219 protein-coding genes, 4 tRNA genes and 8 pseudogenes (1 of these 231 running past the window's edge) are annotated in these 229,577 nt (G+C 66.8%); 173 read left to right on the top strand and 58 right to left on the bottom strand.

Annotated elements, in window-relative coordinates:
* The first annotated feature begins 163 nt into the window (after positions 1–163).
* Together ACFQGD_RS20330 and ACFQGD_RS20325 are read left to right on the top strand one after the other, a co-directional pair.
* Positions 164–649 (top strand): hypothetical protein, encoded by a 486-nt coding sequence (locus ACFQGD_RS20330; protein ID WP_345399087.1) that lies wholly within the window; start codon positions 164–166, stop codon positions 647–649.
* A 446-nt stretch (positions 650–1,095) separates the two neighbouring features.
* Positions 1,096–2,319 (top strand): hypothetical protein, encoded by a 1,224-nt coding sequence (locus ACFQGD_RS20325; protein WP_345399090.1) that lies wholly within the window; start codon positions 1,096–1,098, stop codon positions 2,317–2,319.
* 188 nt (positions 2,320–2,507) lie between these two features.
* Here the strand turns inward: ACFQGD_RS20325 and ACFQGD_RS20320 are convergent, their stop codons facing one another.
* From ACFQGD_RS20320 to ACFQGD_RS20310, 3 genes are all read right to left on the bottom strand, one after another.
* Positions 2,508–3,413, bottom strand: coding sequence for a methyltransferase domain-containing protein (locus ACFQGD_RS20320; RefSeq protein ID WP_345399093.1), 906 nt, complete (start codon positions 3,411–3,413; stop codon positions 2,508–2,510).
* 333 nt (positions 3,414–3,746) lie between these two features.
* A complete protein-coding gene (locus ACFQGD_RS20315) occupies positions 3,747–4,163 on the bottom strand; it encodes a hypothetical protein (RefSeq protein WP_345399096.1) in 417 nt (138 codons plus the stop codon).
* Positions 4,164–4,337: 174 nt separating this feature from the next.
* Positions 4,338–5,729 carry a TrkH family potassium uptake protein gene (locus ACFQGD_RS20310; protein ID WP_345399099.1) on the bottom strand — a complete coding sequence of 464 codons (1,392 nt, stop codon included), beginning with the start codon at positions 5,727–5,729 and terminating at the stop codon, positions 4,338–4,340.
* Positions 5,730–5,881: 152 nt separating this feature from the next.
* Between ACFQGD_RS20310 and ACFQGD_RS20305 the strand changes: the two genes are divergently transcribed.
* Positions 5,882–6,364, top strand: a complete 483-nt coding sequence (locus ACFQGD_RS20305) for a cation:proton antiporter regulatory subunit (RefSeq protein WP_345399102.1) — start codon at positions 5,882–5,884, stop codon at positions 6,362–6,364.
* Positions 6,365–6,371: 7 nt separating this feature from the next.
* Positions 6,372–7,586, top strand: coding sequence for a cation:proton antiporter (locus tag ACFQGD_RS20300; RefSeq protein ID WP_345399105.1), 1,215 nt, complete (start codon positions 6,372–6,374; stop codon positions 7,584–7,586).
* A 10-nt stretch (positions 7,587–7,596) separates the two neighbouring features.
* On the opposite strand, the gene ACFQGD_RS20295 is transcribed toward ACFQGD_RS20300, so the two are convergent.
* Complete coding sequence (locus ACFQGD_RS20295) at positions 7,597–9,273, bottom strand: cation:proton antiporter (RefSeq protein WP_345399108.1); 1,677 nt, start codon at positions 9,271–9,273, stop codon at positions 7,597–7,599.
* Between the two features lie 76 nt (positions 9,274–9,349).
* On the bottom strand, positions 9,350–9,931 hold the full coding sequence (locus ACFQGD_RS20290) for an Rv1733c family protein (protein ID WP_345399111.1): 582 nt from the start codon (positions 9,929–9,931) through the stop codon (positions 9,350–9,352).
* Between the two features lie 1,269 nt (positions 9,932–11,200).
* Between ACFQGD_RS20290 and ACFQGD_RS20285 the strand changes: the two genes are divergently transcribed.
* The 5 genes from ACFQGD_RS20285 (at position 11,201) to ACFQGD_RS20265 (ending at position 16,090) form a co-directional block, all read left to right on the top strand.
* Positions 11,201–12,166: a class I SAM-dependent methyltransferase gene (locus ACFQGD_RS20285; RefSeq protein WP_345399114.1), complete on the top strand. Its 966-nt coding sequence runs from the start codon at positions 11,201–11,203 to the stop codon at positions 12,164–12,166.
* A 3-nt stretch (positions 12,167–12,169) separates the two neighbouring features.
* Positions 12,170–12,895, top strand: a complete 726-nt coding sequence (locus tag ACFQGD_RS20280) for a class I SAM-dependent methyltransferase (RefSeq protein WP_345399117.1) — start codon at positions 12,170–12,172, stop codon at positions 12,893–12,895.
* Positions 12,896–13,080: 185 nt separating this feature from the next.
* On the top strand, positions 13,081–14,595 hold the full coding sequence (locus ACFQGD_RS20275) for an IS1634 family transposase (protein ID WP_425557350.1): 1,515 nt from the start codon (positions 13,081–13,083) through the stop codon (positions 14,593–14,595).
* 84 nt (positions 14,596–14,679) lie between these two features.
* Positions 14,680–15,030, top strand: coding sequence for a hypothetical protein (locus tag ACFQGD_RS20270; RefSeq protein ID WP_390221086.1), 351 nt, complete (start codon positions 14,680–14,682; stop codon positions 15,028–15,030).
* The gene (locus ACFQGD_RS20265; protein ID WP_345398882.1) at positions 14,996–16,090 is read left to right on the top strand and encodes an integrase core domain-containing protein; all 1,095 of its coding nucleotides are present in this window, start codon (positions 14,996–14,998) and stop codon (positions 16,088–16,090) included. The genes ACFQGD_RS20270 and ACFQGD_RS20265 overlap by 35 nt, the downstream gene beginning before the upstream one ends.
* A 505-nt stretch (positions 16,091–16,595) precedes the next feature.
* Here the strand turns inward: ACFQGD_RS20265 and ACFQGD_RS20260 are convergent.
* From ACFQGD_RS20260 to ACFQGD_RS20215, 10 genes and pseudogenes are all read right to left on the bottom strand, one after another.
* Positions 16,596–16,760, bottom strand: a pseudogene (locus ACFQGD_RS20260) (IS256 family transposase); the annotation flags it as partial.
* A 12-nt stretch (positions 16,761–16,772) separates the two neighbouring features.
* On the bottom strand, positions 16,773–19,085 hold the full coding sequence (locus tag ACFQGD_RS20255) for a tyrosine-type recombinase/integrase (protein ID WP_345390917.1): 2,313 nt from the start codon (positions 19,083–19,085) through the stop codon (positions 16,773–16,775).
* 152 nt (positions 19,086–19,237) lie between these two features.
* Positions 19,238–20,146, bottom strand: a complete 909-nt coding sequence (locus ACFQGD_RS20250; protein WP_390221041.1) for a hypothetical protein — start codon at positions 20,144–20,146, stop codon at positions 19,238–19,240.
* Positions 20,147–21,642: 1,496 nt separating this feature from the next.
* Positions 21,643–21,975, bottom strand: coding sequence for a helix-turn-helix domain-containing protein (locus ACFQGD_RS20245; protein WP_345390872.1), 333 nt, complete (start codon positions 21,973–21,975; stop codon positions 21,643–21,645).
* The gene (locus ACFQGD_RS20240; protein WP_390183717.1) at positions 21,976–23,091 is read right to left on the bottom strand and encodes a tyrosine-type recombinase/integrase; all 1,116 of its coding nucleotides are present in this window, start codon (positions 23,089–23,091) and stop codon (positions 21,976–21,978) included.
* A gap of 129 nt (positions 23,092–23,220) precedes the next feature.
* Positions 23,221–24,051 (bottom strand): tyrosine-type recombinase/integrase, encoded by an 831-nt coding sequence (locus ACFQGD_RS20235; RefSeq protein WP_390221085.1) that lies wholly within the window; start codon positions 24,049–24,051, stop codon positions 23,221–23,223.
* A gap of 19 nt (positions 24,052–24,070) precedes the next feature.
* Entirely contained in the window at positions 24,071–25,432 is a 1,362-nt protein-coding gene (locus ACFQGD_RS20230) for an IS256 family transposase (RefSeq protein WP_390221084.1), read from the bottom strand.
* Between the two features lie 219 nt (positions 25,433–25,651).
* On the bottom strand, positions 25,652–26,362 hold the full coding sequence (locus tag ACFQGD_RS20225; RefSeq protein ID WP_345400587.1) for a hypothetical protein: 711 nt from the start codon (positions 26,360–26,362) through the stop codon (positions 25,652–25,654).
* Positions 26,363–26,610: 248 nt separating this feature from the next.
* The gene (locus tag ACFQGD_RS20220; RefSeq protein ID WP_345400589.1) at positions 26,611–27,738 is read right to left on the bottom strand and encodes a hypothetical protein; all 1,128 of its coding nucleotides are present in this window, start codon (positions 27,736–27,738) and stop codon (positions 26,611–26,613) included.
* 9 nt (positions 27,739–27,747) lie between these two features.
* Positions 27,748–27,882 carry a hypothetical protein gene (locus ACFQGD_RS20215; RefSeq protein ID WP_345400592.1) on the bottom strand — a complete coding sequence of 45 codons (135 nt, stop codon included), beginning with the start codon at positions 27,880–27,882 and terminating at the stop codon, positions 27,748–27,750.
* A gap of 278 nt (positions 27,883–28,160) precedes the next feature.
* Here ACFQGD_RS20215 and ACFQGD_RS20210 point away from each other — a divergent pair, with 278 nt between their 5' ends.
* The 13 genes from ACFQGD_RS20210 to ACFQGD_RS20150 all read left to right on the top strand — a co-directional run bounded on the left by ACFQGD_RS20210 (position 28,161) and on the right by ACFQGD_RS20150 (position 36,555).
* Positions 28,161–28,523 carry a hypothetical protein gene (locus ACFQGD_RS20210; RefSeq protein WP_345400595.1) on the top strand — a complete coding sequence of 121 codons (363 nt, stop codon included), beginning with the start codon at positions 28,161–28,163 and terminating at the stop codon, positions 28,521–28,523.
* A gap of 53 nt (positions 28,524–28,576) precedes the next feature.
* Positions 28,577–28,930 (top strand): hypothetical protein, encoded by a 354-nt coding sequence (locus ACFQGD_RS20205; RefSeq protein ID WP_345400598.1) that lies wholly within the window; start codon positions 28,577–28,579, stop codon positions 28,928–28,930.
* A gap of 128 nt (positions 28,931–29,058) precedes the next feature.
* Positions 29,059–29,898, top strand: a complete 840-nt coding sequence (locus ACFQGD_RS20200) for a hypothetical protein (RefSeq protein ID WP_345400601.1) — start codon at positions 29,059–29,061, stop codon at positions 29,896–29,898.
* On the top strand, positions 29,891–30,742 hold the full coding sequence (locus tag ACFQGD_RS20195) for an FtsK/SpoIIIE domain-containing protein (RefSeq protein ID WP_345400604.1): 852 nt from the start codon (positions 29,891–29,893) through the stop codon (positions 30,740–30,742). Before ACFQGD_RS20200 ends, ACFQGD_RS20195 begins: the two co-directional genes overlap by 8 nt.
* Before the next feature lie 78 nt (positions 30,743–30,820).
* Entirely contained in the window at positions 30,821–31,057 is a 237-nt protein-coding gene (locus tag ACFQGD_RS20190) for a hypothetical protein (RefSeq protein ID WP_345400607.1), read from the top strand.
* Positions 31,058–31,072: 15 nt separating this feature from the next.
* On the top strand, positions 31,073–31,267 hold the full coding sequence (locus ACFQGD_RS20185; RefSeq protein WP_345400610.1) for a hypothetical protein: 195 nt from the start codon (positions 31,073–31,075) through the stop codon (positions 31,265–31,267).
* A 121-nt stretch (positions 31,268–31,388) separates the two neighbouring features.
* Complete coding sequence (locus ACFQGD_RS20180; RefSeq protein ID WP_345400613.1) at positions 31,389–32,384, top strand: DUF932 domain-containing protein; 996 nt, start codon at positions 31,389–31,391, stop codon at positions 32,382–32,384.
* Between the two features lie 389 nt (positions 32,385–32,773).
* On the top strand, positions 32,774–32,944 hold the full coding sequence (locus ACFQGD_RS20175) for a hypothetical protein (protein WP_345400616.1): 171 nt from the start codon (positions 32,774–32,776) through the stop codon (positions 32,942–32,944).
* Between the two features lie 15 nt (positions 32,945–32,959).
* Positions 32,960–33,169: a hypothetical protein gene (locus ACFQGD_RS20170; RefSeq protein WP_345400619.1), complete on the top strand. Its 210-nt coding sequence runs from the start codon at positions 32,960–32,962 to the stop codon at positions 33,167–33,169.
* Positions 33,166–33,504 carry a hypothetical protein gene (locus tag ACFQGD_RS20165; protein WP_345400622.1) on the top strand — a complete coding sequence of 113 codons (339 nt, stop codon included), beginning with the start codon at positions 33,166–33,168 and terminating at the stop codon, positions 33,502–33,504. Before ACFQGD_RS20170 ends, ACFQGD_RS20165 begins: the two co-directional genes overlap by 4 nt.
* Before the next feature lie 50 nt (positions 33,505–33,554).
* The gene (locus tag ACFQGD_RS20160; RefSeq protein WP_345400625.1) at positions 33,555–35,108 is read left to right on the top strand and encodes a replication initiator; all 1,554 of its coding nucleotides are present in this window, start codon (positions 33,555–33,557) and stop codon (positions 35,106–35,108) included.
* 36 nt (positions 35,109–35,144) lie between these two features.
* Complete coding sequence (locus ACFQGD_RS20155) at positions 35,145–35,366, top strand: helix-turn-helix domain-containing protein (RefSeq protein WP_345400628.1); 222 nt, start codon at positions 35,145–35,147, stop codon at positions 35,364–35,366.
* Complete coding sequence (locus ACFQGD_RS20150) at positions 35,338–36,555, top strand: site-specific integrase (protein WP_345400631.1); 1,218 nt, start codon at positions 35,338–35,340, stop codon at positions 36,553–36,555. The genes ACFQGD_RS20155 and ACFQGD_RS20150 overlap by 29 nt, the downstream gene beginning before the upstream one ends.
* Positions 36,556–36,633: 78 nt before the next feature.
* Here ACFQGD_RS20150 and ACFQGD_RS20145 read toward each other — a convergent pair.
* A tRNA-Val gene (locus ACFQGD_RS20145) sits at positions 36,634–36,705 on the bottom strand.
* A gap of 350 nt (positions 36,706–37,055) precedes the next feature.
* Between ACFQGD_RS20145 and ACFQGD_RS20140 the strand changes: the two genes are divergently transcribed.
* The 5 genes from ACFQGD_RS20140 to ACFQGD_RS20120 all read left to right on the top strand — a co-directional run bounded on the left by ACFQGD_RS20140 (position 37,056) and on the right by ACFQGD_RS20120 (position 39,735).
* Entirely contained in the window at positions 37,056–37,481 is a 426-nt protein-coding gene (locus tag ACFQGD_RS20140; protein ID WP_345400634.1) for an SsgA family sporulation/cell division regulator, read from the top strand.
* Between the two features lie 99 nt (positions 37,482–37,580).
* Positions 37,581–37,653, top strand: a tRNA-Gly gene (locus ACFQGD_RS20135).
* Between the two features lie 45 nt (positions 37,654–37,698).
* Positions 37,699–37,770: transfer RNA gene (locus ACFQGD_RS20130), tRNA-Cys, on the top strand.
* Between the two features lies 1 nt (position 37,771).
* A tRNA-Val gene (locus ACFQGD_RS20125) sits at positions 37,772–37,846 on the top strand.
* Between the two features lie 89 nt (positions 37,847–37,935).
* Positions 37,936–39,735, top strand: a complete 1,800-nt coding sequence (locus tag ACFQGD_RS20120; protein WP_345400637.1) for a tyrosine-type recombinase/integrase — start codon at positions 37,936–37,938, stop codon at positions 39,733–39,735.
* Positions 39,736–40,061: 326 nt separating this feature from the next.
* Here ACFQGD_RS20120 and ACFQGD_RS20115 read toward each other — a convergent pair whose 3' ends face one another.
* Entirely contained in the window at positions 40,062–40,898 is an 837-nt protein-coding gene (locus ACFQGD_RS20115) for an IS5 family transposase (protein ID WP_345400640.1), read from the bottom strand.
* Positions 40,899–41,369: 471 nt separating this feature from the next.
* Here ACFQGD_RS20115 and ACFQGD_RS20110 point away from each other — a divergent pair, with 471 nt between their 5' ends.
* The 42 genes and pseudogenes from ACFQGD_RS20110 to ACFQGD_RS19905 all read left to right on the top strand — a co-directional run bounded on the left by ACFQGD_RS20110 (position 41,370) and on the right by ACFQGD_RS19905 (position 83,764).
* Positions 41,370–42,125 carry a hypothetical protein gene (locus ACFQGD_RS20110; RefSeq protein WP_345400643.1) on the top strand — a complete coding sequence of 252 codons (756 nt, stop codon included), beginning with the start codon at positions 41,370–41,372 and terminating at the stop codon, positions 42,123–42,125.
* A 507-nt stretch (positions 42,126–42,632) separates the two neighbouring features.
* Positions 42,633–43,733, top strand: a complete 1,101-nt coding sequence (locus ACFQGD_RS20105) for a cupin domain-containing protein (protein ID WP_345400646.1) — start codon at positions 42,633–42,635, stop codon at positions 43,731–43,733.
* 66 nt (positions 43,734–43,799) lie between these two features.
* Positions 43,800–44,798 carry a dihydrodipicolinate synthase family protein gene (locus tag ACFQGD_RS20100; RefSeq protein ID WP_345400649.1) on the top strand — a complete coding sequence of 333 codons (999 nt, stop codon included), beginning with the start codon at positions 43,800–43,802 and terminating at the stop codon, positions 44,796–44,798.
* Complete coding sequence (gene hcaB / locus ACFQGD_RS20095; RefSeq protein WP_345400652.1) at positions 44,795–45,616, top strand: 3-(cis-5,6-dihydroxycyclohexa-1,3-dien-1-yl)propanoate dehydrogenase; 822 nt, start codon at positions 44,795–44,797, stop codon at positions 45,614–45,616. The genes ACFQGD_RS20100 and hcaB (ACFQGD_RS20095) overlap by 4 nt, the downstream gene beginning before the upstream one ends.
* Positions 45,617–45,664: 48 nt before the next feature.
* On the top strand, positions 45,665–46,552 hold the full coding sequence (locus ACFQGD_RS20090; RefSeq protein ID WP_345400655.1) for a VOC family protein: 888 nt from the start codon (positions 45,665–45,667) through the stop codon (positions 46,550–46,552).
* Positions 46,553–46,605: 53 nt separating this feature from the next.
* Positions 46,606–46,992, top strand: a complete 387-nt coding sequence (locus ACFQGD_RS20085) for an SCP2 sterol-binding domain-containing protein (protein WP_345400658.1) — start codon at positions 46,606–46,608, stop codon at positions 46,990–46,992.
* Positions 46,993–47,082: 90 nt separating this feature from the next.
* A complete protein-coding gene (locus ACFQGD_RS20080; RefSeq protein ID WP_345400662.1) occupies positions 47,083–48,402 on the top strand; it encodes an SRPBCC family protein in 1,320 nt (439 codons plus the stop codon).
* A gap of 46 nt (positions 48,403–48,448) precedes the next feature.
* Complete coding sequence (locus ACFQGD_RS20075) at positions 48,449–48,970, top strand: aromatic-ring-hydroxylating dioxygenase subunit beta (RefSeq protein ID WP_345400665.1); 522 nt, start codon at positions 48,449–48,451, stop codon at positions 48,968–48,970.
* 44 nt (positions 48,971–49,014) lie between these two features.
* On the top strand, positions 49,015–49,233 hold the full coding sequence (locus ACFQGD_RS20070; protein WP_345400668.1) for a hypothetical protein: 219 nt from the start codon (positions 49,015–49,017) through the stop codon (positions 49,231–49,233).
* Between the two features lie 57 nt (positions 49,234–49,290).
* Positions 49,291–50,337 carry a dihydrodipicolinate synthase family protein gene (locus ACFQGD_RS20065; protein WP_345400670.1) on the top strand — a complete coding sequence of 349 codons (1,047 nt, stop codon included), beginning with the start codon at positions 49,291–49,293 and terminating at the stop codon, positions 50,335–50,337.
* Positions 50,338–50,366: 29 nt separating this feature from the next.
* Complete coding sequence (locus ACFQGD_RS20060) at positions 50,367–51,827, top strand: aldehyde dehydrogenase family protein (protein ID WP_345400672.1); 1,461 nt, start codon at positions 50,367–50,369, stop codon at positions 51,825–51,827.
* Positions 51,828–51,848: 21 nt separating this feature from the next.
* Positions 51,849–52,085 (top strand): ferredoxin, encoded by a 237-nt coding sequence (locus ACFQGD_RS20055; protein WP_345400675.1) that lies wholly within the window; start codon positions 51,849–51,851, stop codon positions 52,083–52,085.
* Positions 52,082–53,314: an NAD(P)/FAD-dependent oxidoreductase gene (locus ACFQGD_RS20050; RefSeq protein WP_345400678.1), complete on the top strand. Its 1,233-nt coding sequence runs from the start codon at positions 52,082–52,084 to the stop codon at positions 53,312–53,314. The genes ACFQGD_RS20055 and ACFQGD_RS20050 overlap by 4 nt, the downstream gene beginning before the upstream one ends.
* A 42-nt stretch (positions 53,315–53,356) precedes the next feature.
* Positions 53,357–54,832, top strand: a complete 1,476-nt coding sequence (locus ACFQGD_RS20045; RefSeq protein ID WP_345400681.1) for an aldehyde dehydrogenase family protein — start codon at positions 53,357–53,359, stop codon at positions 54,830–54,832.
* Between the two features lie 29 nt (positions 54,833–54,861).
* The gene (locus ACFQGD_RS20040) at positions 54,862–56,109 is read left to right on the top strand and encodes an NAD(P)/FAD-dependent oxidoreductase (protein WP_345400684.1); all 1,248 of its coding nucleotides are present in this window, start codon (positions 54,862–54,864) and stop codon (positions 56,107–56,109) included.
* 9 nt (positions 56,110–56,118) lie between these two features.
* Positions 56,119–56,919, top strand: coding sequence for an IclR family transcriptional regulator (locus ACFQGD_RS20035; protein WP_345400687.1), 801 nt, complete (start codon positions 56,119–56,121; stop codon positions 56,917–56,919).
* 179 nt (positions 56,920–57,098) lie between these two features.
* Positions 57,099–57,491, top strand: a complete 393-nt coding sequence (locus ACFQGD_RS20030; protein WP_345400690.1) for an SCP2 sterol-binding domain-containing protein — start codon at positions 57,099–57,101, stop codon at positions 57,489–57,491.
* A 20-nt stretch (positions 57,492–57,511) separates the two neighbouring features.
* Positions 57,512–58,489, top strand: a complete 978-nt coding sequence (locus ACFQGD_RS20025; RefSeq protein WP_345400693.1) for a dihydrodipicolinate synthase family protein — start codon at positions 57,512–57,514, stop codon at positions 58,487–58,489.
* On the top strand, positions 58,489–59,493 hold the full coding sequence (locus tag ACFQGD_RS20020; protein ID WP_345400696.1) for a ketopantoate reductase family protein: 1,005 nt from the start codon (positions 58,489–58,491) through the stop codon (positions 59,491–59,493). The genes ACFQGD_RS20025 and ACFQGD_RS20020 overlap by 1 nt, the downstream gene beginning before the upstream one ends.
* 190 nt (positions 59,494–59,683) lie before the next feature.
* A complete protein-coding gene (locus ACFQGD_RS20015; protein WP_345400699.1) occupies positions 59,684–60,661 on the top strand; it encodes an AraC family transcriptional regulator in 978 nt (325 codons plus the stop codon).
* Positions 60,662–61,131: 470 nt separating this feature from the next.
* The gene (locus tag ACFQGD_RS20010) at positions 61,132–61,875 is read left to right on the top strand and encodes an ABC transporter permease (protein WP_345400702.1); all 744 of its coding nucleotides are present in this window, start codon (positions 61,132–61,134) and stop codon (positions 61,873–61,875) included.
* 130 nt (positions 61,876–62,005) lie between these two features.
* Entirely contained in the window at positions 62,006–62,746 is a 741-nt protein-coding gene (locus ACFQGD_RS20005; RefSeq protein WP_345400705.1) for an ABC transporter permease, read from the top strand.
* 34 nt (positions 62,747–62,780) lie between these two features.
* Positions 62,781–63,575 (top strand): ABC transporter ATP-binding protein, encoded by a 795-nt coding sequence (locus ACFQGD_RS20000; protein WP_345400708.1) that lies wholly within the window; start codon positions 62,781–62,783, stop codon positions 63,573–63,575.
* Positions 63,576–63,577: 2 nt separating this feature from the next.
* Positions 63,578–64,813 (top strand): MlaD family protein, encoded by a 1,236-nt coding sequence (locus ACFQGD_RS19995; protein WP_345400711.1) that lies wholly within the window; start codon positions 63,578–63,580, stop codon positions 64,811–64,813.
* Between the two features lie 116 nt (positions 64,814–64,929).
* Positions 64,930–66,120 (top strand): MlaD family protein, encoded by a 1,191-nt coding sequence (locus ACFQGD_RS19990; RefSeq protein ID WP_345400714.1) that lies wholly within the window; start codon positions 64,930–64,932, stop codon positions 66,118–66,120.
* Between the two features lies 1 nt (position 66,121).
* A complete protein-coding gene (locus tag ACFQGD_RS19985; protein WP_345400717.1) occupies positions 66,122–67,390 on the top strand; it encodes an MlaD family protein in 1,269 nt (422 codons plus the stop codon).
* Positions 67,387–68,703 (top strand): MlaD family protein, encoded by a 1,317-nt coding sequence (locus ACFQGD_RS19980; RefSeq protein WP_345400720.1) that lies wholly within the window; start codon positions 67,387–67,389, stop codon positions 68,701–68,703. The genes ACFQGD_RS19985 and ACFQGD_RS19980 overlap by 4 nt, the downstream gene beginning before the upstream one ends.
* Positions 68,693–69,961 carry an MlaD family protein gene (locus ACFQGD_RS19975; protein WP_390221083.1) on the top strand — a complete coding sequence of 423 codons (1,269 nt, stop codon included), beginning with the start codon at positions 68,693–68,695 and terminating at the stop codon, positions 69,959–69,961. The genes ACFQGD_RS19980 and ACFQGD_RS19975 overlap by 11 nt, the downstream gene beginning before the upstream one ends.
* Complete coding sequence (locus ACFQGD_RS19970) at positions 69,958–71,256, top strand: MlaD family protein (RefSeq protein ID WP_345400726.1); 1,299 nt, start codon at positions 69,958–69,960, stop codon at positions 71,254–71,256. Before ACFQGD_RS19975 ends, ACFQGD_RS19970 begins: the two co-directional genes overlap by 4 nt.
* A 235-nt stretch (positions 71,257–71,491) precedes the next feature.
* A complete protein-coding gene (locus ACFQGD_RS19965; RefSeq protein ID WP_390221151.1) occupies positions 71,492–73,750 on the top strand; it encodes an MMPL family transporter in 2,259 nt (752 codons plus the stop codon).
* Entirely contained in the window at positions 73,747–74,823 is a 1,077-nt protein-coding gene (locus ACFQGD_RS19960; RefSeq protein WP_345400732.1) for a peptidylprolyl isomerase, read from the top strand. Before ACFQGD_RS19965 ends, ACFQGD_RS19960 begins: the two co-directional genes overlap by 4 nt.
* Before the next feature lie 16 nt (positions 74,824–74,839).
* Entirely contained in the window at positions 74,840–75,364 is a 525-nt protein-coding gene (locus tag ACFQGD_RS19955) for a hypothetical protein (protein ID WP_345400735.1), read from the top strand.
* 293 nt (positions 75,365–75,657) lie between these two features.
* Positions 75,658–76,449, top strand: coding sequence for an IclR family transcriptional regulator (locus ACFQGD_RS19950; RefSeq protein WP_345400738.1), 792 nt, complete (start codon positions 75,658–75,660; stop codon positions 76,447–76,449).
* A gap of 312 nt (positions 76,450–76,761) precedes the next feature.
* The gene (phtC, locus tag ACFQGD_RS19945; protein ID WP_345400740.1) at positions 76,762–77,553 is read left to right on the top strand and encodes a 3,4-dihydroxyphthalate decarboxylase; all 792 of its coding nucleotides are present in this window, start codon (positions 76,762–76,764) and stop codon (positions 77,551–77,553) included.
* An 8-nt stretch (positions 77,554–77,561) separates the two neighbouring features.
* Positions 77,562–78,953, top strand: coding sequence for an aromatic ring-hydroxylating dioxygenase subunit alpha (locus tag ACFQGD_RS19940; protein ID WP_345400742.1), 1,392 nt, complete (start codon positions 77,562–77,564; stop codon positions 78,951–78,953).
* A complete protein-coding gene (locus ACFQGD_RS19935) occupies positions 78,950–79,498 on the top strand; it encodes a 3-phenylpropionate/cinnamic acid dioxygenase subunit beta (RefSeq protein ID WP_345400744.1) in 549 nt (182 codons plus the stop codon). The genes ACFQGD_RS19940 and ACFQGD_RS19935 overlap by 4 nt, the downstream gene beginning before the upstream one ends.
* 11 nt (positions 79,499–79,509) lie before the next feature.
* Complete coding sequence (locus ACFQGD_RS19930; protein WP_345400747.1) at positions 79,510–79,734, top strand: hypothetical protein; 225 nt, start codon at positions 79,510–79,512, stop codon at positions 79,732–79,734.
* A 2-nt stretch (positions 79,735–79,736) separates the two neighbouring features.
* On the top strand, positions 79,737–80,519 hold the full coding sequence (gene hcaB / locus ACFQGD_RS19925; protein ID WP_345400750.1) for a 3-(cis-5,6-dihydroxycyclohexa-1,3-dien-1-yl)propanoate dehydrogenase: 783 nt from the start codon (positions 79,737–79,739) through the stop codon (positions 80,517–80,519).
* A 24-nt stretch (positions 80,520–80,543) separates the two neighbouring features.
* Positions 80,544–80,741 (top strand): ferredoxin, encoded by a 198-nt coding sequence (locus tag ACFQGD_RS19920; RefSeq protein ID WP_345400753.1) that lies wholly within the window; start codon positions 80,544–80,546, stop codon positions 80,739–80,741.
* A 425-nt stretch (positions 80,742–81,166) separates the two neighbouring features.
* Positions 81,167–82,315 (top strand): annotated as a pseudogene (istA, locus tag ACFQGD_RS19915) (IS21 family transposase); the annotation flags it as partial.
* Between the two features lie 46 nt (positions 82,316–82,361).
* Positions 82,362–82,916: an ATP-binding protein gene (locus tag ACFQGD_RS19910; RefSeq protein ID WP_345400758.1), complete on the top strand. Its 555-nt coding sequence runs from the start codon at positions 82,362–82,364 to the stop codon at positions 82,914–82,916.
* 299 nt (positions 82,917–83,215) lie between these two features.
* Complete coding sequence (locus ACFQGD_RS19905; protein WP_345400756.1) at positions 83,216–83,764, top strand: transposase; 549 nt, start codon at positions 83,216–83,218, stop codon at positions 83,762–83,764.
* Here the strand turns inward: ACFQGD_RS19905 and ACFQGD_RS19900 are convergent.
* The 4 genes and pseudogenes from ACFQGD_RS19900 to ACFQGD_RS19885 form a co-directional block, all read right to left on the bottom strand.
* Positions 83,761–84,627 (bottom strand): annotated as a pseudogene (locus tag ACFQGD_RS19900) (IS256 family transposase); the annotation flags it as partial. The gene ACFQGD_RS19905 and the pseudogene ACFQGD_RS19900 overlap by 4 nt on opposite strands.
* Before the next feature lie 43 nt (positions 84,628–84,670).
* Positions 84,671–85,860, bottom strand: a protein-coding gene (locus ACFQGD_RS19895) for an IS3 family transposase (protein WP_390221019.1) whose coding sequence is annotated in 2 segments (ribosomal slippage) — positions 84,671–85,608 and positions 85,608–85,860 — 1,191 coding nt in all. Because the reading frame shifts where the segments join, the coding sequence is not laid out codon by codon here.
* A 65-nt stretch (positions 85,861–85,925) separates the two neighbouring features.
* A pseudogene (locus ACFQGD_RS19890) lies at positions 85,926–86,309 on the bottom strand (transposase); the annotation flags it as partial.
* Positions 86,310–86,399: 90 nt separating this feature from the next.
* On the bottom strand, positions 86,400–87,017 hold the full coding sequence (locus tag ACFQGD_RS19885; RefSeq protein WP_345398938.1) for a group II intron maturase-specific domain-containing protein: 618 nt from the start codon (positions 87,015–87,017) through the stop codon (positions 86,400–86,402).
* Here ACFQGD_RS19885 and ACFQGD_RS19880 point away from each other — a divergent pair.
* Entirely contained in the window at positions 87,016–88,296 is a 1,281-nt protein-coding gene (locus ACFQGD_RS19880) for an IS3 family transposase (protein WP_345398941.1), read from the top strand. The two genes, ACFQGD_RS19885 and ACFQGD_RS19880, sit on opposite strands and share 2 nt — an antisense overlap.
* Here ACFQGD_RS19880 and ACFQGD_RS19875 read toward each other — a convergent pair.
* The 3 genes from ACFQGD_RS19875 to ACFQGD_RS19865 all read right to left on the bottom strand — a co-directional run bounded on the left by ACFQGD_RS19875 (position 88,187) and on the right by ACFQGD_RS19865 (position 92,070).
* A complete protein-coding gene (locus ACFQGD_RS19875) occupies positions 88,187–88,771 on the bottom strand; it encodes a reverse transcriptase domain-containing protein (RefSeq protein WP_390183373.1) in 585 nt (194 codons plus the stop codon). The two genes, ACFQGD_RS19880 and ACFQGD_RS19875, sit on opposite strands and share 110 nt — an antisense overlap.
* Before the next feature lie 11 nt (positions 88,772–88,782).
* Positions 88,783–90,651, bottom strand: coding sequence for a group II intron reverse transcriptase/maturase (ltrA, locus tag ACFQGD_RS19870; RefSeq protein ID WP_390221082.1), 1,869 nt, complete (start codon positions 90,649–90,651; stop codon positions 88,783–88,785).
* A 585-nt stretch (positions 90,652–91,236) separates the two neighbouring features.
* Positions 91,237–92,070 (bottom strand): reverse transcriptase N-terminal domain-containing protein, encoded by an 834-nt coding sequence (locus ACFQGD_RS19865; RefSeq protein ID WP_345398890.1) that lies wholly within the window; start codon positions 92,068–92,070, stop codon positions 91,237–91,239.
* Between the two features lie 764 nt (positions 92,071–92,834).
* Here ACFQGD_RS19865 and ACFQGD_RS19860 point away from each other — a divergent pair.
* Positions 92,835–93,083, top strand: a pseudogene (locus tag ACFQGD_RS19860) (IS256 family transposase); the annotation flags it as partial.
* Between the two features lie 57 nt (positions 93,084–93,140).
* Here the strand turns inward: ACFQGD_RS19860 and ACFQGD_RS19855 are convergent.
* Together ACFQGD_RS19855 and ACFQGD_RS19850 are read right to left on the bottom strand one after the other, a co-directional pair.
* Positions 93,141–94,235: an integrase core domain-containing protein gene (locus ACFQGD_RS19855; RefSeq protein WP_345398882.1), complete on the bottom strand. Its 1,095-nt coding sequence runs from the start codon at positions 94,233–94,235 to the stop codon at positions 93,141–93,143.
* Positions 94,235–94,552, bottom strand: a complete 318-nt coding sequence (locus ACFQGD_RS19850) for a hypothetical protein (RefSeq protein ID WP_345398879.1) — start codon at positions 94,550–94,552, stop codon at positions 94,235–94,237. Before ACFQGD_RS19850 ends, ACFQGD_RS19855 begins: the two co-directional genes overlap by 1 nt.
* A 102-nt stretch (positions 94,553–94,654) precedes the next feature.
* Here ACFQGD_RS19850 and ACFQGD_RS19845 point away from each other — a divergent pair.
* The 9 genes and pseudogenes from ACFQGD_RS19845 to ACFQGD_RS19805 form a co-directional block, all read left to right on the top strand.
* Positions 94,655–95,110 (top strand): annotated as a pseudogene (locus tag ACFQGD_RS19845) (IS256 family transposase); the annotation flags it as partial.
* A gap of 144 nt (positions 95,111–95,254) precedes the next feature.
* Positions 95,255–96,277 carry a tyrosine-type recombinase/integrase gene (locus ACFQGD_RS19840; RefSeq protein ID WP_345392499.1) on the top strand — a complete coding sequence of 341 codons (1,023 nt, stop codon included), beginning with the start codon at positions 95,255–95,257 and terminating at the stop codon, positions 96,275–96,277.
* A 207-nt stretch (positions 96,278–96,484) separates the two neighbouring features.
* Positions 96,485–96,688, top strand: a pseudogene (locus tag ACFQGD_RS19835) (tyrosine-type recombinase/integrase); the annotation flags it as partial.
* Positions 96,689–96,726: 38 nt separating this feature from the next.
* Positions 96,727–97,521 (top strand): tyrosine-type recombinase/integrase, encoded by a 795-nt coding sequence (locus tag ACFQGD_RS19830; protein ID WP_390221080.1) that lies wholly within the window; start codon positions 96,727–96,729, stop codon positions 97,519–97,521.
* Positions 97,522–97,854 (top strand): helix-turn-helix domain-containing protein, encoded by a 333-nt coding sequence (locus tag ACFQGD_RS19825; RefSeq protein WP_345390872.1) that lies wholly within the window; start codon positions 97,522–97,524, stop codon positions 97,852–97,854.
* A 1,496-nt stretch (positions 97,855–99,350) separates the two neighbouring features.
* Positions 99,351–100,259 carry a hypothetical protein gene (locus tag ACFQGD_RS19820; RefSeq protein ID WP_390221041.1) on the top strand — a complete coding sequence of 303 codons (909 nt, stop codon included), beginning with the start codon at positions 99,351–99,353 and terminating at the stop codon, positions 100,257–100,259.
* A 128-nt stretch (positions 100,260–100,387) separates the two neighbouring features.
* Positions 100,388–100,717: a helix-turn-helix domain-containing protein gene (locus ACFQGD_RS19815; protein WP_345398903.1), complete on the top strand. Its 330-nt coding sequence runs from the start codon at positions 100,388–100,390 to the stop codon at positions 100,715–100,717.
* Between the two features lie 14 nt (positions 100,718–100,731).
* Complete coding sequence (locus tag ACFQGD_RS19810) at positions 100,732–102,348, top strand: integrase (RefSeq protein ID WP_345398900.1); 1,617 nt, start codon at positions 100,732–100,734, stop codon at positions 102,346–102,348.
* Between the two features lie 18 nt (positions 102,349–102,366).
* Positions 102,367–102,999: pseudogene (locus ACFQGD_RS19805) on the top strand (IS256 family transposase); the annotation flags it as partial.
* Between the two features lie 390 nt (positions 103,000–103,389).
* On the opposite strand, the gene ACFQGD_RS19800 reads toward ACFQGD_RS19805, so the two are convergent.
* The 3 genes from ACFQGD_RS19800 to ACFQGD_RS19790 form a co-directional block, all read right to left on the bottom strand.
* Positions 103,390–103,731, bottom strand: coding sequence for a helix-turn-helix transcriptional regulator (locus tag ACFQGD_RS19800; protein WP_345389709.1), 342 nt, complete (start codon positions 103,729–103,731; stop codon positions 103,390–103,392).
* Positions 103,732–103,735: 4 nt separating this feature from the next.
* On the bottom strand, positions 103,736–104,332 hold the full coding sequence (locus ACFQGD_RS19795) for a hypothetical protein (protein WP_345389712.1): 597 nt from the start codon (positions 104,330–104,332) through the stop codon (positions 103,736–103,738).
* Between the two features lie 361 nt (positions 104,333–104,693).
* A complete protein-coding gene (locus tag ACFQGD_RS19790; RefSeq protein ID WP_345389715.1) occupies positions 104,694–104,945 on the bottom strand; it encodes a hypothetical protein in 252 nt (83 codons plus the stop codon).
* A gap of 128 nt (positions 104,946–105,073) precedes the next feature.
* Between ACFQGD_RS19790 and ACFQGD_RS19785 the strand changes: the two genes are divergently transcribed.
* Complete coding sequence (locus ACFQGD_RS19785; RefSeq protein WP_345389718.1) at positions 105,074–105,772, top strand: NUDIX hydrolase; 699 nt, start codon at positions 105,074–105,076, stop codon at positions 105,770–105,772.
* A 31-nt stretch (positions 105,773–105,803) separates the two neighbouring features.
* Here ACFQGD_RS19785 and ACFQGD_RS19780 read toward each other — a convergent pair whose 3' ends face one another.
* The 4 genes from ACFQGD_RS19780 to ACFQGD_RS19765 all read right to left on the bottom strand — a co-directional run bounded on the left by ACFQGD_RS19780 (position 105,804) and on the right by ACFQGD_RS19765 (position 108,360).
* Entirely contained in the window at positions 105,804–106,220 is a 417-nt protein-coding gene (locus ACFQGD_RS19780) for an NUDIX hydrolase (RefSeq protein ID WP_345389721.1), read from the bottom strand.
* A gap of 21 nt (positions 106,221–106,241) precedes the next feature.
* Complete coding sequence (locus ACFQGD_RS19775) at positions 106,242–106,637, bottom strand: helix-turn-helix domain-containing protein (RefSeq protein ID WP_345389724.1); 396 nt, start codon at positions 106,635–106,637, stop codon at positions 106,242–106,244.
* A gap of 818 nt (positions 106,638–107,455) precedes the next feature.
* The gene (locus ACFQGD_RS19770; RefSeq protein WP_345389727.1) at positions 107,456–108,211 is read right to left on the bottom strand and encodes a DNA alkylation repair protein; all 756 of its coding nucleotides are present in this window, start codon (positions 108,209–108,211) and stop codon (positions 107,456–107,458) included.
* Positions 108,208–108,360, bottom strand: a complete 153-nt coding sequence (locus tag ACFQGD_RS19765) for a hypothetical protein (RefSeq protein ID WP_345389730.1) — start codon at positions 108,358–108,360, stop codon at positions 108,208–108,210. Before ACFQGD_RS19765 ends, ACFQGD_RS19770 begins: the two co-directional genes overlap by 4 nt.
* A gap of 179 nt (positions 108,361–108,539) precedes the next feature.
* On the opposite strand from ACFQGD_RS19765, the gene ACFQGD_RS19760 reads away from it, so the two are divergent.
* Positions 108,540–108,782, top strand: coding sequence for a hypothetical protein (locus tag ACFQGD_RS19760; protein ID WP_345389733.1), 243 nt, complete (start codon positions 108,540–108,542; stop codon positions 108,780–108,782).
* A 10-nt stretch (positions 108,783–108,792) separates the two neighbouring features.
* Here ACFQGD_RS19760 and ACFQGD_RS19755 read toward each other — a convergent pair whose 3' ends face one another.
* From ACFQGD_RS19755 to ACFQGD_RS19745, 3 genes are all read right to left on the bottom strand, one after another.
* Positions 108,793–110,307, bottom strand: a complete 1,515-nt coding sequence (locus ACFQGD_RS19755) for a sodium:solute symporter family protein (RefSeq protein ID WP_345389736.1) — start codon at positions 110,305–110,307, stop codon at positions 108,793–108,795.
* A 25-nt stretch (positions 110,308–110,332) separates the two neighbouring features.
* The gene (locus ACFQGD_RS19750; protein ID WP_345389739.1) at positions 110,333–110,536 is read right to left on the bottom strand and encodes a hypothetical protein; all 204 of its coding nucleotides are present in this window, start codon (positions 110,534–110,536) and stop codon (positions 110,333–110,335) included.
* 155 nt (positions 110,537–110,691) lie between these two features.
* Complete coding sequence (locus tag ACFQGD_RS19745; RefSeq protein ID WP_345389742.1) at positions 110,692–111,489, bottom strand: PaaX family transcriptional regulator; 798 nt, start codon at positions 111,487–111,489, stop codon at positions 110,692–110,694.
* Between the two features lie 281 nt (positions 111,490–111,770).
* Between ACFQGD_RS19745 and ACFQGD_RS19740 the strand changes: the two genes are divergently transcribed.
* The 12 genes from ACFQGD_RS19740 to ACFQGD_RS19685 all read left to right on the top strand — a co-directional run bounded on the left by ACFQGD_RS19740 (position 111,771) and on the right by ACFQGD_RS19685 (position 127,328).
* Positions 111,771–114,107 (top strand): hypothetical protein, encoded by a 2,337-nt coding sequence (locus ACFQGD_RS19740; protein WP_345389745.1) that lies wholly within the window; start codon positions 111,771–111,773, stop codon positions 114,105–114,107.
* A 177-nt stretch (positions 114,108–114,284) separates the two neighbouring features.
* Positions 114,285–115,814, top strand: a complete 1,530-nt coding sequence (locus tag ACFQGD_RS19735) for an FAD-dependent monooxygenase (RefSeq protein WP_345389748.1) — start codon at positions 114,285–114,287, stop codon at positions 115,812–115,814.
* The gene (locus ACFQGD_RS19730; RefSeq protein ID WP_345389751.1) at positions 115,811–117,895 is read left to right on the top strand and encodes an acetate--CoA ligase family protein; all 2,085 of its coding nucleotides are present in this window, start codon (positions 115,811–115,813) and stop codon (positions 117,893–117,895) included. The genes ACFQGD_RS19735 and ACFQGD_RS19730 overlap by 4 nt, the downstream gene beginning before the upstream one ends.
* Entirely contained in the window at positions 117,892–119,610 is a 1,719-nt protein-coding gene (locus ACFQGD_RS19725; RefSeq protein WP_390183357.1) for a (2,3-dihydroxybenzoyl)adenylate synthase, read from the top strand. Before ACFQGD_RS19730 ends, ACFQGD_RS19725 begins: the two co-directional genes overlap by 4 nt.
* Complete coding sequence (locus tag ACFQGD_RS19720; RefSeq protein WP_345389754.1) at positions 119,610–120,722, top strand: cupin domain-containing protein; 1,113 nt, start codon at positions 119,610–119,612, stop codon at positions 120,720–120,722. Before ACFQGD_RS19725 ends, ACFQGD_RS19720 begins: the two co-directional genes overlap by 1 nt.
* A complete protein-coding gene (locus ACFQGD_RS19715) occupies positions 120,719–121,546 on the top strand; it encodes a fumarylacetoacetate hydrolase family protein (RefSeq protein WP_345389757.1) in 828 nt (275 codons plus the stop codon). Before ACFQGD_RS19720 ends, ACFQGD_RS19715 begins: the two co-directional genes overlap by 4 nt.
* Complete coding sequence (locus ACFQGD_RS19710; protein ID WP_345389760.1) at positions 121,543–122,127, top strand: maleylpyruvate isomerase N-terminal domain-containing protein; 585 nt, start codon at positions 121,543–121,545, stop codon at positions 122,125–122,127. The genes ACFQGD_RS19715 and ACFQGD_RS19710 overlap by 4 nt, the downstream gene beginning before the upstream one ends.
* A gap of 198 nt (positions 122,128–122,325) precedes the next feature.
* The gene (locus tag ACFQGD_RS19705; RefSeq protein ID WP_345389763.1) at positions 122,326–123,318 is read left to right on the top strand and encodes a FecCD family ABC transporter permease; all 993 of its coding nucleotides are present in this window, start codon (positions 122,326–122,328) and stop codon (positions 123,316–123,318) included.
* A 131-nt stretch (positions 123,319–123,449) separates the two neighbouring features.
* A complete protein-coding gene (locus ACFQGD_RS19700; RefSeq protein ID WP_345389766.1) occupies positions 123,450–124,394 on the top strand; it encodes a FecCD family ABC transporter permease in 945 nt (314 codons plus the stop codon).
* A complete protein-coding gene (locus tag ACFQGD_RS19695) occupies positions 124,391–125,209 on the top strand; it encodes an ABC transporter ATP-binding protein (RefSeq protein WP_345389769.1) in 819 nt (272 codons plus the stop codon). Before ACFQGD_RS19700 ends, ACFQGD_RS19695 begins: the two co-directional genes overlap by 4 nt.
* 88 nt (positions 125,210–125,297) lie before the next feature.
* Positions 125,298–126,353 carry an iron-siderophore ABC transporter substrate-binding protein gene (locus ACFQGD_RS19690; protein ID WP_345389772.1) on the top strand — a complete coding sequence of 352 codons (1,056 nt, stop codon included), beginning with the start codon at positions 125,298–125,300 and terminating at the stop codon, positions 126,351–126,353.
* A gap of 48 nt (positions 126,354–126,401) precedes the next feature.
* A complete protein-coding gene (locus tag ACFQGD_RS19685) occupies positions 126,402–127,328 on the top strand; it encodes a siderophore-interacting protein (RefSeq protein WP_345389775.1) in 927 nt (308 codons plus the stop codon).
* Between the two features lie 55 nt (positions 127,329–127,383).
* On the opposite strand, the gene ACFQGD_RS19680 is transcribed toward ACFQGD_RS19685, so the two are convergent.
* Positions 127,384–128,316, bottom strand: a complete 933-nt coding sequence (locus tag ACFQGD_RS19680) for a cation diffusion facilitator family transporter (protein ID WP_345389778.1) — start codon at positions 128,314–128,316, stop codon at positions 127,384–127,386.
* A 172-nt stretch (positions 128,317–128,488) separates the two neighbouring features.
* On the opposite strand from ACFQGD_RS19680, the gene ACFQGD_RS19675 reads away from it, so the two are divergent.
* A complete protein-coding gene (locus ACFQGD_RS19675) occupies positions 128,489–129,415 on the top strand; it encodes a phytanoyl-CoA dioxygenase family protein (protein WP_345389781.1) in 927 nt (308 codons plus the stop codon).
* 42 nt (positions 129,416–129,457) lie between these two features.
* Here the strand turns inward: ACFQGD_RS19675 and ACFQGD_RS19670 are convergent, their stop codons facing one another.
* From ACFQGD_RS19670 to ACFQGD_RS19660, 3 genes are all read right to left on the bottom strand, one after another.
* Positions 129,458–129,697, bottom strand: coding sequence for a hypothetical protein (locus tag ACFQGD_RS19670; RefSeq protein ID WP_345389784.1), 240 nt, complete (start codon positions 129,695–129,697; stop codon positions 129,458–129,460).
* 180 nt (positions 129,698–129,877) lie between these two features.
* Positions 129,878–130,882, bottom strand: coding sequence for a glucose-6-phosphate dehydrogenase (coenzyme-F420) (gene fgd / locus ACFQGD_RS19665; protein WP_345389787.1), 1,005 nt, complete (start codon positions 130,880–130,882; stop codon positions 129,878–129,880).
* 396 nt (positions 130,883–131,278) lie between these two features.
* Positions 131,279–131,767, bottom strand: coding sequence for a Dps family protein (locus ACFQGD_RS19660; RefSeq protein ID WP_345389790.1), 489 nt, complete (start codon positions 131,765–131,767; stop codon positions 131,279–131,281).
* A 128-nt stretch (positions 131,768–131,895) separates the two neighbouring features.
* On the opposite strand from ACFQGD_RS19660, the gene ACFQGD_RS19655 reads away from it, so the two are divergent.
* The 10 genes from ACFQGD_RS19655 (at position 131,896) to ACFQGD_RS19610 (ending at position 139,941) form a co-directional block, all read left to right on the top strand.
* Complete coding sequence (locus ACFQGD_RS19655) at positions 131,896–132,249, top strand: DUF3140 domain-containing protein (protein WP_345390077.1); 354 nt, start codon at positions 131,896–131,898, stop codon at positions 132,247–132,249.
* Between the two features lie 129 nt (positions 132,250–132,378).
* Positions 132,379–132,993, top strand: coding sequence for a malonic semialdehyde reductase (locus ACFQGD_RS19650; protein ID WP_345389793.1), 615 nt, complete (start codon positions 132,379–132,381; stop codon positions 132,991–132,993).
* A 217-nt stretch (positions 132,994–133,210) separates the two neighbouring features.
* Positions 133,211–135,229 carry a threonine--tRNA ligase gene (thrS, locus tag ACFQGD_RS19645; protein ID WP_345390080.1) on the top strand — a complete coding sequence of 673 codons (2,019 nt, stop codon included), beginning with the start codon at positions 133,211–133,213 and terminating at the stop codon, positions 135,227–135,229.
* Complete coding sequence (locus tag ACFQGD_RS19640; RefSeq protein WP_345389796.1) at positions 135,226–135,777, top strand: HIT family protein; 552 nt, start codon at positions 135,226–135,228, stop codon at positions 135,775–135,777. The genes thrS and ACFQGD_RS19640 overlap by 4 nt, the downstream gene beginning before the upstream one ends.
* A 62-nt stretch (positions 135,778–135,839) precedes the next feature.
* Positions 135,840–136,076 carry a hypothetical protein gene (locus ACFQGD_RS19635; protein ID WP_345389799.1) on the top strand — a complete coding sequence of 79 codons (237 nt, stop codon included), beginning with the start codon at positions 135,840–135,842 and terminating at the stop codon, positions 136,074–136,076.
* Positions 136,077–136,159: 83 nt separating this feature from the next.
* Positions 136,160–136,690, top strand: coding sequence for a MarR family winged helix-turn-helix transcriptional regulator (locus ACFQGD_RS19630; RefSeq protein WP_345389802.1), 531 nt, complete (start codon positions 136,160–136,162; stop codon positions 136,688–136,690).
* Between the two features lie 45 nt (positions 136,691–136,735).
* A complete protein-coding gene (gene pgsA / locus ACFQGD_RS19625) occupies positions 136,736–137,344 on the top strand; it encodes a phosphatidylinositol phosphate synthase (protein WP_345389805.1) in 609 nt (202 codons plus the stop codon).
* Entirely contained in the window at positions 137,341–138,270 is a 930-nt protein-coding gene (locus tag ACFQGD_RS19620; protein WP_345389808.1) for a phosphatidylinositol mannoside acyltransferase, read from the top strand. The genes pgsA and ACFQGD_RS19620 overlap by 4 nt, the downstream gene beginning before the upstream one ends.
* Before the next feature lie 10 nt (positions 138,271–138,280).
* Positions 138,281–139,444 (top strand): glycosyltransferase family 4 protein, encoded by a 1,164-nt coding sequence (locus tag ACFQGD_RS19615; RefSeq protein ID WP_345389811.1) that lies wholly within the window; start codon positions 138,281–138,283, stop codon positions 139,442–139,444.
* Positions 139,441–139,941 carry a LemA family protein gene (locus tag ACFQGD_RS19610; RefSeq protein WP_345389814.1) on the top strand — a complete coding sequence of 167 codons (501 nt, stop codon included), beginning with the start codon at positions 139,441–139,443 and terminating at the stop codon, positions 139,939–139,941. Before ACFQGD_RS19615 ends, ACFQGD_RS19610 begins: the two co-directional genes overlap by 4 nt.
* A gap of 17 nt (positions 139,942–139,958) precedes the next feature.
* On the opposite strand, the gene ACFQGD_RS19605 is transcribed toward ACFQGD_RS19610, so the two are convergent.
* Positions 139,959–142,067 carry an elongation factor G-like protein EF-G2 gene (locus ACFQGD_RS19605; RefSeq protein ID WP_345389817.1) on the bottom strand — a complete coding sequence of 703 codons (2,109 nt, stop codon included), beginning with the start codon at positions 142,065–142,067 and terminating at the stop codon, positions 139,959–139,961.
* A 265-nt stretch (positions 142,068–142,332) separates the two neighbouring features.
* Here ACFQGD_RS19605 and pdxS point away from each other — a divergent pair, with 265 nt between their 5' ends.
* Positions 142,333–143,214, top strand: a complete 882-nt coding sequence (gene pdxS / locus ACFQGD_RS19600) for a pyridoxal 5'-phosphate synthase lyase subunit PdxS (RefSeq protein ID WP_390183371.1) — start codon at positions 142,333–142,335, stop codon at positions 143,212–143,214.
* Positions 143,215–143,291: 77 nt separating this feature from the next.
* On the opposite strand, the gene ACFQGD_RS19595 is transcribed toward pdxS, so the two are convergent.
* The 3 genes from ACFQGD_RS19595 to ACFQGD_RS19585 all read right to left on the bottom strand — a co-directional run bounded on the left by ACFQGD_RS19595 (position 143,292) and on the right by ACFQGD_RS19585 (position 144,380).
* Positions 143,292–143,522, bottom strand: coding sequence for a hypothetical protein (locus ACFQGD_RS19595; protein WP_345389820.1), 231 nt, complete (start codon positions 143,520–143,522; stop codon positions 143,292–143,294).
* A 112-nt stretch (positions 143,523–143,634) separates the two neighbouring features.
* The gene (locus tag ACFQGD_RS19590; protein WP_345389823.1) at positions 143,635–143,820 is read right to left on the bottom strand and encodes a hypothetical protein; all 186 of its coding nucleotides are present in this window, start codon (positions 143,818–143,820) and stop codon (positions 143,635–143,637) included.
* Positions 143,817–144,380: a helix-turn-helix domain-containing protein gene (locus ACFQGD_RS19585; RefSeq protein ID WP_345389826.1), complete on the bottom strand. Its 564-nt coding sequence runs from the start codon at positions 144,378–144,380 to the stop codon at positions 143,817–143,819. Before ACFQGD_RS19585 ends, ACFQGD_RS19590 begins: the two co-directional genes overlap by 4 nt.
* Positions 144,381–144,446: 66 nt before the next feature.
* Between ACFQGD_RS19585 and ACFQGD_RS19580 the strand changes: the two genes are divergently transcribed.
* Positions 144,447–145,208: an AzlC family ABC transporter permease gene (locus tag ACFQGD_RS19580; RefSeq protein ID WP_345389829.1), complete on the top strand. Its 762-nt coding sequence runs from the start codon at positions 144,447–144,449 to the stop codon at positions 145,206–145,208.
* Positions 145,205–145,516, top strand: a complete 312-nt coding sequence (locus tag ACFQGD_RS19575; RefSeq protein ID WP_345390086.1) for an AzlD domain-containing protein — start codon at positions 145,205–145,207, stop codon at positions 145,514–145,516. The genes ACFQGD_RS19580 and ACFQGD_RS19575 overlap by 4 nt, the downstream gene beginning before the upstream one ends.
* Before the next feature lie 9 nt (positions 145,517–145,525).
* Here the strand turns inward: ACFQGD_RS19575 and ACFQGD_RS19570 are convergent, their stop codons facing one another.
* A complete protein-coding gene (locus ACFQGD_RS19570; protein ID WP_345389832.1) occupies positions 145,526–146,104 on the bottom strand; it encodes a TetR/AcrR family transcriptional regulator in 579 nt (192 codons plus the stop codon).
* Positions 146,105–146,196: 92 nt separating this feature from the next.
* Here ACFQGD_RS19570 and ACFQGD_RS19565 point away from each other — a divergent pair, with 92 nt between their 5' ends.
* From ACFQGD_RS19565 to ACFQGD_RS19515, 11 genes are all read left to right on the top strand, one after another.
* Positions 146,197–146,655, top strand: a complete 459-nt coding sequence (locus tag ACFQGD_RS19565) for a nuclear transport factor 2 family protein (protein WP_345389835.1) — start codon at positions 146,197–146,199, stop codon at positions 146,653–146,655.
* A gap of 125 nt (positions 146,656–146,780) precedes the next feature.
* Positions 146,781–147,419, top strand: coding sequence for a pyridoxal 5'-phosphate synthase glutaminase subunit PdxT (gene pdxT, locus ACFQGD_RS19560; RefSeq protein WP_390183360.1), 639 nt, complete (start codon positions 146,781–146,783; stop codon positions 147,417–147,419).
* 199 nt (positions 147,420–147,618) lie between these two features.
* Positions 147,619–148,368, top strand: coding sequence for a YebC/PmpR family DNA-binding transcriptional regulator (locus ACFQGD_RS19555; protein ID WP_345389838.1), 750 nt, complete (start codon positions 147,619–147,621; stop codon positions 148,366–148,368).
* 111 nt (positions 148,369–148,479) lie between these two features.
* Complete coding sequence (locus ACFQGD_RS19550; protein WP_345389841.1) at positions 148,480–148,995, top strand: DUF4262 domain-containing protein; 516 nt, start codon at positions 148,480–148,482, stop codon at positions 148,993–148,995.
* A gap of 89 nt (positions 148,996–149,084) precedes the next feature.
* Positions 149,085–149,693 carry a crossover junction endodeoxyribonuclease RuvC gene (ruvC, locus tag ACFQGD_RS19545; RefSeq protein ID WP_345389844.1) on the top strand — a complete coding sequence of 203 codons (609 nt, stop codon included), beginning with the start codon at positions 149,085–149,087 and terminating at the stop codon, positions 149,691–149,693.
* Complete coding sequence (gene ruvA / locus ACFQGD_RS19540) at positions 149,693–150,328, top strand: Holliday junction branch migration protein RuvA (RefSeq protein WP_345389847.1); 636 nt, start codon at positions 149,693–149,695, stop codon at positions 150,326–150,328. The genes ruvC and ruvA overlap by 1 nt, the downstream gene beginning before the upstream one ends.
* A gap of 26 nt (positions 150,329–150,354) precedes the next feature.
* Positions 150,355–151,428, top strand: a complete 1,074-nt coding sequence (gene ruvB / locus ACFQGD_RS19535) for a Holliday junction branch migration DNA helicase RuvB (RefSeq protein WP_345389850.1) — start codon at positions 150,355–150,357, stop codon at positions 151,426–151,428.
* A 133-nt stretch (positions 151,429–151,561) separates the two neighbouring features.
* Positions 151,562–151,948, top strand: a complete 387-nt coding sequence (gene yajC, locus ACFQGD_RS19530) for a preprotein translocase subunit YajC (protein WP_345389854.1) — start codon at positions 151,562–151,564, stop codon at positions 151,946–151,948.
* Between the two features lie 138 nt (positions 151,949–152,086).
* Positions 152,087–153,862 (top strand): protein translocase subunit SecD, encoded by a 1,776-nt coding sequence (secD, locus tag ACFQGD_RS19525; RefSeq protein ID WP_345389857.1) that lies wholly within the window; start codon positions 152,087–152,089, stop codon positions 153,860–153,862.
* A gap of 2 nt (positions 153,863–153,864) precedes the next feature.
* The gene (gene secF / locus ACFQGD_RS19520; RefSeq protein ID WP_345389860.1) at positions 153,865–155,142 is read left to right on the top strand and encodes a protein translocase subunit SecF; all 1,278 of its coding nucleotides are present in this window, start codon (positions 153,865–153,867) and stop codon (positions 155,140–155,142) included.
* Between the two features lie 183 nt (positions 155,143–155,325).
* Positions 155,326–157,638: a RelA/SpoT family protein gene (locus ACFQGD_RS19515; RefSeq protein WP_345390092.1), complete on the top strand. Its 2,313-nt coding sequence runs from the start codon at positions 155,326–155,328 to the stop codon at positions 157,636–157,638.
* A 70-nt stretch (positions 157,639–157,708) separates the two neighbouring features.
* Here the strand turns inward: ACFQGD_RS19515 and ACFQGD_RS19510 are convergent, their stop codons facing one another.
* The 4 genes from ACFQGD_RS19510 to ACFQGD_RS19495 all read right to left on the bottom strand — a co-directional run bounded on the left by ACFQGD_RS19510 (position 157,709) and on the right by ACFQGD_RS19495 (position 161,426).
* Positions 157,709–158,491, bottom strand: coding sequence for an enoyl-CoA hydratase-related protein (locus tag ACFQGD_RS19510; protein ID WP_345389863.1), 783 nt, complete (start codon positions 158,489–158,491; stop codon positions 157,709–157,711).
* Positions 158,492–158,606: 115 nt separating this feature from the next.
* Positions 158,607–159,452 (bottom strand): peptidylprolyl isomerase, encoded by an 846-nt coding sequence (locus tag ACFQGD_RS19505; RefSeq protein ID WP_345389866.1) that lies wholly within the window; start codon positions 159,450–159,452, stop codon positions 158,607–158,609.
* A 102-nt stretch (positions 159,453–159,554) separates the two neighbouring features.
* Positions 159,555–160,064 carry a hypothetical protein gene (locus tag ACFQGD_RS19500; protein WP_345389869.1) on the bottom strand — a complete coding sequence of 170 codons (510 nt, stop codon included), beginning with the start codon at positions 160,062–160,064 and terminating at the stop codon, positions 159,555–159,557.
* Positions 160,065–160,259: 195 nt separating this feature from the next.
* Complete coding sequence (locus tag ACFQGD_RS19495) at positions 160,260–161,426, bottom strand: YibE/F family protein (RefSeq protein ID WP_390183361.1); 1,167 nt, start codon at positions 161,424–161,426, stop codon at positions 160,260–160,262.
* A gap of 300 nt (positions 161,427–161,726) precedes the next feature.
* Here ACFQGD_RS19495 and ACFQGD_RS19490 point away from each other — a divergent pair, with 300 nt between their 5' ends.
* Positions 161,727–161,960 carry a hypothetical protein gene (locus ACFQGD_RS19490; protein WP_390221079.1) on the top strand — a complete coding sequence of 78 codons (234 nt, stop codon included), beginning with the start codon at positions 161,727–161,729 and terminating at the stop codon, positions 161,958–161,960.
* 130 nt (positions 161,961–162,090) lie between these two features.
* Positions 162,091–163,860, top strand: coding sequence for an aspartate--tRNA ligase (gene aspS / locus ACFQGD_RS19485; protein WP_345389875.1), 1,770 nt, complete (start codon positions 162,091–162,093; stop codon positions 163,858–163,860).
* An 8-nt stretch (positions 163,861–163,868) separates the two neighbouring features.
* Here aspS and ACFQGD_RS19480 read toward each other — a convergent pair whose 3' ends face one another.
* A complete protein-coding gene (locus ACFQGD_RS19480; protein WP_345389878.1) occupies positions 163,869–164,378 on the bottom strand; it encodes a DUF309 domain-containing protein in 510 nt (169 codons plus the stop codon).
* Between the two features lie 32 nt (positions 164,379–164,410).
* Here ACFQGD_RS19480 and ACFQGD_RS19475 point away from each other — a divergent pair, with 32 nt between their 5' ends.
* The 9 genes from ACFQGD_RS19475 to ACFQGD_RS19435 all read left to right on the top strand — a co-directional run bounded on the left by ACFQGD_RS19475 (position 164,411) and on the right by ACFQGD_RS19435 (position 174,965).
* Positions 164,411–165,598 carry a phosphotransferase gene (locus tag ACFQGD_RS19475; protein ID WP_345389881.1) on the top strand — a complete coding sequence of 396 codons (1,188 nt, stop codon included), beginning with the start codon at positions 164,411–164,413 and terminating at the stop codon, positions 165,596–165,598.
* Between the two features lie 35 nt (positions 165,599–165,633).
* Positions 165,634–167,004 carry a replication-associated recombination protein A gene (locus ACFQGD_RS19470; protein ID WP_345389884.1) on the top strand — a complete coding sequence of 457 codons (1,371 nt, stop codon included), beginning with the start codon at positions 165,634–165,636 and terminating at the stop codon, positions 167,002–167,004.
* A gap of 120 nt (positions 167,005–167,124) precedes the next feature.
* Entirely contained in the window at positions 167,125–167,532 is a 408-nt protein-coding gene (locus ACFQGD_RS19465; RefSeq protein ID WP_345389887.1) for a DUF948 domain-containing protein, read from the top strand.
* Positions 167,529–167,849, top strand: coding sequence for a hypothetical protein (locus ACFQGD_RS19460; protein WP_345389889.1), 321 nt, complete (start codon positions 167,529–167,531; stop codon positions 167,847–167,849). Before ACFQGD_RS19465 ends, ACFQGD_RS19460 begins: the two co-directional genes overlap by 4 nt.
* Positions 167,850–167,940: 91 nt before the next feature.
* Positions 167,941–170,604: an alanine--tRNA ligase gene (gene alaS, locus ACFQGD_RS19455; RefSeq protein ID WP_345389891.1), complete on the top strand. Its 2,664-nt coding sequence runs from the start codon at positions 167,941–167,943 to the stop codon at positions 170,602–170,604.
* Positions 170,605–170,629: 25 nt separating this feature from the next.
* Positions 170,630–171,130: a Holliday junction resolvase RuvX gene (gene ruvX / locus ACFQGD_RS19450; RefSeq protein WP_345389894.1), complete on the top strand. Its 501-nt coding sequence runs from the start codon at positions 170,630–170,632 to the stop codon at positions 171,128–171,130.
* A 321-nt stretch (positions 171,131–171,451) separates the two neighbouring features.
* Positions 171,452–173,035 (top strand): endolytic transglycosylase MltG, encoded by a 1,584-nt coding sequence (gene mltG, locus ACFQGD_RS19445; RefSeq protein WP_345389897.1) that lies wholly within the window; start codon positions 171,452–171,454, stop codon positions 173,033–173,035.
* Between the two features lie 32 nt (positions 173,036–173,067).
* Positions 173,068–173,898: a shikimate dehydrogenase gene (locus ACFQGD_RS19440; RefSeq protein WP_390221150.1), complete on the top strand. Its 831-nt coding sequence runs from the start codon at positions 173,068–173,070 to the stop codon at positions 173,896–173,898.
* A 119-nt stretch (positions 173,899–174,017) separates the two neighbouring features.
* A complete protein-coding gene (locus ACFQGD_RS19435) occupies positions 174,018–174,965 on the top strand; it encodes a D-2-hydroxyacid dehydrogenase family protein (protein WP_345389903.1) in 948 nt (315 codons plus the stop codon).
* Between the two features lie 38 nt (positions 174,966–175,003).
* Here the strand turns inward: ACFQGD_RS19435 and ACFQGD_RS19430 are convergent, their stop codons facing one another.
* The gene (locus tag ACFQGD_RS19430; protein ID WP_345389906.1) at positions 175,004–175,816 is read right to left on the bottom strand and encodes a serine hydrolase domain-containing protein; all 813 of its coding nucleotides are present in this window, start codon (positions 175,814–175,816) and stop codon (positions 175,004–175,006) included.
* Between the two features lie 239 nt (positions 175,817–176,055).
* Between ACFQGD_RS19430 and ACFQGD_RS19425 the strand changes: the two genes are divergently transcribed.
* From ACFQGD_RS19425 to ACFQGD_RS19395, 7 genes are all read left to right on the top strand, one after another.
* On the top strand, positions 176,056–176,439 hold the full coding sequence (locus ACFQGD_RS19425) for a hypothetical protein (RefSeq protein WP_345389909.1): 384 nt from the start codon (positions 176,056–176,058) through the stop codon (positions 176,437–176,439).
* A 68-nt stretch (positions 176,440–176,507) separates the two neighbouring features.
* Positions 176,508–177,068, top strand: coding sequence for an A24 family peptidase (locus ACFQGD_RS19420; RefSeq protein ID WP_345389912.1), 561 nt, complete (start codon positions 176,508–176,510; stop codon positions 177,066–177,068).
* Positions 177,069–177,104: 36 nt separating this feature from the next.
* Positions 177,105–178,298: a chorismate synthase gene (gene aroC / locus ACFQGD_RS19415; protein ID WP_345389914.1), complete on the top strand. Its 1,194-nt coding sequence runs from the start codon at positions 177,105–177,107 to the stop codon at positions 178,296–178,298.
* A gap of 61 nt (positions 178,299–178,359) precedes the next feature.
* Entirely contained in the window at positions 178,360–178,899 is a 540-nt protein-coding gene (locus tag ACFQGD_RS19410) for a shikimate kinase (protein WP_390183363.1), read from the top strand.
* On the top strand, positions 178,896–180,059 hold the full coding sequence (aroB, locus tag ACFQGD_RS19405; protein WP_345389918.1) for a 3-dehydroquinate synthase: 1,164 nt from the start codon (positions 178,896–178,898) through the stop codon (positions 180,057–180,059). Before ACFQGD_RS19410 ends, aroB begins: the two co-directional genes overlap by 4 nt.
* On the top strand, positions 180,056–180,487 hold the full coding sequence (gene aroQ, locus ACFQGD_RS19400) for a type II 3-dehydroquinate dehydratase (protein WP_345389921.1): 432 nt from the start codon (positions 180,056–180,058) through the stop codon (positions 180,485–180,487). Before aroB ends, aroQ begins: the two co-directional genes overlap by 4 nt.
* Positions 180,488–180,617: 130 nt before the next feature.
* Positions 180,618–182,198, top strand: a complete 1,581-nt coding sequence (locus ACFQGD_RS19395; protein WP_345389924.1) for a glycoside hydrolase family protein — start codon at positions 180,618–180,620, stop codon at positions 182,196–182,198.
* Between the two features lie 12 nt (positions 182,199–182,210).
* Here ACFQGD_RS19395 and ACFQGD_RS19390 read toward each other — a convergent pair whose 3' ends face one another.
* On the bottom strand, positions 182,211–182,651 hold the full coding sequence (locus ACFQGD_RS19390; protein ID WP_345389927.1) for a B-4DMT family transporter: 441 nt from the start codon (positions 182,649–182,651) through the stop codon (positions 182,211–182,213).
* A gap of 41 nt (positions 182,652–182,692) precedes the next feature.
* Between ACFQGD_RS19390 and ACFQGD_RS19385 the strand changes: the two genes are divergently transcribed.
* Genes ACFQGD_RS19385 through nusB form a run of 3 tightly spaced genes read left to right on the top strand, consistent with a single transcriptional unit; the run spans position 182,693 to position 184,848 of the window.
* On the top strand, positions 182,693–183,805 hold the full coding sequence (locus ACFQGD_RS19385) for a M24 family metallopeptidase (RefSeq protein WP_390183364.1): 1,113 nt from the start codon (positions 182,693–182,695) through the stop codon (positions 183,803–183,805).
* A gap of 33 nt (positions 183,806–183,838) precedes the next feature.
* Complete coding sequence (gene efp, locus ACFQGD_RS19380; RefSeq protein WP_345389930.1) at positions 183,839–184,402, top strand: elongation factor P; 564 nt, start codon at positions 183,839–183,841, stop codon at positions 184,400–184,402.
* Positions 184,399–184,848: a transcription antitermination factor NusB gene (gene nusB, locus ACFQGD_RS19375; protein WP_345389933.1), complete on the top strand. Its 450-nt coding sequence runs from the start codon at positions 184,399–184,401 to the stop codon at positions 184,846–184,848. The genes efp and nusB overlap by 4 nt, the downstream gene beginning before the upstream one ends.
* 150 nt (positions 184,849–184,998) lie before the next feature.
* Here the strand turns inward: nusB and bldD are convergent, their stop codons facing one another.
* A complete protein-coding gene (gene bldD / locus ACFQGD_RS19370; RefSeq protein WP_034270768.1) occupies positions 184,999–185,490 on the bottom strand; it encodes a transcriptional regulator BldD in 492 nt (163 codons plus the stop codon).
* Positions 185,491–185,906: 416 nt separating this feature from the next.
* Between bldD and pyrR the strand changes: the two genes are divergently transcribed.
* The 21 genes from pyrR (at position 185,907) to ACFQGD_RS19265 (ending at position 208,352) form a co-directional block, all read left to right on the top strand.
* On the top strand, positions 185,907–186,500 hold the full coding sequence (gene pyrR, locus ACFQGD_RS19365) for a bifunctional pyr operon transcriptional regulator/uracil phosphoribosyltransferase PyrR (RefSeq protein WP_345389939.1): 594 nt from the start codon (positions 185,907–185,909) through the stop codon (positions 186,498–186,500).
* Positions 186,497–187,432 carry an aspartate carbamoyltransferase catalytic subunit gene (locus ACFQGD_RS19360; protein WP_345389941.1) on the top strand — a complete coding sequence of 312 codons (936 nt, stop codon included), beginning with the start codon at positions 186,497–186,499 and terminating at the stop codon, positions 187,430–187,432. The genes pyrR and ACFQGD_RS19360 overlap by 4 nt, the downstream gene beginning before the upstream one ends.
* Complete coding sequence (locus ACFQGD_RS19355; protein ID WP_345389943.1) at positions 187,425–188,735, top strand: dihydroorotase; 1,311 nt, start codon at positions 187,425–187,427, stop codon at positions 188,733–188,735. Before ACFQGD_RS19360 ends, ACFQGD_RS19355 begins: the two co-directional genes overlap by 8 nt.
* Positions 188,736–188,746: 11 nt before the next feature.
* Positions 188,747–189,334, top strand: coding sequence for a PH-like domain-containing protein (locus ACFQGD_RS19350; protein ID WP_345389945.1), 588 nt, complete (start codon positions 188,747–188,749; stop codon positions 189,332–189,334).
* Complete coding sequence (gene carA / locus ACFQGD_RS19345; RefSeq protein ID WP_345389947.1) at positions 189,331–190,461, top strand: glutamine-hydrolyzing carbamoyl-phosphate synthase small subunit; 1,131 nt, start codon at positions 189,331–189,333, stop codon at positions 190,459–190,461. Before ACFQGD_RS19350 ends, carA begins: the two co-directional genes overlap by 4 nt.
* On the top strand, positions 190,461–193,799 hold the full coding sequence (gene carB, locus ACFQGD_RS19340) for a carbamoyl-phosphate synthase large subunit (protein WP_345389949.1): 3,339 nt from the start codon (positions 190,461–190,463) through the stop codon (positions 193,797–193,799). The genes carA and carB overlap by 1 nt, the downstream gene beginning before the upstream one ends.
* A gap of 247 nt (positions 193,800–194,046) precedes the next feature.
* Positions 194,047–194,871 carry an orotidine-5'-phosphate decarboxylase gene (gene pyrF, locus ACFQGD_RS19335; RefSeq protein ID WP_345389951.1) on the top strand — a complete coding sequence of 275 codons (825 nt, stop codon included), beginning with the start codon at positions 194,047–194,049 and terminating at the stop codon, positions 194,869–194,871.
* A gap of 442 nt (positions 194,872–195,313) precedes the next feature.
* Complete coding sequence (mihF, locus tag ACFQGD_RS19330; protein WP_034270781.1) at positions 195,314–195,631, top strand: integration host factor, actinobacterial type; 318 nt, start codon at positions 195,314–195,316, stop codon at positions 195,629–195,631.
* The gene (gmk, locus tag ACFQGD_RS19325) at positions 195,628–196,269 is read left to right on the top strand and encodes a guanylate kinase (protein ID WP_345389954.1); all 642 of its coding nucleotides are present in this window, start codon (positions 195,628–195,630) and stop codon (positions 196,267–196,269) included. The genes mihF and gmk overlap by 4 nt, the downstream gene beginning before the upstream one ends.
* Positions 196,266–196,538 (top strand): DNA-directed RNA polymerase subunit omega, encoded by a 273-nt coding sequence (rpoZ, locus tag ACFQGD_RS19320; RefSeq protein ID WP_345389956.1) that lies wholly within the window; start codon positions 196,266–196,268, stop codon positions 196,536–196,538. The genes gmk and rpoZ overlap by 4 nt, the downstream gene beginning before the upstream one ends.
* A 37-nt stretch (positions 196,539–196,575) precedes the next feature.
* Positions 196,576–197,808, top strand: a complete 1,233-nt coding sequence (coaBC, locus tag ACFQGD_RS19315) for a bifunctional phosphopantothenoylcysteine decarboxylase/phosphopantothenate--cysteine ligase CoaBC (RefSeq protein ID WP_345389959.1) — start codon at positions 196,576–196,578, stop codon at positions 197,806–197,808.
* Positions 197,809–197,887: 79 nt separating this feature from the next.
* Entirely contained in the window at positions 197,888–199,093 is a 1,206-nt protein-coding gene (gene metK, locus ACFQGD_RS19310) for a methionine adenosyltransferase (RefSeq protein WP_390183367.1), read from the top strand.
* The gene (locus ACFQGD_RS19305) at positions 199,093–201,132 is read left to right on the top strand and encodes a primosomal protein N' (RefSeq protein WP_345389962.1); all 2,040 of its coding nucleotides are present in this window, start codon (positions 199,093–199,095) and stop codon (positions 201,130–201,132) included. Before metK ends, ACFQGD_RS19305 begins: the two co-directional genes overlap by 1 nt.
* A 61-nt stretch (positions 201,133–201,193) precedes the next feature.
* Positions 201,194–202,123, top strand: a complete 930-nt coding sequence (gene fmt, locus ACFQGD_RS19300; protein WP_345389965.1) for a methionyl-tRNA formyltransferase — start codon at positions 201,194–201,196, stop codon at positions 202,121–202,123.
* Positions 202,120–203,544: an RsmB/NOP family class I SAM-dependent RNA methyltransferase gene (locus ACFQGD_RS19295; RefSeq protein WP_345389968.1), complete on the top strand. Its 1,425-nt coding sequence runs from the start codon at positions 202,120–202,122 to the stop codon at positions 203,542–203,544. Before fmt ends, ACFQGD_RS19295 begins: the two co-directional genes overlap by 4 nt.
* Positions 203,545–203,631: 87 nt before the next feature.
* A complete protein-coding gene (rpe, locus tag ACFQGD_RS19290) occupies positions 203,632–204,339 on the top strand; it encodes a ribulose-phosphate 3-epimerase (protein WP_345390102.1) in 708 nt (235 codons plus the stop codon).
* Entirely contained in the window at positions 204,339–205,355 is a 1,017-nt protein-coding gene (gene ribD / locus ACFQGD_RS19285) for a bifunctional diaminohydroxyphosphoribosylaminopyrimidine deaminase/5-amino-6-(5-phosphoribosylamino)uracil reductase RibD (protein ID WP_345389971.1), read from the top strand. Before rpe ends, ribD begins: the two co-directional genes overlap by 1 nt.
* Positions 205,356–205,364: 9 nt before the next feature.
* Complete coding sequence (locus ACFQGD_RS19280) at positions 205,365–206,018, top strand: riboflavin synthase (RefSeq protein ID WP_345389974.1); 654 nt, start codon at positions 205,365–205,367, stop codon at positions 206,016–206,018.
* Between the two features lie 2 nt (positions 206,019–206,020).
* Positions 206,021–207,316 carry a bifunctional 3,4-dihydroxy-2-butanone-4-phosphate synthase/GTP cyclohydrolase II gene (locus ACFQGD_RS19275; RefSeq protein ID WP_345389977.1) on the top strand — a complete coding sequence of 432 codons (1,296 nt, stop codon included), beginning with the start codon at positions 206,021–206,023 and terminating at the stop codon, positions 207,314–207,316.
* Positions 207,313–207,822, top strand: coding sequence for a 6,7-dimethyl-8-ribityllumazine synthase (gene ribH / locus ACFQGD_RS19270; protein WP_345389980.1), 510 nt, complete (start codon positions 207,313–207,315; stop codon positions 207,820–207,822). Before ACFQGD_RS19275 ends, ribH begins: the two co-directional genes overlap by 4 nt.
* A 125-nt stretch (positions 207,823–207,947) precedes the next feature.
* A complete protein-coding gene (locus tag ACFQGD_RS19265) occupies positions 207,948–208,352 on the top strand; it encodes a PH domain-containing protein (RefSeq protein ID WP_345390105.1) in 405 nt (134 codons plus the stop codon).
* A 187-nt stretch (positions 208,353–208,539) separates the two neighbouring features.
* Here ACFQGD_RS19265 and ACFQGD_RS19260 read toward each other — a convergent pair whose 3' ends face one another.
* A complete protein-coding gene (locus tag ACFQGD_RS19260) occupies positions 208,540–209,337 on the bottom strand; it encodes an exodeoxyribonuclease III (RefSeq protein ID WP_345389983.1) in 798 nt (265 codons plus the stop codon).
* A gap of 13 nt (positions 209,338–209,350) precedes the next feature.
* Positions 209,351–210,142, bottom strand: a complete 792-nt coding sequence (locus tag ACFQGD_RS19255) for a maleylpyruvate isomerase family mycothiol-dependent enzyme (RefSeq protein ID WP_345389986.1) — start codon at positions 210,140–210,142, stop codon at positions 209,351–209,353.
* Positions 210,143–210,298: 156 nt separating this feature from the next.
* Here ACFQGD_RS19255 and uvrC point away from each other — a divergent pair, with 156 nt between their 5' ends.
* From uvrC to ACFQGD_RS19220, 7 genes are all read left to right on the top strand, one after another.
* On the top strand, positions 210,299–212,383 hold the full coding sequence (uvrC, locus tag ACFQGD_RS19250; RefSeq protein WP_390183372.1) for an excinuclease ABC subunit UvrC: 2,085 nt from the start codon (positions 210,299–210,301) through the stop codon (positions 212,381–212,383).
* A 50-nt stretch (positions 212,384–212,433) separates the two neighbouring features.
* Positions 212,434–213,294 carry an RNase adapter RapZ gene (gene rapZ / locus ACFQGD_RS19245; protein ID WP_345390108.1) on the top strand — a complete coding sequence of 287 codons (861 nt, stop codon included), beginning with the start codon at positions 212,434–212,436 and terminating at the stop codon, positions 213,292–213,294.
* A 52-nt stretch (positions 213,295–213,346) separates the two neighbouring features.
* Positions 213,347–214,309 carry a gluconeogenesis factor YvcK family protein gene (locus ACFQGD_RS19240; RefSeq protein ID WP_345390111.1) on the top strand — a complete coding sequence of 321 codons (963 nt, stop codon included), beginning with the start codon at positions 213,347–213,349 and terminating at the stop codon, positions 214,307–214,309.
* An 81-nt stretch (positions 214,310–214,390) separates the two neighbouring features.
* The gene (whiA, locus tag ACFQGD_RS19235) at positions 214,391–215,377 is read left to right on the top strand and encodes a DNA-binding protein WhiA (RefSeq protein ID WP_345389992.1); all 987 of its coding nucleotides are present in this window, start codon (positions 214,391–214,393) and stop codon (positions 215,375–215,377) included.
* A gap of 111 nt (positions 215,378–215,488) precedes the next feature.
* Positions 215,489–216,961: a hypothetical protein gene (locus tag ACFQGD_RS19230; protein WP_345390114.1), complete on the top strand. Its 1,473-nt coding sequence runs from the start codon at positions 215,489–215,491 to the stop codon at positions 216,959–216,961.
* Entirely contained in the window at positions 216,958–217,761 is an 804-nt protein-coding gene (locus tag ACFQGD_RS19225) for a hypothetical protein (protein ID WP_345389995.1), read from the top strand. The genes ACFQGD_RS19230 and ACFQGD_RS19225 overlap by 4 nt, the downstream gene beginning before the upstream one ends.
* Positions 217,762–217,857: 96 nt before the next feature.
* Positions 217,858–222,351 carry a hypothetical protein gene (locus ACFQGD_RS19220; protein WP_345389998.1) on the top strand — a complete coding sequence of 1,498 codons (4,494 nt, stop codon included), beginning with the start codon at positions 217,858–217,860 and terminating at the stop codon, positions 222,349–222,351.
* 125 nt (positions 222,352–222,476) lie between these two features.
* Here ACFQGD_RS19220 and ACFQGD_RS19215 read toward each other — a convergent pair whose 3' ends face one another.
* The 3 genes from ACFQGD_RS19215 to ACFQGD_RS19205 all read right to left on the bottom strand — a co-directional run bounded on the left by ACFQGD_RS19215 (position 222,477) and on the right by ACFQGD_RS19205 (position 226,157).
* Positions 222,477–223,964 (bottom strand): hypothetical protein, encoded by a 1,488-nt coding sequence (locus ACFQGD_RS19215; protein ID WP_345390001.1) that lies wholly within the window; start codon positions 223,962–223,964, stop codon positions 222,477–222,479.
* 652 nt (positions 223,965–224,616) lie between these two features.
* A complete protein-coding gene (locus ACFQGD_RS19210) occupies positions 224,617–225,270 on the bottom strand; it encodes a response regulator transcription factor (protein WP_345390004.1) in 654 nt (217 codons plus the stop codon).
* A 164-nt stretch (positions 225,271–225,434) separates the two neighbouring features.
* Complete coding sequence (locus ACFQGD_RS19205; protein ID WP_345390007.1) at positions 225,435–226,157, bottom strand: prepilin peptidase; 723 nt, start codon at positions 226,155–226,157, stop codon at positions 225,435–225,437.
* 235 nt (positions 226,158–226,392) lie between these two features.
* Here ACFQGD_RS19205 and ACFQGD_RS19200 point away from each other — a divergent pair, with 235 nt between their 5' ends.
* The 5 genes from ACFQGD_RS19200 to ACFQGD_RS19180 all read left to right on the top strand — a co-directional run.
* A complete protein-coding gene (locus ACFQGD_RS19200) occupies positions 226,393–226,584 on the top strand; it encodes a Flp family type IVb pilin (RefSeq protein WP_345390010.1) in 192 nt (63 codons plus the stop codon).
* 112 nt (positions 226,585–226,696) lie between these two features.
* The gene (locus ACFQGD_RS19195) at positions 226,697–227,104 is read left to right on the top strand and encodes a TadE/TadG family type IV pilus assembly protein (RefSeq protein ID WP_345390013.1); all 408 of its coding nucleotides are present in this window, start codon (positions 226,697–226,699) and stop codon (positions 227,102–227,104) included.
* Positions 227,092–228,273, top strand: a complete 1,182-nt coding sequence (locus ACFQGD_RS19190) for a pilus assembly protein TadG-related protein (protein ID WP_345390016.1) — start codon at positions 227,092–227,094, stop codon at positions 228,271–228,273. The genes ACFQGD_RS19195 and ACFQGD_RS19190 overlap by 13 nt, the downstream gene beginning before the upstream one ends.
* A 30-nt stretch (positions 228,274–228,303) precedes the next feature.
* Positions 228,304–229,071, top strand: a complete 768-nt coding sequence (gene cpaB / locus ACFQGD_RS19185; RefSeq protein ID WP_345390019.1) for a Flp pilus assembly protein CpaB — start codon at positions 228,304–228,306, stop codon at positions 229,069–229,071.
* A 2-nt stretch (positions 229,072–229,073) separates the two neighbouring features.
* Positions 229,074–229,577, top strand: the start of a protein-coding gene (locus ACFQGD_RS19180; protein WP_345390022.1) for an AAA family ATPase. It continues 708 nt past the right edge of the window; only the first 504 of its 1,212 coding nucleotides appear in the window; the start codon lies at positions 229,074–229,076; the stop codon falls past the right edge of the window.

The raw sequence follows: 229,577 nt of genomic DNA, 5'->3' as shown, positions 1-229,577 counted from the left end.
CTTGGCGAGCACACCACTATCCCGTCGCGCCCTTTTCCAGCGGATTCGGCGATGTCTGCCGCTGTCGAATGATCATCAGTGGCCCCGCCGAACTGGTCTTGCATGGGCATGTATGGTGTCACGCGATCGCGGCACCGTGACACCAGCGTTGGGAGCCCCTCTCATGCGGAAAGCCGCCGGAGGACCTGTGCGGGTACGCGGTGCTGTTTCGCGCGTTGGGCCGAGGCTGCACTCGCGGCTGGGCGCGCTCGGGATGCTGCTGGCTATGCTGGGCGCGCTGTCGTCGACGCTCGGCACGACGGCGCTCGCAACTGCCGCGGGCAGCCAGCCACGTCCTGCTGCTGCGCTCGTCACCGCACACTCCGTCGCGGCGGATAGCGACTCCGGGGCGGGCCTTCACCGGTGCGCGAAACGCGCTATCCGAAATGACGGCCCGGACGACGATAAGTTCAAGACCCAGCAAGATCGAGAGCGCGCGGCAAGCAGGAGGGTCGTCGATCTCCAGCTGGACGCTGCCCAGCCAGAAGGCTGCAGCATTCTTCCTCCTGGAGCGACCTTCCAAAATGACCCACCGTCCACTGAGGACCGTTACGAGTATCGGGCGTATCGCACCTTCGACGGCCGCGCCCCGCCCCGCACCAGGTCCTGATTCCGGTAACGGATCGGCCGACGCCTCTCGCTCGAGCGGACCTCGTTCGACCTGGGGCGGAAAACTGACCTGCAGATCGACCCGTACTGCCTGATCGTGGACAGCGCGGTTGTGTCGGATCAACGCGATTCGTTCGTCCAGGTCGATGTGGACCCGCACGCGGAAGTACTCACACGGACGGTCCACGCTCGTCACCATGCGGTACTGATCCAGGGTGTCGGCCTTGCCGATACCGGACCCATCCACCGACTTCGACCTTGCACGCACCGTTCGTCGGCCGTCGCTTCGCCGTCACTGCCAGCTACCACCGCGATGAGGAGCCAGAGCGGGAAGGGCTAGTGGAGCGTGTCGGCCACACGCTGGCGTGAACTGATCAACTGCGGGCCGGCGCGGACAACCGGCTACGAACTCCGCCGGTCGAGCATCACGACACACGGAGCTAACGTATGACATCACCTTCCTTGCCCACTGTTGAGAACTCACAGCGGGTGTATTTGCACATCGGCGCGCCGAAGACAGGTACCAGCTATCTCCAGCACGTGATGGCGCGCAAGCGATCCCAGCTGCTTGAGCTCGGCCTGCTCTACCCGAAATCGGACAATGAGGGGCACTTCCTCGCGGCGCACGACCTGCGCGGGCTCGACTACTACGGCATCTCCGGGTCGAAGATCGCAGGGACCTGGGGCAGGCTCGTCGCGGAGGTGTGCGCCTGGGACGGTCCGTCGGTCATCTCGCACGAGATGTTCTCGCTAGCAGACGCCGACACCGTGCGGCGTGCGATGCGCGACCTCGACGGCCTCGAGGTGCACATCGTGATGACCGCGCGCGACCTGGCGCGACAGATCCCGGCGCACTGGCAGGAGGACATCAAGAACCGCGGCCTGCTCACCTACGCGGACTACCTGCACTCGCTCAAGCGCATCGACGACACGGTCAATCCGTTCTTCGCCAACATCTTCTGGGAGTACCAGAACCTGCCCGACGTGCTCCGGAGGTGGACGGCCGACATCTCACCCGAACGGGTGCACATCGTGACCGCGCCGCCACGCGACGCGGCGGGCAAGGACACGCTGTGGATGCGGTTCGCGCGCACCGTCGGCATCGATCCGGAGCAGTGCCCGGCCGATGTGACGCCCCGCAACCCGTCGATGGGCCTCGTTGAGACGAACCTGCTGCGCCGCCTCAACGCCAAGATCATCGATGAGATGAACGGCCCCAGCTACCACAACATGATCAAGCACTACCTGGCCGTCAACGTGCTCGCCGCACGGTCGGGGTCAGTGCCGCTACGACTGCCTGCTGAAGAGCACGGTTGGGTCACTGAGCAGGCCAAAGAGATCGTTCACGAGCTACGAGAAGCGAAGTACCACGTCGTCGGCGACCTGGAGGAGCTGATCCCGGTGTGGGAGGGTGACGACACCGCCCCGCGCCACCCGGACAGCGCCACCGATGCCGAGTTGCTCGACGCCTCGATCGACGCACTCGTCGGGATACTGCATCGGCTCGACAACCTGCGCAACAAGCTGCACGTCATGCAGAAGCGCAACGGGCTGTCGCCGACGAAGCTCGCCGCCCAGCGGGCGGCGCGTCGGTATCCGAAACTCGCAGTCACGGCGCGCGCCGCCACCGCCTTCAGCCGGCGGATGCGGAACCGCCGGGATACCCGGTGATGGCCATCAGCAGCGGGACCGCCGACAGCTACCGAAACTGGGACGCAGAGCGGCCTTGCTGATCAGCGCCCGTCTCGGCACAGCGGGTGCCGAGACAGGCGCGACTATGCACCTCTGGACGGCACCAGGGAAGTCCGCAGACAGGTCAATCCGATAGGTAATCCGCGTCTTCGGCCGGTGCGTCGTTACTACTGCGTCGAGCGCCGGAGCTCGTACCCCGTCGTGCGCGCCAGCCCGCGGTTGACCAGCTCCCGCCACCTGGTGGACGGTGTCTCGTCCGCGACGTCCTGACCGTTCCCAGTCGTGATCCGTGCCGTGGCGTTTGGAGCCAGCGACGGCGCGGCGGCACCGGTCAGTACGCCGCCGTGCTCAGGCGCGGGTGAATACAGCACCCCGGTACGGCACCGCATCGTGACTCGCTTGCCGTCGGCGTAGTCGCCGACGCGGTTGGCGTCCGGGTGCTCGTTGATGAGTGCGCGCCAGTCGTAGGTGTGCTCGATTCCGAAGTCGTAGGCGCGCAGCATCATCCGCAGCGCGGGCACCGAGGGACGGCCTACCAGTGTCGTCGTGCCGTGCGCGAACTCGTCCAGCGTTGCCTCGCCGGGTTTCTGCGGGCGGTCCTCGTACAGCTTGACGAAGGGCTGTTCCTGATCAGGGACGACCGTGCTGTCGACGATGAAGTACGTCGGGTCGATCCGCCGAACCCGATGGAGCAGCTCGGTGTGCCGGTAGGTGTGGTACATGAACCCGAGGTTCAGCACTACGTCGACGTCGAACTCCTCACGCCGCAGCACGTCGAAGATGTCGCCGCAGATGAACCGGTACGAGTCCGGGTCCGCGCCGTAGTGCGCGAAGTTGGCCTTGGCGTTGTCCACCGCCTCCTGGCGAGACTCGATGCCGGTGACGTGGGCCGCGCCGGTGCGCAGCGCGGCGAAGGACCATCGGCCGTCGTGGGAGGCCAGGTCGAGAACGCGAGCGCCGTCGAAGACGTCGCTGTTCGCCGCGAAGATGGCCTCGTATCGGAGATTCAGTCGATCACTTTCGGACCATACGGTGCTGGTTTCGAAGAAGCGTGGGTAGTCGTCGAAGAACATTGATTTCCTTTCTAGGGCGCCTGCGCCCGCCACAGCGGGAAACCGATACGGCGCCATCGCTCGTAGACGTCGTGCTGGGCAGGCCGACATGCGGGCCTCGCCGTGAAATGCAGGAAACCCCGGTGGTGGTGCGGCAGCGGGCAGCGCGGTCGGAGCCGCAAGGCTTCGCACACGCGGCGATAGGGATCTACACGGGAACGCGGCCGCCGCTACCGAGGTGAGTTGCCGGTCGTGTCGAGCGACGCCAGTGCTGCCGAGTCGGCATCGGGATGGTGCGCCCACCGGCCGTCGCTGGCAGGTGAGCGAGTGGCGTCAACCGGCCTGTCGCCGGAATCAGTGCCTGGCGCGGGGCGGGGCGCGGCCATCGACCGTGCGATACGCCCGATAGTCGTAGTCATCCTCGACCGGCTGACGTGCGGTGAGGACGATTCGTGCTGGAGGCGCGATGCCGACAATGTCGGGATCTGCCCCGGCGACCTGGTGGTCGATGACCCTTCGGGTGGTCGCGCGCTCGTTGTCCTGCGCGGACTTGGCCTGGTGGTCATCGGGGCCATGCGTGCGGTCCGCGCGTATCGCGCACCGGGACCGACCCGCTTCGGAGGCGCTGTCGGCCTCCATGGAATGCCTGGCGACACGGGACTCAGCGGCGCGCGGCTTGCTGTCCGCCGCAGCCGCGAACGCCGTCTCCCCCATCACGACGGCCAGGACGCCCAGCACGGCGAGCAGCACCCAAAGAGCGGTCCAGCGCAACGGGACTCGCCGATCACCCCGCGGAAGGACACTGCCGAGCGGCGCAGGTCCTGCGGCGGATTTCCGCACGAGGAACTCCCAACGCCGGGTTCAGGTGCTGCGACTACGCAGCGACCTTACCTAATCGCACACACACGGTCACCTACCGGGCGGGCCGCATGGCCTGGCCGGCCGTCAGCCAACTATTGGGCGGTCTTCGGGCAGCTCGTATTTGCGGGGCCGGTCGCGTAAGGCGAGGGCGGCTGCGGCGGTGATGGGGCCGAGCCTGCCGAGGAACATGAGAGCGGTGAGCAGGAGTGTGCCTGCGGGTGGCAGGTCACCGGTTATGCCGGTGGACAGCCCGCAGGTGGCGAAGGCTGAGATCACTTCGAACAGTACGCGATCGAGGTCGTAGTCGGTCATGTTGAGCAGGGTGATCGTGGAAACCATCACCAGCCCGACTCCGAGCAAGGCGATGGTCAGGGCTTGACGTTGCACCTCAGCGGGGAGGCGTCGGCCCATGACATGCACGGAGGGTTCGCCGCGGACCTCGGCGAGGATGACGAACGCGAGCAGGGCGAAGGTGGTGACCTTGATGCCGCCCGCGGTGCCGCCGCTGCCGCCGCCGATGAACATCAGCACGTCGAGGACCATCAGGGTTGCGGGTTCCATGGCGGCGGTGTCGACGGTGTTGAAGCCGGCGGAGCGGCTGGTGACGCTGGCGAACAGCCCGGCAAGCAGCTTGCCGCCGACGCCGAGCGGTCCCATGGTGTCGGGGTTGGACCATTCGACGGCGAGGATCGCGCCGAACCCGACGACGAGCAGGGCCACCGTGGTCAGCACGGTGATCTTGCTGTGCAGGCTCCACTGCCTGGGGTTTCGGGCGTTGCGGGCCAGTTCGAACAGCACCGGAAAGCCGAGACCCCCGAGGATGACCGCGGTCATGATCGGCACGGTGATCCAGGGATCGGACACGAAGCGGGTGAGGCTGTCGCTGTAGAGCGAGAAGCCGGCGTGGTTGAACGCGGACACGGCATGAAACAGACCGGTGTAGAGCGCCTCACCGAACGGAGCGCCGTGGCCGAGGGCGAGCCGGGCGGTCAGGACCACGGTGAGGATTGCCTCGATGAGGAGACTGATCTTGACTACGTTGATCAGGATCCGTTTCAGGTCGGCGATCCCGAGGGTGCGACGTTCGGCGTGCGCGGTCAGCTGCAGGCGCAACCCGAACCGGCGTGAGACCAGCAGGCCGAGCACGGACGCGGCGGTCATGATGCCCAGCCCGCCGACCTGGAACAGGACGAGGATCACGATCTCGCCGAAGGTGGACCAGTGCTCGGGGGTGTCGACCACGATCAGCCCGGTGACGCACACTGCGGATGTCGCGGTGAACAGCGCCACGGTGAACGGGGTCGAGACCCCGGACTCGGTCGCGATCGGCAACATCAGCAGCGTCGCGCCGAGCGCGATCGCTAGCGCGAATCCGACGAACAAGGCCCGGGAGGGATGCGCGCGCCGCCGTGTGGCCGCTCGACCACGCCGTAGCCGCCGCAGAGGCTGCAACAGAGGCGAGAGTGTCGCGGTCATGACTACTCGCAACCTCCAGCCCACCGTGTCGTGCCGGATGTGAGCGTAGCCGGTCGACCACCCGCTGTCTTGCCAGGTGCGACCGGCAGGGCCTGCCCCTGGGTGGCGACGGTGCGGCGCCGGGTCGGCGATGGTGAGCTAGGTTCTGGGGTATGCATGTGGAGGTGACACCGCTTCCGGGGATCGGTGTACGCATGGATTTCGCGGTCCACGGCGGACGGCGGGTGGGGGTGATCAGTCATCGGGACGGTCATCTGGAGCTGATCGTCTCCCGCGCGCAGGATCCGGACGCGTCGATCGCGTCGCTCCCGCTGACGACGGACGAGGCCATGACCCTCGCGAACCTGCTTGGCGCGCCGCAGCTCGTCGGGTCCCTCGCGGAGGAGCAGCGCGGAGTGTCGGGGGTCAGCACCAGGCAGATACCGATCAACCCGGACTCGCCCTTCGACGGCCGCACCCTCGGCGAGACGAGGCTGCGTGCCCGCACGGGGGTGTCGATCGTGGCGGTGCTGCGCGCGGGCCAGGTGCAACTATCCCCCGGCCCGGACTTCACCTTCACCGCAGGAGACGTCCTGGTGGCGGTCGGCACGCCGGAGAGACTGCAGAACGCGGCGAACATCGTGACGAAAGGGTGAACGGGCAGTGGATGACCACACCGTGATCGCCCTGATCCAGCTGGGGGCAGTGTTCTTCGGCCTGGGCCTGCTGGGCAGGCTGGCGCAGCGGGTCGGGATGTCGCCAATCCCGCTGTACCTATTGGGCGGGCTGGTGTTCGGCGACGGCGGCCTGGTCAGTCTCACCAACATCGGCGAGTTCACCCACCTCGCGGCGGAAATCGGCGTCATCCTGCTGTTGCTGATGCTCGGTCTGGAGTACACCGCCGGCGAGTTATTCACCAGCATGCGCCAGGGCTGGGCTGCTGGCGTACTGGACATCGTGCTGAACGCCGCGCCCGGCGCGACCATCGCCCTCGTCCTGGGGTGGGGCTGGCAGGGCGCGCTGGTGATGGGCGGGGTCACCTACATCTCCTCGTCCGGGGTGATCGCGAAGATCCTCAACGACCTGGGCCGCACCGGTAACCGGGAGACGCCGGTCGTGCTGTCGCTGCTGGTGTTCGAGGACCTGGTGATGGCGGCCTATCTGCCGATCCTCAGCGCCGCGCTGGGCGGGGCCGCGTTGCTGACGGGGCTCACCACGGTCGGTGTGTCGTTGCTCGTTGTCGCTGCGGTGTTGTTGGTCGCGGCGCGGTTCGGCCGGTTCGTGGCTGCGCTGCTCTACAGCGAGAACAACGAGATCTTCCTGCTCAAGCTACTCGGCTCGGCGCTGCTGGTCGCTGGACTGGCCGAGTCCGCGAACCTGTCGGCGGCTGTCGGGGCGTTCCTGCTCGGCATCGCCATCGCCGGACCGGCCGCGCACAGCGCCACGAAGCTGCTCGAGCCATTACGGGACCTGTTCGCCGCCGCGTTCTTCGTGTTGTTCGGCCTCAACACCGACCCGAGCGCCATCCCCCCGGTGCTCGGGTGGGCGATCGTCCTCGCGATCACGACCGCCCTGACCAAGATCGCCACCGGCTGGTGGGCGGCCAAACGACAGGGCATCGCGCCTATCGGGCGAGCGCGCGCCGCCGCTGGGTTGATCGCGCGTGGCGAGTTCTCCATCATCATCGCCGGACTCGCCGTCGCGGCAGGGGTCGGCGGCAGCGAACTGGCGGCACTCGCGGCGACCTACGTGCTGATCATGGCCGCGTCCGGACCGATCGCCGCCCGGTTCGCCGAACCCATCGCCCGCAAGCTCACACGCACGGCCACGCCAGCCGCAGCGGACCCTGCCCGCGATACCGCCGACACCGCCGCGTAAGCGACGGCGGTCATCCGCCCGGCCGCCGAGGGTCATCGTGGTCACCGGGCTCAACAACGTCGATGCCGTCCTCATCGGTGAGAGCATCGGCGATAGCGGTCGCCGCGGCGGCGAATGGGTTGAGCACCCGGTCCGCGCCAGCTCGCCGGAGCTGTTCCGCGTCGTGCTCGGTGTGCGCGGTAAGCGCGATCCGTCCGTCGTACCGGTGATGGCGCAGGTCCTGCAACAGGGCCAGGTTCACGTGTAGCTGCGGCACGGTGCTGATCACGAAACGAGCACACTGCAGCGGCAAGGTGTCCAGGAAGTGCACGTCATCGGCGGTGCCGAACACCGCAGTCACACCGCTCCGCTGGTTGCCCTCGACCCGATGGCGGTCGAAATCCACCGCGAGGACACGGTGCCCAGTCGCGGTGAGGTGGTCGGCCAGCCGGCTCCCGAAGCGCCCCAGACCGTAGAGGATCACGTCGACGTCGCGATGGTGGTCGTCGAGCGTGGTTCCGCGGTGACCGGAGCGTTCGAAAATGCCGAGCCGGTGCTTGATCCGGTCGTAGATCGGGTACGAGTACAGGATCAGGTAGGTCGACACCCCGATCGTGATCAAGCCGACGACCGTGATCAGGCTGACCGTCGACGAATCGATGTGTCCGAGAGACAGGCCGAGCGCGGCGAGAATAAGGGAGAACTCGGAGATCTGCGCGACAGTCAGGCCGGCCAGGAATCCCACCCGAACCGGGTACCGCATCACCGCCATGATCACGATAACGATCAGCGGGTTACCGATCAAGACGAACAACGAAAAAATCGCGGCGGCGGTCAGTTCCTGGGCGGCCTCGTCGAACTGCAGCATGGCACCCAACTGCAGGAAGAAGAACAGCAGCAGGAAGTCGCGCAGGCTGACGAGTCGTGCGCCGAGCGCGTCGCGGTAGCGAGTCGACGCCAGCGACACCCCCGCCAGAAACGCGCCGACTTCGGAGCTGAATCCCAGCCACTCGCTCAGCGCGGCCACTGATACCGCGTAGGCCACGCCAAACAGGACGAGCAGCTCTTGAGAGCGGGCGACGTGGTGGATGAGCCATGGCAGCACGAACCGCATCAGCAAGGCCAGGCCCGCGAGCAGTCCGAGGCCCTTGGCCAGTACTAGGACGATGCCGAGGGTGATGTTGTCGCCGGTCTGCTGACCGAAGGCGGTCAGCCCGATCATCGCCAGCACGACGACGATGTCCTGCACGATGAGGAACCCGACCGCGATGCGGCCGTGCAACTGCTCGAGTTCGCGCTTGTCGGATAGCAGTTTGACGATGATGATCGTCGACGAAAACGTTAAGGCCACGGCTACATACACGGCGGTGACCGTGTCCATGCCGAGCGCGAGCGCGATCCCGAACCCGATTACGGACGTGAATAACACCTGGCCCAGTCCGGTGGCCAGCGCGACAGGTCCGGTGGTGCGGATCAGGTGCAGGTCCAACCGCAGGCCGACAAGGAACAGCAGGATCGCGATCCCCATCCGCGCGAGCAGCTCGAAGGTGGCATCGCCGGCCACCCAGCCCGTGCCGGTGGGGCCAACCAAGATCCCGACCGCGATGAACGCGACGATCAACGGCTGTCGTAGCCGGATCGCCACCATCCCGGCCGTCGCGGCGATGGCTAGTACAACCGCGACCAGGGAGAATGCGTGTAGCTCCATAGGCCCCGCCGATCGCGTTTCCGACTTCACCGTCTCTTTACCGTACCGTCAGGACATAGAAGGCGGGCCGTGTCGGTTACAGACCCTTTCCGGACAAACCCCTCCATTCGCGGTCCCAGGCGGCATAGCGTGCCCGGTCCAGCAGCATCCGCACCAGACACACGACCACGGACAGTGCCACAACGAGCCCGAGCCAGCGCAGCGCTGCCGAGACGACCGCGATGACGACGATGTCGGTGTGGGTCAACGGCGGATAGGTGACCTTGCCCTGCGAGTCGATCCAGATGGTGATCTCGGTGCCCTTCTGCGCTCCGTGCCGAGCGGGTACCCTGCCCTGGCGGATCTCACCGGCGGGCGTCTCCCAGGACGCGCGAAGCTGCACGAGCCCGTGCGGTCCGCGCCTGATTCCGCCGGGAGCTGGGGCGTTCTCCTGCAGCACCGCGACAGTAGCTACTCGGGACTGCCGTTGCTCAGCGACCCTGTCGACCCGTTCGGCATACTCTGCGGACGAGCCGACGGCAACGACCGGGATAGCTGCCAGTGCGATCACAACGCAGCAGACAACGAGCAGCCGCTCCCAACGATCCCAGGACCGAGCGAGGGGGCTGCGCCCGCTGTGCAGCAGGCGCCGCAGCCATCCCACGGTTTCGCTGGACATGCCGGGTTCCATTTACACCTTGCCCGTCAGCGGACAGGTCGATGGTAAGACGAAACCCCTGCTCAGGGAACTCAGCCGAACGCGTCAAGCTTGACATGCCCAGCGGATGACAGGTGCTCACCGTGCGTTCCGCAGCAGGCCAGCTGCGGCTCCGCTGAGCCCACTTGCTCCTGCGGGGTGGCTCAGCCCGAGCAGAACCAGCAGCAGGGCGAACGGGATCCCACGCCGGGCTGATCTTCGCTGCCCGCTGCGCCCGAATCGCCTTCCCACGGCGCCTGCTCTCTCAGGTGGGCCAACGTACGCGACGCCGGAATCGCGTTCACAACTCGGAGCGACGAGCGCGTGGCTATCGGCTCTCGCGGACCTGTGTGTCGAGGCCACTCGAGCCCATGTATGGTGTCGTTATCTTGCCGCAATCTTTACCCCGGCTTTGGGAGCGCACTCGTGCGGATGCCCGTCGCAGGGTCTGCGATGACGCGTAGTGGCCTTGCCTGCGGTGACCCGAGAGCGTGGTCGCGCTTGGCCGCGCTCGGAATCGTTGTCGCGGTCCTGGGCGCTGTGGCCGCGGTCCTGGGTGCGACAGGGGTGTCGCCCGTTATGGCTGGTCAGCCACGAGCTGCTGAGCCTGCCGCGTCGGCGCATTCGCTCGAATCCGATCGGGGTTCGGGTGCCGGTCGTGACCGATGCGCGCAACGTGCGCACCCGCGAGGTGGCCCCGAGGATCGCAAACTGAAGAGTTCCCAGGATTGGGAACGCGCCACCAGTCGGCGAGTCATCGACCATCAACTGGCCGCGGCAGAGCCCGCGGGCTGCGACATCCTTCCTCCCGGGCAAACCGTCCTCTGCGTTTCTGGGCCGCCTGAGGACCATTACGAATATCAGCCGTATCGAACCTGCGACGGCCGCGCCCCGCCTCACACCATGTGCTGATCCGGCGACGGGCTGGGCGCCGCCACCTGCCTTATCTGTGGCTGGCCTGCCTGCGCGCCATCCCTGAGCCCGAATCACTACCACACGGTGTCGCACGCTTCGTTCGACACCGACGTGAACGCTTGCCTCGGGCAGCTGGCGCATCGCTGTATTACACCCCTGTGGCTACCAGCGCGGAGCGCATTCCGCACTGCGCTGCATTCGTCGAGGTGTCCCGTGCAGCAGTTTCGCGCCTGCTCCTGCTTCGACTGCCTCTGACCCGAGGATCGGCGGCGCCGGCGCTTTCCTTGCCGACCGCTACCGCTGCCGAGGGTGAAAGCATCCAGAAAGGCACAGATAATGTTCTTCGATGATTTCCCACGATTTTTTGAGACCAGTTCGGTCATCCCGAAACGCGGTCGTCTCAACCTCCGCTATGAGGCCATATTCGGAGAAAACAGCGACATTTTCCAAGGCGCTCGCGTTCTCGACCTGGCCTCCCACGACGGCCGATGGTCCTTCGCGGCGCTGCGCACGGGCGCGGCCCATGTCACCGGCATCGAGGCCCGCCAGGAGGCGGTGGATAACGCCAGTGCCAATCTCGCGCATTACGGCGCCGATCCGGACAGCTACCGATTTATTTGTGGCGACATTTTCGATGTCCTGAGGCGTGAGGATTTCGAGGTGGACGTCGTCCTTTGTCTCGGCTACCTGTACCACACGTATCGGCACACCGAGCTGCTGTACCGGATCCGCCAGATCGACCCGCAACATCTACTCGTGGACACCCAGGTCGTGCCGGTCCGGGACAAGCCGTTCGTTAAGTTGTATGTCGACCGTCCGCATAAGCCCGGTGAGGCCGCACTCGACCCGTTCTCGCATGGCATGACCACGCTGGTCGGCCGCCCGTCAATCCCGGCACTGCAGATGATGCTGCGCGCCTACGACTTCGAAATCGAGCACACCTGCGACTGGCACGCGCTCATGGCCAAACACCCCGACGCCGGCATCGTCCACGACTACGCCAACGGCGAGCGCGTCACCCTGCGCTGCCGATCTGGAGCGTCGATCCCACCGACGCCCAGCGCAACGACCGGATCCGGTGTCAGCGGCAGCACCTCGACCACCATCACGCCACCGGACGCGTCGTTGATTCCCACCGTCGCGGCGCCCAACGAGGCGGAGCAGCCGGTCGCGCGGGTTACCGCGCGGAAGGGCTGGCGCGACCTGGTCAACCGCGGGCTGGCACGAGCAACCGGCTACGAACTCCGCCGAGCAGCGCGATCGCACCACCAAGCCACCGGTAGCGAACCGTCACAGGAGTAGGCAATGCACGATCACGACAGCTACGGTGAAGGCGCGTTCACGGCGGCAACCGGACGTTCCTTGGAGAACGATCGCGGGAAGCCGAACTATCTGCGGTACCAGCGCGAACTGATCGGCGAGCACTGCGGGCGAACCGTACTAGAGGTCGGTGCCGGTCTCGGTGAGTTCGCGGAGGGATTCACCGGGCTCGACCGTTACGTCGTCACGGACGTCGATCCGGGCGCGGTGGCACGGATGAGGCGACGGTTCGCCGACCGCCCCGAGATCGAAGTCGACACGTTCCACATCGACGGATCCACCCCACTATCAGAACCGGTGGAATCATTGGTGTCGATCAACGTGCTCGAGCACATCGACGACGACGTCGCGGCGCTGCGCGACATGGCGAAGTCCGTCGTGCCCGAAGGAACGATCGTGTTGTGGGTGCCCGGCTACCAGCGGCTCTACGGCGAGTTCGACCGCAAAGTCGGCCACTTGCGCCGCTACACCCCTCACACCATCAGCACCGCCGTGCGCGCTGCCGGCTTACGCGTCGACACCGCGCGCCCAGTGAATTTCATCGGCGGACTCGCCTGGTGGGCCGCGGTACGCAAGGGCGGTGTACGCACACCCAATCCGAAACTGGTCTCGCTCTACGACCGCTACGCCGTGCCCGCCACCAAAAGCATCGAGCGGTTCGTCACGGTGCCATTCGGCCAATCGATCCTATGCGTAGCGCGCGTCGTGTAGACCGCGGGTCTACTGTGCCACCGAGGAATCAACACATCGGTCAAGCATGTACACGCGCTCAACGACACCAGTAACCTGACTTGGCTCATGATCGCCGGTTGTGATCGAGCTCGATTCGTTGACCTGCGGTTTTGCTGCGCCCATGGTGCGGATTTGCGCACTAATTCGGATCGTAGGGTGGTCCGGTGGCGTATGTGCGCACGGTGAAGACGGCTTCGGGAGCGACGGCGGTGCAGATCGTGCACTCCTCGCGGCGAGGATCGCGCGACATCGAACATGTGGGCTCGGCGCACGACGAAGCTGAAGTTGAGCTGTTGAAGGCGGCCGCAAGGCAGCGGTTGGCCGCGGGGCAGGGCGAGCTTGACCTCGACCTCGCGCCCGCCGGGGAGGCAGGCCGCAGGGCTGGCGGGCCGTTGCCGATCACCTCGTCGCGGATGGGGCATCTGTGGGACGCACTCTCGCAGGCGTATGACGCGCTGGGCTTCGATGTTGCTGCTGATGGCGACGAGATGTTCCGGTGCCTAGTGTTGGCGCGGATCATCGAGCCGACCAGCAAGCTGGATGCGCTGCGAGTGCTGGAGGAAGTCGGGACCGGCCCGCCGTCGTATGCGACGGTCAAACGCCACCTGCCTGTCTACGCCCAGGAATCGTGGCGGGAGCGGTTAGCAGCGGTGTGCGCCGCGCACGCTGGCCTGGGCCCGGCGTCGCTGGTCCTGTATGACGTCTCCACGTTGTACTTCGAGACTGACGCCGGTGATGGGTTCCGCGAACCCGGGTTTTCGAAGGAACGCAGGTTGGAGCCCCAGATCACCATCGGGCTGCTCACCAACGCCACCGGTTTCCCGTTGATGGTCAACGCATTCGAGGGCAACAAGGCCGAGACCGCCACGATGCTGCCGACCCTCGAGGCGTTCATGGCCGCCCACCGGCTCACCGATGTGACCGTGGTGGCCGACGCGGGGATGATCTCGAAGGCCAACCAGCAGGCGATCGAGAAGGCGGGGTTGTCGTTCATCCTCGGCATGCGCATCCCCGATGTCCCGTACGTGGTTGCCGAGTGGTACCAGAAGCATCCCGATGCCGCGATCGCCGACGGACAGATCTTCACCCAGCCCTGGCCAGCCGGACACACCGACAACCGCCGTGACCAGGTCATCTACTACCAATATCGCGCTGATCGGGCGCGGCGCACGCTGCGCGGCATCGACGAGCAGGTCGCCAAAGCCGAGAAAGCCGTCGCCGGCAAGGCCGCGGTCAAGCGCAACCGGTTCGTCCAACTGTCCGGCGCGACCAAGACCGTCAACCGTGACCTGGAGGCCAAGGCACGGGCGCTGGCCGGGCTGAAGGGCTATGTCACCAACCTCGCCGCCTGCCCCGACGGCACACCGGTGACACCGGAGTTCGTGATCGGCGCCTACCACCGACTGTTCCAGATCGAAAAGTCGTTCCGGATGTCCAAGCACGACCTGCAAGCCCGACCGATCTATGCCCGCAAACGCGACTCCATCGAGGCGCACCTGACCATCGTGTTCGCAGCACTCGCAATCAGTCGCTGGATCGAAGACCGCACCGGCTGGTCCATCAAGAAGTTCGTACGCACCGCCCGCCGCTACCGCACCATCAAAATCCAGGCAGGCAGCCAGACCATCACCGCCGCCGACCCGCTACCGGCCGACCTCAGCGTCTTGCGTCTGAGTTAGATGACCATTTGATCTTTGAAATACCCAGCCACGAAGCGGTGTGTCTGACCGTTCCGGAGGCTGATGATGACGTCCAATACGCCCATGAAGGCACGCAAGCAGCGACGGCTGCTCTCGCCGAGCCAGAAGTACGAGATGTATGTGTCGGTGCTGACTGGGCAGTGCACGCAGCGGGAGGCCGCGCAGAAGTGGAAGGTCGACCGCACCACGGTGACCACGATCTGCCGTACCGCCAAGCAGGGCGCGCTGACCGCGCTGTCGGCTCGGCCGGGCCGGCCGGGCAAGACAGTCGAGCAGCTGGAGTTGGAGGAGGCGCGGGCGGAGGCCGAGCGGCTGCGCGCCACGGTGACCGAGCAGGCGGTGGCGCTGCATCTGCACGAGGAAAACCCGCCTGGGGCTGATGGCCGGCCCGGTCCCGGCGCGGGTGCACGCTGACGTGAAGGCCGGCCTACTCGAGTTGATCGAGCACGCCGTCGAGCGTGGCTGGTCGGCGCGGCGGGCATGTGACCGGCTGGGCCTGGAACACGGTCGCTACCAGGCGTGGCTGGCCCGCCAGGCCGCCGGGCGGCTGGACGACCTACCGCCGGGCGGGCATCCCCTGCACGGGATCCTGCCGGGCGAGCGGGCCGCGGTCGTGGAGCTGTTCGAGACCTGGGGCGAGACCGACCGTAGTCATCGCAAGCTCGCCCACCGCGGCTCGCGGATCGGACTGGTGCATGTCTCCGAGTCCACGGTGCGGCGGATCCTGGCCGCCGAACGGCTCGTTCTTCCTGGTCAGCCGCCCCGCGAGCCGATCGGTCGGGCGGAGTGGCCGCCCTGGCTGGAGTGGAAGCCCAACCGGGTGTGGGGTTACGACTTCACGCACTTCACCCGCGCCCGGGTCGCCGCGATCGCGATCCTCGACATCGTCTCCCGCAAGTGGATCACCACCCTGGTGTCGGCCGAGGAGTCTTCCACCCAGGTCGAGGTCGCCTTCACCGACGCGCTGGAGGCCGAGAACCTGTGGGCGGCCGCCGACGCCCGCGCGACCGACGCGCTGGTGGCCGCGCTGGCCTCCGGCGACCGCGACGCCGTCGGCACCGCGATCGGTGACGGGCAGCTGCCGTTGCTGCTGGCCATCAGCGACAACGGGCCGCAGATGCGCAGCCACACCACCCGCGAGTTCCTCGCCGGTGTGGCCATCGCCCGCCAGTTCGGACGGCCCGGCACACCGACCGATCAGGCGTGGATCGAGACGCTGTTCGGGCACGTGAAGGGCGAGTGGCCGCACCTGGAAAAGATCCGCGACCCCGGCGAGCTCGAAGCCGAACTCGAGCTCGTACGGGCCCAATACAACGGGGTCAGGCTGCACGCCGCCATCGGGTATGTCACGCCCGACGACGAACACGAAGGACGAGGTGACGCCATCCGCAAGAACCGACGCGACGGACTCGCCCAAGCACGCGAGAACCGCCTGGCATACCGTCGAAGCAGAGCACCTGAGGAGAACCAATGACCACGCACCGGCCGTGGCTGGGTATTTCAACCCGCGATTGGTCAATTAACTCAGACACACCTCACTCAGCGACGCGCTCGACGCCATCCACCAGCACGACAGTGCGCACTAAATTGAGCCAAGTCGGGGAATCAACACATCGGTCAAGCATGTACACGCGCTCAACGACACCAGTAAGGAGGTCCACACCGTTCCCGGCGTCGGGCGGATCGCGCACCGCCAGGGCGACCAGGGCACACCGTCCAGCCTCGCAAAACCCGCCCGAGAGCTGACCAACCCGGCGTGGGAGGACCGGTCCGGATCTCCCACGCCGGTACCGGCTGCCACGCCACGCCGCCCGAGGAAAGCCGCATCCGCGTCTGGTCACCCGCGTTCCCGGATGGTCTCAGCTCCGGCACGAAGAACCGCGGCACGCGCACGCTTCACTGCGCTCCGCCGAACGCCACAGATACCAGCGCCGGATTCGGCGGGTCCGTAACGTGAACGGTGTTTCCGGCGTAGTTGGTCAGTAGGTCTCGGCCGCCGGCCAGCGGTCACCGAAGGTGATGGCGAATGCGTTGATTACTGGCTTCCAGCGCATCATCCATCGGGTGGCTCCCGTCCCGGTCGGGTCGAGGCTTCGGGTGACGAGGTAGAGGCATTTCATCGCTGCTTGCTCGGTTGTTCTGTGGAATCAGGTTTGTCAAGTTCGTGCTGGTCGACCGTGGTTGACGGCTACGATCGGTAGCTGGGTGAGTGTCACCGGGGTGCCGAGTTCTCGCGGTGTGGCCCCGTTGGGGGTGGGGACGTCGGCGAGGCGTTGCAGCAGCTGGTCGAGGGCGGCCTGACCGTCCTCGACGGCGGCCTGTTCGTCGTCGGTGAGTGGGATGCTCGCCTCCATTCGCTGCAGGTTCGTTTTCGCTTGCAGGAGTTGGCTTTTGCTCGAGTCCTTGGGTGTGTAGAAGTCGCAGCGGGCGCAGGCCATCCGGTGCGGGCATTGCTCGAAGAAGGTGTAGGTGCAGAAGCCGTGGCCGAGGTCGTAGTGCTGCCAGGGTTGGCCGGCCGCCGCGGTGCCGCTGGTGACGGCGTCGCGGTCGACGAGGACCTCGATGGTGCGGGTGTTGCGGGCGAAGTAGCCGGCGTCGTTGTAGGCCTTGGCGAGGGTGTTCGGGCTGATCTTGGCGTAGTGCTGGGTCGATTCCGGGCTGCGGTGTCCGAGCCAGGCCTGCAGCTCGAACAACGTCATGGGCTCCTTGGCGTTGTAGAGCTGCGTCGCGATGGTGGAGCGGGCTCGGTGGCTGGTGATGCGTCCGCGAACGTCGACGGTGGGGACGCCGGCTTTGCGGCAGAGCATCGGGATGATCTTTTCGTTGATGTAGTTCTTGCTGATCCGCCCGGCGCGGACGGCGAACAGGAAGTGCACCCGTTCGCCGGTTTTGTGGTCGAGTATGGCTGGTTGCGGCGGCCGGACGGCCTGCCATTCCTCGATGCCCTGGCCTAGCAGCGGGTCGACCGGCTTGGTGAACGCGGTGCCGGTCTTGTGCGTGGGGACGTCGAGCAGGCAGACGGCGTCGCTGGCTTGGCTGGGATCGTCGTTGGTCGGTGTGCGGTCGTGTTGCCAGCGGATGCAGCCGACGCGGATGCGGGCGATTTCGTCGCTGCGCTGGCCGCTGAACAACCAGGTGAGCGTGATGGCGCGGACCATCTCGAGAGGGTGCGCGCAGCCGCTGGGCAGGTCTGCGCTGTCGAGGTTGAGGCCGGCCCAGAGCAGTTTCGCCCAGATGTCGTCGGCGATCACGCGGGGATCCGGGCCTTGCAACGCTGTGATGCTGGGTGGGGTGGCCAGCGCTCGCGCGGGGTCGAACCGGCGCTGCATCCACTCCCAGTCCTGGCAGTCGCGGAAGAAGGTGCGTGCGACGCGCAGATAGGCGCGTTTAGTCTTCGGCGACAACGGTTTTCCAAGATCGCCGTGGCGTCCGTTGAGCCAGGCCGCGGACTGGGCGTGATCGCCGACGGTCATCCGGTCGACGGCGGCGACCCAGGCCGCGCAGGTCTGTCGGGTCCACTGGCCCGGCTCGGTGATGTCGGGGTGTTCGGCGGCGAGCCATCGACCAATCTTGGCGAGCACGACCCGGTAGATGTCCCGTGTGGTCGGCTCCAGGGTCGCGGTGGCGTGCCAGCGTTCGACCCACTGCGCCCAGGCCGCGGCGGTGCCCGTGATCGGGGCGGGCCCGTCACCGTATTTCGGCGCCGGTGGCGCTCCGGCATGCCCGAGCGCCGCCAGGGCCCGATGAATGCCGTGCAGGTGACGGATGTGATGGTGACGCTGCATCGCCGGATGCGTGCGCAGCTCGGCCAGCACCTCCGAGGACAGGTCACTCAGCCGTGGGCTGCCGTTGAGTAGCAGCAGGGTGCAGACCAGCGGGGCCAGTTCGTTGGCGCGGTAGCCCCAACCGGTCAGGACCTCGCGGATCGGCTCGATCGCCTGCTCGACGGCGTCGGCGCCGAACACCTTCTGCGCCAACGACCGTCGCTCGAACGGCCCAACCAGGTCGAACGCGGTGAACCGGGTCAGCAGGTAAGCATAGGCGAGCAGATAGGGGCGGGCGGACATGCCGACCTGTCCGGGATAGCGATGGCGCAGGTGCTCGGGGCGCAGCAGCTCAGCCCACTCGTGTGTCGACCAGGCCCAGAACGCCCGGCCGAGCTCGGCGCAGTGGTGCAGCACGACAGCCGCGGCATCGCGGGCGAACCGACGCTGATACCGGTTGTCGGGATGCCAGTGCAGCATCGTCTGCGTGTCGTCCAGCGGTGCTGTTAGCCGCCGAATCGCTTGCCAGCCTTGCGAATTGCGGTCCTGGCCGAGCCGCAGCAGCTCGAATCCGAGCGTGTGCAGCCCGTCGGATTCGGCGTCGGCAAGCTGGCCGTGGCGTCGGTAGCGGTTCAGATCCAGTGGCCATGCCCAGGCACGAGCCGCGGTCGACCGGGTGGCGGCCGCCGAAACTGTCGTGGTCATCGGACGCGGGCTTCCGGCTCGCCGAGGCTGGTCAGCATCTCCACGCGCCAGCTGTGGATCTGCTCCATGCCGCGTGCGAGCTTGTCGGCCAGCTCCCGCCCGGACAGATGCTCTGGCGGACTCAGGTATCAGAACTGTCCGAATTCCTGGCTTCATCGGCTGCTTCGGCGGCTGATTTCGGCGGCGTAGTTGGTCCAGTCGCCGCTGCTGGCGCGTTGCCAGGCGACGGCGACGGTGATGTGGATGCCGAGCAGTCGGGCCAGGACGGCAGCAGGCAGTTCGGTGCTGAGCTGAAACAGCGCTGCGGATCGGGATCGGGCCGAGTTGATGCCGAGCTTGCGGAGACGTTCGGCGAGGCCGAATGCGCTGATGGGCCGGCCGGGCTGACCGCCGGGGAACAGCCAGGGGGAGGTTCCCTGGTCGCCGACGACGGCCTTGCCGTGGCGGGCGGCGACAACCTGGAGAACGAGCTCAGCGAGGGGTTCGGGCAGCTCGATCGGCTCGCGTCCGAGCCGCAGGCGTACTTGGTTGTCGTGGTGTTCGACGTGGTCGATGGTGAGGCGGCTGAGGGCGGCGGGCCACTGGGCGTAGAGCAGCACGAGCAGCCCGGCGACGCGGTCCTCGGGTTTGAGCGTGTCGTCGTGCAGCAGCCAGCGAGCCTGTGTCCAGCGGGTTTCGGTGTCGATGAGGCCGGAGGGTCCGTCCCACCTCGTGGCTGGGAAGTCGAGCTGGGTCAGTTTCTGTTTCTTGGCCCAGCGGACAAAGTTGCCGGCCTCGGTGCGGTAGCTGCGTTTCGTGGTGGCCAGCCAGGCATCCAGGTCGCCTTGCCGCGCCGTGGCCAGCGTGAGCCTGTGATCGGTGAGCCAATCGAGCAGGGTGATGGCGGCCTTGATAACCCGCTGCGCAGCGACGACCTGCTCGTGGGTGGTGTCGGCGCCCTTGACTCGGCCACGCAGCCGCCGCATGACATGCCAGACGGCGTAGCGGTGCAGCATCTGCCGCTCGTCGGGGTCAGCACGGTCGGCGACGATGTCGGTGATCCACCGTTCCAGCCGCGCCATCTGCTCATCCCGTGGCGGCAGCGTTCCGATGGCGACCAGGACGCTGCGCAGGTGTTCGACCGTCTTTCCTCGGGCAGCGCGTCCAGGGACGCGTGGGTGAGCGATTGCCCGGTCAGATCGCGCAGGATCGCCGGGGCGGCGCTCTTGTTGAGCCAGTTCGCGACCGTGGTGGGTCGTTTTGCCTCGGCAAGGGTGTCGTAGAGGCCTTGCAGTTCGGGGCGAATCTCGCCGCTGTCGTTGCTGAGCAGGTCGCGCAGCCGCTGCTGGACGGCGCAGCGGGCGCACCGTCCAGCGTGAATGCGGTCGGGTTGACCGCAGTTGGGGCAACTGCGCCAGAAGCCAGGGTCGGGACGGGCGCAGCTCGCGCAGAGCGGTTCATCGAGGGTGCCGCCACGGATCGGTGCGTCTTCGCCGCAGCCGACGCAACGAATCCACCGCTGTCTGCAGGCCCGGCACCAGGGCGTGCCGGTCGCCTGGGAGATCACGCAGGGTGCGTCCTTCCCGCAGATCTGGCACGTCAGGGTCTTGTATGGCACGCAGCTGCCGCAGAGCGGCCCCTCGGCGGTGCGAACGTTGACGGGACGGCGTCGGCCGCAGTCGAGGCAGGTTTCCTGGTTGGCGGGGTCGGTGATCATGCAGTTCGGACACAGCGGTTGGCCGTGCTCGTCGCGGGTGGCCGCCTCGCGGACCACGCCGCAGCGCGAGCAGGGTTGGGCGCGGGATTTGGCCACACAGTTGCGACACAGCCACTGTCCGTCGATCCGGCGGTGCAAATGGATGACTCGGTCACAGCCGGGACAGGACGGGCGCACGATGGCCTGCGCTCCGGCGTCGCGGAGCTTGTCGACCAGCCGCAGCACTGCGAGAACGGGTGCCTCAGCGCCAGCCCCGGTGAGCAGTTCGGGCCGATCTTGCACCGCCCATGCGAGCTGATAGCGGCGTCCGGCGCCGGGCACTGTCGCACGAACTGCGGCGGCCACGACGTCCGCCGACAGTGTCGAATCCACGCCGGTCACCACGCCCACGACGATGTCGACGGGATCCCGACCCGCATCGGGCGGGCAGTGGGCGCATCGCGGATTCCCGTCCCGGTCTCGGCAGTTCACCGGCCGGACCTTGCCGCAGGCCGCGCAGGCGTCTCGCCGGGGACCGCAAACGCCGCAGTACCAGTCCTGGCCGCGGCGCTGCAGGGTGCGCAGGGGTTTACCGCATTCAGCGCAGACCGGCGGCGAAACTTCCATCGCGCCGGCCTCGCGCAGCGCGATGAGCAGATCCCCGACACCCCTGGGTGCTGGGGAGCGACCGTCGGCCAGCAGCACTGGCTTCTCAAGCAGCGCTTGGGCCATGCCGCGGCGCTTGGCCCGGCCCCCGGCAACACCGGTCACCGTGGCTTCGATCACCGTGCGGTCCAAGTTGGGCTCGCGTGCGGCGACAAGGTCGACGATGACGCCGATAGGGTTGGCGAGCACCTCCGGTGCCAGCGGGACTGGCATGGTCTACCCGTCGACGCGGGTGATGCGGGCCCGCTTGGGGCGCAGACCGCCGACCCCGGCCTCGGTATCGCCGACAGCCTTGGACCGGCGAAGCGGGGTGGCCCCGGCGATCGGCTCGATCAACTCGTCCATCGTGCAGTCGAGGATGTCCAGCAACGCCATCAGCACGTTCAGGCTCAACCGTTCAGGCCGCTCGGCGACCAGCCGGTAGACCTGGCTGGACGACAGGTGGATGCCGCGCTGGGCCAGTGGTTCGATCAGGTCGGTGGTGGCGAACAGGCCCCGGTCGGCCATGACGTTTCGCAGCCGCCACCGGTAGTCGAGTTTGCGGGTCATTCACGATTCCTTCCGACATTGCGGGTCGAAGGCCGGGTTCAACGCCTTGCGCAGCGCGGTGTTCATGAAGTCACCGGACACATGGGTGTAGATCGCCGTCGACGTGTCACACCGATGCCCCACGGCCTCCTGGATGAACCGACGATCCACGCCTTGCTCTGTCAGATGGGTGACCCACGAGTGCCTCAGCGAGTGGGGCGTCAGCTGTTTCGGCAGGCCGAGGGCGTCGCGGTAGGCGACGAACCGGGCATTGACCTCCGCCGGTTTGACCCTTCCGCCGCGTTCGGTGACCCACATCGCCGGGTGCTCGTCGCAGCCGAACCTCGGACGGATGTTGTCCACGTAGTCGGCCACCGCCTCGACCGCCCACCCCATCACCGAGGGCACGTTCCGCCGCCGCGGTGGCTGCCCGCGCACCGCCTTGCCATAGCGGACGTGCAGCATCCCGTACCGGCCGAACTCCGGCGCCGCCGGATTCCGGCCCCAATCGGCGATGTCCAGTTTGGACGTCTCGGTGCGGCGCAACCCCCACGCATAGGCGACTTTGAACAGCGTGGCATCACGATAGGCAGCCAGTGCGCCCTTGCGTTTCGCCCGCACCGCGCGGTCGACCTGGTCGTCGGCGTAGTCGAGGAACCGCTGCAACTCCTCGCGGGTGAACGGCCGCGCCTCGGCATCACCCTCGTACTCGTTGAGGTGGGCGATGGTGTTCCACTCGTGGCAGATCGGCACCGGATGCACCCCCGGCCCGAACTCGCCCTCGCACGCGGCCGCCCAGCCATACCGGGCGTCGCACAGGTACTCGCTGAACAACCGCAGATCCGTCTGATAGTTCCGGATCGTCGCCGGGGTCAGATGCTTTTCGCTGGTCAGCCACTGCGTCCACTCGTCCACATGGGCCGGTCCCCAGCTCCACGGGTACTCATTGGTGAACGAGATGAACTGAAGCACCAATCGCACCCGCGGGGCCATCGTGGACTCCTGCAGCCCCCGCGCCGTCTGCTGAGCATGCCAGCCGCGCAGCATCGCCTCCACCATGGCGTCCTCCGGCCGCAACTGCACCACACCCGAGACCAGCTCCAGGTGCGCCGCGCCGGCCAGATCACCCCGTCCCACCACGCCTCCAAACCAAGATCACCAGGACCGTTTGGGGCAGGGATCATGCACCTAACGGGATCACTCGGCAAGCGACGCAGGTCAGACGGCGTGTCGCAGCCGCCCACCACCGGCATTGCCGAAGCGCTCTCAGCAGGCGACCCGCAGTTTCTCGCCCGTTGGATGCAATTCCCGAGGGTTGATATAGGTGAGTGTCGTTTCGCTGCTGCGATGCCCGGCGAAGGTGGCGATGGCGTGGAGCTCCCAGCCCATGCGCGCCAGATCCGTCAAGCACAGATGCCGGGTGGTGTGGGTGGAGAACTGCGGAACCCCGGCGGCTAGCGCGATGCGGCGCACCACCTTCGACCACGTCCACAAGCTCAACGGTTCGGAGTGGTTGCGGCGGGATTCCGACAGGAACAGCGGTCCACGGGCCCGGCTGATCGTCGCCCGGTGAGCCAGATATCCCGACAGCAGCACGCCGGTCGGCGCCGAGTACGGCACAACCCGCTCGAGCCGGTTCTTCGTCGTCTCCGCCCGTACTCGCAGCATCCGCCGACCCGGGTCGAGGTCGTCAGCGCGCAACGAACACAACTCCTCCCGCCGCAGCGCCGCGTCATAGGCCAGGGCGAGCATCAACCGGTTCCGCGGCGGCTCGGCCGCCGCGACCGCGAGGATGTCCAACCACTGCCGCTCGGTCGGGATCCACGGCAGCTTCACCACCCGCGGCACCAGGCCACGCTGCTGCCCACCCCACGTCCGCCCCGGCGTATATCGGCCTCGCCCCACGGGGTTCGACTCACGGACGCCTTCCTCGACCAGGAAGTCGTAGAACAATCGGACCGGAACCAGGCGCTGCTGGATCGTGGCGTTGGCCAGGCCGCAGCCGGAGTCGAGCGACACCACGTTCGCGCCCCGGCGGCGCGCTCGGCCGGTCAGCTCACGAACGAACACCGCGACATCGGCTCGATTCGCCGCCACCGGGTCGATGCCGTGGCGTTCACAGACCTGCAGATACTCGGCCAGGCCCCGCGCATACGCGTCGATCGTCCGCGGGGCCCGACCCAGATCGGTCCACACCCGCAACCAGACAGCTGCCCGCTCGTGCCGAGCCAGGACCGGCCACTTCTCCTCCAGCACCACCGTGCCCAAAGCGTCTCCTTAGTCCGTGGTAACACCGCAGGGAGATGATCCCCGCTGCGGTCAGATTCCACGTAACTAATAGGAAGTGCCCGCGTGCCCGCACCGCTCTGCGGTATCGGGCGTTCAACGATTCAATGGCGTTTGTTGAGCAGAGCAGCCTCCTTATTTCAATATCGTAGTCAAGAAATGGGACGAACTCGGTCCAGGCATTACGCCACAGTCGAATCATGGCCGGATATTTTTTCGACCATTTCTCGTCGAGTTCATCTAAAGCCGCTTCGGCGGCGCCTGCGTTGGGTGCCTCATAGATGGCTTTCAGATCGCGCTTCAGCGCATCGGCGTGTTTCCGGGAGGTGAGCCGGAAGGAATTCCTGATGAGATGGATCAGGCATGTTTGGACGATGGTCTGCGGCCAGACCTGCTCGACCACTTCCGGCAGGCCCTTCAGGCCGTCACAGACGAGGAAGAACACGTCGCGCACGCCGCGGTTCTTCAGGTCGACGAGCACGCTCATCCAGTACTTGGCGCCCTCGCCGCCGGTGCCGGCCCACAGCCCCAGGACGTCCTTGCGGCCGTCCACGGTGACGCCGATGGCGGCGTAGAAGGGCCGGTTGGCCACCTGGCCGTCGCGTACCTTCACGTGCACAGCGTCGATGAACAGCGCGGCGTAGACCGGCTCGAGCGGTCGGCTGGCCCACTCGGCCATTTCCGCTATCACCTTGTCGGTGATCCGGGAAACGGTCTCTTTGCTCACCGACGCGCCGTAAATCTCGGCGAAGTGCGCGGAGATCTCCCCGGTGGTCAAGCCCTTCGCATACAGCGACAGCACGATCTCGTCGACATCGGTCAATCGGCGTTGCCGCTTCTTCACAATTTTCGGCTCGAAGGTCGATTCCCGATCCCGCGGAACGTCGATGTCAACCTCTCCGGCCGCGTCCGAGACCACCGTCTTCGGCCGCGTACCATTCCGGATGTTGGTCGATTCGCGATCCAACTCGGCCCGATTCTTCTCGTGCCCGAGATGCTCGGTCATCTCCTCGTTCAGCGCCGTCTCCAGCACGTTCTTGGTGAACAGCTTCAACAGCCCGTCCGGCCCGGTCAGCGCCAGCCCACGCTCGCGGGCCTCGCCCACCATCGCCGCCGCAGCGGCCTGCTCCGGCGACAGCTGCCGCCCCGACTTCTTGATCTCCTTATCTGCGCTCACGGCGTCAGATGTCATCACTCACAGTGCCCAATCCCGCCGAACCTCGGCCCGGCGTGTCGGGCCGGAAACACCGCTCATGCAACAGTCCCGATTCGGCACATGCTCCTGCCGAATGCGGCGCACGGACATAGCAGTAGGACAATGCGTTGCGCCACGGTGTCGACAGCCAAGCTCGCAAAGGGGCCTGGACCAGACTTCGTATGACTGAATTTGGATTCTTTAGTCCCATGGCTTTTAACATGGATGGTAGCTAACCACTTGGTAGCCATACCGGTGCTGACGTTCAATCATCAATTTACCAAGTTGTGGACCTGGTGGAGTGAGAGGTGATCCCGTGAGGATGTTGCTCCATTCCAGTTGACATGCGTCCGCGTGTACGCGTTGCCCAGCGGTTCGCGGGATGAATATGTCTGCGGGGGGCCACATGTCGGAAACGTAGGTGCGTATGTCGCGGATCTCAGCGTGCATGGCCCTCACGGCAGCGGGGCAGTCGTCGGCCCTCCATGCCTCGGTGAATTGCTGTCGCGCTGTGTCCGAGAGCCGCCAGACGCACACGCGGTGGACGTCGAGGTCCGCAACATTCCCGAGAAATGAGCGCACGAGAGCTTGCGGGGTGCGTGGCATCGCCCGAGCCATGAGCTCTTCCCGCGCGATCTGTTCAGCTCGTTCTTGTCGCGCCTTCTCCTGCTGGGCGTGCACGATGTACATGGTGAGGAAGACGGTTGACAGCAGTAACCCCACGGTGATGCCGGTGACGGCCGTGCGACGTGGAACGCTCCACGGAAGCTGGCGTGCTAATGCGAGTCCACCCAGGCTGGCCAGCAGCAGCCCCGCGGTGGTGCCGAACGCCCACCCCGATACGCGCTGGCTCAGGGCCACGAGCACGACGGCCAGCGCAATGGAGAGTGCGGCCCTCTCGCTGATCCAGGCGTTCAGTCGAAGCACGCGCAGGATCGTCAGCGCTGCCAGTCCATACAGCCACGGCCACCACGACCAACCAGCCCAGGGCCAGAGCGCCACGCATACTGCGCCAAGCATTAACGGCGTGAGCGCTTCACTCCGTTGTCGCCGTCGAGGTGGCTGTTGCATTGAACCTATGCTGTTTGAGCTATCTGCGTAGCTCGACTGCACGTAGTCTTACGTCCACTGAGAGTGTCATTGTTCGGTGTCCCGGTTGAGCCCGCCGCATCTTGTTACGCCGGGCGACGGAGGCTGACAAAGGCGTCGTGATACTCGGTGGTTTCCGGCTCGGAGCCGAAGCGGGTGCGGAGTGTGCCGTCGAGTTCGGAGCCGACCATGGTCAGCGACGGGCGTGACTGACGAGAGCTGCTGAGCGCGTTGAGACCGTGGCTGACCGCCTGTTCGAGATCCCCTTCGCGAGCGGCAACGACGCCAAGGGTGATGCGTGCCTCCGCGTTGCGCATCGGGGAGATTTCGGTGCCGTCGGGTCGTGTGCCCTTGCGTACGACTTCGTTGGCGTGCATGGCGGCGAGGGAGTTCTCGCCGACGATGCGGTAGCAGTCCATGGCGTAGAAGTCGAACTTGTCGGGGTCGACGACGAAGTGATTGTCCGGGCGCTCCGGGTACGGCATCCGTTCCAGCAGTTGGCGTCCGCGTTCTAACGCGTGGGTGACGTTGCGGTGGTCGCCCATGCGTGCCCATGCCTTGGCTTCCTGGGCGGCGAGCTGTACTGCCACAGATTGGTTAGGTGAACTGGCCTGTCCCGCTTGTGCCGCGTCGATCGCCTTTCGATAGTCGCCCCGGGTTAGCGCGAACCAGGCGGTCATTTCGTGTGCCCATCCGACGATGTGCGCGCTACCGGACTCGACACCGAGCTGCATGGCGGCGCTGCGGGTGGCTTCGGCGAACGTCTGGTCGTTGATGTCGTACTCGACGCAACCCACGAGCAAGGCAAGCTGGCCCGCGCCATGCAGAATGTCGCGGTGCTGGTCCAGCGTGAGGTTGTTCTCCCGCAGGAGCTGGGTGAGCTTGTTGAGCCATTCCCGTCCCCGGATGATCAGGTCGCGCGGGTCCGCGTACGGGTACTCACAGCACAATTGCTCGATCTTGAGTGACAAGGCGTCGACCGTGCTGTCGTTGATCGACGGCCGACGTATGCGCTGGAGTATCTCCATGGTGTCCATCCCTGCCTGGGCGATCAGCCAGTCGTCCACTGGTTCACCGGGGAGGACAATCTTGGACCGGGTTTCACCGAACAGGGAGTCGGAGACGGTGCCATAGATGGCCGCCAGCAGGCCGCGGTGTCGTGGATCTGTGGGCTTGTGACGACCGCGCTCCCAGCGCTTGTATTGGTCGAGCATGTTCTGTTCTCACTGCTCGACGTTGGGGATTTCCTCGTCCGTGAAGTTGCGCATGGCTCTGACGACGTCGCGCTGAGTCCAGCCGCGCGTCGTGCGCTCGCGCAGTAATCGCTCAGCCCACTCAGGCCGGTCGCTCTGCGTCACCAGTCGACTCCCCTCCGTCGCTGATCCGGTCGCCAGGCGCCAGTCTATCGCAAGATGTTGACAGCAAGAGGGACATTCGGCCCCACGCACGTCGAATCCGCGACAGTCACGTGATTAATTGCTCCGAAGATTAAGGGGGCAAGCGTGCCCCCTAATTTTGCCCCCCGGTTGCCTCTTACCGCAGGGGGAGTGGCAGACGCACAGTGAATCGTGTCCCCATCGATGGGGATCACGCAAGTAACTGACTAAATGTTCCTCTGGAAAAGGAGGCCGTTGTTATGAGGCTGATTCTGGATACGTCGCAGTTCAACAAGGTTGAGGTAACTCGGCCGTTTGCGGCTCGTGTGGATAACGAAGGAAACCAGCGCCGGGACAAGCAGGGAGGTACTGGGCTGCCGCTGTGGGCGTGCCAGGTGGCTGTCTACACCGATGACGGTGCTGAAGTGCTCCAGGTCACGGTGGCGGATGACAACCCGCCGGAGTTGATCCGGGAGCAGCGAGTGACCTTGGACGGTTTAGAGGCGATGCCTTGGGCCACGAACAAGGGTGAGCCGCGTGTTGCCTACCGCGCTAAGTCCGTGATGCCGGTTTCCACGGCGAAGTCCACCACCACGCAGCAGCAGGTCAAGGCCGCGTCCTGACGCTGAATTGCGCAACGACTGATCACATCGGTGATCAAGGAAGGGATGGTCGCGTGATGAGCCCGATGCCGTCACCACAGGAGCTACTTAACATTTTCGGTCGGTCCTCCACGGAACTGGAGGGAACCTGGCTGGGTCTGGAAATACTGTGCGATGAAGCGCAGCAGTTCATGACCGACGTCGGGAAGACCGAAGCGACGAACGCCGAGGCCAAAGCCAAATTGGCACGGCAGATGGAGATTCTGGAAGAGAGCTACCACGTGCTCGATGCGTGGACCGAGCTGGTGCACGCATGGTTCGTGTTAACCACGCACGGCCCGCAATCGGTGTTCTTCGACGGAACTCCCGCCGCCATGTTGGCCGGTGCGCCGGACATCGTCCGGAAACGGTGGCACGAGAATACCTAGTTCTGGGTATTTGTCCTGTGTTTCTCTGACCAATCAATCGCTCGGTAGCGAGGGCACAGGGCCGAAATGGTGTTTCGAGCCCTGTGCTCCTCAAACCAATCAATCAACTCACTAAAGGGGAGTGAGTCATGGCCAAGTATAGGCGTGGTCGGGCGCGTGCCCGCCAATCCGCCCGCACCGGGGCCCTTGAGGTGTTCGTGCGCCCGGAGCAAACCCTGCTGGGGCGCGCTGTCGGCATCCTCATCCGGTTGCGTGTCGAACTGCTTCTCGCCGCCAGCCTCACGCTGGCCTGGCTGCTGCTGTCAACCCTGATGGCCACGTGGGCAATCTGGACCGTGCTGATCATGGTCACGCTGCTGATCGCTGGGATTCCCGTGTTCCGCCGGTACGTCGTGCGCCGCTTCTGGTGCGTGCTGACCCGGCATCGGATGAAAGCCTGCTTCGAGCAGACCCGCACGATGACCCACGACGGCAAGCTGCCGTCACTGCTGTGGTCCCGGCCTACCCCGGTCGGGGAGCGCGTTCGAGTATGGCTCCCGGCGGGCCTGTCGGTCAACGACCTCGAACGTGTCACCGAGAACATCGCGACCGCATGCTTCGCCCGCAGCGCCCGCATCGAACGAGGCCGCAACGCCCACCTGGCGTCCATCCTCACTGTGCGCCGCGATCCGCTCGACTCCCGCACCGTCGCCTCCGACATCCTCGGCGGTCTCCATCGGTTCGACCCCACCACCAACACCGACAACACCGATGTCGTGGTTCCTCTACCCAGCAGAAACGACGTGTTCACTGACCTGCGGCCGGTTACGCCGAACCGGGAATCGGCAACGCGGGCACCCGCAGCCGAGCACACCCCGTCCGCCCGCCGTGGCGGCACACCCGCACCACACCGCACTACACCTTCGGACAACACCACCGAGCCCGCGGTGCGCGGGTTCAACGGAACGGATGTGAGTGACTATGTTTGATCACTTTCGCAGCAGACCGCGACGCAGCGCCGCAACCGCGCCGACCACGGCGATTCCGGTGTCCGAGCTGTCCATCTACGACCCGATCCACTTCGGTGTCGATGAGAACGGCGTCCGCGTCGAAGTCACCCTGGCAGGCCGGAACCTGCTACCGGGTGGTGAACCCGGCTCCGGCAAATCGTCGCTGGTCAACACCATCGTGGCCCACGCCTCACTGTCGGCCGACTGTCGACTGTGGCTGTTCGACGGCAAGCTGGTCGAACTCGACCAGTGGCGCGCTGTCGCCGACGTGTTCGTCGGTAACGACATGGACCTGGCCATCGCCACGGCCCGTGAGCTTCAGCACGAGATGGACATCCGCTACGCCATGCTCCGCCAGGTGGGGCGTCGCAAGATCGTCCGCGATGACGGGCTGGACGCCATCCTGTTCGTCCTGGACGAGTTCGCCCTCTACACCGCCACCTACGGCAGCAAGGAACAGCGCGACGAATTCGTGCGTATCTTCCGCGACATCGTCGCTCGTGGCCGCGCCGCCGGGATCATCACCGTCGCCGCAATCCAACGCCCCAGCGCAGACATCATCCCCACCAGCCTGCGTGACTTGTTCAGCTACCGCGTCGCGTTCCGCTGCACCACCGACAGTTCGTCGGACATCATCTTGACCCAAGGCTGGGCCAAAGAAGGCTACTCCGCGAGAACGATCACGCCCGAACAACTCGGCGTCGGCTGGCTGCTCGCGGAAGGCGGCATCCCGCGCCGCATCAAGGCCGCTTACCTCTCCGACGACGACATTCGCGCCGTCGTCGCTGTCGCCCGCCATTTGCGCGGACACCGCGCCGCCTAAACCAGCGCCACCAATACCAATTCATTCAGCCAGCACAAACGACAACCGCTATTCGCACCACGGGAGAGGTGTGTCTGCATGAACGAGAAAAAGGTTGCCACGGTGATTGCCGCAGGAATGGCCACTCTTGCCACTCTCTCAGGCATCAATGACATCACCGCCTACGCTATTTCCCTCGTCGCTTATGCGCTGCTGGGAGTCGGCGGCATCGCTGTCGCAGTTGCCTTGTGCGAGCACTACAGGAATGACCGCATCCACTGGTATTCGGTCGAACGTATTCCTTGTCGGCGACGTGACCACATTCGATCGTACTAGGAAAGGAAAACTGCTATGGACCCGGATCAAACGCTCCGTGGGATCCGTGAGGCCATCAACGAGATGGACGCGGAATTGAATAAGGACGACGGTGGCGACGACCACCACATTTGTGAAATCGGCATCGTCCTCCACGATCATGTTGCCTCACTGGATGAATGGCTCAGCAACGGCGGTTTCCTCCCTCATTCCTGGAACAAACACCGCTGAGCACCTGTTCGCCCGCGACTCTCGCCACCAGGCATTCATTGACCGGAGTTCTGGTGGTGGGGGTGACGGACGAAACCCGTTCGTCATACCAATCAATCACTCAATCGAAAGGGAAAAGGTCATGTCGCACGACATCGAAACGTTCGATGACGGCACCGCCGTGTTCTTCTCCGCACGCCAGGACGCCTGGCACCGACTCGGCACCGTCACCACCGAATGCCTGACTGCTGACGAGGTTATGCGGGTCGCTCACCTGGGCGGCTGGAACGTTCGCCTCCTGCCGTTGACCGCGACCGAGATCACCGACAACGGGGTCACCACCCTGGACGTGCCCCGCCACTTCGCTACCGTGCGCACTCACCCGCACACCAGCAAGCCCGACGTGCTTGGCGTGGTCGGCAACGACTACCGCGTTGTCCAAAATGAACAGCACTGCGAACTGCTCAACCTGCTCGTAGACGAGGCAGGAGCCCACTTCGAAACCGCAGGCAGCCTCCGCAATGGACGCGAAGTCTTCGTCACCATGAAACTGCCCCACACCTTGCGGCTGGCCGACACCGACGACATCGACCTGTACTTGGCCGCGATGTCCAGCCACGACGGCACCAAACCCTGGCGGGTCATCGTCACCCCCACCCGCATCGTCTGCGCCAACACCCAACGCATCGCGCTACGCACCGCTCGCGCCAGCTACACCATCAAACACACCGCATCCGCCCGATCCAAGATCGCCCAGGCGCGCACCGCGCTCGGGATCGTATGGAACTACTGCGACGCCTTCGAAAAAGCGGCAGAACAACTCATTCAGGACAGCCTCACCGACGGCGAGTTCCAGAAGATCATCGACCAACTGTGGCCCTACGACCCCGACAACGAAGGCACACGCGCACGAGGTAACCGGCAACGCCGCACCGACACCCTGCACCACCTGTTCACCGATGCCGACACCAATCAAGGCATTCGAGAAACACGCTGGGCAGGTTTGCAGGCCATCACCGAATACCTCGACCACCACGCGCCCGCCACGTCCGATGAGGTCCGGGCACACCGCGTGCTCACCAGCGAAGCACTCGCCGCGAAGAAACAAACCGCCTACGAACTGCTCGCCACCGCGTGACAAGGACACCGCAGTCATGGCGATTAATCTGGACGATGTCACGCGATGCCCGCTGGACGATCACTGCGCCATATGCGGGACCACAATCGCTTCAATAATCACGGCAACATTCGACACATCTCTCGGAGTGATGTGCGCAACCCTGTGCGACCACTGTGTGGAAACACAACAGTCCATGCCAAGCCTCACCGTGGTGAATGCGGCTCGTCGCGTTGCCGCTCACTGTGAACACCTCGGTATCACTCTTGAGGAAATGGCCCAAGCCAGGGAATCCGAAAACGTGATGTGACCGCGACTCTCATCACCGGACTATGACATTCCGGTGGTGGGGGTGACGGCCACGCCGAACCGTCACATCCAATCAATACAGTGAGAAAGGAAAAAGACCGATGCGCGGACGCATTCTTCCCAAACTCATCGTGACACTCATCGTCATCGTCCTGCTGGTGATGATCCTCAAACAACCTGATCAGGCTGCGGACAACGCCACCGGAATTGCCGGATGGTTCTCCAGCGCCGCCGATTCGATCAGCGCGTTCTTCACCGCACTCATCAACTGAAGGGCCAACTTTGTCATGCGTAAATCCATCATCGCCACCCACTACGCCGACGCCGCCGACATCCTCACCGATGGCGTGCGGGAACTCATCGACTACTGCCGTACTCATCAAGCTCACACCTCCGAAGAAGCCGACGCCTACGCCGACCTCGCCGACCGGCTCACCGTCCTCGTCGGCCCGAACACCACCCGCGATACCGCCAGCAGGAAAGGACCCGAACGATGACCACAACTACCGACAGCACGACCGCCGCGACCAGCGATGCCGGCACGGCCCCAGCTCAACGCGGCGCCCGTGAGGTGTTCCTGTGGGGACCGGGCTACGACCTCACCGCCCGCGAGATCGTCAACGCCCTCGGCTCCTACCTCGCGAGCTTCGGTGACACCCTCGGCCCCGGCGGCGTCGCCGTCCTCGACGCCATCCACGCCGAAGTCGTCTACAACGGCGATCTGGAGTTCTGGACCCAGCGCAAAACCCCCGCCGAGATCGCCACCATCCGCGCCCGCGCCGAACAGATCGCCCGCGACTACTTCCGCCGCTTCCCGATCCTCACCTGGTAGCAGCCACCAGACCTGCACGCCCGCGAGCTACGAGAAGGGAGGTGAAACCCATGAACACCACCGTCACGCCGATGATCCGACCGCCCGCGCACGCCGACGTCCGCACCCGCGCCGAACGACCCGGCTACGCCCGCTGGCTGGAACACACTGCCAGCGCTCACGGCTGCGTCCGCCCCATCCGGCTCACCGGCACCCTGCACACCGTCAACCCGGCCACCGGGGAAATCCCGCGCTCGACCAGCACCCATGCGCTGCCGGACGGGGTGATCTACATTCCCTGCGGCGACCGGCGCGCCACCGTCTGCCCCGCCTGCGCCGAAACATACCGCGCTGACACGTACCACTTGATCAAATCCGGGCTCGTCGGCGGCAAAGGCACCCCCGACACCGTGTCGACGCATCCGGCCGTGTTCACCACGCTGACTGCCCCCTCCTTCGGCCCCGTCCACACCCGCGCCGTCGGCAAGAACGGCACGATCAAACCCTGCCGCATGCGCCGCGCCATGACGCTCTGCGAACATGGCCGTCCCACCTGGTGCGCCCAACGCCACCGCGAGAACGACCGCTGCCTCGGCACACCGCTCTGCGCCGACTGCTACGACTACCACGCCCACGCCGTCTGGAACGGCTATGCTAGCGAACTCTGGCGACGCACCACCATTCGACTCCGCCGGCTCGTCGCCGCCCTCGGCCGACGCCTGGGGCCTACACTCGATGTCAGCTTCGGCAAAGTCGCCGAATACCAGCACCGTGGCATCGTCCACTTCCACGCCATCATCCGGCTCGACGCCCGCGACCCGCACGATCCCAGCGCGGTACTCCCACCGCCAGCGCACCTCACCGCCGAGCTGACCCGGCTACTCGACGAACACATCGCTCGGGCCGTCACCGACACGTCGTTTCGTACGCCTGAACATCCCGGCAACCCGCGCCTCGGCATCCCCGCCCATCCCGGCTGGACCATCACCTGGGGCGACCAGCTCGTCAACCGCCCCCTCGCCCGCGTCAACGCCAGCGACATCACCGAGCAGCAAGTCGCCGCCTACGTCGCCAAATACGCCACCAAATCCACCGAGACCACCGGGTTCGTCTCCCGCCGTCTCACCACCGACACCATCGACCAGGTCGATCCCGACAGCCATCCTGGTCGTCTCGCGCTCGCTTGCTGGGATCTCGGAGCCAACCCCCATACCCGAGGCGGCACCTACGCCGATGGGCGGCGCGTCCACCCGCTGCGCAACGCGCCTATCACCCCGCAGCGCGCCGCTTGGCGCGACACCTACGGCCGACTTCGCCGCTGGGCACACATGCTCGGCTTCGGCGGTCACTTCGCCACCCGCAGCCGCCGCTACGGGCCCACTCGCAGACATCTCAAAACCATCCGGCGCATCTACCGCCGCAGCCAGCAACTAATCCGCACCGCCGGACACCGCACCGCCGACCACCTCGAACCCGAGGACACCGTCCTCGTCGTCGGTGAACTCACCTACGCAGGCACCGGCTGGCTCACCCCCGGCGATGCCGAACTCGCCCTCACCGCCGCCGCCAAAGCCCGCGAATACCACCAAGCCGCCAAGCTCGAATGCTCATCTCGCACCGCCTAACAGGAGAGGAAATCTATCGGAAAGGACTGACGCACTATGACAACGAGAGCAATCCAACCGAGGTGGTACACGGTACGAGAAGTCGCTCAAATGCTGAACTTCAGCGTATCGAAAACCAAAATTCTCATCGCTGAGAGAGAGATTCGCTCCATCAAGATCGGCGGAAGCCGCCGCATCTTGCCGGAATGGGTCGATGAGTTTGTCACGAACCAAGTCGAAGGGGCTGAGGATGGTTGGACATTTGCGCGGTCGCGGTGAAGGCTCCATTTACCCCTACCGCAACGGCTACGCCGCTTACGTGTGGGTTGAGACCCCGAACGGGCGACGTAAACGGAAATACGTCTACGGCAAGACCGAGGACATCGTCCGCGAGAAGTGGCTTGAGCTGCACCAACAAGCTCGTAAGGGTCCTGTCGCCACCAACACACCCACCTTGGCTGAATATCTCGAATACTGGCTGAGCGAAGTTATTGAGCCCAATCGTGCGCCGCTTACCTATTCCACTTACGAGATATTCGTTCGGCTTTACATCGGACCGGGCCTGGGGAAAAAGCGGCTCCACCGACTCCGGCAGCGAGACGTCCAAATCTGGATCAACCAAGTGGCTCGAACCTGCCAATGCTGCGCACAGGGAAAGGACTTAGCTCGCCCGGAAGGCAGGCGGCGGTGCTGTGCGGCAGGGGAGTGCTGCGAAGACCGCCTGTCCGCCCGATCGTTGAGCGATATTCGCGCCTGCCTCCGGTCTGCACTGTCCAGCGCTATTGACGATGAGTTGATCAGCAAGAACGTCGCCAAACACGTCAAGCTACCTCGCGTTCGCAAGAGCAAGCGCAATCATTGGACTACGGACGAAGCACGGCGGTTTCTGGAGTCCGCCCGCAACGATGGTGACCCGTTCTATGCCGCGTACGTCCTGGTGCTCGTGCTCGGGATGCGCAAGGGCGAAGTCCTCGGCGTACCGGTGGACGCCATCGACCTGGATGGTCTCGAACTGGATATCCATTATCAGCTTCAGCGCGTCGGCGGGCGGCTGCTGCACCGCGAGACCAAGAGCGAAGCGTCCGACGACCCGCTACCGCTCCCGAACATTGCGACGACCGCACTCAAGCTGCGCCTCGAAGATCGCGCCGAGGACAGGACCAAAGCCGATTTGGCATGGCAGGAGTTCGGGCTCCTGTTCACTACCCGCTACGGCACGCCAATCGAACCGCGCAACTTCAACCGCTCGTGGAACGCCCGATGCAGGAAGGCCGGAGTGCGTAAGATCACAGTACACGACGCCCGCCGCACCTGTGGCTCGCTGCTGGCCGACCTTGATGTTCACCCACGTGTCGCAATGCGTGTGCTACGTCACGCTCAAGTTTCTGTAACGATGGAGGTCTACACCGAAGTCTCGTCCGAGCAGACGCGCGAAGCGCTCAAGCGACTGGGAGACAGTCTTGCGTGACTCCTACTGCGGTACTTTCGTGCTGTACAGCCCGGATAGGAGGCTGCAAATCGTGATCGACATCGCTTGTGAGCTGGGTGCGCGATACTGGGATCGAACCAGTGACCTCTTCGGTGTGAACGAAGCGCTCTCCCGCTGAGCTAATCGCGCCGGGAACATCAAGAACTTTACCGGACCGCTGAATGGTGCTCGCACACGGGTCCATTCCAGTGATCACGCCGAGCATTGGTCTCGACACGCAGCGAACAACTCGGTGGTCAGCCGGTTGGATGAGAAATGGGCGCATAACGTCCGTGTGACGTTCGTCTTCCGGCATTAGCGGGAACCCCCTGTTGTTCGCGAAAATTACCGTCCAGTATTGGGGCGGGAACCGCCAGGACGCTGGATGGCGCCATCTGGGTGATCTGCGATCAAAAACGGGGCTCAATCGCAGGACCTGGCGTCACACCTGGGATGCTCGGTCGTTAGTTGGCCGGGGAAGGGAGACGAAGGGTAGGACGATGCGCAACGACCACGTGACGCTCCGCTCGACCGCGGTGTTCGACTTGCTCGCACCCCGGACGCCCGCAGTGCCGGTGAAGGTCGAGCTGCGATATGACACACGCGACCCGTATGCCGTGGTCGCCGCGTTCCGCACCGGCCGCGCGGGTTGGGTCGAGTGGGTCTATGCCCGCGATCTGCTCGCTGACGGCCTGCTCGCCGAGGCTGGCGACGGTGACGTCCGGATTCGGCCGTCCGTCGAGGATCCCGAGTCGGTGCTCATCGAGCTGAACTCGCCTTCGGGGCACGCCATGTTCGAGGCCTCCGCGCAGGAGTTGGCCGACTTTCTCGATCGCACCTACGACGTCGTGCTGCCCGGCAACGAGCACCTGTGGGTTGACGTCGACGACGCGCTGACCCACCTCATCCCGCACGACCTGGCCTGATTCCGAAGTCCTACCCCCGGTTGTCGGCGTCGATCATGGGTCTTATAGAGTTCTACACACAGCGCGGCGAGGTCAGCCCCGACTTCCCGGAGCTTACAGGCGGACGTAGCGCAGCTGGTAGCGCATCACCTTGCCAAGGTGAGGGTCGCGGGTTCGAGTCCCGTCGTCCGCTCGGTTGGGCCCCTGCGATAGCCTCGACGTAGAGGTTGGCCCACCTGGCGGAGTGGCCGAGTGGTTCAGGCAAGGGCCTGCAAAGCCCTGTACACGGGTTCGATTCCCGTCTCCGCCTCGCGCGATTAGCTCAGCGGGAGAGCGCTACCTTGACACGGTAGAGGTCACTGGTTCAATCCCAGTATCGCGCACCACGCTTGACCAGCGGACACGCTGGCGATGTCACGCCGGGCAACCGGCGCGTGACGCAACCTGTGACGCGAGTCGTCGTACCATCGTCGTTATGGCGGCTCCATCGCGGCTGAAGCGTCGCGCCGAGAAGCGCGCACGCGGCACGATCGATCAGCTCCCCAGCGGCGCGTCGCGAGTACGCGTCTACGCTGGCCGCGACCCGATCACGGGCAAGCGCTATGACGCCACAGAGATCATCCCGGCGGGGCCACACGCGGAGCGCGCGGCGGAGAAGGCGCTCACGAAGCTGGTGCACCAGGTCGACGAGCGTCGTCACCCGAAGACCAACGCGACGATCAACCAACTTCTCGACCGCTACCTCGAGCAGTCCACTGTCGCGCGCAATACCAAGTCGACCTACCGCACGAACATCGACAAGCACATTCGCCCGCTGATCGGAAAACTGAAGGTAGGGCGGCTGGACAGCGCGATCCTGGACTCCTTCTATGCCGAGCTCCGGCGCTGCCGGGTGCACTGCACCTCGAAACGGCGCATCGATCACCGGACACCGCGCACACACGAGTGCGACGAGCGCTGCCGCCCGCACGAGTGCCGTCCGTTGGACGATGCGACTGTGCGCAAGATCCACAACATCTTGTCTGGTGCGTACAAGAAGGCGATCCGCTGGGAATGGGTGACCAACAGCCCGACCGACGGCGCGGAGGCGCCGCCAGCCGGTAAGGCGAACCCGAAGCCGCCGACCGCCGAGGAGGCGGCGAGGATTCTGAACCAGGCCTGGCAGGACGATCCGGACTGGGGCGCACAGATTTGGCTCACGATGGTGATCGGCTCACGACGTGGCGAGACATGCGCGATCCGTTGGCGACACGTCGACCTGGACAGCGGTGTGCTGCACATGGAGAAGGCGATCGCTCAGGACGGCACCGAGACATGGGAGAAGGACACCAAGACGCACCAGGAGCGCCGGATCGTGCTCGACGAACAGACCGTCGAACTGCTCACCGATCACTGGGAGCGCTGCCAAAGCCGCGCACGCTTCCTCGGCGTCGAGCTTGACCGGGACGCCTTTGTGTTCTCACCAGACCCTGACGGCGCTGTGGCACCCAAACCAAGCTCGGTCAGCCAGCGATACGGCCGACTCGTCCGAAGGCTGGGGATCGCGACGAAGCTGCACGCGCTTCGGCACTACTCGGCAACCGAGCTGATCGCCGCTGGCGTGGACATCCGCACCGTTGCCGGCCGCCTCGGCCACGGCGGGGGAGGAATCACCACACTGAAGTACTACGCGGCCTGGCTATCAGAGGCGGACCAGCGCGCGGCGCAGAGTCTGGTCGGTCGGATGCCCGCGCGCCCGCAGCACGTTGATCCAGTGCAGCGCGCACAGACCCACCCGCAGGCGCCGTACGAGCGCATCGCAGCCGAGCTGCGCACGAAGGTGCTCGACGGCGAGCTGGCGGATGGCACGGAGGTGCCGACGCAGAAGCAGCTCACCGCGGAATATGGCGTCTCCGCGAGCACCGCGCAACGCGCGCTGGCTCTGCTGAAAACGTGGGGTTACGCCACCGAGAGCAGGCCAGGACAACGGGCTCGGATCATCGCCCCGAGCGAGGACAGCGCTGCATCGGAATCTGTATCGACAGATGACGTGGGGAACCACTCAAGCGAGCCCGGCGAACAATGCGTTCTCCTGGACCTCCGGCTACTCCGAATCGGAGAGGAAGTCCGACGTTTCACCGCTGAGGCTGATCCGGGTGCTCCGGACCAGCTCCGTCGGCTCCTCACCGGTGCCGTTCGCCGACATGGGGCAGGTCCGGCTGATGTGTCCGACTACGAGCTGGAGGTTCGCCGTACCGGCTCGCAGGAACTCCTCACGACGTATGTCTGCTTCTGAAGACGTTCTACCGCAACGGTCTGGAAGGGCGATCGAGCCGTAGGGTGGGTGGACAGGGCGTGTGCCTACACCATGCTCCGATGGCTACCTTCTGAGCTGGCAAACCACTCTCTCGCGCGTCGGCGCGGTGGTCCACAGTGGATGACGCTGTGTCAAATCTTGTGCTATACTTGACCTTTAACGACCCTACTGACCTTTCGTGGGTCATGTTTGGTCGGTTTCGGTTGTTCATCGGTTCCTCGTGGCACTCTGGCAGCGCGACCGTGAAGGCCGCCCCAGGAGGTCGGGCGAGTTGATCTGCCATTCCGATTCCTAAGAGCCTGTTCCTAAACGGGCTTGGTGAGGCGTCGGGTGAGGATGCGGATCATGCTCCAGCGGACGATGGCTTCGTGGTGTTCGGGTAAACGTTCGTAGTCACGGACGCAGCGGCGATGGCCGGTGATCCAGGCGAGGGTGCGTTCGACGACCCAGCGGCGCGGCAGGACCTGGAATCCTGCGGTCTTGTCGGGGCGTTTGACGATCTCCACGGTGAGCTTGAGGCTGATGGCGGCCCAGGTGACGAGCTTGCCGGCATAGCCGCCGTCGGCCCAGACGAGCCGGATCCGCCGGCACGACGCGGCCAAGCGTTTCAGCAGAGTGCGTCCGGCGTCGCGATCTTGCACCGAGGCGGTTGTGACCATCACGCACAGCAGCAGGCCGAGCGTGTCGGTGACGATGTGACGTTTACGGCCGTTGGTTTTCTTCCCGGCGTCGTACCCGCGACTGGACTGGCCCACGGTCTCAGCGGCCTTGACGGATTGGGAGTCGATGATCCCCGCCGACGGGGTAGCCACACCCCCTTCGCGCAGTCGTGTCCGATCGCGCAGCACGTCCAGCATGGCGACGGTGACACCAGCCTGCTCCCAGGCGGCGAAATAGTTGTAGACCGTCGACCAGGGCGGAAAATCCGCGGGCAGTGCCCGCCACGTGATGCCGTTATCCACCACGTAGAAGATCGCGTCCACGATCTCGCGGCGGCAGTGCACCTCACGTCGACCGCCCTGGCCCGCCAGCCACGCCGGGTCCGGCAGCAGAGGATCGATCATCGCCCACTGCGCATCCGTGGTGTCCGAGGGATACCGGCGAGACCGCGGACGGCGAGCACGGCGGTGAAACGGCGCCAAGCGACAACACGACGAACCCGATACGACAGCATCGGGCCGCACACGGCACGATAGCAACGGAACTCCTGGTAGAGCGGCGATTCGACACCGACCGACCTACCAGGAGTTCCTTGTTTCACCAGCCACGACACGCCCAGCCAAGATCAAGTTTAGGAACAGGCTCTCAGCGCCGAACGGTATCGATGCGTACAGTGCCGACACGATCAGTGTCGCAGTGACCGTGTCAACAGCTGTCGGCAGCGTTTCGGGCGCGTGCGCGGGAAAGCGACCCTGCAACTGCCATAACAGCGGTAGGAAGACGGTGGACAGCGCACCATCCTCAGCGGATTGCTGTGAATGCGCCTCTGCGGTCACGCGCGTGTCCGGCGCTTGCGTGCCGTGCGCCACGACATGCGCCTTCGCGGGCAGGTTCGTACGCTCGTAGCTGTAATGTGCCGTGTTGCTGACCAGGTTCCGATGGGGAAACTGTGAGTGAACAACAAGGGTGGTGGGGGCGCCACTTGGGCGGAGCTCGTCCTGCTGGGGTTGCTCGGCGCCGTGATAGTGCTGTGGCCGGCGTCGGGATGGGACACCTGGGCGTGGATATGGGGGCTCGTCACGACGGTAGCTGTCGGCGCCCTGCTCGGCGCGCTCGGCGTCCGTGACCAGATCGGGCGGGTTTGGATCCCGGCCGTCGGCCTCGCGGTGATCACGTGGTTCCTGCTGCCCGAAACAACGCCCGCCGCCTGGGGGATGGCCGCCGGTGCAGTAGTCACGCTATTCGGCATCACCGCCGTTACCGGCACGATCAAGGCTCGCAAGCCAGTGCGGCGGACGGCTGTACTCCTCGGACCAGCTGTGCTGCTCGCGTGCGCGACCGTGTACACGATTGGCGCGGTGCAGGAGCAGCGGCAGCAGGAACACGCGTGGCGGGAGGATCACGACTACTCGATGGCACGGCTGCTGCCGCGGCCTGGTGCTGGTGTGTCGCTGCTGGTGGAGGCGATCGGCTTACAGCAGAAAATTGATCGGACGTGCTTCCTGTTCACACCGCCAGCGAAACAGCAGTTCGTGGCCGCACACGACGCGAATACCTGCCCAGAGGCGATCGCCTGGCTCAGTCGGCAGGTGCGCGATCGCGACCAGTACGTCAACTACAGCTGGCTACTGACGATGTCGTCCACCTACAGCCGGACGGGAAGACCACGATCATCGACGCGTGCCATCTCGAGTTCGGTTCGGCGTTGACCGGGAACTACAACTCCAGCGCCGGTCCGCAGGTCGGGCACCTCACGTTCGAGCGGCAGTACGACCAGGGCTCCTCCATCACCGCCTACCGGCCCTGCTAACTGACGGAAGCCGTTGTGGCCAGCCGGTGATGCGGCCCGACCAAGTCCACCGCCTCGCTCGCGTCGGCGGCTGTCGTAGCTGTCGAGCGTGACCGTTCCTCACGTCGGTGTGATCAAGCCGCCGATCGTCCTGATGACGGTGGTCTTGCTGCCCCGTTCGGGTCGCGAGCAGCCCGATCACTGGCCTCGCGGTATCACGAATCTGCTCCCAGTTAACCGGAAGGCTTCGTCCTTGTCATAACCCGCGCAAATTGGAGCTTGTATTGCGTTATCCGGATAGGTTAGGCGCCGTTCTGGGTTGTTGTGTTGACTCGCTCACACCGTCGGAGTATCAATGTTTATATCGCAGAGGGAGCTTCTGCATAACAGACATTAGTCCCAATGGTGTGAGATCGGAGTCTCGCGCATGAGCGTTCCATCACTTGAAGAGTTCGACCAGCAGCTTGAGGCGGCGCATATGCGTGGCCAGTGGCTTTATGACGAGATGTTGGAGAGCGTCATTGGGGGGCCCAAGCCTGCCGGTGTGCCGTTTATCTGGCGGTGGCCGGATGTCGAAGAGAAATTGTTGGAATCGTGCGACGTGCTCGAGGAAAGCTTCACTGCCCGTCGCAATCTTTCGTTTATTAACCCGGCCGCGCGAGGCACCACGCACACCATGAACATGGGTATGCAGATGCTGAAGCCGGGTGAGATCGCCTGGGCTCACCGGCACACGATGTCTGCGCTTCGTTTCGCGGTCAAAGGCGGTTCCGATTTGGTCACGGTAGTCGATGGCGAACCCTGCCCTATGGAGGATTATGACCTCGTTTTGACACCGCGCTGGACGTGGCACGACCACCATAACGCCACTTCAGACAACGTTGTGTGGCTCGACATTCTAGACATCGGGCTCATTCTCTCGCTCAACGTTCCGTTCTACGAGCCGTTCGGTGAGGAGCGCCAGCCGGAACGGAGTGATGTAGCCGAGTACCTGCTTGAGCGCGGCGGTCCGTTACGACCGGCGTGGGAGCGGCCGAAGAAGGCCAATTTCCCATACCGTTACCCGTGGTCTGAGGTGGAGAAGCAACTTCACCGGATGGCGAAACTGGACGGCAGTCCCTACGACGGCGTGGTTTTGCGGTACGCAAATCCGGTGACCGGTGGGCCGACCATGCCGACGATGGATTGCTGGGTGCAGCTGCTACGCGCGGGCGAGGAAACCCAGGCACATAGGCACACCTCCAGTGCGGTCTACTTTGTCATCCGCGGGGAAGGCGTGACCGTCGTCGACGACACTGAGCTCGACTGGAAACAGCACGACAGCTTTGTGATCCCGAATTGGAGCGAACACCGCTTCGTGAATCGTTCGTCCGAGGACGCCATTCTCTTCTCGGTCAACGATATGCCCGCCTTGCAGGCACTTGGCCTCTACTTCGAGAAACCGCAGCTTTCGGTGGGTGTGCAGGCGCCTCCGCCGGTGCCCGCCGATGTGCGACGAGCCGCGCCGGATTCTGGTGCCGATGTTTGACCTCTCCTTGTATGCCTCGTTCGACATGGAAACGATTGACGGAAAGGTTTTCCGACAGTGGCAAAAATGGCGCTGACGGCACAGGACATCACCGGCGTCGTCGGGATTATCCCAACTCCGTCCATACCGGGCGCGGATCGGTGGGACGTCGAGAATTCGGTCGATCTCGACGCAGCGGCTAAGCTCGCGGACGACATGGTTCGTGGCGGTGTCGATGTGCTGATGACCAACGGGACCTTCGGCGAGTGTGCGGCGCTCACCTGGCCCGAGACGGAGGCGTTCGTCGCCACGGTTGTCGATGCGATAGAAGGTCGGATCCCGGTGTTCGCCGGTGCGACGACCTTGAACACCAGGGAAACGATCCGGCGGGCGAGGCGCCTGGAGGAGATTGGTGCTGACGGCGCCTTCGTTGGTCGACCGATGTGGCTTCCCTTGGATAGCAAGGGCATTGTCCGCTTCTACCGCGACCTGTGTGAGGCCGTGCCGAATCTCCCGGTCGTCATCTACGACAATCCCGGAGCATTCAAGGGCAAGATCAGCGCCGCAGCGTACGAACAGCTCAGCAAGATCCCGCAGGTTGTGGCGTCCAAGCATCTGGGTCTGCTTGGCGGGGCGGCCTTCTTCGACGACCTCCGGGCAGTCAATGGCCGGATTCGGCTGCTCCCGCTGGAGTCGGACTGGTACTACCTCTCCCGCCTGTTCCCGGACGACGTGCGTGCGTGCTGGTCCGGCAACGTCGCCTGTGGTCCGGCCCCGGTAGTACGGCTTAAGGAACTCATTTCCGAAGAGCGCTGGGCCGAGTGTCAGCAGCTCACCCACGAGCTTCAGGATGCGCTCGAGCCGCTGTATCCGAACGGCGACTTCCCCGAGTTCCTGAAGTACAGCATCCAACTCGACAACGCGCAGTTCCGCAGCGCGGGATTCCTGCAGACCGGGCCGACCCGGCCGCCGTATATCAATGTACCGGAAGACTATCTCGAGGGAGCCCGTGCGGCCGGTCGTCGGTGGGCCGAGCTCGAAGCGCGTTACCAGACCTCGTCGCTCGAAACGAAAGGCACGTCATGAGCTGGCTTGAAGAACGCGTAGCGCTTATCACCGGTGGCGCGTCCGGCATCGGCTTCGCTGTAGCCGAGCGGTTTCTTGCCGAGGGGGCCAAGGTGGCGATCCTCGACCGGTCGAAAGAGGACGTCGACAAGGTGGCCACGGCCCATGATGATGTCGTCGGTGTGGTCGGCGATGTGACGTCGTATCAGGACAATGTCCGGGCTGTCCAGAAGACGGTGCAGGCATTCGGAAAGCTGGACGTCTTCATCGGCAATGCCGGGATATTCGACTACTTCGTCCACCTGGCTGACTGCGAGGGGGAAAAGCTCGGCAAAGCCTTCGACGAGATCTTCTCAGTCAATGTCAAGGCCTATCTGCTCGGTGCCCGCGCCGCCCTGCCGGAGTTGCTGAAATGCGATGACCCGAGTGTGATCTTCACCGTGTCGAACTCCGGTTTCTACACCTCGGGCGGTGGTCCGCTGTACACGGCATCGAAACACGGTGTCGTCGGAGTGGTCCGCGAACTGGCGTACGAGTTGGCCCCCAAGATCCGTGTGAACGGAGTGGCTCCGGGCGGCACGATCACGGGTCTGCGTGGGATCGAGAAGCTTGAACAGGGCGACACGGTCCTGTCGACGGTACCGGATATCGAACAGCTCATGAGCACGACGAACCCGCTGCAGTATGCGCAGCGCCCGGCCGACCATGCGGGGCTCTACGTGCTGCTGGCGTCGCCGCAAAACTCTAGGGCGGTGACAGGTGTGGTCATCAACAGTGACGGGGGCCTTGGTGTCCGGGGCATGGTGCAACCCGCTGGTGGTATGGAGTTGACTTCTTGAACTACTAGGTCGGTTTATGACTTCGGCTTAGTGCAGAAAGGAACGGTAGTGTTTGTCAAATCACTGGGCTACGTAGGAGTGGCGTCGCCGGATGCCAAACAATGGCTTGAGTTTGGCCCGGAAATCCTTGGGATGCAGCCTGTCGAAGCTGGGGCCGATACAGTTTTTCTGCGAATGGACGACGCTGACCACCGGCTGGCGGTTCATTACGGCGATCGGAACCGGATGCTCTATGCCGGGTGGGACGTGGGCAGTGAAGAACAGCTGCACGCTCTCGCCGAACGGCTTGAAGAGCGGGGCATCTCGTACAACCAGGGTACTGACGAGGAGTGCGCTGATCGTGCGGTCCTGGGTTTACTTGCCGTGCAGGATCCTATGGGGCTGCGGCATGAGTTCTTCTACGGGCAGAAGCTGGTCCCGAACTCGTTCCACCCGGCCAGGCCGATGTCTCGGTTTGTGACTGGCTCGCAAGGTCTCGGTCATATCGTTCTCGCTACACCGAATTTGAAGCAGTGTGACCAGTTCTTCCGCGACGTCCTCGGGTTCCGTAAGAGCGATGAAATCTATACTTTCATGGACCTCTGGTTCTACCACTGCAACCCGCGTCATCATAGCCTGGCCCTGACCCCGATGCCGGGCGTGCGGGGGCTGCACCACGTGATGGTCGAGGTCGCAGACCTCGATGACGTCGGAGCGGCCTACGACGAGTGCATGTCGCGGAACATCCCGTTGTCCATGACGCTCGGCCGCCACGTGAACGACCGCATGGTCTCGTTCTACGTCCGAACTCCGGCCGGCTTCGACATCGAGTACGGCTGGGGCGCGATCACCGTGGACGACGAGGTCTGGACGGTAGCGCAATACGACCGGCCCAGCGTGTGGGGCCACCGCATGGTCGCTGAGACGCCTCCCGGTGCGCTTGAAATGTCCGACTGATGCCATTGTCGCGGTGCCGTGAAGGCAACGAAAAGAATCACGAGGAGGATCTTGTGGCAATCAAATTTCTAACTGATGACTGGGCGGAAGCGGTCACGTCAGCAGCGAATGCGGATGAGCAGTTCCGGGCCGCCGCGAAGGGACACCACCTCCTCTTGCAGGCTCATGTTGAGGACAGCCCTAGCGAGTCGGACTACTTTATGCATTTCGGCGATGGTGTTCTCACGGTCGCTACCGGCACGGCCACGGAGCCCGCCGACGTGACGGCCGAAATGAGTTACCAGACCAATGTCTCCCTATCTAAGGGAGACCTCAAGGGGCAGACTGCTGCGATGACCGGTCAGATGAAGGTCCACGGCGACATGATGAAGATGATGTCGCTCGGCAAGGCTCAGGACCGTCTTGCTGAAATCGAAAGCGGCCTCGACATCGAATATTAGTAATCGTGTGATCACCCATTAGGTACAAACGGATATGAAATATGGCAGGAGAGTGGGTGTGAGATGGTGCTCACGAGTGGGGAAACAGATGTGAAGCGGCTCGTCGCTGCGGCGCGGGAAGACATCGAAAAAGGGCAGTTGCCTGCGCAGCTGGTTGCTAATGCCGCGCTCCACGACCTGGAGAACGAGCGTGTCTTCGGACGCAGCTGGGTCTTCCTGGCACACGAAACGGAAGTACCGGAGCCTGGGGACTACGTTGTGCGCTATCTCGGAGGTGACAACTCGGTTATCGTCGCCCGCGGGGAGGACGGCGTGATCCGGTCGATGGCGAACTCGTGCCGACATCGCGGCACGCTTCTGTGCCGCACGGAGATGGGTAACACCTCGCACTTCCGCTGCCCTTACCATGGCTGGACCTACAAGAACACCGGGAAGCTCACCGGCGTTCCGGCCCAGGAAGAGGTCTACGGCGCCGCGATGGACAAAGAGCGGTGGAGTTTGACTCAGGTACCGCGGCTGGAGAGCTACAACGGCCTCATTTTCGGGTGTCTCGACGAGTCCGCACCCACGCTGCACGAGTACCTCGGCGACATGACCTGGTACATCGATCTGTTCACCAAGCGCAGCAAGGCAGGCCTTGAGGTGCGCGGTGAGCCACAGCGCTGGGTGATGGACGCGAACTGGAAACTCGGTGCGGACAACTTCGTCGGCGACGCGTACCACACATTGATGACGCACCGGTCGATGGCCGAGCTCGGCCTGGTCCCACCGGACCCGAAGTTCGCTGCGGAACCGGCCCACATCAGCCTCACCAACGGACACGGGCTCGGTGTGCTCGGTATCCCACCGGGATACGAGATGCCGCCGTACATGAACTATCCCGAGGAGACGATCGAAGGGCTCGCCGAGGCTTACGGGGACCAAGTCCACGTCGACATGCTGAAGCGAACCATCTTTATCCACGGCACGATCTTCCCGAACCTGTCCTTCCTCAACGTCCTTATCAGCAAGGACCACATGTCAATTCCGGTGCCGATGTTGACGTTGCGGATGTGGCGTCCCTTGAGCCACAACTCGATGGAGGTGTGGTCCTGGTTCCTCGTTGAGGCCGATGCTCCGGAGGAGTTCAAGCAGGAGTCCTACGAGACCTACGTCCGCACGTTCGGTGTCTCCGGTGTGTTCGAACAGGATGACGCTGAGACGTGGCGGTCTATCACACGCGGCACCCAGGGGCGGCTGGCGGGCAACCAGAGTCTCAATTTCGAGATGGGACTGGGTGTGCTCGACCGCGACGCAAACTGGCCAGGCCCTGGAATGGCGATGGCGAGCGGGTATGCGGAGCGGAACCAACGTGAGTTCTGGGGCACGTGGCTGCGCTGCCTCTCGGAGGACGGGGAGGACGGGTCGTGACCAGTCGACTTGTCGGGAACCGATTCGTATCGAAGGGATCGCCGTCGTGACGATCAACATGGAAGACAACAGGGTTGCGCTCCGGACTACGGTGGAGGACTTCCTATTCGAGGAATCCGCACTGCTCGACGAGGGCCGGTTCCGGGAGTGGCTCGAATTGCTCACCGAGGACATCCACTACATTATCCCGGTCCAGGTGACGAAGGAGCGGGCGCGGGGCGACGTCGGCTCTACCACCATGGCTCACTGGGATGACGACTTCACCGGCCTGCAGATGCGGGTGCTGCGACTCGATACCGAATATGCCTGGGCCGAGGACCCGCCGTCCCGGACCCGGCATTTCGTGTCGAACGTGCGGGTCAGTCCCCGCCCGAGCGAGAACGAACTCGACGTTCGCTCGAACGTGTTGGTTTCGCGGTGCCGCGGCGACAGCAGGACTTCCGACTTAATCACAGCGGAGCGGCGCGACGTGCTACGCCATACAGATACCGGCCTCCGGCTGGCGGGGCGGACTGTGATCCTCGACCAGGTCGTCATCGCGACGCACAACCTCGCGTTCTTTTTCTAATCGCACAGGATGACAGCAGACCACAGGCCGAGATGGGAGTTCACATGGACGAGCTAACAGATGGAAGGGCGGTGGTGGCCAACGAGTTCGCCATGGTGACCGTGAGCAAGGTGCAGACCCGTAACGGTGAGCGGCTGGAGATCGCGAGCCCTCGACTGGGCTTTTGCATCCGCCTGGATGCCATGGAGCTGGAAAGCCTGTCTTGGCAGTCCAAAGAGGTCTTCTCACGGTTCCTCCACACGCCGTACGGGCCAGGTCACTGATTTACGATCCCGCTACTGAAGCCGGCTCGGTGGAGCCGGGTCTGGAAAGGACGTTCCTTGAAACGCAGGACGAACGCGCTCGCCCCGAGTGACATGAAGGGGCTGTGGGCCTTCGTGCCCGCGTGCTCGACACCGCACGCTGCCAACGTCGACGCCGTGGACACCGTGGACACTGATGCGTTATCGAGGCTGGTCGACCGTCTCGTGCGGGACGGCGTCGACGGTATCGTGACCTCCGGCAGCGCTGGTGAGTCGCACACGCTTACCGCCGACGAGTACCGCACGCTGATCTCAACGGTCGTCGAGACCGTCAACGGACGGGTGCCCGTCTTTATCGGGGCCAGCACGTTGAACACGCGGGAATCGATCGCGCGGGCACGGGTCATCGCGGACCTCGGCGCTGACGGCATCATGAGTGGGCCACCGATGTATCTTCCGCAGACGCTCGAGAACGCGGTCCAGTACTACAAGGACCTCGCGGATGCTGTTCCCGAGCTGGCGGTGATGATTTACCAGAACCCGCATGCCTTCCGGATCACCCTGCCGCCGTCGGTGTTCGGCGAGCTCGCGCAGGTGAAGAATATCGTGGCGCTGAAGCAGACCTCGATGGACATCTTCAACGTCATCGGCGCGATCAAAGCGGTTAAGGACAAGATGGCCGTACTGGTCCTGGACCAGCTGATGCACCCCGCCATGATGTTTGGCGCGGCGGGCGCCTGGAGCATCGACGTGTGTATGGGCCCGTGGCCTTCACTGGCCCTGCGCGACGCGTGCCAACGCGGGGACTGGGAGAAAGCGGCGGTAATCGCCGACCAGATACAAGCCCCGATGCGCACCCTCGGGCTGACCATGGATGAGTTCCAGGCCATGCAGTCAGCCTGGTGGAAGGTCGCCGTCGACGTCGCGGGCTACGGCCGAGCTGGTGCCGCCCGGCCACCGTTTGTTCACATTCCCGACAACGTCGTCGAATCCGCGCGGCGGTACGGCCGGTGGTGGGCCGGAATCGCCGAGCGCTACTACCTCGAACGCGAGTGGGCCCAAGGACGTCCCGAAACGAATGGCGCTCCCAGCCTACTGCCTGCTGCCACCCGGTCGTTGCTGTAGCCGTCACAAGAGTTAATGAGGAGATACCATTGATTAACGCGAAGCTCGTCATCGACGGTCGCGAGGAAACGTCTGACCGCTCGATCGACGTAGTCAGCCCCGCCGACACCAGGGTTAAGCTCGGCACGATCCCCGATGCGACCGCCGAACAAGTGGACGAAGCGGTGAAGTCCGCCGCGATGGCGTTCCCGGAATGGTCCGCCCGGCCGGTGGAGGAGCGACAGCGCGCCCTCTTCGCGGCGTCCGGGATCATCCATGACCTGATCGAGGAAGAGGCTCCGCTGCTCAGCCGGGAGAACGGCAAAATCCTCGAAGAATCGCACCTCGACCTTGAATTCGCCTCAGGAATCTGCGGCTACACAGCAGAAATCGCACCAGAAAAGCTACAAGATACCCTCATCAGGGACACCGGCGGCACGACCCGCATCCGGCGCCGCCCAGTCGGGCCGGTCGCCGCCATCACCCCGTGGAACTTCCCCGTCGTGCTCTCCTTCATGAAGATCGCCCCGGCGCTGGCCGCTGGGAACACCGTCGTGCTGAAGCCGTCGGAAAATTCCCCGCTCGTGCTGAGCAAAGTGATCAGCGCGTTGCAGGAACACCTTCCCCCGGGCGTACTCAGCATGGTGACCGGCGGTGACACCGTTGGTGAAACGCTGGCGTCTCACTCGCTGATCCGCAAGATCGGGTTTACCGGCGGTACGGAGACCGGCAAGAAGGTGATGGCTTCTGCCGCTCGCGACATCAAGCGCGTGACGCTCGAACTCGGAGGTAACGACCCGGCAATCGTGCTGGACGACATCGACCTCTCCGACGAGACCATGCGGGGCATGGTCAAAGGCGTGTACAGCACGACCGGGCAAGTTTGCTTCGGCATGAAAAGGATCTACGTACCGGACCAGCTGTACGACCGGTTCGTCGATGCGTTCTGCGCCGCAGTGGACGAGATCGTGGTGGGACCCGGTGACGACCCCCGCTCGACGATGGGACCGCTCAACAATGCGAGTCAGCTGCAGATTGTGGAGAAGATCCTCGAGGAAGCCACCGCGAGCGGTGCGTCGGTGACGACCCTGGGCCGCAAGCTTGACTCGGTCCCTTGGGAACACGGGCATTACATGATGCCGAGCGTGGTGACCGAAGCGGCACCTCACCAGGCCATTGTGGAGCAAGAGCAATTCGGCCCCACAGTGCCGATTCTTCGCTACACCGAGCTGGACGAGGTCATCCGATTGACCAACCGCTCTGCCTACGGCCTCGCCGCGTCGATCTGGACCTCCGACGAGGACCATGCGTTCGAGTTGGGCCGCAAACTGGACACCGGATCGGTTTTCCTCAACAGTCACAGTTTCACGTCCCTCGATCCGCGGGCACCGTTTGGTGGCGCCAAGTCGAGCGGCTTGGGGCGGGAGTTCTCGTCGGCGAGCCTTGACGCGTACACGGAACTGCAGACGATCAGCCGCCGAACCGGACCTCCGGGACCGCCGCTGTCGTGAGCATTGGTCGATTCGAAGAGCATGAAAGAGACGGAGGTGCAGACACTGATGCGGGTAGACATCGACCAGCGGCGCTGCTGTGGGTACCGGCTCTGCGTTGAGGTGGCGCCGAACGTCTTCCAGATCAACTCGGCAGGGAAGGCTTTTGTCGTCCCGGACCAGATCCCGGCTGAGTGCCAGGAGGACGCCCGGGCCGCGGCCAAGGAATGTCCCAGCGCCGCGATCCATGTGTCCGCGGACGAAGGTGTGCCGAAGTGACGAGGACACAGTCGTTCGCCCTTGTCGGTGGTGGGATGGCGGCGGTGCACGCGGCCGAAACGCTGCGGCTCGAGGGCTTCTGTGGTCGAGTACTGTTGATCTCTGAGGAGAATCGGCTGCCTTACGACCGTCCGCCATTGTCGAAGGCGTTGCTCACCGGCGACATGACCTTCGACGGCTGCCTGCTCCGTCCTGCGTCCTGGTATGACGAGTACGGGATCGACCTAATGCTCGGTGTGCGGGTCCAATCGCTGGACCCGCACACTAGCCGACTCCGGCTGGGTACTGGCGCGGAGATCCGGTTCGATCGGGCCCTCATCGCCACCGGCGCCCGCCCGCAGACACTGGGTGGGTTGGCGAACAGCTCGGATACCGTACTTGCGCTGCGCACCGCTGACGACGCCGAGAAGATCCGGGCAGCGCTAGTACCCGGTACGCATCTCGCCGTCATCGGCGGCGGCTTCATCGGAGCGGAGCTGGCATCGAGCGCCACCGCGCTGGGTTGCGAAGTGACCATGTTCGAAGCTACGGCGGCACCGATGGCAGCCGTTCTCGGTGAGCGCATCGCCCACAGCCTGGTCAGCCTGTACCGCGCAAATGGCATCCGGGTGCTGACCGGGACGCCCGTGCGCGAGCTCAACACCGGACCCCGCGGCGTCGAGATCACGAGCGCTGACAGACGGACGTGGCGAGCCGATGCGGTGGTCGTCAGTGCGGGCGCCGTCCCGAACGTGGAGTTGGCATCCGCAGCCGGGCTACGCGTCTCGGACGGTATCGAGGTCGACGAGACAGCCGCGACATCTGCACCGCATATCTTCGCCGCGGGCGATGTGGCCAACCGGCCAGAGACCCGCTTCGGCGGTCGGGTGCGGATCGAGCACTGGCAGAACGCGCAGAACCAGGGCGCCAGCGCAGCCCGCGCCATGATCGGACAGCGCGCGCCATTCGGTGAGGTCCCATGGTTCTGGACCGACCAGTTCGGACTCAATATGCAAGTCACAGGATTTCCGCACCGAGCGGATCGGGTGGTCGAACGCGGAAGTATCGAAGAAGGCCGCTTTGCAGCCTACTACCTGTCTGGCCGTTCACTGGTGGCGGCACTGGGCGTCGGCCGTGCCGGTGAAGTCCATCTCGCCCGGCGCCTGATCGCCGAGAAGGCCGAGGTAGCTTGCGAAGCGCTGGCGGATACGGGCCTGCGCGCCGCCGTGCTGTACGCAGCCGAAGCATGATGTGAATGCCGGATCGCTTGCGTGAAAGGGAGAAGGATAGCCATGGCGCACAGCGCCACATCGTCGGCCCACCGTGTCGTGGACCGAAAATGGCAGATCGTAGTGTCAGGACGGGAACTCGGTGCGCAAAGTCGTTACCGCACTGAAAACCCGGCGACCGAAGAGACCCTGGCCGAAGTACCCGACTGTACGGCCGAGGACGTGCACTTCGCGGTGGCGCAGGCGCACCGAGCACAAGTCGCCTGGGGCCGACTCGCGCCGCGAGAGCGTGCCCGACGGCTCCGGGAGCTAGCCGTGGCATTGCGTGACAACCGGGAAGAACTGGCGACTCTGGACGCACTGGACGGCGGCTTTCCGGTGTCGTCGATGCGACTCGACGTGGACGCAGCGGTGGAGTATATCGAGATCATGTGCGATCTCGCGCTCGGACTGGGCGGACGCACGATTCCGGCGACCGGCGAGCACCTCCATTACACGGTGCATCAGCCGTACGGTGTTGTCGCCCGGGTCGTACCGTACAACCACCCGCTCTTCTTCACAGCATCGAAGATCGCCGCACCGCTCGTCGCGGGCAACGCCGTTGTGCTGAAAGCGCCCGAGCAGACGCCCTTGTCGGCTCTGCGGATCCACGAGATTGCGGGCGAGGTCCTACCCGACGGCTTGTTCACCGTCCTCACCGGACAAGGTCCGGACAGTGGCCGTACCTTGGTGCGTCATCCGCAGGTCCGACGCATCGCATTCATTGGGTCAGAGCAGACCGGCCGATCGATCCAACGGGATGCCGCCGAAACTGGCGTCAAGGACGTCACGCTCGAGCTGGGCGGCAAGAACGCCATGATCGTCCTCCCGGACGCCGATCCGACGCGTGCCGCGGCAGCCGCCGTAGCGGGGATGAACTTCACCGCCACGATGGGACAGTCCTGCGGTTCCACGAGCAGGCTCTTCGTGCACAACGAACTGCTGCCTGACGTGCTGGATGAGGTGTGTCGGCTGGTGGAGCAGATTCGGGTGGGCGACCCGCTCGCTGCCGAGACCGAGATGGGGCCGCTGATCAGTGGCACGCATCGGGACCGGGTGTTGGAGACAGTCGCGACTGCGGTGCGGGACGGCGCGGAACTGATGACCGGAGGTGCGCGACCATCGGGCGCGGGTGATCGCGGCTACTTCGTAGCCCCGACAGTCCTCGCGCACGTGCAACCGGACAGCAGGATCGCTCGCACCGAGATCTTCGGCCCGGTGCTCTCGGTGCTGGGTTTCGCGGACGTCGACGAGGCCGTCGGTCTGGCGAACGGCGTCGACTATGGCCTGACGGCAGCGGTGTGGACGCAAAACGTGGGTGCTGCGCACTCGCTGGCCCACCGGCTCGAAGCGGGATATGTCTGGGTGAACGGGTCGTCGCGGCACTTTTGGGGCGTTCCCTTCGGTGGCGTGAAGAACTCAGGAGTCGGTCGCGAAGACAGCCTGGAGGAGCTCGTATCGTTCACACAGATTCAAGCGGTGAACGTACTGCTGCCCTAGGCCGCCTACATCACGACGCTGGAGGATGCATGAGCGAGCGGGTAGTCATCGTCGGGGCGTCGATCGGCGGCATCCGGACCGCAGCCGGTCTCCGCAAGGAAGGTCATGCGGGAGAAATCGTGTTGGTAGCCCCGGACGCCGCACGGCCGTACGACCGACCACCGTTGTCGAAACAGGTGCTGCAGGGTACTTGGGAGCCTGAACAGGCATCCTTGGGCGATCCGTCCCAAGACTTCGGCGTCGAGGTGCGTACCACCAGGGCCGTGCGGCTGGAGCGGGACGCCCGCAAGGTCGTGCTGGCCACGGGTGAGGTCCTGGGCTACGACCGGCTCGTTATCGCGACTGGTGCCACGCCCAAGCGGTTCCCCGAGCGGACACTGGCAGGGGTGCATGTGCTGCGCAGCATGCAGGATTGTCTCGGGCTGCGCGAAGATCTCATGCGCGGTGGCCCCCTGGTGGTGATTGGGGGTGGTTTCATCGGCGCGGAGGTGGCGTCTGCAGCGCGTGGTCTCGACGTCCCCGTGTGCCTCGTCGAGGCGGCGAGGGCACCGATGCACGGTGTGCTCGACCCTGCGACCGCGGAGCTTCTACTGCAATTGCACCGTGAGCGCGGCGTGGAGATCCACTGCGGCGTGGGTGTCGCCCGGCTCGAAGGGGACGGCCGGGTGAGCACGGTGGTGCTATCAGATGGACGGCGACTGCACGTCGACGCGGTTGCCGTGGGCATCGGCGTCACTCCGAACACGGACTGGCTCGAAGGTTCCGGGCTCCGGCTCCACGACGGCGTGGTCACCGACCAGTTCCTGACCGCGACGGTCGACGGCACGGTGCTCGCGGTGGGTGACGTGGCCCGGTGGTACGATCCGCGGGTGGGACGCCATGTCCGGATCGAGCACTGGACCAACGCGGCCGAACAGGCTGCCACGGTGGCGCACAATATCGCGCACCCGGATAATCCGCGGCCACACGACCGGATGCCGTATTTCTGGTCCGACCAGCATGGTGCCAAGATCCAAACGGTGGGTCACGTCGATCCGTCTTGGAAGGCACTCGTCGTCCCGGGAGACCGGGGGCTGCGCCGTGCGGTGCTCCACCACGACGGAATCTGGGTCCACTCAGCCCTGGCGGTAAACTGGCCGCAGGCGCTGGCCGTCATCCGCCGTGGTCTCGACACAGAGCTTGAGGTCGACCAGGCGCGCCGCCAACTCGAGGAGCTGAGTGGCCGTCGGGTGCCCGACGAAAAGCTCGTGGCGCCGCCTCGGTCGCCCGGACCGTGAGATGCTCTCATGCCCAGCAGCGTTGAGGCGGACGGCTTTCGTGCCTATTCACCCGTTCCGCAGTACCCGGTCGTGTCGATAGACCACGCACTGAAGATTATCCTCATGCTGGGCGAACGGTCCGATATTCGGCTTGATGAGGTCGGTGATCGGCTCGGCGTCGCGCCCTCGACCGCTCGGCGCCTGCTCGCGACCCTGCAATACCGAGGCTTCGCACAACCGAACCCCGGCCACACCATGTATGGACCAGGCGAGACCTGGACCAACCTCGTCTCATCCGTGCTCCGGCGGTTCGACATCCGCATGACCCTGCGCCCCTTCATCGAGAAACTCAACGCAGAACTCAGGGAAACGGTGCATGTCGGAGTGCGCGACGGGGCGGTCATACGGTTCGTAGACGCTCTGGAGAGCCGCCGTGCCGTCCGCGTGACGTCCCGGCTCGGCCGCATAGTGCCCGCGCACTGCACGTCGACCGGCAAAGCGATCCTCGCTCAGCTGGACCCCACCGACCTGAGGCGACTCTACCCCGACGACGGCCTGCCCGGACTGACGGCACGCTCGATCCGCCGACGATCGGAGTTGGAAGCCGAACTTGCCGCGGTACGGTGGCAGGGTTTCGCGATCAGCCGAGAGGAGAGCGAGGAAGGGGTCTCTTCCGTGGCAGTCGCGATTCGCGCAGGCGTGTGGGCGCCTGCGGTCGCGGTGACCGTGTCCGTACCTGCTGGCCGACTCGGTTCCGGCGAGATCAGGCGAATCGTCACGGCATTGACCACGGTCGGCACGGAGATCAACGAACTGCTGCACAGCTGACCTTGCGCATTTCGGAGCGCGGTCAGCGCAATATGGATATCCTGTCCGTGCACATTTGACTGGTCGGTCCACTCGGACTAAGTTCCAGACACTATTTCTGTTATGCAGATATCGGCTTTGCGTTGGTAAGAACGTGCGACGCGGGCCGGCAACGGTGTCATCGAGCTCGGAGGAGAGTCATGAACACGGTGCAGTTCCTGTCGGTCGAATGGGCTGAGACCTATCGCGAACTGTGGAATGCCACCCCGACGACACGCGACGGCACGAAGGAACTCGACATGCTGATCGAGTGGAGGGTTCCGGACGGTCGCGCCGCGCAGATCGACATCAAGCAGGGCGAGGCCGTCTATGGTGGGGCGCCGCTGCCCGAGCGCAAACCGGACTTCATCCTGACCGCCACCACCGCGGTGTGGAAGAAGGTCGCTACCGGCGAGATCAGCGCAGGGAACGCGATCATGACCCGGAAGATCAAGTTTGTCGGACCGGTCAAGGTCGCCATGTCACACATGCCCGCTCTTAGCCGAGGGTTGACTCTGGCGGGTGAGGTTGACGGCCTCGAGTGGGACAACTGACGCGAGCCGGAGGAGGTGCGATGACGGCTGAACCGGAGGTCGGCTTCGACGCGCGAGCGTGGGCTGCCGAGCAGCTTCGAGGCTTTTACATGTGTCCGCTTACGCCGTTTACGGAGGACTTCCAGCTTGACGAAGCGGGCTTGGGGGAGAACATCGAAGCGTTCGTCGAGATGGGCTGTGACGGTCTCGTGGTCGGCGGGTTTTTCGCCGAAGGCTGGAACATGACGCTCGCCGAGTGGCGGCGGTATCATGAGGTCGTGGCCGAAGCGGCTGCGGGGCGTGTGCCGCTGTTCACGATCATTCTTGAGAACTCGGCCTACCAGGCCGTCGAGAAGATGCGGTTCGTGGAGGCACTCGGTTTCGTCGGAGCCGAGATCATGAATCCCTCGGTGCAGTTCAAGACCGACGAGGGTGTCGTGGCGTACTTCGACTTCGTGGCCGCTGCGACTGATCTTGCCATCGTCCTTTACCGCACGCCGGTGTCAGGCTACGTGTACGGCCATGACGCCGTGCTGCGGATTGCCGAACACCCGAACGTCGTCGGGGTAAAGAACGGAACGCTGAGCTGGACCGATAGCATCGCGTTGCGGCGCTCGATCGGAGACCGCTTGATAGTCAGCGAACCGAACGAGCGGTACTGGGCCCACGACATCGCGTTCTTCGACGGCCGGCTGCTTTACGGTGAGTTGTCGCTGCTGCTCTATGGCAAGCGCCGCGATGAGCTACGGCGCTACACCGACCTCGCCTTCGGCGGCCGCGCGGACGAGGCGCTGGCGCTGTCCGCGCGGCTGGACCCGGTACGGGAAGTCTACGAGGACATTCTCATCGGACGGATTGCGGCTACCGGCTCTTACTTGGCGGCGATGCCCTACCTCAAGGCGTGGTTCGAGCTATTGGGCCTGCACGCCGGTTGCCTGCGGCCGCCGCTGCAGGCCAGGCTGGCCCCGGCCGAACGCGAGGACCTCGCTGGGCGACTTTCGGCAGCGGGAGTGCTCTGATGCGGGTTGTTGTGCTGGGCGCAGGTGGTCTCGGTTCCGTGGTGGGTGGTTTCCTGGCGGAGGCCGGAACCGAGGTGACTCTGATCGGACGGCAGGCGCACGTCGACGCGATCAACCAGCACGGCCTGCGGATCACCGGTAGGCGCGGTGAGGTACTGGTCGACGAAAATCTTGTCGCCCTCACCGACCCGGGGCAGGCTACGGGGCCATTCGACTACCTCATCCTCGCGGTGAAGGGCAAGGACACCCACGCGGCGCTAACCGCAGCCGAACCATTGGGGGACAAGGTGGTCACCGCGTTCTCGTTGCAGAACGGGCTGGGAAAGGACGACGCGCTCAGGCAGTGGCTCGGCGAGGGCCGGGTCATTGGAGCCTCCACCATTGAGGGCGGCACGCTGGTCGAACCGGGAACCGTACACAATCATCTTACCGCGGACGTCACCGCGTACTTCGGTGAGCTCGACGGCCGCATCACGCCGAGGGTCGAGGCGATCACCACGGCGTTCGACAAAGCAGGCCTGGCCGCCTCCGCCGCCGGCTGCATCGACCAGATCACCTGGGAGAAGCTAGCCCAGATCTCCCTTGCGGCGGCCTGGTCAGTCACTACCCTCGGTGCGGTGCGCGGTGTCTCCGTGTTCGCCGGGATGGCGGTCCGGGAAGGCGCCGAGTATTTCGTCGCACTGGCCAAGGACCTGCTTGCCGTCTACCGGGCTCAAGGCTATACCCCGCAGAATTTCTATGCCCCTCTCTCACGTTTGAAGGAGCTCGATGAGCTCTCAGTCGAGGAAGCGGTCACCTTCATCACCCAGCAGGCCGCCCAGCAGGCGGAACAAGAGGTAGCAGGCCATCCCTCGATGTATGAGGACGTTGTGCGAGGCAGGAAGACCGAGATCGACTTCATGATTACGCCCTACCTCACGGCGGCGGATGCGGCAGGGCTCGAAGTTCCGACCCTGCGCACGGCGTACCGGATCATCAAGACCCTGGACACTTTCCTTGGCTAGTGCAATGTACGAGACGGATTCGCAGTCAACGCTGAGGCACAGCTCCGAACCGGCCACCGGCGTCGCCGGGTCAGGTATCCTGCGCCAATACCGCCATCACGTTCGTCAGCAACAGGACGAGACAACACGGCACCGTCCGTCACACTCGGTAATCCGAGGTGATCGTGACGGTGCGCGGAAGGGAGGTTTGGTGTCGGCCACACTTTCTCGACATGGCCCACTACGCACCGCGGACCTTTCCGAGGCCCATGAGGCCGTGTCGCAGATCTTCACTGCCCACCGCCTCGAACGGTTGGATCGAAAGGCCCCCTTCCAGGCGCGACTCGACGCGGTGACCTTCGGCGCCGTAACAGTCGGTTATCTCAACTACGGAGCCGACGTCCAGCTAGAGAACCAGGAGGAACTGGAGGCCTACCACATCAACATCCCCCTTTCGGGTAATACGGAATCTTGGAGCGGCCGCGACTCGGTCATCAATGATGCTCGAGTGGCCGCGGTGTTCCGGGCCGGGCTTCCCGGCGGCATCACGTGGTCGGGGAAGTGCACCCAGATGTGTGTTAAGTTCCGCCGCCAAGAGCTAGAATTTGAACTGGAACGACTGCTGGGTAGACCGGTACCAGATCCGTTACGACTGGGCGTCAGCATGGACCTGACCACGCCCGCCAGCCAGGATTGGCTTTCCTTGTTGTCGGTGCTCCGGCGCGATCACGGGCAGCGCGCGGGTATCACACAGCAACCACTGGTTGCCCGTAACCTCGAAGTCCTGCTCATGCAGGGTTTCCTGCTGGCACACGCCCACACGTACTTCACAGGTGGTGCCGAAGGGTGCTCACCGGCGATCCGATCACGGATGGTCAAGCAGGCGACGGATCTCCTCGAGGCTCGGCCGGAGACGCCGTTCACCGCCACCGAGCTCGCGAGCCAGGTGGGGGTGAGTGTGCGTGCTTTGCAGGACGGATTCAACAAGCATGTCGGTATGTCGCCGATGGCCTACCTCCGGGAGGTTCGGCTTCGGCGCGTGCACGACGAGCTGATCGCGTCCGACCCCGGCTCGGTTACGGTGACCCAGGTCGCGCAGCGCTGGGGCTTCAGCCATCTTGGACGCTTTAGCCTCGCCTATCGCGGCAAGTTCGGCGTTACCCCGTCCCAGACACTCCGGACATCGTGAGCATGCTTCTATGACTCAGTAGTTCTGCTATGCAGTAACTGCATCTTTTGCGTCGGTCTGGTCGGCTCTTGATGCAGGCCTACGGCGCAGCGTGGGCCACTGGGCGGTCTCTGCGCTTTGCGATCGGGTCTTGAGTCAGATGCCTTACTCCGGCGGTTAAGGTGCCTTCTTGTCCCGGTTCCAACGCTGTGCTGAATCACTTGGTAAGGAGCTTCCGTGTCGACTTGACGCGGAACGCGTTGATGCTACTATAAGGAACCATCTTCTGCTAAGAAGAGAATACTTCCTTGAAGAGCCGCGTACTGTCATCGCGAGCAGAGGTTCTCCGGAGCTCGCTAGCCCTAGCCTCGCGAGTGTCGGCCTGGAATGGAGAGATTAGCGTGGGGACTCGTTTGAGTTCGGCGTCGGCACGGCCCGTGGCCGGTCTTCTGCCGATGCCCGTGCGTCACGCGCTCGTCACAGTAGGCGAGATGGCGCAACTGGCTGGGACCGTTCTCTGGGGCGCGATTCGGCACCCGCGAGGTTACTGGGCCGATCTGCGCGAGCAGATGTACACGCTCCTCAAGAGGTGTTGGCTTCCGATGGTCATTTCGACCACCGCGATGGGTTTCGGTGCGGCTGGCCTGGCGCCAGGAACGATGATGGCGCTGCTGGGAATTCCCGAACGACTCGGAGCCTTCGACCTGATGGCCAGCCTACGTGAGTTCGCCCCTTGGATTAACGCCATGGTGGTCGCTGGTGTGGTCGGTACTTCTATGACAGCTGACCTGGGGTCCCGTCGCATCCGGGACGAACTCGACGCGATGCGGGTGCTCGGTATCGATGTGATCCGAATTCTGGTCTTGCCTCGGATCCTTGCGGTTACCTTGATGACAGGACTGCTCGATCTCTTCGCCTTGACTTTCGGCGTATTCGGAGGGTTTCTCGCGTCGGTGGCGGTCTTCGGTGCCTCTCCTGGCGCATACTTCGGTAGTTTCTTCGCTAACGCGACCGTGATCGACTTATGGGGCAGCGTCGTGAAGTCGTTGTTCTTCGGGCTCATTATCGGAGTGGTGTGCTGCTACAAGGGACTTCGGGCCCAAGGCGGCCCGATGGGCGTAGGTCGGGCGGTGAACCAGGCGGTCGTCATTTCGTTCGCCGCAATCTGGATCATCAACTCCCTGTTCATCTCGATTGTGCTCGGACTGAACCCGGATATGCAGACCGTCCGATGAGGAAGGAAAGGTCATGAGTGCAGCGCCTGACACGCGGCCCCTACCGCCTCCACCGCGACCGCCTGACCTGGTGGTCGACCGGCGACTCCTTATCGGCAAGCTTCGGCTCTTTCTCGTGGAAGTAGGGCGGATGGCCGTCTTCGCCGCCGCTGTCATCCGCGATCTGCCGCGCCTTCGGTCCTATGCGTCCGAGGTGGTGCGACAGATGGCCGCGCTGGTGATGACGAGCGCGTTGATCATCTGGGTGATGGAGTTCGTGGCCGGCACTATGGTCGGCATCGAGTCGAGCTATGTACTCCAACAGGTGGGCGCGGCCGGATACTCGGGAGCATTGACGGCGATCGGCGCGCTTCGTGAGCTTGGTCCGTACATGTGGGGTTACATCCTGGCGGCTCAGGTGGGTTGTGGTCTGGTCGCCGAGATCGGATCCATGCGCATCAGCGATGAGATTGACGCGATGGAGGTCATGGGAATCCGATCCCGTGCGTATCTGGTCGGGACGAGGCTTCTGGCGGCTTGGATCGTGATGCCGTTCCTCTACATCGTCGGCCTCGGCGTCATGTACGTCGCAGAGTATCTGGTCGTCGTCGTTCAGCTGGGCGGCGTTTCGCCCGGTGGCTATGGGCTCATCTTCTGGCTGTTCCAGAATCCGGCTGACCTCGTGTACTCGCTGTCAAAGATCATGGCCATGGGCACGGTGATCGTGCTGGTCGGCTGCTACTACGGTTACCGGGCCCAGGGAGGCCCCGTCGGGGTGGGCATCAACACCGCCAAGTCCATGATGGTCAACCTCGTTCTCGTGCACATCATCGGGATGTTCGGCACCTGGCTGTTCTGGGGCCTCTCGCCCAATGCGCCTATTGCCAACTGAACCATCCTTTCCGTTACCCGAAAAGGAGATTCACGTGAGCATCGCTCAGCGTGCCGGCACCCTCCCTGTGGAGCAGGCACACGCGATCCGTGTCCACAACATCGCGAAGTCATTCGGCTCATCCGCGGTGCTGCGGGGCCTGAGCATCGACTTCGTCGACAACGCGATCACCACGGTGCTAGGTCCCTCTGGCACCGGAAAGAGCGTGCTCTTGAAGCACCTCGTCGGCCTCGAAGCGCCCGATCAGGGCGAGATCGTCGTGTTCGGCAAGGACATCTGGAAGATCAGCGAGGAAGAGCGCTACGCGCTACGGAAACGATTCGGCGTTCTCTTCCAAGACGGCGCGCTATTCGGGTCGCTGAATATCTTCGACAACGTCGCCTTTCCCTTGCGCAAACACACCGACCTCGCCGAGTCCGAGATCGGCGACCTCGTCATGACCCGGCTCCGTGAAGTCGGCCTCGAGCACTCCGCGGCCAAGCTACCCAACGAGATCTCCGGCGGCATGCGTAAACGAGCGGGATTCGCCCGCGCGCTCGTTCTCAACCCGGACATCGTGCTCTTCGACGAACCAGATTCAGGCCTCGACCCGGTACGCACCAGCCTGTTGAACGATCTCATCAAGGAGATGCACACCGAACACGGGGGTACCTACCTGCTTGTCACACACAACATCCCGACCGCCCGCAGGCTGAGCGACTACGTCGGTCTCCTGTGGAACGGCGCGCTCGTGCACTACGGGCCGACCGATGAGGCATTCGACTCAGACGACGGCTTTGTTCGGCAATTCCTGACCGGTGACTCAGTCGGCCCACTGGGGATGGATTGATCATGTCAATCAAGAAGCTCCTGGCCACGGCACTCGCCGTCGTCGCCGCGATCGCACTCATCTCCGCGGTCACAGCCAATGCGTTCGCTGACTACCGCGTCAGGGTCGTTCTCCCGGTTGCCTCCAACCTGGTGGTTGGCTCACCGGTACAGATCGACGGGGTCGACGTCGGTTCCGTACAGCACCTGTCTACCCGCGATGGAAAGGCGATCGTCGAGATCGCCGTGAACGACGGCCGCGCACCCCTCACTGCAGGGACGGACGTCGCAATTCGGTGGAAGGCGGCCCTAGGAGAACGGATTGTGGAGTTGCGACCAGGCGAGGAGAAAAACGCCACGATTCCTGACGGTGGTCTCATCGAAGGCACCATGCATCGGGTCGAAGTCGACGAGGTGCTCGCCGCACTAGACCCACCAACCAGGAAGCACGTGACCTCGCTGGTACGCAGGCTAGACAGCATGATGAAGGGCAGCGAGCGCGACATCAACGAGACGGTGCGCGCGGCGGGTCCTGCCGTGCAAGCACTCGGCCAAGTCACCGCGGCGCTGAACAGCGACGGGCCAGCGATGCGCGCGCTCGTTCAACGTCTACAGAAGTTGACCGCCGTATTGGCGAACCGCGAAGGCGACGTCCGGGGCGTGGTTACCGACCTCGCCGCGCTGACCGACACGACCGCCCAGGAACACGAGGCACTCCGGTCGGCGTTACGCGCGATGCCCTCGACCCTGGACTCGGCCCAGACCACGCTCGGGCGCGTACCGTCAGCCGCCGGTGCGGCGGAGTCACTCCTGGCTGATCTGCGGCCAGCGACGAAGCGGCTTCCCTCGGTCGCCAAGAACCTGAGCCCGCTACTACGCGATCTGCGGCCTGCCACAGCAGACCTGAAACCCACGCTGGCGGCTACGCGCGCATTGCTCGGCCGCACCCCGAAGCTACTGGACACAGCGCATGATGTATTTCCGAAGGTGACCGATACGTTGGACGCCGCAACCCCGGCGCTCGCATTCCTCCGCCCCTACACACCGGAATTCGTAGGGTGGTTGTCCAACTGGAACTCGACGGCAGGCAACTTCGATGCCAACGGCCGCCACTTCCGGATGCACGTTCAGGGCGGGTCCGGAAACGTCAACAACAACCCCGGCGTGCTGCCCCCGGGCCTGGAGCACAAGCCGGTCCGCCTCCCCGGTGAGCTGGAAGGACAACCCTGGACGGACGCGCACGGGAGTGGTCCACGATGAGGAACCGAAAGCCGCACACTCTGTCGCTGATACTGGTCGTTGTTCTTGCCCTGGTGGGTGGAACGGCCAGTTACATCCAAGGGCGTGACAGTGCACAGCGAGCGCGAGTCACCGCGGTGTTCGCCGACGCCAGCCCGCTGGTGGCGGGCAACGATGTCAAGACCTCCGGCGTGAAAGTGGGAGAAGTCAGCTCCCTGTCCGTCCACAACGGGCAAGCCCACGTCGTCATGGACCTCGACCCGGCGACGTTACCCTTACACCGCGACGCGAAGGCCACAGTCCGACCTGTCAGTCTCCTGGGCGAGCGCTTCGTGGATCTAGACCGAGGGTCAGCGTCGGCACCGATCCTCGAGCAACCGGCCGTCATCGCCGCGGAGAACACGGATTCCTCAGTTGATCTCGACGAAGTGCTCAACGCACTCGATGCTCCGACAGCCCATTCGCTCGCGGCTCTGCTGACCACGCTTGGGGAAGGAGTTCGCGGTCAGGGTGCGAAGGTGGATGCTGCGATCGCCGAACTCGGGCCAGCGATGACGCAAACCGGGAGGTTGGCCCGCATGCTCGATCGGCAGAACGCGGTGCTGACCGGACTCGTGGACCGGGTCGAACCGGTGTCGGAGGCCTTGGCCTCGGATCGCGGGCGTGATCTCGATCGCCTTGTTGGTTCCACGGAGTCGATGTTGAAAGCGGCTGCGGACAATCGCCGTGCCCTCGACGAGTCGCTGGCCCAATTGCCGGGGACGCTGCGCAAGGCCGAGCGCACGCTGGGCCGGCTGGCCGGCGTCGCGGATGCCGCCACCCCTGCACTGGCATCTATCCGGCCAGTCACGAACAACCTGCGTGACATCAGCACGGAGTTACAGCGCATGGCCGATGCGACCGATCCAGCACTCGCTTCCCTGCAACCGGTGCTTGAGCACGCCGAATCATTGATCGACGAGGCTGCGCCCCTGGTTGAAACCTTGGGGTCAGCCGGCCGGGATCTCCGTGGGGTTGCGGCCTCGGCGCGCCCTGTGGCGGAGCGGTTGATGGACAACTTGCGCAATGTCCTGAACTTCGTGAGGTACTGGGCACTCGCCACGAACGGCTATGACGGGCTGAGTCACTACTTCCGGGCGAACATCGTGGTCAACCCTGAGAGCGTGACCGGGTTGGTGCCACGGCCACAGGACGCCGGCCGGGAGGCCGCCGATTCGAAGCGCACGCCATCACGGCCACCGGCGGTCGGCGAGGATGCGTCCAATGTCACGGGTCTGACTCGCGACCAAGAGCAATCGCTCGTCGGGCAGCTACTGGGAGGTTTGTGACATGCCGCGTGTGATGTCCATGAAAGGGTCCCGCTCGCTGATCGTCGGCGTGGCCGTCGTGCTGGTGGCTGGTCTGTCGGTGTACGTGGCCGCCATCGCTCCCGGCGGACTGCCGTTTGCGTCGTACACGTACGTCCGAGCAGCGTTCGACGACGTGGGCTCGCTGCAGGTGGGCGATGACGTACGCCAAAACAGCGTCCGCGTGGGCAGGGTGCAGCACATCGAGTACGACGGTACGGATGCGGTGGCCACACTGCAGCTCGACGGGGATCAGCCCGTCTATCGCGACGCTCGTGCGACCATCGGCGCTCGTTCGGGTCTTGGCGAGAAGTTCGTCCAGCTGACGCCAGGCAACCGGCATACGGGCCCGCTCGGCGACGGAATGATCCCGGGAAGTCGTACCGCAAACGCCCGAGATCTCGACTGGTTGCTCGACGCGTTCGACCGATCCACCAGGAACGCCCTGAGCCAGGCGTTGAAGGAATCCGGTGGTGGCCTTGCCGAGCACGGCAGCGACCTGCACGTCTTCCTTGATGCCGCGCCGAACCTCCTGGAGGATCTCGGCACGGTGGCGCAGGCAGCCGCATCCGACGACGCGAACTTTCCCGCGCTGCTACGCAGCGCGCACCAACTTGCCGGGCGTTTCACCGACCGGGAGGAGAAACTCACGGGCCTCGTTCGCAATGTCGAACGGACGACGCGTGCCGTCGCGGTCGATGACACCGGGCCGATGCGCCGGACACTGCACGAACTGCCGGATACATTGCGCGACGCGCAGGCCGCGCTCGATGCCTTGGACAAACCGCTGGCCGACACCGAATCCGCGTTGCGTACGCTGCGGCCCGGTCTGGCCGCTCTGGGCGCCTCCACACCGAACCTGCGTGGGCTCCTGCGCGAGGGAGTCGACCCCATGCGCGCGGTGCCGGGTGTCGCCGCAGCAGCCGACCCTGCGGTCGTCGATCTCACCCGGACGATATCCGACGCGCGTCCGTTGGCGCGCAGCGCAGCGAAGGGACTCGCAAGTGCTCGTACGCCGCTCGAGGTGATCGCACCGTACTCGCATGAGGTCAGCAACTGGTTCACCTACCTCACAAGCGCATTGTCCAATCGCGACAAGGCAGGGCATTGGTTACGCATCATGCTCGTGCCCGGCAGTGAATCCGTGACCGGGGCCCCGCCAGTGAAGGATCCGCTGGTGCATCGCGATCCGTACCCCGCTCCCGGGCAGGCCGAGAATGACCGCGCGAAGACGGTAGGAGGGCCGCGATGATACGGCGAGGATTCCTGACCCGGGACGGCTTCGTATTCCGCATTGGCGCGGTGGTCACGGTCGTTCTCCTGGCGACCGGCATTGCTCTCTTCTACAAGGGCAGCATCGGCACGGTCCTGCGACCCGGGGAGACGGTGCATGCCGAGTTCGCGCGCGACTACTGGCTGCGACCGAACGTGACCAAAGTCAAGATCGCGGGCGTCCCGATCGGCGTCGTCACAGGTGTCGAGCCCGTTCAACAGGACAAGATCAGAGCCGCGTTGAAAATTGATCCCGGCATTCGCGAAAAACTCGGCAAGGCCCCGTCGGCTGCGATCCGTCCGACGACCTTGTTCGGCGGCAACTACTACGTCGAACTGCTACCCGGTGGAGACGAAGGCACAGCCTCTAGCGACACGATTCCCCTCTCGCGCACCACCGTCCCCGTCGAACTCGACCGAGTCCTGGAGGAGTTCCCGCCAAGCACCCGAGCGAGCACACAACGCGCCATCCGGGACCTCGATGAAACGTTCGGCCGAAAGGGGGTGGAGGCGGCTCGTGACTTGGTCGATGCCGCCCCGGACACGCTCGCGCCGACCGGGCGCCTACTGCAGGCGGTCCGCGGCACCCGACCGGAAGTTGACCTCGCCAAGGTCGTCAGCGGGCTCGAGTCGACGGCCCGGCAACTGACCCGCCGAGACGACCAACTCGACAACATCCTCCAGTCGCTGCGGGACACAACGTCGGTACTCGCCACCGAGCGGCGTCCGCTCGCGAACACGATCTCGACCGCCCCAGGCACCCTGAAAGAGACCCGCTCGACAATGGGCGCCCTCGATAAGACCCTCGTCCGGCTCGAGAAAACATCGAAAGCGGCACGCCCCACGGCCCGCAACCTGGCAGGCCTGCTGAAGCGGACTGATCCGGTGTTGCGCAACGCCAGACCCCTTGTCCGCGACGTCCGATCGTTGCTACAGGATGTGCGGCCCGCCGTCGAGCGGCTCGTGCCCACTGTCCGAACCGCGACCGGCGTACTCGACGACGTTCGCGGCCCGGTGCTGGACCGGGTGAACGGGCCCATCATGCGCACCGTGTTATCCCCGTACCGGGGCACGGGCCCGTACGAGGGAACCGGCGCCGATCGCCCATTCTACCAGGAACTGGCCTACATGATCTCCGGCTTCGGCAACGCGTCCAAGCTCACCGACCGCAACGGGGCCGCGGTCGCCATCGAGCCAGGAATATCGCTCGGCAGCGTGGGCGGCACGCCGCTTAATCTCGAGCGACTGCTTGGCAACGTCGGCTCTGGTCAGGGAGGAGCAGATGGCAACTAGCAACCGCCTCGCACGCATACGGCGGGCCTGGGAACGAATCCGCACCGAGCCTGGTCTTGGCCGCAACCTCATCACGATTACCGTCGCGGTCATCCTTGGGTTGGCGGTCGGTAGCTACATTCTCAACAGCCAGAACTTCCACTGGCCGTGGCAATCCGAGTTCACCCTCGCCGCGGAATTCACGGCAGCGCCCGCAGTCAGTCCCGGCAACGGTCAGGAAGTTCGCATCGCCGGCGTCCCCGTAGGAGACATCCGCGAAGCTGAGGTGACGCATGACGGCACAGCGCGCATCACCATGGCGATCGAACCTGGCCATACGATCTACGACAACGCCGCACTGCGGCTTCGGCCGAAGAGCCCCCTGAACGAGATGTATGTCGAGATCGATCCGGGAGGTCCACCGGGACATCCCATCAGCGAGGGCGCCGTGTTGCCGCGAACCCAGACACAGCACCCAATCCAGCCTGACGAGGTGCTGCAGCACCTGGACTCCCGGAGCAGGGCCGCACTGGGCGATCTGCTGGCGCAGTCCGATGCGGCGTTGACGCGCGCCCCCGAACGGCTTCCGGGCGGTTTGCGAGCGACCGAGCGCGCCTTGGTCGATCTCAAACCCGTAGTAGAGCGGCTCGAGACACGCCGAGCCAAGATCGCCGAACTGATGACCGCCCTGGCGCGCATCTCTTCGGCCACGGGAAAGGACGATCAACGGCTAGCGCGTCTGGCGGCTGCCACCGAGAAAACCTTGGCCGCGGTCGCCGCCCGCGACGACGAGATCGCAACTACCCTGCGACGGCTTCCCGGAATGACAGCGACACTGCGCCGCGCCATGGCCAGCACCCAAGACCTCACCGGCGAACTCGATCCGACGCTCGACGGACTCCATGCTGCGTCCAAGAAGCTCCCGCCCGCGCTGTCGCGCCTGCGCGGCACGGTGGAGCAACTCGACCGCACCGTGACCACGGCCCGCCCGGTCGTGGCGAAGGCCAGGCCGGTGGTAGCCGATCTACGGCCCCTCATCGGCGATGTAGGCGCCTCGCTCGAGGACATCCGGCCAGTGAGCCGGCGGCTTGATTCGGTCACCGCGGCCGCACTGCCCTACCTGACCGACCTGCAGGCATTCGTCTACAACACGAACTCCGTCTTCAGCCTCCAGGACGCGAACGGCGGAATCTTCCGCGCACTGTCGAAGATCGGCCCGACCACGCTGCCGATCCGGGATGAAAACGCCGCACCGAAGAAGAGGGAAGGAACGCCATGAGGATCTCCTATCGCGCGCTTCCCAAGGTTCACCTCGTCGTGGTCGTAGTGTTCGCTACAGCGTGTGTCCTGTTGTTCGGATTTCTCTGGACCAGCATGGGCGGAAAGATCCCCGGCCTCACGCAGACCGGCTACCGCGTGGCGGTCAATGTCGCCGACGTCGACAACCTGGTCTTCTACAGTGATGTCCGGATGGCCGGGGTTGCGGTGGGCAAGGTGGAAAAAGTCGAGAAGGGTCACGAAGCTGCCCGCGTCGTGTTCCGGCTCGACTCCGACGTCGCACCGCTCCACCGTGGTGCGACCGTCCGAGTGGGAGCAAAAACACTCGTGGAAGAAACCTATCTTGACGTCACCGACGGAACCGGCGCACCAATTCCCGACGGCGGAACACTGCCCCGAAGCGCCGTCAAACCCAGCGTCCAGCTCAACGACGTACTGCAGAGCTTCGACCCGAAGACGCGGCGATCGTTCAGCCGATTGCTGCACGCGCTGGAGACGAGCACAGCCGGGACCAAGCGGGACCTGGGCCGAATCGCATCTGGCCTCGGCACCACCGGACGCACGGGCCGCGGCGCTCTGGCCGCGCTCGCCGAGCAGGAAGTCAGCCTCAAGGAGATGAGCCAGCAGACAACGATACTGCTACGGGCGTTGGACACACGGTCCGGACTGATCGCCGATATGGTGGATAACGCGCAGACGCTGACCTCGGCGACGGCGCAGGGTCGCCGCGACATTGAAGCCGTCATGCGACGACTACCAGGCGTGCTTGCGCAAGCGCGGACGGCGACCGGTTCGCTGACCGACTTGTCTAAGGACCTCACTCCGGTGGCCGCAGACCTTCGGTCGGCTGCTCCGCATCTCGACTCGGCGTTGCGCCAACTGCCCTCGACCACGAGTGATCTGCGTGCACTGCTGCCGGATCTCTCAGGCACGCTCGATGCGGCGCCGTCGACCCTGCGGCGCGTTCCGACTCTCGGAGCGGACTTGCGGTCAATGATTCCACATGCTCGCACGACGCTGGCGGACGTGAACCCAATGCTCGCATATCTGAAGCCGTATGGTCTCGACATCGCCGCGTTCTTTGCCACCACCGGAGCCACGCTGAGCCATTCCGATCCCAACGGCCATTTCCTCCGTGTCTTCATGGTGTACAACGAGCAGACCGTGAAGAACATGCCGTTATCGACCAACAGGGGACCGCTCGACAAGTCCAACGCGTATCCCGATCCGGGTGGCGCTGCCGATCCCAAGCCGTTCGACGGTCGGTACGAGCGTGTACATCGGGGCCCTCGATGAGGTTACCGACACTGCTGCGCTGGCAGGCTCAAAAATCGGACGCTGAGTGGGCAGGCGAGAGCACCTGGCACAGCGCCGTGGAGCCGGGGCACGTCGGCGACCCGAGACCCTTCACCGGTAAGTACACGCAGGTAGAGCGTATGCCGACGTGATGGGAGGAGCGATGCGGCGACGTCGATGGTCGAAGCCCGGGTGGGGGCGACGGGGAGCGCGACTATCCGGGCGTCGGGTCGGGGTGGGTGCGTTGGTCGTCGTCCTGGCCGGGCTGCTGCTCGCGGGTTTAGCGCAGCTGCGCGTCGATACCGGCATCGGCTCGTTCCTTCCCGAAGGTAACCCGTCCTTGGAAGCGGTGGAGGAGAAGGCGCGGGCGTTCGGCGGGGATCCGGTGGTGGTGTTGTTGGAGTCGGACAAGCCCCGGGAGCTGCTGCTGGAGCAGGAGAAGCTCTTGAGGCTGTTGGGGTTGGAGGGTGAGCTGTCGCGGTTGCCGGACGTGGCGGAAGTACATGGTGCAGCGACGGCGCTGAACCAGACTGCCGCTGCGGCGCAGAACCTGCTGGCGCAAATCAGCGGCCGCCGCGACGCGCTGCGCAACGCCGCTGAACAGCAGGCCAAGCAGGAGGGCGCCGACGATGCGGAGGCCGCCGCCGAGGGCAAGGCTGCCGTGGCAAAGTTTGACCGCCGCTACGGATCTCTCGTGGTCCGCGGGCTGCCGGCCGGGCTGCCGACCGTGCGCAACCCGCGTTTCGTCGCCACGGTGCTCTACGATGACCAGGGGCGGCCGAAGCCGCAGTGGCAATTCGTGTTGCCGAACGATCGCACCGTGGCGATCCTGGTTCGGCCAAGGGGGAATCTGGATCAGGCTGCGGCGGGCCGGTTGGCCGATGCGGTACGCACCACGGTAGAGAACTCCGAGTTGGACCCGGCGAAGGTGACGGTCACCGGCGTGCCAGTGGTGACCTCCGCGCTGACTGAGCGCGCCCAACAAGAGCTGCCGATACTGGGCGCGATCGCCACGGTCGTGGTGGGGTTGATCTTCTTCCTGGTGCCGTGGAGTGCTCGGCGCCGCGCGCGGCTGCGGCCGCTGGTGGCGGCCTTGCTGGGCACGGCGCTGACCCTGGCCGCCTTTGGCTGGCTGGGACAGTCGTTGTCGCTCGGGGTGGTGGCGTTTTTGCCGATCCTACTGGGCATTGGCAGCGACTTCCCCTTCTACCTGTCTCAGCCTGGTCATCGTCGGCGCGCGCTGGTCGCGGCGCTGGCCGCGGCGGTGGGCTTCGCCTCGCTGGCCCTGTCGTCGCTGCCGTTTGTTCGCGAGCTCGGGTTGGCGCTGGCGGCCGGGATTGTGCTCACCGTCGGGGTGGCGTTCGGGATACGCCGCTTTTTCGGTACTGTGCCGCCCGCGCCGTCGCGCCGTGACAGCGGTCGTGGCGGCCTGCCGCAGGCGCGGGTCTGGCAGCGAACCGTCGTGCTGGTGGTGGCGGTCGGGGTGGCCGGGCTCGGCTGGGCCGCGCTGCCCGGGCTGGACATCGAATCCCGCCCGGACCAGCTCGCCCGCGGACTGGACGAGCTCGACGACGCTCGCTATGCCGAGAAGCTGCTGGGTTCGACCGGCGAGGTCAGCATCGCGCTGCGTGGCCAGAACGTGCTGGACCCCGACGCGTTGCAGTGGATGCGGCAGGCCGAAGAGGCGGTGGTGCGCGAGCACGGCGACCAGATGCATCCGGTCATCACACTGTCCGGTCTGCTGCAGTTCCTCGGGGACGACCCGACGGGCAACCAGATCGCCGCGGGGATGCGGCTGCTGCCTTCCTACCTCACTTCAGCAGTAATTCGGCCCAACCTCGAAGTGGCGCTGATGACTTTTGGCGTCGAGCTGCGCGATCTCGACCAGCAGCGTGCCCTGTTCGCCGCAGTGCGCCAGGCGCTCCCGCCACCACCGAAGGGATACGAGGTCGAACTCGCCGGGCTGCCGGTGGCGGCGGTGCAGGGACTCAACCTGGTCTCTGGCGGACGCAGCCTAATCAACATGGTCGGCGTCTTCGCCGCGGGACTTGTGCTGGCCATCGGGCTGCGGCAACGACGGGACGCCGGGCGCGCGATGCTGACTATCCTGCTCGCCACCGGGTGGGTTCTGGCGCTGGCGTGGGCGGTCAGCGGTTCGCTCAACCCACTGACCGTAGCCATCGGTTCGCTGGTCACCGCGACCGGATGCGAGTTCGCGGTGATGCTCGCCGCCGCGACCCACCGGCGTCGGCACTGGCTGTGGCGCGGCGTGGGTACCGCCGCGTTGGCCGGATCGGCCGGCTACCTCGTTCTGGCCCTCTCCGGCGTTGCGGTCTTGCGGGACTTCGGTCTACTGCTCGCCGCCAGCGTGGCCTGCTCCTACCTCGCCGCTCTCGGTGTGCTGTGGGCACTGCCCCCCGCACCCGACCGATCGGCCGACATGCCCAGCGGTCCCTCAAAACCTCTCATCGACAGGACGGAGGTGGCAGTATGAAGCTACCCCGCATCAGGCCCGTAATCGGCCGGGGTGTGAACGCGGTGCGCCGCTGGCCGAGGCTGGTCCCGACCGGCCGCACCAGGCTCGTCAGCCTCGTACTCGGCAGTGCGGTACTTGCCGGCGCCGCCACACAGGTTGGGATCGCGTGGGCGACCGCGTTACCCGACGACGCGGTGCTCCGTGTCGGCGACACGGTCGTAACCGGGGACGAGTTCCAGCAACGGCTCGACGTCCTCGAGGCGCTGTACGGGGTCAAACCACCCGCAGACGGCCCGCAACTCGAGCGGTTCAACAAGGACGCCGCTAAATCCATCGCGGTGAGCCTGATCCTCGATCGCGCCGCTCGAGAACGTGACGTCGTCATCGCCGACAAGAAAGCGAGCGACGCCGTGAACAAGATCATCGAGAAGCAGCTGACCGGCGGTCGTGACGCCTTCGGCCAGTTCCTCGCCAGCCGAGGCATCGCCGAACACGATGTCCTCGACGAGGTCAAGCGTCAACTCACGACCAGCAGGCTGTTCGAGCAAGTCACCAGTGATGTCAAACCGGTTACCGACACAGAAGTCCGCGAGGCCTACCAGGACCGCAAGCAAGAGATGGTACGACCGGAGAAGCGGCACCTGCGCAACATCGTGGTGGACTCGCAGAGCAAGGCGAAACGACTGCTGCGACAGGCACGAGGCGGGGCTAATTTCGCGAGTCTCGCCAAGCAGCATACGCTCGATGCGAGCACCAAGGACTCCGGCGGCGACCTCGGCAGCCTGTCCGCCGACCAGCTCGCCAAGCAGTATGCCGAAGCCGCCTTCCGGACCGATAAGAACGCCTTCTTCGGCCCTGTGAAAACGCAACACGGCTGGAACATCGGTCAAGTGCTGCAAACCACGCCCGCCAAGCAGCTGTCGTTCGACGAGATCAAGAAGCAACTCGAGGCGAAACTGAACGACCAGCGCAAGCTCAACACCTGGCGCAGCTGGCTCGGCAACCAGATCACCGCCGCCGACGTCGAGTATGCCGACGAGTACCGGCCCGACAACCCCGACGCGCCTCCGTCGGACACACCAGCACGGTGATGTCGTTAGAAAGCGGGTGAACAGCGTGATCGTATTTCTGCTCATCGTCATCGCTGCGGGGCTCACGCTCGCAGCACAGTTCACGGAAACGTTCTACTACGGCATCGCCGCCGTGGTAGTCGCTCTGATCAGCGTGACGTTGGTAGCAGCGCGTAGTTGGGCCGACCGACGTGCGTCGGAGCAAGACCCAACGCCAGCTCACGCCGCAGATCAAAAGGATGACATCCTGGAGAAACCGGCCCTGGATGACGACAGTGACACGGCCTTCGCCCGGAACGAAACTGCCGACGGTGCTGATTCGCCGGAGAGCAAGCGGGAAGCGGTAGGCGCTGACGAGACTGCTGTGCCTATCGTTGTGGCCGACGCCGACGTCGAGATCGTTCGCGTCATTCCCGGCCGGAAGCGATTCCACGAGCCCGGGTGCTCATCGCTGATTGGTCGGCAGAGTGAAGAGTTGACGCGAGAGGAAGCAGCGGAGGAAGGGTTCACACCATGCTCAATGTGCTCTGAAGACAAGAAAACCATCACAAAGGTCGGTTGAGCGGGACAGCCAACCTCGTTCGGTGTGCAGCGGCGGCTACTCGAGACACAGGGAGGTTCACCGCTGGTCGCCGGAGTGGCGAGGCAGAACGTCGGCCATAACGACGGCCGGTACCGTTGACCCTGGGCGTGCTGTGGTACGGATCAGATCCGGACCGCTCAGCAGGACGGTATCGCTGCCTCCGTCGGCATCCATTAGCGTCCCGCCGGTCGCGGCACTGACGGCTTCACCGCGTGAGCCGACTCTCACTGTCAGTAACAACTATGGACCTCACGGTGGAGTAGAATTCTGCTATGGCGAAATCGGTGGCCGACCTTCCCTCCAACGAGCCCGCTCCGCAGTACCCGATCGAGTCTGTCGACAACGCGTTGAAGGTGTTGTTGCTATTGGGGGAACGCGACGAGCTCAGACTGACCGACGTCGCGCAGTATCTTGCTGTCGCGTCCTCGACCGCGCATCGCCTGCTGGCGATGCTGCAGTATCGGGGCTTCATTCGCCAGGACAGCCGCTCCAAGGCTTATCGGCCGGGTACCGCGCTCACCGGCGTGGCCTTCGGAATCCTGCAGCGTTTCGACGTCCGGGAAACTCTCCGGCCGTTTCTTGAGGAACTGAACCGCGAGATAGCAGAAACCGTGCACCTTGGGATCCTGGACGGAACGACGGTCCGGTTCATTGATGCCGTGGAGAGCCCTCGTGCCGTTCGGGTGGCATCGCGTCTCGGTCAGTCGATGCCGGCGAACTGCACGTCCACGGGCAAGGCCCTGCTGGCGCAGTTCACACAGGATGAGGTTCGGCGGTTGTTCCCTGAGGAAGAACTCGAGACACTCACTAGCAACTCGATTCGGTCGCGCACCGAACTGGAGATAGAGCTCGAGGCGGTGCGGCGGCGGGGATATGCGACGAGCAGCGAGGAAAGCGAGGAAGGAGTCTCCTCAGTCGCCGTCGCCTTGCCCACCGATGGTTCGCCGGTCGGCCTTGCCTTCAACGTTGCCGTACCCATAAGCCGGATGAACCGGTCCGACGTCCGCCGGATCGGTGAACTCCTCGTGGCTACCGTTCAGGACGCAAGGAAGCTACTGCACTAATCGTCTTGGTTTCCTCCGACGATTACTGTGCCGGTAGATACCAATTCGACCGAAAGTAAGCCGAACTTGCAGGTCAAGTCAGTTTGCCAGTCGGCTTACTTTCAGTCTTCTTGGTAGCTGACTGCCTGGTGATTTGCGCCAAGTATAGCGTTCATTGACCTCCTGACGTTCTCCTGAGCCCTTCATTCGTCCTGTCGGACTCTCCGTCGCGTGTGCCCGATCGCTTGACCCCATCGCACACGTCGACTACTGTACAGAGGTATCTTCTGCAAAACAGAAAATAGAAGTCTGATCCGAGTGAGGGGTGGGGCTGTGCCCGGGGAGCTGTCATCGCTGCGGGAGCGGGTTGCTGTGGCGTGCCGAATTTTGGCGCGTCAGGGCCTTGCCGAGGGCATCTTGGGTCACGTGAGTGTGCGCATCGCTGCGGATCGGCTCCTGATTCGCTGCCGAGGGCCCGCCGAGGAAGGGCTACTGTTCACATCACCGGAAGACGTGCGGCTTCTGGGCCTCGATGGCATGGGTGAGCTCGGCGAGCACAGTCCACCCAACGAGTTGCCACTCCATCTGGAGACTCTTCGTTGCCGCCCTGAAGTGATGGCGGTTGTCCACGCCCATCCGCCGGCGGTGGTGGCGGCCGATCTGGCTGGCGTGCCCTTGCGCCCTGTCTTAGGTGCGTACAACATTCCGGCTTCTCATCTCGCCGCCCGCGGTATACCTGTCTACGAGCGCTCGGTGTTGATTCGGCGACGCGATCTTGCCGAGGAGATGCTGAGCGCGATGGGCGACGAGTCGGTATGCCTGCTCCGCGGGCACGGGATCATTACGGTCGGTTCGACGTTGGAAGAGGCAGTCGTCCGAGCGATCACCGTGGACGAGCTCGCCCGGGTATGCCTCGACATCGCGCGCTGTGGTGGGACGCCGGAGCCGGTGCCGAACGAGGACTTCGCGGAATTGCCGGACCTCGGTTCGGCGTTCAATGACGCTCTCCTTTGGCGCTCTCACGTGGCACGCCTACGTCACGAGGGTCTTGACATCGAACGGAACAACCGAGCGATCGACGGCGTGGCCGGAGCCTCCCCTGGCGCTCTCGTCGAGGAAAGGTGACACCTGCAATGGTGACCATATCCGAGCTGACCTCGGACGTGCGGAGGGGGATGATTCCCGCCCACGTCTACAACGACGCCGACATATTCGCGCTGGAGAGGGACCGGCTGTTCGCAAAGTCGTGGGTATTTCTCGCACACGAGTCGGAAGTGGCCAAACCGGGAGACTACGTGGTGCGCCGTATCGTGAACGACTCCTTTATCGTGGTCCGGGATGAGGACGGCGTCGTCCGGGTACTGTTCAACATGTGTCTTCATCGGGGAATGCAGGTTTGCCGTGCCGAGGTGGGCAACGCCTCGCACTTCCGCTGCCCCTATCACGGATGGTCGTACAAGAACGATGGGCGCCTCATCGGTCTGCCGTTCCACGGTGACGCCTATGGTGGCGAAAAAGGAATTGCCAAGAAAGGCCAGACGCTTCTTCCCGCTCCCGCGGTCGATACCTATCGAGGTTTGGTTTTCGCGTGTCTCGACGAGAACGCGCCTCCGTTACGTGATTATCTCGGAGACTTTGCCTTCTATCTGGACTTCTATGTCAATCAGAGCGCGGCCGGTATTGAATTGCGCGGTCCGCAACGGTGGCGGATCAAGGCCAACTGGAAGATCGGCGCTGAGAACTTCTGCGGTGACAGCTATCACACGCCGCAGACGCACACTAGTGTCGTCGAGGTCGGCCTATTCGGGGAACCCAAGGCCAGCAAGCGCAAGGAAGGAGCGCTGTACTTTGCGGGCGCGGGAGGCGGTACGACATACAAGCTTCCGCAGGGCGTCGACTTCGACGAAGGGTTACGCTATGTCGGCTACCCGGACGAAATGATCGAGAACACCAAGAGAAGCTGGTCACCTGAGCAGCAAGACCTGATCGGCAGGGATGGGTTCATGGTCTCGGCGGCAACGGTCTTTCCGAACCTCAGTTTCGTGCACAACTGGCCTCAGGTGAATGCCGACGGACTGGTTAGGCCCTTCATCTCGCTGCGTCAATGGCAACCGGTGAGTGAGTCCGAAACCGAAGTGTTGTCCTGGTTCGCGGTCGATGCCGACGCGCCGGAATACTTCAAGGAGGAGTCCTACAAGGCCTACATAATGTGCTTCGGTTCCTCGGGCATGTTCGAGCAAGATGACGTCGAAAACTGGGTCTCCATCACCTCTACTGCCAAAGGCGCCATGGGCCGTCGTCTTCGCCTCAACAGCCGAATGGGGTTGGCATTGGACGACAGTGTTATCTCGTCCAAGCCGGAGTCGTTTTCCGGACCTGGAACGTCCTATGTTGGATACGGTGAGCACAACCAACGCCGTTGGTTGGCCTTCTGGTCGGACTATCTGGATCGTGGTGAGGACCGGGACTCGGCCAACGGCCATGCCCAGGCTCTCGCGGCGACGGACGGAGGTGAACATCGATGAACCGGTCGACTCGCGACGAGATCGACACCTCGCGCCCGATCTCCTACCTGGAACAAGCCCACCAACAGGCAGCGCAGTGGCTGACGGAAGAAGCATACCTCCTGGACAAACAACGCTACTCAGAGTGGCTGCAGCGGATGACCGACGACGTCCGGTACAAGATGCCGGTCAGGATCACCACGGCGAGAGCCGCTGGATTCGACACCCTCGCCGGGATGAGCCATTTCGACGAGGATCTCTTTTCACTGCGGAAACGAGTCGCCCGATTCGACACCGAACACGCCTGGACCGAGGACCCGCCCTCCCGCCTGCGGCATTTCGTGACCAACGTCCTCACCTTCCATACGACTCGTACCGACGAACTGCGTGTCGAATCCTCCGTGCTGGTCTTTCGCAGTCGCGGTGACGTAAATGAGTCGGCCTTATTGTCTGCGGGCCGAACCGACCTTCTGCGGTTCGTCGGAGACGATCTGAAGCTCGCTCGGCGCGATATCGAGGTTGACGAATCCGTGTTACGCATGCAGAACCTCGGCATCTTCCTGTGAGCCTTACTATGATGAACGAACCTGAGGTGGAGCATACGTTCGTGATCGGTAACGAGTTCGCCGAGATCAAGATCAGCCACGTCCGCTCGCGCAACGGATCCCGACTGCTGATTCACAACATGAAATCGGGCGCCGAGATCTCAATCTGTCCACTCGCACTGGAGAGCCTGACCTGGCAAACATCCGACCTATTCACGACCCTGCTGTCCACGCCATACGGGCCGGAGGTGCACTGATTGTGGCGGTGTTGGAAGGAAAGCGTGCGCTAATTGTCGGAGCGGGATCAGGAATCGGGCATGCCGTCCTGGAGTGCTTCCTCGAAGAGGGCGCCCAGGTTGTGGTGCTCGAACTGAGCCACGACAAATGCGACCAGCTCCGCGCGTCGCACCCCGAAATAGTGGTTGTGGAGGGAGATGCGACCTCGCTGGAGCAGGACAAGCAGGCGGTGAACCGAGCTGTCGAGTCGTTCGGAGGCCTTGACGTCCTGGTCAACTGCGTCGGACTGTTCGACTACTACACCGGAATCAGGGCGATCGAGGACGAGGTATTCGACGCCGCCTTCGACGAGGCCTTTCGCACGAACGTCCGCAGCCAACTCGCCTCGGTCAAAGCAGCCGTACCAGCGCTGATCGAATCACGGGGAACGATCATCCTGACATCGTCCACGTCGAGTTTTTACCCGGGACGGGGCGGAATCCTTTACTTGGCTTCAAAATTCGCAGTGCGCGGCACTGTGATAGCTCTCGCGCACGAACTCGCGCCGGAAATCACGGTGAACTCGGTCGCTCCGGGAGGCACGCTCGATACTGATCTACGGGGGTTACCCGCGCTCGGTCTGAACGAACGAAGCCTCGGCGCGACAGCGAACCGATCGATGGAACTCAAGTCAAACAACCCGCTCGAGGTTGCACTGACCTCTCGGGACCACGCCGGCAGCTATGTGTTTCTCGCCTCAGACTCGGCCCGCGGAATGACAGGCCGATTCCTGCATCCAGACGGCGGAATGGGCATCAAAGTTTGATAGCACGAACCTCGTGGAGTAATCATGATCAAACTGGCAGCTGACGTCGAAAAATGTGAAGGCTACGCGAACTGTGTCATCGCAGCGTCGGAGTTCTACGACATCGACGACGACGGCAAGGTACAACTAATGCAAACGGTCGCCGACGAGAATGACCGCGAGAAACTGGCGGAGGCAGTGCGCAGTTGTCCTACCGCTGCGATTTGGCTCGAAGATGAGTGATCGTTGATCGCAAGGCTCGGGTCTGTCCGAGGCGCGCGGTGCAACTGGTCCCGACACGCCGAGCTTGGCTCGGGAGAGGGACCGGTTATGGACGAGATGATCGAGCCGATGTCGGCTCAGATTGATCAGCAGCAGCTTGTGGAGTCCGCCCGGAGTGAGGGGCACCCACGAGTTCGTCGAGTTCTCGACCCAGCAGAGGCGGTTGCCCTCGCTGGGGTTCGGGCTCTCCGACGACATCGTCGCCCCGGCTCGGCGCTATCCTCGGTGGAGCGTGGTGTCAGCGCTCATGAAATTCCCCAGGTCTGAGGGGTTCTCGCTCACGTAATTCCCCAGCGTGTCGCCGCGATCTGGGTCCTCGCAAACGGAAGTCTGCCCCGGTCCATGACGTGTGGCCGGGGAGTGAGATGGCGAGGAGAACGTTCGACGTGACGGATGTGACCGAGATTCTCATCCACTGGTATGCGGGTCGCTCGCAGAGCGAGATCGCGACCAGCCTGGGTCTGGATCGCAAGACGATCAGGAAGTACCTGGCCCCGGCTATCGCCGCGGGCATCGAGCCGGGCGGTCCGACGAAGACGACCGCGCAGTGGCATGAGCTGGTATCGGGTTGGTTTCCGCAGTTGGCGGATACGCGGTTGCGGCAGACGACGTGGCCGGAGATTGAGCGGTATCGCGATTACATCGCCGATATGCTCAAGCTCGGCGTCTCGCAGGCCACGATCCACCAGCGGCTGCGCGACGAGCAGGGCCTGCAAGCGTCGGTGGCGTCGCTGAAGCGGTGGGTGGCGGCCAACCTGCCCGAAGAGGTCCGCCGTGACCGGGTGACCGTGCTCGGTGAGGACGCCGAGCCCGGCGCGGAGGCGCAGATCGACTACGGCCACCTGGGCTCGTGGTTTGACCCGCGTAGCGGCAAGAAACACCGGGTGTGGGCCTTCGTGCTGGTGCTGGTCTGCTCCCGGCTGATGTTCGTGCGCCCGGTGCTGCGGATGGATCAGCGAGCCTGGACCGAAGCTCATGTCGAGGCGTTCGCCTTCTTCAACGGTGTCCCTGCCCGGCTGGTGCCGGACAACCTCAAGACCGGGGTCGAGAAGCCCGACCTGTACGATCCGAAGCTCAACCGCTCCTATGCCGAGCTTGCCGAGCACTACAGGGTCCTGATCGACCCGGCCCGGGCAGCGAAACCGAAGGACAAACCCCGCGTCGAGCGCCCGATGCTGTATGTGCGCGACAGTTTCTGGCGCGGCCGCGAGTTCTCCTCGCTGGAGCACATGCAGGAACAAGCGCTGTTGTGGTGCCGTGAGGTGGCCGGGCAACGACACTGCCGCCCGCTTGGCGGCGCCGCCCCTATGTCGGTGTTTCGCGCGGTCGAGGCCGAAGCGCTGAAGCCGTTGCCGCGCAGGCCGTTCGTGCTCGCCACGTGGTCGACCGGCAAGATCGGTCCGGATATCCACGTCAAAGTCGGCAAGACGCTGTACTCAGTGCCCTGGCGGCACATCGGCCGCCGGGTCGACGCCCGCGAAACACCGACCGTGGTGCAGATCTTCGATGCCGGCGAGTTGATCGCCACCCAGGTGCCGCCGCGCACCTGCATGGTCCTTCGCGGCTGTTCGGCAAACCACCCTGGAAGAGTTCGACTTCCACGCCAGCCCCAAACTGCCCGCCGCCCAAATCCGGGACCTGGCCGCGCTGCGCTGGCTGCACGCCGGCGAGTCCGTGATCCTCTACGGCCCCGTCGGCGTCGGCAAAAGCCACGTCGCGCAAGCACTCGGGCACCTGGCCATCCGGCACGGCGCCGACGTGCGCTTCGCCAAGACCAGCCGGGTGCTCGCCGACCTCGCCGGCGGCCACGCCGACGGCACCTGGGGTCGGCGGCTGCGCGAACTCGCCAAACCCGCCGTGCTCATCCTCGACGACTTCGGCATGCGCGAGCTCACCGCCCGCCAAGCCGACGACCTCTACGAACTGATCAGCGAACGAGCAGGCCACTCGCTCGTGCTCACAAGCAACCGATCACCAGTCGACTGGTACCCGCTGTTCCCCAACCCCGTGGTCGCCGAATCACTGCTCGACCGGCTCATCAACACCAGTCACCAGGTCTTCATAAACGGACCCAGCTACCGACCCAACAAGCGACCCCGGAGTGTCGACAGTGACAGAAAGGAACCCACCGAGTAGAACATCACCAGGACCCACCACCTGCGGAATAACGTGAGCGCAGGGCCGAGGAAATACGTGAGCGTCCACACGTGGACACCGGCCTACGACGCCGACGGGTGCCTCACAGGACGGGCCGTGGGTCGCCGAGGCCACCGGTGAATCTGCCGGTGCGCGGCACGAGTCGCCGAAGGACATCCCGCCCGAACGGCTGATCCCGGCTCTGGAGGAGCAGCTGCCGATCCCGGCCCATACAGGGTGCGGGGTCGAATGATAAGAAATTCCGAGGCCCGTGATGGCACAGTCGGCACCAGGAGGCGTTGGGCCGCTCTCGTGGCGAGCTGACGACGAAGATCCACCTGCTGGCCGACCGGCGCTCTCGATCCGTGGTGCGGGTGACCACAGCGGGTCAGCGGCACGATTCGCTGGTTTTCGAGCGGTTGATGAACCGGCTGCACATCGCGCGGACCGGGCTCGGTCGGGCTCGCAATCGGGGCGGCCAGCTGTTGGCCGACAAGGCGTACTCGACCAAGAAGATCGGTGCTCACCTGTGGCTACGCGGCATCACCGCGACCATCCCCGAGAAGGCCGACCAGATTGCGCACCTTCCTCAAATGGGCAGCAACGGTGGCCGGCCACCGGCTTTCGGCCCGATCGCCTACAAGGATCGCAACACCACCGAACGCGCGTTCAACAAGCTCAAGGCCTTCCGAGCGGTCGCTCGCACCGACAAACGCGACTACATCTTCCCGGGGCCGTCAACGTGGCATCGATCAAGATCTGGCTCCGCAGCCCCGCCCGGAAGATCCGTAAGATACCCCCTAACGCGGGGAGTGTCGGGTGAACGGTGTAAGCGTTCGGGTTTCTAGTTGGTGGTGCTGGGGACGATGCGCCCTTCGAACGTGGTGGCGAACGCGTTGAGGGGTGCCTTCCAGCGCACGGCCCAGCGTGCCTTGCCCTTGCCGGTGGGGTCCAGCGAGCGAGTCACCAAGTACAGACATTTCATCGCTGCTTGCTCGTTGGGGAAATGCCCGCGTGCCCGGGTCGCTCGCCGGTAGCGGGCATTCAGAGATTCGATAGCATTTGTTGAACAAATCACCTTCCTTATTTCGGGATCATAGTCCAAAAATGGAATGAATTCTTCCCAGGATTTGCGCCAAAGGTTGATGATGGCGGGGTATCGTGTTCCCCATTTGTCGGCGAACTCTGCGAACCGTTCGGCCGCGGCGGATTCGCTGGGCGCGGTATACACGGGCCGGATGTCTTTGACCAGGGCATCACGGTGCTGCCTCGCCGCATAGCGGAAGGTGTTGCGCACCAAGTGAATGACGCAGGTCTGGACCGTACACAGTGGCCAGACGGTGGTGACCGCGTCGGTCATGCCCTTCACGCCGTCGCAGACCAGGATGCAGCAGTCCTCGATGCCGCGATTTTTCAGCTCGGAAAAGATGCTGAGCCAATATTTCGCTCCCTCGGAACCGTCACCGATCCACAGTCCGAGAATGTCGCGTTCGCCGTCGACGGTGACGCCGATGGCGACATAGACGGGCCGGTTCGTGACCTGCCCGTCGCGGATTTTCACCGTCAAGGCATCCACGAAGATCACTGGATACACGCGATCCAGCGGGCGGTGGCACCACTCGGTCATTTCCTCGAGCACGGTATCGGTGATAGTCGAGACGGTGTCTTTGCTGACCTTTGCGCCATACACCTCGGCGAAGTGGGCGGAGATTGAGCGGCCTCGATCTTTCCGGACAGCTGTTTAGTGGGTCAATTCATGCCGCTTGCTGCCGGTTCAGGTACTCGTTGTAGACCTCATTTGGGGCCTTATAGTCGAGTCCCGAATGGAGACGTCGACTATTATATCTAAGTTCGATATAGGCAGCAATATCTGTCCTGGCCCTCTTTCGGGTGGAGTAGATCACTCGGTGAACCCGCTCGTTCTTCAGGGCACCAAAAAACGATTCGGCCATCGAATTGTCATAGCATATTCCCGTGCGTCCGACCGATTGCCTGATGCCCAATGATCGGAGCGTGCTGGCAAACTGGGCGGAAGTGTAATTGCTGCCACGGTCGGAGTGGAATATCGCCCCGCGTGCGATAGGATAGTTGCGTACGGCCATGCGAATCGCCTTCTCGATGAGAGGCGTCTGGTAATTATCGTCCATCGCCCACCCGATAACGCCCTTCGTATGACAGTCGATGACCGTCGCGAGATAAACCCAGCCCTCCCACGTAGGGATATAGGTAATATCGCCAACCATCTTCTCGCCGGGCGCGGATGCGGCGAAGTCGCGGCCAACGAGGTCGGGCAGCAAGCTGGCAGACGGCTCAGTCAGGCCGAGTCGCCACGGACGGGGCTGGCAAGGCTCGAGCCCCAGCTCACGCATGATGCTGCGGATCAGCTCAGGGGTGCACCGCTCACCCTGGCGCTGCAGCTGGGCGTGGACGCGCCGGTGACCGTAGGTCTCATCCGAATCGTCGAAAACCTTCGTGATCAACGGAGCCAGGTAGGCGCGACGCTGCGCCGTCGCGCACTTGGGCCGACAACGCCATTCATAGAATCCCGACTTCGACACACCCAACCATTCGCACATTTTGGTCACTGTGTACTTTTTCTCGCCAGTATCGGTCACTGCGCCCTTCTCCACCTCGATGAACTCGTACCTCTCGTTCACCGATACTCGCTCGCGAAGAAGGCTGCGGCTTTTCCCAGGAACTCCTTCTCCATCCGTAGCTCACGGACTTCCTTCTCCAGCTCACGCAGCCGCGCGCGCTCCGACACGGTCAATGGTGGCTCGTCCGCAGCATGAGCCTTCCGGTAGTCGTTCACCCAGTTACGAAGCGTTTGCTCGTTCAGCCCGTTCTCCCGCGCGACCGACGCCACCGGGCGGCCCGTCTCGACCACCATTTTCGCCGCCTCCTCCTTGAACTCAGGAGTAAACGACCGACGATTCTTTGACACTGGCTTCCTCTCTTCCGAACAAAAACCCTAGTGGGTTCGCTGTCCGGAAGATCAACAGCCCCTCAGATCTCGCCGGTGGTCAGCCCGCGGGCGGTCAGCGACAGCACCATCTCGTTGATGCCCTGCAACCGGCGTTGCCGCTTGCGCACGGTCTGTGGGTCGAATGACCCGTTACGGTCGCGCGGGACTTCGATCTCGACCGGGCCGATATCGGTGGTCACCGTCTTCGTCCGGGTGCCGTTGCGGGAGTTGCCGCTGTTGTCGCCGGCCGGATCATGCTTGTCGTAACCCAAGTGGTCGGCCAGTTCGGCCTCCAGCGCTGATTCCAGCACCTGCTTGGTCAACCCGGTCAGCAGCCCGTTCGGGCCGGTCAGCTCCACACCTTCCTGGCGAGCCTTGGCCACCAACTCGGCAGCCAGCTCCTGCTGCTCGATCGTCAACGACTCCATAGTCTCGATCGTCTCGGCCACAAACGCTCCTTCCCGCCAAGCACAGCTCGGCGTGTCAGGACCGCTTACACCGATTCACCGACAGACCCTTCAGGTTCGCTGTGCTGTGCTCCTGCGTTGGCGGGCAAGGTGCTCGCGGTGGCAGGAGGCGTGTACGAGGCCGGTTTGGTCACCGCCCGGTGGGCCTGGCTTGCCCGCGTGGGTGAGGTAGTCGGAGACTATCGCCTTGCGGGTGAGCTGCAGCCACCAGTGTTCCCACTGCTCGGGGGTTTGGGGTGGCTGCTCGGCGGACAGAAGGTGGTCCCCGCATAACAGGCACTGTGCGTTCTGCTTGGTGAGCAGGCGCAGCATGTACTTGTTGAGCGGGGGCTTGATCTTCGTGCGCCGTTCGGCCCAGTAGTCTGCCAGGGCGGGGTCATCCGGGGATGCTGTGCCCTTGACCATGACGTGTCGGACGATGGTCGTCCAGGAGAATTTGACCAGGTAGGCGCCGCTTTTTCGGTCACCGAACACCCAGTGGTCGTTCCTGAACTTGTTGAACTTGCCGAAGTACCGGTCGATGATCCAGAGCTTCGGCTTGTTCCGGTGGCTTCGTGTGACCCACTTGTAGAGCAGTTGCCACAGGTAGTTGTCCAGGCTGGCGAACCGCTTGGACTGAACCGCCCCGGAGAGTCCGGAGACTCCGTTCCTTGGGAAGGATGGAGTCATGTCAGGGAGTACGTCGAAGAGGTACCCGGTCGAGCTGCGTGCGCGGGCGGTCCGGATGGTCGGTGAGATCCGGGCTGAGCACGAGTCGGATTGGGCGGCGATGACCAAGGTCGCCGAATTGCTCGGGGTCGGGACTCCGGAGACGGTCCGCAAGTGGTGTCGGCGGGCCGAGATCGATGTCGGCCAGCGGCCGGGTGTCACCACGGAGGAGTCGGCGGAGCTGAAGCGGTTGAGGCGGGAGAACGCCGAGCTCAAGCGTGCCAACGCGATCCTGCGAGAGCGCGTCGGTTTTCTTCGCGGCCGAGCTCGACCGGCCACGGCGCTGATCGTGCGCTACATCGACGAGCACGTCGGTGGCCAGCACGGCGAAGGTCTGCGTTGGGGTGTCGAGTCGATCTGTACCCAGCTCACCGAGTTGGGCTGCACGATCGCCCCCGCGACCTACTACGAGCACCGCGCCCGCACGCCGTTTAAGCGAGAAGTTCGGGACGAGCAGCTGAAGCCGGAGATCACGGCGGTCCACGCCGCGAACTACGGCGTCTACGGGGCGCGGAAGGTGTGGCTGACGCTGAACCGACAACGCCCGTCGGGTGCGCCGCCGGTCGCACGGTGCACGGTGGAGCGGCTCATGGGTGAGCTGGGGCTCGCTGGGGCGGTGCGTGGCAAGGTCAAGCGCACCACGATCAGCGATCCGCGGGCACCGAAGCCGCGCGACCTGGTCAACCGCGACTTCCGACCGCTGGCACCGGACCGCTTGTGGGTATCGGACTTCACCTATGTCTCGACCTGGTCGGGCTGGTGCTACACCGCGTTCGTCATCGACGCCTACGCCCGCCGCATCCTGGGCTGGTCGGTCGCGACCACGATGACCAGCCAGCTCGTCCTCGACGCGGTCGAGCAGGCCATCTGGACCCGGCATCGTGAGAGCAAGGACCTGACCGGCCTGATCGCCCATCATGATCACGGCACGCAGTATCTGTCCGTGGCCCACTCCGAGCGCCTCGACACCGCAGGGATCAAGCCCTCGACCGGGGCGGTGGGCTCGTCGTATGACAACGCCCTGGCCGAATCCGTCATCGGGCTCTACAAGACCGAGCTAGTCAAACCGAGAGGCCCCTGGCGCAGCGTCGACGACCTCGAAGTCGCCACCGCCGAATGGGTCGACTGGTTCAACCACCGCCGACCCTTCGAGTACTGCGACGACCTAACACCGGTCGAAGCCGAGCAGGCTCACTACGCTCACCACCAGGCCCCAGCAACCGCCGGAGCCTCAAACTAGAAAGTCTCCAGACTCTCCGGGGCGGTTCAGACGACACCACGTTCCGGTAGTAGGCCGCCCAGCCCCGGATGATCGGGGTGAGCGTGATGATGACCATCATCGCGTTGGATCCGCGTAGTCTGCGCATCTCCATCGCGAGCCGTGTCCGGATCCGCCTGATGGCTGCTTTACTCGGTTTGATCAGCAGCTTGCGGTGGTAGCGGCGGACGTTAAACCCCAGGAAGTCGAACCCCTGCGAGAGGGGCACGATCACGGTCTTGTCCTCGTTGAAGACCAAGCCCCGGGGCGCCAGCCATTCCGCCAGCCGCTCCTTGACGTGTTCGGCCTGCCGCTGGCTGTGGCAGAGCACGACCACATCGTCGGCGTATCTCACCACAACCGGGGAGTCCGGTTTTACCTTTCCGGCTTGATTACCGGTGGTGTGATACCGGGTCCCGGCTGCCTCCTCCAATCCGTGCAACGCGACGTTCGGCAACAAAGGACTGATCAGTCGGGTAGCCCCGGCGGGTTGCCCCGCCGAGGCCCCCTCAGAACCGTACGTGCCAGTCGTCCCGGCATACGGCTCAAGCAAGCTCGAAGGCGTTCAGGCCACCTGCGTTTCGGCTGGACCTTCGCCGCTGATGATGGTTCGTCGGCGGCAGAAGGCGTGAATGAGACGCGGATCGTCCGTGCCGTTGCGCCGCGTGTGTGGGCTGGTGATGTGCTGCTTGCGCAGTGCCACCAGCGTGACGCGCACCCACTGTTCCCATTCGTTCGGGCTTTGCGGGTGTTGGTCGGCATGCAGCAGAAGCCGCCGCAGGCGGCGCATCGTCCTTGTTGGGCCTTGAGCAGGCGCCGAACAGATGCGCTCAGCGGCGAGTCCATCTGCTTGCGGCGACGCTGTGCCCAGTAGTCGGCCAGCGCCGGGTCGTCAGGCGAGGCGGTTCCGACGACCATCGCGTGTCGGACAATCTTGGTCCAAGCGAACTTGGGCAGGAAAGCGCCGGTGTCCCGGTCGCCGAACACCCAGCGGTTGCGCTTGGTCGGGTTGAACTGACCGTAGTAGCGGTCCACGACCCACCATCGCGACTTCTTCGGGTGGCGGTGTCGTGCCCATCGGTAGGTCAGCTTCCACATGTAGTCATCGAGCGCGGAGAACACCTCGCTCGACACCTCGGTCCGGTAGTAGGCAGCCCATCCCCGAACGATCGGGGTGAGCTTCTTGAGCACCGAAGCAGCGTTCCCGCCTCGCAGGGCACGCATTTCGGTGCGCAGCCGTCTCCGGATGCGTCTCACGGCCTCCCGGCTGGGTTTGATCAAGACCACTCTGCCGTGGTAGCGGCGGACGTTAAACCCGAGGAAGTCACAACCTTCATCAAGGTGGACGATGCGCGTCTTGTCCTCGTTGAAGACCAGACCCCTCGGCGCCAGCCACTCGGCCAGCCGTGCCTTGACCTGCTCCGCCTGCTGGCGACTGTGACACAGGGCCACGGCGTCGTCGGCGTAGCGGACCAGCACGGGGCAGTCAGGTGCGGTTTCGATCCCACCCCGTTTGCGGTGGAAGTACCTGACTCCCGCGGCCTTCTCCATCCCGTGCAACGCGACATTCAGCAAGACGGGGCTGACGAGGCCACCCTGCGGTGTTCCCGCCTCCGTCGGGGCGAATCGGCCCCGATCCATCACACCGGCTTTCAACCAGTCCCGAATCAGTCCCCGCGCGGGGAAGGACCCGAGGCTGTTCAGCAGGTGGTCGTGATCGATGCGGTCGAATGCCGCCGCCAAGTCGGCATCGAGGATCCACTGGCGGTTGGCGTTGCGGCCCTTAACCACCTGGTAGATCGCTTCGATCGCGTCGTGGCAGCCACGGCCGGGCCGAAAGCCATACGACTTGGGCTCGAACCGTGCCTCCCATTCGGGCTCCAGTGCATTCTTCACCCGTGCCTGCAGCACGCGATCCACAACGACTGGAATTCCGAGCGGGCGCTGTTTGCCGTTCGACTTGGGGATGAACACCCGCTTGACGGGCTGGGCTTGCCACGGCTCGGTCTGCTGGCACATCCAGCCGACCAGCGCCGCCTTGCCGAACGAGGTCGTGATGACCTGTCCGTCGATGCCCGCCGTCTTGCGGCCAGCGTTGTCCTCGGTCACCCGCCGCACGCTCAGCAGCGTGTTCGCGCGCGACCGAAGCATCAACTTCTGCAGGTTGCGGACCTTCTTGAAGTCCCCTGCCTGACTCGCGGTGAAGATCCGCTGCCTCAGACGTCGTACGTCCTCCTCGGCGGCACGCCAATCCACAGCGTCCCAGTCCAGGGATTCGTCCGTAGGTCCGTTCACCTCAGCGACCGCCTCGGCGTCCAACTTGCCCTCCGGTTCCAACGTCGTCCTCAGGTTTCGTTCACCAGCTCACCTGGTCCACGTCGGCTCCCTTGCGGGCCGGGCACATGCGTCCCGTATCCGGCCAGTTATCCGGGGCATCGCTGGAGGTCAACGGTTCATCCGCCTCGGTTTCCTGCTGCCTTTCAGCCGCCGGCATTCGCTTCTTGGACCATCCTGTCCCACTGGGGATCTGTGCCTTCCTCACGGTCGGCCTACCACGACGAACCCTGTCGCCCTGGACCCCAGCCGGGGTTCCCGCGTTCCGCACGTGTGAGACCCGACCGGGGTGGGTGCCCTCTTTATCCCGGGGCGGTGGTGTCCACCCGACCGGACAGGAATGATCCGGTCGGCACCCGCCGCTTTCCAACGGCCAGCCCTGCAACCCCGCTGCCACTACCCATCACGGGGAATCCGCAGTCACGAGACATCAATCAAGGGTTCACAACGTTCACCCGTCCGGTCTTCCTCTCGCCCGTGGCTCCCGGATGGAACGGGAACCCTCCGGCTTTCCCCCGAGCTTCGCACCCTGCCGTTACCAGCAACGCACGTCGGGGCGAGGACCGATCCGCGGACACTGATCGGGGACTACACCTTCGTCACCATCGAACCTCCATCGGTGCATCCACTCACTACCGTGCGACCTCGCGTCGCACCACCGCCTTGGGGAGTTCCCTCTTCTGTTGGCGCGAATCCTTTGCTCGATTCGAACACGCCCGCCGTCAACCACCCTCGAATCATATCCCTGGCGGGGAAATCGCCGATGGCTTCGAGAAGGCGTTCGTGGTCAATTCGATCGAACGCTTTTGCCAGGTCCGCGTCAAGTGCCCACACGCGTTTGGCGTGGGGGCCATTGCAGGTTTTATAAATCGCGTGAATAGCGTCCTGGCAGCTACGGCCCGGCCTGAACCCATATGATTTGGGTTCAAACCGGGCTTCCCACTCGGGTTCCAACGCATTTCGAACCCTTGCCTGATGACAGCGGTCCATCATGACGGGAATTCCGAGTGGCCGCAACTTGTTCTTGTTGCCGTTCTTTGGAATGTACACACGCTTGACCGCGCGGGGCTGCCAGGACGAGATGGTGTGATGCACGCGTTCCGCCACATCTGTCCGGTCCGGGGAAGTCAGTGCGACCTCCCCGTCAATCCCCGCGGTCTTGCGCCCAGCATTGCGCTGCGTCACCTGTCGCACGCTGATCAGCGTGTTCGACCAGGACCGCAACATCAGCTTCTGTAGGTTCCTGACCCTTGGCCAGTCCTGCGCCTGCGCCGCCTTGAAGATCCGCTGCCGTAGCCGCCGTACGTTGTCCTCGTGGGTCCGCCATTCCACGCGATCCCAGTTGAAGCCATCGTCCTCCGGTCCGTTCGCTATCCAGGGCGATTCTGCCACCGCAGGGGTGGAGAAACTGTAGCCTGTCATCGCGTCTAACTTATCCTTCGGTTCCAGCGGTTCGGTAGTTTCGTCGTCAAAGGCTCACCTGCCTCACGTCAGCCCCCTTTCGGGTCCGGGCAACACGACCCGGTATCCGGCCAGTTATGCGCGGTCACCGGCGAAGGATCCGGTCATCGGACCGCGCTTTCCTGTTGCTTTTCAGCCACCGGCATTCGCTTCTTGGGCATCCTGTCCCGCCATGGAATTATGCCCCCCTTACGGTCGGCTTACCGACACACCAATGAATGTGTCGGACCCTAGCGGGGTTTCCATGTTCCACATGTATGAGAAACGACTAGGGCTGGGCGTCCTCTCGACCCCGGGGACGGCGGTGCCCACACGGCCAAACCACCTTTTCGGCCGCCGCTTGCCGCATTCCAACGGCATGTCCCTGCCACTCCGGCATAACTACCCGTCCCGAAGAGCATGCATAACGAGGCATCATCAAGGCTTCACTGACATTCACCCCATGCCCAGCCTTCCCCTCGCCTGTAGTCCCCAGACGGAGCGGGAACCCTTGGGCTTTCCCGTGAGCTTCACACCCGAACCGGACAAGACCCGTCCGCGCATGTCACGGTGGAGACGGGCCCGGACACTGGCCCGAACTACGTCTACGACAACCGTCGCACCTCCTTCGACGTAATCACTCATAACGTTTGACCTCATGTCGCACGATGGGGGACTGTTGCATGAGCGGTGTTTCCGGCCCGACACGCCGGGCCGAGGTTCGGCGGGATTGGGCACTGTGAGTGATGACATCTGACGCCGTGAGCGCAGATAAGGAGATCAAGAAGTCGGGGCGGCAGCTGTCGCCGGAGCAGGCCGCTGCGGCGGCGATGGTGGGCGAGGCCCGCGAGCGTGGGCTGGCGCTGACCGGGCCGGACGGGCTGTTGAAGCTGTTCACCAAGAACGTGCTGGAGACGGCGCTGAACGAGGAGATGACCGAGCATCTCGGGCACGAGAAGAATCGGGCCGAGTTGGATCGCGAATCGACTGAGGTGTGTCTGAGTTAATTGACCAATCGCGGGTTGAAATACCCAGCCACGGCCGGTGCGTGGTCATTGGTTCTCCTCAGGTGCTCTGCTTCGACGGTATGCCAGGCGGTTCTCGCGTGCTTGGGCGAGTCCGTCGCGTCGGTTCTTGCGGATGGCGTCACCTCGTCCTTCGTGTTCGTCGTCGGGCGTGACATACCCGATGGCGGCGTGCAGCCTGACCCCGTTGTATTGGGCCCGTACGAGCTCGAGTTCGGCTTCGAGCTCGCCGGGGTCGCGGATCTTTTCCAGGTGCGGCCACTCGCCCTTCACGTGCCCGAACAGCGTCTCGATCCACGCCTGATCGGTCGGTGTGCCGGGCCGTCCGAACTGGCGGGCGATGGCCACACCGGCGAGGAACTCGCGGGTGGTGTGGCTGCGCATCTGCGGCCCGTTGTCGCTGATGGCCAGCAGCAACGGCAGCTGCCCGTCACCGATCGCGGTGCCGACGGCGTCGCGGTCGCCGGAGGCCAGCGCGGCCACCAGCGCGTCGGTCGCGCGGGCGTCGGCGGCCGCCCACAGGTTCTCGGCCTCCAGCGCGTCGGTGAAGGCGACCTCGACCTGGGTGGAAGACTCCTCGGCCGACACCAGGGTGGTGATCCACTTGCGGGAGACGATGTCGAGGATCGCGATCGCGGCGACCCGGGCGCGGGTGAAGTGCGTGAAGTCGTAACCCCACACCCGGTTGGGCTTCCACTCCAGCCAGGGCGGCCACTCCGCCCGACCGATCGGCTCGCGGGGCGGCTGACCAGGAAGAACGAGCCGTTCGGCGGCCAGGATCCGCCGCACCGTGGACTCGGAGACATGCACCAGTCCGATCCGCGAGCCGCGGTGGGCGAGCTTGCGATGACTACGGTCGGTCTCGCCCCAGGTCTCGAACAGCTCCACGACCGCGGCCCGCTCGCCCGGCAGGATCCCGTGCAGGGGATGCCCGCCCGGCGGTAGGTCGTCCAGCCGCCCGGCGGCCTGGCGGGCCAGCCACGCCTGGTAGCGACCGTGTTCCAGGCCCAGCCGGTCACATGCCCGCCGCGCCGACCAGCCACGCTCGACGGCGTGCTCGATCAACTCGAGTAGGCCGGCCTTCACGTCAGCGTGCACCCGCGCCGGGACCGGGCCGGCCATCAGCCCCAGGCGGGTTTTCCCTCGTGCAGATGCAGCGCCACCGCCTGCTCGGTCACCGTGGCGCGCAGCCGCTCGGCCTCCGCCCGCGCCTCCTCCAACTCCAGCTGCTCGACTGTCTTGCCCGGCCGGCCCGGCCGAGCCGACAGCGCGGTCAGCGCGCCCTGCTTGGCGGTACGGCAGATCGTGGTCACCGTGGTGCGGTCGACCTTCCACTTCTGCGCGGCCTCCCGCTGCGTGCACTGCCCAGTCAGCACCGACACATACATCTCGTACTTCTGGCTCGGCGAGAGCAGCCGTCGCTGCTTGCGTGCCTTCATGGGCGTATTGGACGTCATCATCAGCCTCCGGAACGGTCAGACACACCGCTTCGTGGCTGGGTATTTCAAAGATCAAATGGTCATCTAACTCAGACGCAAGACGCGACCAACATCCGGAATGGTACGCGGCCGAAGACGGTGGTCTCGGACGCGGCCGGAGAGGTTGACATCGACGTTCCGCGGGATCGGGAATCGACCTTCGAGCCGAAAATTGTGAAGAAGCGGCAACGCCGATTGACCGATGTCGACGAGATCGTGCTGTCGCTGTATGCGAAGGGCTTGACCACCGGGGAGATCTCCGCGCACTTCGCCGAGATTTACGGCGCGTCGGTGAGCAAAGAGACCGTTTCCCGGATCACCGACAAGGTGATAGCGGAAATGGCCGAGTGGGCCAGCCGACCGCTCGAGCCGGTCTACGCCGCGCTGTTCATCGACGCTGTGCACGTGAAGGTACGCGACGGCCAGGTGGCCAACCGGCCCTTCTACGCCGCCATCGGCGTCACCGTGGACGGCCGCAAGGACGTCCTGGGGCTGTGGGCCGGCACCGGCGGCGAGGGTTTTGGGACGGGCACATGTTCGTTTGACTGGATTTGTGCTGCTGCCTGAGGTTTTCCCGTCTGGGTGATCTTCCTTGACTTTCAAGGTGGCGGACTTCTTTGCTAGGTGTCAGCTTGATCGTTCAGGTGCGAGGAAGGTGTGCGGGTGGGTGCTGGTCGGCTGCAGGTCATCCAGGGACAGACCGCGCCGGTGGTGCGGACGTTGGATCCGGCTCAGTTTCAGGCTGAGTGCGTGGAAGAGTTCGTGGCGTCCTGGACGGCTCGGGGGTTCTCGGGTGTAACGATCGTCAAGGATGCCGGGGTGTTGGAGCGGATGCTCGTTGCGCTGGGTCGTCCGGCGTGGGAGGTCACCGCCGAGGATGTCGATCGGGTGGTCGGGTCGATGGCCTCGCAGGGGCGGGCGGCCTCGACACGACGGCATTATGTGCAGACGTTCAAGGGGTTCCATCGGTTCCTTGAGGTTCGTAAGGCCACCGAGATCGAGGCCGCGTTCGGGATCCGGTTGCGGTGTCCGGTCGATGAGTTCAACGCCGCCCGTCATGTCGGTCCCGAGAGCGTCGCCGAGCTGGCGCCCCCGACGCCGGAGCGGGTGGACGGGTTCTTCGATTTCCTCAAGCAGCGCATCGCTACCGCCCGCAAGTACGGCCCGGCCGCGCGGGACTACGCGCTGTTTCGCACGCTCTATCACGCTGGGGTGCGCTCGGAAGAGACGGTGATGCTTGACTGGCCGGACGCCCACTTCGAGCGGGGCCCGTTCGGCAAGCTGCATGTGCGGTTCGGCAAGGGTGCACGGACGTCCGGGCCGCGCCCGCGGTGGGTGCCGATGCTGGACGGGCTGGATCTCGTGCTGCGCTGGTTTGTGACCGATGTTCGTTGCCGGTTCCCCGAGTCACCGGTGTTGTTCTGCGACGAGTCCGGTGGCCGGCTGGCCGCGGGCACGATCCGCAACCGGTTGCGCCACCTCATGGGGGTTGAAGGACGCCCGGAGGCCGACTGGTTCAGCCCGCACGGACTACGTCGGGCGTGTGCGACCCATTTCTACGAACGCGGCGTGGATCTCGTTGCTATACAACAGCTTTTGGGTCATTGGACGGTGAGCTCGACGATGCGCTACAAGAACCCTCGGGAATTGCATCCAACGGGCGAGAAACTGCGGGTCGCCTGCTGAGAGCGCTTCGGCAATGCCGGTGGTGGGCGGCTGCGACACGCCGTCTGACCTGCGTCGCTTGCCGAGTGATCCCGTTAGGTGCATGATCCCTGCCCCAAACGGTCCTGGTGATCTTGGTTTGGAGGCGTGGTGGGACGGGGTGATCTGGCCGGCGCGGCGCACCTGGAGCTGGTCTCGGGTGTGGTGCAGTTGCGGCCGGAGGACGCCATGGTGGAGGCGATGCTGCGCGGCTGGCATGCTCAGCAGACGGCGCGGGGGCTGCAGGAGTCCACGATGGCCCCGCGGGTGCGATTGGTGCTTCAGTTCATCTCGTTCACCAATGAGTACCCGTGGAGCTGGGGACCGGCCCATGTGGACGAGTGGACGCAGTGGCTGACCAGCGAAAAGCATCTGACCCCGGCGACGATCCGGAACTATCAGACGGATCTGCGGTTGTTCAGCGAGTACCTGTGCGACGCCCGGTATGGCTGGGCGGCCGCGTGCGAGGGCGAGTTCGGGCCGGGGTGCATCCGGTGCCGATCTGCCACGAGTGGAACACCATCGCCCACCTCAACGAGTACGAGGGTGATGCCGAGGCGCGGCCGTTCACCCGCGAGGAGTTGCAGCGGTTCCTCGACTACGCCGACGACCAGGTCGACCGCGCGGTGCGGGCGAAACGCAAGGGCGCACTGGCTGCCTATCGTGATGCCACGCTGTTCAAAGTCGCCTATGCGTGGGGGTTGCGCCGCACCGAGACGTCCAAACTGGACATCGCCGATTGGGGCCGGAATCCGGCGGCGCCGGAGTTCGGCCGGTACGGGATGCTGCACGTCCGCTATGGCAAGGCGGTGCGCGGGCAGCCACCGCGGCGGCGGAACGTGCCCTCGGTGATGGGGTGGGCGGTCGAGGCGGTGGCCGACTACGTGGACAACATCCGTCCGAGGTTCGGCTGCGACGAGCACCCGGCGATGTGGGTCACCGAACGCGGCGGAAGGGTCAAACCGGCGGAGGTCAATGCCCGGTTCGTCGCCTACCGCGACGCCCTCGGCCTGCCGAAACAGCTGACGCCCCACTCGCTGAGGCACTCGTGGGTCACCCATCTGACAGAGCAAGGCGTGGATCGTCGGTTCATCCAGGAGGCCGTGGGGCATCGGTGTGACACGTCGACGGCGATCTACACCCATGTGTCCGGTGACTTCATGAACACCGCGCTGCGCAAGGCGTTGAACCCGGCCTTCGACCCGCAATGTCGGAAGGAATCGTGAATGACCCGCAAACTCGACTACCGGTGGCGGCTGCGAAACGTCATGGCCGACCGGGGCCTGTTCGCCACCACCGACCTGATCGAACCACTGGCCCAGCGCGGCATCCACCTGTCGTCCAGCCAGGTCTACCGGCTGGTCGCCGAGCGGCCTGAACGGTTGAGCCTGAACGTGCTGATGGCGTTGCTGGACATCCTCGACTGCACGATGGACGAGTTGATCGAGCCGATCGCCGGGGCCACCCCGCTTCGCCGGTCCAAGGCTGTCGGCGATACCGAGGCCGGGGTCGGCGGTCTGCGCCCCAAGCGGGCCCGCATCACCCGCGTCGACGGGTAGACCATGCCAGTCCCGCTGGCACCGGAGGTGCTCGCCAACCCTATCGGCGTCATCGTCGACCTTGTCGCCGCACGCGAGCCCAACTTGGACCGCACGGTGATCGAAGCCACGGTGACCGGTGTTGCCGGGGGCCGGGCCAAGCGCCGCGGCATGGCCCAAGCGCTGCTTGAGAAGCCAGTGCTGCTGGCCGACGGTCGCTCCCCAGCACCCAGGGGTGTCGGGGATCTGCTCATCGCGCTGCGCGAGGCCGGCGCGATGGAAGTTTCGCCGCCGGTCTGCGCTGAATGCGGTAAACCCCTGCGCACCCTGCAGCGCCGCGGCCAGGACTGGTACTGCGGCGTTTGCGGTCCCCGGCGAGACGCCTGCGCGGCCTGCGGCAAGGTCCGGCCGGTGAACTGCCGAGACCGGGACGGGAATCCGCGATGCGCCCACTGCCCGCCCGATGCGGGTCGGGATCCCGTCGACATCGTCGTGGGCGTGGTGACCGGCGTGGATTCGACACTGTCGGCGGACGTCGTGGCCGCCGCAGTTCGTGCGACAGTGCCCGGCGCCGGACGCCGCTATCAGCTCGCATGGGCGGTGCAAGATCGGCCCGAACTGCTCACCGGGGCTGGCGCTGAGGCACCCGTTCTCGCAGTGCTGCGGCTGGTCGACAAGCTCCGCGACGCCGGAGCGCAGGCCATCGTGCGCCCGTCCTGTCCCGGCTGTGACCGAGTCATCCATTTGCACCGCCGGATCGACGGACAGTGGCTGTGTCGCAACTGTGTGGCCAAATCCCGCGCCCAACCCTGCTCGCGCTGCGGCGTGGTCCGCGAGGCGGCCACCCGCGACGAGCACGGCCAACCGCTGTGTCCGAACTGCATGATCACCGACCCCGCCAACCAGGAAACCTGCCTCGACTGCGGCCGACGCCGTCCCGTCAACGTTCGCACCGCCGAGGGGCCGCTCTGCGGCAGCTGCGTGCCATACAAGACCCTGACGTGCCAGATCTGCGGGAAGGACGCACCCTGCGTGATCTCCCAGGCGACCGGCACGCCCTGGTGCCGGGCCTGCAGACAGCGGTGGATTCGTTGCGTCGGCTGCGGCGAAGACGCACCGATCCGTGGCGGCACCCTCGATGAACCGCTCTGCGCGAGCTGCGCCCGTCCCGACCCTGGCTTCTGGCGCAGTTGCCCCAACTGCGGTCAACCCGACCGCATTCACGCTGGACGGTGCGCCCGCTGCGCCGTCCAGCAGCGGCTGCGCGACCTGCTCAGCAACGACAGCGGCGAGATTCGCCCCGAACTGCAAGGCCTCTACGACACCCTTGCCGAGGCAAAACGACCCACCACGGTCGCGAACTGGCTCAACAAGAGCGCCGCCCCGGCGATCCTGCGCGATCTGACCGGGCAATCGCTCACCCACGCGTCCCTGGACGCGCTGCCCGAGGAAAGACGGTCGAACACCTGCGCAGCGTCCTGGTCGCCATCGGAACGCTGCCGCCACGGGATGAGCAGATGGCGCGGCTGGAACGGTGGATCACCGACATCGTCGCCGACCGTGCTGACCCCGACGAGCGGCAGATGCTGCACCGCTACGCCGTCTGGCATGTCATGCGGCGGCTGCGTGGCCGAGTCAAGGGCGCCGACACCACCCACGAGCAGGTCGTCGCTGCGCAGCGGGTTATCAAGGCCGCCATCACCCTGCTCGATTGGCTCACCGATCACAGGCTCACGCTGGCCACGGCGCGGCAAGGCGACCTGGATGCCTGGCTGGCCACCACGAAACGCAGCTACCGCACCGAGGCCGGCAACTTTGTCCGCTGGGCCAAGAAACAGAAACTGACCCAGCTCGACTTCCCAGCCACGAGGTGGGACGGACCCTCCGGCCTCATCGACACCGAAACCCGCTGGACACAGGCTCGCTGGCTGCTGCACGACGACACGCTCAAACCCGAGGACCGCGTCGCCGGGCTGCTCGTGCTGCTCTACGCCCAGTGGCCCGCCGCCCTCAGCCGCCTCACCATCGACCACGTCGAACACCACGACAACCAAGTACGCCTGCGGCTCGGACGCGAGCCGATCGAGCTGCCCGAACCCCTCGCTGAGCTCGTTCTCCAGGTTGTCGCCGCCCGCCACGGCAAGGCCGTCGTCGGCGACCAGGGAACCTCCCCCTGGCTGTTCCCCGGCGGTCAGCCCGGCCGGCCCATCAGCGCATTCGGCCTCGCCGAACGTCTCCGCAAGCTCGGCATCAACTCGGCCCGATCCCGATCCGCAGCGCTGTTTCAGCTCAGCACCGAACTGCCTGCTGCCGTCCTGGCCCGACTGCTCGGCATCCACATCACCGTCGCCGTCGCCTGGCAACGCGCCAGCAGCGGCGACTGGACCAACTACGCCGCCGAAATCAGCCGCCGAAGCAGCCGATGAAGCCAGGAATTCGGACAGTTCTGATACCTGAGTCCGCCAGAGCGTCCCTCTGAGACGTTCATCGAGGACGCCTACCAGCGCGCGATCTCGGCGACGCTGACCGAGTTGACCGAAGGGGACTGATTCGCATGCGAATTCGATGGAAACTGCGGATGGCGGCCGCGCAGCGGGAGGTCTGGACCGGCGCCCAGTTGCGGCGGCTGCTAGCCGAGAAGGCCGGGCTGGAGATGTCGTCGGCATCGGTGTCGGCGCTGTTCACCAAGGAGCCCTCCCAAGTCAAGCTGTCGACGTTGGTCGCGTTGTGCACCGCGCTCGACTGCACCCCCAACGACCTGTTCGAGGTTGACACCACCCCGGTCGAACACCCCGCCAGCACGACCGCGTCCGTGGTCCCCGAGGCTAAGGCTGTTGGCGACAACACGTACGTGCAGCGCGGCCGATCGATGCCGCCCCTCTGACAACGAGCACAGCAGTGACGGTCCGAGTCCGCGACTGCGCCAAGTGCGGGCGTAGTGTCGGCCGCGCTGATCGGGACCTGTGCGCCCGGTGTCACTGGGCCGCCCGACATGCCCCGGTCAAACAGGTCTGCCCGCGCTGCGGGCAACGCAGGGTGCTCCTGCCGGAGACCGGCAGGTGCGTGCGGTGCTCGCGCACCTGCGGCCACTGCAAGGCAGCAGTGCTGCTCAAGGACCGGGAGTTGTGCTCAGGCTGTCGCCGCCGCGAGCTGCGCGAACAGGCCAAGTCCGCCTGTCCACGCTGCGGCAAACCCGGCACCCTGCGTGAGGCGACCGGATGGTGCGGGCCGTGCTCGCGACCCGGCCGCCCACCGAACCCGGACGCGCCCTGCCTCGACTGCGGCACCACCACCCGGCTCACGGGTGCTGGTCGCTGCCGTCGCTGCTGGAACCGTTCCCAGCACCGCGTGCCGGTGCGGGCCGCCAGCCTGGCTGACTCCCTCGATAACCCGCCACCCTGGCTGGACGGGTTCGCCACCTACCTCATCCCGCGCCTGCACCCGCAACGCGCCTGCGCCATGCTCACCCGGCTCGGACACCTCCTGCCGAGTGGCGGCCCACCGTCGCATCCGCAGGCGCTCCTTGACCACGCCGCGGAGACCGATGCCGCGTTGGCCCGCTGGCTGGAAGACTTCTTCGTCAGCAACCGGCTGGCGCTGCCGTTGGACTGGGACGACCGCCGCGCCGCCGGGCGGCGGCGCCGCCGCATCGACGCGGTCCCCGAGCCGCTGCGCCCGGCAGCCGAGGCCTTCGCCGAACATCTGCTCGCGCAACGCGAGCGAGCCCGCCGGGCCGGCACCCGGCCACACAAGCACGCCACGATCGACGTCCAGCTCAACGCCGTCCGCGACCTCGCGATCTTCCTGTCCCGCGAGCGAGGCAAAACTGACTGGGCCACCGTCGACGTCGCCGACCTCGAGGCATTCCTGCCCGGCCAGCCGAGCAGCCGAGCCACCTACCTGGCTGGCTTGCGGCAATTCTTCGGATTCGCCGTCCGCACCCGGCGGATCCTCGTCGACCCCACCCGCACCCTCACCGCACGGCAACCCCGAGGATTCCGCGGCCCCACCCTCACTCACGAACGCGAGCGCTACCTGTTCCGCCGCTGGAGCACCGACCCGACGGTGCATCCACACGAGGCGCTGGTCGGACTGCTCGCGCTCCTGCACGGCGCCACCACCAGCGACATCCGCGACCTCACCGATGACCTGATCGACCACAACGCCCGAACCGTCCACCTCGGTCGCCGACCCAGACCGACCCCGCTCGACCCCTGGACCTGGACCGCGCTACAGCGCTGCCTCGATCACCGACACCATCTCGGCAGCAGCAACCCGCACCTGGTAGTCACCGCGAGGACCAACGCCACCCGAGCCGCACCATCCGATGGCTACGTCAAACACACCCTCGACCCAGTCGGCATCCAGCCTCGAATCTTGCGCTCCACACGCCTGACCGACCTGGTCACCACCGTCGACGCCAAACTCGTCGCCGCCGCCTACGGCATGACCAACGACGGCGTCACCGCCTACCTCGCCGACCACGTCGATCGCGATCGAATGCCGAACCCGTAACAGTTCAGGCGTCACCTCGCACACCTTCGCGTGAACACGTGCGCTTCCGCCAAGTACTGGATGAGCGTGCTCGTCGACCTGAAGAACCGCGGCGTGCGCGACGTGTTCTTCCTCGTCTGTGACGGCCTGAAGGGCCTGCCGGAAGTGGTCGAGCAGGTCTGGCCGCAGACCATCGTCCAAACATGCCTGATCCATCTCATCAGGAATTCCTTCCGGCTCACCTCCCGGAAACACGCCGATGCGCTGAAGCGCGATCTGAAAGCCATCTATGAGGCACCCAACGCAGGCGCCGCCGAAGCGGCTTTAGATGAACTCGACGAGAAATGGTCGAAAAAATATCCGGCCATGATTCGACTGTGGCGTAATGCCTGGACCGAGTTCGTCCCATTTCTTGACTACGATATTGAAATAAGGAGGCTGCTCTGCTCAACAAACGCCATTGAATCGTTGAACGCCCGATACCGCAGAGCGGTGCGGGCACGCGGGCACTTCCCAACCGAGCAAGCGGCGATGAAGTGCCTGTACCTTGTCACCCGAAGCCTCGACCCGACCGGGACGGGAGCCACCCGATGGATGATGCGCTGGAAGCCAGTAATCAACGCATTCGCCATCACCTTCGGTGACCGCTGGCCGGCGGCCGAGACCTACTGACCAACTACGCCGGAAACACCGTTCACGTTACGGACCCCACGATGGCTTGCATATAGGGCCGGGGGATCGTGTCGGTGCCGAGCTTGGCCCTCTGGGATACGGCACGCGCCGATACGCCCAGATATTCGCTGAAGCCTCGAACAGTCATCCGTGTAGCGCGTCGGAGCGCTTCGGCTTCTCGGCCGGTCCATTTCCGGACCACTGGCTGTGGTTTGCGGTACCGGTTGCACCAGCCCGCGTGGGGTCGCCAGTTGGATGCGGGCCTGCATTCGAAACACACGCCGCGCTGGTTCATGTGTACTCGCCTTGCATGCCCGCACGCGCCGCACCGCGGCCAGTCGCCAGAGGTAAGTCTCGGTACGGTGTCGCGGATGGTGCCGTAGTCGCCGGTCATGATCGCGCTGAGTTCCCGACGTCGCGGGCTCGCGTAATCGTTTCTTGTGCCGCCTTGACGTGCAGTTCGAATCGCTGTTGCCCGAGTGAGGTCGTGCGGATCCACAGCTCGTTGCAGGCGCCTCTCCTTGTTTCGACATATCCGGCGAGCCGCAGCCTCCGTACGTGCCGCGCCAGTACCGTTTTCGTGACGCCGGAGTTCTCACAGAGGTTGCCGAACCGGAAGTAGTCGGGGCAGTTGACGAGGACGCCCATGACGAACATTCGTGCTGGGTCCAGTAAGAGTCGGTCAATGTCCTCGTACCAACGCTGCGCCAGCGGTGTTCCTGGCTTTTCCATCGGGCTACCTGTCCTCAGCGTGGCTCGAGACGTGTCCGCGCTCTTCTAGCGTCTCGGTACCGGCGTCGTCGGACGGTGCTGGGAAGTGGCGGCGTAGCTCGTTGACTTGGGTGGCGATGTCGCTGAGTTGCGCGTCGATGTCGTCGAGCCACGGGATCGCTTGGTCGAGGTCGGCGACATCGGAGTGCGGTTCCTCGGCGGCTCCGTCCGTCCACGCGCGCGGTGCTGCGGCACGCAGTGCCGCTGCCGCCTCCGCCAAGTGATCGGAGTCCGCATCCGTGATGGCGCGCAGGATGGACTTCCACTGCCTGCGGGTGAGCAGGGCCAGGTCGAACGCTTCCTTCGCGCTCTCGGCGCGCCGTTGCTGTTGCTGCTCGTAGAGCATCTCGTGTTCCTCCTGTGCCCACTGCATAAGCTCGCCGATTCCTGTCGCGGTTCGGTGGGTGATCGCTACGGGCGTTGTGCAGGCGACGCTGATCGCCATGGTCAGAAAACCTTCGGCGTTGATGACACCGAGACGGATCGGGACAGCTCTGTCGTCGCGGATTCGCGTGCCGTGCTCTTCCCAGCCGGCGCGCCACTCGTAAGCGTGCAGGTTCACCGGTGCACCACCGTGTCCGTGCTGGATGTGGTCTGATCGGCCGGTCTGTTGGGGGCCGCAGTAGCTGTGGTGTGCTGAGCCGCGCGGGTGACCGCCGTGAGCCACCGGCCGATGACGCCTTCTCGCTGCCGAACGGGATGCCTGACGCGCCCTCCGTTCCGGTGGTCGCGTGGCTGCCTGATGCAGCGCGGGCACTGCGGCCCCGGGTCCGCGACCAGGGGAGCGGGCCAGAACCTCGTGCCGCACTCTGCCACGATTTCGGCACTAGCGCGGCTGCCCGCCGCCACCGTTGCGGCTAGCACGGCGTGATCTCGCGCGTTGCCAGCGGAGGTGACCCACACAAGTCGCTCGCGGTGATCGATCACTGCGGCGTGCTCCTATCCTGGTCCTCGGACTTACCAGGTGCGAGCTCGGCGAGGAGGGGTGCCAGGTGTGCGCGTATCTGGTCCAGCTGGATGAGCATCTCGTCGAGATGGGCCTCGATGGCATCCAGCCGGCTGAGCGTGCTTCCGTCGTGGTCAGTCGTGGTGCTGCCGGAAGTCTGGTGTGCGACCGGGGGTTCGTGCGCATCGTCTGGACTCCCGCCGTGGCGGCACGCCCGGTTGATTGTCATCGCCTGCTCCCTACGTCATGTGAGACTGAAATCAATCTCTGTCAGCGGCAGATTGATCGGAACGACGTGAGAGCGCCATGGAGGCGACAGGCCCACGTCGGGACCTCACGGACGAAGGTGGTGGAGGTATGTCTGGGTACGACGCTTCAGGTGCGAGGACGGTACTGGAGCAGTTGATTCGTCAACGTCGACAGACGTTCGAGGAGTTCGTCGAGTTCGCGGCGCGCTTCGCTCGCGAACATGGCGAGCCGGGCACATTGAGCCTGCGTCACTTGCAGCGCCTGGTGGCCGGGCGTCGGCCGGATGGCGCCCCGGTTGGCCCACCGCGTCCGGCAACGGCTCGGTTGCTGGAGCGGATCTTTGGGATGCCGATCAGTGTGCTGCTGTCGGAATCCGCTGCCGACACCAATGTGCTGGAAGCCAGGGCGTTGCATGTTGCTGTCGCGGTGGTCGTGCATGATGCGCGGGTGCTGCTCGTGTGCCGTCGCGAGGAGCCCGATGGCGAGATTCGTTGGCAGTTTCCTGCGGGGATCGTTAAGCCAGGCAGGGATCCGCGGTGGGTCGCGGTGAGCGAGGTGCTCGCCGAGACGGCGGTGCACTGCCTCGTCGTGCGTTCGTTGGGCAGCCGGATCCATCCGGTGACGCGTGTGTACTGCGATTATGTGCTTTGCGAATACGTCGTCGGAACCACGTCCAACGCCGATACCGTCGAAAACGCGGGAGTCGCCTGGGCGGACCGATCCCAGATGATCCGGCTCATTCCCGTCGAGCGGATCTATCCGCCGGTGCTCGACGCACTGGATGCACGACTGGCCACGCATGCGTAGGCCTGCACGCCCATGTCGTAGGGACCTTGGCTTACGGCCCGAGCATTGCGTCGAGATAGTTCTGGACGGGGTCGTACAGCGGGTGCGGGATATAGCCGCTCAGCTGGGTTCTGTCGGACCACGCGAGGTCGGTGAGCTCTTCCTTGTCGGCCACGGTCGCTTCCCCGCTCACGACGTTGCACGCTACGTAGATCATCGTCCGGCCGGTGGCGGGATGGACACGCTCACCGAGTACCTGGCGTGCGGCGACGACCAGTCCGGTCTCCTCTCTCGCCTCTCGCGCGGCCGCGTCTGCCGGATCCTCGGCGTCTTCGACTTTCCCGGCCGGGAACTGCCACGACAAGCTGCCTTCCGCGACCCGACGTCGCACCAGCAGTACGCGCCCGTGATCGACGATGATCGCCGCGGCAATAGGTGGCTGCTCGTCGCTAGCGCTTGGCTGCGTCACCAGAATCTCCAGTGCCTCGCGTCAAGACCGTCCACGCCGTTTCGCCGACACATGCTCGGCCACCGTGGCCACGTTTCGGTCGATATCGTCTAGCTTTTCGGTGAGCGCTACGAGACGCCGCTCGATCGAGTCCAGACGCGACCACACCGTTACCGCATCGTCGGGTACCGACTCATCCACCTGAGGTGGTGTACGGCCACGCAAGACCGCATCGAGATGCCGCGGGTGCCACCCCAGCGCGACCGAAAGCGCCTCCAACGTGCGCGAACTGCGGCGCCGCTCCACAGTGTGCCCGTGAATCTCCCGCACGATCGCTGGCGAGACATGCGAACGCCGCGCCAACTCCCGCTGTTCCCAGCCGAGCTCCCGCACACGTGTCCTGATCGCTTCGGCGACCGCAGCCCAGTCCTCCGGCACTGATCCCTCCGTGATCGACTCGCAGCCGAGACTAGCGGCTGAGGATGGTTGTCGCAGTGAGAATCGTCAAGACGACTGGGGTGTGGCCGGCCGCAAGCGAGGCGCCTGGAGCTCGGCTTAGGAGATGAAAGCCTCGCCGAACCGGATGCACCGGGCTTCGAGCTCGTAGTCCGATAGCTCGACGTGCGTCCCGGCATGCCGCCGTGCGGCCGAGGCGTGCAGGTGTCGTAGCTGTGCTCTGTCGCTGGAGTCCGCCTGGCGGTGATGACACTTCCAGCGCTTATGCGTACTGGCCGGCCGCGACACGCCGTGACTCCTCTCGTGACGCGAATTGGGGTCGAAGAGCGTGAATTCTGAGGTCCAGGGGAGCGGTTGGTACACCGAAGTCGCAGGTAGATGCTTTGGTGTTCTCCGATAGCGACCTTGACACGGTAGAGGTCACTGGTTCAATCCCAGTATCGCGCACCAACACTGGCCAGCGGAAACGCTGGCCAGTGGCGTTTGAGCAGGACATGCGTGGAACGGCTCATGGAATGAACCGGGTTACGCGGGGTCCTGGGTCGGCTGGATCACCCAGAGTCCGGCGAGAGCTGAACCGCCGGTGGAGTGCTGTGATCCATATGGGTCGGCGGCTGCCCGCGCACCCGGCGGTTGGTCGGGGGGCCGAGAGGCTCGAGTGATCACTCCGAAGGCCGTCGGGATAGGCCTTGCGTCATGTCTGGCGTCACCCAAGAACGGGTGCTTGCCGTCGGCGTTGTTCTCGGGCTGGTCACCAGCGACGCACCGGATTACCAGACTGGATGCCCGCCGCGTGCCCGTCAGGGCGGTCCTGTCCCTACCGTTAGCAGTGACCTGCGCACGTTCGGGTCGAACTTCTCGACCGCGATGCGCAGCGTCGCCCGTGCCATCTCGCCGCCGCGGTCGCGGAGGAAAGTCACTACCTCCTGGGGGTGCTCCACCGACGCGACCTTCAGCAGCCACCCGATGCTCTTCTGGACGTAAGGGTCCGGGTCGTCGATGAGACGTAGCGAGTTGCCGAAGACCACGTCGAGCGGCAGCCGGTAGATCTCGGCGCCGATCTTGCGGCGGACGAACTTGACCACCGCCACGTTGGCCGCCCGCCTCGCCCACGGCGAGGCGGAGCCGAGCCAGTCGCGCGTCGCGGTGATGAGGTCCGGGTGGCCGAGGAGGAACTGATAGACCACCTTGAGGCACAGATCGTCGCACTGGGCCCAGTTGGACACGACCGTCTCTAGCCAGCGGCGGAAGCGGTCGAGCAGCATGGCATCGAAACTGCGTCGCGCAACCTTCTCGAGCACGGCGAAAGCCAGCAGAACCTCCTCGTGATACGTGGCTCGCCGCAGCAGCAGCTCCGTGATTTCCAGCCGGTCTGCCGGGGTGAGGTCATGCGCCTTGACGTAGTCATTCGCGAGCGTGGCCACTGCGGCGTTGCTCACGCCGAGCGCCGCAACGGAGCCGGGGAAGTAGCGTTGCAGGGACTCGGCGAGCGCGGGACTGCTGAGGCCCGCCAACGTGGTGTGGAGATGATCGGCGGCCTTGGCTGGTGTCGTCACGTCACCTCCACAGCTGTGCGCGCGTAGTCGGGGATCGTCGGCAGTGTCGTCTCGACGATGCGGCGCGCGACCCCGTCGAAGTCGAACCGGTCGATCAGGTCCGCGACAAGCGGTTCGTCGGCGTGGCCGTCCGTTGGCACGACAGACATCGCTGCCTCCTGGTGCCTGGGCTCGCCGGGGGCCACAGACCTCCGCCGAGCCATGCGACATGGATCCTGGCAGGTTAACTCCGCCGACCCCGGTTCGCTCACGCCGATCGACTCAGCTGTCGTACTGACCAATAAGTCGATTTGAAACGATGAGTGCTCTGTTTGAACTATGTCGGGATGTGGCTGCTGACCGCGATCATCGGGCGCTCGACTTGCTGCGCCGCGTCCGCGCGGTGCGGTCGGCGTTGTGCACGGCGGGCACCGGGCTGTCGTCGTCCGAGGTCGCACGGCAGCTGAGCAGCTCACGGGTCACCGCCCGCTGCTACCTGGAGCACCTCGCCGACGCTGGGCTCGCCGACCGCCACACCCGCTACGGCGGCAGCGGGCGTCCCGAGGTGGAGTACCGCTGGCACACCGGGTAACCGCGTCTGGTCACCTGGCCGTGGCCGGTGCGCGGGAGACGGCGGGACTGCGCCGCCCGCGCGCCTCGTCCCACACGGCGTGGAAGCGCTCGGCCGCCGTGTCTTGCCGGGGCGTCAGCAGACTGACGACGATGAGGGTGGCGGTGCCGATGGTGACGCCCCAGAACACTGGCTGTAGCCCCGCGATGACCGGGTACCAGCCTAGGTAGCCGGTGATCGCGATGGTCTGGCCGACGACGAGGCTTGCCATGGCGCCCCACTTGGTCGCCCGTCGCCAGAAGATGCCGGCGATGAGTAGCGGGTAGAACACGGCGAAGCCGGTGAAGGCGAACTGCGCGACATCGAAGATGCCTGGCATGTCCAACAGGGACACCGCGTAGGTGAGCGCGAGTAGGACTACGACGAACACCCGCGCCCAGCGCACCTGTGAGCCGGGCGTTGACCCGCGCTGGTAGCGGCCGACGATGTCGCGGCTGAGCATGTTGGACAGGGTGAGCACCTGGGCGTCCATTGAGGACATGACGATCGCGAGTAGCGCGACCAGGCCGAAGGCGGCGACCCAGTCGGGCAGCAGTTGCGCGGTGAGCAGGAAGATGACCGAGTCGGCTTCGGCGCCGATGAGTCCGGGCACCAGCGACGCGCCCCAGAGCCCGAGCAGGATCGCGGGCACCCAGGTCACCACGAGTGCGACCGGGTAGGCGATCCCGGAGGCACGGAGGTCTTTGCTGCTGCGCGCGGAGATCATCCTGATCCAGACGAACGGGAACGCGAAGATGATGAACGAGAACAGGATGAGTTGACTGATCGTGGCACCGAGGCTGAAGGGTCCGTCCCAGCTGCGGGTGAGCAACTGTGGCTGTTCGCGTTGGAGCGTCTCGATGATCCTGCCGGTGCCGCCCGACGCCGTGGGAATGAGCACGACGGCGAGCAGCAGAAAGGCCATGAACAGCAGGGTCTGCGCGGTGTTGGTCCACGCGGTGCCCTTCATGCCGCCGGCCCAGGTGTAGTAGGCGACGACGATGGTGACGGCGAGCCCGCCCGCCCAGTACGGGATGCTGCCGCCGGTGAAGTTCTCCAGCGCGCGGCCGCCGCCGATCACACCGGTGAGGATGTAGGGGATGGTCCAGCCGACGAAGCCGAGGAACATCAGCACAGCGAGGCCGTCGCTCTGGAACCGCTCACGATAGAACTCGACCGGCGTGACGTAGCCGTACTTGCGGGCCACCAGCCAGCATCGGTAGCCGAAGTAGAACGACAGCGGCATCACGAACAGCAGCGGCCCTGCCAGCATGAGCCAGATGCTGATGCCGCCGTGGTAGGCGACGCCGGGCAGGCCGAGCATGACGAACGCGGTCATGTTGGTGCCGAAGATCGCGGCGAACAGGACGAAGCGGCGCAGGCCGCGGTTGGCGAGGAAGTAGCTCTCGGCGTCGGCGCTGGTCTTTGACGCGGCGGCGCGGCCGAGCAGCACCATCAGCCCCACGAACGCGGTGGCGCCGACAAGGACGAGGGCGGTTTGTGACATGGCTGGTCTCTCTTCTCGGCGGGGTTCAGTCGTTGTCGCGGGGCCAGACGAGGCGGAAGATGCCCCACAGTGCGACGACCGACAGCGCGGCGTAGGCGAGGAAGTAGGAGAACTGGATCGGGATGCCCGCCACGACGGGTTCGATCGCCGAGCCAAGCCATCCTGTCCACTGCAGGGCCAGCATGACGAGCACGATCACGCTCGCGGCGGTGACGCGGGTGCGGTCCACTTCAAACCTCTCTCCGGTGAGTGGGCTGGGTCACTGGAGAGGAAACATCTAAACGACGGTCGTGTCAATAACGACACATAAATTAGTTGCTTGTCAGGCGGGTTCGTGATGGCTCGTGTGTCAACACGGCAGCGCCCGAGGGTCTGCCGCGCGGTCTACTCGGCCGTGACCTCGTCGAAGTACTGCTCGGCTGGTTGTTGCAGCAGGTCGTGTGCCTCGATGAAGACGTCGTGGGCGCGGCGTCCTGACCACTGCGTCGGCAGTAGTTCGGCGGGCAGGTCCGGGTCCCGAAACGGGAACTTCCGGTAGTCGTAGGTCAACTGCATCCGCTCGACTAGCGCCTGTTTGCCGGTCAGCGTGCCGCGCCGGTAGGTCTCCAGCCGGGGTTCGTAGGTGGCGAGGAACTCGTTGTAGTCGGCGTCCAGTTCGTCGAGGTCCCAGCAGCGGGCCGCCATGTCGCGGTCGACGGCAAGGCTGCCGGACTGGCAGGTCAGCAGGTTCAGCCGTACAGCGGGTTCGTCGGCGAAGTGCTCGGCGATCTGCTCGAGCCGGTTATGCGGGCAGATATAGGTCGACGTGGCCAGCGGGCCGAAGCCGAGCCAGGCGAGGTCCTTGCGAACCCGGTCGCGCACGCCACGTTCAGCCTCGGGTACGGAGTAGATGACCATGTGCCAGTGCCCGTCCCACGGCTCGCGCGCCCGGGTGAAGATCCGCTCGCGACCCTCGTTGAGCATTTGCAGGCTTCGACTGTTGAGCGCGTAGGAGGTCTCTCTGCCGTCCTTGTGTGCGTCGAACCAGCCTTCCTTGCGCAACCGGGCCATCACGACGCGCACCGTGCTGTCGCCGACGTCGAAGCAACTCATCAGCGCGCTGAGCGTGCGTAGCCGCGCGGAGCCGCCTCGGTAGCGGATGTAGTCACCGAACAGGTCGAACACGATCGACCGCGGGCGCATGCGCTCCTCCTTCGCGGGCACCGGCTGATGTTGCCCGAGTTTCGCACGGACAGCGCCGTTGCCGTGTCGCGGCGGGGACGGCGTTTTCGCGGTGTCGTGGACCTGGCGATCGTGCCGAATGGCTGACGGTCGTTGCATATCTGACGCATAGTACCCGTTGCTTCGACGTGACTGTCGATGATGTCGCCACCCGAACAGGTGAGGCGCTACGGCTTGACGGGCTAGTTGCGTTGCGTTCTACTAACGTTCGTCTCAATTATGACACGTATCGGAGGTCGACGATGACAGCACCGAGGCGACAGCGTGGCCGCCGCGCCCTCCTCCCGATAGTGGTTGGCGCGCTCGCCGTGTCGATGCTGGCCGTCGGCGACGTCGCGGGCGCGGACAGCACGCGCGGCTCCTGGCGCGACGACGCTGGGCCCGCGATCCTGCACGCCCCGCCGCCGGACGCGCCGCAGTTGGAGAACACCGGGATCTGGCACGCCAACCCGACGCGGGTGTGCCTGACCAGTGCCTACCGTGCGGGCGAGTTCCTCTACCAGGGCTGCCTGTGGGACGACCAGGGCGGCGGCCTTCCGCTGGAGTGGCCCGCTAGCACCCTGCTCAAGGCCTACACCTACCCGGACGATCCCGCGTACCGGGCGAACGCGGCCGACCTGGTCGAACTGCGCGCGAAGCCGCACGGGAACACGACGGCATTCCGCATTACCTACAACACCATGACCAATTCCGACCTGGTCGCCACCACGATCGCGCTCGGCGCCTCCGCGCAGCCACGCCAGGCACCGCACGGCGCGAACACCGTGCTGCCCGCGCGCACCTTCGTCACCGTGCACGGCGCGCGGGCCATTGTCGTCGACGCCGCCACCGGCGAGCGCGTCCGCGTCCTTCCCGCGTCGGTCGATCTGACACGCAGGCAGGTCGAGGTGCGCGTGCCCAAGGACGTCTTTGACCCGACCGGCAGGACCGTGCGGCTCGCCGCCACCGGCCTGTGGGACACCGAGGCGGGCCGGTACCTGACGCCGCAGCCGACCGCCGACGCCGACAGCCCGGGTGGCGCGTCCATCGGCGATGCCACGCCGTCGGCATTCTTCGACGTCGCGTTCCGCTACGACGAGCCGATGGACAGCGCCTGGCGCGACCGGCTGCAGAAGCAAGCGATCGCGGACGGCGACATCAGTCAGTTCTACGCCGAGGTCGACTTCACCAAGCTCGCCCGACGAGTCAACGACGACATGACCGGCCAACGCGGCGGTGTCCCGAAGACCGGCTACATCCACCGCATTTACCCGACCCACTTCGAGAGTAGACAGGGCAGGCGGCTGCCCGGCGACCCCGGTGGTCCACCGGTCGGGGCGTTCAGTCAGCAGAACGGCCTGAACCTGGACAGTTCGGAAGGCTCGTCGGACCGGCCGAGCGGACAGTTCGGCTGGGTGTGCCGCGACGAGTGTGTGCCAGGTCTGGCCGGGCAGCTGCAGCGGTACCTGATCTACGTGCCCGAGATCGACGCACCCGAAGCCGGTTACGGCTCGCTGACCTGGCTGCCTGGCTACGCCGAGACCCCGGCCGACTGGGTCACCGGCGAGCGCGACCTCTACCAGTCGGTGGCCAACCGGCCTGAGCATCCGACGGCCGTGATCGCGGTGGACGCCCGTGGCGCGGATAATTGGTACTACGGCCAGAGCGGTGCGAGCGTGTTCGAGGCGATGGCCGACGCCGCGCGGCACTACCCGCTCGACCCGGACCGTCGCGTGCTCGGCGGGTTCTCCAGCGGCGCGTACGGCGCGAACAAGCTGTCGCTGCAGTTCCCGGACGCCTTCGGCAAGGCGTTCATCTGCGACGGCTTGAACAAAGCGCCGTCGTTCCCCGGCCTCAACGGCGTCGCCGACACGCTGCCGGTCGACACGCTCACCGAGCACGAGAAGGGCTCGACGTTGACCCCGCTGCTGCCGTCGCGGCGCAACCAGCCGGTGATGGAGTGGGCAGGCGCCAACGACGACTTTATTCCCTACAACATCACCCGTGAGCGCGCCGAGGCCTACGCTGCCGGTGACTACGACTACGAGTTCATCACCTGGGCCGGGGTGGCCTCGGAGCACGCGGTCATGTGCGACGCCGGGGTGCTCGGCATGCACGCGGGCGGCACCTGGGACGTGCTCACCAGCTGGCTCGGCGACGGCCAGCGCGCCGTCGACCCCGCGCACGTCACGTACGTGCGCAATCCGCTGATGGACGACCCGGCTTCCGGGCTGGTCGGCGACCGCGCGTACTGGGTGTCCGACATCCAGACGCGCGAGGACGCCCTTGGCACCGTTGACGTCGTCTCGCACGGCTTCGGCGTCGGCGATCCCGACGTGCCGTCGGTTGGGCGTGAGGTGCGCACCGCGGAGGGCAACACCGTGCCGGTGAACCCGTATCTACGGGAGTACCGGCACCTGCCCGAGCCGCCCACGACGCCGAGACGGAACGCGCTAGAGGTCACCGTGTCCAACATCGGCGCGCTGGTCATCGACCCGGCGCAGGCCCGAGTCGACTGCGACGCCGCCCTCGACGTCACCACGGACGGCCCCGTTGAGGTGACACTGCTGGGCTGCGGCGAGCCGCGGCGGTTCGGATAGCACGGGCGGTTCGGCTCGCGGAGGCGAGTCTCAGGTGGCCTTCGGTGCGTATCCCGTACCGAAGGCCACCTGACCGCGATACCGCTGGCGCATTCCCGGAGACGGCGCAAAAGAGTGTCAATCTAGCGACGGACGTGTTATATTTGTTTCGCAACGTCGACCCGAAGTGAGGTGCGGATGGTTTCGCGGATCGCATGTGTCGGGGGTGGGCCTGGTGGCCTGTTCTTCGCCACCTTGGCCAAGCAGGTGATGCCTGACGTCGAGGTCACCGTCTTCGAGCGCAACCGGCGCGAGGACACCTTCGGCTTCGGCGTGGTGTTCTCCGACGCCACCCTGGCCGGCATCCACGCGGCCGACCCGGTGCTGTTGCGCGGTCTGCACGACCACGGCAGACACTGGGACCGCATCGAGGTGCGGCTCAAAGGCGAACGGCTGCGCTGTGGCGGCAACGGCATGGCGGCGATCCATCGCAAGACCTTGCTCTCGCTGTTGCAGGGCCGGGCCGCCGAGGTCGGCGTCGAGTTGCGGTTCGAGACTGAGGTCGCCGGTCTGTCCGAACTGGACGAATTCGACCTCGTCGTCGCCGCTGACGGAGCCAACTCACGCATCCGCGCCGAGCTCGCCGATGCGCTCGCGCCCAGCGCCGAGGTCGCGACGGCGAAGTTCATTTGGTTCGGCACCAGCTACCTGTTCGACGGCCTGACCTTCGTCCACGAACACGGCCCGCACGGGACGTTCGCCGTGCACGGCTATCCCGTCAGCGACAGCATCAGCACCTTCATCGTCGAGACCGACGAGGCATCCTGGCGCGCGGCCGGGCTGGACGAGTTTGACACCAGCCAGCCACCCGGCCCCAGCGACGAGAAAACCCAGCGGTACCTGGAGAAACTGTTCGCCGAGCAGATCGACGGGCACCCGCTGCTCACCAACAACTCCCGATGGGGCAACTTCCGCACCCGCCGTGCACGCTCCTGGCACCACGGCAATGTTGTGCTGCTCGGCGACGCCGCACACACCGCGCACTTCTCGGTCGGCTCCGGCACCAAGATGGCCATGGAGGACGCTATCGCCCTCGCCGACGCCCTCGCGGCGACGCCGGACGACCTCGCGACGGCGTTGGACACTTACGAGCAGGTGCGCAGACCTCAAGTCGCCAAGATCCAGGACTCGGCGCGTCCCAGCCTGTCATGGTGGGAACACTTCGGGCGCTACCACGACGCGTTCGAGCCCGCCCAGTTCGCCTTCCACTTCCTGTCCCGCAGCATCGGGCGGGCCAAGCTCGCCCAACGCGATCCGGAGTTCGTCGCCATCGCCGAGCACGCCTGGCGCGCGAGCCACGACGGCCACGACGTGTTGGACACCCCGCTGGAACTGGACGACCTACGGCTCGACGGCCGGTTCCTCACCGACGACGTCCCACTCGGCCCGCGGGCCATGCGGCTGGCGGCACCCGACACCGAGGCAGGGCTGCCCGCCGTGTTCGCCGAACTTGACGCGCTCGCCTGGCAGCGGCCGAGCGCTGTCGTCGTCCACTCTGGAACGTCGTTGACACGGGCGCTGTTGTCCGAACAGGCCCGGCTGGTACACGGCATTCCCACGGTGCTCGCGGAGCCGGACGTCGGTTCAGGCACAGTCGACCGCGCCGCGACGTTGGTGCTGTCCGGGCGAGCCGACGTCGTCGCGACGTCCGAGGCGGTGGGCGCATGAGGACTGCTTGCAGGTCCGAATCATTAGCCACGAGCGATGATCTGCACGCGCTGTTCGAGCCGAGAGCAGTCGCCGTCATCGGCGCCTCGCGGCATGGCACCAAGCTCGGCGCGGTGATGGCGCGTTCCCTCGCCGGTTTCCCCGGCGGCTGCCTGCTGGTCAACTCTCGCAATCCCGACCCGGCGGCAGGCGTGTACCCCTCTCTGCGTGAGGCGGTGGCCGAGACCGGACAGACTGTCGACCTGGTGGTGCTCTGCGTTCCTGCCGCCGCGTCCGCCGCCGTGCTCGCCGACGCGTCCGACGCCGGGGCGCGCGCCGCAGTGGCGTGCGCGGGCGGCTTCAGCGAGATCGGCGACGGGGGCGCGGCGCACGAACGGGCGCTCGCCGACGTCGTCGCCAGCACCGGGGTGCGGCTGCTCGGTCCGAATACGTCGGGGTTCGTGGCACCGGCGCACGGCCTGACCGCGAGCTTTGTCCCCGCCGCGGCCGAGGTGCCGTCGGGGTCGGTTGGCGTGGTCGCCGCGAGCGGCGGCGTCAACCACGCGCTGGCGTTCGCGCTGGCCAACGCTGGTACCGGCGTCAGCGTCGCGGCGGGCATCGGCACCGGCATCGACGTCACGGCCGCCGACGTCGTCGAGTACCTGGCCACTGACCCAGCCACGACCGCGATCGCGTTGCACGTCGAGACCGTCCCGGACGGACCCCGCCTGCTCGCGGCCGTTCGCGCCGCATCCGCCGTGAAACCCGTCGTGGCGCTGGTGGTCGGTCGCAGCGACGTCGCCGACTTCGCCCGTTCGCACACCGGCGCGCTCGCGACGTCGTGGCGCACCACCCGGGCGGCGCTGCGGCAGGCAGGCGCGGTCATCGTCGACGACGACCGCGAGCTGGTCGACGCCGTCACCGCGCTCACACACACGAGACTGGAACCGTCGGCCGACCCGGGCGTCGGGCTGGTGACAGCACAAGCAGGACCGGGCCTGCTGTTGGCGGACCGGCTCCGCGCTGACGGCGTGCGGCTGCCGGAGCTGGCCGAATCGACGCGCGCGCGGATCGCCGAGGTGCTGCCGCCGCTGACCTACCAGCGCAACCCGGTCGACACCGGAAGGCCGGACGGCTCGCTCGCGACTGTGCTGCGGGCGGTCGCCGACGACCCGGCCATCGACGTCGTCGCGTCGTACACACTGTCCGAACCGGACACGCTCGACCTGACCAGCGTCGCGCAGGACGCCGGACTGCCCGGTGACGTCCCCGCCGTGCTGACGATCGGCGGCCTGGTCGACGAGACCGACGCGGTGCGCGCGCAGCTTCACAAGATCGGTGTGCCCGCGCTCACCAACCCGGCTGCGGCGGCGAACGCGGTGCGCGCGCTGGTCGCCGACGCCCGCGCCTGCCACCGCGCCGCCGCGCCCACGCGCTCCCCGGCGATGGTGCCATCGGTGCCCGAAGGTCCGCTGGATGAGGCGCGGGCCAAGGCGTACCTGGCGACGCTGGGCGTTCGCACACCGGAGAGCCGGGTGTGCACGTCGCTGACCCAAGCGTGTGCGGCGCTCACCGACATCGGCGGGCCCGTCGCCGTCAAGCTGCTCGACGCCACCGTGACGCACAAGACCGAGGTCGGGGGAGTGCACCTCGGCATCCGCACCGAGCCCGAGCTGGCCGACGCCGTGCGGGCGCTGGCGCGGACCGGCGCGCCCCGATACCTCGTCGAGGCGATGGCCCCGCCCGGTTTCGAGCTCGTCGTCGGCGCCCGCCGCGACCCGGTCTTCGGGCCGGTCGTGCTGGTTGGGCTCGGCGGCACCACGGCCGAAGCCCTGGCCGACGTCGCCATCCGCGTCGCCCCGGTCAGCCATGCCGAGGCAGCGGCCATGCCCGGCGACCTGGCGGGAAGCGCCCTGCTGGACGGCTGGCGTGGCGGCCCGGTGCTCGACCGCGACGCGTTCGCCGACGTCGTGACGACGTTGGGCGACGCCCTTGTGGCCTACCCCGAACTGGACGAGATTGAGATCAACCCGCTGCGCGTGACCGACGCCGGGCTGCTGGCCTTGGACGCCGTGATCACCAGGACACAGGAGGGCACGTGAGGACTGCTCGCAGGTCCGAACCATCGGAAACGGTAAATACCGACGTCGTTGCTCCCACCAGCGCCGGAGTCGTGTCGTGGCCACCCGAGGCCGCCGCCCGCTACCGCGCTGAGGGCTACTGGGAGGACAAGCCGCTCGGCGCGCACCTCTACGCTCAGGCTGACGCCACCCCGGACGCCGTCGCCGTGGTCGACGGCCCACTCCGGCTGACCCACGCCGAGCTGATGGCACGCGCGGACGGCGCCGCGCTGCGGCTGCGCGAGCTGGGACTGCGACCCGACGACCGCATCGTCGTCCAACTCCCCAACGGCTGGGAGTTCATCGTGCTGACGCTGGCCTGCCTGCGGCTCGGCGTGGTGCCGGTGATGGCACTGCCCGCGCATCGTGGCCACGAGCTCACCTACCTCGCCGAGCACGCCGAAGCCAGGGCCATCGCGGTGCCAGGCGTCGTCAAGGACTTCGACCACGAGGCCGTGGCGCATGACATCGCCGCACGCAGCGACACCCTGGAGCATGTGCTAGTCGTCGCCGACACCGTGGCACCGTCCAGTGTGGACCTGCGCGCGCTGTGCGCGCCTGCCGAGCAGCCCGCCGAGGCCCGCGCCGACCTCGACGCCACCCCGCCCGACCCGGATAGCGTCGCGGTGTTCTTGCTCTCCGGTGGCACCACCGGGCTGCCGAAGCTGATCGCGCGCACCCACAACGACTACGCCTACAACGCCAAGCGCGCGGGTGAGGTGTGCGGCTTCGGGCCGGACACCGTCTACCTCGGTGTACTGCCGCTGTCGCACAACTTTCCGCTCGCTTGCCCCGGCATCCTCGGCGCCTTCGCGGTGGGCGGCCGAGTCGTGGTCGCGTCGTCGCCCGACCCGGCGAAGGTGTTCGACCTGATCGAGCACGAAGGCGTCACCGTCACGGCGGCGGTGCCCGCCGTCGCGCAACGGTGGCTGGACTTCCGCGAAGCGAGTGACCGCCATGACCTGAGCAGCCTGCGGGTGTTGCAGGTCGGTGGGGCGCGGGTCGCCGACGAGGTGGCCAGCCGCGTCCGACCGGTGCTCGGCTGCACGCTGCAACAGGTGTTCGGCATGGCAGAGGGGCTGCTCAACTACACCCGGCTGGACGACCCGGAGGAGGTCATCGCACACACCCAGGGTAGGCCGATGTGCGAGGCCGACGAGATCCTGGTCGTGGACGAGTCCGACCGGCCGGTGGCGCCGGGGGAACCGGGCGTGCTGCTCACCCGTGGTCCCTACACGCCGCGTGGCTACTACCGCGCGGCCGAGCAGAACACCAAGGCGTTCACCCCCGACGGCTGGTATCGCACCGGCGACATCGTACGGCTGCGCCCGGACGGCAATCTCGTGGTCGAGGGTCGCGACAAGGACATGATCAACCGGGCGGGGGAGAAGATCTCCGCGGAAGAAGTCGAGAACTTCGCCTACCAGTTACCAGAAGTGAGTCTCGCCGCCGCCGTCGCCATGCCGGACCCCGACCTCGGCGAACGTGTCTGCCTCTACGTCGTTCCGCACGCCGGGGCCACCGTCGGAATCGACGATATGCGCGCGGTGATGGAACAGGCGGGCGCCGCCCGCTTCAAGTGGCCGGAACGCCTGGTCACCGTGGACGAGCTACCGACGACCAAGGTCGGAAAGATCGACAAGAAGGCGCTACGCGCGGACATCGCACGGCGCATCGAGGAAGGAGCCGCACGCTGATGACCACCAGTGCCTCCCCCGTCACCATCACGGCGACCGACGCCGACGACCAGCCTGACCGCACTCCCGAGTTGGAGGCGTTGTATCGCGGGTTCGAGTCGGAGCTGCTGATTCCACTGTGGACCGAGATCGGCGACCTGATGCCGCCGTCGCCTCGGTCGAAGGCGGTGCCGCACCTGTGGCGGTGGGGCAACCTGATACCGCTGGCGACCGAGGCGGGGGAGTTGGTACCGGTCGGACGCGGAGGCGAACGGCGCGCGATCGCGCTGGCCAACCCTGGTCTGGGTGGGCGGCCGTTCGCGACGCCGACGTTGTGGGCGGCGATCCAGTACCTCAACCCTGGTGAGGACGCGCCGGTGCATCGTCACACGCAGAACGCGTTCCGGTTCGTCGTGGAGGGTGAGGGCGTGTGGACCGTCGTCAACGGCGACCCGGTCGCGATGCGGCGGGGTGATTTTCTGCCGCAGGCGGGCTGGCACTGGCACGGCCATCACAACCGCACCGACCGGCCAATGGCCTGGATCGACGGCCTCGACATCCCGTTCCAGTACGCCGTCGAGTCGACGTTCTTCGAGTTCGGCCCCGACGAGGTCGAGACCCGCGAAGCCCCGGAACGGTCCCGCTCGGAACGGTTGTGGGCACACCCCGGGCTGCGGCCACTGACCCAGTTGACGCCGACGCCTGCGACGCCGCTGCTGGCATATCGGTGGGAGTACACCGACCACGCCCTGCGTGAGCAGCTCGCGCTGGAGGCCGAGGGGTATTCGGCGACGGTCGAGCCGGGCCACGCCGCTGTGCGTTACACCAACCCGACGACCGGCGGCGACGTTATGCCAACGTTGCGCACCGAGTTCCACCGTCTCGCCCCGGACACCGCGACCGCGCCGATCCGTGAGGTCGGATCCTCGGTGTATCAGGTCTTCGACGGCACCGGCGAGGCCAGCGTCGGCGAACACAGCTGGGAGGTCGAGCGGGGCGACCTGTTCGTGGTGCCGTCCTGGCAGCCACTGGCGCTGACCACCGACACGGGGCTGGACCTGTTCCGGTTCAGCGACACCCCGATCTTCGAACGACTCCACCAGCACCGCACCTCTACGGAGGCCACGCAGTGAAACTCGCGACCATCCGCACCAGCGACGGCACCCGCGCCGCCCGGCTCACCGCAGACGGCTACGTCGACCTCGGCTACACCGACGTCGGCGATCTGCTGACGCACGACGACTGGACCGGCCGCGCCGCGTCGGACGGCGAGGTCCACCCTCCGCGCGGGGCAGACCTCGCGCCGGTCGTGACCCGGCCGGGCAAAGTGCTCTGCGTGGGGCTGAACTACCGCACCCACATCCTGGAGATGGGCCGCGAACTGCCCGAGCACCCGACGTTGTTCGCGAAGTTCGTCGAGTCGCTGATCGGTGCCCGCGACCACATCGAGCTGCCACCGGAGTCCGACACCGTGGACTGGGAGGCCGAACTCGCGGTGGTGATCGGCAGGCCGGTGCGCCGCGCGAGCACGGAGGAAGCCGAGGCGGCGATCGCGGGGTTCACCGTGCTCAACGACGTCTCCATGCGGGACTGGCAGTTCCGCACGAAGGAGTGGTTGCAGGGCAAGACGTTCGAGGCATCGACGCCGGTGGGGCCGGTGCTGGTCACCCCGGACGAACTGCCCGGTGGTGTGCGGCCAGCTGCGTCGATCAGCTGCGACATCAACGGCGAGGTGATGCAGAAGGCCGACACCTCCGACCTCGTGTTCGACCCGGTCGACCTGGTGCGCTACGCCTCCACCATCCTCACCCTGCGGCCCGGCGACATCATCGCCACCGGCACCCCCGGCGGGGTCGGCCACGCCCGCACGCCTGCTCGCTATCTCGTCGACGGTGACACCGTCGTCACCGAAATCGTGGGTATCGGCAGGCTGGACAACACCGCGAGGGCGGTATGAGCGCCCGCGAGTGGACTGACATCGGCACCACGCTGTTCCTTGACACGCTCGACGGGCTCACCGACGCCGAACTCGACGCCAGCACCGCGCTGGAGGGCTGGACCCGCAAACACCTGGTGGCGCATGTGCACTACAACGCCGAGGCCCTTCGGCGGCTGGTGAGCTGGGCGGCCACCGGAGTCGAGAACCGTATGTACGCCAGCACAGAGCAACGCAATACCGAGATCGCCTCCGGCGCCCAGCTGCCCGCGGCCGAACTGCGCGCGCTAGTGCGCGACTCCGCGACGGCGTTGGCGTCCGCTATGGATGCCCTGCCCGCTGAAGCGTGGCAGCGGCAGGTCATCACCGCCCAAGGACGTGTCGTGCCCGCCACCGAGATCCCGTGGTTACGCGCCCGCGAAGTCTGCGTTCACGCCGTCGACCTCGACAGCGGCGTCACCTTCGACGACCTACCCGACGACTTCACCACCGCACTCGCCACCGACGTCGTCAGCACACACGCTAAAGCGGGCGCCGCTGACCTCGTCGCCTGGCTCACCGGACGAACCACCGAACCACCACAACTCGGCCGATGGCTCTGACCCTCGGACAGGAAGCCCTTCCAGCGTGTCTGGTCGAAGTACCCGCTGACAGGCTGACGCCCAAGCCTGATTGATAGCGGTTAAGGTTGTTAAGGTTAGGCTCACCTATACAAACGCGAGTAGGTGAGATCCGTGGCCCCGTCTGATGCGTCTTCCGCTCGCCCGCGAGCGTTGCCGCGGCTGTTGTCCGCTGCTCGGGTGAGCTGGCCGGTGGTCATCAGTGCGCTTGTCGTGGCGTTGGCCGCGACGGTTTTCGCGAGTGTGCGGTGGGGCGTGCGGGAGATTCCGTTCGAGACAGTGTGGGAGGCACTTCTCGCCCGCGATGTATCGAACCCCGACCACGAGGTGATCTGGCGCCAGCGCATGCCGAGGACCGCGATCGGTCTTGTCGCCGGTGCCGCGTTGGGTGTGGCTGGCGCCCTCCTGCAGGGGTTGACCAGGAACCCGATCGCGGACCCTGGGCTGCTGGGCATCAATGCGGGCGCCTCGCTCGCGGTGGTGGCGGCGATCGGTCTTGTCGGCGTCACCGATCCCGCTGGGTTCGTGTGGTTCGCGTTCATCGGCGGGGCCGGTGCGGCCGCGCTCGTCTACGCGGCCGCCACGCTGGGGCCGGACGGTCCGACTCCGGTCACGCTCGCATTGCTCGGGGCGGCCGTGACGGCCACCGCGACGTCGGCGATCACCGTGGTCCTGCTCACCGACCAGTCGGTTTTCGCTGACTACCGCTTCTGGTCGGTCGGCGCCTTGGTGAACCGCCCCGCTGAGCTGGTGCTTCTTGTGCTTCCCATCGCGGCGGTCGGTGGGTTGCTCGCGGTGGTCAGTGCCCGGTTCCTGGACGCGGTGGCATTGGGCGAGGACCTCGCCAGGGGGCTCGGGCAGGACGTCGACGGTGGTCGGATGCGCGTGCTTGCCGCGGCGGTGCTGTTGGCCGGAGGCGCGACCGCGCTGGTGGGGCCGATCGCGTTCGTCGGTCTGCTGGTTCCCCATCTGGCCAGGGCGCTCGCGGGGATCAGTTATGCCAGGGTGGTGCCCGTGTCGGCGGTGCTCGGCCCGGTCGTTCTGCTCGTGGCGGATGTGATCGGTCGGTTGCTCGTCCGTCCCGCTGAGGTGGAGGCCGGAGTGGTGGTCGCCTTCGTCGGTGCGCCCGTGTTGATCTGGCTGGTGCGGCATCAGAAACAGGTGTCGATGTGAGCGGGACCGTCGTGACGCCGACCCATGCGCGCGCCGGTGGCCCTACGAGCACGCGTCATAGGGTCACCCGTGCGTTCCGGACGCGGCGGCGTCGCCGCGCTGCCGTGTCGGTGTGTCTGGCAGGGGTGGCCGTGGGGCTGGCACTCGTGGCGCTGATGTTGGGCGAGTTCCCGGTGAGCCCTCGGGACGCGCTCGCGGTGGCGGTGGGCGCTGAGCAGGGCCCCGCGCGTCTCGTCCTTGTCGAGTTCCGGCTGCCTCGTCTGCTCGTGGCGGTCCTGGTCGGGATGGCGCTTGGCACGGCGGGAGCGCTGTTCCAATCCGTGCTTCGCAACCCGTTGGCCAGTCCGGACATCATCGGCGTAAGCCAGGGTGCCGCCGTGGGCGCCGTGATCGCCGTTCTCGGGTTGGGACTGGCGGGTCTGTGGATCTCCGCAGCCGCATGGCTGGGGGCGCTGACCGTCGCGGTGCTGAATCTCGCGGTGGCGTGGCGGGGCGGGTTGGCCGGTCGGCGGTTCGTGCTCTGCGGGATAGCCTTGTCCTTCGCCTGCGCCAGTGTCACGTCGTACCTGCTCGCGCGCGGCGACGTCCGCGAGGCGCACACGGTTCTGCTCTGGCTGGCCGGATCCGTTGGCTCAGCGACGTACGACGATCTCGTTCGGCTCGCGTGTGTCGTCGGCGTGCTCGTGCCGTTCGCGCTGCTCCTTGAGACGCGGCTGGCGATGCTCGAGTTGGGGGAGGACACGGCGGCAGGACTGGGAGTTCCTGCCACCCGGACCCGCGTGACAGCCATCGTGCTCGCTGTCGGGTTGGCGGCCTCGGCGGTCGCCGTCGCGGGGCCGATCGGCTTCGTCGCGCTCACCGCGGGACCGATCGCGCGACGACTCGTCGGCGACGGCAAGCCCGTCGTGGTGGCCAGCGCGCTGGTGGGTGCCGCCGTGACGCTCGGCGCCGACGTCATCGCGGAGCATCTGGCGCCCGGCAGCACCGTTCCGGTTGGTGTCGTCACCGGGTTGATCGGTGGGCCGTACCTGTTCTGGTTGCTCACGCAGTCGCGTGAAGTGAGGAGGAGTTCGTGAGTGCGGATGTGTCGGTAGGGGCGGACGCCGCGACGTCGCTGGCGACACGAGAGCTCACCCTCGCGTACGGCGAGCATCCCGTGGTTGAGGGGCTCACGCTTGAGCTGCCCGCGGCGCGGGTGACGGCGATCGTGGGACCCAACGGGTGCGGAAAGTCGACCGTGGTGCGCGGTCTGGGGCGGCTGCTTCGCCCGAAGTCCGGTCAGGTCCTGCTCGGTGGACGAGACATCCGGACGATGTCGAGCCGCGCGCTGGCACGCCGGGTCGGGCTCCTGCCGCAGCAGCCCGTCGCCCCTGACGGGTTGACCGTCGCGGACCTTGTCACGCGTGGCCGGTTCCCGCACCTGGGCGTGTTCACACGGCCCGGCGCCGCGGACCTGGCGATCGTCACGGAGGCCCTTGACGCGACCGGGACCGCTGACCTCGCCGAACGCCGCATCGACGAGCTCTCCGGCGGGCAGCGGCAGCGCGTCTGGATCGCCATGGTGCTGGCCCAGCAGACAGACGTGCTGCTGCTGGACGAGCCAACCACATTTCTCGACGTCGCCCACCAGATCGAGGTGCTCGACCTGCTGAGTCGGCTGAACGCCGAGCGTGGCACCACCGTGGTGATGGTGCTGCATGAACTCAACCTGGCCGCGAGGTACGCCGACCACATGGTCGTGATGGCCGGGGGTCGAGCGGTGGACCAGGGGCCGCCTGGCTCGGTGCTGACCGAGGACGCCGTGCACACGGCGTTCGGTCTCCGGGCCATGGTGGTGCCGGATCCGGTCACCGGGAGCCCGATGGTGGTGCCGCGCAAGTCCACATCGTGACCCACTATTAAGGTAAGGCTTACCTATGTATAGTGTCGCTCGATCGTGGTGTTCGTGCCGCGTGTCAGACTCGAGATGGAGTAGCTAGATGTCTGAATTTCCGTTCCCTAGACGCCGACGCCGCGTGGTCGGAGGCGCGATTGTCGCGGCGGCCGCGCTCACGCTCGGTGCCTGTGGCACCGACACGGGCTCCGGTACCACGGAGAACTCCTCGTCACCCGCGGCCAGGTCCTTCGAGCCGGCGACGATCGAGCACGCCTTCGGCAGCACCGAAATCGACGAACGACCGACGCGCGTCGTGACCATCGGCTGGGGTTCGACCGACGCGATGTTGGCTCTCGGCGTCGTTCCGGTGGGGATCGAGAAGCAGGAGTACGGCGGCGACGAGAACGGCGTGCTGCCGTGGGTTGCCGAGAAGCTCGACGAACTCGACGCCGAGACCCCGACGCTGCTGCCATCGGCGAACAGCGCCGACCCGGCGTACGAGCAGATCCTGGCGCTGGAGCCAGACCTCATCCTCGCGCCGTATTCGGGCATCACGGAGGAGCAATACGGCAAGCTCGCCAAGATCGCGGACACGGTCGCGTACCCTGAGACGCCGTGGTCCACCTCCATGGCTGAGATCGTGACCACGACGGGGCGGGCGCTCGGGTTGGCTGACGAGGCTGACGAGGTTCTCGCCGACATCGATGCCACGGTCGCCGAAGCGGCTGCCGAGCACCCCGAGTTCGAGGGACTGACCATCGCCACGCTGGCAGCGGGCAGCAACGAGCTCTACACCTACACGCAGGCCGACCCGCGCGAGCAGGTGCTCCGTGACCTCGGGTTCGAGACGGCGCAGAGCGTGCTCGACTTCACCAAGACCGCCGAGGACAGCGCGTTCTACGTGGCGTTCTCTTTCGAACAGGCCGACCGGCTCACCTCCGATGTCCTGTTGAGCTACTCGGACAGCTCCGAGGCGTTCGAGACGCTGCGGAAAAACCCCGGTTATCAATCGATGCCGCAGGTCAAGGCGGACGCTGTCGCCCACGTGGTCGGCGAGTCCAAGGTCGCGGCCGTCTCGCCGCCCACGGCGTTGTCGGTGACGTGGGGGTTACCCGACCTGGTGGAGCAGCTCGCCGACGCGGCAGCGAACGCGTCCTAACGTGGCCGAGGGGATGACCACAGTGTCAGTACGACGGGAAACGAGATCGTGAGCGGCGCGCCACAGCTGGCTCAGGTGTCACCGTTTCGCCTGTTCGAGGTCGAGACGCTGCGTACCCAGCGGTTGAGCCCGACCTTCCAGCGGATCACCATGACTGGTCCTGAGCTGGGAGAGTTCGCCGACAACGGATTCGACCAGCGGATCAAGCTCGTGCTGCCGCTGCCCGGCGTCGGCTTTCACCACCTCTCGCGGGGCGATGACTGGTATCAGCACTGGCGGACGCTCCCTGGGCACCTGCGCAACCCGATCCGCACCTACACTGTCCGCGCCATCCGCCGCGACGCGGGCGAGATCGACGTGGACTTCGCGTTGCACGACGACGGCGGCCCGGCCTCCCGCTGGGCCGCCGCCGCTCGGCCCGGCGATCGGCTGGTGATCGTCGGGCCGAACGCCGCGTACAGCGGGTTTCACGGTGGCCTCGACTTCCTTCCGCACCCCGAGACCCGGCGAATCCTGCTCGCGGGCGACGAAACCGCCGTCCCTGCCATCGCGAGCATCCTCGAGTCACTGCCCGCTGACGCGTCCGGCGAGGTGCTGCTTGAGGTGCCACACACCGCCGACGCCCTCACATTGGCCCGTCCGCACCGGATGCGAGTCACATGGTTGGGACGTGACGGTGTCGCTCATGGCGACCGGCTTGGCCCCGCACTGCGCGACACCGCCGCCGGGTTCTTCGGTGGGAGCGGAGGACGAACCCCCGGTCAGCCGGTCGACGATGTCGACGTCGATGGCGACCTGCTCTGGGAGGTACCGGACTACGCTTCGGCGGCTCGCGGGCTGTATGCGTGGCTGGCGGGGGAGGCCGGCGTCATCAAGACATTGCGTCGGCACCTCGTTACCGACCTCGGCATCGACCGTCGCGGCATCGCGTTCATGGGTTACTGGCGCATCGGGCGCAGCGAGCCAACGGACTGATCACTCTCCAGGAGGTTCACCGCTCGCTACCCGCCCGCGGGAGGTGCGGACGGTGTCATGCCTGGTGGGTGGCGTTGCTCTCGCCGACGAGGTCGGGTTCGATGTAGATGATCTTGGCGATGGGGACGGCCGTGCGGATGCGGTCTTCGGCGGCGTCGATGGCGTTGGCGACTTCTTCGGCGGTGGCGGCGGGTGCGACGGCGACGTTGGCGGCGACGAGAAGTTCGTCGGGGCCGAGGTGCAGTGTGCGTAGATTGGTGATGGCGTCGATGCCGTCGCCGGAGAGCGCCCGGTGGATGGCGAGTTGGTGCTCGCGAGTGGCGCCTTCGCCGACAAGCAGGGATTTCATCTCGATGGCGAGCACGACGGCGATGATGACCAGCAGTACGCCGATCATGGCGGTGCCCGCGGCGTCCCAGCGTCCGTCGCCGGTGGCGAGAGTGAGGGAGACACCGGCGAGGGCGAAGGTGAGACCGAGCAGTGCGCCGAGGTCTTCGAGCAGGATGACGGGGAGTTCGGGTGCCTTGGCGTGGCGGACGAACTCGGGCCAGGATTGGCGCCCGCGGACGCGGTTGGATTCGACGACGGCGGTACGCAGTGCGTAGCTTTCCATCACGATCGCGATGAGCAGCACGACGATGGGGACCCAGTGCCAGTTGGTGATCGCCTCGGGGTGGCTCCATTTGTGCCAAGCCTCGTAGAGGGCGAACAGGCCGCCGAGGGTGAACAGCACGATGGAGACGATGAACGCGTAGACGTAGCGTTCGCGGCCGTAACCGAATGGGTGCTGGCGGGTCGCGGGGCGTTGCGCGCGCTTGCCGCCGAGCAGGAGCAGCGCCTGGTTGCTCGTGTCCGCCAGCGAGTGCACCCCTTCGGCAAGCATTGACGACGAGCCGGTCAGGGCGGCGGCGACGAACTTGGTGACGGCGATGCCGAGATTGGCGAACATCGCGGTGATGACGGCTTTGGTGCTTCCCTCACTGGCCACGGTGAAACCCTATCGGGAGTAGCGTGGGGCGTTCGCCTCGGCCATGAAGTGTGCATCGGGCGGCGATGGATTCTCGTGCGGTCAGTCGGCGTAACGCGGGTCTCGTTCGCGACGAATGTCCGTCAAGCAGTACCGCGTAATCGAATGCGGTACGGGTGGAAGAGGTCTAGGTTTGGTCAACGTCGCGGTTGATCCGTCGTATGACGATGAGGAATGTCGACGCAGGCTGTTCGCCGGTGAGGTCATCGTTTACACCGGCGTTCCGGAGGTCGTCGCGTTCGTGGAATTCACGCGCGAGCTAATCGCCGACGCCGTCGCGCCGGACGAGCCGCGCGGCGTCCATTCGTCCCGGACGCCGGATGAGCTGGCCGACATCCTCATCGAGTTCAAGCCGCGGTTCATTCACCATCCGGAGTCCATCGCACATGTGCGGCGCATCACGAGTGCGCTTGGGGCGGCGCCTGCCGACACCCACGCCGATGTGCCGAAGCTGCGCACCGCGTTTCCCGAAGGCGGGTTGAGCACCGGCATCGCCAAGGCGTTCCAGCCTCATCGCGACACCTGGTACGCCGCACCGCGTCAGCAGATCAACTGGTGGTTGCCCGTCTGGCCCGTCGCTCCGAACAACGCGATGGAGTTCTACCCACGCTGGTTCGGCCGCGCCATCCCGAACACCAGCGGCGCCTACAACTACTACCGCGCCAACCTCTGGCGTTCACGCATCAAGGACTTCAGCGGCGGTGTGGATGCCCGCGTGCATCCCGCGCCGGAAAACCCGCTGCCCGAGGACGAACCGCGCCTGTGCCTGCTGCCGCCGGTCGGCGGCATCATGCTGTTCGCGGGTGACCAGCTCCACGCCAGCATCCCCAACACCAGCGACGTCACCCGATACAGTGTTGACTTCCGCACCGTTCACATCGCTGACGTCCGCGGCGGGCAGGGCGCTCCCGGTGTCGACGTCGCTTGCGCCGGCACCGCCCTACGCGATTTCCGCCGGCTCAGCGACCTGGCTCGGATCAGCGAAGCGGACGTCGCTCCCTATGACACGTACGACTACGACGGCGAGGGCATCACCACTTTCACCCCGCAGCTACGCTGACCACCCGCGCAATGCGATTCCACGAAAAGCCCGGCTATGGACCTAACGGATATCACCGTAATCATGGGGACCGTACTCGCCAAACTCGGTGCTCTTGGGTTTGACGCGAGTATTGACGCTCTCGGACTCGAATGCGAATCCCGTTCTCGCGTCCCGATACGCGAAGTCAGCTAGTTCTTCCTGCATCGCATGAGCGACGGCGTTCCACGCCTCGCTACCCTGATAGTGCGCACGATTGGTCAGCGCCACAGAAAATGTAACGGTAACATCCCGGCTCTCCATGCGATTTCCTTCAAGAGTATTTAGGCGGCGCGGATAATTAAAACTACACGAACGGCCATCTTGTCATGCTGCGCGCCTATTCGCCACTCGCGCCGATTTCCGCATACCTCGATCGGAATACGTAGAAATGGCTTCCGTTCGGTTCGACCGTGCTATCCCGCCACGTCGGCCTGGTCGCGTTCAGCCGAGCTTCCGCAGCTTCGGCATGATGTCTTCGGCGAATTGGGTGAGAAAGCGATTTTGGTCGTGGCCGGGTCCGTGGAAGACGAGGTGGTTGAGCCCGGCGTCGATGTAGGGCTTGATCTGGGCGACGGCCTCGTCCGGGTCTGAGGTGACGATCCAGCGTTTGACCACCTGCTCGATGGGAAGCTCGTCCGCGAGACGTTCCATTTCCTCGGCGGAGTCGACGCTGTGCTTCTGCTCGGGGGTCAGTGACAGCGGCGCCCAGAACCGGGTGTTCTCCCTGGCGCGCTCGGGGTCGCGGTCGTAGGAGAGCTTGATCTCGATCATCTTGTCGATGTCGTCTGAGTTCCGTTCCGCGGCTGTCGCGCCTTCGGCGACGGCGGGCATGAGCTTGTCGGTGTAGAGTTCCATCCCTTTGCCGGACGTGCAGATGAACCCGTCCCCGGCGCGGCCCGCGTATTTGGCGACGACGGGGCCACCGGCGGCGATATACACCGGGACGGGTTGTCCGGGGCGGTCGTAGATCTTGGCGTTGACCAGGGTGTAGTAGTTCCCGTCGAACGTGACGTCGTCTTGCGTCCAGAGTGCGCGCATGAGTCGCACCGCCTCGCGCAGCCGCGCGAACCGCTCCTTGAACTCCGGCCATTCCATGCCAGACACGGCGACCTCGTTGAGCGCCTCACCAGTGCCGACGCCCATGAACACCCGATTGTCGGACAACAACGACATCGTGGCGAACGCCTGGGCGATCACCGCGGGGTGATACCGGAACGTCGGCGTCAGCACGCTGGTGCCGATTCGCACCCGACTGGTGCGCTCGGCGACGGTGGACACCCAGGCCAAGGCGAACGGTGCGTGTCCGCCAGCGTGCCGCCACGGCAGGAAGTGGTCGGAGGTCACCACGCTGTCCAGCCCGAGTTCCTCGGCGCGCACCGCGAACTCCACCAGATCCCGTGGGCCGAACTGTTCCGCCGAGGCCTTGTAGCCAACCGTGATGCTCACTCAAGCTCCCTTGCTACCGCTGGTGTTCCATGATCGGTGCTGTCGTGATGGCACAGCCACCCGGGGCACGTCGCCGAAGCTGTCCGCCGCCGGACCAGTCCCGTGCCATGAACAGGAAGGTACTTCTGGGAGAGTTCAGAAGGCCAGACCACTCCGCGTCGCTGGTTCCGCGCCAAACGACTGCGGCGCCGCGATCGACACCGACAGATTTCATGTCCACGATCTTGATGTTTCGCTTCCAGCGACGAGCCAGCTGGCGATCCGGGTCGTGGACTGACTGGCGCGGGGCGGATCCTAGGTGCGCGTCTTCGGGACACGCGAATCCCCATTATGGGGGCGCGAGTCCCGATTTTCCGATCGCGTGAGTTCCGCGATCCGATGTGGTGAGTACCGTGATCAGCGACCAGCCAGCTGCGCCTGCCACATCCAGCGCGCCTTCTCCAGCGCGGCGGCTGCCTCCAGCAGCAGATCCTGGGTTACCAAGTCGCTCTTGTCGGTCTCGTCGATCCCAGCACGCAGCCGCCGGATCACCCGATCCAACGCGGACACGATGTACTCGATCACATCGGCGTCACGGCACCAGCCGTCCTCGGGCTCGGGTACCTCACTGGTGTCCGCGACGGTGTGCGGACGTCCGTCGGCGGGCACGCCCAGCGTGGCCGATCGCTCCGCGACCTGGTCGGCGAACTCGCGCGCGCTGGCCACCAGCTCGTCCAACTGCAGGTGAATCGTGCGGAACTGCGACCCGACGACGTTCCAGTGCACTTGCTTCGCGGCGAGGTGCAGATGCACCAGATCCACCAGTGTCTGTTGCAACACCCGGCATGTGGTGTCGCGCTGGGTGGTGTCGAGCTGAGTCGTGATCGGTTCGGCCTTCTTAGCCATTGCTCCGCTCCTTTCCGTCTCCGCCATGCGAGTACCCGGTAAGCCGGGCGATCTCACATGCCGGTTGGTGTGCGGGGGAGCGGCATCGGGTACCCAACAGGCGGGCGAAGGAGGGAGAACACGCCGTGATCGACAACGAGCTCTGGGATGAGTTCCACCGCGTCGTGAACATGACCTCGCGGGAGCTCAGCGAGTGGCTACGCATCGAGTCGGCCACTCCGGAGAGCGAGGAGGTACCCGACCGTGCTGGCACCGAGACCGGCCAGCATGTGTTGCACGTGTTGCGCAAGCGCAAGGCGGACCTGACGCCTGACGACGTCGAGCTGATCCGCCACGTCGTGGACCAGGTGCACGCTCAGCGTCGGGAGGACCTGGAGCCGGTACAGGGCGATTCGGCCTGGCGACACGCGCTGATGGACATCGGACACGACCCGCTGCGTGCACCGGAGCGGTCGAGGAGTGAGGCACGACCCTCCGAGTGAACGGCCGACGCGCGTGGGGGGTGTGATCCACATCGCCATCCGTGTGGCACAGAAATAGTTCAACGTTCAACCATGTTGCCGCGGGATGTAGGCATTCCACACCGACACCAGGGAACGGAGCCCATCCCCATGGCAGCACCGACCGCGACCACCGACGTACTTCACCTCTCGGGCGACGCCCAGAACCTGCTGTTCCGCGAGGCGCGCACGGCCAATAGTTTCAGCGAAGAGCCTGTCACCGACGAGCAGATCCGCGCGATTTACGACCTCGTCAAGTGGGCACCGACGTCGATGAACCAGCAGCCGCTCCGACTCACGCTGCTGCGTTCGGGCGAGGCGCGCAGGCGGCTGCTACCACACCTGATGGAGGGCAACCGGTCCAAGACGGAGTCCGCCCCGTTGACCGTGATCCTCGCGGCCGACACCGAGTTCCACGAGCACCTGCCTCGGCTGTTCCCGCATGCCCCCGGCGCGAAGGACGTCTTCGCGGCCGACGACTTCCGGCATCAGAACGCGCGCTTGAACGCGACCCTGCAGGTTGCCTACTTCATTCTCGGTGTCCGCGCCGCTGGGCTCGCGGCTGGCCCGATGACCGGCTTCGACAACGCGGGCGTCGACGCCGAGTTCTTCCAGGAAGGCACCACGAAGTCGCTGGTCGTGGTCAACATCGGCAAGCCAGGGGAGAACGCGTGGTTCGAGCGGCTGCCCCGCTTGGAGTACGACGAGGTCGTCACCGAGCTCTGACGGGAGGCACGGCGTCGGGAATGGGGACACGGCGTCGGGAACGGGGGACACGAATCGGCACGGCTGACACGGTGGGAAAACGCCGAGCGGCACTCGATAGCATCGGTAGTTACGGGGTGCCGCTCGGCGCGGCCCCGTAGCACCCACCCGTCCAGCCGAACACGAGGAGTTCACCGTGTCACAGCCGTCGCAGCTCGCCCCCGCACCCACCGGACGCGTGGTGGTGCCGGCGGGCACTACGGCGGGTGCCGCGGTGCGAGACGCCGACCTGCCGAGTAAAGGCCCAGATGCCGTCATCGTCGTCCGCGACGCCGAGGGCAACTTGCGCGACCTGTCCTGGGCGCCGGACGCCGACGTCGAGGTCGAGCCGGTCGCGGCCAACACCGAGGACGGTCGCAGCGTTATCCGTCACTCCTGCGCGCACGTACTCGCGCAGGCGGTGCAGCAGGAGTTTCCGCAGGCCAAGCTCGGCATCGGCCCGCCGGTCAAGGACGGCTTCTACTACGACTTCGGCATCGATCACCACTTCACCCCCGATGACCTGAAGGCGCTGGAGAAGCGCATGAAGCAGATCATCAAGGGTTCGCAGCGGTTCTCCCGCCGTGCGTTCGAGTCGGTCGAGGAAGCCAAGGCGGAGCTGGCCGACGAGCCGTTCAAGCTGGAGCTCGTCGACGTGAAGGGCGACGTCGACACCAGCGAGGTCATGGAGGTTGGTGGCGGCGAGCTGACCATCTACGACAACGTCAACCCGCGCACCGGCGAGCGCGTGTGGGGCGATTTGTGCCGGGGGCCGCACGTGCCGACCACCAAGCACATTCCCGCGTTCAAGCTGACCCGCGTCGCCGCCGCCTACTGGCGCGGCAACGAGAACAACCCACAACTGCAGCGGATCTACGGCACCGCGTGGGAGTCGGCCGAGGCGCAGGACGAGCACCTGGAACTGCTCGCCGAGGCCGAACGTCGCGACCACCGCAAGTTGGGCAGCGAGCTGGACCTGTTCAGCTTCCCCGAGGAGATCGGCTCCGGGCTCGCGGTGTTCCATCCGAAGGGCGGCATCATCCGGCGCGCCATGGAGGACTATTCGCGCGTCAAGCATGAGGAGGCGGGCTACGAGTTCGTCTACTCGCCGCACATCACCAAGAGCGCGCTGTTCGAGACCTCAGGGCACCTCGACTGGTACGCCGACGGCATGTTCCCGGCGATGCACCTCGACGCCGAGCGCGACGAGGACGGCACCGTCCGCAAGCCGGGGCAGGACTACTACCTCAAGCCGATGAACTGCCCCTTCCACAACTTGATCTTCGCGTCGCGTGGCCGGTCGTACCGGGAACTGCCGCTGCGCATGTTCGAGTTCGGCTCGGTGTACCGCTACGAGAAGTCCGGCGTCGTGCATGGGCTTACCCGCGTCCGGGGCATGACTCAGGACGATGCCCACATCTACTGCACCGCGGAGCAGGTGCAGGACGAACTCAAGTCGCTGCTGACCTTCGTGCTCGACCTGCTGCGCGACTACGGCCTCGACGACTTCTACCTGGAGCTGTCCACTCGAAACGAGGACAAGTACGTCGGCTCGCCCGAGGTGTGGGAGGAGGCCACCGAGGCGCTGCGGGTGGCGGCCACCGACAGCGGCCTCGAGCTGGTCGACGACCCTGGCGGCGCGGCGTTCTATGGTCCGAAGATCTCGGTGCAGGCCAAGGACGCGCTTGGCCGCACCTGGCAGATGTCGACCATCCAGCTCGACTTCAACCTGCCGGAGCGCTTCGACCTCTCTTACACCGCCTCGGACGGCTCCCGGCAGGGGCCGGTGATGATCCACCGCGCGCTGTTCGGCTCGATCGAGCGGTTCTTCGGCGTCCTCACGGAGCACTATGGGGGCGCGTTCCCCGCGTGGCTGGCGCCGGTGCAGGTGGTCGGCATCCCGATCGCTGACGAGCACGCCCCGCATCTACTTGACGTCGCCAAGGCGCTCAAGGCTCGCGGGATCCGCGTCGAGGTCGACACTGGCGACGACCGGATGCAGAAGAAGATCCGCACCCATACCAAGGAGAAGGTGCCGTTTCTCCTGCTCGCGGGCGGCAAGGACGTCGAGGGCGGCGCGGTGTCGTTCCGGTTCCGTGACGGCGGCCAGGTCAACGGCGTGCCGGTCGCCTCGGCCGTGGACATCATCGCGGACTGGGTCGAGCGCAAGGAGAACGCCTCGCCGACGGCGGAGGCCGTGGAAGCGGTGCTGGCGTGACGGACGGCCCCGAGCTGACCGAGCAGGACGGCGTCGGTGTGGCCGACGCGCTGCAGCGGCTGTGGACGCCGCACCGCATGGCCTACATCAAGGGCGAGGGCAAACCCGAGGACGATGAGCCGAAAGGCTGCCCGTTCTGCCGCATCCCCGAGATGGACGACGAGTCGGGTCTGGTCGTGGCGCGTGGCGGCGAGGTCTACGCGGTGCTGAATCTCTACCCGTACAACCCGGGGCACTTGATGGTGGTGCCGTACCGGCACGTCGCCGACTACACGGACCTGACGCCGACGGAGACGGTCGAGGTCGCCGAGTACACCCAGCGGGCGATGCGCGCCGTGCGGGCGGTCTCCGGCCCGCACGGGTTCAACATCGGTATGAACCAGGGCGTGATCGCCGGTGCGGGCATCGCGGCGCACCTGCACCAGCACCTGGTGCCCCGCTGGGGCGGCGACTCGAACTTCATGCCGGTCGTCGGCCACACGAAGGTGTTGCCGCAGCTGCTCGGCGAGACGAGGAAGCTGCTGGCCGACGCCTGGTACGACGTCTAACGGTGGTTTCAGCGGCCAGTCAATCAACCGTGATTGTCGTTGGTCGGGTCTAGCCTGGGGACATGGCAGACAACGCGAGAGATGCCGACGACTTCAGCGAACGGGAGCCGCCCGCTGACGGCGACCCGTTCGGCCTCGAGGCGTACCTCGAACACCAGCGCGCGGAGTTCGCCAACGGCCCCACCATGGCTGAGCTGCTCGCCCGAGCCGACAGGCGGCGAGCAGGCGGCATGGGGGTCTCTCGCGACTCGATAGTCCGCATCCAGCGCGAACTGCGCGACGAGGGCGAACGAGTGTGAAGTAACGGCCACAACGCGAAGATCGAACTTTATCCAGCGTAGTGACGGGACGTACCAAGGGTGCTGCTTCCTACCATGGCGACGTGAACGAGACGGGACGGCTCACCGCGCGCGAGCGCGAAGCCTGGGACGGTTTCAGCACCGCCATCACAATGCTCACCGAGCACCTGGAACGGCGGTTGCAGGCCGACGCCGGAATGCCGCACGCCCACTTCGCCGTCCTCGCCACGTTGGCCGACGCGCCGGAACGGACCTTGCGGATGAACGAACTGGCGTGCGCGGTGCGGTTCTCCCGTAGCAGGCTGTCGCACGCCATCGGCAGGTTGGAGGCGGCAGGCTGGGTGCGGCGTACCCCGTGCCCGAGTGACAAGCGCGGCGCGCTGGCCACCCTCACCCCGGTTGGCGCGGACGCGCTGCGGGCGGCCACACCCGCGCGGGACGCCGCCGTCAAGTACGCGCTGTTCGACGGACTTACCGCTGAGCAGCTTGATCGGCTCGACGAGATCAGTGATGCCGTGATGAGGGCGTTGAACGAGACGTGTGACGTCGTCCACTCCGGTGACATGTCCGACCGGGAGTCTGACGGCTGCGCGCCTGACGGGCAGCTAGGCTGATCGCACGTATCCGCTCGCGTCCCCGGAAGTTAGGCCCCGTCTCCGATGCTGAACGTGTTCGCCCGTGCGTCGATCTCGCGTGTCGTCGACCCGATCGGGGCCGCGCTGGTGCGTGCCGGGCTGACCCCGAACGCGATGACGCTGATCGGCACGGTGGGCGCGATCGTCTGTGCGCTGGCGTTCTTCCCGAACGACATGCTGCTGTGGGGCACCTTCACGGTGTGGGGCTTCGCGATGGTCGACATGCTCGACGGCGCCATGGCCCGCGCGACGAAGTCGACGCCGTTCGGCGCGGTGCTGGACTCGACCTGCGACCGGCTCACCGACGGCGCGGTGTTCGCCGCGATCGCCTGGTGGGCGTTCACCGTCGCGGAGGACGGCGTCACCGCGGGTGTCGCGCTGTTCGTGCTGGTGCTGGCGCAGGTCATCTCCTACATCAAAGCCCGCGCTGAGGCGTCCGGCTTGAACGCGGACGGTGGCCTGATCGAGCGCGCCGAGCGGCTCATCATCGCCCTCGTCGGTACCGGGCTGGAAGGGTTCGGCGTGCCGTACGCGATTCCGGTGTCGTTGTGGTTACTGGCGGTGCTGTCGGTATTGACTTTGGTCCAGCGGGTACGCTCGGCGCGCACATCAGCGCGGGAGGTGACGCCGTGAGCCGCACCACCGACTGGCTCAGCGACGCCGGGTTCGGCGCGGGGTGGCGGCTCGTGCGGCTGCTGCCCGCGAAGATGGCCGACGCGCTGTTCGCGGCCGGTGGCGACATCGCGGCGGTGCGCGGTGGCTCCGGCGTGTCCCAGCTGCGGCGTAACCTGCGGCGCGTCGTCCCGCAGGCGGACGACGACGAACTGGACGAGCTCACCAAGAAAGCCATGCGCTCGTACGCGCGGTACTGGCAGGAGGCGTTCCGGCTACCGTCGATGGACCACATCAAGCTCGCCGAGCGTTTCGAGGCGGGCATCGAAGGCAGGGAGAACCTGGACGCCGCGCTGCGGGACGGCAACGGCGCGATCCTGGCATTGCCGCACAGCGGCAACTGGGACGCGGCCGGAGTGTGGCTCGTCAACCGCTACGGGCGGTTCACCACCGTGGCCGAGCGGCTCAAGCCGGAGTCGCTGTACCAGCGGTTCGTCAGCTACCGGGAGTCGCTTGGCTTCGAGATCCTGCCGCTGACCGGCGGCGCGCGAGCACTGCCGCTTCTCAAGAATCGGTTGCGGGACAACGGCATCGTGTGCCTGCTCGCCGACCGCGACCTCAGCCGTTCCGGGATACCGGTCACGTTCTTCGGCGAGGAGACACGTATCCCCTCGGGGCCAGCGTGGCTCGCCGCCCGCACCGGCGCCGCGCTGCTGCCGGTGACCACATGGTTCACCGAGGACGGTTGGGGTTTGCGCATTCACCCTCGTGTCCGGGTGAACGACCGCGAGGAGATCGCGTCGGCCACGCAGCACGTCGCGGACGCCTTCGCCGGGGACATCGCCGCGCATCCCGCCGACTGGCACATGCTGCAGAAACTGTGGCTGGCCGATCTCGATGAGACGAGACGGCACGACCTCGACACCGCTGACGCCGGTGAGCCGTGAGGCTCGGCGCATGAAGATCGGGATCGTCTGCCCGTACTCGTTCGCCGTGCCGGGTGGAGTGCAGGGTCACGTCGTAGAGTTGGCGAAGGCGCTGCTGGCCCGCGGCCACGAGGTCTCGGTACTCGCGCCCGCCGCCGCGGATTCGGAACTGCCCGACTTCGTGCATCCCGCCGGAAGGGCGGTTGGGGTGCCGTTCAACGGTTCGGTCGCCCGGCTGCAGTTCGGTCCTGTTTCGTATGCCAGGGTGCGGCGCTGGATCGCAGCCAACGACTTCGACGTCTTGCACCTGCACGAACCCGTGGTGCCCAGCCTGTCGATGCTGGCGCTGAAGGTGGCTGAGGGCCCGATCGTGGCGACGTTTCACCTGTCCACCGCTCGTTCCCGCACCATGCTCGGCTTCCGGCCGGTGCTGCGCCCGCTGTTCGAGAAGATCACCGCACGGATCGCGGTGTCCGCGCTGGCGCGCCGGGTGCAAGTGGAACACCTCGGCGGCGACGCCGTGGAGATCCCGAACGGCGTGAACGTGCCGTTCTACGCGAACGCGAAGCCGTTGCCGGGCTACCCGCGCCGCGGCGGCACGGTCGGTTTCGTCGGACGGTTCACCGAACCTCGTAAGGGCATGCCGGTGTTGCTTGACGCCTTGCGGCCGTTGCTGAGTGAGGTGCCTGACCTGCGGCTGCTTGTCGTCGGTGGGGGCGAGCCCGATGAGCTGTACGAACAGGCGGGGCCGGAACTGGCGGCGCGGATCGACCTGCTGGGCCAGGTGGACGACGAGACCAAGGCGAGCGCGTTGCGCAGCGTCGACGTCTACTGTGCGCCGAACCTGGGCGGGGAGAGCTTCGGCATGATCCTCACCGAGGCGATGGCGGCGGGCACGCCCGTGGTCGCCAGCGACCTGGACTCGTTCCGCCGCGTGCTCGCCGACGGAAAAGCAGGGGTGCTGACGCCGACGGGCGACGCGGCGGCGTTGTCGGCGACCCTGCGAAAGCTGCTTGGCGATGCTGACAGGCTGGCCGCGCTGTCCGCCGCTGGTACCGAGCGCGTGGCCGTTTACGACTGGCGACTGGTCTGTGAGCAGGTGCTGCGGGTCTACGAGACGGCGATCGCCGCCGACCCGCGCCGTGTCGGTGAGGCGCCGGTGGTCGCCACCGTTCCTTCGGAGCAGGACACGTGAGCACGACCGCGCTGCTCCTGCTGCTCACCGCCGTGGTACTGGTCGCGCTGCTGCTCGGCGCGGTGCTTGTGGCCACGGCCAACCGGCTGGACCGGCTGCACGTCCGCACTGACGCGGGCTGGGCCGCACTGGACGCCGCGCTCGCACGCAGGGCCGTCGTCGCCCGCGCGGTCGCCAGCGCGGGCACCCCCATGCCGCTCGCGGCCCGGCTGCGGGCGGCGGCCGACGCCGCCGAGTCCGCACCGCGCTCCGAGCGGGAAATGACCGAGAACGAACTCACTCGACTGCTCAGCCGCCTCGACCGGACCGTGCTACCCGACGGGCTCGCGCGCGAGCTATCCGACGCCGAGCACCGTGTGGTGATCGCGCGCCGGGTCCATAACGACGCCGTCCGTGACACCCTCGCGCTGCGGCGGCGCCGCAAGGTGCGCTACTTCCGGCTCGCCGGTAGCGCCCCCGCGCCGGAGTACTTCGAGATCGCCGAACCCGACCCGTGAGCGCAGGGCCTTCTTACTCAGGCTGGGGCGTGCATTCCCTGCGGTAGTGGCTCGTACCGGCTGAACGTCCGGGTGAACGTCGCCGTGCCGGACGTCATCGACCGCAGGTCGATCGCGTAGCGCAGCAGCTCCGTGGCGGGCACCTCCGCCTTGATGATGCTGTGTCCGTCGCCCGCCGACTCGGTGCCGAGCACTCTCCCTCGGCGCGCGGACAGGTCGCCGAGCACCGTGCCGAGGTGTTCGTCCGGCATGGTTACCGAGACCTCGTCCAGCGGTTCGAGCAGGATGACCTTGCCGTTGGCCGCCGCGTCCTTGAGTCCGAGCGCCCCTGCCGTCTGGAACGCGGCGTCGGAGGAGTCGACGCTGTGCGCCTTGCCGTCCAGCAGCGTCACCCTGATGTCGATCACTGGGTTGCCGTCAAGCAGCCCCTTCGCCATCTGCGCCCGGACGCCCTTCTCCACGCTCGGAATGAACTGGTGCGGGATCGCGCCGCCGTAGATCTTGTCAACGAACTCGAACCCTGATCCTCGGGGGAGTGGTTCCACCTCCATCTCGCACACGGCGTATTGCCCGTGCCCACCGGACTGCTTGACATGCTTGCCGCGCCCGTGCGCCTTGGCGGCGAACGTCTCCCGCAACGGGATGCGCACGTCTTCCGTGCCGACGTCCGCGCCACCGGAACGTAGCCGGGACAGTGCCACGTCGGCGTGCGCCTCGCCCATGCACCACAGCACCAGCTGGTTCGTTTCGGCGTTGCGCTCCAGCCGCAACGTTGGATCGCCAGCCACCAGCCGGGCGAGGTTGCGGGCGAGCGCGTCCTCGTCGCTGCGGTTGTTGGCGACCACCGCGACCGGCAGCAGCGGCTCCGGCATCGGCCAGGTGGCCATCAGCAGTGGATCGTCCGGCGAGGACACCGTGTCGCCGGTCTCGGCGGACGTCACCTTGGTCAGCGCGCACAGGTCACCGGCGACGCAGTACGGCACCTCCTCCAGCTCGGCGCCGCGCGCGGAGTACAGGTGCAGTATGCGCTCGTCAACGTCGTGGTCGGCGTGCCCGCGCTCGGCGAGTCCGTGACCGGACACGTGCACCTGCCGCTCCGGCCGCAGCGTGCCGGAGAAAACCCGCACGAGCGACACCCGGCCGACGTAGGAGTCCATCGTGGTGCGCACGACCTCGGCGGCGAGCGGGCCGTCCGGATCGGCGTGCAGCGGATCGTGCGGCTTGCCGCCTGGCGACGTCACCGCGGGCGGCTCGTGTTCTAGCGGCGACGGGAACGCCCTGGTCATCACCTCGAGCAACTCGGCGAGCCCGACGCCCGTTGTAGCGCAGACCGGGATGACGGGGTGGAACGATCCGCGCGCCACGGCGGTCTCCAGGTCGTCGATCAGCGTGGCCTCAGCGACCTCTTCACCGGCGAGGTAGCGGTCCATCAGCGTCTCGTCCTCGCTCTGCTCGATGACGCCCTCGATGAGTGCGTCCCTTGCTTCCGCCAGCGCGGCGAGGTCGTCGTCGGCAGGGGTGCCCGCCACCGGCGGGTAGCCGTTCGAGTAGTCCGACAGCCGCTGCGAGATCAACCCGATCAGTCCGGTGTCACCCGAGGGGAGGTAGAGCGGGAGCACGCCGCCACCGAACGCCTGCTGGCAGGCGGTGAGTTCGGCGTTCAGATCGGCACGAGGATGGTCGAGGCGGGAGATCACCACGGCGCGGGGCATGCCGACGGCGGCACACTCGTGCCACAGCGCGACGGTGGTGTCGTCGATGCCGTCGGCGGCGCAGACGACGAACAGCGCGGAATCGGCGGCGCGCAGGCCAGCTCGGAGCTCACCGATGAAGTCGACGTAGCCGGGCGTGTCGATGAGGTTGATCTTGATTCCGTCGTGACGAAGCGGAGCGAGCGCGAGGCCAACCGAGCGTTGCTGCCGCACGGCGGCCGGGTCGTGGTCGCAGACCGTGGTGCCCTCGACGACGCTGCCAGCTCGCGAGACGGTGCCGGTCGCGGCGAGCAGGGCTTCGGTGAGGGTGGTCTTGCCGGATCCCGACGGCCCGACGAGTGCCACGTTGCGCACGCTGGAGGGCGAAGCGACAGCGGTGCTCGAGCCGCCGTTGCGCGTATGTCTGTCAGCCATGGCGGCCTCCTGTCCCAGCGGGAAGAGATGTGTCTTCGATCACACACCTGATCGCGATTCGGGGCAAGGGCACTACCGCACCTGACCGGCCACGTGGGTGGCACGAATCACCAAGTGGACTGCTGAAATACCCCCGTACTGGCCTGCTTGAGCGGTCCACGTGCGACGTAGGATGGCAATGAAGCCACGACTGAGAAAGGTTCTCGCAGTGACCGCTGCCCAGACTCCATCCGAGACGACGTCAACCACGGCCCCCGAGCAGGGCATCGAGAAGGGCACCGCGCGGGTCAAGCGCGGCATGGCCGAGATGCTCAAGGGCGGGGTGATCATGGACGTGGTCACGCCGGAGCAGGCCAAGATCGCCGAGGACGCCGGTGCCGTCGCCGTTATGGCGCTCGAGCGCGTGCCCGCGGACATCCGTGCGCAGGGCGGCGTCGCCAGGATGAGCGACCCCGATCTGATCGACGGGATCATCAACGCCGTCTCGATTCCGGTCATGGCGAAGGCCAGGATCGGCCACTTCGTCGAGGCGCAGGTCCTCCAGGCGCTCGGCGTCGACTACATCGACGAGTCCGAGGTGCTCACGCCGGCCGACTACACCAACCACATCGACAAGTTCGCGTTCACCGTGCCGTTCGTGTGCGGGGCGACCAACCTCGGCGAGGCGCTGCGTCGCATCACCGAGGGCGCCGCGATGATCCGCTCCAAGGGCGAGGCCGGTACCGGTGACGTCTCCAACGCGACCACACACATGCGGCAGATTCGCGCCGAGATCCGCAAGCTGTCCTCGCTTCCTGAGGATGAGCTTTACGTCGCGGCCAAGGAGCTGCAGGCGCCGTACCCGCTGGTCGCCGAGGTCGCGCGTAATGGCAAGTTGCCAGTGGTGCTGTTCACCGCCGGTGGGATCGCCAGCCCCGCCGACGCGGCCATGATGATGCAGCTCGGCGCCGAGGGCGTGTTCGTCGGTTCCGGCATCTTCAAGTCCGGCAATCCGGCGCAGCGTGCCGAGGCGATCGTCAAGGCCACCACGTTCCACGACGACCCCGACATGATCGCCAAGGTGTCCCGTGGTCTTGGCGAGGCCATGGTCGGGATCAACGTCGAAGAGGTCCCTGAGCCGCACCGGCTGGCCGAGCGCGGCTGGTAACCGCTCAAGCGGGCCGGACTCGGGCTCCCCGCCGCGCGAGTCGATCAGCCTTCTCGCGTGACGGAGCCCGTGTGGGCTCAGACGTGGGGTGGCGACCAGCGGTCGCGCGGCCACCAGTCGGCCGCGATCCGTTGCGCGCCGCGCGGTTGTTTGATCACACTGACCAGTTGGAACTGGTGCCTGCGCGTACCAGAAGGCGCCCAGGACGCGATCTCGCGTTCGATGCCTCGGCAGACCCGCCTGACGAGAAGCAGGGGAAGGCCGATCACGACGAAGAGCAGCAGGGCAAGTTCGACGACGATGGGCATACCGGTCCTACTCCCACGGGTGCGTGACGGTGGCGCAGACGTGACGTCCCGGTAGCACCGGGATGTACAGAATCCGTCGTATTGTAACCCGTTCGTGTTACAGCCGAGGCTGTTACCAATACTCGCGTGGCAGTTTGCCCTCGATATCGCGCACGTGGTCGCGGGCGCATTGGGGGCACAGCCAGTGGGTCCCGGTGGCATCGGTGTCGCTGGCCCAGGCGAGCGCGTCGACGTCGGTGTCGGTCGAACGGTCCCTGCCGCAGTGCTCGCAGTTGATCGGTTCGGGTCGCTCGCTCATATGTGCTCCATGACCAGGATGAACCAAGTGCCTGGTTCGAGTGCTTCGTAGACGTGCGGCACATCGCCCGGGAACGCCGTGTAGTCGCCCGCGTCCAGTTCGACGGCGTCTTCGGCGGGGCCGGTGCGCATCCGTCCCGCGCCGACGATCAGGTGTTCCACGGTGCCGGGATTGTGCGGGTCCGCCTTGCGGGGAGCGCCCGGCTCCATGGTGATCGTGTAGAGGTCGCGGCGGGCGTGCGGCGGGCAGGACGCGAGCAGCGTGCCGATGAAGTGTGCCTGCTCGGAGGTAACGGCGGGTCCTTCGCCCGCCCGGACTACTCGGACCGTCGGTTTGGGTGGGTCGACGAGCCGCGAGAACGGCACCTCTAGGGCGACGCCGAGCGCCCAGAGCGTCTCGATGCTGGGGTTTCCGGCGCCGGACTCCAGCTGCGAGAGCGTGGACTTGGCGATCCCGGCTCGCTTGGCGACCTCGCTGAGTGACAGTCCGGCGCGCGTGCGTTCGCGTCGGAGGGCGTCGGCGATGGCCGTCAAGGGCGCGGTGGTGTGGTCATCCGGCATTGTTCGCTCCACAAGTACACTCGTTCGTGTTGACGAACGATGTCATTGTCGTTCATTATAGTGCCCATGCGTTCGCTATACCGAACACGACGTCTCGTGCAGGGGGATCTCGCCAGGGACATCGCGCTCGTGCTGCTGGCGGGCGGCATCGTCGGTGTCTCCTTCGGTGCGATCGCGGTCGGGGCCGGACTGCCGATGTGGCTGCCGATGCTGCTGTCATTGCTGGTGTTCGCCGGTGCGGCGCAGTTTCTGTTCGTGGGCATCATCGCAGCGGGCGGTAACCTGGTCGCCGCGGTGCTCGCTGGCCTGCTGGTCAACGCCCGTCACGTGCCGTTCGGCTTCGCTGTCGGGGACGTCCTGGGCAGCGGCTGGCGCAGATGGATGGGCACTCACGTGATGATCGATGAGGCGGTGGCCTTCGCGCTCGCCCAGCGGGACGCCGACCGGCGCGGGGCGGCGTACTGGGTATGCGGCGTCGGTCTGTTCGTGTGCTGGAACGTCGGCGTCGTGCTCGGTGCCGTCGCGGGTACCGCTCTCAGCGACACCGCGACGTTGGGCCTCGATGCCGCGTTTCCCGCCGTGCTGTTGGCGCTGGTGCTGCCTTCGCTGCGAGATAAGGCGACTAGCGCGGCGGCTCTGATGGGCGTCGTGATCGCGCTGGTGGCGACACCGGTGCTGCCCGCGGGTTTGCCCGTACTGCTGGCGCTGCTCGCCCTGCCAATCGCGCTTGTGCTGCGCGGCGCCCGCGGACGCGCGGACGCAGGGGAGGTACGGGAATCCGCATGCGCGGCGGAGCCAGGGGAGGAGGCGTCGTGTCCGAGCAGATGACGCTGATTGGCGCTGTCGTTGTGCTGGCGGCCGGAACCTACGCGCTACGCGCCTGCGGGCCAGTGCTGCGTGAGCGGGTGCGGCTGCCGCGACGGGCGGAGGAGGCGATGACGCTGGCTGCCGTGCTGTTGTTGGCCGCGCTGGTCGGTACGGCGGCCTTGACGGAGGCGGGCGGCTTCGCTGGCTGGGCACGCCCGGCCGGGGTGCTGGTCGGTGGGGTGCTCGCCTGGCGCAAGGTGCCGTTCGCCGTGGTGGTGCTCGCCGCCGCCGCGACCGCCGCGCTCCTGCGGCTGGCCGGGGTGCCCTGAGCGGCTCGGTCAGTGCGCACGTTGCGCACCGGCCGCGGCGGTGAGCAGGCTTTCTGCCGCGGCCCGTGCACCATGGGCTGCGTCCGGGTTCTGGGTGATCGACGCCGATACGATCGCGCCGTCGATGAGTAGTAGCAGTTGTTCGGCTACCGCGAGCGGCTCATCGACAGCGAGCGGTTCCACCAGGGCTGTCAGGTAGCGCTTGAGCTCATCCTTGTGGTGCCGGGCGATGTCCGCCACGGCCGGGGAGGTGGCGGACAGTTCTCCGAAGGAGTTGATGAAGGCGCAGCCCCGGAAGCCGGGCTCGCGAAACCACTCGTGCAGCCAGTCGAAGACCGCCGTCACCCGGTCAGCGGGTTCGGATCGCTGGTCGGCGAACGACATCAGCGCTTCTCGCCAGCGCTGGTCACGTCGCCGCAGGTACTCCACGACGAGGTGCTCCTTCGAGGTGAATGACTGGTAAAGGCGCTTGAGGGAGACCCCGCACCTGGCGCGGATAGCGTCCATACCCACCGCCTGCACGCCGCGTTCGTAGAACAGTTCCTCGGCGGCGTTCAGCACCCGCGTGTAAGCCTCGCTGTGATCCACGACATCTCCCACTAGTATCGAGAACGATCGTTCTCTACACTACCGCACAGTGCGGAGAACGATCGTTCTCCGGTTGCTGAGGAGGTACCGTGATGACCGAACGACCACCGTTCCCACCGTTCGACGAGCACACCGCACCGCAGAAGGTGCAGGCCGCCGAGGACGCCTGGAACACGCGTGACCCGGAACGAGTGGCGCTCGCTTACACCGAGGATTCGGTGTGGCGCAACCGCGACGAGTTCGTCACCGGCCGCGCCGAGATCGTCGAGTTTCTGCGCGGGAAATGGGAGCGCGAGCTTGACTACGCCCTGCGCAAGGAGCTGTGGGGGTTCAGGGGAAACCGGATCGCGGTGCGCTTCCAGTACGAGTGCCGTGACCAAGAGGGTCAGTACTGGCGCAGCTACGGCAACGAGCTGTGGGAATTCACCGACGCCGGACTCATGCGCCGTCGTGAGGCGAGCATCAACGACGTTCGCATCAACAAAGAGGATCGCCGCATTCTCGGTACGCGTCCCACTGCCGAGCGGGGTTCGCCGCTGCCCGTCCGGTAAGCGATCGCTCGCGATGCCAACGGCGACGGCATAGTCGCGATGCGGCTGGTAGCCGCACCCGGTCGGTGCTCGCTGACGCTGCGCGATTAGGCTGGTGAGCAGTCATTTCCGGAGGGATTCGCGGTTTGTCTGCTGCTCAGCCATGTGTCGGTGTGCTCGCGTTACAGGGCGATGTGCGGGAGCACGTCGCGTCGCTGCGCGCCGCTGGCGTGCGCACCATGACGGTGCGCAGGGAGTCGGAACTCGCCACCGTGGATGGCCTCGTCATCCCCGGTGGCGAGTCGACGACGATGTCGCGGCTACTGGACACGTTCGACCTGTTGGAACCGCTGCGTAAGCGGCTCGCCGGCGGGATGCCCGCATACGGTTCCTGCGCCGGCATGATCTTGCTGGCCAATGAGGTGCTCGACGGGCGGGAAGACCAGCACCAGCTCGGCGCGTTGGACATTACGGTGCGGCGGAACGCGTTCGGCAGGCAGGTGGACTCCTTCGAGGAGGACCTGGCGTTCACCGGAATCGATGATGGACCGGTGCACGCGGTGTTCATCAGGGCGCCGTGGGTGGAGTCGGCACGCGGCGACGTCGAGGTCCTCGCCGCAGTGCCCGACACCGCCGCCGCGGGACCAGCCGCGGGTAGGATCGTCGCGGTTCGTCAGGGCGCCGTGCTCGCGACCGCGTTCCACCCCGAACTCACTGGTGACGGCAGGGTGCACCGGCTGTTCGCGGACATCGTCCGTGCGGCCGTGTCCGAGGACGCGGCATGAGGACCGATATGCCAAGAAGGTCGAAAGTAGGGCGACGGGCATACGCTCGCTGACCTGCCTGTTCGGCCACGTCGGCCGGATTGGCATCTACCAGAACGGGTAGCAGAGAAGATGGAGGAGAGATGAGCGGCCACTCCACGCTGGGATGGTACTGCGGCGACCACGAAGCGCTGTTCATCGAAAGCGACATGGAGGACAAATGAGCGGCCACTCCAAGTGGGCGACCACGAAGCACAAGAAGGCCGCCCTCGACGCCAAGCGGGGCAAGCTGTTCGCACGGCTGATCAAGAACATCGAGGTGGCGGCCCGCACCGGCGGGGGCGATCCTGACGCCAACCCGACGCTCTATGACGCGATCCTCAAGGCGAACAAGAACTCCGTCCCCAAGGACAACATCGAGCGTGCCCGCAAGCGGGGTGCTGGCGAGGAGGCCGGTGGCGCCGACTGGCAGACGATCATGTACGAGGGCTACGCACCCAACGGCGTCGCTGTGCTGATCGAATGCTTGACCGACAACAAGAACCGCGCCGCCAGCGAGGTGCGCACCGCGCTGACCCGCAATGGCGGTTCGCTGGCCGACCCGGGCTCGGTGTCGTACCTGTTCAATCGCAAGGGCGTGGTGATCGTCCCGAAGAACGACCTCACCGAGGATGACGTGTTGATGATGGTGCTCGACGCCGGCGCCGAGGAGGTCAACGACCTCGGTGAGAGCTTCGAGATCGTCTCCGAGGCCACCGACCTGCTCGCGGTGCGTGACGCGGTGCGCGAGGCAGGGTACGACTACGAGTCGGCGGAGAACAGTTTCTTGGCGTCGGTGAACGTGCCGCTCGACGCGGACGGCGCGAAGAAGGTGTTCAAGCTGATCGAGGCCCTTGAGGACGCCGACGACGTGCAGAACGTCTACGCCAACTTCGACGTCAGCGACGAGGTGCTCGCCGAGGTCGGCTGACTGGTACCGACGGCAGCATGCCGCGCCGTGATCACTACGCCGGACGGGTGGTGCGAAGTTCCGCTGGACGGTCCTGGGACAGCGGACCGTAAGCAGGCACAATGAACGCCCGTGACCACGGACGCATCACCCACACCGGCGCCCCAGACCGACGACATCGAGCGGCTTCGTGACTGGCTGATCAACGAAGCGGACACCCGAGGCAACGCGGTCGTGTCGGTCGCGCCCGAGGATGGCGTCGGCGGGTATTGCTTCACCGCGGGTGCGTGGCGCAAGCACGGCGTCCCGGAAGCGGTCGTGGTCGGCCTGCCAGAACAGCTCGCCACGGTGCTGCTCGACGCGTACGTCGACAAGGCCGTGATGGGCGTTGAGTTCGAGCCAGGCGTGCTCTACGACGGCTTCTTCGAGGGCATCCCGGTCGCGTTCGAGCACGTGGACCCCGCGTACTACCCGGCGTTCTTCGGCTCGGCGTTCGTGCTCTACCCGGACGGCGACTTTCCCGGCATGCAGATCATCGTGCCGACCCCGGAGGGCAGTTGGCCGTGGGATGACGACGCACCGGAAGGATTCGCACGGTGGCAGCCGGTGCTGAACGCGACCGGCAGGCCGTCGTTCTCGCTCGACTGACGACGTCCCGGCGCGTCGGGTCGAACCCGCGGCGAGCGGGCGGGTAACCTACCTCCTCGAACGAGTGTTCGCCGTAGTGGAGGTTGTCGGTGCGCGTTCTCGGGGTGGACCCCGGCCTGACCCGATGCGGGGTCGGCATCGTCGACGGCGGCACCGGTCGGCAGGTCAGTTGTGTTGGCGTCCATGTGGTGCGCACTCCGGCGGACGCCGATCTTGCCGTACGGCTGCGGCAGGTCGCTGACGCTGTCGAGGAGTGGCTGGACGTCTACCAGCCAGACGCGGTGGCCATCGAGCGGGTGTTCAGCCAGCAGAACGTTCGCACGGCCATGGGTACGGCGCAGGCGAGTGGCGTGGTGGCGCTGAGCGCGGCTCGGCGGTCGCTGCCGGTCGGTTTCCACACGCCGAGCGAGGTCAAGGCGGCCGTCACCGGTTCGGGGCGAGCGGACAAGCAACAGGTCACCGCCATGGTCACCCGGCTGTTGCGGTTACCGGAACGTCCCAAACCCGCCGACGCGGCCGACGCGCTCGCGCTCGCCGTCTGCCACATCTGGCGGGAACCGATGCGCGCAAGGCTCGCCGAGGCGGAGCGGCGCGCGACTGATCTGGCCAAAGCACACAAGGCGCGGCTGGCGGCCGCGCGGGCACAACGAAACGGCGCGGCAAGGCAGAGTGCAGCGCCGCGCCGAGGAGGAACGTGATGATCTCGTCGGTACGCGGGCAGGTGCTCGCGATCTCGCTCGATCACGTCGTGGTCGAGGTCGGTGGTGTCGGACTCGCGGTGCTGGCGACTCCCGCCACGCTCGCCACGCTCCGGGTGGGGGAGCAGGCGACGCTGCACACGCAGCTCGTGGTGCGGGAGGACTCGCTGACGTTGTATGGCTTCGTCGAGACCGAGTCGCGGGAACTGTTCGTGCTGTTGCAGTCGGTCTCCGGCATCGGCCCACGGCTGGCGCTCGCCGCGCTCGCCGTGCTCGACCCTGACACCTTGCGCGGCGCGCTCGCCGAGGGCAACACCACGGTGCTCACGCAGGTGCCTGGCATCGGCAAGAAGGGCGCGGAACGGCTCAGCCTCGAGCTGCGCGACAAGGTCGACGCCGTCCCAGCGAGCGGCGCGGCCGGTGGTGCCATCGGCGCGGTGGCAGGTGGTGCCGCGAGCGGTGTCAAACCGGACGTCGTGGAGGCGCTGGTCTCGCTGGGCTTTCAGACCAAGCAGGCGGAGAAGGCCGTCGACGGCGTGCTTGCCGCGAATGGCGGCGACAACGGTTCCGGGGGTGCCGGCGACACCTCCGCCGTGCTGCGGGCAGCGCTGGGGGTCCTCGGTAAGAAGCGGTGACGAGCGGGATGCACGATAAGGAAGTGATGAGCGAGCAAGACGCCGCAGGTCCTGCTGACCCCTCGGCGGAGTCGACGTCGCTGTCGGCCCTGCCGGAGAACGGCGAGCGCGAGGTCGAGACGACGCTGCGGCCGCGCAAGCTCGCTGAGTTCGTCGGTCAGGCCAGGGTGCGTGAGCAGCTGGAACTGGTGCTGCAGAGCGCCAAGCGCAGGGGCGTGCCGCCGGATCATGTGCTGCTGTCCGGCCCGCCCGGCCTTGGTAAGACCAGCCTGTCCATGATCATCGCGTCCGAGCTGGACAGCGCCATCCGCATCACCTCCGGACCCGCCCTGGAACGCGCTGGTGACCTGGCGGCGATGCTGTCGAACCTGGTCGAGGGTGACGTGCTGTTCATCGACGAGATCCACCGCATCGCTCGGCCCGCCGAGGAGATGTTGTATTTGGCGATGGAGGACTTCCGGGTCGACGTCGTCGTCGGCAAGGGGCCGGGCGCGACCAGTATCCCCCTGGAGATCGCACCGTTCACGCTGGTCGGTGCCACGACGCGGTCCGGCGCGCTGACCGGTCCACTACGGGACAGGTTCGGCTTCACCGGTCACATGGAGTTTTACGAGCCGGTCGAGCTGGAGCAGGTGCTGCGCCGGTCGGCTGTCATTCTCGGTGTGTCGCTCGAAGCGGACGGAGCCGAGGAGATCGCGGGCCGCTCGCGAGGCACGCCCCGCATCGCGAACCGGCTGCTGCGGCGTGTCCGCGACTACGCCGAGGTGCGCGCGGACGGCAGAGTCACCAGGGAGACCGCCCGTGCCGCACTCGAGGTGTACGACGTCGACGAGTGGGGCCTCGACCGCCTGGACAGGGCGGTGCTCAGCGCGCTGGTGCGGTCGTTCGGCGGTGGTCCGGTCGGGGTGTCCACCCTTGCTGTCGCCGTCGGTGAGGAGTCCTCGACGGTGGAGGAGGTCTGCGAGCCGTACCTGGTGCGGATCGGGATGCTCGCTCGCACACCGCGGGGCAGGGTGGCCACGCCAGCCGCATGGCAACACCTCGGGCTGCCACCGCCGAAAGGTGGAACGCCGGAGGCCACTCAGTCGTTGTTCGACTGACACGCGGGCAGGCCTGCGGTGACGGAGGGGCTGCCGTAGGTAGCTAGGGCGTAAACTGGCAGACTCGCAACAAATACGTACTCGCAACGGGCATGGCGGGAAACGTCGCCGTGCCCGGAAGAGGGAGAAATCGATGGAACTGCTCATCGTGATGATGGCTGGCCTCGGCTTGATGATGTTCTTCGCCGTGCGCAAGCAGAAGAAGGAGATGGCGGCGCACCACGAGCTGCAGGACAGCCTCACCGAGGGCGACCGGGTGCGGACCACGTCAGGGCTCGAGGCGACCGTCGTGGACGCCAGTGACGACACGACGATCGACCTGGAGATCGCGGACGGCGTCGTGACGACGTGGCTTCGGCCCGCCGTGCGGGAGAAGGTCGAGGCCGCGGACGAGTTCGACGAGGACGTTGACGAGACCGACGAGGACCGCGACGACGCTGACACCACGGATTCCGACGAGGACGGCGACGAGCGTAGCGACGCTCAGGTCGCGCCGCCGTTGGAGCACAAGGGTAAGTAACGATCTTCCGCACATAACGCGCGACTCACGTGGCCGCGGGTACAGTTCCCGGGCCATGGCCGTCGTGCGGCCATGTGACGAGTGTCATGAGCCCCACACGGGGCCGTGTCAAGGACTAGTTCGAGGAGAGACCCTCCCGTGGCACCACCCGCCGGGACCATCCGTCCAGGACGCTATCTGGCGTTCTTCATCTTGATCGTCGTCGTGCTGTACGGACTGGTGTTCTTCACCGGTGACCGCGACCCGAGCCCCCGGCTCGGTATCGACCTCAAAGGCGGCACCAGCGTCACCCTGACCGCGCGCACCCCGGACGGCTCGGAGCCGACCCGTGAGTCGCTGGACCAGGCGCGGGCGATCATCGCCGAGCGTGTGGATGGTCTCGGCGTCTCCGGCGCCGAGGTGGTGCTGGACGGTAAGCAGATCGTGATCACGGTGCCCGGCGAGGAGGGACAGGAGGCCAAGACTCTCGGCCAGACGGCGAAGTTGGCGTTCCGCAAGGTCATCGCCGGTCCGTTCGACCCAGCCGCCGCTCAGCAGCAGGCGGGCCAGGGCGGTGGCGATGGTTCCGGCGACGGGTCCAGCAAGTCCGGCGACGACAGCACCGCGACGCCGGGTGACGGGGCGAAGCAGAACGGCGACAAGTCCGGCGACACCGATGGGTCAGGGGGTGGCGGCGCCGCTGGTACCGCACTCGCCGCGCAGGACGACGAACCGTCGTTGCCGAAGGAGACGCAGGAGGAGATCACCGAGGCGAGAAAGATCCGGCAGGACAAGGACCTACTCGGCTCCGGTCCCGAAGCGCAGCAGGCGCTGCAGCGGGCGCTTCGGCATATCGACTGCTCGAAGGGCGCGAAGGATCCGCTGCGCGGCAATGACGACCCCGATCTGCCGCTGGTCGCGTGCGATCAGGAACGTGAGGCTACCGATAACCGGCTGGCCTACCTGCTCGGTCCGGTGATTCTCGACGGGCAACAGATCAGCGACTCCACCGCTAGCGTGAACTCCGATGGTGTCGGCTACCAGGTCAACATCACCTTCACCGGTGAGGGCAACTCCCGGTGGGCACAGATCACCTCGGAACTGGCCAAGGAGTCCGCCAGTTCGCCGGGTAACCCCGCGCGGGTCGCGTTCGTGCTCGACACCGAGGTCGTCTCCGCGCCAACGGTGACCACCGCGATCGCGGGCAATACCCGCATCACCGGTGACTTCACTCGTGCCGAGGCGCAAGACCTCGCGCAGATCCTGAAGTACGGTTCACTGCCGCTGTCGTTCGAGACGTCCGACGCGACGACCGTCTCCGCGACATTGGGCCTCTCGTCGCTGCGCGCTGGACTGATCGCGGGTGCCATCGGTTTCGGGCTGATCGTGCTCTACAGCCTCGTGTACTACCGGCTGCTTGGTGTGCTGCTGATCGCCTCGCTCGGCCTGACGGCGGCCCTGGTGTTCCCGGTGATCATCCTGCTGGGACGATCGGTCGGATTCACACTGGACATCGCTGGTGTCGCGGGTCTGATCATCGCGATCGGTGTCACCGCGGACTCGTTCGTCGTCTACTTCGAACGCATCAAGGACGAGATACGTGGTGGGCGCAGTGTGCGCTCGGCGATCCCACGAGCGTGGGTGCGCTCTAGACGCACGATTCTTTCAGCGGACGCTGTCGTACTCCTTGCCGCCGTCGTGCTCTACCTGCTCGCGGTCGGCAGCGTGAAGGGCTTCGCGTTCACCATCGGCCTGACAACGGTGCTCGACCTGGTCATCGTGTTCATGGTGACCCATCCGATGCTGGTCATGGCCGGGAAGTGGAAGATCCTCAACAACCGCGCGCTCTCCGGGCTCGGCATGGTGACCGACGTGGGCGCCGCGGCACAGCGGAGTAAGAAACAGTCCGGTCCCGCGGCAGCGAGGGGGGTCTGAGCATGGCGGACTCGACGGGCACCACAGAGCGGACCGAGGCGGCGGCGCGCCCTGCCAAGCAGGGTAGGTTCGCCAAGCTGTACCTCGGCACCGGCGGCTTCGGCATCGTCGGTAGGAGCAGGACCTGGTACGTGACCGCCGCGGTGATCATGCTGATCTGCGTCGGCAGCATCGTGTTCCGCGGTTTCACCCCTGGCATCGAGTTCGTCGGCGGCACGCAGATCCAGTTGCCGGCGCAGGGCGCGGAGGGCCCGATCAGCGCGGACGAGGTCGAAGACGTCTACGCCGACACCTTCGGTAAGGTGCCCGCGTCGACGCAGCTCATCGGTTCCGGTGGGAGCCAGTCCGTGCAGGTCCGGTCGGAGACGCTTGACGTCGGTCAGATCGACCAGCTTAAGCGCGCGCTGTTCGACGAGCTCAAGCCGATCGGCGCGGACGGCGAACCCACCGTCAACGCCATCAGTGACAGCGGTGTGAGCGGGTCGTGGGGTGACGAGATCACCAAACAGGCACTCATCGCGCTCGCGGTGTTCCTCGTCCTGGTGATGATCTTCCTCGCGGTCTATTTCGAACGATGGATGGCCGTTGCCGCCCTCGCCGCGCTAGTTTTCGACCTCACTGTGACGCCCGGCGTGTACTCGCTTATCGGCTTCGAGGTCACCCCGGCCACGGTGATCGGTCTGCTGACGATCCTTGGTTACTCGCTCTACGACACCGTTGTCGTGTTCGACAAGGTCAAGGAGAACACCAAGGGTTTGCTCGACCTGAGCAGGCAGACCTACCCGGAGTCGGCGAACCTCGCGCTGAACCAGACGTTGATGCGTTCGATCAACACCTCGCTGACCTCGCTGCTGCCTGTGCTCGGCCTGCTGCTGATCGGCGCTGGGCTGCTCGGGGCGGGAACTCTGAAGGACCTAGCGTTGGTGCAGGCCATCGGCATCGTCGCCGGAACGCTGTCGTCGATCTTCCTTGCCACTCCGGTGCTGGTCGATCTCAAGATGCGTGAGCCCGCCTACCAGGAGCAGGCGCAGCGCGTTGAGTCGCGGCGAACGCTTGGCAAGCGCACCGCGAGCCAGACCGCGCGGGCCACGGCCGGACTGTCCGACACCGACGGTGACACCGACGACGAGGCCCACGAGGCGGAGCTGCGGAAGGAGAAGGCGTTCGTCGCGGCATCCGCCGTGCCTGGCCGCAACCTGAAGAAGAGTGACCAGCGCAGGCTCGCGGGAAAGCCGACGGGCAAATCCGCTGGTAAACCCACCGGCAAGCGCGGGAGATAGGCGCGACGGTTTCGCCTCGTCTCGCCGTGGCACGTGGTCATAGGGATGGCAGCGTGCCGTGGGGAGAGTCCCGGAGCTACGCTGGTGGCACTCAGGATGTGACCCAGTGAGCGCCGGTTGGAGGTGCGGGTGAGCAACGAGCTCCGGTCCCCGCTGACCCAGGACGACGCTGGGCGAGGTGGCGTGCCGCAGCGGAGCTCCGAGCGCGCGAGCCACGGCGGCGAGCAGCAGAACGGCGGACCGTCCGCTACTCGGCGGGTCAGGGCGCGGTTGGCGCGCCGGATCACCGCGCAGCGGCCCGCCTCGGTCAAGCAGGTCCTCGAACCGCTCGCCGCGGTGCACCGCGAACTGCATCCCAGTGCCGACCTCGGCCTGTTGCAGCGCTCCTACGATGTCGCCGAGGAGCTGCATCGTGGCCAACGCCGCAAGTCCGGCGATCCGTACATCACTCACCCGCTCGCGGTCGCCACGATCCTCGCGGAGCTCGGCATGGACACCACCACACTGGTGGCCGCGCTGCTGCACGACACGGTGGAGGACACCGGATACTCGCTGGACAAACTGCGGCGGGACTTCGGCGAGGAGGTCGCGCACCTCGTCGACGGCGTGACCAAGCTGGACAAGGTCAAGCTGGGCACCGCGGCGGAGGCCGAGACCATCCGCAAGATGGTCATCGCGATGGCCCGCGATCCCCGGGTGCTGGTCATCAAGCTGGCTGACCGGCTGCACAACATGCGCACGATGCGGTTCCTGCCACCGGAGAAGCAGGTCCGCAAGGCCCGCGAAACCCTTGAGGTGCTGGCCCCGCTGGCACACCGGCTCGGTATGGCCACGGTCAAGTGGGAGTTGGAGGACCTGGCGTTCGCCATCCTGCAGCCGAAGAAGTACGACGAGATCGTGCGGCTGGTCGCGGATAGGGCGCCGTCCCGCGACGTCTACCTGCGTTCGGTGATCAACCAACTGCTGGACAACCTGGCGAAGTCACGCGTGCAGGCCAAGGTCGAGGGCAGGCCGAAGCACTACTACTCGATCTACCAGAAGATGATCGTGCGCGGCCGGGACCTTGACGACATCCACGACCTCGTCGGGGTGCGCATCCTGGTAGACGACGTTCGTGACTGCTACGCGGCCATGGGCGTGGTGCACGCGCTGTGGCAGCCGATGCCCGGCAGGTTCAAGGACTACATCGCGCAGCCGCGCTTCGGCGTGTACCAGTCGCTGCACACCACGGTGATCGGCCCGGACGGCAAGCCACTCGAGGTGCAGATCCGCACCTACGACATGCACCGCACCGCCGAGTACGGCATCGCGGCGCACTGGCGCTACAAGGAGACAAGGGGCACCCACTACAGCGGCAAGAGCGGGGCGCTCGAAGTCGATGAGATGGCGTGGATGCGACAGCTGCTCGACTGGCAGCGGGAGGCCGCCGACCCCGGTGAGTTCCTTGAGTCGCTGCGCTACGACCTCGCGACCCGCGAGATCTTCGTGTTCACGCCGAAGGGAGACGTGATCACGCTGCCCGCTGGGTCGACGCCGGTGGACTTCGCCTACGCGGTGCACACCGAGGTGGGCCACCGCTGCATCGGCGCGCGCGTCAACGGCAGACTGGTCGCGCTGGAGCGCAAGCTGGACAACGGCGAGGTCGTCGAGATCTTCACCTCGAAGGCCGAGAGCGCGGGGCCAAGCAGGGACTGGCTCGGCTTCGCGGGCTCACCCAAGGCGCGGGCGAAGATCCGGCAGTGGTTCGCGAAAGAGCGCCGCGAGGAGGCCATCGACGCGGGTAAGGAAGCGATCACCAAGGAGATCCGGCGCGCGGGCCTCCCGCTGCAGCGGCTGATCTCCGCCGACGTGATGGGGGCGCTGGCCACCGAACTGCGCTACAGCGACATCACGGCGCTGTACGCGGCGGTTGGCGAGGGCAGTACCAGCGCCAAGCACGTGGTGTCCCGGTTGGTGGCGTTCATCGGTGGTGTCGAGGAGGCCGAGGAAGAACTCGCCGAGCGCGCGACGCCATCGACGATAAGCCGCAGGCGCTCCAGCAACGACGTCGGCGTCGTCGTCAAGGACGCGGGCGACGTGTGGGCGAAGTTGGCCCGCTGCTGCACCCCGGTGCCCGGCGACGAGATCCTTGGCTTCGTCACGCGCGGCGGCGGGGTGAGCGTGCACCGTACCGACTGCACCAACGCCGAGGACCTGCGCAACCAGCCGGAGCGGCTGGTCGAGGTCGAGTGGGCGCCGTCGGAGTCGTCGGTGTTCCTGGTCGCCATCCAGGTGGAGGCGCTCGACCGGCACCGCCTGCTTTCCGACATCACCAAGATCCTCGCGGACGAGAAGGTCAACATCCTGTCCGCGTCGGTGACGACATCCCGCGACCGGGTGGCGGTGTCGCGGTTCTCGTTCGAGATGGGCGACCCGAAGCACCTCGGCCATGTGCTGAACGCCGTGCGCAAGGTCGAGGGCGTCTACGACGTCTATCGCGTCACATCGGCGTCCTGACGCGGTTGCCGGATGGTCCGCTGTTGCCCCTGACGTCATCCGATCAACGTCGGCCAGCGGGCAACCGCCCTCAGTGGTGGTGGGTGAACCGCGGTTTCCTACGTTCCAGGAACGCGGCGACGCCCTCGGCGTAGTCCGCACCGTGGATGGCGTCCCTGCGGAGTCGCTCGATTTCGTCGTCCGGCTCGTTCTGGCCTGTCGCGATCTTGCCGATGATCCGGTTCATGCCGCGCACCGACGTCTGTGACCGGGTGGCCAGCGTCGCCACGAAGTCCTCGACGGCGGCGTCCACCTCGCCGTCAGGGTAGACGTCGTTGACAAGGCCCATCTCGCGTGCCCGTCCGGCGCTGACCAGGTTGCCCGACAGCAGGAAGTAGCGGGCGTTGGCGGGTCCGACCAGCGACACCAGCTGGTGTGTCGAGGTGTAGTCATAGACGATGCCCAGCTTGGCCGGTGTGATGCCGAACCGGGCACCCTCGGCGGCGAACCGGAAGTCGCAGGCCACCGAGATCTGGCACCCGCCGCCGATGCAGTTGCCCCTGATCAGCGCGACGCTTGGGGTCACCATGTCCGCCAGCGCGGTGACGGCGGCGTGCACCGCCTTGTCATAGAGGGCCGCGCCATCGGCGGTGGAACGCAGCTCGCCGAACTCGGCGATGTCCGCGCCCGCCGAGAAGTTCGCACCCTCGCCGGTGACCACGAGCGCCGTGACCGAGGGGTCGTCCTCCACCTCGGTGACGATGTCAGGGATGGCCGACCACATGTCGAAGCTGATCGCGTTGTGCTTGTCCGGTCGCGTGAACGTCAGCCGCGCGACATTGCCCGTCCGCGTCAGCTCCAGCCCTGCCGTCATGCGGCCTCCTGTTCGCGCGCCGCACGCCGCGCCAACGCCCTGACGTCGGCCGGCATGCCGTCGAATGATTCGGACCTGCGAGCAGTCCTCATGCCACAGACCTTACGGCCCCCGCTTACGACTGGACCGTCACCTTGGTGAACTTCACAGGGATCTGCGGTTTGCCGGTGCCGTCGCCGGTCGGACCCTGCTCACCGATGCCGCCCTTGGCGACCTTGTCCAGCGTGGCCAGGCCCTCGTCGGAGATGGTGCCGAACACGGTGTAGTTGGGTTCGAGCTGCGCCTCACCGTAGACAAGGAAGAACTGGCTACCGTTGGTGTCGGGCCCGCTGTTGGCCATCGCGACCAACCCTCGGCCGTAGGAGAGCTGGGGGAACGTCTCGTCGGCGAAGGAGTAGCCAGGGCCGCCGCGCCCGCTACCGGTCGGGTCGCCGCACTGCAGCATCTGCAGGCCCCGCGTGCCGAGCCGGTGACACTCGCTGCCCTCGTAGAAGTCCTGCTTGACCAGGTTCAGCATGCTGTTGACGGTGCACGGGGCCAGCGATCGGTCCAGCGTCAGCCCGATCGGGCCCGCCGTGGTCTCCATCGAGACGTCGATGGTGCCGCGCGCGAGCACCTTCCCGTTCTTCGGCCGATCGACGTCTTTGGCGGCAGGCTCGGGGCTCTTCTCGTACGAGCAGTCGACCTGCTTCGGCAATGGCTTCGTCCGCTCCGGTACGGGTGCGCGCTCGGACGGGATTTGCACGCTTGGCTCCCGAGGCTGTTGCTCGTCGGCCCGCGCGGCGGAGTCGTCGTCGCTCCTGGTCGCGAGGAACACCACAAGGCCCGCCACGATGACGACGGCGCCAGCGGTGACGGCCGCGCCGATCATCCGGTTGCGCCTCGCGCGCTGTTGCCGGTGCTCGATCTGCCGCTCCAGCTTCCGTTTCGCGGCTTCACGGCGTTGCTGGTTGGTCGCCACGCGCACTCCTCGCCTCTCGGGTCCGGCTTGCGTGTCTGCCGGTCACACAAAACCACGTTGGCGGGATTCTATGGGCACCGCCTGTGAAGTGGCTGTGGAGGCTCAGGTCTCGTCTTTGGTGGCCCGCGTGCGGCCCAATGCCCTGCCGAGCGTCTCCGCCGTGCCCTGGGCGACGCCGAGTCCTTTCGACAGTAGCCGGATGGAGTCGTTGAGCGCGTTGTTCACCGCGGTCTGGGTCAGTATCGCCCGCGCGAGCTCACCGATCCGGTTGACCGAGTCGTTCAGCTGGCTGTTCAGTGCCTCCAGCTGCTGTTGCGTCTCGGGGAGTTCCTCGGCGACGAAGGTGCCGATCCGGTCGATCCGGTCCAGCGTCTTCTTGAGCTTGACGACTTCCTCGAGCAGCACCCCGCCCGGCCGCAGCTGTTCCAGCGTGCGGGCGAGGCTGGGCAGCGCCCCGAGTGCCGCCGAGGTGTCCTCGATGACCTTCGCCGACGTGTAGATGGTCGCGTCGATGGCGTCGATCGGCCGGGTCACGATCATGTTCACCGTGACGTCGCTGAGCCGTTGCCGTCGCTGGCCGCGTCCAGTCCATTGCCCACTGCGCTGGCTCATGCTCGGTGTTTCCATTCCTGTGTCGGGGCGGCCACGCCCATGTCCCGTGCCGGGGCGGCGCCACCGACTCCGGCGATGACGACCGTTGCTGCTCGGCCTGACGCCCGCCGCTGCGCGATCCGTCGAGCACCTTAACCGGCGCTGGCTCGTTCTGCCCAACATCGTGTGGCGGAAGCCATGGGGCGAACTCGCCGCTCAGTGGGATTCGACGCCGGGCTCCGGCTGGCGTTCGCGGATAACGATGGCCGCCGCGAGCAGGCTCGTCAGTGGCACCGCGGCGACGATGCCGATGCTGCCCGCTAGTGTGCGCAGGATCTCCTGCGCGATGTCCTGCGACGTGAGGATCGAGCCAAGCCCGACCCCGGAGACCGCCGTGTACAGCAGCACCGGCAGCGCGGCGCCCGCGTACGCGAGGACGAGGGTGTTGACGGCGGATGCGACGTGATCCCTGCCGATGCGTACCCCGGCGTCGTAGAGGTCGCGCCAGCTCAGCGTCGGGTTCGCCCGTCGCAGCTCCCATATCGCGCTGGCCTGGGTCACGGTGACGTCGTCGAGCACACCGAGCGCGCCGATGACCACCCCGGCCAACAGCAGGCCCTGCGTGTCGATGCCGTGGCCGAGCGCCGCGATCAGGTTGCCGGTCTGCTCGTCGAGCCCGGTTAGTCGCGCCAGCCCGGAGAACACGGCCGAGATGATGCCGATCAGCAGCAGGCTGATCAGCGTGCCGAGCAGCGCCACTGACGTGCGTACCGACACACCGTGGGTGAGATACAGCGTGGCGAACATGATGAGTCCGGCGCCGGTGATACCGGTCAGCAGTGGGTCTTCGCCCGCGAGGATGGCGGGCACGACGAACAGACCGAGCACGGCCGCGCTGACGCCGAGTCCTGCCAGCGCGCGCGCCCCGTGCCAGCGGCCCAGCAGCAGCACGGCCCCGAGGAACACCGCGACCAACATCAGCAACGGCGTGCCGCGCTGGAAGTCCATGATCAGGTATGCGTCGTCGTTACGAGGGTCCTCGCCGGTGAAGGCCAGCACAACGTCGTCGCCGACGGCGAAGGTGGGCCGCGACGGCCCGATCGGCTCGGTCTTGGTGATCACGCTCCCCACGGCGGGGCCGTCGGTGAGAGCGATGTCGAGTCGCAGGCATTGCGGCTCACCCGGGTCGGGCTGGCTGGGTTGCGCACCTGGTTGTGCTCCTGGCTGGCGCAGGCAGGACCCGAGGGTCGCCGCGGTAACCGTGCCGTCGACGGGCGTCCCTGAGTCGACCGCGCTGTCCGGTGAGTCTCCAGTGGGAAGCAGGGCGATGAACACCACGAACACCGCGAGCAGGAAGGGCGCCAGCAGTGCCGCGAGCAACATGCGTAGCTGCTTCGACGCTGGGGGCGGAGGGCCGTGGGCGTGTGTGTGGGCGGGTGTGCCCTGTTCGGGTGGTCCGGTGTGCTCGGACGGCTCCGATTCCGTCGGAGTGTGCCCTGACGGCCACTGCGGCTCCGGTGCGGTCTGTGGCGGCTCGGCTCGATCGGGCGGACTCGGCGGCCCGGCGGTCTGCGGAGGTCGCGGTGACCTAGGCGGCGCGGCCGGCGTCGTGGGCTTGGTGGCGGGGCCGTCGACGTCCGCGGTTGGCTCGATATACCGGTGTCGCCGCCGAGGACGTCGCTGTTGGTCGCGAGGCTGCTGCTCTCGCTGCCGATGTGGCTCGCGCTCCGCGGGGCGTCGCCGCTGTCCCGGCTGTGGCTCAGGAGCGTCCTCTGGCTTCCGACGTCGACCGCCCTCCCCGGGCACCCGTCGGGGTGGCTGCCCCGCTGCCGCGTCTGGAATCCGTGGGATGGGCCTGGTCTCGGCCTCGTTGTCGCCACGGCGGTCGGCGCGGCGCCGTCTGCCGTCCCGGGGTGATGTCACGGTTCCATCCTGCGGGACCGGACGTCGTTCGTGCCAGGTGACCGGCGAGAACCGGGCGTTCGTTAACCTTGCCACTAGTGCCCATCCCGCCGACCCCGATCGACTCAGAGAGTGAGCTACGCCCGTGCTTCGCACCCACGACGCAGGCAGTTTGCGTGCCGACCACGCCGGAACCACCGTCACCCTCGCTGGATGGGTGGCGCGCAGGCGTGATCACGGTGGGGTGATCTTCATCGACCTGCGAGACGCCACCGGAGTCGCGCAGGTGGTGTTCCGTGAAGGCGAGATGGCCGAGCGCGCTCATGGCCTGCGCTCGGAGTTTTGCGTGCGGGTCGTCGGTGAGGTGTCCCCGCGCCCTGAGGGAAACGAAAACCCCGAGATCGCGACCGGCGCGATCGAGGTGCTGGTCACCGAGCTGGAGATCCTCTCGGAGTCGGCCGCGCTGCCGTTCCCGATCGACGACAGGGTCGACGTAGGTGAGGAGACCCGGCTCAAGCACCGCTACCTTGACCTGCGCCGCAGCGGCCCCGCGACGGCGATGCGGCTGCGCAGCGAGGTGAACCGCGTCGCGCGCGAGCTGCTGCACGACGAAGGGTTCGTCGAGGTCGAGACGCCGACCATGACGCGCTCCACCCCGGAGGGCGCGCGTGACTTCGTGATTCCCGCGCGACTCAAGCCCGGCAGTTGGTACGCGTTGCCGCAGTCGCCACAGCTGTTCAAGCAGTTGCTCATGGTCGGCGGCATCGAGCGTTACTTCCAGATCGCGCGTTGCTATCGCGACGAGGATTTCCGCGCCGACCGGCAGCCGGAGTTCACCCAGCTCGACGTCGAGATGAGCTTCGTTGACCAGAATGACGTGATCGCGCTGAGCGAGCGAGTCATCGCCGCGTTGTGGCGGCTCACGGGGCACGAGGTGACGCTGCCGATCCCGCGCATCACCTACGCCGAGGCGATGGCCAAGTACGGCACCGACAAGCCGGACCTGCGCTTCGACCTCGAGATCACCGAGATGACCGACTACTTCGCCAACACCCCGTTTCGGGTGTTCCAGGCACCCTACGTCGGTGCCGTGGTGATGGCCGGTGGCGCCGATCAGCCGCGCAGGCAGCTCGACGCCTGGCAGGAGTGGGCCAAGCAGCGCGGCGCGAAGGGGCTGGCCTACGTGCTCGTCGCCGAGGACGGCACGCTCGGCGGCCCGGTCGCCAAGAACCTGTCCGAGTCGGAGCGCGAGGGCCTGGTCGACGCGGTGGGCGCCAAGCCAGGCGACTGCGTCTTCTTCGCCGCTGGTCCGGCCCACGAGGCGCGCGCACTGCTGGGCGCTGCGCGCGACGAGATCGGTCACCGGCTCGGGCTGATCGACCCGGACGCCTGGTCGTTCGTGTGGGTGGTCGACGCGCCGCTGTTCGAGCCAGCGGGCGCGACCGACGACGTCGCCGTCGGCCACGGCGAGTGGACCGCGGTACATCATGCCTTCACCGCGCCGAAACCGGAGTGGGCTGACAAGTTCGACACCGACCCGGGTAGCGCGCTGTCGGATGCCTACGACATCGTCTGCAACGGCAACGAGATCGGTGGCGGTTCGATCCGTATCCACCGCGCCGACGTGCAGAAGCGCGTGTTCGAGGTGATGGGCGTGACCGACGAGGAGGCGCGGGAGAAGTTCGGCTTCCTGCTGGACGCCTTCGCGTATGGCGCCCCGCCACACGGCGGCATCGCGTTCGGCTGGGACCGCATCGTCATGCTGCTGGCGGGGGCCGAGTCGCTGCGGGACGTCATCGCGTTCCCCAAGACCGGCGGCGGCTACGATCCGCTCACCGGCGCGCCAGCGCCAATCACCGCGCAGCAGCGCAAGGAGGCCGGCGTCGACGTCAAGCCACCCAAGCCCGGTAGCTAACCGCGAGCTCAGCCCCGCAGGCGAGGTGCATGGGACTCCGGCGCGTCGACCGGCACGCCGTCGTCCAGCGCGGTGGCGAGCGTCTCCGCCCACGTCACCAGCGACGCGACGGCGATCCCGTGCGGCGGCTGCTCGGCGTAGGGACCGATGTGCTCCGCACCGCGCCGCAACAGCCGCGCGCCGCCGACCACGTTGCCGCGCGCCGCGTGGGTGAGCCCGACCGCGAGCTGTGCGAGCCCCTTCCACAGCGCGCGCTCCTCGTCGTGCTCGGTGGACTTCCATGCGTCCTCGAACACCTCGTGCGCGTGGAACGGCTTACCCTCGTCCAGCAGGCGCTGGGCTTCGTCAATGGTGCGGGCGGGGGAGCGTGTTACACCTTCGGGCTGTCGCTCGACCCCGGGGGTGCCGTAGGGCAGTGGCCTGCCCAAACCGTCCCGTGGCCTGGCGTTTCGTGCCCTGCCCTCGGGATCGCGGTCGCGGTCGGGCTGGTTGTGCTGTGACTGTTTGGTGCTTCTCATCGCGACTTCCACGCTAGTAGGCTCCCCTGCTGATGCACGTGGACACCTCCTCCGCACAGGACGACGAACGGGTCGACGGCGAATCGCATGGCAACGCTCTTGCCGCGGCGCTCGACGCCGCCGAGTTGGCGCTGGCCAACCGGTTCGGGTCGGCCATCACGTTGTCCAAGCCGGAAGACCTCGCTGGGAGCGGGCCGGCCGTCGTCGTGCGCGCCACCGTGGCGTCCTCGCCGTTCTCCCTGCCACGCACGCTGGTGATCAAACACTACCCGGAGCCGGACGACGACGCGAGCGACCCGTTCGCGGCCGAGGCGGTCAGCTACCAGCTCTTCACGGCGTTGACCTCGGAAGACAGGATGTGTCCCGAACTGCTCGGCCACGACGTCAATCACCGGGTGCTTGTGCTCTCCGACCTCGGCAGCGCACCGACGCTGGCGGACAAGCTGCGCATGAGCGACGCACGGGTCGCGGAGGGCACCCTGCTGTCCTGGGCGCGGGCGTTGGGCAGGATGCACGCCACGACCGCACACCGGGAGGCGGACTTCAACGCGCTGCTGCGCCGATTCGGTGGCCAACCGGCGAGCGAAGACACCGAGGCGGCCGACTCCGCCGACGAGCTACCCGGCGTGCTGTCGGACGTACTCGGTGTCGCGACGCCTGAGGCGGTCGCCGAGCGGGTCAGGCTGGCATCACGACGGCTTGACGAAGGCGAGTATCGGGCGTTCTCCCCTGTCGACCTCGCTCCGGAGAACAACCTCGTCACGAGCGACGGGGTGCGGTTCCTCGACTTCGAGCACGGCCGTGTCCGCAACGCCATGATCGACGTCGCGCACCTCAGGGTGCCGTTCGCGTTCTGGCGTGGCGCGCTCGCGCTGCCCGCGGGGATGAGCGAGGCGATGATCGCGGCGTGGCGTGCCGAGGTGACCGGGATCTGGCCACGACTGGCCGACGACGACGAGTTCGCCAGCGCGCTGCTGGACAGCCACATCGCGTGCGTGTGGACGCAAACCGCACGCGAACTGCCCGGCCTTACTGACGCGAGCGACACCGGCTCGACCAGCAGGGCCGCCGCGCTGGAGTCGTGGTGGCGTGAGCTGGCGGCCAGGGCGGATCATTCGGATACCGACGGGATCGCGGAACACGCCGCCAGCGTCGCGGCGGCGATCGAGCGGCGGTTCGGCCCCGGTCTCGAACTCGCGCTGTACCCGGCGTTCCGGTAGTCCGGCGCGTCGGTGCCACGCGGTAGCGTTGAGCCGTGCAGGACGAACTGTTCACCGTCAACCGGGACGTGACCGACCCAGGCGAACACACCACCGAGGGTGTGCCCGACCCCGCCGCGCCGCTCGCGGTGCGGATGCGCCCGCGCGGCCTCGACGACGTCATCGGCCAGGCACACCTGCTTGGCGAGGGCGCCCCATTGCGCAGGCTGGTGGAAGGCGCGGCGCCCGCGTCGGTGATCCTGTTCGGCCCACCCGGCACCGGCAAGACCACGCTCGCCTACCTGATGGCTGGCGCGACCGGACGTCGGTTCGTGGCGCTCTCGGCGTTGTCGTCCGGAGTCAAGGAGGTGCGCGGCGTGATCGACGCCGCCCGCCGTAGGCGTTCCCACGCCGCAGAGGACACCGTGCTGTTCATCGACGAGGTGCACCGGTTCTCCAAGACCCAGCAGGACGCGTTACTCGGCGCGGTGGAGGATCGCACGGTATTGCTGGTCGCGGCGACAACGGAAAACCCGTCGTTCTCGGTGGTCTCCCCACTGCTGTCGCGGTCGCTCGTGCTGCAACTGCGCTCACTGACCGACGAAGACATCAGCGAGGTCATCACCCGTGCCCTTACCGACGAGCGTGGTCTCGGCGGTGCGTATGACCTCGACGACGACGCTCGCGCCCATCTGGTGCGGCTCGCTGGCGGGGACGCGCGGCGGGCACTGACGGCGTTGGAAGCCGCCGCCGACGCCGTGACCGACGACACCGACGCCACCGGCGAGCGCCCCAGCATTTCGTTAGCCACGGTGGAGGCCACCGTCGACAAGGCCGCCGTGCGCTACGACCGGGACGGCGATCAGCACTACGACGTCATCAGCGCGTTCATCAAGTCGATCCGAGGTTCGGACGTCGACGCGGCGCTGCACTACCTGGCGCGCATGGTCGAGGCGGGGGAGGATCCGCGCTTCATCGCGCGCAGGCTCGTGGTGCACGCCAGCGAGGACATCGGCATGGCCGATCCGACGGCGCTGCAGGCCGCGGTGGCCGCCGCGCACGCGGTGCAGTTCATCGGGATGCCCGAGGGCAGGCTCGCGCTGGCGCAGGCCACGGTGCACCTGGCGACCGCGCCGAAGTCCAACGCCGTGATCAGCGGCATCGACGCCGCGATGGCCGACGTGCGGGCGGGCAAGGCGGGCACGGTGCCGCCGCACCTGCGCGACGGCCACTACGCGGGAGCGAAGAAGCTGGGCAACGCGCAGGGCTACGCCTATCCGCACAACGTCCCGGAGGGCGTGCTGGCGCAGCAGTATCCGCCGGACGAGCTGGTTGGCGCGGACTACTATCACCCGACCGATCGTGGTGCGGAGCGCGTGCTGGCCGACCGGGTGCCGAAACTGCGCGCGGCCGTGCGTGGGGAGTAACCGCGACGGGCTCTCCTACCGGGATTCGACGTCCCAGCCAGGGGCGGGTCACTCCGTCGGCCGAGGGCAACGCGCGGTAGCCTGACGGGACGTTCCGGCACGTCAGATGGAGGAGGCCCCGTGTCGCCAGGGCACATCGCAGCGCTTGTCGCAGCAGGAGCATTCGTGGTGTTGGTCATCCTGCTCGCGATACCCCTGGTCAAACTCGGCCGCACTCTGGACGAGGCGACCGTGGCCATCCGCAAGGCCCACGAGCGCGGTGACCCGCTGCTGATCGGCGCGAATGACACCATCACCCACGTCAACACCCAGCTGGAGCGGGTGGACGGCGTGACGGCGAACGTCCAGCAGGTGTCGAGCAACGCCTCCGCGCTGTCCTCGGTGTTCACCGCGACTCTCGGCGGCCCGCTGGTCAAGACGGCCGCGTTCTCCTATGGCGTGAGCAAGGCGATCAAGGCACGCAAGCAGGCCAAGGCGGGTGAGGTCGGCAAGCACGCCCGCCGGACGAGGAAACGAGGCAGGAAGTGAAGCGGATGTTCTGGCTCGGCGTTGGCATCGCCGCCGGTGTGGCGCTGTCACGTAAGGCGAGTAACACCGCTCGCCAGGCGACCCCAGCGGGGTTAGCCTCGAACTTGGGGGACGCGATGCGTGAGCTGGCGAACGCCGCTGGCGCGTTTGGTGCCGAAGTGCGCGCGGGGATGACCGAACGGGAGCAGGAGCTGCACGACACGGTGACGCAGCGGACGGGCGTGCCGACCAGGCACGAAGAGACCCCGCGTGGGCGGCATGCCTACAGCGCCGACCGGGCGGTACGGCAGGCGCGAGCGCCCCGGGCGGACGGCTGAGCCGCGCTCGCCGCTGTCCGCCGCCCCTGTTCGAGACGATCCACCCAGCTGACCCGGTACGGGTCACACCCACAAGACACAGGACCACCACGTGGAAACACACGAGATCCGTAACCGCTTTCTCCGCCATTTCACCTCGGCGGGGCACACCGAGGTGCCCAGCGCCTCGCTGATCCTCGACGATCCGAACCTGCTCTTCGTCAACGCGGGAATGGTGCAGTTCAAACCGTACTTCCTCGGCGAGGTGCCGCCACCGTACCCGCGCGCGACAAGCGTGCAGAAGTGTGTGCGCACCGGCGACATCGACGAGGTCGGCAAGACCACCCGCCACAACACCTTCTTCCAGATGGCGGGCAACTTCTCCTTCGGTGACTACTTCAAGGAAGGCGCGATCACCTACGCCTGGGACCTTGTCACCAAGTCGCAGGCCGACGGCGGCTACGGCTTTGATCCCGACCGCATCTGGGTCACCGTGTTCGAGCACGACGCCGAGGCGGCCGGGCTGTGGCGCAAGCTCACCGACATCCCGAACGAGCGCATCCAGTACCGCAACGCCGAGGACAACTACTGGGACATGGGCGTGCCCGGTCCCGGCGGTCCCTGCTCGGAGATCTACTACGACCGTGGCCCCGAGTACGGCCGCGACGGTGGCCCCGTCGTCGATGAGGACCGGTTCCTCGAGATCTGGAACCTGGTGTTCATGCAGGACATCCGGGGCGAGGACCCGCCGAAGAAGGGTTTCCCGCCGATCGGGGAGCTGCCGAAGAAGAACATTGACACCGGCATGGGCGTCGAGCGCGTCGCCTACCTGCTCCAAGGCGTGTCCAACGTCTACGAGACCGACCTCGTGCGGCCCGTCATCGCGAAGGCCGAGGAGATCTCCGGCCGCCACTACGGCGACAACCACCCCGACGACGTCCGGTTCCGCGTCATCGCCGACCACGCCCGCTCCGGCGTCATGCTCATCGGCGACGGCGTCACGCCGGGCAACGAGGCGCGCGGGTACGTCCTGCGGCGCCTGCTGCGGCGCATCGTCCGCTCGGTGCGGCTCCTCGGCGTGCACGAACCGGTGTTGCCGGAGTTCGCCGCCGTGGTTCGCGACGCCATGGCGCCGTCGTACCCGGAGATCGCTCGTGATTTCGAGCGCATCCACGACGTCGTCGCGCAGGAAGAGGAAACGTTCCTCGCCACGCTGACCACCGGTTCGAAGATCTTCGACATCGCCGCGGAGAAGGCGAAAGAGGCCGGCAGCTCGATCCTGTCGGGTGACAAGGCGTTCCAACTGCACGATACGTACGGTTTCCCGATCGATCTGACGCTGGAGATGGCCGCCGAGCAGGGCCTCGAAGTCGATGAGGACGGGTTCCGTTCGCTCATGGAGCAGCAACGGCAGCGTGCCAAGGCCGACGCCGCGAACCAGAAGACCGGACACGCCGACCTGTCGGCCTACCGTGACCTGCTCGACAAGCACGGCGAAACGCGATTCCTCGGCTACACCGACTTGCAGGCCACGGCGAAGGTGCTCGGGCTACTGCGCGATGGGCAGTCAGTCACCAGCATCCGTGAGGGACAGAAGGCCGAGCTCGTGCTGGACCGCACCCCGTTCTACGCCGAGAGCGGTGGGCAGATCGCCGACACCGGCGTGCTGATCGGCTCAGCGGGTGAGGCCAAGGTGCTCGACGTGCAGAAGAGCGTGCCAGGTCTGTTCGTGCACACCGTCGAGGTCATCGCGGGCGAGATCGGGCTGGACACCGAGGTCACTGGATCGGTCGACGAGGCACGCCGGATGTCGATCCAGCGGTCGCACTCCGCCACCCACTTGGTGCATGCCGCCGTGCGCGGGGCGTATGGCAGGCGGGCCGCGCAGGCGGGTTCGCTGAACTCACCAGGCAGGATGCGGTTCGACTTCACCTCGCCGAAGTCGGTCTCCGCCGACGTGCTCACCGCCGTCGAGGAAGAGGTCAACGACTACCTCGTCACCGACGTCGAGGTGCAGTCCTACACGACGTCGATGGACAAGGCGCTCGAGATGGGCGCGGTCGCGCTGTTCGGCGAGAAGTACGGCAACGAGGTGCGCGTCGTCGACATGGGCGAGTACTCCCGGGAGCTGTGCGGCGGTACCCACGTCGGGAGCATCGGCCAGCTCGGGCTGGTGAAGCTGGTCAGCGACTCGTCCATCGGGTCCGGTGTGCACCGTGTCGAGGCGCTGGTCGGCAAGGACGCGTTGCAGTACGTCCGTAAGGAGCAGTTGCTGGTGTCGCAGCTCGCGGGCACGTTCAAGGTGCCGAGTGAGCAGCTGCCGGAGCGCATCGAGGACGTCCTCAAGCGGCTGCGCGACGCCGAGAAGGAGATCGAGAACTTGCGCACCCAGCAGGTGCTCGGCTCTGCGGGCGAGCTTGCCAAGCAGGCCCGCGACGTTGACGGCATCGCGCTGGTCGCGGCCAAGGTCGCCGAGGGAATCGACGCGAACGGGCTGCGCAAGCTCACGGGCGAGGTGCGTAACCGGCTCGGCTCGCGGCCCGGCGTCGTGGCCTTGTTCTCGCCGAACGGGGAGAAAGTCAGCTTCGCGGTCGCCACGACCGCGGAAGCCCGCGACAAGGGCTTCGCCGCTGGCAAGCTGGTGCCCGGCTTCGCCGAGGCGATCGGCGGCAGGGGCGGCGGCAAGCCGGACCTCGCGCAGGGCGGCGGTAGCAACCCGGCTGGCATCGAGCGGGCGATCCACGCGGTCGAAGCCACTATCAGGAGCGGAGCGTGAGCGAAGTTCGGTTCCGTGCTGGCGTATGAGCGCACGTCCTGACACTCCTGGCGAGGACGACCCCGGCGGCGGGCGGCGGCTCGCCGTCGACGTGGGTTCAGTGCGAGTAGGTATCGCTCTGAGTGATCCTTCCCCTATGCTTGCGTCGCCGCTTGTCACACTTTCGCGTGATACCGACGCGGATAGTGACATCGAGCAGGTGGCGCGGCTCGTGGTCGAGAACGAGGTGGCCGAGGTCATCGTGGGATTGCCTCGGACACTTCGGAACCGGCACGGCGTGGCGGCGGAGACCGCCGTCCGTTACGCGGACCGGCTCCGCGATCGGCTGGGCACGGTCCCGGTGCGGCTCGCGGACGAGCGGTTGAGCACGGTAAGCGCGACCAAGATGTTGTCTGATAGGGGTATCAAGGGTCGTAAGCAACGCGCTGTCGTCGATCAAGCGGCCGCGGTGGAGATTTTGCAAGGGTGGTTGGATGCACGCGCCGCACGGCGTCGGACGGATGAACCCGGTGGGAAAGGCGCCTAAGTGACGGGGCCCTACCGAGGCGATGACGAGCCGGGACGGCCGCCGAGGCCGCCTGGGCCACCGCCGCGACGGCGCCCGATGCCGCCGCCAGGGGGCGGCCAGGAGTCAGGAGTGCCACCGCGTAGGCGTGCGTCCCCGCCCCAGCGGCCGCAGGGTGCGCCACCGGCGCGGGCACCGCGGAGGCGGTCGGCGCCACCGCCAGGAGGACGTCCTTCGGGGCCGCCAGGGGCGCCGGAGCCGCCGCCGGGGATGCCGAGGGAACCCCGCCCAAGGGGCGCGGAGCCTCCGCCACGCGCCCGCCGGATGCCGGAAGAACCGCCGATGCGCCGCCGAAGGCCCGCGCCAGAACCATCCCGGGACGACGTTCGCCCTCCCGCGCCCGATCAGGACATCGAACGGCTGCCCCCGCGTCACTACCACGATGAGCCACGCGCCCGGTTCGAGGGTTTCGAGGGGTTCGATGGTTACCGCAGCGGTTATAGCAGCGGCTACGCCGCTCGCGACGACTACCGTGCGCACCAGGACTACGGCGACGGTGGCTACGACGACTACGATGCCGATTTCGGTGCCTACGACGAGTACGCCTACGACGAGTACGACGAGCGCGCGGATGGCCGTGCGAATGACGACGAGTACGCCGATGACGCGCGTGCGGCCGACGTCCCGCCGAGTCGAGGGCGGCGGCCCGAACGCGAGGGGCGCACCGAACGGTCCGACGCGAAACCCGGTCGCGACCGCCGATCGGCACCGTCAAGACCACAGCGAGGGCGGAGCAAGCGCGCACGGACGCGGCGTCGGTTCTTCGGCTGGATCGCCGCGCTGGGCGTGATCGCGGGACTCGCGGCGAGCATCTGGTTCGGCTCGCAGAAACTTCTCGGGTTCGACTACGACGACTACGAGGGCGCTGGCGTCTCCGACGTCGTCATCAAGGTGTCCAAGGGGGACTCGACCAGCGCCATCGCCACGACGCTCGTCGAGGCCGACGTCGTCGCCAGCAGGCAGGCGTTCCTGACCGCCGCGCAGGGCAACACCGAGATCCGCAGCATCCAGCCTGGCTATTACAAAATGCGCGCGAAGGCGTCTGGCGCGAACGCGCTGAACTCGCTGCTCGAGGACAAGGCCAGGGTCGGACACCTGCAGCTGAAGAGTGGTACGCAGTTGCACGACGTCAAGCTGTCCGATGGCAGTCAGTCACTCGGTGTGTTCAGCAAGCTGTCGAAGGCCTCGTGCACGAAGCTCGATGGTGAGAGCACGTGCGTGAGCGCCGACCAGCTTGCCAAGGTCGCGGCCAAGACCGACCTCGTCGCCCTCGGCGTACCGAAGTGGCTGGCACGTGACGCCGCCGACGCGCCTGCCGACCGGCGGCTGGAAGGCTTGGTCGCGCCAGGGCTGTATGACGTCAAGCCTGGCTGGTCGGCGCAGGAGCTGCTCACCGAGGTGCTGACCACTTCCTCGGCCCGGTACGAGGCGGCTGGCCTGCCAGACGCCGCGAGGAACACCGGCTACAGCCCGTATGAGATCGTCGTGATCGCGTCCGTGGTCGAGCGGGAAGGCGTTACGGCCGACTTCGGCAAGATCTCGCGAGTGATCTACAACCGGATGAACAAGGGCATGCGGCTGGAGATGGACTCGACCATCAACTACGTGCTCGACCAGCCGAACCTGCGCACGTCGAGTAATGACAGGGCGAAGAAGGGGCCATACAACACGTACCGGAACACGGGCCTGCCGCCGACGCCGATTTCCTCGCCGAGTACGGAGGCGCTTGAGGCGGCGGTGGAGCCGCCCAAGGGGAAGTGGCTCTACTTCGTCCGGTGCGAGGAGAACGGTTTGTCCTGCTTCGCGAAGACGTATGACAAGCACAGGGCCAACGTCGCCGACGCCCAGCGGCGCGGGGTTTGGTGACCGTGGCTGCCGAGAGAATCCGCAAGGCCGCCGTGCTAGGCAAACCGGTGGCGCACTCGTTGTCTCCGGTGTTGCATCAAGCGGCGTACGACGCGCTCGGTCTCACCGGCTGGACGTACGAGCGGTGCGAAGTCGACGCCGACGGGTTGCCCTCGTTCGTGGCGGGACTCGGACCGGAGTGGGCCGGGCTGTCGGTGACCATGCCAGGCAAGCGCGCCGCGTTGGAGTTCGCGACCGAGGTGACGCCGCGCGCGGCCGCGGTCGGCGCGGCGAACACCCTGGTACCGATCGACGGCGGCTGGCGGGCGGACTGCACTGACGTCGCGGGCGTGGTCGGTGCGCTCCTGGCGGCTGGCGGTTTCGGTGATGGCTCCGGCGGCCCTGGTGTGGTGCTCGGTGCCGGTGGCACGGCCGCCGCCGCGGTGGCCGCGTTCGCGGACCTCGGGCTCGCGAAGGTTCGCATCGTCGCTCGTGATCCCGTCCGTGCCGCACCGACGGCCGCGGCCGCACGGGGACTCGGGCTCACCGTTGAGGTCCTGCGGTGGTCGGATGTTGACTGGCGCGCCCTCGCCGAGAAATCGGCGGCGCTGGTCAGCACGGTGCCGTCGGACGCCGTCTCCGAGCACATCGCGGATGTGGTGCGTGCGCCCTGTCTGCTTGACGTGATCTACCACCCATGGCCGACGCCGCTGGCCACCGCGCGGGAGGCGAGCGGTGGCGCGCTGGCCACGGGTCTCGACATGTTGCTGCATCAGGCGTTCGGGCAAGTCGAGCAGTTCACCGGGCGCGCCGCGCCCCGGGAAGCCATGCGGGACGCCTTGCGCGCCGCCACGGGCGACATCCTGCCGCTGCCGTTGATCTGAGGATACGGCGACGTTCGCGATCGGCCTGAGCGCCTGCTCACCGGGAGCCGCGGTCCGACGACGTGGGTACCCGCATGCCGATCCGGTGACGACGCGTGCGGTCGGATAGCGTGCGGAGCATGCGCATCGCCATCCTCGATGACTACCAGAACGTGGCCCGATCCTTCGCCGACTGGGACAAGCTCGACGCCGAGATCACCGTCTTCACCGAGCACATCCCGAACCCGGACGACGTGGTAGCCGCCCTCGCCGGGTACGACGTCGTCGTCGCCATGCGGGAACGAACCCGGTTCTCCGCCGACGTGCTGCGACGACTGCCCGACCTCAAGCTGCTCGTCAGCACCGGCCAGCGCAACGCCGCGATCGACGTCACGGCGGCGAACGAGCAGGGCATCGTCGTGTCCGGCACCGGTTATATCCCGCACCCGACGGCAGAGCACACCTGGGCGCTCATCCTCGCCGCCGCCCGTCACATCCCGGAGGAGGAACGAGCCGTCCGCGACGGCGGTTGGCAACGCACAGTCGGCATGAGCCTGCACGGCAAGACGCTGGGTCTTATCGGCCTCGGGAGGCTCGGCTCCACCGTTGCCGGCATCGGCACGGCGTTCGGCATGCACCCGATCGCGTGGAGCCAGAACCTGACGGACGAGCGCGCCGCAGAACACGGAGTGCAGGCCGTTTCGCGCGAGGAACTGCTCCGAACGGCGGACGTCGTCTCCATCCACCTGGTGCTGTCGGAGCGCACTCGGGGCTTGCTCGGCGCGGACGAACTCGCGCTGATGAAGCCCGGTGCGCTCCTGGTCAACACCTCACGTGGTCCGATCATCGACGAGTCCGCGCTGATCGACGCGGTCACCGAGGGCAGGATCCGCGCCGCGCTCGATGTCTACGACACCGAACCGCTGCCCGCCGATCACCCGATCCGGCAGGCGCCCAACACCGTGCTGACGCCGCACATCGGCTACGTCGCCGACGACGTCTACCGGGTCTTCTTCCAGGACGCCGTCGAGGACATCGCCGCGTTCGCGGCCGGAGAGCCGGTGCGAGTGATGTCGCCACCGAAGTGACGGCTCGATAGCGAGGCCTGATGGCCGAGCGCCGAGGGCTACCGGTGCTCGGTCAGCACGGCGTCGGTGAACTCCGGCCACGCTTCCGCTGCCCACGGCCCGAAGTCGCGGTCGGTCAGTGCCACGCAGGCCAGCCCAGCGTCGGGGTCCACCCACAGGAACGTGCCCGACTGTCCGAAGTGGCCGAACGTACGCGGTGAGCTCGCCGATCCGGTCCAGTGTGGACTCTTGTCGTCGCGGATCTCGAAACCGAGGCCCCAGTCGTTCGGCTTCTGGTGTCCGAAGCCGGGCAGCACGCCGTTGAGTCCGGGGTGTGCCACCGTTGTCGCCTCGGCCATGGTGGACGCGTCAAGCAACGTCGGCCGCTGCAGCTCGGCCGCGAACCGAGTGAGGTCGTCCACGGTGGATTCGGCGTCCGCTCCGGGGGAGCCTTTCAGCTCGGTCGCCGTCATCGACAGCGGCGTGAGTAGCGCCTCCTGCTGGTACCGCGCGAACTCGATGCCAGCGGCTTCGGTGAGCGCGTCGGCAAGCTGCTCGAACCCGGTGGATGAGTACAGGCGCCGCGTGCGCGGTTCCGCGACCACCTTGTGCTGGTTGAACGCCAACCCGGACGTGTGGGCGAGCAAATCCCGCACCGTAGCGCCGTCGGGGCCGGCGGGGGAGTCGAGCTCGAAGACACCTTCTTCGATCGCGATCAATGTCGTGTAGGCGGTGAGCAGCTTCGTCACCGAGGCGAGCGGGAACACCCGATGCTGGTCACCGTAGTCGCTGAGTACCGTGCCATCGGCGTCGATCACCGCCATCGCCGCGTGATCGACGGGCCACTGCTCGATCAACTTGACGCTCCGCATCCCCATCCTCGCTCGTCGCGTACCGACCATGTGGTGATCGATCGGATCACTCGTCTCCGTACTCTTCCAGGCGTGGCGTGTGGGTGCGCGAACAGGCCACCGACAGGTGATGTGGGTCGCGCCAATCCAAACCGGCGCCGCGACCGAACAACAGGTAAACACACGGTCCGTGTGTGGTGCTCGCCACTACCGCGCGTCATGCTAGTGCCGACCCGTACCGCCGATCGAAGGACTGGCCCATGTCACTACTGATCCGCCTGTTCGCCGTCGCCTCGCTCCTCGGAGTCGGCATCGTGCACCTGGTCGGGTGGTTCGACTGGGCGCGCTACACGTCGGTCGTCGGGCCACTGTTCCTGCTGAACGTCGCCGCGTCGGTGGTGCTCGCGATCGCCGTCGTGGTGTGGCGGCACTGGCTAGTGGGGGTGGCGACGCTGGGCTTCGGCGCGGCGACTCTCGGCGCCTACCTGATGTCGCTGACGGTCGGCTTCTTCGGCGTGCAGGAGCAGTTCCGGACGGCGTTGGAGGTGTGGGGCGTGGTCACCGACGTCGCGTGCATCCTCGCGGGGGCCATGCTGTTGTTGCCCCACCAGTGGCGCCAACGGCAGGCGTCATCGACGAACTGACCCGCAAGCGCTTCCACTCGCACGAGGGGCGATTGCCGAGGTCAGCGCGAGCGGCCAGCGTAGAGCGCATGACATCGCATGCCGGTTACCAACTCATGGCGATCGCCGCCTTGCTCGGCTGTATCGTGCTCCGGTGGGTCACGGACGCGCTTCCCGCGTGGTGGCTGCCCGTGCCGATCGCGATCACCCTGCTCGGTGTGCCGCTCGCCGCGACCGACCTTCGTCAACGCCGCCTGCCCAACGCGCTGACCCTCTCGGCCATCGGCGTGACCGCCTGCGTGCTGGTCGCGGTGGCGGTCAGCGCTGGCACGGCGGCTGTGCTGGGCGCCGCCGCGTGGGGAGGGGTGAGCCTCACATCGGCTCACCTCGCGGTGTACCTGGTGGCGCCGGGTTCGCTGGGCGGTGGTGACGTCAAGCTGGCGACGAGCGTCGGCGCCGTCCTCGGTGCCGTTGGTTGGCAGGCCGTGCTCCTCGGCATGCTGCTGGCGTCGAGTGTGGCGTTCCTGCTGGGCGTGGCGGCCCGTGTCCTGCGAAGACCCGCGTGGCGCGACGGCGTGCCGTACGGGCCGGGATTACTGGCCGCGACCTGGGCGATCGCGGTGTTCCCCTGGCAGTGGTCATGGGCCTGATCCGCGGCGCGGACGCCGCCATGACAAAATCTCCTGGTGTTGCGCTGGATAACCGCAGGAGAATCACACGGTCCAAGCCTCGCCGGAGTCATGGAGGGCATGGTCGCCGGTGTGGAGATCACCACGTCGGACCTTGGCGAGCAGTTGGCCCGCAGGCGACTCGGCTTCGGTCGGAGCCCACGCATGGGTTTCGAGACCGACACCGTCGAGTTCACCGGGGGCGTCCGCCACGGCCGCACCCAGGGCGGCCCGATCTCGGTGCACATCACGAACACCGAGTGGCCCAAGTGGGAGAAGGTCATGTCCGCCGACCCGGTCGACGAGTCCGAGCTGGCTGGCCTCGCCCGCAACGAGCCACTCACCCGGCCCCGGCCCGGGCACGCGGACCTGCCAGGGATGCTCAAGTACGGCTTCGACGAGGCCCGCCCGGTGTTGGAACGCGCCAGTGCGCGGGAGACGGCGGCGCGCACCGCACTCGGCACGGTCGCGCGGGCTTTCCTGCGTCAGTTGCTCGACATCGAGATCATCAGCCACGTGGTCAGCATCGGTGGCGCCGAAGCCCCGGACGGGCCGCTGCCGACCCCGGCGGATCTGGCCGCGATCGACGAGAACCCGGTGCGTGCCTTCGATCCCGATGGCGCGGAGGCGATGATCGCCGAGGTCGACGCCGTGCGGAAGGCGGGCGACACCGTGGGCGGTGTTATCGAGGTCATCGCCTATGGCCTCCCGCCGGGCCTCGGTTCTCACGTGCACTGGGACCGCAGGCTGGACGCCCGGCTGTCTGGTGCGCTGATGGGTGTGCAGGCGATGAAGGGTGTCGAGGTCGGCGACGGGTTCACCACCGCGCGCCGGTGGGGCAGCAAAGCCCACGACGAGATCGACCTCGGCACCGGTCCCGCTGGTGTCACGCGGCGCTCCAACCGTGCTGGCGGCCTGGAAGGCGGCATCACCAACGGCGAGCCGCTGCGGGTGCGGATCGCGATGAAGCCGATATCCACGGTGCCGCGCGCGCTCGCCACGGTCGATGTCGAGAGCAAGGAGCCCGCTGTCGCGATCCACCAGCGCTCCGACGTATGCGCGGTGCCGAGGGCTGGGGTCGTGCTGGAGTCGGTGGTCGCGCTGGTGCTCGCCGAGGCGGCGCTGGAGAAGTTCGGGGGCGACTCCCTGGCCGAGACGTCTCGCAACGCGACGTCGTACTTAGACGGGCTGCGGGAGTGGTGGTCACGCTGACGCGGCGAGCACCACACGGCGTGCCCGCCGGTACGCGGCGGCCGTGAGGCGACCGGCTACCGTGAGTGCCGTGACCTCACACAGTCCTCAGGCAGTACTGATCGGCCCGCCAGGATCGGGCAAGAGCACCGTAGGCCCGCTGCTGGCCGACCGGCTCGGCTGTGGCTTCGCCGACGCGGACACCGACGTCGAGGCGGCGGAGGGCCGTGCGATCTCGGATATCTTCACTGAGCACGGCGAACCGTACTTCCGCGAGGTGGAGGAGCGGATCATCGCCGAGGGTTTGGAGCGCCACGACGGCGTGTTCTCGCTTGGTGGCGGCGCGGTGCTGTCGGCGGCGACGAGGAGACGCCTCGCCGGGCACACCGTCGTGTTTCTCACCGTGGGGCTCACCGTCGGCATGCGTCGTACCGGGCTGTCGACCGCCCGACCGCTGCTCGCTGGCGTGAACCCACGTGCGACGTTCAAGGCGCTGCTCGACGAGCGGATGCCGTTGTACCGGGAGGTCGCCACGATCGAGGTCGACACCGACGAGCGCACACCCGACGAGGTGGTCGACGAGATTCTCGTGGCGCGCAAGACGCAGGAAGGACAGCGATGAGCGAGCCGACAGGCGGGGCGGCCGGGGCAGCCGACACACGGTTGGGCACAAGTGCCAGCGAGCCGGTGCGCGTCGCTGTGAACACGGCCAAGCCGTACGACGTGATCATCGGCAGGGGGCTGCTTGGTGAGCTCGGCCAGGCGGTCGCCGGGGCCTCGAAGGTGGCCATCATCCACCCGCCGACGCTGACGACCACCGCTGAAGCCACCCGCGACGAGCTCAACGACCAGGGTCATGACGCGCACCGCGTCGAGATCCCGGACGCCGAGGACGGCAAGGCGCTCTCGGTGGCGGGGTTCTGCTGGGAGGTGCTCGGCAGGATCGGCCTCGATCGTGAGGGCGTGATCATCGGTCTCGGCGGGGGAGCGGTCACCGATCTGGCCGGTTTCGTCGCCGCTACCTGGATGCGCGGTGTGCGACTGGTGAATGTGCCGACCACACTGCTCGGCATGGTGGATGCCGCCGTCGGTGGCAAGACCGGAATCAACACCGAGGCGGGCAAGAACCTGGTTGGTGTGTTCCACGAGCCGAGCGCCGTCCTGGTCGATCTCGCCACGCTGGAGACATTGCCGGCCAACGAACTCGTCGCGGGCATGGCAGAGGTGGTCAAGGGTGGCTTTATCGCCGACCCGGTGATCCTTGACCTGATCGAAGCCGACCCGAAGGCCGCTGTGGACCCGACCGGGGACGTGCTCGCCGAGCTGGTGCGCCGCAAGATCCAGGTGAAGGCCGACGTCGTGTCCGCCGACCTGCGCGAGTCGATGCTGCGGGAAGTCCTCAACTACGGGCACACGCTCGCGCACGCCATCGAACGTCGCGAGCGGTACCGCTGGCGCCATGGCGCCGCCGTCAGTGTTGGGTTGGTGTTCGCCGCCGAGCTCGCCCGGCTGGCGGGCAGGTTGGACGACGCCACGGCCGACCGGCACGCCAGCGTGCTCACCGCGCTCGGACTGCCTACCACCTACGACGCCGACGCGTTGCCGCAGTTGCTCGAGTCGATGAGCAAGGACAAGAAGTCCCGCTCCGGTGTGTTGCGGTTCGTCGTCCTGGATGGGCTCGCCAAGCCGGGCAGGCTCGAAGGCCCAGACCCGTCGCTGCTCGCCGCCGCGTACTCGGCGGTCGCAGGGGGCGAGGGTGCCAACGGAGGTGTGCTGCTGTGAACGTCCTCGTCCTCAACGGGCCCAATCTGAACCGGCTCGGCACTCGCGAACCAGACATCTACGGTTCGACCACCCATGACGACCTGGTCGATCTGTGTAAGCGAACGGCGGCAGTGCTCGGCATGGATGTCGCGGTGCGCCAGACCAACCATGAAGGCGAGATGGTCGAGTGGCTGCATGAGGCAGCCGACGCCGAGTGGCCGGTCGTGTTGAATGCCGCCGCGTGGACGCACTACTCGATCGCGGTGCGCGACGCCTGCGCGCAGCTCACCGCCCCGTTGATCGAGGTGCACCTGTCGAACGTCTATCAGCGCGAGGAGTTCCGGCACCACAGTATGATCTCGGCGGTGGCGACCGGGGTCATCGCCGGACTCGGCGCTGACGGCTACGCGCTCGCGCTGCGCTGGATGGCCAAGCATCTGGAGTGATCCGCCAGTGAGCATGGATGGGGCACCGCACGCGTAACGGTGTCTTCACCCCATAGACTGGCGCCCTGCATCCGCGTCGCGGGTCGTCAGTTCTGGGGATGGAGGACAGCGCGCAACCATGCTTGGTGGGGTGAGCAGGGGGTCTCGAATTGGTGCGGCACGCCGTCCTGCTGTCCGAGTCCCCGGGCTGGCGCTGCTGCTCGCGATAACGTTCGTGGTCACCGGATGCACGACGGTGCGGGGAGAATGGACCGGTCCCGACACACGGTCGTCGTCACCGACCAAGGCACCAGACGTCGGGTCGCCGACCGAACCCGCCGTCCGGCTCGATCTGGAGCGGCGGCCGGGTGGGTCGCGCGTCAAGGCGGCGAGCCGCAATCCGGCCACCGATCACGGCGCGACGCTGCTGCGCGACGGCAAGCGCACCCGGCTGTGGTGGTGCGGCCGGAACCGCGATCCGAAACTCGCACGCCGAGGGGGCCGCTTGAGCCGTTCGGGCACTGTCATCCTGCACGCCAGCGCGCGGACCCTGGAAGGCCGATTCACCAGCACGGGCCGCGCGAAACGCGGTGAGAAGCGCGGTAAGCCACCGCGCGTCGCGCTGGCGGGCAGCAAGGGCGGATTCGACGCCGCGCACACGTGCGACCCGTCGGTGATCAAGGTCGATGGCGTCTACTACCTGTACTACACCGGCACCAGGGGCAAGTCTGATGCTGGCAACGCCATCGGGCTCGCCACCAGCAAGAACGGCGTGCGATGGCGGCGCGCCAACGGTGGCAAGCCGATCGTGCGCCCAGCTCGGCCGAAGCGGAACGGCTACGGCGCGGGGCGACCCGCCGTCGTTCACCTCGACGGCTGGTTCTACCTGCTGTTCACGGACAGCACCGCCGGTGAGGGCGGAAACCGTGGGCAGTTTCTGTTGCGTTCGCGCGACCCCGCGTTCCGCGAGCGGGTACAGGCGCTCGGCGAACGCGGGTTCCGTACTGTCCACGGCACCGGCGCGCCGCGCACCTGGTCGATCGCCGATGCCGCTGACGCTGATCTGATGTGGGTCGACCTCCTGGACGCCTTCGCGGTCGTGCACCGCACGGAAACCGGCACGATGCTGACGTTCTGGGATCGTGGCTTCAGCGGGCACCCCTATCCGCGGGTCACGGTGCGAGCTTCCAGCAAAGACGGCCCTGGTCTGCTCCGCACTCCCTCGGGGCACGCTCCGCGCTCGGAGCTCGATCCCTGCGAAAGGGTGCCGGTCGACATGGTGCGCGCGACGCGGGGCAGGCCGAAACGAACCGCTTTTCGGCACGTTGGCGTTGACCTTGTTGGGGCGCGGGGATGCCTGGCCCGTGCGGACGCCGTGCGACTGCTGGAGGGCCATGCGTTCCCCTCGCCGGAGCACACCATGGACCTGATCGTCGACGGCGAGCTGCTCCGTGTGGAACGGCGTTCCGTCGCGACGATCCTGGCCACTGAGGGCACACTCGCGCAGCGGCCACACCTTCCCGAACTCGACGTCACCGCACGGCTCAACAGCGGTGCTCCCGTATTACGCTCACGCGACGGGCAGACCGGTCTATTGCTGGACGACGGGCGGCTCTGGCCACTGCGCGAGCCCGCCCTGGCGAAACGGATCGCGCGACGCAACGAGTCCCACGTGCGCACGGTTGGCGACATCGCCTGGGGCGCCTACCCGGTCGCGTCCGTGCTCGGCTGAGCTCGCCCGGCGTCAGCGCCGCGCAGCGGCGTCACCGTCGGCTTCCGGCGTGCGGTCGGCCGGGTCCGGCGAGACCCTGCGGCCCACGACCTGCCCCACCCACGCTGGCACGATCACCAGCAGCACGAAGAACGCCGCGCCGCTGGTGAGCTGGACACCGAGCGCGGAAACGCCGGTCTGGTCGACGAACACCGCCCTGCCGATCACGTAGGCGATCCCCGCGAGTGGTCCCGCGGTCAGCGCGGCGTACAGCCAGGTCGTGCCGCGGTGGGGCCGCCGCGCCCAGCCGTCGATCGCGCCCCAGGTGAGCGCGACGCCCAGCATCGCGGCGAACACGACGGACGTCACGACGGTCATGGCGTCCCGGTGAAAGACGTCGGCCCACGCCACGCCGACAGCGGCGGCGGCGTAGACGGCGGCGAGTACGAGACCGCGAACCAACCAGGCAGGCACGGGTCCACTGTAGGAGGCCACGGGAACGCTAGGCTCGGGGAGTGCCCGACTCGCGACTCGAACGCATCCACCTGACCAGGCGGAGCGCCCTGCGTGCGCTGCTCGCTGACGCCGCGCTGGACGCGCTACTCGTCACCGATCTGCCCAACATCCGCTACCTCACCGGGTTCACCGGTTCCAACGCCGCGCTGCTGGTGCACGCAGAGGGCGAGGAGCGCTCGGTGTTCTGCACCGACCGCAGGTACGCCACGCAGGCGAAGACCGAGGTGCCCGACCTGGCGCACGTGCTGGAACGAGCCAGCGCGCCCGCCCTTGTGGCGCGCGCGGCGGAGCAGCCCGCGGCGCACGGCGCGCTCGGGTTCGAGAGCGACCACGTCACCGTGGACACGTTCGAGACGCTCACCAGGTTCGCGTCCGGCATCGCGCTGCGGCCAACGCCCGGTCTGACCGAGCAGCTGCGCATGGTCAAGGACACGAGCGAGATCGAGGCACTGCGGATGGCCTGTGCCGCCGCCGACCGCGCGCTGGCCGACCTGATCGAGCACGGCGGCGTGCGGGCTGGCTGGACCGAACGCCAGGTCGCCCGCGAGCTGGAGAACCTGATGCTCGACCACGGTTCGGAAGGCGCGTCCTTCCCCACGATCGTGGCGGCGGGGGCGAACTCCGCGATCCCGCACCATCGGCCAAGCGACGCGGCCCTCGCCGAGGGCGACTTCGTCAAGCTGGATTTCGGCGCCATCATCGATGGCTATCACTCCGACATGACCCGCACCCTCGTCGTCGGCAAACCCGCCGCGTGGCAGCGCGATCTCTACAACCTCGTCATGACCGCGCAGTCCGCCGGTGTCGCCGCCGCTCGGGCGGGCGAGAAGGTGTCGCACGTCGACGAGGCGGCCCGTGGCGTGATCGAGCGAGCGGGCTACGGTGACGAGTTCCTGCACGGGCTCGGCCATGGCGTTGGCCTCGATGTCCATGAGGCACCGACGCTGGCCAAGACGGGCGTAGGTACACTTTCCGCCGGTATGACGGTCACCGTCGAGCCAGGCGTTTACCTCGCCGGCCGCGGCGGTGTGCGGATCGAAGACGTCGTGGTTGTCGGTGAGGGTGACAACGACGTCCTGACGCTCTCGACGCGGGACCTGGTGACCGTCTGACGCGCAGATTCGTAACAGGAGAGCTGGAGACTCGTGGCCACCACTAACGACCTGAAGAACGGCATGGTCCTCAACCTTGACGGCCAGCTGTGGTCCGTCGTGAACTTCCAGCACGTCAAGCCAGGTAAGGGCGGCGCGTTCGTCCGGACCACGCTGAAGAACGTGCTCAGCGGGAAGGTCGTCGACAAGACGTTCAACGCGGGCACCAAGGTGGACACCGCGACCGTCGACCGGCGTGAGATGACCTACCTCTACAACGACGGCACCGATTACGTGTTCATGGACAACGAGACCTACGACCAGGTCGCGCTGACGCCGACCCTTGTCGGTGACACCGCGCGGTTCATGCTGGAGAACTCCGAGGTGCAGGTCTCGTTCCACGAGAGCGAGCCGTTGTTCGTCGAGCTACCGGTCTCGGTGGAGCTGGTGATCGAGCACACCGACCCTGGCCTGCAGGGCGACCGCTCCACCGGCGGCACCAAGCCCGCCAAGCTGGAGACCGGTGCCGAGGTCCAGGTGCCGCTGTTCGTCGAGAGCGGCGAGAAGATCAAGGTCGACACGAGGGACGGCCGTTACCTCGGCCGCGTCTCCAGTTGAGCACCGGTTCCGCCACGCGTGGCCGCCCGCCGTCCCGCAGGGACGCGCGGCGGCGTGCGGTGGAGCTCCTCTACGAGGCGCGGCAGCGAGACATCGACGCCGTCACGTTGCTGTCGGACCGGGTGGGATCGACCTACGTCGACCCCATCGCCGACTACACGATCGCCCTGGTCGAGGGCGTGACGGCACATCAGGCGCACATTGACGAGCTGCTTGCCGAGCACGCCCAGGGATGGACGGTCGACCGGATGCCACCGGTGGACGCAGCGGTGCTGCGCGTGGGGGTGTACGAGTTGCTGTGGGCGGCCGACGTACCCGACCCGGTCGCGATCGACGAGGCGGTCGGTATCGCCAAGGAGCTCTCGACCGACGACTCGCCCCGGTTCGTCAACGGTGTGCTCGGCAGGCTCGGCAGTATCGCCGATCGGCTTCGCGCCGTGCTCTAGGCCGCACAGCGGACACCGTGGCCGTTTCTGGCCGCGCTGGGTCGCCGCGTGACGTCGGCGGCCTGGCGTGGCTGGTACGCCGCGCCGCCTGGCCGCCCGCGCCTTCGCCCCTGCGCGGGTCGGCCGGTCACTGACTCTGATGGCCAGCGATCAGGCGTCGTCCTTGGCAGGTCGTGCCTCCGGTGGAAGCACGCCCCAGTCGATCAGCTGCTCGGTGAGCTCACCTGGCGTCATGTCGTAGATGATCGCCAGCGACCGCAGGTCCTCGGTGCGAATCGAGAGCACCTTGCCGTTGTAGTCGCCGCGCTGGCTCTGGATGGTGGCCGCATAACGAGCGAGCGGACCAACCTTCTCCGCGGGCAGCTGCTGGAGCCGCTCCAGGTTGATCACGATCTTGGTGGCGGGCTCCGCGCCGGAAGGCACTCGCCCTTCCGGCAGCAACTCCACTACCGGCACCCCATAGAAGTCGGCCAATTCCGCGAGCTTCTGGACGGTCACGGCACGATCGCCACGCTCGTAGGAACCAACCACGACGGCCTTCCACCGCCCACCGGATTTCTGTTCAACGCCATGCAGGGAGAGGCCCTGCTGTTGCCGGATCCCGCGGAGCTTGGCCCCGAGCGCCTTGGCGTAATCGCCCATATGCTCATATCTCCGTTTCCTGCACCCCGCAGCCCTGGTGAGCGGCGGGCACTCCCTGTGTCCTCTCCGACGCCGGGTGGCGAGCCTGTTCCGTTGGGTCGCGTGGCGCCCAATGCGGTCCGATGCGATCATCGGCGCTGGTCATGGCCGATTTTCGCCTTCGGGGGTGGCTAGCCTTCCCTGGTCGAATACTCAGCGTAATGGTTACCCGATGTCGTCACCAGGTCAACCCGATCTTTCTGGGGTAATTGGACTAACACGAATACACCACCCGGACGGCTGAGTGGAAGCCCCTGCTACGGTCTGTGGGGTAGTCGTGCGCGGGCTAAGCACTGCCGAGCGCATCGTGTCACCAACTGAACACCGAACCGGAGTCCTTTAACGACCCGTCCAGTGAGGCGGGGAAGGAGTCGAACGTGGCGTCGCGATCACGCGATGCGACGGGCGCGGCGGCGGAGCGGGAACTGCTCTCCGCCGGTGACGTCGCGCGCACCGTAGCCAGGATGGCCCACCAGGTCATCGAAAAGACCGCCGTCGGGGCGGACAACGAGCCTCCTGTGCTGCTCGGCATTCCCACACGTGGCGCGCCGCTCGCGGACCGGCTCGCCGACCGGATCTCCGCGTTCTCCGGTGTCACCGTGCCGCACGGCAGTATCGACATCACCCTCTATCGCGACGACCTGCGGCACCATCCCACGCGCCCGCTGGAGCGTACTCGGCTGCCTGAGTCCGGCATCGACGGCAAGATCGTGATCCTGGTCGACGACGTCCTCTTCTCGGGTCGCTCGATCAGGGCCGCCCTGGACGCGCTCCGTGACCAGGGGCGGCCCAAGGCCGTGCAACTCGCCGTGCTCGTCGACCGCGGCCACCGCGAGTTCCCGATCCGTGCGGACTATGTCGGCAAGAACGTGCCCACCTCGCGCGCGGAGGACATCTCGGTCCTGCTCACCGAGGTCGACGGCAGGGACGCCGTGCTGCTGCGCGCGGCACGGGAGGAGGACCAGGCGTGAGACACCTACTCGCCGCGGAAGGTCTCGACCGCGACACCATCACGGAGCTGCTGGACACCGCCGACGGGCTGAAACAGACCCTGCTCGGCAGGGAGGTCCGCAAGCTGCCGACGTTACGTGGGCGCACCGTCATCACGGTGTTCTACGAGAACTCGACGCGCACCAGGGTCTCGTTCGAGCTGGCGGGGAAATGGATGAGCGCCGACGTGATCAACGTCTCGGCGGGCGGCTCGTCGGTCGGCAAGGGCGAGTCGCTGCGCGACACCGCGCTCACGCTCACGGCGGCTGGCGCGGATTGCGTGATCATCCGCCACCCGGCGTCCGGTGCGGCGCAACGGCTGGCGCACTGGCTCTCGGACACCCCCGCCGCCGTGATCAACGCCGGGGACGGGATGCACGAGCATCCCACCCAGGCGCTGTTGGACGCCGCCACGCTGCGGGAGAAACTCGGGTCGCTGGAAGGCAGGCGCATCGGCATCGTCGGTGACGTCCTGCACAGCCGCGTCGCCCGCTCCAACGTGCATCTGCTCACGTGCCTCGGCGCCGAGGTGACGATCGTCGCCCCGCCCACGCTGCTGCCCGCAGGCATCGACACCTGGCCGGTGACCGTCTCGCACGAGATCGACGCCGAACTGCCAAGCCTGGACGCGGTGATGATGCTTCGGGTGCAGGCCGAACGGATGCACGGCGGCTTCTTCCCATCGGCGCGCGAGTACGCCATCGGCTACGGGCTCAGCGAAGCTCGCGCGGCGCTGCTGCCCGAGCACGCCGTGATCCTGCACCCCGGCCCGATGCTGCGTGGCATGGAGATCGCCTCTCGCGTGGCCGACGCGCCCAACGCGCTGGTGACCGAGCAGGTCGCCAACGGCGTCCACGTGCGGATGGCCGTCCTTTACCACCTGCTGGCCTCGGAAGGAGCCGAGAGTGCCTGACCGTCATGACACGACGCCCGTGCTGCTGAAGGGGGTGCGCTGCTATGGCGAAGGTGATCCGGTGGATGTCCTCGCCGCTGACGGCGTCATCGCCGAGATCGCCTCGAGCATCACCCCGCCCAAGGACGCCGAGGTGATCGACGCCGAGGGGCAGGTGCTGCTGCCCGGGTTCGTCGACCTGCACACCCACCTGCGCGAACCAGGCAGGGAAGACACCGAGACCGTCGCGACCGGGTCCGCTGCCGCCGCGCTCGGCGGCTACACCGCCGTGTTCGCCATGGCCAACACCGATCCGGTCGCCGACACCGCCGTGGTCGTCGAGCACGTGCGGCGCGCCGGGCAGGCGTGCGGGCTGGTCGATGTCCACCCGGTCGGCGCGGTCACCGTGGGCCTCAACGGGGAGAAGCTCGCCGAGCTTGGCACCATGGCCGAGTCCGCCGCGCGGGTGCGGATGTTCTCCGACGACGGCCTCTGCGTGCATGATCCGCTGATCATGCGCAGGGCGCTGGAGTACTCCCGTGCGCTTGGGGCGGTGATCGCTCAGCACGCCGAGGAACCCCGCCTCACCGTGGGCGCGCAGGCGCACGAGGGCACCCAGGCCGCGAGGCTCGGGTTGTCCGGCTGGCCCGCGTCCGCCGAGGAGTCCATCGTCGCCCGTGATTGCATCCTCGCCGCGCACGCCGCTGCCCGGTTGCACGTCTGCCACGTCTCGACGTCCGGAACGGTGGACGTCCTGCGGTGGGCTAAGCAACGCGGCACGCAGGTGTCGGCCGAGGTCACCCCACACCACCTGCTGCTCACCGACGACCAGCTCGAGACCTACGACCCGATCAACAAGGTCAACCCGCCGCTGCGCACCACATCGGACGCCAAGACCCTGCGGGACGCGCTCGCTGAGGGCGTCGTGGACTGTGTGGCCACCGACCACGCGCCGCACGCCGAGCAAGACAAGGACTGCGAGTGGCAGGCGGCACGGCCGGGCATGCTCGGGTTGCAGACCGCGTTGTCCGTCGTGGCCGAGACGATGGTGCGGCCTGGTCTGCTGACCTGGCGTGACGTCGCCAGGGTGATGAGCGAACGGCCCGCGGAGATCGCGCGGCTCGCCGACCAGGGCAGGCCCATCGCCGAGGGTGAACCGGCCACCCTGACGCTGGTCGACCCCGAGGCACGCTGGACCGTGCGCGGCGCGGAGTTCGCCAGCATCGCGGCCAACACCCCCTACGAGGGGATGGAGCTTCCCGCGCGGGTCACGGCGACCGTGCTGCGCGGGCGTGTCACCGCGCGTGATGGGAGGATCCGATAGTGGAGCGCTTCATGATGACCCTGGTCGTCGTCGGGTTCTTCCTGCTGTGCGCCACCGCGATGTGGGTGGGCTGGCGACGCAAGGCCGCCGCACAGCGCGCCAGGTACGCGCCGTTCCCACTGGTGCCACCCGCGGACGACGGTGTCGATCTAGGTGAGCCGATCGCGAGCATGGACGGCATCTACGTCGCCACAACGGCGGCGGGCCGCTGGCAGGACCGCATCGTCGCCCACGGCGTCGGCTGGCGCGGTCCGGCCACGCTGCGACGTCACCGCGCTGGCGTGGTGGTCAGCAGGGGCGGGGCGCGGGACCTGTTCATCGCGGCCGACGCCATCCGCGACGTCACCACCGCACGCGGCATGGCGGGCAAGGTGATGGGCACCGACGGCCTGCTCGTCATCACATGGCAACACGGCGACACCGAGGTGGACACCGGTTTCCGGGGCGATGACCGCGGCACCTACGCCGACTGGATCGCCGCGTTGCGCCCAGCCCGGCCCGCTGAACTGGCCACCTCGGCCGCCACCGACACGGCGGCATCGGCCGCGACACCGGCCAGCCCGTCCGACTCCAGCGACGACAAGGGAGAGACCCAGTGAGCACATCCACCGCGCCACCGGCAGCGCTTGTCCTCGAGGACGGGCGTGTGTTCCGGGGCACCGGCTACGGTGCGCAGGGCAGGGCGCTCGGCGAAGCGGTGTTCTGCACCGGCATGACCGGTTACCAGGAAACCCTCACCGACCCGTCCTACCACCGGCAGATCGTGGTGCAGACCGCCCCGCAGATCGGCAACACCGGGTGGAACGATGAGGACGACGAGTCCAGCCGCATCTGGGTCGCGGGCTATGTGGTCCGTGACCCGGCGCGGGTGCCGTCCAACTGGCGCTCCACGCGGGCACTCGACGTCGAGTTGGCGAACCAGGGTGTTGTCGGTATCGCGGGCGTGGACACCCGCACGCTGACGCGCCACCTGCGAGAGCAGGGTGCGATGCGGGCCGGGGTGTTCTCCGGTGACGGGCTGGCGAGCGTGGACGAGATGGTCGCCGATGTGCTGGAGTCCCCGCCGATGAGCGGCGCCGACCTCGCGGGCGAGGTCACGACCGCCGAGACGTACGTGGTGCCCGCGCAGGGCCAGACCCGGTTCCGGGTGGCCGCGCTCGACCTCGGCATCAAGTCGAACACGCCGAGGATGATGTCGCAGCGTGGCATGGAAGTGCACGTGTTGCCCGCGACGTCGAGCATCGACGACATCCTCGCGGTGGAGCCTGACGGCGTGTTCCTCTCCAACGGGCCCGGCGACCCCGCGACGACGACACACGCCACCGAGCTGACCAAGGCCGTGCTGGAGCGGAAGCTGCCACTGTTCGGCATTTGCTTCGGCAACCAGATCCTCGGTCGCGCACTTGGCATGGGTACCTACAAGCTGCGCTACGGCCACAGGGGCATCAACATCCCGGTGATCGACGTCGCGACCAGGAAGGTCGCGATCACCGCGCAGAACCACGGGTTCGCGCTGGACGGCGAGCCGGGCACGGAGTTCGACAGCCCCTACGGCAAGGCCGTCGTCAGCCACTACTGCCCGAACGACGGCTGCGTCGAGGGCGTGCGGGCACTGGACGTGCCCGCCTTCTCGGTGCAGTACCACCCCGAGGCCGCGGCGGGCCCGCATGACGCCGCGCCGCTGTTCGACGACTTCGCGACTTTGATGCAGGAGGACGGCCGGTAATGCCCAAGCGCACAGACATCGAGCACGTGCTCGTGATCGGCTCCGGCCCGATCGTGATCGGCCAGGCCGCCGAGTTCGACTACTCGGGCACGCAGGCGTGCCGGGTGCTGCGGGAGGAGGGGCTGCGCGTCAGCCTGGTCAACTCCAATCCCGCGACGATCATGACCGACCCGGAGTTCGCCGACGCCACCTACATCGAGCCGGTGACGCCGGACTTCCTGGAGCAGGTCATCGCGAGGGAAGCAGAAGCTGGGCGGCCAGTCGACAGCCTCCTCGCCACTCTCGGTGGGCAGACCGCTCTCAACGCCGCCGTCGCCCTCGACGAGCGTGGTGTGCTCGAGAAGTACGGCGTCGAGCTGATCGGCGCCAACATCGACGCCATCCAGCGCGGCGAGGACCGGCAGAAGTTCAAGGACATCGTGCGCGCCATCGGCGGCGAGGTCCCGCGCAGCAGGGTGTGTCACTCGATGGCCGAGGTGCACGAGACCGTCGCCGAGGTCGGACTGCCGGTCGTCATCCGGCCGTCATTCACCATGGGCGGGCTGGGTTCCGGCATGGCCCACACCCAGGAGGATCTGGAGCGCATGGCGTCCTTCGGGCTGGAGGAAAGCCCGGTCACCGAGGTGCTCATCGAGGAGAGCGTGCTCGGCTGGAAGGAGTACGAGCTGGAGCTGATGCGCGACAACCACGACAACGTGGTCGTCGTCTGCTCCATCGAGAACTTCGACGCGATGGGTGTACACACCGGTGACTCGATCACCGTCGCGCCGTCGATGACGCTCACCGACCGTGAGTACCAGCACATGCGTGACGTCGGCATCAAGGTGATCCGCGAGGTCGGCGTCGACACCGGCGGCTGCAACATCCAGTTCGCCTTCCATCCAGAGACCGGCCGAATGGTCGTCATCGAGATGAACCCCAGGGTGTCGCGGTCGTCGGCGCTCGCGTCGAAGGCCACCGGGTTCCCGATCGCCAAGATCGCGGCGAAGCTGGCGATCGGTTACACCCTCGACGAGATCACCAATGACATCACCGGTGAGACGCCCGCGTCGTTCGAGCCGACGCTGGACTACGTCGTGGTGAAGGTGCCCCGGTTCGCGTTCGAGAAGTTCCCCGGCGCGGACCCATCGCTGACCACCACGATGAAGAGCGTCGGCGAGGCGATGGCGCTCGGCCGCACCTTCACCGAGGCGCTTGGCAAGGCGCTGCGGTCGATGGAGACCAAGGCGATCGGCTTCTGGACCAAGCCCGACCCCGAGGGTGTCACTGTCGCGTCCTGTTTGGACGACCTGCGCACGCCGCGCGACGGCCGGATCTACACCGTGGAGCGGGCGCTGCGGCTCGGCGCGAGCGTCGCGCAGGTCAGCGAGGCCAGCGGCATCGACCCGTGGTTCGTGGACCAGATCCTGTCGCTCGTGGAACTACGCGCGGAGATCGTCGAGGCCGCCGTGCTGGACGAAGCGTTGCTGCGCAAGGCCAAGCGCTACGGGTTGTCCGACCGCCAGATCGCCGCGCTGCGGCCGGAACTGGCGGGGGAGGACGGCGTGCGCGCGCTGCGACACCGGCTCGACGTGCGGCCGGTGTACAAGACGGTCGACACCTGCGCGGCGGAGTTCGCCGCGAAGACGCCGTATCACTACTCGGCCTACGAGCTCGATCCCGCCGCCGAGTCAGAGATCGCGCCGCAGCCCGAGAAGCAGAAGGTGCTGATCCTCGGCTCCGGTCCGAACCGCATCGGCCAGGGCATCGAGTTCGACTACTCCTGCGTGCACGCGGCGCTCGCGCTGCGTGAAGCCGGGTACGAGACCGTGATGGTCAACTGCAACCCGGAGACCGTCTCCACCGACTACGACACCTCCGACCGGCTCTACTTCGAGCCACTGACCTTCGAGGACGTCCTCGAGGTGGTGCACGCCGAGCGGGAGTCCGGCACGGTCGCCGGGGTGATCGTGCAGCTCGGCGGGCAGACGCCGCTCGGGCTCGCGCAGCGGCTCGCGGACGCGGGCGTGCCGATCGTCGGCACCCCGCCGGAGGCGATCCACCTCGCCGAGCATCGGGGTTCGTTCGGCGCGGTGCTTGACGCGGCCGGGTTGCCCGCGCCGAAGTACGGCATGGCGACGTCGTTCGAGGGTGCCAAGCGGATCGCCGACGAGATCGGCTACCCGGTGCTGGTGCGTCCGTCCTATGTGCTCGGTGGGCGGGGCATGGAGATCGTCTACGACGAGGCTCACCTCGAGGGCTACATCGAGCGGGCAACCGAGGTGACCCCGGAGCACCCGGTGCTTGTCGACCGGTTCCTGGACGACGCCATCGAGATCGACGTCGACGCGCTCTACGACGGCGAGCAGCTCTACCTCGGCGGCGTCATGGAGCACATCGAGGAGGCCGGGGTGCACTCTGGCGACTCGTCGTGCGCGCTGCCGCCGATCACGCTTGGCGCGACCGATCTCGAGACCGTGCGGCGTTCCACTGAGGCGATCGCCAAGGGCGTTGGTGTGCGGGGGCTGCTCAACGTGCAGTACGCGCTCAAGGACGACGTCCTGTACGTGCTTGAGGCCAACCCAAGGGCGTCGCGCACCGCACCGTTCGTGTCCAAGGCGACTGGAGTGCCGCTGGCGAAGGCGTGCTCGCTGATCATGTTGGGCGCGACGATCGATGAGCTGCGGGCATCCGGGGTGCTCCCGGTGCGCGGTGATGGCGGAACGCTGCCGCCAGACTCGCCGGTGTCGGTCAAGGAGGCGGTGCTGCCGTTCCACCGGTTCCGCACGCCGGAAGGCCACGGCGTCGACTCACTGCTCGGTCCGGAGATGAAGTCCACCGGCGAGGTGATGGGCGTCGACGCGTCGTTCGGCGAGGCGTTCGCCAAGTCGCAGGCCGGGGCCTACGGCCCGCTGCCGACGTCCGGTACGGTGTTCGTCTCGGTGGCCAACCGGGATAAGCGTTCGCTGATCTTCCCGGTGAAGCGGCTGGCCGATTTGGGCTTCGAGGTGCTTGCGACGGCGGGCACGGCCGAGGTGCTGCGGCGCAACGGCATCGCCTGCTCGGTGGTACGCAAGCACAGCGAGGGTTCCGCGCAGGGTGAGCGCGACATCGTGGAGATCATCCTGGACGGCGGGGTGGACATGGTGATCAACACCCCGTACGGCAACAGCGGCCCGCGCATCGACGGTTACGAGATCCGCACCGCCGCCGTGTCCCGCGACATCCCGTGCATCACCACGATCCAGGGCGCCGCAGCGGCTGTGCACGGCATCGAGGCCGCCATCCGCGGTGAGATCGGTGTCCGCTCGCTCCAGGAACTCCAAGCGGCCCTGCGCGCGGGCCAGGCGGCGTCGTGAGCGCGGCGGAAGTCGCGGCCGCTCGGTCTGCCCGGACGCCGCGTGCGCCGTGGCGCCCCGGGCGCCGAGTTGATCAACCTTACTCCCTGGCTGACGAAAAATATCCGGCAAAGCGGACAAATTTTGGTAACTCAGGGAGCGAGGCTGATCAACTTTCGCACGGTGCGACCCGCGAGCGGTCGGTAAGTAGCGCGCTCCCGAGCGCCGTGCAAGCGTTGTTCGTCGCACAGAGCGGGGGAGCGGGCGCATGACGTTCGGGCAGCGCCTCAGTGACGCCGTCGCGAAGCGGGGGCGCCTGTGCATGGGCATCGACCCGCACCCCGAGTTGCTGGACGCCTGGGGGCTGCCCGCTGACGCCTTCGGGCTCGCCCAGTTCGCGCAGCGTTGCGTCGAGGCGTTCGCGGAGGACGCGGCCGTCGTCAAGCCGCAGTCGGCATTCTTCGAGGCGTTCGGTTCGGCGGGCATCGCCGTGCTTGAGCGCACCATCGCGTCCTGCCAGGAGGCGGGCGCGCTGGTGTTGCTCGATGTCAAGCGCGGCGACATCGGCTCAACGATGGCCGCCTACGCTCGGGCCTACCTTGACGCCGCCTCGCCGCTGGCCGCCGATGCCGTGACACTCTCGCCGTATCTCGGGTTCGGCTCCCTCACGCCCGCGATCGAGCTTGCCGAGCAGCATGGTAAGGGCGTGTTCGTGTTAGCGCGGACGTCGAATCCGGAAGGCGGTGCGGTGCAACTCGCCACCGTGTCCAGCACCGACGGCCGCAGCGTGGCGCAGGCCGTGGTTGACGCGGCGGCGGAGCGCAACGCCGGGGCATCGCCGCTGGGCGACGTCGGGATCGTCGTGGGCGCGACGGCCGACCACGGCCTTGACCTGAGTCACCTGAACGGTCCGGTGCTGGCCCCAGGGTTCGGCGCGCAGGGCGCCACGACGGACGACCTCACGCGCCGTTTCGGCGCTGACCTGGCCGGGGTGCTGCCGACCTCGTCACGGGACATCCTGCGGCACGGGCCGGACGTCGACGCGTTGCGAGCCGCCTCCGCGCGCGTGGTGGCAACCCTGCCGGGGGAATAGCGGCGAGCACCGCACAGGAACGGGGATCCCGCCGGAGCCTGGTGTTACCGCTGGCCGGCTCAGGCGTGCCGTTGGCGAGATTTGGCCGACACCTCGGCAATTGACGGCATGCCAGTGCCCCACAATCGTGGTAATGCCGCTAGTCTTGCCCGTGCGCGTTCACCTGAACGCGCAGCGCTCGGCGCAGACGAAGATCAACACCGGGAGCTGGTCCCGCACCGGCTAGCGGTATGTTCTTCGCGAGCTACGGGCGTAGCCGGACCGGCGTCCGCCGCGCGGACCCATGGTGCAGCGGAACCGATCCGGCGACCCAGATAGCAGAACAGAGCGACAACACAGCGCGACCAAACGCAGCTCACGACGCATACCCCGCGTTGTAGCCGAAGGTCGCGGGTAGGTACCGTCGCGACGACGAAGCGACCAGACTTAATCGGAGGACATCGTGGCACTTCCCCAGCTGACCGAGGAACAGCGTGCTGCTGCGCTGGAGAAGGCTGCTGCCGCTCGCCGGGCACGCGCCGAACTCAAGGAGCGGCTCAAGCGCGGCGGCACCACCCTTGCCGACGTGCTCAAGCAGGCTGACGAGGACGAGATCCTTGGCAAGATGAAGGTTTCCGCCCTGCTCGAGGCTCTCCCCGGCGTGGGAAAGGTACGGGCGCAGCAGACCATGGAGAAGCTGGAGATCGCGGCCAGCAGGCGGCTGCGCGGCCTCGGTGAGCGGCAGCGCAAGGCGCTGCTCGCCGAGTTCAGCGGCGAGTGACGGACTCACGGCAGAGGGGCCGGCTGGTAGTACTGGCCGGCCCCGCCGGCGTTGGTAAGAGCACTGTCGTCAACGAGCTGCGCAAGGCATACCCCGAGCTGTGGTTCAGCGTGTCGGCCACGACCCGGCAGCGCAGGCCAGGCGAGGTCGACGGGAAGGATTACCACTTCGTCGACGCCGCCGAGTTCGATCGGATGATCTCCGAGGGTGAACTGCTCGAGTGGGCCGATATCCACGGTGGCCTGCACCGCTCTGGCACGCCACGGGCGCCGATCGAGCGGCGGCTCGCCGAGGGGCTGCCCGCGCTGGTCGAGGTCGACCTGCAGGGTGCGCGGTCGCTTCGTAACGCCATGCCAGAGGCGATTCTGGTTTTCCTCGCTCCGCCGAGCTGGGACGAGATGGTCGATCGGCTCGTCGGCAGGGGCACCGAGACCTCGACCGACGTCGAGCGGCGACTGGAGACGGCCAGGCAGGAGCTGGCGGCGCAGGAGGAGTTCGACGAGGTCATTGTCAATGCCGACCTGCGGCGGACCGTGAAGCGGTTGCTAACCTTGTTGCACGGAGACGACCGCGGCGACGACAGCGCTCGCGCCGCGAGCACCACACCCACCACCTCAGCACAGGAGCGTTGCGAGTGACCACCACGCTTGGTCTGTCGGGCGACAAGCTCGAAGGCATCACGAACCCGCCGATCGACGACCTGCTCGACAAGGTCAGCTCGAAGTACGCCTTGGTGATCTACTCGGCGAAGCGCGCACGGCAGATCAACGACTACTACGCGCAGCTCGGCGAGGGCCTGCTCGAGTACGTCGGCCCGCTGGTCGAGCCGGGCCCGAGGGAGAAGCCGCTCTCCATCGCGCTGCGGGAGATCCACTCCGGCCTGCTCGAGCACTCCGAAGGCGAGTGAGCCCGAGCGGCTCACCCCGATGAGTTCAGGACACCCCATGGCTCGTGAGCCGCGTTCCGGCACCCGCGTCGTGCTTGGCGTCGGCGGGGGCATCGCGGCGTACAAGACGTGCGAGGTGCTGCGGGGGCTGACCGAGTCGGGCCACGACGTCAAAGTCGTGCCGACGGCGGCCGCCCTGAACTTCGTCGGGGCCGCCACCTTCGAGGCACTGTCCGGAAACCCGGTGAGCACCGGGGTGTTTTCGAACGTGCCCGAGGTGGAGCACGTCCGCACTGGCCAGCAAGCCGATCTCGTGGTGGTCGCCCCGGCCACGGCCGATCTACTCGCCAAGGCCGCCAACGGGCTCGCGGACGATCTACTCACCAACACACTGCTCACCGCCCGGTGCCCGGTGGCCTTCTTCCCGGCGATGCACACCGAGATGTGGGAGCACCCCGCGACGCAGGCCAACGTCGCGACGCTGCGACAGCGTGGCGCCATCGTGCCCGACCCGGATTCCGGCAGACTCACCGGCGTTGACACCGGCAAGGGCAGGCTCGCTGACCCCGCTGAGATCATCGATCTCGCGCAGCTACTGCTCGCCAATCCCGACGCGCTGCCGCGCGACTTGACCGGGATGCACGTGGTCGTCTCCGCGGGCGGCACTCGCGAACCGCTCGACCCGGTGCGCTATCTCGGCAACCGGTCGTCCGGTAAGCAGGGTTACGCGCTCGCGCGCGTGGCCGCCGCCCGTGGCGCGCGGGTCACCCTGGTCGCGGCGCACACCGTGTCGCTGCCGACACCCGCCGGGGTTGACCTGGTCAGCGTGTCCACCGCCGCACAGCTGCGGGACGCTGTGATCGAGGTTGGCACGGCGGCGGACGTTGTCGTGATGGCGGCGGCGGTCGCCGATTTCCGCCCTAGCGAGCTGGCCCAGTACAAGATCAAGAAAACCGACGGCGAGCCCGCGCCTGTGGTGCTGGAACGCAACGCCGACGTGCTCGCCGAGCTGGTGCGCCACCGGCGGCCGGAGCAGATCATCGTCGGGTTCGCCGCGGAGACCGGCGACGGCACCGGCGACGTGCTGCACCATGCGCGCGCCAAGCTGCGCCGTAAGGGCAGTGACCTGCTAGTCGTCAATGCCGTAGGTGAGGGCCAGGCGTTCGAGGTCGAGGACAACGCGGGCTGGCTGCTCGCCGCGAACGGCGACGAGATACAAATCCCGTTCGGTTCGAAATCGCAACTGGCCGCCGCCGTGTGGGACGCCGTTGCCTCGCTGCACCAGCCGTGATGCACTCGCGACACCGCCCGCGTAGCGGCGCGTAATCTGATCCCAAGCGCGGGGAGCGCGTACGGCGAAGAATCGAGGCATGACCGTGACCGCATCGCAAACCAGGCTGTTCAGCTCCGAGTCGGTGACCGAGGGGCACCCGGACAAGATCTGTGACGCCATCAGCGACTCCGTGCTGGACGAGCTGCTGGCGCAGGACCCGAACAGCAGGGTCGCGGTCGAGACGTTGATCACGACCGGACAGGTGCACATAGCGGGCGAGGTGACGACGAAGGCCTACGCCGACATTCCGTCGATCGTGCGCGAGACCGTCCTCGGTATCGGCTACGACAGCTCGGCCAAAGGTTTCGATGGCGCGTCCTGCGGTGTCAACGTGGCGATCGACCAGCAGTCGCCGGACATCGCCCAGGGTGTCGACACCGCGTACGAGTCGCGGGTGGAGAGCAAGCTCGACGACCTGGACAAGCAGGGCGCCGGTGACCAGGGCCTCATGTTCGGCTACGCCTGCACCGACACCCCCGAGCTGATGCCGTTGCCGATCGCGCTGGCGCACCGGCTCTCCCGCGGACTCGCCGCCGTGCGCAAGAACGGCGTGCTTGGCTACCTGCGCCCAGACGGTAAGACGCAGGTGACCATCGAGTACGCGGGGGAGCAGCCGGTGCGGCTCGACACCGTGGTCGTCTCCACGCAGCACGCCGAGGACGTCGACCTGGATACCTTGGCGGCCGACGTGCGTGCGCGGGTGATCGCGCCCGAGCTGGCTGAGCTGGCGCTGGACTCCGCCGATATGCGGGTGCTGATCAACCCGACCGGCCGGTTCGTCGTCGGTGGTCCGATGGGTGACGCCGGGCTGACCGGCCGGAAGATCATCGTCGATACCTACGGCGGTATGGCCCGCCACGGTGGTGGCGCCTTCTCCGGTAAGGACCCGTCGAAGGTGGACCGTTCCGCCGCGTACGCGATGCGCTGGGTCGCCAAGAACGCGGTGACCGCGGGGCTCGCCAGCCGGATCGAGGTGCAGGTCGCCTACGCCATCGGCAAGGCAGCCCCTGTCGGGCTGTTCGTGGAGACGTTCGGCACCGAGACCGTCGATCCCGCCAAGATCCAGCAGGCCATCACCGAAGTGTTCGACCTGCGTCCTGCCGCGATCATCCGGGACCTCGACCTGCTGCGCCCGATCTACGCGCGGACGGCGGCGTATGGCCACTTCGGCCGTCTCGACGTCGATCTGCCGTGGGAGCGCACCGACCGCGCCGACGCGCTGAAGCAGGCCGCTGGCGCCTGATGGCACGAGCGGCCACCGCGCGCAAGGGGGAGCGACGCCCCGCCCCGTCGCTGCCCATCGCGCGGATCTACGTCGACGTCGGCCTCCCGCATCTGGACCGCACCTTCGACTACCGCGTCGCCGACACCCAGCACGACGACGCCGTCGTCGGCTGCCGGGTGCGGGTGCGGTTCGCGGGCCAGCTCGTCGACGGCTATCTGGTCGAGCGCGCGGACACCACCGACCACACCGGTCGGCTCGCGTACCTGGAGCGGGTCGTCTCACCGGAACCGGTGCTCACGCCGGAGATCGCCACCCTCGCCCGCGCGGTCGCGGACAAGTACGCGGGCACCATGGTCGACGTGCTGCGGCTGGCGATCCCGCCCCGCCATGCCAAAGTCGAGGCCGAAGCCGTGTCCGACGCTCCCGACGTTGTGTCTGGCACTCCGGACACCGTGTCCCACGGTTGGGGCGGCTACCAGCACGGCGACGCACTGCTCACCGCGCTCGGCAAGGGCACCCGGGCGCGGGCGGTGTGGCAGGCCCTGCCCGGTGAGGACTGGCCCGCGCGGCTCGCCGAAGCGGCCACTACGGTCGCCGCCAGCGGCAGGGGCACCGTCATCGTCGTCCCCGATTACCGCGACGTCGCCCGGCTCCACCACGCGTGCGCGGAGCGGCTCGGCGAGCGGCAGGTCGTCGCGCTGTCGGCCGACCTCGGGCCCGCCGAGCGCTACCGCCGCTGGTTGCGTGCCCGCCGGGGCGCCGCGCGGGTCGTCGTCGGTACACGGGCGGCGATGTTCGCCCCGATGACCGACCTCGGGTTGCTCGTCGTGTGGGACGACGGCGATGACCTCCACGCCGAACCGCGCGCGCCGTACCCGCATGTGCGCGACGTCCTGGTGCAGCGGGCGCACCTATCTGGCGCATCGCTGGTGGTGGCTGGGTTCGCGCGTACGGCGGAGGCGCAGCTGCTCGTCGAGAGCCGCTGGGCTCATCCGGTTGTGCCGGACCGCACGAGCCTGCGCTCCAATGCGCCGAGGGTGACGGGTTTCGGGGAGGATTTCGACTTGGCGCGCGACGAGGCCGCTCGTGCCGCGCGGCTGCCCGCCGTCGCGTTCGAAGCGGCTCGTGCCGCGCTGAAGGCGGATGCTCCCGTGTTGGTGCAGGTGCCCCGGCGCGGCTACGTGCCGTCGCTGGCCTGCGGGTCGTGCCGCACCCCAGCGAGGTGCCGCCGCTGTGCCGGTCCACTGGCCGTGCCCGCGGGGCAGCAGGCACACGAGGAAACAGCTCGGGCGCCTGCCTGCCGCTGGTGTGGGGTGCCGGAGTCGCGGTTTCGCTGTCCCGCGTGTGGTTCCGCACAGTTGCGCGCGCAGGTGATCGGTGCGCGCCGCACGGCGGAGGAGCTGGGCAGGGCGTTTCCAGGGGTCGCGGTGCGCACCTCGGGCGGCAAGGAGGTGCTCGCGCACGTCGACGGCTCCGCCGCGCTTGTCATCGCCACCCCGGGCGCGGAGCCGGTCGCCGCTGGCGGATACGGCGCGGCACTGCTGCTGGACGGCTGGGCGCTGCTCGGCAGGCAGGACCTGCGGGCTGGGGAGGAGACGCTACGTCGTTGGATGACCGCCGCCGCCCTGGTGCGGCCCGCCGAGCGGGGCGGCAGGGTCGTCGTTGGTGCCGACGCCGGATTGGTTCCGGCGCAGGCGCTGATCCGGTGGGATCCGGCCTGGCACGCGGAGCGAGAACTCGCCGAACGGCGCGAGCTGGGGTTCCCGCCCGCCGTGCGGATGGCCAGCTTGGAAGGTGAACCCGAGCCGCTGGCCGCCGCGCTGGATGAAGTCGTGCTGCCGGAATCGGCCGAGGTGCTCGGACCGGTACCGGTGATGACACCGCAACGTCCCGACCGGCAGAGTGAGCAGCGCGAACTGGAGCGAGCGCTGTTGCGGGTGCCGAACGTGGACGGGAAGGCCCTCGCCGCCGCCCTCGCTGCGTTGCAGGCGAGCAGGGGAGCGCGCAAGGAGCCGGACACCGTCCGGGTGCGGCTCGATCCGCTCAGCCCGATCTGATCGCGCCGACCCTGGCCGCCGCGCCGAGCGCTCGATCGCCGCCCGTAGACTCGACGGCACTATGCGTGTGGTCTTCGCGGGGACGCCCGATGTGGCAGTCCCGTCCTTACGTGCCCTGCTCGACTCCGATCGGCACGATGTCGTCGCCGTCGTCACCCGTCCGGACGCGCGGGCGGGGCGGGGGCGCAAACTGGTGCGGTCTCCGGTTGGCACGCTCGCGGATGAGCACGGCATCGAGGTGCTGACCCCCGCGAAGGCGGGTGACCCCGACTTCCTCGCGCGGTTGCGAGAGCTGGCACCGGACGCCTGCCCGACGGTGGCCTACGGCGCGCTGTTGCCGGAGGCCGCGTTGGAGATCCCTACCTACGGCTGGATCAACCTGCACTTCTCGCTGCTGCCCGCGTGGCGCGGCGCGGCTCCGGTGCAGGCCGCGATCAAGGCTGGTGACGAGATCACGGGCGCGTCGACGTTCCAGATCGTGCCCGAGCTGGATGCTGGCCCGGTGTACGGTGTGGTCACCGAGCCGGTGCGGCCGGATGACACAGCGGGCGCGCTGCTCGGCAGGCTCGCCGAGTCCGGCGCGGTGCTACTGCGGTCCACACTGGACGGTGTCGAGGACGGCGCACTACGCGCGGTCCCGCAGTCGGACGAGGGTCGCAGCTACGCGCCGAAGGTGACCGTCGAGGAGGCCCACGTCGCGTTCGACACGCCCGCCGTCGCCGTTGACCGGCACGTGCGCTCGGTGACGCCGGAGCCCGGCGCGTGGGCGGAGTTCCGAGGGGAGCGCCTCAAGCTCGGGCCGGTGCGGATCGCGGGAGACGCCGATGGCCTCGCTCCCGGAGAGGTGCGGGCGGAACGACACAGGGTACTGGTCGGCACCGCGACCGACCCGGTCGAGCTGACCGAGGTGCAGGCGCAGGGCAAGAAGCGGATGGCGGCAGAGGACTGGGCGCGCGGCACACGTATCGACGAAGGAGAGCGGCTTCGATGAGGCACGACCGGCGCAAGCCTTCCCGGCCCGACCACAGCAGGCCGGCGCGCCGCAAGGAAGGCCCGAAGACACCGCCCAAGGTCGACCCGGCGCGGCAGGCGGCGTTCGACGTCCTGCGCGCGGTCAGTGAGCGGGACGCCTACGCCAATCTGGTGCTGCCCGACCTGCTGCGGGAACGGCGGATCAGTGGCCGTGACGCCGCGTTGGCCACCGAGCTGACGTATGGCACCTGCCGCGCGAGGGGGCTGCTTGACGAGATCATCGCGGCGTGCAGCGACCGCGGTTTGTCCAGCGTGGACGGTGCGGTGCTTGACGTGCTGCGGCTCGGCGCGTACCAGCTGCTGCGGACCAGGGTTCCGGAGCACGCCGCCGTGACGTCGAGCGTGGATCTGGCACGGTCCGCGGCGGGCTCGTACGTCACGGGGTTCGTCAACGCCATGCTCCGCCGGATCTCGGAGAAGGACGAGCGGCGGTGGCTCGACGAGCTCGCGCCGTCGCCCGAGAAGGACCGGATCGGCAATATCGCGCTCCGGACCGCGCACCCGAGGTGGATCGCGCGAGCCTTCGCCGAGGCGCTGGGCACCTCCGGTGACGAGCTGACCGCCGCGCTGGAGGCCGACGACGCGCGCCCCGACGTCCACCTGGTAGCGCGACCAGGTGCGATCAGCGCCGATGAGCTTGCCGCGATCACCGGTGGCGACGTCGCGCCATACTCGCCGTACGGGGTGCGGCTGCCACCTGGGTCGGGCGACCTTGCGGAGTCCGAACCCATGCGCGAGGGACTCGCCGCCGTGCAGGACGAGGGTAGCCAGCTCTGCGCGCGGGCCCTCACCACAGTGCCACTGGACGGCCCCGACGAACGCTGGCTCGACCTCTGTGCTGGACCGGGTGGCAAGGCGGCGTTGCTTGGCGCGCTCGCTTCGATACAAGGCGCGACGGTGGACGCGGTGGAACAAGCCGAGCATCGCGCGAAGCTGGTGGAGCATGCCGTGACCGATCTGCCGGTGACGGTGCACGTCGCCGACGGCCGTGACCCCGGCCTGGAAGCGGGCTACGACCGCGTGCTGGTTGACGCGCCGTGCACCGGTCTTGGCGCGTTGCGCAGGCGTCCGGAGGCACGCTGGCGGCGGCAGCCGTCCGACGTCTCTGACCTGACGAAACTCCAGGCGGAGCTGCTGACATCGGCGCTGGGGCTGGCACGGGTCGGCGGCGTCGTGGCGTATGTGGTGTGCTCGCCGCATCTGGCCGAGACCGACGGGGTCGTCCGCGAGGTCGCCCGCCGCAGCGGCGCGGAGCTCCTGGACGCTCGCGAACAGTTCCCTGACATGCCCGACGTTGGCGACGCCCCGTTCGTCCAACTGTGGCCGCACCGTCACGGGACGGACGCGATGTTCTGTGCGCTGCTCCGCAAGACGCGGTGAGCGCGCGCTCGATGTCACATCCGGCTCGCACCCCTGCCGTGCTCCGGGTGGCGGAACCGTAAACTACGTACCGTGACGAACCGCCCGATGATCGCACCCAGCATCCTGTCCGCCGACTTCGCCCGCCTCGGCGAGGAGATCACCTCGGTCGCGGGTGAGGGCGACAACCGGGCCGACTGGGTGCACGTCGACGTCATGGACGGCCATTTCGTCCCGAACCTCACGATCGGCCTGCCGGTAGTGCGGTCGCTGCTGACGACGTCCGACGTCCCGCTGGACTGCCACCTGATGATCGAGGACCCCGACCGGTGGGCGCCGGGCTACGCCGAGTCGGGCGCGTACAACGTCACGGTGCACGCCGAGGCCGCCCGCGACCCGATCATGCTGGCCAAAAACTTGCGGGCCGCCGGCTCGCGCGCCGGGCTGTCGGTCAAGCCAAAGACCCCGCTTGAGGATTACGTCGAGATTCTCAAGCACTACGACACGCTGCTGGTCATGTCGGTGGAGCCGGGCTTCGGTGGGCAGTCGTTCATCCCCGAGGTGCTGGACAAGGTCCGCACCGCGCGCAGGCTTGTCGATACCGGACACCTGCGGCTGCTGGTCGAGATCGACGGCGGGATCAACAACGACACCATCGAGCAGGCCGCCGAGGCCGGCGTGGACTGCTTCGTCGCGGGCACTGCCGTGTATGGCGCCGACGACCCAGGGAAGGCGGTCGCCGCGCTGCGCGAGCAGGCGGCGTCGGCGGCGGGCTGCCGCCACGGCGCGCAGGGCGCACAGGACGGCAACGGCTGATGACCCCGGAGCAGGCCATGCGGGACGCGATCGCGCTCAGCGAGGCCGTGCGGGGTACGACGAGCCCGAACCCGCCCGTCGGGGCGGTGATCTGTGACGCGGATGACGTCGTGGTGGGGCGTGGTGCCACCCAGCCGCCGGGCGGACCCCACGCCGAGGTCATGGCGCTGCGCGGCGCGGGTGAGCGCGCCAGGGGCGGCATTGCCTACGTCACGCTTGAACCGTGCGCTCACCACGGTCGCACTCCACCCTGCGCTGACGCGCTGCTCGACGCGGGCGTGCGCGCGGTGCATTACGCCGTCGCCGACCCCACCCCGGCCGCTCAAGGCGGGAGCGCGGTGCTGGAACAGGCCGGGGTCACCACGACCCAAGGACTGCTCGCCGACGACGTCCGACGCGGGCCGCTGCGCGCGTGGCTGCACTTCGTCCGCACCGGCCGTCCGCACGTCACGTGGAAGTACGCCGCCACCCTCGACGGCAGGGTCGCCGCCGACGACGGCACCAGCCGTTGGATCTCCGGCGAGCCCGCACGTGCCGAGGTTCACGATCTCCGCACGAAGATCGACGCCATCGTGGCGGGCACCGGCACCGTGCTCGTCGATGACCCGCGGCTCACCGCCCGCGACGCCGACGGCCGCCTGACCGATCGCCAGCCGCTGCGTGTCGTCGTCGGCACCAGGGCGCTGCCCGAGTCGGCGCGGGTGCTGGACGACAGCGCCGATACCGTGGTCATCGCTACCCACGACCCGGACAAGGTCCTGACCGAACTCGCCGACCGGGGGGTGGTCGACGTGCTGCTGGAAGGCGGCCCGACGCTGGCGGGAGCGTTCGCGAAAGCAGGCAGGATCGACCGGCTGCTCGCCTACATCGCACCCGCGCTCGCTGGTGCGGGTCCGGCCGCGCTGGGGGATGCTGGAGTGTCAACGGTCACCGACATGCACCGGTGGGTGGTCGAAGAGGTCACCATGACAGGAGACGATGTGCGGGTCAGCGCGGTCCCGGCACATCAGGACTAGGAGGTAGGCGTGTTCACCGGAATCGTCGAGGAGATCGGTGAGGTCATCGGCATCGAACAGGTGCCGAACGCCGCCCGGTTGAGCTTGTCAGGACCCCTGGTCACCACCGACGCGAAGCACGGCGACTCGATCGCGGTCAACGGCGTTTGCCTCACCGTGGTCGACGTCGCCGGATCGACCTTCACCGTGGACGTCGTGCACGAAACGCTGGAGCGTTCCAGCCTGGCCAAGGTGCACGTCGGCGACGGAGTGAACCTTGAACGGGCCGCCGCGGTCGGCGGTAGGCTTGGCGGGCACATCATGCAGGGCCACGTCGACGGCACCGGTACCTACCTCGCCCGGGACGCCTACGGCATGACGCGGTTCGCGCTGCCGAGGAACCTGGCGCGCTACGTCGTCGAGAAGGGCTCGATCGCGGTGGACGGTGTGTCGCTGACGGTGGCGTCGGTGGACGACGACGAGTTCGCGGTAGCGCTGATCCCCACGACGCTGGAGATGACCAACCTGGGTAGCAAGGCACCAGGCGATCCGGTGAATCTGGAAGTCGACGTGCTGGCGAAGTACGTGGAACGGTTGATCGCGGCACCCGCTGGGAATGGTCGCGCCGATCCCGGCGCTCCTCCCGGTGACGGTCCTGGCGATAATGCCGGCGAGAAGGAGTGAGGATGGACAAGTTCGCCGAGATCGAGCGCGCGATCGCCGATATCGCCGAGGGTAAGCCTGTCGTTGTCGTCGACGACGAGGATCGTGAGAACGAAGGCGATTTGATCTTCGCCGCCGAGAAGGCGACGCCGGAGCTTGTCGCGTTCATGGTGCGCTACACCTCGGGATACATCTGCGTTCCGTTGACGGAGTATGACGCCGACCGGCTGAACCTGCCGCCGATGTTCTACGCGAACCAGGACGTGCGTGGCACCGCCTACACGGTCACCGTCGACGCCAAGGAAGGCGTCTCCACCGGCATCTCGGCGTCCGACCGCTCGCACACCATCCGGCTGCTCGCTGACCGCACCGCCACCGCCGACGACTTCAACCGGCCCGGCCATGTGGTGCCGCTTCGTGCGAAGGAAGGCGGCGTGCTGCGGCGGCCGGGCCACACCGAGGCGTCGGTGGACCTCGCGCGCATGGCCGGGTTGCGGCCAGCTGGCGTGTTGTGCGAGATCGTGTCGCAGAAGGATGAAGGCGACATGGCTCGCTACGACGAGCTGAAGGTGTTCGCCGACGAGCACGACCTCGCGCTCATCACCATCGCGGATCTCATCGCGTACCGCAGGCGCACCGAGAAGCAGGTGGAGCGCGTCGCGGAGGCACGAATCCCGCTGCGGCACGGCACATTTCGCGCGATCGGCTATGACAGCTTGCTGGACGGCATCGAACACATCGTGTTCGTCTACGGCGAGATCGGTGACGGTGAGGACGTCCTGGTCCGGGCGCACTCGGAGTGTCTGACCGGGGACGTGTTCGGCTCGCTGCGCTGTGACTGCGGCCCGCAGCTCGACGCCGCGCTCCGCGCCGTGGCTGAGGAGGGCAGGGGTGTCGTCCTCTATATCCGCGGCCATGAGGGCAGAGGCATCGGCCTGATGCACAAGCTCCAGGCGTATCAGTTGCAGGACGGCGGCGAGGACACCGTCGACGCGAATCTCAAGCTCGGTGTGCCCGCCGATGCCCGCGACTACGGCACCGGCGCGCAGATCCTGCGCGACATCGGCATCAAGTCGATGCGACTGCTGACCAACAACCCCGCGAAGCGGATCGGACTTGAAGGCTATGGCCTGCGCGTGACCGGCCGTGAGCCGCTGCCGGTGTCGCCGAACCCGGAGAACCTGCGCTACTTGCAGACCAAGCGCGACCGCATGGGCCATGACCTGACGCATCTGGAACACCTGGACGACGTTGGTGCGCAGCTGGAGGGGAACAGCCAGGACCGCGCCGGTGGGAAGGACGGGGGAGTACCCGCATGAGCGGTGAAGGACGTCCCGAGGTCGCGCCGGAACCTGGCGCGTACGAGCACGTCCGGCTCGGCATCGTCGTCACGCGCTGGCATGCCGAGATCGCCGAGCGCCTGCTGGACCGGGCACAGGCAGCCGCGAAGGAGGCGCGGCTCGACGTCGAGCCGACCGTGGTGCATGTCGCGGGCGCGGTGGAGCTGCCGGTGGTGGCGCAGGCGCTCGCGCGCGACCACGACGCCGTCGTCGCGCTCGGCGTGGTCATCCGGGGTGGCACGCCGCACTTCGAGTACGTCTGTGACGCGGTGACCCAGGGCCTGACCCGGGTGGCGCTGGACGAGAGCACCCCGGTGGGCAATGGTGTGCTGACCTGCGACACCGAGCAGCAGGCACTGGACCGCGCTGGGCTGCCCGACTCCGCGGAGGACAAAGGCTACGAGGCGACGGTCGCCGCGCTGGACGCCGCGCACGTGCTGCGCTCACTGCGTCGGCGATGGACCGAGAGCAAGGGGATGGCGTGACGGTGGCCGACGATACTCAGAGCGATGGCGCGCGGGGCGGTGGCGAGGACGCCAGTGCGCGGGGCTCCGGCGACGTTCAGCCTCCCACCGAGCCGGTGCGGTTCCGGCCGCACCGTTCAGTGATCATGGCCAGCGCGCTCGCCGTGCTGATCGTCATCGTGTTCACCATCGTCGGTCTGCTGCTGCCTCGATCGGATACCGGCGCGGTGTTTAGGACGTCCGATCAGGTCGCGATGATCCTTCTCGGGGTGTTGCTGGCAGGGGCGACGATGCTGTGGGCGGTGCCTCGGGTGCGCGCCGACGCCGACGGTATCCGGGTGCGCAACGTGCTGACCTCGCGGCGGTTCGCGTGGCGCGAGGTGCTGGCGGTGAGCTTCCCGGACGGCGCGGCGTTCGCCCGCCTCGAACTGCCGGACGACGAGTACTACACCGTGATGGCGGTGCAGGCCGTCGACGGCTGGCGCGCGGTTACCGCCGTCCGCGCGCTCCGCGCGCTGCACCGGCAGGCCTGGCGGGACGGTCAGGAGTAGCGCGGGCCGTACCGGCGCACACCCGTGCGCGAGTTGATCTGAAGACGTCGTGGTCGCTATAGCAACCGAAACGTCTACAGGCTCGGCTCGTTGGTAGGGCTCAGCGGATCAGCTGTATCGATCAGTTGCTGCCGCAGGTACGCCTGGCGAGACTGTCCCGCGTCCGGGAGCAGGCGCGAACCCGCCTTCAGAGCGCCAGGTCCGCCACGACGGGTGCGTGGTCGGACGCACCAGTGCCTTTGCGTTCGTCCCGGTCGACGTAGCAGTCGGTGACGGCCTTGGTGAACGCCGGATTGCCATACACCAAGTCGATCCGCATGCCGTTGTTGTTCGGGAACGCGAGCTGGCGGTAGTCCCAGTAGGTGTACGGGTGGTCGTACTTCAACGCGCGCGGGAAGACATCGGCGAGTCCGGCGTCGCGTAGCGCGGCGAGGGCGGTGCGCTCCGGCTCGGTCACGTGGGTACTCTCCGCGAACAGGCTGATGTCCCACACGTCGTCGTCGGTCGGGGCGACGTTGAAGTCACCGAGTACGGCGAACGGACGCTCCTCCGCCAGCTCCGCGATCGCCGTGGCCCTAAGCGCCGCCAGCCAGCGGAGTTTGTACTCGTAGTGCGGGTGCGACGGCTCGCGGCCGTTGGGCACGTACACCGACCACACCCGCACGTCGTCGCAGGTCGCGCCGATCGCACGCGGCTCGCTGGTCTCGAACAACGCGCCGTCGGCCAGGTAGCCCGGCTCGTCCGTCAATCCCCGCGTCACGTCGGCCAACCCCACACGCGACAGGATCGCCACGCCGTTCCACCGGCCGGTGCCGTGCGCGGCGACCTCGTAGCCAAGCGAAGCGACCTCGGCGACGGGAAACGCCTCGGCCGCGCACTTGATCTCCTGGAGGCACAACACGTCCGGTTTCACGCGCTCAAGCCACCCGAGCAGTCGGGGCAGCCGCGAGCGCACCGAGTTCACGTTCCACGTGGCGATCCGCACGGTCGCAGCCTAACTACCGACTCCACCGCACCCGCACCAGATCCGGCCACGCCCGCAGCGCGTCGGCGTCCCCCACGGTCTCCAGCGCACTCAGTGGCCGACGGTTCCACACCGTGAGGTAGACGTCCTCGGCGCTGCCGCGCATCGTGACATCCGCTCCGTCGACCGGACCGGTGGCGGGCAGATCCGCCACCCGCTCGGTGACGACCGGTTCGGTACTCACCCGCATCAGCCAACCCGCGCCGGTATCGCTGGCATGCAGTGCGAGCGTGATCGGCGAGTCGCTGCGGAGCTTGCCGGAAGGCCGGATCACGAACCCGGTGAGCAGCTCATCGATGCCGTCGGTCGCTACAGCGGGATCGATCGGCGTCGGAGAACCCGCGGCGAGTTCGACGTCGACGCCGTGCATCGTCGTCTCGTGTGTCTGCCTGCGCGCCCAGAACGCCAGCGGTGACGGCGCTGGTAGGAATGACCAACACTCCAGGTCAGCGGGCGCGGATTCGATGACGTCCAGCAGCGCCGCGTGGCCCTTGCGGAACCAGTCGAGCAGCGCGTCATCGGCGGGACGATGCTCGGCGTCGCGGTGCGGGTCAGCGCCGGGATCGGGCTCCTCGCCGGGTGAGGTCAGTGCCTCCCGCACGTGGCGGGTAGCCCAGCGGTGCACCGCGCTGGTGTGGAAGACAACATCGCGCACCGTCCAGTCAGGGCACGTCGGCACCGCCGCGTCCCAACCCGCTTTCGCGGCGGCCGATGTCAGCCGCTCACCCGCGTCGCGCAGTGCCGCGACATATTCCGGAATCTCCATGTGGAGCAGCATGCCAGAGCCCACCGACATCATCCGGTGTATCGCGCCGCCGAGCAGGGTAGGTCGCCGAGTGACTCACGCGGCGGAACCCGGAGCGTGACCGGGTGGGGGCGATCCGTTGTCGGCGCCGCGACGTACGCTGGTGCCGTGGCTGATCTGTCCACCACCCGTCACGCGTCCCTGTCCCGTGGGACGTCGCGCAGCGGCTCGTTCCGCCCGTCGCCGGGGAGCATTCCCGACGCGCCGGGCGTGTACAAGTTCCGCGACGCCCATGGCAGGGTTATCTACGTCGGCAAGGCCAAGAGCCTGCGCAGCAGGCTGAGCAGTTACTTCGCCGACCCCGCTGGGCTGCACCCGAGAACGCGGCAGATGGTGAACACGGCGGCGGATGTCGAGTGGACCGTGGTCACCACCGAGGTCGAGGCGCTCCAGCTGGAGTACAACTGGATCAAGGAGTTCGACCCCCGGTTCAACGTCCGCTATCGCGACGACAAGTCGTATCCGGTGCTCGCGGTAACGCTCAACGAGGAGTTCCCGCGCCCGCATGTGTATCGGGGGCCGCGCAAGAAGGGCGTGCGTTACTTCGGCCCGTACGCGCACGCGTGGGCGATCCGGGAGACGCTGGACCTGCTGCTGCGGGTGTTTCCCGCCCGCACCTGCTCCAACGGCGTCTTCCGCAGGCACAAGCAGATCGGACGACCCTGCTTGCTCGGCTATATCGACAAGTGCTCGGCGCCGTGCGTCGGCGACGTGAGCCCCGAGCGGCACCGAGAGATCGTCGAGCAGCTGTGCGACTTCCTCGCCGGGCGCACCGAAAGCATGGTGCGCGAGCTGGAACGTGAGATGGCCGCCGCCTCCGAGTCGCTTGATTTCGAGCGCGCCGCGCGGCTGCGGGACGACATCGGCGCGTTGCGCAGGGCGATGGAGAAGCAGGCCGTGGTGTTCTCCGACGGCACGGACGCCGACGTCGTCGCGTTCGCGCACGACGAGCTGGAAGCGGCGGTGCAGGTGTTCCACGTGCGTGGCGGCAGGGTGCGCGGCCAGCGTGGCTGGGTGGTTGACCGCGACGAGGTGCCGGGTGAACAGGACGGCGAACAGGACGTCACAGCCGTGCGCGCCCAGCTCGTCGAGCAGTTCCTCGCCCAGTTTTACGGCGAGCAGGCCGAGCTGGCGGCTGAGGCCGAAGGCGCGGGCCCGCCGGTCCCGCGCGAGGTGCTGGTCCCCGCGCTGCCGGAAGACGCCGATGCCATCGCGCAGTGGCTGTCCGGTCTGCGGGGCTCGAAGGTGCGGCTGCGGGTGCCGCGACGTGGTGACAAACGCGCGCTCGCCGAGACCGTGGAGCGGAACGCGAAGGAGGCGCTGACCCAGCACAAGCTGCGCAGGGCGTCCGACCTCAGCTCCCGCTCGGCCGCGCTGAACGAGCTGCAGGATCTCCTTGGGCTCGATACCGCGCCGCTGCGGATCGAGTGCATTGACATCAGCCACATCCAGGGCGCGGACGTCGTCGCGTCGCTGGTGGTGTTCGAGGACGGTATCCCGCGCAAGTCGGAGTACCGGCGGTTCGCGATCAAGGAGGCGGCAGAGAAGGGCGACGTCGCCTCGATCGCGGAGGTGGTGCGCCGTCGTTTCGCCCGCTACCTCGCCGAAGCGGAGGCGCCGTCCGGCACCACGGGCACCGCGCGCGCCGCCGAAGACGAGACCGACAATCCCGGCACCACGGACGCTCCCGAGCCGCCGGACCCGAAACAGCGCAAGTTCGCCTACCCGCCGAACCTGCTTGTCGTGGACGGCGCGGGCCCGCAGGCCACGGCCGCCGCCGACGTCCTTGGTGATCTCGGCATCACCGACATCGCCGTGATCGGGCTCGCCAAGCGGCTGGAGGAGGTGTGGCTGCCAGGCGACGAGTTCCCGGTCATCTTGCCGCGCACAGCTGAGGCCTTGTACCTGCTGCAGCGGGTGCGCGACGAGGCCCACCGGTTCGCGATCCGGTATCACAGGGACAAACGAGCCAAGCGCGTGCGAGCATCGGAACTTGACGCCGTGCCTGGGCTGGGGAAGGCCCGCAAGGCCGCGCTGATCAAGCACTTCGGTTCGGTCAAGAAACTCAAGCAGGCGCGAGTCGCCGACATCGCCGAGGTCAAGGGTTTCGGCCAGGCGACAGCGGAGACGGTCTACGCGGCACTGCACGGCACAGGGCAGGACACACCGCGGGATCCGCAAGACGAGGACGGACAACAGTGAACATGAGCCAGAACACGATGCCGGGTGGCGGCGACTCCGACAACTCGGGTATGGAGGTCGCGGTTGTCACCGGTCTGTCGGGCGCGGGGCGCAGCACGGCGGCGAAGTGCCTTGAGGACCTCGGCTGGTTCGTCGTCGATAACCTGCCGCCTGAGCTGATCACCACCATGGTGGAGCTCGGCGCGCAGGCGCGCGGCGCGATCACGAAGGTCGCCGTGGTGATGGACGTCCGGTCGCGGGCGTTCACCGACGATCTCGCCGCTGTGATCAAGGAGTTGGACGCGCAAGGGTACAAGCCGAGGGTGCTGTTCCTCGAGGCGACCGACGAGGTGTTGATCCGGCGGTTCGAGCAGGTGCGGCGGACCCACCCGATGCAAGGCGACGGCAGACTCTCCGACGGCATCGTCGCCGAACGCGCGCTGCTCGCGCCGCTGCGGGACGAGGCGGACGTCGTCGTGGAGACGTCATCGCTGTCGGTGCACGACCTACGCGCCAAGATCGAGGAGACGTTCGGCAGTGAGGCGAGCCTGCGCACCAAGATCACCGTGTTGTCGTTCGGCTACAAGTACGGGCTGCCCATGGACGCTGACCTCGTCGTCGACGTCCGGTTCCTGCCGAACCCGTTTTGGATCCCCGAGCTGCGCGACTACACCGGGCTCGACAGCGAGGTGAGCAACTACGTGTTGACCCAGGAGGGTGCCGAGGACTTCTTGACCCGCTACCAGGAGCTGCTGCGGATCGTCGGTGCCGGCTACCGGAGAGAGGGCAAACGCTACCTGACGCTGGCGGTCGGGTGCACCGGCGGCAAGCACCGCAGCGTCGCGATGTCGGAGGAGCTCGCCCGGCGGCTCTCGGCGGAGGACGACTCGCTGTCGGTCAAGGTCGTGCACCGGGACCTTGGCCGTGAGTGAGAGCGGTGACGCGACCGACGCGGGCCGGATCAGCGGTGCGTCGGGGCGCCCGCTGCGAGCTGTTGCCCTTGGCGGTGGCCACGGCCTGCACACCACCTTGTGCGCGCTGCGGAAACTGACCGCGGACGTCACCGCCGTGGTCACGGTCGCCGACGACGGTGGCTCTTCCGGCAGGTTGCGCAGCGAGCTCGGCGTGCTGCCACCGGGTGATCTGCGGCAGGCGCTGTCGGCGCTGGCGACGGCGGAGGACGGCGACGCGCTGTGGGCGCGGGTGTTTCAGCGGCGGTTCGGTGGCAGCGGGGCGCTCGCGGGCCACGCGGTGGGGAACCTGTTGCTCGCCGGGCTGTTCGAGGAGGTGGGTGACCCGGTCACCGCGCTCGACGAGGCGTGTGCGCTGCTCGGTATCGCCGGGCGGGTGGTGCCGATGTCGGTCGACCCGCTGTGCATCGAGGCCGAGGTGTCGGGACTGAACGGCAGCGACGAGCCGAGCATCATCCGTGGTCAGGTCGCGGTGGCCAGTACCCCCGGCAGGGTGAGACGAATCTCGCTACACAACGCGCGGGATCGGGACGCGGAGCCGCAGGCATGCGCGGCGGCGGTGACCGCGGTGCGGGAGGCGGACCTCGTCGTGCTGGGACCTGGGTCCTGGTTCACCAGTGTGTTGGTGCACGTCATGTTGCCCGATCTGCGCGATGCGCTGGTTCGAACGGCGGCGCGTAAGGTGGTCGTGCTGAATCTGGTGCCGCAGCCAGGGGAGACTGCTGGGTACTCGCCGGAGCAGCACGTCGATGTCCTGCGCGCGCAGGCTCCCGAGTTGCGCGTGGACGCGGTGATCGCCGATCGTGGGTCGGTTCCCGCACCCGCGCGGTTGTACCGTGCCGCCGACGCGGTCGGGGCGCGGGCGGTGCTCGCCGACGTGGCTGACCCGAGCGTGTCCGGTAGGCATGCTCCGGATGCGCTCGCGGCGAGTGTGCGAGAGGCTTTCGGGATTCGTGCGGGACGTGATGGCGCGTAACGCGGGAGCGGGGAGTGCCGAAGACCGCTCGCGGGGTCGAGCGAACCACTGAAAGGGTGAGCGAAAGGAAGTGGAGAGGCAATGGCGATGACCGCCGCCGTCAAGGACGAGCTGAGCAGGCTGGAGATCACCAAGATCGGGCCTAGGCGTTCCGAGGTGGCGTCGATGTTGCGATTCGCGGGGGGCCTGCACATCGTGAGCGGCAGGGTGGTCGTCGAGGCCGAGCTTGACACGGGCTCGGTCGCGCGCAAGCTGCGTAAGGAGATCCACGAACTGTACGGGCATCACTCGGATGTCCATGTGATCTCGTCCGGTGGGCTGCGAAAAGGCACTCGCTACGTCGTGCGTGTCGTTAAGGACGGCGAGGGGCTGGCGCGGCAAACGGGTCTGATCGACCAGCGGGGACGTCCGGTGCGGGGTCTGCCCGCCGCGGTGGTGTCCGGCGGCATCGCCGACGCCGAGGCGGCATGGCGGGGCGCGTTCCTCGCACACGGCTCGCTCACCGAGCCGGGTCGCTCGTCGTCGCTGGAGATCACCTGCCCTGGGCCCGAGGCGGCACTGGCGCTGGTCGGTGCCGCGCGCCGGATCGGCATCCAGGCGAAGTCCCGCGAGGTCAGGGGAGCGGACCGTGTCGTCGTCAGGGACGGCGACGCCATCGGAGTGCTGCTGACAAGGCTCGGCGCGCACGCGAGCGTGCTGCGCTGGGAGGAACACCGGATGCGACGCGAGGTGCGTGCCACGGCGAACCGGCTGGCCAACTTCGACGACGCGAACCTGCGTCGCTCGGCGCGGGCGGCGGTCGCCGCCGCGGCACGGGTGGAGCGTGCGATGGAGATCCTCGGTGAGAGCGCCCCCGAACATCTGCTGTCCGCGGGCAGGCTGCGGCTGTCCAACCGGCAGTCCTCGCTGGAGGAGCTGGGACAGCTCGCCGACCCGCCAATGACCAAGGACGCCGTCGCGGGCCGCATCCGCAGACTGCTCGCGCTGGCGGACAAGCGCGCCAAGGATCTCGGCATCCCGGACACCGAATCGGCCGTCACCGAGGACATGCTCGAAGCCGAAGCGTGACGGTCTGTCACCACCAGTAACGGTGAATGAACGCCGAATGCCCAGACCAGGTGCGGCGAGCCGCCAGCTGGCAGGCTACCGTCTGACGTCGTGCGTGAGGATGCGAGCGGGATGATCGACGGTGGCCTTGACGGCGGCCTTGCCCGCAGGCTCAAGGCGCTCGCCTGCACGGCCCCGTTGCACGACCTCGATGCCCGCAAGGCGAAGCTGGATTGGGCCGACGCCACGGCGTACCAGATGGCCGAGATCGCGTTGCACACGATCGATCAGGTCACCGTGGCCATGGATTTCGACACCGGCGCGGGCCACGAGGTGATCGTGCGCAGGCTGTTGCCGTTCATCGCCGCGCAGGCGCCACATAGAGACAAGGCTGAGCACGAGAAGGTCGCCCGGTGGGTGCTGGACAACCTGCTCAACGTCGGCACCGTTGATCGCGGCTTCCGCAGTATCTACGGCACGGTCGGGCCGGACGGTGCCTACGAGCGCAGGGCGTTCGACTTCAAGCTGCTGGTTGAGCTGTCCGCGCCCAACGGCGAGATCTACCTGCGAGCTACCGACGAGGCGATCAACGTGCTGGTGGGGGCGCTGGACACCGACGTAGAGTCGGCTCAGATCGCCGCCGAGGTGAAGCTGGAGAACCTGATCAAACGCGGCAGGTTGGCCGATGCCAAGCTGGCCGCCGAGCAGGCCCGCTACCGCACCGTGCAGTACGGCGAGACGCTGCGCACGATCCTGGACGCCACGCGGCGCGACGTCCGTTCCGTTGACTGGGAGCACGCCGTGCCCGAGCTGCTCGACTCCGCGCTGGAGCACATTGAGTCGCGGTTCCAGGCGGAGAACGCGATCTTGCGCAACATCACCAAGGCGCGCGACGAGGCGGAGGACCCTGGTCGTAAGCGCAGCGCGGCGGAGCTGGTGGAGATCGTCACCGACTGCATCACCCGTCACACCCAGCTGCAGGCCCGGCTGCAGGCCGCTGGCGCGTACTTCCGCGCGGAGCAGGACCGGCAGCAGTTCGCCGGACCACCTCGGAAGGGCGGCGTCGACGTCTTCGGACAGCTGCTTGTGCCGACGCTCGGCTTGGCCATGGGGAAGGCGAAGGCACCCGTTGAGGCGTACTTCCGTGCCGCGAGCGGGCCAAGTACCCCTGGCGTCGCGACCTTGCCGTCACTGGTGTCGATGCTGCTGCGGCCCGCGCCGGAACGGAGCACGCTCGTCGGGGAGCTGCCGGAGCCGGAGCTCGCGCCCGCCGAGGACGCCGATCGGTTCAGCGAGCAGCACTGGCGCCGCGCCGACGAGCTATTGGATCTCGCCGAGGTGCCGCGCAGGCTGTCCGGGCTGCTGGAGGAAGCCAGGGAGATTGACGCCGATCTGGCGCGGCTGATCGCGCTGCGGGTGCTGCACGCCTACAGCCCCGAGATCGGCGGGGCGGTGCGCACCGGCGAGACCACCGCGTTGATCGCCGTCGACGACGGCACTCCACTGGACGACCCGGAGTTCGGCGGCGCCGACCTGTTGGTCGCCACGGCGGTGTTGTCCGAGGAGTTGGCAGCCGTCCCCACCAACGCCGAGGAGGTCGCGTGAATTCACCACGGGAGACCGCCAAGGACGCCGAGTCGGCCGCACGCCTGATCGCCTATGGGCTTCGGCCGAAACAGCTGCCCGCCCGCGACGCGAGCTACGCCGAGCTGGTGCGCCGTTACGGCGAGGACCGCGAGTTCACCCAGCTCACCCAGTCGGTCGCGGCAGGGCTCGGGCTGATGGTGCTCGACGTCAGCCACCAGGCGGGCGCGGTACTGGCCGCCACGGACGAGTCCGCGTTCGAGATCAAGATGGACAGCTACGCGCGGCAGAGCAAGATCCGCGAGCGACGCGAGACCGAGAAGGTCATGCACGGCATCGTCCATCTCGCGGTGGCGGCGCTGGCGTTCCCGCGCCCTGACGACCTCGGCAACGACACCTACGTCGGCAGGGTCACCGTCGACCAGGTGGACGCCGTGGTGCGGGAAGCGTGCCGCATCCTGGACGAACGCGCCGAGCAGGCGGAGGCGAACGGCGACCCGCCTTCCGACGCGCCCGAACTGGAGCAGGCGTGGCGTGCCTACGCGCGACGGCCAGAGACAGCCACGACCAAGGACGGCAGGCTCTCTCCTGACACCACGCGCGGCATGATCAGCAGGGCGCTGCGGTTCCTGTCCGAGCAAGGTTTTCTGGTGCACGTCAGCGCCGACGACGGCGGTACGTACCGGACGACGCCGCGCTACCAGGTGCAGGTGCGGGAACTGGCGGCCGATGCCGCGTTCACCGAGCTGCTTGAGCTCGACGTGGTGGCGGTCTCGGGCGAGGACGGGTCACTGCGCGCGGGCACCACCGGGACGTTGTAGCGGACCGCGAGGCGTTACCGGGCTCGCTCGGAGCATTAGAGGACCACTAGGACAACGAGGACCACCAGGGCCCACCAGGACACAGTAGGAGCGGCGATGTACGAGCTATCCCGGGTGCGGTTGCATTCCGTCGGCCCAGCGGGCGCGCGGTACCAGGACGTCGTACTTGACCTGAGCGGGGTGGGGGAGCCGGTCAGCTCGCCGTCACAGGAGGCGCTGTTCAGCGCGGGCGTGCACCTGAACGATGAGCAGGCTGGCCCACCGAGGCGGCCGTCGCCCGCGAGTGTGCTGTTCCTGGAGAACGGCGGCGGCAAGTCGGTGCTGATCAAGCTGATCTTCTCGGTGATGCTGCCTGGCCGCAGGCAGGTCGTCGGAACCACCAACACCCGCGTGCTGGAGAAGTTCGTCGGCGCCAAGGACGTCGCGCACGTGGTACTGGAGTGGCAACACACCCAGACCGGGCAGCGGGTGATCACCGGAAAGGTCTCGGAGTGGCGCGGGCATGTCGTCTCGTCCGATCCCGCCAACCTGCTCGACGCCTGGTATTGCTTCCGGCCCAGCGTGTCACTGCAGCTCGATTCGCTCCCGCTCACCGAGGACAACCGGTTGCTGACGATGTCGGCGTTCAAGGACCAACTCGACGCGCATTACCGCGAGGCCACCGAGATCGAGCTGTTCTGGACCCGCAAGCACCACGAGTGGACCGAACACCTCGGCATGATGGGCCTGGACACCGAGCTGTTCCGCTACCAGCGGGCGATGAACGCGGGAGAGGGCGAGGCCGCGGATGCGTTCTCGTTCGGGACCGATGAGGCGTTCGTGGAGTTCCTGCTGCGGGCGGTACTCGACGAGCAAGCGCCCGCCGACTTGGCGGACGTGGTGCGCAACTACGCCGACAGCCTGAGCCAGCGCGGCGAGCTGATGAACGAGCGCGATTTCGTGTCCGGCGCACTGGAGCTGCTGGCGCCGCTGGTGGAGGCCGAGTCGTTCGCGGCGGCGTCTCGTTCGCTCGCGGAGACGGCAGCCAGGGAGGCCGGTGAGTTCGCCGCCGCCGTCATCGCGAGGGACGCCGCGGAGAAGGAACGTCTGGGAGGGCTGTCGCAGCAGGTCGAGGAGCTACGCGACGCCGAACGACTCGCCGAGGGTGATCTGCGCAGGCGCAACGCCGTGGTGACCGAGCTGCGCAGGGTCGTAGCCGGACTGCGGCTGGACGCGGCGCAGGCGGATTCCGACCGGCTCGCCGAGCAGGTCGCCGAGGCTCGGACGACGGCGCGCGCGTGGCGAGCGACGTCGACGGTGCTCGGTCACATGGCCGCCGCGCGCAAGGCGGACGCGACCCGCAAGTTGGTGGGCAACCGGGAGCAGCGCGCGCAACCCGCGCTGGCGGCGAAGGAAGAGGCGGCGACGGCGCTGGCACGCGGGTTGCTCGCCATCGCCGAGAACGCGGGGGCTGACGCGGACGCCGCCGAACGTGAGGCCGACGAGGCGCGTGCCGCCGCCGACGAAGCGCAGCGCGAGCGTGATGCCGCGACGAGGACCGCCGCTGAGCATGGCGCTCGCGCGGACTCACTGCAGGTCCGTATCGACGAGGTCAACGACAGCGTGAGACAGGCGGTCGCGGCGGGCACGCTGCCCAGCGGTACCGAGGTCGCCGACGCCGAGCGGCAGGCTCGCGCGGCCGCCGAGGACGCCGAGTCCGCGCTGATGCGGGCCGAGCGCGAGCTGGAACGGGTGGAAGCAGAGCTCGCCGAGGCCCAAGACACCCTGCATGGGCTCGACCAGCGGCGGTCGGCGGCCGAGAGCGCGCGGGAGAGCGCCGATGCCGAGCTGGCGACCGCGCGGCGCAGGGCGGAGACACTGGCCGCCGAACCGAGGCTCGCCGAGGTGCTCGGTGTCGATGATGTCCGGCTGGATACCGACCTGGAGTCGCTGCGGGCGCGCCTGGCGGAGGCGCGCGGTGATACCGAGCGCGCGCAGACCGAGTTGTGGGTCGCGGCGTCGAACGACGAACGTGCGCTGGCCGCGCTCGGCAGTGGAGGACTGCTTCCCGCGCCCGACGACGTCCGCGAGGCGTTGGACCTGCTGGAACAGCACGGCATCACCGCGTGGTCCGGGCTGCGGTTCCTGTCCACACTGGACGCCGAGCGCAGGCGGGCCGCACTGCTGCGGTACCCGCACCTGGTGTCCGGTGTGCTCATCAACGACCCCGCGAGGCTGGCGCAGGCCGAGCAGGTGCTGACCGAGGCGACGCTGCTACCGAGCGCTGTGCTGGCGGTCGGGGTGACCAGCACGCTCACGGCGGACGGCGGCTCCGGCGAGACCTCCCACCTCACCGACGCGCTGGCGCCCGGAGCGAGCTTCGTCGTGCCGCCGAACCCCGCGCTGTATGACGAGGACGCGGCGGAGGAGACTCGCGAGGCGATCGCGGCGCGGCAGTCGCGGCGACAGGAGGAACTGGCCAGGTTGGGGGAGCGCGCGGAGGGCGATGCCGCGCTGGAGTGGAAACTGGCCGCGTGGCGGGAGGACTATCCCGCTGGTGCGCTGACCACGCTGGCGGAGCGGGCCGACGCCGCCAAGTCCGAGCACGACGCCGCCGTCGCCGCCGCGCGTGAGCAGCGTGCCACGGTCGACCGGCTCGCGGAGCGGCGGGCGGAGCTGCGTGCCGAGATTCCCGGTCTGCGCGACACCGCACGGCAGGCCGCGGCCGACCTGGGTGCCATCAGTGAACTGGCCACCGCCGCCGCCCGGATCGGGCAGTGGACGGCCGACTGCGCCGCCGCGCGGGAGGCGGCCGAGCAGGCACGGCAGGAGGCCGAAGCGGCGGAGGCCTCGGCGGTGCGATGGCGGGAGCGAATCGCGGAGGCGCAGCGAAAGGCCGACGAGCACAAGCGGACGGCGTCCAGCGCGCGAGCGGAACTCGCCGAGGTACCCGGTGGTGGCTCGGTGAGCACCGACCAGCCGGTGCCGGAAGAACCGGTCGCGGTACTGCGGCAGAGCTTCGCGGCGGCAGCGGCCGCCTACGCGAAGGTGGAGGTCGGCAATGACCTGCGTGCCGAGCTGGATCACGCCGAGCACGCCGAGGCGACCGCACGCGCCGCGCTTGAGGCGCTCGACCCGGACGTCCGGATGCTGGCCACGAAGCTGCTCGACACCCCGGACGGCTCGGACGCGGCCGCGCGGGAAGCGGCGGAACGCCGAGCGGAGCGGGCGCTGCAGGCACTGGAGATGGAACGCGGCGACGCGATCGGTGTGCTCGCGGCTCGCAGGGCGGAGTACGAGGCGCTGCCCGCCGCGCCGTCCGTGCTTGACTCGATGGAACGACCCAGTTCCATCACCTACGGTATGGACCTGATCGAGTCCGCGACGGAAGAGGCCTCGTCCGCAGCGCGCGAGGTGGAGGAACTGCAGACCGCCCGCGCCGAAGCCGAGCACGCGTTGCGGACAGCGGAGGCGGCCGCGACTGGTTTCGGCATGCTCGCGGAGTCGCTTGCGTCCGTAGCGGAAGGACATGCGGGCGATGACGTCAGCCCCTATGACGGTGACGTCGACACCGCACGGGAGCGCGCACAGACCCTGACCGGCAAGCTCAGCACGGCACAAGCCGCGGTGACTGACGCCGAGAGGACGATGCGCGGTTACGTCGACGAGCTGGTGCAATACGCGGCGGAGAAGCGTTTCGAGCAGCTGAGCAGCCCGGTGCGCAGGCAGATCATCTCGGTGCGTCGCGACTCGCTACCCGAACACGCCGAGGAGTGGGTGGCCGCGCTGCGGCCCCGGTTGCGCACGCTGACCGGCGATCTCGACCAGATCGATCGGCACCGTTCAGGGATCGTGACCCGGCTGCAAGGCATGGTCGAAGGCGGCTTGCGGGTGCTGCGGGCGGCACAGCGGTTGTCGCGGCTCCCGGATGGCCTCGGTGACTGGTCCGGCAGCGAGTTCCTGCGCATCCAGTTCGCGGAGCCGGACGAGTCGCAGCTGGCGGAGCAGCTGGGCGAAGTCGTCGACGAGGCGGCCGCCGCACAGGTGCGGGACGCGAAGCGTGGTAAGGGCGGAAAGGACGGTAAGAACGACGGGATGTCGCTGCTGCTGCGCGGTGTGCGGGCGGCGGTGCCGAAGGGGTTCCGGATCGACATGCTCAAGCCGGACTCGGTGCTGCGTACGGAACGGCAGCGGGTGTCGGAGATCCGCGACGTCTTCTCTGGGGGCCAGCAGCTCACGGCGGCGATCATCCTGTACTGCACGATGGCCGCGCTGCGGGCTAACGACAAGGGTCGCCTGCGTGACCGGCATTCCGGAGTGCTGTTCCTCGACAACCCGATCGGCCGTGCCTCCGCGGGTTATCTGCTCGAACTGCAGCGCGCGGTCGCGGAGGCGCTCGGGGTGCAGCTGATCTACACGACGGGCCTGTTCGATGCCGGAGCGTTGAGTGAGTTTCCGTTGATCATTCGGATGCGCAATGACGCCGATCTTCGTGCTGGCCGCAAGTACCTCTCGGTCGACGCCACGATCCGCAACCATCTTGATGGTCTCGGCGACGAGGACGGTGTCGCCCGGCTGTCGGCGACAAGGGTGTATCAGCGCACGGGGTGACCGGGCCTGGCGGTCGGGCGCGGCGGCCACGGTGCGGGCCGCGTACACGCCACATCGCCTCCGCTACCCGCGAGAACGGGTCACGGAGGCGATGTGTGATGCGGTGTCGACGGTTCGCCGCCGCCTCAGCGAGGCTCGGCGATGTCGTCGACGGTCTCCTTGATGGCGCGGGAACTAGGCCGACCGTCGCCATCCGCCGTGAGCGTCGCCGTAGGCTGCGGCTCGATGTCGTGCACCACGTCCCAGTAGTGCTTGTCGAAGCCGGTGACCTCGACCTCTTCGGTGACGCGGAGTCCGCTGGTTCGCTCGAGGATGAACGACAGCACGGCGGCGGTGACGAGTCCGAGCGCCACGGTCACGGCCAGGCCGAGCAACTGCCAGCCGACGTTGACCTCAGCGTTCTGGAACGCGTACGTACCCGACTCGACGCCGAAGTATCCACCGTGCGGCGTCCCCCACTGAATCAGCCCGACGATGATGATTCCGTAGGCGCTCGAACCGATGAGCAGTGGACCGAGCTTGTGTTCGTCGTGCTCGTGACGCTGCGTCCACTCGTAGATCAGGTAGGCGACCACCGGAGCGAACAGTGCGACCAGGAACATCTGCCATGGCTTGTAGATGTCGAACGCCGGTGCCCCGGACAGATAGCCCGCGAGCGGGCCGAGCAGCGTGTAGATGTAGTTCTTCGTGCGATACGCGATCAGCAGCCCGGTTATCGCTCCGCCTGCCCAGGACAGCGCGAAGTTGTTGAATGCGATACCGACGCTGGAGTCGGCCATGGTGACGCTGACGAACAGCGCTTCCGGGTCGAAGAAAAACCCGCACGACAAGATCACCAGCGGCAGCCCGCCGAAGATGACGACGAGGCCGACCGCTGCCAAGCCAAGGTTGTAGTTGCGGTACTCGCCGATCCTCGGATGCGGCCGATACATGCCGATACGCTGTCCGACCCTGCGCGTCAGGTACACCCCGACCACGCCGGCGAACACGTAGACGAACGCGGACCCGAAGAAGTCGTGGTAGCCGAGGTTCGTCAACGGCCCGGTCGAACCCCACGTCAGCCAGCTGAGCACGGACGACGTGATGGCCGTGAAGACCGAGATGATGTAGTAGGCGGACGGCTTGATCCGTTCCTCGCATCCGAAGTGGATCAGCACGTTGATGATGCCCGCGAAACAAGCCAGGAAGAAGATGAAGATCTGCTGGTTGTTCAGCGCGGCGCCCATACCCGCCGCGGGGTCGACGTTCTGCGCGGTCTCGTTCGCGAGCGCACCACCTAGCCACCAGTCCGCGATCGATTGCCAGTACGGGTTGGCTACCTCGAATGCGACGTAGTACTGCCAGTTCCAGATGGCGAACCCGATCAGGAAGTACACGGCGAACCCGATGAAGAAGCCAAGGAGCTTCTGGATGACGGCGTCGAAGGCGTTCGCACGCCGGACACCGCCAAGGCTCACGAGTAGCAGGCCGACGACGATGAAGATCGCGCCAACGGTGCCCGAAGCGTAGAGGACGTTCTGTACGAGCGAGTTCGTCGTGACTTGATCCGGATACGTTTGCTGCGTGAACAATTGCCCCCCAGCCCACAGCGTGGGTATGGCGGTTGGTGTCATGAGCACTCCTCACGGACGTCGTGATGTTGGCAGCGCAGCCTGGATATGTGACCTAAATCATGGTGCGCGACGCCGCCGTTGTAAAGAGTGGCATGAAACAATGTTGCTTTTAGTTCAACAGTGAGGTCGCGATACATCGCGCTGAGCTGGAGTAACAGCGCAGGCTTGATATTTTCGTTCAACGATTGAACGTGAGCGGATACGGCGCCATCGTGTGTCGGTAGCGCGCACGTGATGAGTCAACACCAGGGGCGGCGGTCGCGGCGTGCATATGCGTACCGCCGGTGGTGAACCCCTGCATACGGGGCGATTGACAGGTGCGCGATCCGTTTGGCGACACCGCTGGCTCGTTGCCCCTCGCGTACCGGCCGGTTACCGAGCTACCTGTATCACGGAACGGTAACAATCCATGCTTCGCGTGAGCCGCGTTAACTGGCCGTGAGAAGGGGTGTGCACGTGGTGACGCGCTGTGTTGGTCGACGTTGAGGCTGAGACTTTATTATCTGAATATTTACTATGACATAATCCATAGAGCGCCGAATGGCGCCGGGTGTCGCGTCGACAGGATCAGACCACAACAGCACGGAAGAGAGGGAGCTTCGCCACCGTTTGGTGTGCGAGCTTGAGTCGGAAGGTGAGCGACAGTGCTGCTTCAGGAAGCCGTGCGTGCCGCCGTGTCGTGCCGGATCAGTCCGGTCGCGAGCGCGTTCATAATCGCTTGCGCGCGGTTGGATGCGCCGAGCTTGTCGTAGATGCGGGCGACATAGGTTTTGGCGGTGGAGGGGCTGAGGTAAAGCTCGCGGGCGATGGCGGGGATGGATAGCCCGTTACCGAGCAGTCGCAGTACTTCTGCTTCTCGCGGGCTCAGGGTGTAGCGGGCTTGTGCGTCCTGCTTACGGGTAAGTGCGTCGGCAAGACCCGTCGCGGTGAACGAGGACGCGGCGACGGCGGCGTGCCGGATGGCGGACAGCACCTCGTGCGTCGGTGCGGTCTTCGCGACGAAGGCTGATGCGCCGTTCTCCAGCGCGCGGAACAGGACGTCGTCTTCGCCGTTCGACGTGAGCACGACGATGCCAAGTTCGGCGTACCGGTCACGGAGCTCGCGGGCGAGGGCGAGCCCATCGCCATCGGGCAGTGCGGCGTCGACGGTCACGACGTCCGGTGCGGTGGCCGCGATGACGCGTCGTGCCTGCTCAATACTGTCGGCTTCGGCGACAACCTCCAGGTCCTCCTGGCCGGACAGCAGGCCGGTCAGCCCAAACCTGGTCAGCGTGTGCCCGTCAACAACAGCGACTCGTGCTGGCATGTCCTATCCCGTCGGCTCGGCATGGCGGTTGGTTACGCCCTAACAACATCCCTCCTCGACGGGGTTATCGATGGTTAAGTCGTTCGCGCTACATGTCGTAATCGATCTGAGTCACAACGAAAGTCGTATTGGTGCGCATTTGGGGGTTGACGCGGCCATCGCGGTTACAGCGCGACTACCGAGAGGAGTGCCCCGACCAGCAGAAATGGGCCGAACGCGAGCTGACTGGACAGTGTGACGCGGCGGGTGATGAGCAAGCCGATGCTCGTCAGGCCGAACAACACGAAACCGGCCGCGGTTCCCAACGCGAGAACCGGCCAGCCAAGCCAGCCGAATGCCATGCCGAGCAGTCCGGCGAGCTTGACGTCGCCGAGGCCGAGCTCGCCGGGTCGCAGGCAGGCGAGTAGGTAGAACGATGCCGCGAGTGCGAGGCCGCCGAGTAGGGCGCGTCCCAGTGCGGCCATGTCGGCATTCGCGACCGCGGCGACGGTGAAGAGCGCTATCGCGGCTGGGTAGGAAGGCAGCGTGAGACGGTCGGGGAGTCGCTGCACCCGCGCGTCTATGGCGGCTAGCGCGACGCCGAGCACGCTGAGGAACGCGAACGCCGCCGCGTCCCATTGGCCCGCGAACCGGCCGAGCACGAGCGCGAGCACAACCGCGGTAGCTAGTTCGAGTAGCAGGGGAGTGGTGAGCGAGGCTCGGCATGACGGGCAGCGCGTGCTAAGCCAGCGGAAGCCTCGCCATCTGGGTAATCGCTGCTGGCATCCAGGACATGTGTCGCGTAGTGGCTCGCCGGATGGCACAGCGTGCCGGATCACGAGGCCGCGTAGGACCGGGGCGAGCAGGACACCCAGCAGTACCCCTGCCGCTGCCCAGGTCGCGTTCATGCGCCCGACGGTATGCGGCGAGGAGGCGAGAAGGAACGACTGCGACGCAACTCTGTCCGATTGATGCGCTTTGTCGGTCAAACGGATGACATGTCATCCGTTTGGAAAGCGATTCCTGTCTGTTTGACCGATTATGCGGATGTCCAGTTAGGAGCACTCTCGCCTGTGCAGGCGGCACAGGGCCGCCACGCCGGTGGGGCCACCGGTGCAACCGCATCCACCAGGGAGAACTCCGATGCTGTACTACTTCACGTTGCTGCAGAGCTTCCTCGCGAAGCCGTTCGACAAGGACCGTGAGAAGGGCGCGACCGCCGTCGAATACGGCCTCATGGTCGCCGCCATCGCGGCTGTCATCGTCGCCATCGTTGTCACCCTCGGCGGCAAGATCAACACCGCTTTCAACACGGTGGTCACCGAACTTCCCTGACGCGGCCAGAGCGGTGAGGCGGTCGTGACGGCCGCCCCACCGCATCCGCTCTCGCACGTGGGGACTCATGCGTTCTCACGCCGCTCGTGTGGGCAACTGAAGGAGACAGATCATGAGGCTCGGGCACAGCCACAGTCGCGACGATCGCGGCGCGGCTGCGGTCGAGTTCGCCATTGTGCTGCCGGTATTGCTGCTGCTCGTGTTCGGCATCATCGACTTCGGGCGCGCGTTGAATGCGCAGGTCACCCTCACTCAGGCTGCCCGAGAAGGCGCGCGTCTCGAAGCGCTTGACCAGGACGACGTCGTGAATCGCACGCAGGCAGCGGCAACCGGGCTTAGTCCGGTTCCGGGAGTCTCCATCTCGTCGTCTTGCCCTGACAACGACGACGCCGTCGTCACCGTCACCTACACCTTTGAGTTCGCCACGCCGGTCGGTGCGATCGGCGCCATGTTCGGGGGTAACAGCTACGGCGATCCCATCACGTTGACGTCTGAGGGAGTCATGCCATGCGAAGGCTGATGCGGGTGCCGCATCACAGAGGGCCAGCTAACGACAGGGGCGCCGTTGGTGTGCTGGTCGGAGTCTTGGTCTCGGCTGGGGTGCTGTTCGGCTTCGCGGCGCTGGTCATCGACGTCGGCCAGATCTACGGCGAGCGTGCCTATCTGCAGAACGGCGCCGATGCGGGCGCGCTCGCGGTGGCGCAGGCTTGCGCGAGCCAGGACGTTGAATGCTCGACGTTGCTCGGTGCCGAGAACACCGCCAAACGCTACGCCGACGAGAACAGCACGGACGACGGCGTCTCCGCGCTCGACGGCGACTTCACCTTTCCGGTGTGTGGGAGTGACGACCTGGGCTTGCTTCCTCCCTGTCCTGGATCGAGCGGAGCCATCACCGATTGCCCGTCGGCACCGCCGTCCGGCGTGGAGTACGTCGACGTGCACACCGCGACGCTTACCAGTGACGGCGCAAGCCTGCTTCCACCAGTATTCGCGCGCACCATACTTGGCAACGAGGACTACGACGGTAAGAAAGTCAGGGCCTGCGCCCGCGCACAGTGGGGACCACCAGAGACCGCGAACACCATCGCTGTCACGATTTCAACCTGCGAGTGGAAGCAAGCGACCGCGGACGGAACCGTTTACGCTCCTTACCCGCTGGATCCAGACCCGTCTAGTCAGCCATTCTTCTACGCACCATTTGACCGAGTGTTGCGGCTGCATGACCCACATGAGGACAGCAGCACGGCCGGCGATGACGGGAGTTGTCAGGACCCGAAAGCTGTCGACGGTCCGGGACAGTTCGGCTGGGTCGATGATCCCGACTCCACCTGTTCGGTCTTCATCGATGGCGGGACCTACTCGTCCGATACCGGTGCGCCGGCGAGCAAGTCGTGCAAAGACTTGCTTCACAAAGCGTGGACGGAGCACACGCCGGTATTCATTCCGCTCTACTCAGAGGTGTCCGGAACAGGAACCAACGGGACGTACACGTTCGACGGCTTCGCGGCGTTCATCGTCACCGGCTACCACCTTCCCGGCTTCAAGGAGTCGGACTGGGCCAACCCGCTCAATGACTGCCACGGCCCGGAGAAGTGCATCAACGGCTTCTTCGTCGACACCACCATGCCGTCCACCGGAACGATCGGTGGTCCTGACAGAGGCGTGGACATCGTCGTTCTCACCGGCTGATCAGCCAGTCGTTACCACGAAAGAGGAACCATGAACCGTCGCATCGTCGCCATCATCGTCGCGGTGTTGCTTGCCGTGGTCGGCACGACGGCCGTGCTGATCTACGTCAACAACGCCGACGCACGGGCCATCGAAGGCAAGGAACCCGTCCCCGTACTCGTCGCGGAGGAGTCGATTCCGGCAGGCACCTCGGCGGAGGACGCCAAGGCGCTGCTACGCGCCGAGAACATGCCCGCCGAGTCGGTGCCCTCCGATGTGCTCGGCTCAATCGACGCCGACATCGAGGAGTTGGTGACCTCGGCGCCGCTAGCACCGGGGCAACTACTCACCCGATCCGTGTTGGTGGATCGATCTGTCCAGGAATCGATCGCGTTGCCCAAGGGCAAGCTGGCCGTCACCATTCCGGTCGAGGCTGGCAGTCAGGGCGACGAGCAGCTGACATCCGGCCTGCATGTGGCGGTGTTCGACACCTTCACGGTTGAGCAGGGCGCTGGCCCCGGGTTCATCCCCTCCGGCGAAAAGCTGATGTTCAAAAAGGGCAACAACCACGCGACGCGGCTGTTGTTGCCCAAGGTCGAGGTGATCGACGTCGTCGCTGAGAAGTCACGGGACGAGGAGCGTTCCGCGAGCGGCTTCGGCAAGTACCTGGTCACCGTCGCGGTGTCGCAGCAGGAAGCCGAGAAGCTGATCCACGCGCTCAACACCGGCACCGTCTCGCTCGCCCAGGTGAACGACGACTCCAAGGTCAAGCCCGGTAGGGGCGTCGACAACCGGAACCTCTTCAACAAGGGAGCCTGATCATGTCGATCTTGTGGCAAGCGGTCGGGCGCTCACCCGAACTCGCCGCGAGCATCGGTGGTCGCGTCCGCGCCGCCGACACTCTCGCCGACGTGGAACAGCTGCTCACCGCGGATTCCAGCGAGACACTCGTGGTGATCGGTCCCGACATCGAGACGGAGGCCGCACTCGCGTTCGCGGCGGGGCAACGGTTGCGGCGGCCAGCGCTCGGCGTGGTGCTGTTGCGGGAACACGTCGACGTAGACCTGCTAACCAGGGCGTTGCGCTCGGGCGTCCGGGAGGTTGTCACCGCAGGGGAGTTCGCCGAGCTGGCCCAGGCCTGTGAACGTTCCCGTGCGTTGTCTCGAAGCGCGCCGGTTCCGCATGCCGAAGCTGAAGCAGGCAAGGGACAGGTCGTCACGGTCTTCTCCGCCAAGGGCGGGTGCGGTAAGACAACCCTCGCGGTCAACCTCGCGCTCGCGCTGGCTGACGGTGGCGCCCGGTCGGTGTGCCTCGTCGACCTCGAC

This window comes from Haloechinothrix salitolerans (assembly GCF_042662605.1).
Taxonomy (GTDB): domain Bacteria; phylum Actinomycetota; class Actinomycetes; order Mycobacteriales; family Pseudonocardiaceae; genus Haloechinothrix_A; species Haloechinothrix_A salitolerans.
The sequence above is the reverse complement of the archived record's forward strand: the minus strand, read 5'-3'. Positions and strand labels throughout refer to the sequence as shown.

What these genes read in the sequence shown, in the direction of transcription:
- ACFQGD_RS20330 (WP_345399087.1), top strand. Translation starts at nt 164, where the DNA reads ATGCGGAAAGCCGCCGGAGGACCTGTGCGGGTACGCGGTGCTGTTTCG.
- ACFQGD_RS20325 (WP_345399090.1), top strand. Translation starts at nt 1,096, where the DNA reads ATGACATCACCTTCCTTGCCCACTGTTGAGAACTCACAGCGGGTGTAT.
- ACFQGD_RS20320 (WP_345399093.1), bottom strand. Translation starts at nt 3,413, where the DNA reads ATGTTCTTCGACGACTACCCACGCTTCTTCGAAACCAGCACCGTATGG.
- ACFQGD_RS20310 (WP_345399099.1), bottom strand. Translation starts at nt 5,729, where the DNA reads ATGACCGCGACACTCTCGCCTCTGTTGCAGCCTCTGCGGCGGCTACGG.
- ACFQGD_RS20305 (WP_345399102.1), top strand. Translation starts at nt 5,882, where the DNA reads ATGCATGTGGAGGTGACACCGCTTCCGGGGATCGGTGTACGCATGGAT.
- ACFQGD_RS20295 (WP_345399108.1), bottom strand. Translation starts at nt 9,273, where the DNA reads ATGGAGCTACACGCATTCTCCCTGGTCGCGGTTGTACTAGCCATCGCC.
- ACFQGD_RS20290 (WP_345399111.1), bottom strand. Translation starts at nt 9,931, where the DNA reads ATGTCCAGCGAAACCGTGGGATGGCTGCGGCGCCTGCTGCACAGCGGG.
- ACFQGD_RS20285 (WP_345399114.1), top strand. Translation starts at nt 11,201, where the DNA reads ATGTTCTTCGATGATTTCCCACGATTTTTTGAGACCAGTTCGGTCATC.
- ACFQGD_RS20280 (WP_345399117.1), top strand. Translation starts at nt 12,170, where the DNA reads ATGCACGATCACGACAGCTACGGTGAAGGCGCGTTCACGGCGGCAACC.
- ACFQGD_RS20270 (WP_390221086.1), top strand. Translation starts at nt 14,680, where the DNA reads ATGAAGGCACGCAAGCAGCGACGGCTGCTCTCGCCGAGCCAGAAGTAC.
- ACFQGD_RS20265 (WP_345398882.1), top strand. Translation starts at nt 14,996, where the DNA reads ATGGCCGGCCCGGTCCCGGCGCGGGTGCACGCTGACGTGAAGGCCGGC.
- ACFQGD_RS20255 (WP_345390917.1), bottom strand. Translation starts at nt 19,085, where the DNA reads ATGACCACGACAGTTTCGGCGGCCGCCACCCGGTCGACCGCGGCTCGT.
- ACFQGD_RS20250 (WP_390221041.1), bottom strand. Translation starts at nt 20,146, where the DNA reads ATGGCGCGGCTGGAACGGTGGATCACCGACATCGTCGCCGACCGTGCT.
- ACFQGD_RS20245 (WP_345390872.1), bottom strand. Translation starts at nt 21,975, where the DNA reads ATGACCCGCAAACTCGACTACCGGTGGCGGCTGCGAAACGTCATGGCC.
- ACFQGD_RS20230 (WP_390221084.1), bottom strand. Translation starts at nt 25,432, where the DNA reads ATGACATCTGACGCCGTGAGCGCAGATAAGGAGATCAAGAAGTCGGGG.
- ACFQGD_RS20220 (WP_345400589.1), bottom strand. Translation starts at nt 27,738, where the DNA reads ATGCTCGACCAATACAAGCGCTGGGAGCGCGGTCGTCACAAGCCCACA.
- ACFQGD_RS20210 (WP_345400595.1), top strand. Translation starts at nt 28,161, where the DNA reads ATGAGGCTGATTCTGGATACGTCGCAGTTCAACAAGGTTGAGGTAACT.
- ACFQGD_RS20200 (WP_345400601.1), top strand. Translation starts at nt 29,059, where the DNA reads ATGGCCAAGTATAGGCGTGGTCGGGCGCGTGCCCGCCAATCCGCCCGC.
- ACFQGD_RS20195 (WP_345400604.1), top strand. Translation starts at nt 29,891, where the DNA reads ATGTTTGATCACTTTCGCAGCAGACCGCGACGCAGCGCCGCAACCGCG.
- ACFQGD_RS20190 (WP_345400607.1), top strand. Translation starts at nt 30,821, where the DNA reads ATGAACGAGAAAAAGGTTGCCACGGTGATTGCCGCAGGAATGGCCACT.
- ACFQGD_RS20185 (WP_345400610.1), top strand. Translation starts at nt 31,073, where the DNA reads ATGGACCCGGATCAAACGCTCCGTGGGATCCGTGAGGCCATCAACGAG.
- ACFQGD_RS20180 (WP_345400613.1), top strand. Translation starts at nt 31,389, where the DNA reads ATGTCGCACGACATCGAAACGTTCGATGACGGCACCGCCGTGTTCTTC.
- ACFQGD_RS20175 (WP_345400616.1), top strand. Translation starts at nt 32,774, where the DNA reads ATGCGCGGACGCATTCTTCCCAAACTCATCGTGACACTCATCGTCATC.
- ACFQGD_RS20170 (WP_345400619.1), top strand. Translation starts at nt 32,960, where the DNA reads ATGCGTAAATCCATCATCGCCACCCACTACGCCGACGCCGCCGACATC.
- ACFQGD_RS20165 (WP_345400622.1), top strand. Translation starts at nt 33,166, where the DNA reads ATGACCACAACTACCGACAGCACGACCGCCGCGACCAGCGATGCCGGC.
- ACFQGD_RS20160 (WP_345400625.1), top strand. Translation starts at nt 33,555, where the DNA reads ATGAACACCACCGTCACGCCGATGATCCGACCGCCCGCGCACGCCGAC.
- ACFQGD_RS20155 (WP_345400628.1), top strand. Translation starts at nt 35,145, where the DNA reads ATGACAACGAGAGCAATCCAACCGAGGTGGTACACGGTACGAGAAGTC.
- ACFQGD_RS20150 (WP_345400631.1), top strand. Translation starts at nt 35,338, where the DNA reads ATGGTTGGACATTTGCGCGGTCGCGGTGAAGGCTCCATTTACCCCTAC.
- ACFQGD_RS20140 (WP_345400634.1), top strand. Translation starts at nt 37,056, where the DNA reads ATGCGCAACGACCACGTGACGCTCCGCTCGACCGCGGTGTTCGACTTG.
- ACFQGD_RS20120 (WP_345400637.1), top strand. Translation starts at nt 37,936, where the DNA reads ATGGCGGCTCCATCGCGGCTGAAGCGTCGCGCCGAGAAGCGCGCACGC.
- ACFQGD_RS20105 (WP_345400646.1), top strand. Translation starts at nt 42,633, where the DNA reads ATGAGCGTTCCATCACTTGAAGAGTTCGACCAGCAGCTTGAGGCGGCG.
- ACFQGD_RS20100 (WP_345400649.1), top strand. Translation starts at nt 43,800, where the DNA reads ATGGCGCTGACGGCACAGGACATCACCGGCGTCGTCGGGATTATCCCA.
- hcaB (WP_345400652.1), top strand. Translation starts at nt 44,795, where the DNA reads ATGAGCTGGCTTGAAGAACGCGTAGCGCTTATCACCGGTGGCGCGTCC.
- ACFQGD_RS20070 (WP_345400668.1), top strand. Translation starts at nt 49,015, where the DNA reads ATGGACGAGCTAACAGATGGAAGGGCGGTGGTGGCCAACGAGTTCGCC.
- ACFQGD_RS20055 (WP_345400675.1), top strand. Translation starts at nt 51,849, where the DNA reads ATGAAAGAGACGGAGGTGCAGACACTGATGCGGGTAGACATCGACCAG.
- ACFQGD_RS20045 (WP_345400681.1), top strand. Translation starts at nt 53,357, where the DNA reads ATGGCGCACAGCGCCACATCGTCGGCCCACCGTGTCGTGGACCGAAAA.
- ACFQGD_RS20040 (WP_345400684.1), top strand. Translation starts at nt 54,862, where the DNA reads ATGAGCGAGCGGGTAGTCATCGTCGGGGCGTCGATCGGCGGCATCCGG.
- ACFQGD_RS20035 (WP_345400687.1), top strand. Translation starts at nt 56,119, where the DNA reads ATGCCCAGCAGCGTTGAGGCGGACGGCTTTCGTGCCTATTCACCCGTT.
- ACFQGD_RS20030 (WP_345400690.1), top strand. Translation starts at nt 57,099, where the DNA reads ATGAACACGGTGCAGTTCCTGTCGGTCGAATGGGCTGAGACCTATCGC.
- ACFQGD_RS20025 (WP_345400693.1), top strand. Translation starts at nt 57,512, where the DNA reads ATGACGGCTGAACCGGAGGTCGGCTTCGACGCGCGAGCGTGGGCTGCC.
- ACFQGD_RS20020 (WP_345400696.1), top strand. Translation starts at nt 58,489, where the DNA reads ATGCGGGTTGTTGTGCTGGGCGCAGGTGGTCTCGGTTCCGTGGTGGGT.
- ACFQGD_RS20010 (WP_345400702.1), top strand. Translation starts at nt 61,132, where the DNA reads ATGGCGCAACTGGCTGGGACCGTTCTCTGGGGCGCGATTCGGCACCCG.
- ACFQGD_RS20005 (WP_345400705.1), top strand. Translation starts at nt 62,006, where the DNA reads ATGGCCGTCTTCGCCGCCGCTGTCATCCGCGATCTGCCGCGCCTTCGG.
- ACFQGD_RS19995 (WP_345400711.1), top strand. Translation starts at nt 63,578, where the DNA reads ATGTCAATCAAGAAGCTCCTGGCCACGGCACTCGCCGTCGTCGCCGCG.
- ACFQGD_RS19985 (WP_345400717.1), top strand. Translation starts at nt 66,122, where the DNA reads ATGCCGCGTGTGATGTCCATGAAAGGGTCCCGCTCGCTGATCGTCGGC.
- ACFQGD_RS19980 (WP_345400720.1), top strand. Translation starts at nt 67,387, where the DNA reads ATGATACGGCGAGGATTCCTGACCCGGGACGGCTTCGTATTCCGCATT.
- ACFQGD_RS19975 (WP_390221083.1), top strand. Translation starts at nt 68,693, where the DNA reads ATGGCAACTAGCAACCGCCTCGCACGCATACGGCGGGCCTGGGAACGA.
- ACFQGD_RS19970 (WP_345400726.1), top strand. Translation starts at nt 69,958, where the DNA reads ATGAGGATCTCCTATCGCGCGCTTCCCAAGGTTCACCTCGTCGTGGTC.
- ACFQGD_RS19960 (WP_345400732.1), top strand. Translation starts at nt 73,747, where the DNA reads ATGAAGCTACCCCGCATCAGGCCCGTAATCGGCCGGGGTGTGAACGCG.
- ACFQGD_RS19950 (WP_345400738.1), top strand. Translation starts at nt 75,658, where the DNA reads ATGGCGAAATCGGTGGCCGACCTTCCCTCCAACGAGCCCGCTCCGCAG.
- ACFQGD_RS19940 (WP_345400742.1), top strand. Translation starts at nt 77,562, where the DNA reads ATGGTGACCATATCCGAGCTGACCTCGGACGTGCGGAGGGGGATGATT.
- ACFQGD_RS19935 (WP_345400744.1), top strand. Translation starts at nt 78,950, where the DNA reads ATGAACCGGTCGACTCGCGACGAGATCGACACCTCGCGCCCGATCTCC.
- ACFQGD_RS19930 (WP_345400747.1), top strand. Translation starts at nt 79,510, where the DNA reads ATGAACGAACCTGAGGTGGAGCATACGTTCGTGATCGGTAACGAGTTC.
- ACFQGD_RS19920 (WP_345400753.1), top strand. Translation starts at nt 80,544, where the DNA reads ATGATCAAACTGGCAGCTGACGTCGAAAAATGTGAAGGCTACGCGAAC.
- ACFQGD_RS19880 (WP_345398941.1), top strand. Translation starts at nt 87,016, where the DNA reads ATGTCAGGGAGTACGTCGAAGAGGTACCCGGTCGAGCTGCGTGCGCGG.
- ACFQGD_RS19885 (WP_345398938.1), bottom strand. Translation starts at nt 87,017, where the DNA reads ATGACTCCATCCTTCCCAAGGAACGGAGTCTCCGGACTCTCCGGGGCG.
- ACFQGD_RS19865 (WP_345398890.1), bottom strand. Translation starts at nt 92,070, where the DNA reads ATGACAGGCTACAGTTTCTCCACCCCTGCGGTGGCAGAATCGCCCTGG.
- ACFQGD_RS19855 (WP_345398882.1), bottom strand. Translation starts at nt 94,235, where the DNA reads ATGGCCGGCCCGGTCCCGGCGCGGGTGCACGCTGACGTGAAGGCCGGC.
- ACFQGD_RS19850 (WP_345398879.1), bottom strand. Translation starts at nt 94,552, where the DNA reads ATGAAGGCACGCAAGCAGCGACGGCTGCTCTCGCCGAGCCAGAAGTAC.
- ACFQGD_RS19825 (WP_345390872.1), top strand. Translation starts at nt 97,522, where the DNA reads ATGACCCGCAAACTCGACTACCGGTGGCGGCTGCGAAACGTCATGGCC.
- ACFQGD_RS19820 (WP_390221041.1), top strand. Translation starts at nt 99,351, where the DNA reads ATGGCGCGGCTGGAACGGTGGATCACCGACATCGTCGCCGACCGTGCT.
- ACFQGD_RS19815 (WP_345398903.1), top strand. Translation starts at nt 100,388, where the DNA reads ATGCGAATTCGATGGAAACTGCGGATGGCGGCCGCGCAGCGGGAGGTC.
- ACFQGD_RS19800 (WP_345389709.1), bottom strand. Translation starts at nt 103,731, where the DNA reads ATGGAAAAGCCAGGAACACCGCTGGCGCAGCGTTGGTACGAGGACATT.
- ACFQGD_RS19790 (WP_345389715.1), bottom strand. Translation starts at nt 104,945, where the DNA reads ATGACAATCAACCGGGCGTGCCGCCACGGCGGGAGTCCAGACGATGCG.
- ACFQGD_RS19785 (WP_345389718.1), top strand. Translation starts at nt 105,074, where the DNA reads ATGTCTGGGTACGACGCTTCAGGTGCGAGGACGGTACTGGAGCAGTTG.
- ACFQGD_RS19765 (WP_345389730.1), bottom strand. Translation starts at nt 108,360, where the DNA reads ATGTCTGTCGTGCCAACGGACGGCCACGCCGACGAACCGCTTGTCGCG.
- ACFQGD_RS19755 (WP_345389736.1), bottom strand. Translation starts at nt 110,307, where the DNA reads ATGTCACAAACCGCCCTCGTCCTTGTCGGCGCCACCGCGTTCGTGGGG.
- ACFQGD_RS19745 (WP_345389742.1), bottom strand. Translation starts at nt 111,489, where the DNA reads ATGCGCCCGCGGTCGATCGTGTTCGACCTGTTCGGTGACTACATCCGC.
- ACFQGD_RS19740 (WP_345389745.1), top strand. Translation starts at nt 111,771, where the DNA reads ATGACAGCACCGAGGCGACAGCGTGGCCGCCGCGCCCTCCTCCCGATA.
- ACFQGD_RS19735 (WP_345389748.1), top strand. Translation starts at nt 114,285, where the DNA reads ATGGTTTCGCGGATCGCATGTGTCGGGGGTGGGCCTGGTGGCCTGTTC.
- ACFQGD_RS19730 (WP_345389751.1), top strand. Translation starts at nt 115,811, where the DNA reads ATGAGGACTGCTTGCAGGTCCGAATCATTAGCCACGAGCGATGATCTG.
- ACFQGD_RS19720 (WP_345389754.1), top strand. Translation starts at nt 119,610, where the DNA reads ATGACCACCAGTGCCTCCCCCGTCACCATCACGGCGACCGACGCCGAC.
- ACFQGD_RS19710 (WP_345389760.1), top strand. Translation starts at nt 121,543, where the DNA reads ATGAGCGCCCGCGAGTGGACTGACATCGGCACCACGCTGTTCCTTGAC.
- ACFQGD_RS19690 (WP_345389772.1), top strand. Translation starts at nt 125,298, where the DNA reads ATGTCTGAATTTCCGTTCCCTAGACGCCGACGCCGCGTGGTCGGAGGC.
- ACFQGD_RS19670 (WP_345389784.1), bottom strand. Translation starts at nt 129,697, where the DNA reads ATGGAGAGCCGGGATGTTACCGTTACATTTTCTGTGGCGCTGACCAAT.
- ACFQGD_RS19660 (WP_345389790.1), bottom strand. Translation starts at nt 131,767, where the DNA reads ATGGCTAAGAAGGCCGAACCGATCACGACTCAGCTCGACACCACCCAG.
- ACFQGD_RS19650 (WP_345389793.1), top strand. Translation starts at nt 132,379, where the DNA reads ATGGCAGCACCGACCGCGACCACCGACGTACTTCACCTCTCGGGCGAC.
- ACFQGD_RS19635 (WP_345389799.1), top strand. Translation starts at nt 135,840, where the DNA reads ATGGCAGACAACGCGAGAGATGCCGACGACTTCAGCGAACGGGAGCCG.
- pgsA (WP_345389805.1), top strand. Translation starts at nt 136,736, where the DNA reads ATGCTGAACGTGTTCGCCCGTGCGTCGATCTCGCGTGTCGTCGACCCG.
- ACFQGD_RS19615 (WP_345389811.1), top strand. Translation starts at nt 138,281, where the DNA reads ATGAAGATCGGGATCGTCTGCCCGTACTCGTTCGCCGTGCCGGGTGGA.
- ACFQGD_RS19605 (WP_345389817.1), bottom strand. Translation starts at nt 142,067, where the DNA reads ATGGCTGACAGACATACGCGCAACGGCGGCTCGAGCACCGCTGTCGCT.
- ACFQGD_RS19595 (WP_345389820.1), bottom strand. Translation starts at nt 143,522, where the DNA reads ATGCCCATCGTCGTCGAACTTGCCCTGCTGCTCTTCGTCGTGATCGGC.
- ACFQGD_RS19590 (WP_345389823.1), bottom strand. Translation starts at nt 143,820, where the DNA reads ATGAGCGAGCGACCCGAACCGATCAACTGCGAGCACTGCGGCAGGGAC.
- ACFQGD_RS19585 (WP_345389826.1), bottom strand. Translation starts at nt 144,380, where the DNA reads ATGCCGGATGACCACACCACCGCGCCCTTGACGGCCATCGCCGACGCC.
- ACFQGD_RS19580 (WP_345389829.1), top strand. Translation starts at nt 144,447, where the DNA reads ATGCGTTCGCTATACCGAACACGACGTCTCGTGCAGGGGGATCTCGCC.
- ACFQGD_RS19575 (WP_345390086.1), top strand. Translation starts at nt 145,205, where the DNA reads ATGACGCTGATTGGCGCTGTCGTTGTGCTGGCGGCCGGAACCTACGCG.
- ACFQGD_RS19565 (WP_345389835.1), top strand. Translation starts at nt 146,197, where the DNA reads ATGACCGAACGACCACCGTTCCCACCGTTCGACGAGCACACCGCACCG.
- ACFQGD_RS19555 (WP_345389838.1), top strand. Translation starts at nt 147,619, where the DNA reads ATGAGCGGCCACTCCAAGTGGGCGACCACGAAGCACAAGAAGGCCGCC.
- ruvA (WP_345389847.1), top strand. Translation starts at nt 149,693, where the DNA reads ATGATCTCGTCGGTACGCGGGCAGGTGCTCGCGATCTCGCTCGATCAC.
- ruvB (WP_345389850.1), top strand. Translation starts at nt 150,355, where the DNA reads ATGAGCGAGCAAGACGCCGCAGGTCCTGCTGACCCCTCGGCGGAGTCG.
- yajC (WP_345389854.1), top strand. Translation starts at nt 151,562, where the DNA reads ATGGAACTGCTCATCGTGATGATGGCTGGCCTCGGCTTGATGATGTTC.
- secF (WP_345389860.1), top strand. Translation starts at nt 153,865, where the DNA reads ATGGCGGACTCGACGGGCACCACAGAGCGGACCGAGGCGGCGGCGCGC.
- ACFQGD_RS19510 (WP_345389863.1), bottom strand. Translation starts at nt 158,491, where the DNA reads ATGACGGCAGGGCTGGAGCTGACGCGGACGGGCAATGTCGCGCGGCTG.
- ACFQGD_RS19500 (WP_345389869.1), bottom strand. Translation starts at nt 160,064, where the DNA reads ATGAGCCAGCGCAGTGGGCAATGGACTGGACGCGGCCAGCGACGGCAA.
- ACFQGD_RS19495 (WP_390183361.1), bottom strand. Translation starts at nt 161,426, where the DNA reads ATGTTGCTCGCGGCACTGCTGGCGCCCTTCCTGCTCGCGGTGTTCGTG.
- ACFQGD_RS19480 (WP_345389878.1), bottom strand. Translation starts at nt 164,378, where the DNA reads ATGAGAAGCACCAAACAGTCACAGCACAACCAGCCCGACCGCGACCGC.
- ACFQGD_RS19475 (WP_345389881.1), top strand. Translation starts at nt 164,411, where the DNA reads ATGCACGTGGACACCTCCTCCGCACAGGACGACGAACGGGTCGACGGC.
- ruvX (WP_345389894.1), top strand. Translation starts at nt 170,630, where the DNA reads ATGAGCGCACGTCCTGACACTCCTGGCGAGGACGACCCCGGCGGCGGG.
- mltG (WP_345389897.1), top strand. Translation starts at nt 171,452, where the DNA reads ATGCGCCGCCGAAGGCCCGCGCCAGAACCATCCCGGGACGACGTTCGC.
- ACFQGD_RS19435 (WP_345389903.1), top strand. Translation starts at nt 174,018, where the DNA reads ATGCGCATCGCCATCCTCGATGACTACCAGAACGTGGCCCGATCCTTC.
- ACFQGD_RS19430 (WP_345389906.1), bottom strand. Translation starts at nt 175,816, where the DNA reads ATGCGGAGCGTCAAGTTGATCGAGCAGTGGCCCGTCGATCACGCGGCG.
- ACFQGD_RS19425 (WP_345389909.1), top strand. Translation starts at nt 176,056, where the DNA reads ATGTCACTACTGATCCGCCTGTTCGCCGTCGCCTCGCTCCTCGGAGTC.
- ACFQGD_RS19420 (WP_345389912.1), top strand. Translation starts at nt 176,508, where the DNA reads ATGACATCGCATGCCGGTTACCAACTCATGGCGATCGCCGCCTTGCTC.
- aroB (WP_345389918.1), top strand. Translation starts at nt 178,896, where the DNA reads ATGAGCGAGCCGACAGGCGGGGCGGCCGGGGCAGCCGACACACGGTTG.
- bldD (WP_034270768.1), bottom strand. Translation starts at nt 185,490, where the DNA reads ATGGGCGATTACGCCAAGGCGCTCGGGGCCAAGCTCCGCGGGATCCGG.
- ACFQGD_RS19350 (WP_345389945.1), top strand. Translation starts at nt 188,747, where the DNA reads ATGATGACCCTGGTCGTCGTCGGGTTCTTCCTGCTGTGCGCCACCGCG.
- carB (WP_345389949.1), top strand. Translation starts at nt 190,461, where the DNA reads ATGCCCAAGCGCACAGACATCGAGCACGTGCTCGTGATCGGCTCCGGC.
- pyrF (WP_345389951.1), top strand. Translation starts at nt 194,047, where the DNA reads ATGACGTTCGGGCAGCGCCTCAGTGACGCCGTCGCGAAGCGGGGGCGC.
- coaBC (WP_345389959.1), top strand. Translation starts at nt 196,576, where the DNA reads ATGGCTCGTGAGCCGCGTTCCGGCACCCGCGTCGTGCTTGGCGTCGGC.
- metK (WP_390183367.1), top strand. Translation starts at nt 197,888, where the DNA reads ATGACCGTGACCGCATCGCAAACCAGGCTGTTCAGCTCCGAGTCGGTG.
- ACFQGD_RS19305 (WP_345389962.1), top strand. Translation starts at nt 199,093, where the DNA reads ATGGCACGAGCGGCCACCGCGCGCAAGGGGGAGCGACGCCCCGCCCCG.
- fmt (WP_345389965.1), top strand. Translation starts at nt 201,194, where the DNA reads ATGCGTGTGGTCTTCGCGGGGACGCCCGATGTGGCAGTCCCGTCCTTA.
- ACFQGD_RS19295 (WP_345389968.1), top strand. Translation starts at nt 202,120, where the DNA reads ATGAGGCACGACCGGCGCAAGCCTTCCCGGCCCGACCACAGCAGGCCG.
- rpe (WP_345390102.1), top strand. Translation starts at nt 203,632, where the DNA reads ATGATCGCACCCAGCATCCTGTCCGCCGACTTCGCCCGCCTCGGCGAG.
- ribD (WP_345389971.1), top strand. Translation starts at nt 204,339, where the DNA reads ATGACCCCGGAGCAGGCCATGCGGGACGCGATCGCGCTCAGCGAGGCC.
- ACFQGD_RS19275 (WP_345389977.1), top strand. Translation starts at nt 206,021, where the DNA reads ATGGACAAGTTCGCCGAGATCGAGCGCGCGATCGCCGATATCGCCGAG.
- ribH (WP_345389980.1), top strand. Translation starts at nt 207,313, where the DNA reads ATGAGCGGTGAAGGACGTCCCGAGGTCGCGCCGGAACCTGGCGCGTAC.
- ACFQGD_RS19265 (WP_345390105.1), top strand. Translation starts at nt 207,948, where the DNA reads ATGGCCAGCGCGCTCGCCGTGCTGATCGTCATCGTGTTCACCATCGTC.
- ACFQGD_RS19255 (WP_345389986.1), bottom strand. Translation starts at nt 210,142, where the DNA reads ATGGAGATTCCGGAATATGTCGCGGCACTGCGCGACGCGGGTGAGCGG.
- rapZ (WP_345390108.1), top strand. Translation starts at nt 212,434, where the DNA reads ATGGAGGTCGCGGTTGTCACCGGTCTGTCGGGCGCGGGGCGCAGCACG.
- whiA (WP_345389992.1), top strand. Translation starts at nt 214,391, where the DNA reads ATGGCGATGACCGCCGCCGTCAAGGACGAGCTGAGCAGGCTGGAGATC.
- ACFQGD_RS19230 (WP_345390114.1), top strand. Translation starts at nt 215,489, where the DNA reads ATGATCGACGGTGGCCTTGACGGCGGCCTTGCCCGCAGGCTCAAGGCG.
- ACFQGD_RS19220 (WP_345389998.1), top strand. Translation starts at nt 217,858, where the DNA reads ATGTACGAGCTATCCCGGGTGCGGTTGCATTCCGTCGGCCCAGCGGGC.
- ACFQGD_RS19215 (WP_345390001.1), bottom strand. Translation starts at nt 223,964, where the DNA reads ATGACACCAACCGCCATACCCACGCTGTGGGCTGGGGGGCAATTGTTC.
- ACFQGD_RS19210 (WP_345390004.1), bottom strand. Translation starts at nt 225,270, where the DNA reads ATGCCAGCACGAGTCGCTGTTGTTGACGGGCACACGCTGACCAGGTTT.
- ACFQGD_RS19205 (WP_345390007.1), bottom strand. Translation starts at nt 226,157, where the DNA reads ATGAACGCGACCTGGGCAGCGGCAGGGGTACTGCTGGGTGTCCTGCTC.
- ACFQGD_RS19200 (WP_345390010.1), top strand. Translation starts at nt 226,393, where the DNA reads ATGCTGTACTACTTCACGTTGCTGCAGAGCTTCCTCGCGAAGCCGTTC.
- ACFQGD_RS19195 (WP_345390013.1), top strand. Translation starts at nt 226,697, where the DNA reads ATGAGGCTCGGGCACAGCCACAGTCGCGACGATCGCGGCGCGGCTGCG.
- ACFQGD_RS19190 (WP_345390016.1), top strand. Translation starts at nt 227,092, where the DNA reads ATGCGAAGGCTGATGCGGGTGCCGCATCACAGAGGGCCAGCTAACGAC.
- cpaB (WP_345390019.1), top strand. Translation starts at nt 228,304, where the DNA reads ATGAACCGTCGCATCGTCGCCATCATCGTCGCGGTGTTGCTTGCCGTG.